At 70.1% G+C, this 228,260-nt stretch carries 209 protein-coding genes, 3 tRNA genes and 3 pseudogenes (2 of these 215 only partly in view); 97 read left to right on the top strand and 118 right to left on the bottom strand.

The window, feature by feature from the left end; genetic code table 11:
* A protein-coding gene (locus IEY88_RS02145; protein WP_229693011.1) for a helix-turn-helix domain-containing protein crosses the window boundary here: on the bottom strand, positions 1-1,599 show its 5' portion. It extends 81 nt beyond the left edge of the window; the window shows 1,599 of its 1,680 coding nt (coding positions 1-1,599); its start codon is at positions 1,597-1,599; its stop codon lies beyond the left edge, outside the window.
* A gap of 144 nt (positions 1,600-1,743) precedes the next feature.
* On the opposite strand from IEY88_RS02145, the gene IEY88_RS02140 reads away from it, so the two are divergent.
* The gene (locus IEY88_RS02140) at positions 1,744-3,126 is read left to right on the top strand and encodes an MFS transporter (RefSeq protein WP_189152834.1); all 1,383 of its coding nucleotides are present in this window, start codon (positions 1,744-1,746) and stop codon (positions 3,124-3,126) included.
* Between the two features lie 46 nt (positions 3,127-3,172).
* The gene (locus IEY88_RS02135; protein ID WP_373294025.1) at positions 3,173-4,762 is read left to right on the top strand and encodes a tannase/feruloyl esterase family alpha/beta hydrolase; all 1,590 of its coding nucleotides are present in this window, start codon (positions 3,173-3,175) and stop codon (positions 4,760-4,762) included.
* A 16-nt stretch (positions 4,763-4,778) separates the two neighbouring features.
* Here IEY88_RS02135 and IEY88_RS02130 read toward each other — a convergent pair whose 3' ends face one another.
* Positions 4,779-5,498 carry a YwqG family protein gene (locus IEY88_RS02130; protein ID WP_189152832.1) on the bottom strand — a complete coding sequence of 240 codons (720 nt, stop codon included), beginning with the start codon at positions 5,496-5,498 and terminating at the stop codon, positions 4,779-4,781.
* A gap of 54 nt (positions 5,499-5,552) precedes the next feature.
* Here IEY88_RS02130 and IEY88_RS02125 point away from each other — a divergent pair, with 54 nt between their 5' ends.
* On the top strand, positions 5,553-6,014 hold the full coding sequence (locus tag IEY88_RS02125; protein WP_189152831.1) for a hypothetical protein: 462 nt from the start codon (positions 5,553-5,555) through the stop codon (positions 6,012-6,014).
* A 66-nt stretch (positions 6,015-6,080) separates the two neighbouring features.
* Here the strand turns inward: IEY88_RS02125 and argG are convergent, their stop codons facing one another.
* Together argG and IEY88_RS02115 are read right to left on the bottom strand one after the other, a co-directional pair.
* Entirely contained in the window at positions 6,081-7,526 is a 1,446-nt protein-coding gene (gene argG, locus IEY88_RS02120; protein ID WP_189152830.1) for an argininosuccinate synthase, read from the bottom strand.
* 272 nt (positions 7,527-7,798) lie between these two features.
* Positions 7,799-8,281, bottom strand: a complete 483-nt coding sequence (locus tag IEY88_RS02115; protein ID WP_189152829.1) for a hypothetical protein — start codon at positions 8,279-8,281, stop codon at positions 7,799-7,801.
* 76 nt (positions 8,282-8,357) lie between these two features.
* On the opposite strand from IEY88_RS02115, the gene IEY88_RS02110 reads away from it, so the two are divergent.
* The 3 genes and pseudogenes from IEY88_RS02110 to IEY88_RS02100 all read left to right on the top strand — a co-directional run bounded on the left by IEY88_RS02110 (position 8,358) and on the right by IEY88_RS02100 (position 10,262).
* Entirely contained in the window at positions 8,358-9,179 is an 822-nt protein-coding gene (locus tag IEY88_RS02110; protein ID WP_229693010.1) for a siderophore-interacting protein, read from the top strand.
* Between the two features lie 48 nt (positions 9,180-9,227).
* Positions 9,228-9,401: pseudogene (locus IEY88_RS02105) on the top strand (hypothetical protein); the annotation flags it as partial.
* A gap of 111 nt (positions 9,402-9,512) precedes the next feature.
* A complete protein-coding gene (locus tag IEY88_RS02100) occupies positions 9,513-10,262 on the top strand; it encodes an NPP1 family protein (protein ID WP_373294004.1) in 750 nt (249 codons plus the stop codon).
* Between the two features lies 1 nt (position 10,263).
* Here IEY88_RS02100 and IEY88_RS02095 read toward each other — a convergent pair whose 3' ends face one another.
* Entirely contained in the window at positions 10,264-10,935 is a 672-nt protein-coding gene (locus tag IEY88_RS02095) for a TetR/AcrR family transcriptional regulator (RefSeq protein ID WP_189152827.1), read from the bottom strand.
* A gap of 93 nt (positions 10,936-11,028) precedes the next feature.
* Between IEY88_RS02095 and IEY88_RS02090 the strand changes: the two genes are divergently transcribed.
* Together IEY88_RS02090 and IEY88_RS02085 are read left to right on the top strand one after the other, a co-directional pair.
* Positions 11,029-11,754: an SDR family oxidoreductase gene (locus tag IEY88_RS02090; protein ID WP_189152826.1), complete on the top strand. Its 726-nt coding sequence runs from the start codon at positions 11,029-11,031 to the stop codon at positions 11,752-11,754.
* Complete coding sequence (locus tag IEY88_RS02085; RefSeq protein ID WP_229693009.1) at positions 11,754-12,623, top strand: SDR family NAD(P)-dependent oxidoreductase; 870 nt, start codon at positions 11,754-11,756, stop codon at positions 12,621-12,623. Before IEY88_RS02090 ends, IEY88_RS02085 begins: the two co-directional genes overlap by 1 nt.
* Here the strand turns inward: IEY88_RS02085 and IEY88_RS02080 are convergent.
* From IEY88_RS02080 to IEY88_RS02060, 5 genes are read right to left on the bottom strand one after another with little or no spacing between them, the layout of a single operon-like run.
* A complete protein-coding gene (locus IEY88_RS02080; protein WP_189152825.1) occupies positions 12,620-13,339 on the bottom strand; it encodes a polysaccharide deacetylase family protein in 720 nt (239 codons plus the stop codon). The genes IEY88_RS02085 and IEY88_RS02080 overlap by 4 nt on opposite strands.
* A complete protein-coding gene (locus IEY88_RS02075; RefSeq protein WP_189152824.1) occupies positions 13,336-13,836 on the bottom strand; it encodes an MOSC domain-containing protein in 501 nt (166 codons plus the stop codon). The genes IEY88_RS02080 and IEY88_RS02075 overlap by 4 nt, the downstream gene beginning before the upstream one ends.
* Positions 13,815-14,312 carry a peptide-methionine (S)-S-oxide reductase MsrA gene (gene msrA / locus IEY88_RS02070; RefSeq protein WP_189152823.1) on the bottom strand — a complete coding sequence of 166 codons (498 nt, stop codon included), beginning with the start codon at positions 14,310-14,312 and terminating at the stop codon, positions 13,815-13,817. The genes IEY88_RS02075 and msrA overlap by 22 nt, the downstream gene beginning before the upstream one ends.
* 23 nt (positions 14,313-14,335) lie before the next feature.
* Positions 14,336-15,475: an AI-2E family transporter gene (locus IEY88_RS02065; protein ID WP_189152822.1), complete on the bottom strand. Its 1,140-nt coding sequence runs from the start codon at positions 15,473-15,475 to the stop codon at positions 14,336-14,338.
* Between the two features lie 52 nt (positions 15,476-15,527).
* Entirely contained in the window at positions 15,528-15,923 is a 396-nt protein-coding gene (locus IEY88_RS02060; RefSeq protein ID WP_189152821.1) for a nuclear transport factor 2 family protein, read from the bottom strand.
* Positions 15,924-16,009: 86 nt separating this feature from the next.
* Here IEY88_RS02060 and IEY88_RS02055 point away from each other — a divergent pair, with 86 nt between their 5' ends.
* On the top strand, positions 16,010-16,378 hold the full coding sequence (locus tag IEY88_RS02055; protein WP_229693008.1) for a winged helix-turn-helix transcriptional regulator: 369 nt from the start codon (positions 16,010-16,012) through the stop codon (positions 16,376-16,378).
* Here the strand turns inward: IEY88_RS02055 and IEY88_RS02050 are convergent.
* Positions 16,363-17,523, bottom strand: coding sequence for an FAD-dependent oxidoreductase (locus tag IEY88_RS02050; protein WP_189152819.1), 1,161 nt, complete (start codon positions 17,521-17,523; stop codon positions 16,363-16,365). The two genes, IEY88_RS02055 and IEY88_RS02050, sit on opposite strands and share 16 nt — an antisense overlap.
* A 15-nt stretch (positions 17,524-17,538) precedes the next feature.
* Entirely contained in the window at positions 17,539-18,306 is a 768-nt protein-coding gene (locus tag IEY88_RS02045; protein WP_189152818.1) for a DUF4142 domain-containing protein, read from the bottom strand.
* 95 nt (positions 18,307-18,401) lie between these two features.
* On the opposite strand from IEY88_RS02045, the gene IEY88_RS02040 reads away from it, so the two are divergent.
* Positions 18,402-18,890 carry a MarR family winged helix-turn-helix transcriptional regulator gene (locus tag IEY88_RS02040; RefSeq protein ID WP_189152817.1) on the top strand — a complete coding sequence of 163 codons (489 nt, stop codon included), beginning with the start codon at positions 18,402-18,404 and terminating at the stop codon, positions 18,888-18,890.
* Here the strand turns inward: IEY88_RS02040 and IEY88_RS02035 are convergent.
* The 5 genes from IEY88_RS02035 to IEY88_RS02015 all read right to left on the bottom strand — a co-directional run bounded on the left by IEY88_RS02035 (position 18,837) and on the right by IEY88_RS02015 (position 22,218).
* Positions 18,837-19,394 carry a TetR/AcrR family transcriptional regulator gene (locus IEY88_RS02035; protein ID WP_189152816.1) on the bottom strand — a complete coding sequence of 186 codons (558 nt, stop codon included), beginning with the start codon at positions 19,392-19,394 and terminating at the stop codon, positions 18,837-18,839. The genes IEY88_RS02040 and IEY88_RS02035 overlap by 54 nt on opposite strands.
* 9 nt (positions 19,395-19,403) lie before the next feature.
* Entirely contained in the window at positions 19,404-19,832 is a 429-nt protein-coding gene (locus IEY88_RS02030; RefSeq protein WP_189152815.1) for an SRPBCC domain-containing protein, read from the bottom strand.
* 110 nt (positions 19,833-19,942) lie between these two features.
* Entirely contained in the window at positions 19,943-20,998 is a 1,056-nt protein-coding gene (locus IEY88_RS02025) for a CU044_5270 family protein (protein WP_189152814.1), read from the bottom strand.
* Positions 20,991-21,560 carry an RNA polymerase sigma factor gene (locus tag IEY88_RS02020; protein WP_189152813.1) on the bottom strand — a complete coding sequence of 190 codons (570 nt, stop codon included), beginning with the start codon at positions 21,558-21,560 and terminating at the stop codon, positions 20,991-20,993. Before IEY88_RS02020 ends, IEY88_RS02025 begins: the two co-directional genes overlap by 8 nt.
* Positions 21,561-21,651: 91 nt before the next feature.
* On the bottom strand, positions 21,652-22,218 hold the full coding sequence (locus IEY88_RS02015; RefSeq protein WP_189152812.1) for a GNAT family N-acetyltransferase: 567 nt from the start codon (positions 22,216-22,218) through the stop codon (positions 21,652-21,654).
* A 57-nt stretch (positions 22,219-22,275) separates the two neighbouring features.
* On the opposite strand from IEY88_RS02015, the gene lexA reads away from it, so the two are divergent.
* Positions 22,276-22,935 (top strand): transcriptional repressor LexA, encoded by a 660-nt coding sequence (gene lexA, locus IEY88_RS02010; RefSeq protein ID WP_189152811.1) that lies wholly within the window; start codon positions 22,276-22,278, stop codon positions 22,933-22,935.
* Here lexA and IEY88_RS02005 read toward each other — a convergent pair whose 3' ends face one another.
* Positions 22,936-23,817, bottom strand: a complete 882-nt coding sequence (locus tag IEY88_RS02005; RefSeq protein ID WP_189152810.1) for a LysR family transcriptional regulator — start codon at positions 23,815-23,817, stop codon at positions 22,936-22,938.
* Positions 23,818-23,885: 68 nt separating this feature from the next.
* On the opposite strand from IEY88_RS02005, the gene IEY88_RS02000 reads away from it, so the two are divergent.
* On the top strand, positions 23,886-24,545 hold the full coding sequence (locus IEY88_RS02000) for a type 1 glutamine amidotransferase domain-containing protein (RefSeq protein ID WP_189152809.1): 660 nt from the start codon (positions 23,886-23,888) through the stop codon (positions 24,543-24,545).
* An 18-nt stretch (positions 24,546-24,563) separates the two neighbouring features.
* Here IEY88_RS02000 and IEY88_RS01995 read toward each other — a convergent pair whose 3' ends face one another.
* Both IEY88_RS01995 and IEY88_RS01990 read right to left on the bottom strand, forming a co-directional pair.
* The gene (locus IEY88_RS01995; RefSeq protein WP_189152808.1) at positions 24,564-25,871 is read right to left on the bottom strand and encodes a DUF6297 family protein; all 1,308 of its coding nucleotides are present in this window, start codon (positions 25,869-25,871) and stop codon (positions 24,564-24,566) included.
* Positions 25,868-26,404, bottom strand: coding sequence for an ABC transporter ATP-binding protein (locus tag IEY88_RS01990; protein ID WP_189152807.1), 537 nt, complete (start codon positions 26,402-26,404; stop codon positions 25,868-25,870). Before IEY88_RS01990 ends, IEY88_RS01995 begins: the two co-directional genes overlap by 4 nt.
* Before the next feature lie 157 nt (positions 26,405-26,561).
* Here IEY88_RS01990 and IEY88_RS01985 point away from each other — a divergent pair, with 157 nt between their 5' ends.
* The 3 genes from IEY88_RS01985 to IEY88_RS01975 are packed head-to-tail and all read left to right on the top strand — an operon-like array spanning position 26,562 to position 28,806.
* Positions 26,562-27,719 carry an LLM class flavin-dependent oxidoreductase gene (locus IEY88_RS01985; RefSeq protein ID WP_189152806.1) on the top strand — a complete coding sequence of 386 codons (1,158 nt, stop codon included), beginning with the start codon at positions 26,562-26,564 and terminating at the stop codon, positions 27,717-27,719.
* Positions 27,716-28,138, top strand: a complete 423-nt coding sequence (locus IEY88_RS01980) for a MarR family winged helix-turn-helix transcriptional regulator (RefSeq protein WP_229693007.1) — start codon at positions 27,716-27,718, stop codon at positions 28,136-28,138. The genes IEY88_RS01985 and IEY88_RS01980 overlap by 4 nt, the downstream gene beginning before the upstream one ends.
* Positions 28,138-28,806, top strand: coding sequence for a CE1759 family FMN reductase (locus tag IEY88_RS01975; protein ID WP_189152805.1), 669 nt, complete (start codon positions 28,138-28,140; stop codon positions 28,804-28,806). The genes IEY88_RS01980 and IEY88_RS01975 overlap by 1 nt, the downstream gene beginning before the upstream one ends.
* Positions 28,807-29,001: 195 nt before the next feature.
* On the opposite strand, the gene IEY88_RS01970 is transcribed toward IEY88_RS01975, so the two are convergent.
* Positions 29,002-29,832, bottom strand: a complete 831-nt coding sequence (locus tag IEY88_RS01970; protein ID WP_189152804.1) for an SDR family NAD(P)-dependent oxidoreductase — start codon at positions 29,830-29,832, stop codon at positions 29,002-29,004.
* A gap of 58 nt (positions 29,833-29,890) precedes the next feature.
* Here IEY88_RS01970 and IEY88_RS01965 point away from each other — a divergent pair, with 58 nt between their 5' ends.
* Positions 29,891-30,544 carry a TetR/AcrR family transcriptional regulator gene (locus IEY88_RS01965; protein ID WP_189152803.1) on the top strand — a complete coding sequence of 218 codons (654 nt, stop codon included), beginning with the start codon at positions 29,891-29,893 and terminating at the stop codon, positions 30,542-30,544.
* Here the strand turns inward: IEY88_RS01965 and IEY88_RS01960 are convergent.
* Genes IEY88_RS01960 through IEY88_RS01950 form a run of 3 tightly spaced genes read right to left on the bottom strand, consistent with a single transcriptional unit; the run spans position 30,541 to position 32,992 of the window.
* Positions 30,541-31,290 carry an ABC transporter permease gene (locus tag IEY88_RS01960; protein ID WP_189152802.1) on the bottom strand — a complete coding sequence of 250 codons (750 nt, stop codon included), beginning with the start codon at positions 31,288-31,290 and terminating at the stop codon, positions 30,541-30,543. The genes IEY88_RS01965 and IEY88_RS01960 overlap by 4 nt on opposite strands.
* Positions 31,287-32,009, bottom strand: coding sequence for an ABC transporter ATP-binding protein (locus IEY88_RS01955; protein WP_189152801.1), 723 nt, complete (start codon positions 32,007-32,009; stop codon positions 31,287-31,289). Before IEY88_RS01955 ends, IEY88_RS01960 begins: the two co-directional genes overlap by 4 nt.
* Positions 32,006-32,992 carry an ABC transporter substrate-binding protein gene (locus IEY88_RS01950; RefSeq protein WP_189152800.1) on the bottom strand — a complete coding sequence of 329 codons (987 nt, stop codon included), beginning with the start codon at positions 32,990-32,992 and terminating at the stop codon, positions 32,006-32,008. The genes IEY88_RS01955 and IEY88_RS01950 overlap by 4 nt, the downstream gene beginning before the upstream one ends.
* Before the next feature lie 54 nt (positions 32,993-33,046).
* Here IEY88_RS01950 and IEY88_RS01945 point away from each other — a divergent pair, with 54 nt between their 5' ends.
* Together IEY88_RS01945 and IEY88_RS01940 are read left to right on the top strand one after the other, a co-directional pair.
* A complete protein-coding gene (locus IEY88_RS01945; RefSeq protein ID WP_189152799.1) occupies positions 33,047-34,564 on the top strand; it encodes an FAD-dependent monooxygenase in 1,518 nt (505 codons plus the stop codon).
* Entirely contained in the window at positions 34,554-35,084 is a 531-nt protein-coding gene (locus IEY88_RS01940) for a hypothetical protein (protein ID WP_189152798.1), read from the top strand. Before IEY88_RS01945 ends, IEY88_RS01940 begins: the two co-directional genes overlap by 11 nt.
* Here the strand turns inward: IEY88_RS01940 and IEY88_RS01935 are convergent.
* A complete protein-coding gene (locus IEY88_RS01935) occupies positions 35,069-35,443 on the bottom strand; it encodes a YciI family protein (RefSeq protein ID WP_189152797.1) in 375 nt (124 codons plus the stop codon). The two genes, IEY88_RS01940 and IEY88_RS01935, sit on opposite strands and share 16 nt — an antisense overlap.
* A 95-nt stretch (positions 35,444-35,538) precedes the next feature.
* On the opposite strand from IEY88_RS01935, the gene IEY88_RS01930 reads away from it, so the two are divergent.
* Positions 35,539-35,964, top strand: a complete 426-nt coding sequence (locus tag IEY88_RS01930) for a hypothetical protein (protein ID WP_189152796.1) — start codon at positions 35,539-35,541, stop codon at positions 35,962-35,964.
* A gap of 29 nt (positions 35,965-35,993) precedes the next feature.
* Here IEY88_RS01930 and IEY88_RS01925 read toward each other — a convergent pair whose 3' ends face one another.
* The 3 genes from IEY88_RS01925 to IEY88_RS01915 are packed head-to-tail and all read right to left on the bottom strand — an operon-like array spanning position 35,994 to position 38,324.
* On the bottom strand, positions 35,994-37,664 hold the full coding sequence (locus tag IEY88_RS01925) for a GMC family oxidoreductase (protein WP_189152795.1): 1,671 nt from the start codon (positions 37,662-37,664) through the stop codon (positions 35,994-35,996).
* Positions 37,661-37,939, bottom strand: coding sequence for a hypothetical protein (locus IEY88_RS01920; protein ID WP_189152794.1), 279 nt, complete (start codon positions 37,937-37,939; stop codon positions 37,661-37,663). Before IEY88_RS01920 ends, IEY88_RS01925 begins: the two co-directional genes overlap by 4 nt.
* Positions 37,940-37,991: 52 nt before the next feature.
* Complete coding sequence (locus tag IEY88_RS01915) at positions 37,992-38,324, bottom strand: putative quinol monooxygenase (protein WP_189152793.1); 333 nt, start codon at positions 38,322-38,324, stop codon at positions 37,992-37,994.
* A 131-nt stretch (positions 38,325-38,455) separates the two neighbouring features.
* Here IEY88_RS01915 and IEY88_RS01910 point away from each other — a divergent pair, with 131 nt between their 5' ends.
* Both IEY88_RS01910 and IEY88_RS01905 read left to right on the top strand, forming a co-directional pair.
* A complete protein-coding gene (locus IEY88_RS01910) occupies positions 38,456-40,420 on the top strand; it encodes an MDR family MFS transporter (protein WP_189153493.1) in 1,965 nt (654 codons plus the stop codon).
* A 144-nt stretch (positions 40,421-40,564) separates the two neighbouring features.
* A complete protein-coding gene (locus IEY88_RS01905; RefSeq protein ID WP_229693006.1) occupies positions 40,565-41,698 on the top strand; it encodes an endonuclease/exonuclease/phosphatase family protein in 1,134 nt (377 codons plus the stop codon).
* Here the strand turns inward: IEY88_RS01905 and IEY88_RS01900 are convergent.
* Positions 41,695-41,985 carry a DUF1905 domain-containing protein gene (locus IEY88_RS01900; protein ID WP_189152792.1) on the bottom strand — a complete coding sequence of 97 codons (291 nt, stop codon included), beginning with the start codon at positions 41,983-41,985 and terminating at the stop codon, positions 41,695-41,697. The two genes, IEY88_RS01905 and IEY88_RS01900, sit on opposite strands and share 4 nt — an antisense overlap.
* Positions 41,986-42,257: 272 nt before the next feature.
* On the opposite strand from IEY88_RS01900, the gene IEY88_RS01895 reads away from it, so the two are divergent.
* Entirely contained in the window at positions 42,258-42,809 is a 552-nt protein-coding gene (locus tag IEY88_RS01895) for a TetR/AcrR family transcriptional regulator (protein WP_189152791.1), read from the top strand.
* 5 nt (positions 42,810-42,814) lie between these two features.
* On the top strand, positions 42,815-44,971 hold the full coding sequence (locus IEY88_RS01890) for an MMPL family transporter (RefSeq protein ID WP_189152790.1): 2,157 nt from the start codon (positions 42,815-42,817) through the stop codon (positions 44,969-44,971).
* Positions 44,972-45,041: 70 nt separating this feature from the next.
* On the opposite strand, the gene IEY88_RS01885 is transcribed toward IEY88_RS01890, so the two are convergent.
* The 4 genes from IEY88_RS01885 to IEY88_RS01870 all read right to left on the bottom strand — a co-directional run bounded on the left by IEY88_RS01885 (position 45,042) and on the right by IEY88_RS01870 (position 48,775).
* Positions 45,042-45,386, bottom strand: coding sequence for a DUF6292 family protein (locus tag IEY88_RS01885; protein WP_189152789.1), 345 nt, complete (start codon positions 45,384-45,386; stop codon positions 45,042-45,044).
* Between the two features lie 134 nt (positions 45,387-45,520).
* Positions 45,521-46,456, bottom strand: a complete 936-nt coding sequence (locus IEY88_RS01880) for a sporulation protein (protein WP_189152788.1) — start codon at positions 46,454-46,456, stop codon at positions 45,521-45,523.
* A gap of 28 nt (positions 46,457-46,484) precedes the next feature.
* Positions 46,485-47,519 carry a hemolysin family protein gene (locus IEY88_RS01875; RefSeq protein ID WP_189152787.1) on the bottom strand — a complete coding sequence of 345 codons (1,035 nt, stop codon included), beginning with the start codon at positions 47,517-47,519 and terminating at the stop codon, positions 46,485-46,487.
* Positions 47,516-48,775 carry a hemolysin family protein gene (locus tag IEY88_RS01870; RefSeq protein WP_229693005.1) on the bottom strand — a complete coding sequence of 420 codons (1,260 nt, stop codon included), beginning with the start codon at positions 48,773-48,775 and terminating at the stop codon, positions 47,516-47,518. The genes IEY88_RS01875 and IEY88_RS01870 overlap by 4 nt, the downstream gene beginning before the upstream one ends.
* 107 nt (positions 48,776-48,882) lie before the next feature.
* Between IEY88_RS01870 and IEY88_RS01865 the strand changes: the two genes are divergently transcribed.
* The 7 genes from IEY88_RS01865 (at position 48,883) to IEY88_RS01835 (ending at position 56,390) form a co-directional block, all read left to right on the top strand.
* On the top strand, positions 48,883-49,278 hold the full coding sequence (locus IEY88_RS01865) for a MerR family transcriptional regulator (protein ID WP_189152785.1): 396 nt from the start codon (positions 48,883-48,885) through the stop codon (positions 49,276-49,278).
* Positions 49,279-49,440: 162 nt separating this feature from the next.
* Positions 49,441-51,144 carry an IlvD/Edd family dehydratase gene (locus IEY88_RS01860; protein WP_189152784.1) on the top strand — a complete coding sequence of 568 codons (1,704 nt, stop codon included), beginning with the start codon at positions 49,441-49,443 and terminating at the stop codon, positions 51,142-51,144.
* A gap of 292 nt (positions 51,145-51,436) precedes the next feature.
* Complete coding sequence (locus IEY88_RS01855) at positions 51,437-53,008, top strand: ABC transporter substrate-binding protein (protein ID WP_189152783.1); 1,572 nt, start codon at positions 51,437-51,439, stop codon at positions 53,006-53,008.
* Entirely contained in the window at positions 52,975-54,003 is a 1,029-nt protein-coding gene (locus IEY88_RS01850; RefSeq protein WP_229693004.1) for an ABC transporter permease, read from the top strand. The genes IEY88_RS01855 and IEY88_RS01850 overlap by 34 nt, the downstream gene beginning before the upstream one ends.
* A complete protein-coding gene (locus IEY88_RS01845) occupies positions 53,996-54,880 on the top strand; it encodes an ABC transporter permease (protein WP_189152782.1) in 885 nt (294 codons plus the stop codon). The genes IEY88_RS01850 and IEY88_RS01845 overlap by 8 nt, the downstream gene beginning before the upstream one ends.
* Positions 54,874-55,776: an ABC transporter ATP-binding protein gene (locus IEY88_RS01840; RefSeq protein ID WP_229693003.1), complete on the top strand. Its 903-nt coding sequence runs from the start codon at positions 54,874-54,876 to the stop codon at positions 55,774-55,776. Before IEY88_RS01845 ends, IEY88_RS01840 begins: the two co-directional genes overlap by 7 nt.
* The gene (locus tag IEY88_RS01835; RefSeq protein ID WP_229693002.1) at positions 55,758-56,390 is read left to right on the top strand and encodes an ABC transporter ATP-binding protein; all 633 of its coding nucleotides are present in this window, start codon (positions 55,758-55,760) and stop codon (positions 56,388-56,390) included. The genes IEY88_RS01840 and IEY88_RS01835 overlap by 19 nt, the downstream gene beginning before the upstream one ends.
* Here the strand turns inward: IEY88_RS01835 and IEY88_RS01830 are convergent.
* The 5 genes from IEY88_RS01830 to IEY88_RS01810 are packed head-to-tail and all read right to left on the bottom strand — an operon-like array spanning position 56,362 to position 60,438.
* Positions 56,362-56,886 carry a class F sortase gene (locus IEY88_RS01830; protein WP_189152780.1) on the bottom strand — a complete coding sequence of 175 codons (525 nt, stop codon included), beginning with the start codon at positions 56,884-56,886 and terminating at the stop codon, positions 56,362-56,364. The genes IEY88_RS01835 and IEY88_RS01830 overlap by 29 nt on opposite strands.
* Position 56,887: 1 nt before the next feature.
* Positions 56,888-57,625 carry a DUF4397 domain-containing protein gene (locus IEY88_RS01825; RefSeq protein WP_189152779.1) on the bottom strand — a complete coding sequence of 246 codons (738 nt, stop codon included), beginning with the start codon at positions 57,623-57,625 and terminating at the stop codon, positions 56,888-56,890.
* 45 nt (positions 57,626-57,670) lie between these two features.
* Positions 57,671-58,528: a PfkB family carbohydrate kinase gene (locus IEY88_RS01820; RefSeq protein WP_189152778.1), complete on the bottom strand. Its 858-nt coding sequence runs from the start codon at positions 58,526-58,528 to the stop codon at positions 57,671-57,673.
* Between the two features lie 19 nt (positions 58,529-58,547).
* Positions 58,548-59,288, bottom strand: coding sequence for a hypothetical protein (locus IEY88_RS01815; protein ID WP_189152777.1), 741 nt, complete (start codon positions 59,286-59,288; stop codon positions 58,548-58,550).
* A 25-nt stretch (positions 59,289-59,313) separates the two neighbouring features.
* Positions 59,314-60,438: a GAF domain-containing protein gene (locus IEY88_RS01810; RefSeq protein WP_189152776.1), complete on the bottom strand. Its 1,125-nt coding sequence runs from the start codon at positions 60,436-60,438 to the stop codon at positions 59,314-59,316.
* A 128-nt stretch (positions 60,439-60,566) separates the two neighbouring features.
* On the opposite strand from IEY88_RS01810, the gene adh reads away from it, so the two are divergent.
* The 6 genes from adh to IEY88_RS01780 all read left to right on the top strand — a co-directional run bounded on the left by adh (position 60,567) and on the right by IEY88_RS01780 (position 65,964).
* Positions 60,567-62,090, top strand: a complete 1,524-nt coding sequence (gene adh, locus IEY88_RS01805) for an aldehyde dehydrogenase (RefSeq protein ID WP_189152775.1) — start codon at positions 60,567-60,569, stop codon at positions 62,088-62,090.
* Positions 62,090-62,440, top strand: a complete 351-nt coding sequence (locus IEY88_RS01800) for a DUF779 domain-containing protein (protein WP_189152774.1) — start codon at positions 62,090-62,092, stop codon at positions 62,438-62,440. Before adh ends, IEY88_RS01800 begins: the two co-directional genes overlap by 1 nt.
* Positions 62,441-62,449: 9 nt before the next feature.
* On the top strand, positions 62,450-63,304 hold the full coding sequence (locus IEY88_RS01795; protein ID WP_189152773.1) for a DUF2199 domain-containing protein: 855 nt from the start codon (positions 62,450-62,452) through the stop codon (positions 63,302-63,304).
* Positions 63,301-64,134, top strand: coding sequence for a hypothetical protein (locus IEY88_RS01790; RefSeq protein WP_189152772.1), 834 nt, complete (start codon positions 63,301-63,303; stop codon positions 64,132-64,134). The genes IEY88_RS01795 and IEY88_RS01790 overlap by 4 nt, the downstream gene beginning before the upstream one ends.
* 79 nt (positions 64,135-64,213) lie before the next feature.
* The gene (locus IEY88_RS01785) at positions 64,214-65,485 is read left to right on the top strand and encodes an alpha/beta hydrolase (protein WP_189152771.1); all 1,272 of its coding nucleotides are present in this window, start codon (positions 64,214-64,216) and stop codon (positions 65,483-65,485) included.
* Between the two features lie 92 nt (positions 65,486-65,577).
* Positions 65,578-65,964 (top strand): SgcJ/EcaC family oxidoreductase, encoded by a 387-nt coding sequence (locus IEY88_RS01780; RefSeq protein WP_189152770.1) that lies wholly within the window; start codon positions 65,578-65,580, stop codon positions 65,962-65,964.
* Here IEY88_RS01780 and IEY88_RS01775 read toward each other — a convergent pair.
* From IEY88_RS01775 to IEY88_RS01765, 3 genes are all read right to left on the bottom strand, one after another.
* Positions 65,961-67,004 carry a chitinase gene (locus IEY88_RS01775; protein WP_189152769.1) on the bottom strand — a complete coding sequence of 348 codons (1,044 nt, stop codon included), beginning with the start codon at positions 67,002-67,004 and terminating at the stop codon, positions 65,961-65,963. The two genes, IEY88_RS01780 and IEY88_RS01775, sit on opposite strands and share 4 nt — an antisense overlap.
* A gap of 848 nt (positions 67,005-67,852) precedes the next feature.
* On the bottom strand, positions 67,853-68,797 hold the full coding sequence (locus tag IEY88_RS01770) for an SDR family NAD(P)-dependent oxidoreductase (protein ID WP_189152768.1): 945 nt from the start codon (positions 68,795-68,797) through the stop codon (positions 67,853-67,855).
* Complete coding sequence (locus IEY88_RS01765) at positions 68,794-69,738, bottom strand: SDR family NAD(P)-dependent oxidoreductase (RefSeq protein ID WP_189152767.1); 945 nt, start codon at positions 69,736-69,738, stop codon at positions 68,794-68,796. Before IEY88_RS01765 ends, IEY88_RS01770 begins: the two co-directional genes overlap by 4 nt.
* Before the next feature lie 113 nt (positions 69,739-69,851).
* On the opposite strand from IEY88_RS01765, the gene IEY88_RS01760 reads away from it, so the two are divergent.
* Positions 69,852-70,403 (top strand): TetR/AcrR family transcriptional regulator, encoded by a 552-nt coding sequence (locus IEY88_RS01760; protein WP_229693001.1) that lies wholly within the window; start codon positions 69,852-69,854, stop codon positions 70,401-70,403.
* Here the strand turns inward: IEY88_RS01760 and IEY88_RS01755 are convergent.
* A complete protein-coding gene (locus tag IEY88_RS01755) occupies positions 70,339-70,809 on the bottom strand; it encodes a GbsR/MarR family transcriptional regulator (protein ID WP_229693000.1) in 471 nt (156 codons plus the stop codon). The genes IEY88_RS01760 and IEY88_RS01755 overlap by 65 nt on opposite strands.
* A gap of 66 nt (positions 70,810-70,875) precedes the next feature.
* On the opposite strand from IEY88_RS01755, the gene IEY88_RS01750 reads away from it, so the two are divergent.
* From IEY88_RS01750 to IEY88_RS01740, 3 genes are read left to right on the top strand one after another with little or no spacing between them, the layout of a single operon-like run.
* Positions 70,876-71,409, top strand: coding sequence for an FAD-dependent oxidoreductase (locus IEY88_RS01750; protein WP_189152765.1), 534 nt, complete (start codon positions 70,876-70,878; stop codon positions 71,407-71,409).
* A 10-nt stretch (positions 71,410-71,419) separates the two neighbouring features.
* Positions 71,420-72,934, top strand: a complete 1,515-nt coding sequence (locus tag IEY88_RS01745) for an alkaline phosphatase D family protein (protein WP_189152764.1) — start codon at positions 71,420-71,422, stop codon at positions 72,932-72,934.
* On the top strand, positions 72,931-74,052 hold the full coding sequence (locus tag IEY88_RS01740; protein ID WP_229692999.1) for a hypothetical protein: 1,122 nt from the start codon (positions 72,931-72,933) through the stop codon (positions 74,050-74,052). The genes IEY88_RS01745 and IEY88_RS01740 overlap by 4 nt, the downstream gene beginning before the upstream one ends.
* Before the next feature lie 15 nt (positions 74,053-74,067).
* On the opposite strand, the gene IEY88_RS01735 is transcribed toward IEY88_RS01740, so the two are convergent.
* Positions 74,068-75,102, bottom strand: coding sequence for an aldo/keto reductase (locus IEY88_RS01735; protein ID WP_189153487.1), 1,035 nt, complete (start codon positions 75,100-75,102; stop codon positions 74,068-74,070).
* Between the two features lie 59 nt (positions 75,103-75,161).
* On the opposite strand from IEY88_RS01735, the gene IEY88_RS01730 reads away from it, so the two are divergent.
* Positions 75,162-75,551 (top strand): MerR family transcriptional regulator, encoded by a 390-nt coding sequence (locus IEY88_RS01730; RefSeq protein WP_189152763.1) that lies wholly within the window; start codon positions 75,162-75,164, stop codon positions 75,549-75,551.
* Between the two features lie 10 nt (positions 75,552-75,561).
* Complete coding sequence (locus tag IEY88_RS01725) at positions 75,562-76,230, top strand: MOSC domain-containing protein (protein ID WP_189152762.1); 669 nt, start codon at positions 75,562-75,564, stop codon at positions 76,228-76,230.
* On the opposite strand, the gene IEY88_RS01720 is transcribed toward IEY88_RS01725, so the two are convergent.
* Positions 76,227-76,622, bottom strand: a complete 396-nt coding sequence (locus IEY88_RS01720; protein WP_444543321.1) for a protein-tyrosine phosphatase family protein — start codon at positions 76,620-76,622, stop codon at positions 76,227-76,229. The two genes, IEY88_RS01725 and IEY88_RS01720, sit on opposite strands and share 4 nt — an antisense overlap.
* A gap of 183 nt (positions 76,623-76,805) precedes the next feature.
* On the opposite strand from IEY88_RS01720, the gene IEY88_RS01715 reads away from it, so the two are divergent.
* The gene (locus IEY88_RS01715; protein ID WP_189152761.1) at positions 76,806-78,185 is read left to right on the top strand and encodes an FAD-dependent monooxygenase family protein; all 1,380 of its coding nucleotides are present in this window, start codon (positions 76,806-76,808) and stop codon (positions 78,183-78,185) included.
* On the opposite strand, the gene IEY88_RS01710 is transcribed toward IEY88_RS01715, so the two are convergent.
* Positions 78,125-78,598 carry a hypothetical protein gene (locus IEY88_RS01710; protein WP_189152760.1) on the bottom strand — a complete coding sequence of 158 codons (474 nt, stop codon included), beginning with the start codon at positions 78,596-78,598 and terminating at the stop codon, positions 78,125-78,127. The two genes, IEY88_RS01715 and IEY88_RS01710, sit on opposite strands and share 61 nt — an antisense overlap.
* A gap of 11 nt (positions 78,599-78,609) precedes the next feature.
* On the opposite strand from IEY88_RS01710, the gene IEY88_RS01705 reads away from it, so the two are divergent.
* Positions 78,610-78,792 (top strand): hypothetical protein, encoded by a 183-nt coding sequence (locus tag IEY88_RS01705; protein WP_189152759.1) that lies wholly within the window; start codon positions 78,610-78,612, stop codon positions 78,790-78,792.
* 207 nt (positions 78,793-78,999) lie between these two features.
* On the opposite strand, the gene IEY88_RS01700 is transcribed toward IEY88_RS01705, so the two are convergent.
* A complete protein-coding gene (locus IEY88_RS01700; RefSeq protein WP_189152758.1) occupies positions 79,000-79,416 on the bottom strand; it encodes a VOC family protein in 417 nt (138 codons plus the stop codon).
* Positions 79,417-79,519: 103 nt separating this feature from the next.
* Here IEY88_RS01700 and IEY88_RS01695 point away from each other — a divergent pair, with 103 nt between their 5' ends.
* The gene (locus IEY88_RS01695; protein ID WP_189152757.1) at positions 79,520-80,485 is read left to right on the top strand and encodes a helix-turn-helix transcriptional regulator; all 966 of its coding nucleotides are present in this window, start codon (positions 79,520-79,522) and stop codon (positions 80,483-80,485) included.
* On the opposite strand, the gene IEY88_RS01690 is transcribed toward IEY88_RS01695, so the two are convergent.
* Positions 80,439-81,104, bottom strand: a complete 666-nt coding sequence (locus IEY88_RS01690; protein ID WP_189152756.1) for a Clp protease N-terminal domain-containing protein — start codon at positions 81,102-81,104, stop codon at positions 80,439-80,441. The genes IEY88_RS01695 and IEY88_RS01690 overlap by 47 nt on opposite strands.
* Positions 81,105-81,198: 94 nt before the next feature.
* On the opposite strand from IEY88_RS01690, the gene IEY88_RS43995 reads away from it, so the two are divergent.
* From IEY88_RS43995 to IEY88_RS01675, 3 genes are all read left to right on the top strand, one after another.
* Complete coding sequence (locus IEY88_RS43995; protein WP_229692998.1) at positions 81,199-83,397, top strand: serine/threonine protein kinase; 2,199 nt, start codon at positions 81,199-81,201, stop codon at positions 83,395-83,397.
* Between the two features lie 7 nt (positions 83,398-83,404).
* A complete protein-coding gene (locus IEY88_RS01680) occupies positions 83,405-84,142 on the top strand; it encodes an SDR family NAD(P)-dependent oxidoreductase (RefSeq protein WP_189152755.1) in 738 nt (245 codons plus the stop codon).
* A 185-nt stretch (positions 84,143-84,327) separates the two neighbouring features.
* Positions 84,328-85,593, top strand: coding sequence for a glycosyl hydrolase family 18 protein (locus IEY88_RS01675; protein ID WP_229692997.1), 1,266 nt, complete (start codon positions 84,328-84,330; stop codon positions 85,591-85,593).
* On the opposite strand, the gene IEY88_RS01670 is transcribed toward IEY88_RS01675, so the two are convergent.
* Both IEY88_RS01670 and IEY88_RS01665 read right to left on the bottom strand, forming a co-directional pair.
* Positions 85,486-85,893, bottom strand: a complete 408-nt coding sequence (locus tag IEY88_RS01670; RefSeq protein ID WP_189152753.1) for a DMT family transporter — start codon at positions 85,891-85,893, stop codon at positions 85,486-85,488. The genes IEY88_RS01675 and IEY88_RS01670 overlap by 108 nt on opposite strands.
* Positions 85,893-86,207 carry a DMT family transporter gene (locus tag IEY88_RS01665; RefSeq protein WP_189152752.1) on the bottom strand — a complete coding sequence of 105 codons (315 nt, stop codon included), beginning with the start codon at positions 86,205-86,207 and terminating at the stop codon, positions 85,893-85,895. Before IEY88_RS01665 ends, IEY88_RS01670 begins: the two co-directional genes overlap by 1 nt.
* Before the next feature lie 51 nt (positions 86,208-86,258).
* Here IEY88_RS01665 and IEY88_RS01660 point away from each other — a divergent pair, with 51 nt between their 5' ends.
* The gene (locus IEY88_RS01660; RefSeq protein ID WP_189152751.1) at positions 86,259-87,131 is read left to right on the top strand and encodes a 5'-nucleotidase; all 873 of its coding nucleotides are present in this window, start codon (positions 86,259-86,261) and stop codon (positions 87,129-87,131) included.
* On the opposite strand, the gene IEY88_RS45385 is transcribed toward IEY88_RS01660, so the two are convergent.
* From IEY88_RS45385 to IEY88_RS01640, 4 genes are all read right to left on the bottom strand, one after another.
* Positions 87,040-87,423, bottom strand: coding sequence for a DUF2625 family protein (locus tag IEY88_RS45385; RefSeq protein WP_189152750.1), 384 nt, complete (start codon positions 87,421-87,423; stop codon positions 87,040-87,042). The two genes, IEY88_RS01660 and IEY88_RS45385, sit on opposite strands and share 92 nt — an antisense overlap.
* 60 nt (positions 87,424-87,483) lie before the next feature.
* A complete protein-coding gene (locus IEY88_RS01650) occupies positions 87,484-92,949 on the bottom strand; it encodes an ATP-binding protein (protein ID WP_189152749.1) in 5,466 nt (1,821 codons plus the stop codon).
* Between the two features lie 230 nt (positions 92,950-93,179).
* A complete protein-coding gene (locus IEY88_RS01645) occupies positions 93,180-93,671 on the bottom strand; it encodes a Gmad2 immunoglobulin-like domain-containing protein (RefSeq protein WP_189152748.1) in 492 nt (163 codons plus the stop codon).
* A 79-nt stretch (positions 93,672-93,750) separates the two neighbouring features.
* Positions 93,751-93,834 (bottom strand) — tRNA-Tyr (locus IEY88_RS01640).
* Between the two features lie 208 nt (positions 93,835-94,042).
* Here IEY88_RS01640 and IEY88_RS01635 point away from each other — a divergent pair.
* The 3 genes from IEY88_RS01635 to IEY88_RS01625 are packed head-to-tail and all read left to right on the top strand — an operon-like array spanning position 94,043 to position 97,362.
* The gene (locus IEY88_RS01635) at positions 94,043-96,592 is read left to right on the top strand and encodes an ATP-binding protein (RefSeq protein WP_229692996.1); all 2,550 of its coding nucleotides are present in this window, start codon (positions 94,043-94,045) and stop codon (positions 96,590-96,592) included.
* Between the two features lie 50 nt (positions 96,593-96,642).
* Positions 96,643-96,924 (top strand): hypothetical protein, encoded by a 282-nt coding sequence (locus IEY88_RS01630; protein WP_189152746.1) that lies wholly within the window; start codon positions 96,643-96,645, stop codon positions 96,922-96,924.
* A 9-nt stretch (positions 96,925-96,933) separates the two neighbouring features.
* Positions 96,934-97,362, top strand: a complete 429-nt coding sequence (locus tag IEY88_RS01625) for a DUF4383 domain-containing protein (RefSeq protein WP_189152745.1) — start codon at positions 96,934-96,936, stop codon at positions 97,360-97,362.
* A 2-nt stretch (positions 97,363-97,364) separates the two neighbouring features.
* On the opposite strand, the gene IEY88_RS01620 is transcribed toward IEY88_RS01625, so the two are convergent.
* The 3 genes from IEY88_RS01620 to lnt all read right to left on the bottom strand — a co-directional run bounded on the left by IEY88_RS01620 (position 97,365) and on the right by lnt (position 100,267).
* Positions 97,365-97,838 carry a TspO/MBR family protein gene (locus IEY88_RS01620; RefSeq protein ID WP_189152744.1) on the bottom strand — a complete coding sequence of 158 codons (474 nt, stop codon included), beginning with the start codon at positions 97,836-97,838 and terminating at the stop codon, positions 97,365-97,367.
* A gap of 124 nt (positions 97,839-97,962) precedes the next feature.
* Positions 97,963-98,727: a polyprenol monophosphomannose synthase gene (locus tag IEY88_RS01615; protein WP_189152743.1), complete on the bottom strand. Its 765-nt coding sequence runs from the start codon at positions 98,725-98,727 to the stop codon at positions 97,963-97,965.
* Entirely contained in the window at positions 98,711-100,267 is a 1,557-nt protein-coding gene (gene lnt / locus IEY88_RS01610; protein ID WP_229692995.1) for an apolipoprotein N-acyltransferase, read from the bottom strand. The genes IEY88_RS01615 and lnt overlap by 17 nt, the downstream gene beginning before the upstream one ends.
* A 406-nt stretch (positions 100,268-100,673) precedes the next feature.
* Here lnt and IEY88_RS01605 point away from each other — a divergent pair, with 406 nt between their 5' ends.
* Positions 100,674-101,318 carry a TetR/AcrR family transcriptional regulator gene (locus IEY88_RS01605; protein WP_189152741.1) on the top strand — a complete coding sequence of 215 codons (645 nt, stop codon included), beginning with the start codon at positions 100,674-100,676 and terminating at the stop codon, positions 101,316-101,318.
* 71 nt (positions 101,319-101,389) lie between these two features.
* Complete coding sequence (locus IEY88_RS01600) at positions 101,390-101,584, top strand: PspC domain-containing protein (RefSeq protein WP_189152740.1); 195 nt, start codon at positions 101,390-101,392, stop codon at positions 101,582-101,584.
* 58 nt (positions 101,585-101,642) lie between these two features.
* Here the strand turns inward: IEY88_RS01600 and IEY88_RS44985 are convergent, their stop codons facing one another.
* The 3 genes and pseudogenes from IEY88_RS44985 to IEY88_RS01585 form a co-directional block, all read right to left on the bottom strand.
* Positions 101,643-102,209, bottom strand: coding sequence for a DUF5753 domain-containing protein (locus IEY88_RS44985; RefSeq protein WP_373294003.1), 567 nt, complete (start codon positions 102,207-102,209; stop codon positions 101,643-101,645).
* A pseudogene (locus IEY88_RS45380) lies at positions 102,197-102,397 on the bottom strand (helix-turn-helix domain-containing protein); the annotation flags it as partial. The pseudogene IEY88_RS45380 and the gene IEY88_RS44985, both read right to left, overlap by 13 nt.
* Positions 102,398-102,489: 92 nt before the next feature.
* Complete coding sequence (locus tag IEY88_RS01585) at positions 102,490-103,269, bottom strand: bestrophin-like domain (RefSeq protein WP_189152737.1); 780 nt, start codon at positions 103,267-103,269, stop codon at positions 102,490-102,492.
* Between the two features lie 263 nt (positions 103,270-103,532).
* Between IEY88_RS01585 and IEY88_RS01580 the strand changes: the two genes are divergently transcribed.
* Genes IEY88_RS01580 through IEY88_RS01560 form a run of 5 tightly spaced genes read left to right on the top strand, consistent with a single transcriptional unit; the run spans position 103,533 to position 109,946 of the window.
* Positions 103,533-105,596, top strand: a complete 2,064-nt coding sequence (locus IEY88_RS01580) for a hypothetical protein (protein ID WP_189152736.1) — start codon at positions 103,533-103,535, stop codon at positions 105,594-105,596.
* A 59-nt stretch (positions 105,597-105,655) separates the two neighbouring features.
* Positions 105,656-106,210, top strand: a complete 555-nt coding sequence (locus tag IEY88_RS01575) for an EF-hand domain-containing protein (protein WP_189152735.1) — start codon at positions 105,656-105,658, stop codon at positions 106,208-106,210.
* Position 106,211: 1 nt separating this feature from the next.
* Positions 106,212-106,928 carry a GNAT family N-acetyltransferase gene (locus IEY88_RS01570; protein ID WP_189152734.1) on the top strand — a complete coding sequence of 239 codons (717 nt, stop codon included), beginning with the start codon at positions 106,212-106,214 and terminating at the stop codon, positions 106,926-106,928.
* A 52-nt stretch (positions 106,929-106,980) separates the two neighbouring features.
* Positions 106,981-109,374 (top strand): ATP-binding cassette domain-containing protein, encoded by a 2,394-nt coding sequence (locus IEY88_RS01565; RefSeq protein WP_189152733.1) that lies wholly within the window; start codon positions 106,981-106,983, stop codon positions 109,372-109,374.
* A gap of 17 nt (positions 109,375-109,391) precedes the next feature.
* Entirely contained in the window at positions 109,392-109,946 is a 555-nt protein-coding gene (locus tag IEY88_RS01560) for an EF-hand domain-containing protein (protein WP_189152732.1), read from the top strand.
* On the opposite strand, the gene IEY88_RS01555 is transcribed toward IEY88_RS01560, so the two are convergent.
* From IEY88_RS01555 to IEY88_RS01485, 15 genes and pseudogenes are all read right to left on the bottom strand, one after another.
* Positions 109,943-110,365: an SRPBCC family protein gene (locus IEY88_RS01555; protein ID WP_189152731.1), complete on the bottom strand. Its 423-nt coding sequence runs from the start codon at positions 110,363-110,365 to the stop codon at positions 109,943-109,945. The two genes, IEY88_RS01560 and IEY88_RS01555, sit on opposite strands and share 4 nt — an antisense overlap.
* 9 nt (positions 110,366-110,374) lie before the next feature.
* The gene (locus tag IEY88_RS01550; protein ID WP_229692993.1) at positions 110,375-111,508 is read right to left on the bottom strand and encodes a Glu/Leu/Phe/Val dehydrogenase dimerization domain-containing protein; all 1,134 of its coding nucleotides are present in this window, start codon (positions 111,506-111,508) and stop codon (positions 110,375-110,377) included.
* Positions 111,509-111,541: 33 nt separating this feature from the next.
* Positions 111,542-112,558, bottom strand: a pseudogene (rho, locus tag IEY88_RS01545) (transcription termination factor Rho); the annotation flags it as partial.
* A 239-nt stretch (positions 112,559-112,797) separates the two neighbouring features.
* Entirely contained in the window at positions 112,798-113,358 is a 561-nt protein-coding gene (locus IEY88_RS01540) for a DUF4360 domain-containing protein (RefSeq protein WP_189152729.1), read from the bottom strand.
* 30 nt (positions 113,359-113,388) lie between these two features.
* Complete coding sequence (locus IEY88_RS01535; RefSeq protein ID WP_189152728.1) at positions 113,389-118,470, bottom strand: NACHT domain-containing protein; 5,082 nt, start codon at positions 118,468-118,470, stop codon at positions 113,389-113,391.
* A 42-nt stretch (positions 118,471-118,512) separates the two neighbouring features.
* Positions 118,513-120,501 (bottom strand): acetate--CoA ligase family protein, encoded by a 1,989-nt coding sequence (locus IEY88_RS01530; RefSeq protein ID WP_189152727.1) that lies wholly within the window; start codon positions 120,499-120,501, stop codon positions 118,513-118,515.
* Complete coding sequence (locus IEY88_RS01525; protein ID WP_189152726.1) at positions 120,498-121,664, bottom strand: acyl-CoA dehydrogenase family protein; 1,167 nt, start codon at positions 121,662-121,664, stop codon at positions 120,498-120,500. The genes IEY88_RS01530 and IEY88_RS01525 overlap by 4 nt, the downstream gene beginning before the upstream one ends.
* 304 nt (positions 121,665-121,968) lie before the next feature.
* Positions 121,969-122,322 (bottom strand): GntR family transcriptional regulator, encoded by a 354-nt coding sequence (locus IEY88_RS01520; RefSeq protein WP_229692992.1) that lies wholly within the window; start codon positions 122,320-122,322, stop codon positions 121,969-121,971.
* 442 nt (positions 122,323-122,764) lie between these two features.
* Positions 122,765-123,133: a 3-aminobutyryl-CoA ammonia lyase gene (kal, locus tag IEY88_RS01515; protein WP_229692991.1), complete on the bottom strand. Its 369-nt coding sequence runs from the start codon at positions 123,131-123,133 to the stop codon at positions 122,765-122,767.
* A 26-nt stretch (positions 123,134-123,159) separates the two neighbouring features.
* A complete protein-coding gene (kamE, locus tag IEY88_RS01510; RefSeq protein ID WP_189152723.1) occupies positions 123,160-123,912 on the bottom strand; it encodes a lysine 5,6-aminomutase subunit beta in 753 nt (250 codons plus the stop codon).
* A complete protein-coding gene (kamD, locus tag IEY88_RS01505; RefSeq protein WP_189152722.1) occupies positions 123,905-125,476 on the bottom strand; it encodes a lysine 5,6-aminomutase subunit alpha in 1,572 nt (523 codons plus the stop codon). The genes kamE and kamD overlap by 8 nt, the downstream gene beginning before the upstream one ends.
* 3 nt (positions 125,477-125,479) lie before the next feature.
* Positions 125,480-127,027 carry an amidohydrolase gene (locus IEY88_RS01500; RefSeq protein WP_189153484.1) on the bottom strand — a complete coding sequence of 516 codons (1,548 nt, stop codon included), beginning with the start codon at positions 127,025-127,027 and terminating at the stop codon, positions 125,480-125,482.
* The gene (gene kdd / locus IEY88_RS01495; protein ID WP_189152721.1) at positions 127,020-128,030 is read right to left on the bottom strand and encodes an L-erythro-3,5-diaminohexanoate dehydrogenase; all 1,011 of its coding nucleotides are present in this window, start codon (positions 128,028-128,030) and stop codon (positions 127,020-127,022) included. The genes IEY88_RS01500 and kdd overlap by 8 nt, the downstream gene beginning before the upstream one ends.
* A gap of 70 nt (positions 128,031-128,100) precedes the next feature.
* On the bottom strand, positions 128,101-129,609 hold the full coding sequence (locus tag IEY88_RS01490) for an alpha-amylase family protein (protein ID WP_189152720.1): 1,509 nt from the start codon (positions 129,607-129,609) through the stop codon (positions 128,101-128,103).
* Positions 129,606-130,565: a TIGR03885 family FMN-dependent LLM class oxidoreductase gene (locus IEY88_RS01485; protein ID WP_189152719.1), complete on the bottom strand. Its 960-nt coding sequence runs from the start codon at positions 130,563-130,565 to the stop codon at positions 129,606-129,608. Before IEY88_RS01485 ends, IEY88_RS01490 begins: the two co-directional genes overlap by 4 nt.
* Positions 130,566-130,668: 103 nt before the next feature.
* On the opposite strand from IEY88_RS01485, the gene IEY88_RS01480 reads away from it, so the two are divergent.
* The gene (locus tag IEY88_RS01480) at positions 130,669-131,064 is read left to right on the top strand and encodes an SsgA family sporulation/cell division regulator (RefSeq protein WP_189152718.1); all 396 of its coding nucleotides are present in this window, start codon (positions 130,669-130,671) and stop codon (positions 131,062-131,064) included.
* On the opposite strand, the gene IEY88_RS01475 is transcribed toward IEY88_RS01480, so the two are convergent.
* Entirely contained in the window at positions 131,061-131,621 is a 561-nt protein-coding gene (locus IEY88_RS01475) for a GNAT family N-acetyltransferase (RefSeq protein WP_229692990.1), read from the bottom strand. The two genes, IEY88_RS01480 and IEY88_RS01475, sit on opposite strands and share 4 nt — an antisense overlap.
* Positions 131,618-132,082 (bottom strand): FxsA family protein, encoded by a 465-nt coding sequence (locus IEY88_RS01470; protein ID WP_189152717.1) that lies wholly within the window; start codon positions 132,080-132,082, stop codon positions 131,618-131,620. The genes IEY88_RS01475 and IEY88_RS01470 overlap by 4 nt, the downstream gene beginning before the upstream one ends.
* Positions 132,083-132,212: 130 nt before the next feature.
* On the opposite strand from IEY88_RS01470, the gene IEY88_RS01465 reads away from it, so the two are divergent.
* The 6 genes from IEY88_RS01465 (at position 132,213) to IEY88_RS01445 (ending at position 139,148) form a co-directional block, all read left to right on the top strand.
* Positions 132,213-133,601 carry a KamA family radical SAM protein gene (locus IEY88_RS01465; protein ID WP_189152716.1) on the top strand — a complete coding sequence of 463 codons (1,389 nt, stop codon included), beginning with the start codon at positions 132,213-132,215 and terminating at the stop codon, positions 133,599-133,601.
* Positions 133,602-133,883: 282 nt separating this feature from the next.
* Positions 133,884-135,074: an AAA family ATPase gene (locus IEY88_RS43990; RefSeq protein WP_229692989.1), complete on the top strand. Its 1,191-nt coding sequence runs from the start codon at positions 133,884-133,886 to the stop codon at positions 135,072-135,074.
* Between the two features lie 29 nt (positions 135,075-135,103).
* Complete coding sequence (locus IEY88_RS43985; RefSeq protein WP_229692988.1) at positions 135,104-136,633, top strand: LuxR C-terminal-related transcriptional regulator; 1,530 nt, start codon at positions 135,104-135,106, stop codon at positions 136,631-136,633.
* A 39-nt stretch (positions 136,634-136,672) separates the two neighbouring features.
* Positions 136,673-137,545, top strand: a complete 873-nt coding sequence (locus tag IEY88_RS01455) for an alpha/beta fold hydrolase (RefSeq protein ID WP_229692987.1) — start codon at positions 136,673-136,675, stop codon at positions 137,543-137,545.
* Positions 137,546-137,631: 86 nt separating this feature from the next.
* Positions 137,632-138,354, top strand: coding sequence for an alpha/beta fold hydrolase (locus tag IEY88_RS01450; RefSeq protein WP_189153481.1), 723 nt, complete (start codon positions 137,632-137,634; stop codon positions 138,352-138,354).
* A gap of 176 nt (positions 138,355-138,530) precedes the next feature.
* On the top strand, positions 138,531-139,148 hold the full coding sequence (locus tag IEY88_RS01445) for a DUF1345 domain-containing protein (protein ID WP_189152715.1): 618 nt from the start codon (positions 138,531-138,533) through the stop codon (positions 139,146-139,148).
* A 94-nt stretch (positions 139,149-139,242) separates the two neighbouring features.
* Here IEY88_RS01445 and IEY88_RS01440 read toward each other — a convergent pair whose 3' ends face one another.
* Positions 139,243-140,004: an SDR family NAD(P)-dependent oxidoreductase gene (locus IEY88_RS01440; protein WP_189152714.1), complete on the bottom strand. Its 762-nt coding sequence runs from the start codon at positions 140,002-140,004 to the stop codon at positions 139,243-139,245.
* An 85-nt stretch (positions 140,005-140,089) separates the two neighbouring features.
* Here IEY88_RS01440 and IEY88_RS01435 point away from each other — a divergent pair, with 85 nt between their 5' ends.
* The gene (locus IEY88_RS01435; RefSeq protein WP_189152713.1) at positions 140,090-140,935 is read left to right on the top strand and encodes a helix-turn-helix transcriptional regulator; all 846 of its coding nucleotides are present in this window, start codon (positions 140,090-140,092) and stop codon (positions 140,933-140,935) included.
* A gap of 20 nt (positions 140,936-140,955) precedes the next feature.
* Here IEY88_RS01435 and IEY88_RS01430 read toward each other — a convergent pair whose 3' ends face one another.
* The 7 genes from IEY88_RS01430 to IEY88_RS01400 form a co-directional block, all read right to left on the bottom strand.
* A complete protein-coding gene (locus tag IEY88_RS01430; RefSeq protein WP_189152712.1) occupies positions 140,956-141,645 on the bottom strand; it encodes a GntR family transcriptional regulator in 690 nt (229 codons plus the stop codon).
* Positions 141,646-141,649: 4 nt separating this feature from the next.
* Positions 141,650-142,861, bottom strand: a complete 1,212-nt coding sequence (locus tag IEY88_RS01425) for an MFS transporter (protein ID WP_189152711.1) — start codon at positions 142,859-142,861, stop codon at positions 141,650-141,652.
* A gap of 27 nt (positions 142,862-142,888) precedes the next feature.
* Positions 142,889-143,647 (bottom strand): DeoR/GlpR family DNA-binding transcription regulator, encoded by a 759-nt coding sequence (locus tag IEY88_RS01420; RefSeq protein ID WP_189152710.1) that lies wholly within the window; start codon positions 143,645-143,647, stop codon positions 142,889-142,891.
* 72 nt (positions 143,648-143,719) lie between these two features.
* A complete protein-coding gene (melA, locus tag IEY88_RS01415; RefSeq protein ID WP_189152709.1) occupies positions 143,720-145,000 on the bottom strand; it encodes an alpha-galactosidase in 1,281 nt (426 codons plus the stop codon).
* Positions 145,001-145,011: 11 nt separating this feature from the next.
* Positions 145,012-145,818 (bottom strand): carbohydrate ABC transporter permease, encoded by an 807-nt coding sequence (locus tag IEY88_RS01410; protein ID WP_189152708.1) that lies wholly within the window; start codon positions 145,816-145,818, stop codon positions 145,012-145,014.
* A complete protein-coding gene (locus tag IEY88_RS01405) occupies positions 145,815-146,702 on the bottom strand; it encodes a carbohydrate ABC transporter permease (RefSeq protein ID WP_229692986.1) in 888 nt (295 codons plus the stop codon). Before IEY88_RS01405 ends, IEY88_RS01410 begins: the two co-directional genes overlap by 4 nt.
* Positions 146,699-147,967, bottom strand: coding sequence for an ABC transporter substrate-binding protein (locus IEY88_RS01400; protein WP_229692985.1), 1,269 nt, complete (start codon positions 147,965-147,967; stop codon positions 146,699-146,701). Before IEY88_RS01400 ends, IEY88_RS01405 begins: the two co-directional genes overlap by 4 nt.
* 173 nt (positions 147,968-148,140) lie before the next feature.
* Here IEY88_RS01400 and IEY88_RS01395 point away from each other — a divergent pair, with 173 nt between their 5' ends.
* Positions 148,141-148,986: an endo alpha-1,4 polygalactosaminidase gene (locus IEY88_RS01395; protein ID WP_189152707.1), complete on the top strand. Its 846-nt coding sequence runs from the start codon at positions 148,141-148,143 to the stop codon at positions 148,984-148,986.
* 47 nt (positions 148,987-149,033) lie between these two features.
* On the opposite strand, the gene IEY88_RS01390 is transcribed toward IEY88_RS01395, so the two are convergent.
* Together IEY88_RS01390 and IEY88_RS01385 are read right to left on the bottom strand one after the other, a co-directional pair.
* Positions 149,034-149,192, bottom strand: coding sequence for a hypothetical protein (locus IEY88_RS01390; RefSeq protein ID WP_189152706.1), 159 nt, complete (start codon positions 149,190-149,192; stop codon positions 149,034-149,036).
* Entirely contained in the window at positions 149,189-150,262 is a 1,074-nt protein-coding gene (locus IEY88_RS01385; protein ID WP_189152705.1) for an extracellular catalytic domain type 2 short-chain-length polyhydroxyalkanoate depolymerase, read from the bottom strand. Before IEY88_RS01385 ends, IEY88_RS01390 begins: the two co-directional genes overlap by 4 nt.
* A gap of 131 nt (positions 150,263-150,393) precedes the next feature.
* Here IEY88_RS01385 and IEY88_RS01380 point away from each other — a divergent pair, with 131 nt between their 5' ends.
* From IEY88_RS01380 to IEY88_RS01365, 4 genes are all read left to right on the top strand, one after another.
* Complete coding sequence (locus IEY88_RS01380; RefSeq protein WP_189152704.1) at positions 150,394-151,224, top strand: PhzF family phenazine biosynthesis protein; 831 nt, start codon at positions 150,394-150,396, stop codon at positions 151,222-151,224.
* A gap of 154 nt (positions 151,225-151,378) precedes the next feature.
* Positions 151,379-152,761 carry a PP2C family protein-serine/threonine phosphatase gene (locus tag IEY88_RS01375; RefSeq protein WP_189152703.1) on the top strand — a complete coding sequence of 461 codons (1,383 nt, stop codon included), beginning with the start codon at positions 151,379-151,381 and terminating at the stop codon, positions 152,759-152,761.
* On the top strand, positions 152,758-153,771 hold the full coding sequence (locus IEY88_RS01370; RefSeq protein WP_229692984.1) for a cobalamin B12-binding domain-containing protein: 1,014 nt from the start codon (positions 152,758-152,760) through the stop codon (positions 153,769-153,771). The genes IEY88_RS01375 and IEY88_RS01370 overlap by 4 nt, the downstream gene beginning before the upstream one ends.
* A gap of 112 nt (positions 153,772-153,883) precedes the next feature.
* Entirely contained in the window at positions 153,884-154,654 is a 771-nt protein-coding gene (locus tag IEY88_RS01365) for an MHYT domain-containing protein (RefSeq protein WP_189152702.1), read from the top strand.
* Positions 154,655-154,741: 87 nt separating this feature from the next.
* Here the strand turns inward: IEY88_RS01365 and IEY88_RS01360 are convergent, their stop codons facing one another.
* Positions 154,742-155,005: a Smr/MutS family protein gene (locus IEY88_RS01360; RefSeq protein ID WP_189152701.1), complete on the bottom strand. Its 264-nt coding sequence runs from the start codon at positions 155,003-155,005 to the stop codon at positions 154,742-154,744.
* Positions 155,006-155,095: 90 nt separating this feature from the next.
* Between IEY88_RS01360 and IEY88_RS01355 the strand changes: the two genes are divergently transcribed.
* From IEY88_RS01355 to IEY88_RS01345, 3 genes are read left to right on the top strand one after another with little or no spacing between them, the layout of a single operon-like run.
* Positions 155,096-155,392 (top strand): hypothetical protein, encoded by a 297-nt coding sequence (locus IEY88_RS01355; protein WP_189152700.1) that lies wholly within the window; start codon positions 155,096-155,098, stop codon positions 155,390-155,392.
* Complete coding sequence (locus IEY88_RS01350) at positions 155,389-156,831, top strand: WXG100 family type VII secretion target (RefSeq protein ID WP_189152699.1); 1,443 nt, start codon at positions 155,389-155,391, stop codon at positions 156,829-156,831. The genes IEY88_RS01355 and IEY88_RS01350 overlap by 4 nt, the downstream gene beginning before the upstream one ends.
* A gap of 10 nt (positions 156,832-156,841) precedes the next feature.
* Positions 156,842-157,417 carry a hypothetical protein gene (locus IEY88_RS01345; protein WP_189152698.1) on the top strand — a complete coding sequence of 192 codons (576 nt, stop codon included), beginning with the start codon at positions 156,842-156,844 and terminating at the stop codon, positions 157,415-157,417.
* On the opposite strand, the gene IEY88_RS01340 is transcribed toward IEY88_RS01345, so the two are convergent.
* Positions 157,414-161,505 (bottom strand): type VII secretion EssC family protein, encoded by a 4,092-nt coding sequence (locus IEY88_RS01340; protein WP_189152697.1) that lies wholly within the window; start codon positions 161,503-161,505, stop codon positions 157,414-157,416. The two genes, IEY88_RS01345 and IEY88_RS01340, sit on opposite strands and share 4 nt — an antisense overlap.
* A 62-nt stretch (positions 161,506-161,567) precedes the next feature.
* Between IEY88_RS01340 and IEY88_RS01335 the strand changes: the two genes are divergently transcribed.
* Positions 161,568-162,908, top strand: coding sequence for a serine/threonine-protein kinase (locus IEY88_RS01335; RefSeq protein ID WP_189152696.1), 1,341 nt, complete (start codon positions 161,568-161,570; stop codon positions 162,906-162,908).
* A gap of 3 nt (positions 162,909-162,911) precedes the next feature.
* On the opposite strand, the gene IEY88_RS01330 is transcribed toward IEY88_RS01335, so the two are convergent.
* The 5 genes from IEY88_RS01330 to IEY88_RS01310 all read right to left on the bottom strand — a co-directional run bounded on the left by IEY88_RS01330 (position 162,912) and on the right by IEY88_RS01310 (position 170,996).
* Positions 162,912-164,969 (bottom strand): transglutaminase TgpA family protein, encoded by a 2,058-nt coding sequence (locus IEY88_RS01330; RefSeq protein ID WP_189152695.1) that lies wholly within the window; start codon positions 164,967-164,969, stop codon positions 162,912-162,914.
* On the bottom strand, positions 164,966-166,090 hold the full coding sequence (locus IEY88_RS01325; RefSeq protein ID WP_189152694.1) for a DUF58 domain-containing protein: 1,125 nt from the start codon (positions 166,088-166,090) through the stop codon (positions 164,966-164,968). Before IEY88_RS01325 ends, IEY88_RS01330 begins: the two co-directional genes overlap by 4 nt.
* Positions 166,087-167,040 carry an AAA family ATPase gene (locus IEY88_RS01320; protein ID WP_189152693.1) on the bottom strand — a complete coding sequence of 318 codons (954 nt, stop codon included), beginning with the start codon at positions 167,038-167,040 and terminating at the stop codon, positions 166,087-166,089. The genes IEY88_RS01325 and IEY88_RS01320 overlap by 4 nt, the downstream gene beginning before the upstream one ends.
* 27 nt (positions 167,041-167,067) lie before the next feature.
* The gene (locus IEY88_RS01315) at positions 167,068-169,668 is read right to left on the bottom strand and encodes a fibronectin type III domain-containing protein (protein ID WP_189152692.1); all 2,601 of its coding nucleotides are present in this window, start codon (positions 169,666-169,668) and stop codon (positions 167,068-167,070) included.
* A 128-nt stretch (positions 169,669-169,796) separates the two neighbouring features.
* Positions 169,797-170,996: an MFS transporter gene (locus tag IEY88_RS01310; RefSeq protein WP_189152691.1), complete on the bottom strand. Its 1,200-nt coding sequence runs from the start codon at positions 170,994-170,996 to the stop codon at positions 169,797-169,799.
* Positions 170,997-171,081: 85 nt separating this feature from the next.
* Here IEY88_RS01310 and IEY88_RS01305 point away from each other — a divergent pair, with 85 nt between their 5' ends.
* Positions 171,082-171,519 carry a helix-turn-helix domain-containing protein gene (locus IEY88_RS01305; RefSeq protein ID WP_189152690.1) on the top strand — a complete coding sequence of 146 codons (438 nt, stop codon included), beginning with the start codon at positions 171,082-171,084 and terminating at the stop codon, positions 171,517-171,519.
* Here the strand turns inward: IEY88_RS01305 and IEY88_RS01300 are convergent, their stop codons facing one another.
* Genes IEY88_RS01300 through IEY88_RS01290 form a run of 3 tightly spaced genes read right to left on the bottom strand, consistent with a single transcriptional unit; the run spans position 171,520 to position 173,138 of the window.
* Positions 171,520-172,185, bottom strand: coding sequence for a DUF1345 domain-containing protein (locus IEY88_RS01300; protein WP_229692983.1), 666 nt, complete (start codon positions 172,183-172,185; stop codon positions 171,520-171,522). It lies immediately after the preceding gene.
* On the bottom strand, positions 172,178-172,519 hold the full coding sequence (locus IEY88_RS01295) for an STAS domain-containing protein (RefSeq protein ID WP_189152689.1): 342 nt from the start codon (positions 172,517-172,519) through the stop codon (positions 172,178-172,180). Before IEY88_RS01295 ends, IEY88_RS01300 begins: the two co-directional genes overlap by 8 nt.
* A gap of 1 nt (position 172,520) precedes the next feature.
* Positions 172,521-173,138, bottom strand: coding sequence for a DsbA family oxidoreductase (locus IEY88_RS01290; RefSeq protein ID WP_189152688.1), 618 nt, complete (start codon positions 173,136-173,138; stop codon positions 172,521-172,523).
* 73 nt (positions 173,139-173,211) lie between these two features.
* Here IEY88_RS01290 and IEY88_RS01285 point away from each other — a divergent pair, with 73 nt between their 5' ends.
* A complete protein-coding gene (locus tag IEY88_RS01285) occupies positions 173,212-174,225 on the top strand; it encodes a GTP-binding protein (RefSeq protein WP_189152687.1) in 1,014 nt (337 codons plus the stop codon).
* Here the strand turns inward: IEY88_RS01285 and IEY88_RS01280 are convergent.
* From IEY88_RS01280 to IEY88_RS01270, 3 genes are read right to left on the bottom strand one after another with little or no spacing between them, the layout of a single operon-like run.
* Positions 174,143-175,144 carry a glycosyltransferase 87 family protein gene (locus tag IEY88_RS01280; RefSeq protein WP_268241201.1) on the bottom strand — a complete coding sequence of 334 codons (1,002 nt, stop codon included), beginning with the start codon at positions 175,142-175,144 and terminating at the stop codon, positions 174,143-174,145. The two genes, IEY88_RS01285 and IEY88_RS01280, sit on opposite strands and share 83 nt — an antisense overlap.
* 6 nt (positions 175,145-175,150) lie before the next feature.
* Positions 175,151-175,435, bottom strand: a complete 285-nt coding sequence (locus tag IEY88_RS01275) for a glycosyltransferase family protein (protein WP_189152685.1) — start codon at positions 175,433-175,435, stop codon at positions 175,151-175,153.
* A 5-nt stretch (positions 175,436-175,440) separates the two neighbouring features.
* Positions 175,441-176,541, bottom strand: a complete 1,101-nt coding sequence (locus IEY88_RS01270) for a glycosyltransferase 87 family protein (protein WP_189152684.1) — start codon at positions 176,539-176,541, stop codon at positions 175,441-175,443.
* 147 nt (positions 176,542-176,688) lie between these two features.
* Here IEY88_RS01270 and IEY88_RS01265 point away from each other — a divergent pair, with 147 nt between their 5' ends.
* A complete protein-coding gene (locus IEY88_RS01265; protein WP_189152683.1) occupies positions 176,689-179,016 on the top strand; it encodes a helix-turn-helix domain-containing protein in 2,328 nt (775 codons plus the stop codon).
* Positions 179,017-179,063: 47 nt separating this feature from the next.
* On the opposite strand, the gene IEY88_RS01260 is transcribed toward IEY88_RS01265, so the two are convergent.
* The 5 genes from IEY88_RS01260 to IEY88_RS01240 all read right to left on the bottom strand — a co-directional run bounded on the left by IEY88_RS01260 (position 179,064) and on the right by IEY88_RS01240 (position 186,505).
* Positions 179,064-181,646 carry an ATP-binding protein gene (locus tag IEY88_RS01260; RefSeq protein WP_189152682.1) on the bottom strand — a complete coding sequence of 861 codons (2,583 nt, stop codon included), beginning with the start codon at positions 181,644-181,646 and terminating at the stop codon, positions 179,064-179,066.
* Positions 181,647-181,817: 171 nt separating this feature from the next.
* The gene (locus IEY88_RS01255) at positions 181,818-182,723 is read right to left on the bottom strand and encodes a carbohydrate ABC transporter permease (RefSeq protein ID WP_189152681.1); all 906 of its coding nucleotides are present in this window, start codon (positions 182,721-182,723) and stop codon (positions 181,818-181,820) included.
* Positions 182,720-184,018: an ABC transporter permease subunit gene (locus IEY88_RS01250; protein ID WP_189152680.1), complete on the bottom strand. Its 1,299-nt coding sequence runs from the start codon at positions 184,016-184,018 to the stop codon at positions 182,720-182,722. Before IEY88_RS01250 ends, IEY88_RS01255 begins: the two co-directional genes overlap by 4 nt.
* Entirely contained in the window at positions 184,015-185,301 is a 1,287-nt protein-coding gene (locus tag IEY88_RS01245) for an ABC transporter substrate-binding protein (RefSeq protein WP_189152679.1), read from the bottom strand. The genes IEY88_RS01250 and IEY88_RS01245 overlap by 4 nt, the downstream gene beginning before the upstream one ends.
* Before the next feature lie 10 nt (positions 185,302-185,311).
* Positions 185,312-186,505, bottom strand: coding sequence for an ABC transporter ATP-binding protein (locus IEY88_RS01240; protein WP_189152678.1), 1,194 nt, complete (start codon positions 186,503-186,505; stop codon positions 185,312-185,314).
* Between the two features lie 133 nt (positions 186,506-186,638).
* On the opposite strand from IEY88_RS01240, the gene IEY88_RS01235 reads away from it, so the two are divergent.
* Entirely contained in the window at positions 186,639-187,322 is a 684-nt protein-coding gene (locus IEY88_RS01235; RefSeq protein WP_189152677.1) for a response regulator transcription factor, read from the top strand.
* Positions 187,319-188,533 (top strand): sensor histidine kinase, encoded by a 1,215-nt coding sequence (locus IEY88_RS01230; protein ID WP_189152676.1) that lies wholly within the window; start codon positions 187,319-187,321, stop codon positions 188,531-188,533. Before IEY88_RS01235 ends, IEY88_RS01230 begins: the two co-directional genes overlap by 4 nt.
* A 1-nt stretch (position 188,534) precedes the next feature.
* Here the strand turns inward: IEY88_RS01230 and IEY88_RS01225 are convergent, their stop codons facing one another.
* Complete coding sequence (locus tag IEY88_RS01225) at positions 188,535-188,831, bottom strand: YiaA/YiaB family inner membrane protein (protein ID WP_189152675.1); 297 nt, start codon at positions 188,829-188,831, stop codon at positions 188,535-188,537.
* 50 nt (positions 188,832-188,881) lie between these two features.
* Here IEY88_RS01225 and IEY88_RS01220 point away from each other — a divergent pair, with 50 nt between their 5' ends.
* Positions 188,882-189,100, top strand: coding sequence for a hypothetical protein (locus tag IEY88_RS01220; RefSeq protein ID WP_189152674.1), 219 nt, complete (start codon positions 188,882-188,884; stop codon positions 189,098-189,100).
* Positions 189,101-189,278: 178 nt separating this feature from the next.
* Here IEY88_RS01220 and IEY88_RS01215 read toward each other — a convergent pair whose 3' ends face one another.
* Complete coding sequence (locus IEY88_RS01215; protein ID WP_189152673.1) at positions 189,279-189,800, bottom strand: trehalase-like domain-containing protein; 522 nt, start codon at positions 189,798-189,800, stop codon at positions 189,279-189,281.
* A gap of 196 nt (positions 189,801-189,996) precedes the next feature.
* On the opposite strand from IEY88_RS01215, the gene IEY88_RS01210 reads away from it, so the two are divergent.
* Together IEY88_RS01210 and IEY88_RS01205 are read left to right on the top strand one after the other, a co-directional pair.
* Positions 189,997-191,481, top strand: coding sequence for a sigma-70 family RNA polymerase sigma factor (locus IEY88_RS01210; RefSeq protein WP_189152672.1), 1,485 nt, complete (start codon positions 189,997-189,999; stop codon positions 191,479-191,481).
* A 54-nt stretch (positions 191,482-191,535) separates the two neighbouring features.
* Entirely contained in the window at positions 191,536-192,009 is a 474-nt protein-coding gene (locus IEY88_RS01205; RefSeq protein ID WP_189152671.1) for a hypothetical protein, read from the top strand.
* Here IEY88_RS01205 and IEY88_RS01200 read toward each other — a convergent pair.
* Entirely contained in the window at positions 191,995-194,667 is a 2,673-nt protein-coding gene (locus IEY88_RS01200; RefSeq protein WP_189152670.1) for an AfsR/SARP family transcriptional regulator, read from the bottom strand. The genes IEY88_RS01205 and IEY88_RS01200 overlap by 15 nt on opposite strands.
* 200 nt (positions 194,668-194,867) lie before the next feature.
* Between IEY88_RS01200 and IEY88_RS01195 the strand changes: the two genes are divergently transcribed.
* Positions 194,868-195,884, top strand: a complete 1,017-nt coding sequence (locus IEY88_RS01195) for a LacI family DNA-binding transcriptional regulator (protein WP_189152669.1) — start codon at positions 194,868-194,870, stop codon at positions 195,882-195,884.
* Here IEY88_RS01195 and IEY88_RS01190 read toward each other — a convergent pair whose 3' ends face one another.
* From IEY88_RS01190 to IEY88_RS01180, 3 genes are read right to left on the bottom strand one after another with little or no spacing between them, the layout of a single operon-like run.
* On the bottom strand, positions 195,885-196,871 hold the full coding sequence (locus IEY88_RS01190) for a hypothetical protein (RefSeq protein ID WP_189152668.1): 987 nt from the start codon (positions 196,869-196,871) through the stop codon (positions 195,885-195,887).
* Positions 196,868-199,120, bottom strand: a complete 2,253-nt coding sequence (locus tag IEY88_RS01185) for a hypothetical protein (RefSeq protein WP_189152667.1) — start codon at positions 199,118-199,120, stop codon at positions 196,868-196,870. Before IEY88_RS01185 ends, IEY88_RS01190 begins: the two co-directional genes overlap by 4 nt.
* On the bottom strand, positions 199,117-200,454 hold the full coding sequence (locus tag IEY88_RS01180; RefSeq protein WP_189152666.1) for an AfsR/SARP family transcriptional regulator: 1,338 nt from the start codon (positions 200,452-200,454) through the stop codon (positions 199,117-199,119). Before IEY88_RS01180 ends, IEY88_RS01185 begins: the two co-directional genes overlap by 4 nt.
* A 150-nt stretch (positions 200,455-200,604) precedes the next feature.
* On the opposite strand from IEY88_RS01180, the gene IEY88_RS01175 reads away from it, so the two are divergent.
* Positions 200,605-200,802 carry a DUF397 domain-containing protein gene (locus IEY88_RS01175; protein ID WP_189152665.1) on the top strand — a complete coding sequence of 66 codons (198 nt, stop codon included), beginning with the start codon at positions 200,605-200,607 and terminating at the stop codon, positions 200,800-200,802.
* A gap of 15 nt (positions 200,803-200,817) precedes the next feature.
* On the opposite strand, the gene IEY88_RS01170 is transcribed toward IEY88_RS01175, so the two are convergent.
* Positions 200,818-201,687 (bottom strand): helix-turn-helix domain-containing protein, encoded by an 870-nt coding sequence (locus IEY88_RS01170; protein WP_229692982.1) that lies wholly within the window; start codon positions 201,685-201,687, stop codon positions 200,818-200,820.
* 313 nt (positions 201,688-202,000) lie between these two features.
* Here IEY88_RS01170 and IEY88_RS01165 point away from each other — a divergent pair, with 313 nt between their 5' ends.
* The gene (locus IEY88_RS01165; protein WP_189153598.1) at positions 202,001-202,837 is read left to right on the top strand and encodes a hypothetical protein; all 837 of its coding nucleotides are present in this window, start codon (positions 202,001-202,003) and stop codon (positions 202,835-202,837) included.
* Positions 202,838-202,846: 9 nt separating this feature from the next.
* Here IEY88_RS01165 and IEY88_RS01160 read toward each other — a convergent pair whose 3' ends face one another.
* From IEY88_RS01160 to IEY88_RS01150, 3 genes are all read right to left on the bottom strand, one after another.
* Positions 202,847-203,587: a DUF1684 domain-containing protein gene (locus IEY88_RS01160; RefSeq protein ID WP_189152663.1), complete on the bottom strand. Its 741-nt coding sequence runs from the start codon at positions 203,585-203,587 to the stop codon at positions 202,847-202,849.
* A 132-nt stretch (positions 203,588-203,719) separates the two neighbouring features.
* Positions 203,720-203,791: transfer RNA gene (locus IEY88_RS01155), tRNA-Ile, on the bottom strand.
* Positions 203,792-203,871: 80 nt separating this feature from the next.
* Positions 203,872-203,944 (bottom strand) — tRNA-Gln (locus IEY88_RS01150).
* Between the two features lie 300 nt (positions 203,945-204,244).
* Between IEY88_RS01150 and IEY88_RS01145 the strand changes: the two genes are divergently transcribed.
* From IEY88_RS01145 to IEY88_RS01110, 8 genes are all read left to right on the top strand, one after another.
* On the top strand, positions 204,245-205,786 hold the full coding sequence (locus IEY88_RS01145; protein ID WP_189152662.1) for a glycoside hydrolase family 13 protein: 1,542 nt from the start codon (positions 204,245-204,247) through the stop codon (positions 205,784-205,786).
* 91 nt (positions 205,787-205,877) lie between these two features.
* A complete protein-coding gene (locus IEY88_RS01140) occupies positions 205,878-209,333 on the top strand; it encodes a DUF4132 domain-containing protein (protein WP_189152661.1) in 3,456 nt (1,151 codons plus the stop codon).
* 89 nt (positions 209,334-209,422) lie between these two features.
* Entirely contained in the window at positions 209,423-213,241 is a 3,819-nt protein-coding gene (locus IEY88_RS44980) for a DUF4132 domain-containing protein (protein WP_189152660.1), read from the top strand.
* 117 nt (positions 213,242-213,358) lie between these two features.
* On the top strand, positions 213,359-216,949 hold the full coding sequence (locus tag IEY88_RS01130) for a DUF4132 domain-containing protein (protein WP_189152659.1): 3,591 nt from the start codon (positions 213,359-213,361) through the stop codon (positions 216,947-216,949).
* Positions 216,946-218,016, top strand: a complete 1,071-nt coding sequence (locus tag IEY88_RS01125) for an ATP-binding protein (protein WP_229692981.1) — start codon at positions 216,946-216,948, stop codon at positions 218,014-218,016. The genes IEY88_RS01130 and IEY88_RS01125 overlap by 4 nt, the downstream gene beginning before the upstream one ends.
* On the top strand, positions 217,974-220,217 hold the full coding sequence (locus tag IEY88_RS01120) for a DUF5682 family protein (protein ID WP_229692980.1): 2,244 nt from the start codon (positions 217,974-217,976) through the stop codon (positions 220,215-220,217). The genes IEY88_RS01125 and IEY88_RS01120 overlap by 43 nt, the downstream gene beginning before the upstream one ends.
* Positions 220,214-221,317 carry a VWA domain-containing protein gene (locus tag IEY88_RS01115; protein ID WP_189152658.1) on the top strand — a complete coding sequence of 368 codons (1,104 nt, stop codon included), beginning with the start codon at positions 220,214-220,216 and terminating at the stop codon, positions 221,315-221,317. The genes IEY88_RS01120 and IEY88_RS01115 overlap by 4 nt, the downstream gene beginning before the upstream one ends.
* Positions 221,314-223,119 carry a YehQ family protein gene (locus tag IEY88_RS01110; RefSeq protein WP_189152657.1) on the top strand — a complete coding sequence of 602 codons (1,806 nt, stop codon included), beginning with the start codon at positions 221,314-221,316 and terminating at the stop codon, positions 223,117-223,119. Before IEY88_RS01115 ends, IEY88_RS01110 begins: the two co-directional genes overlap by 4 nt.
* A 352-nt stretch (positions 223,120-223,471) precedes the next feature.
* Here the strand turns inward: IEY88_RS01110 and IEY88_RS01105 are convergent, their stop codons facing one another.
* The 3 genes from IEY88_RS01105 to IEY88_RS01095 form a co-directional block, all read right to left on the bottom strand.
* Entirely contained in the window at positions 223,472-224,818 is a 1,347-nt protein-coding gene (locus tag IEY88_RS01105) for a tetratricopeptide repeat protein (RefSeq protein WP_189152656.1), read from the bottom strand.
* Between the two features lie 11 nt (positions 224,819-224,829).
* The gene (locus IEY88_RS01100) at positions 224,830-225,750 is read right to left on the bottom strand and encodes an ArsR/SmtB family transcription factor (RefSeq protein ID WP_189152655.1); all 921 of its coding nucleotides are present in this window, start codon (positions 225,748-225,750) and stop codon (positions 224,830-224,832) included.
* A gap of 96 nt (positions 225,751-225,846) precedes the next feature.
* A complete protein-coding gene (locus tag IEY88_RS01095; protein ID WP_189152654.1) occupies positions 225,847-226,401 on the bottom strand; it encodes a TetR/AcrR family transcriptional regulator in 555 nt (184 codons plus the stop codon).
* An 85-nt stretch (positions 226,402-226,486) separates the two neighbouring features.
* Here IEY88_RS01095 and IEY88_RS01090 point away from each other — a divergent pair, with 85 nt between their 5' ends.
* The gene (locus IEY88_RS01090; RefSeq protein WP_189152653.1) at positions 226,487-227,860 is read left to right on the top strand and encodes an MFS transporter; all 1,374 of its coding nucleotides are present in this window, start codon (positions 226,487-226,489) and stop codon (positions 227,858-227,860) included.
* On the opposite strand, the gene IEY88_RS01085 is transcribed toward IEY88_RS01090, so the two are convergent.
* A complete protein-coding gene (locus IEY88_RS01085; protein WP_169745998.1) occupies positions 227,805-227,969 on the bottom strand; it encodes a hypothetical protein in 165 nt (54 codons plus the stop codon). The two genes, IEY88_RS01090 and IEY88_RS01085, sit on opposite strands and share 56 nt — an antisense overlap.
* A 19-nt stretch (positions 227,970-227,988) precedes the next feature.
* Here IEY88_RS01085 and IEY88_RS01080 point away from each other — a divergent pair, with 19 nt between their 5' ends.
* Positions 227,989-228,260: the 5' end (the start) of a hypothetical protein gene (locus tag IEY88_RS01080; protein WP_189152652.1), read on the top strand. It continues 343 nt past the right edge of the window; the window shows 272 of its 615 coding nt (coding positions 1-272); its start codon is at positions 227,989-227,991; its stop codon lies off the right edge, out of view.

Below are 228,260 nucleotides of genomic sequence, written 5' to 3'. Positions count from 1 at the left end.
GACGTCGCCGACCCGGTCCAGCCGCTTGAGCAACGTGTTGACGTGCACGTGCAACGCGCGTGCGGTCGCCGCGACGTTCGCGCGGTGGTCGTAGTAGGCGCTGAGGGTGCCGACGAGATCGGTGCCACGGCGTTCGTCGTGGTCGGCCAGCGGACCGACGGAGGTGTCGAGGAAGCGGTCGAGCTCGCGCACCCGGTCGGGGTCGAAGACCATGGCGTACAACGCATACCGACCCGTCGTGACGCCTCGGTCGGTGTGCGTGAGAGCCCGCATGACCGCGCCACAACGACTTGCCAGTGAGTAGGCGCGCGCCCAGTCGTGGCCGATCGCCCGCTCCCCCACGACGGTGACGGCGCTGCCCAGCGCGCGCCGGAGCCGCCGGTGGACCTCGTCGGCGGTCCGGTCGTCGTCGGTGCTGGGCACGATCATCGTCGCCTTGCCCAGGTGTTCGCCGGCGAGCCCCGCGCGGTCCCTGGCGATCTCGTGCAGGTGGCGCGCGAGATCGGTCGGCGGCACCGTCGCTGAGTCCGCGACCAGCACCAGGTTCAGCCGGTCAGCGTCGATGCCGCGCGCTCGGGTGCGGGTGCGCTGCGCCGGGCCGATCCCCGGGCCGCCGACCATCAACTCCGTCAGCAGCTCGCCGCTCAGCCGTTCGCTGGCCTCGGCGACCGCCCGCTCCTTGAGGATCAGCAGCCCGAGGATGTGCGTGGCCCGTTCGAGCGTGCGCAGGTCCATGGCGTCCGAGGCGCCGGTGGCCGCGTCCCTGCTCCACTCCAGCGCGCCGAGGTGGCTGTCACCCGCCCGGATCGGGGCCACGCTGCGGGCGACCCCGTCCTGCACCGACGTCGTGACGCGGCCGGAGCGGTGACCGGCGGCGTCGAGCAGCGCGACGGTCCCGCCCAGCTGGTCGGCGAGGAGCTGGGCGACGTCGTCCGGTGTGCCGCCCTCCAGCACCACCCCGGTCAGCGCCTCGTGGATCGCCTGCGCCCGTTCGACGACGGCCACGTGCTCCTCGATCCGGCGGTACGCGACCTGCAGGTCCTGCAACGCGGTCCGGCTCTCCTCGTAGAGGCGGGCGTTGTTGAGCGCCACGGCGGCGTGGTCGGCGAACGCGCTGAGCAACGCGATCTCGCCCGCGTCGAACGACCTCTCGGACCGGTACGCGGCGAACAACGCGCCGACCACCTCGTCCCGGATCACCAGTGGCACACCGAGAAGAGCGACCAGGTCCTCCGTGCCGACGAGCCGGTCGAAGCCCGCGTCGTGGTCGATGTGGGTCGAGCCGGCGTAGTTGCGCACCCACTGCGGGCGCCGGGTGGTCAGCACCTTTCCGCCCAGCCCGACCCCGGCCGGGATGGTCGCGCTGAGGAACGCCGCCGAGATCGTCCCCTCCGCCGCCTTGGCCGACAGCCTGCCGTCCGCGACCAGCGACAGGTACGTGAAGTCCGTGCCCATCAGGTCGTGGGCGTGCCGGACGATCGACTGCAGGACGTCGTCCAGCTCGCCGAGGGCGGTGAGCGATTTGGCGGTGGCGTACAACGACGCCAGTTCGCGCTGGCGGCGCACCAGCTCGTGCGACTCACTCGGATCGATGCTCACCCCGTCATTGTGGCCCAGCGACCGGTGGTGGAAAGTCCCACCGAACGAAGCGAAGTGGTGTGTGATCCGAACCTCAACCAGACGGGGTCGCCGCCCTAGCATTGGCCGCCATCACCTGCCGGTTCATCGACGAAGGCGGCATGTATGGCAACCCCTCTGACCCAGCCCGAAGAGCAGTCCGCGCAGCCGGACTCGGATGCGACCCGCCGCCGCGGTTTCCGCAAACTGCTCACCGTGGGGCTGATCGGCAGCTCGATCGAGTGGTACGACTTCTTCCTCTACGGCACCGCGGCCGCGCTCGTGTTCCCCAAGGTGTTCTTCCCGCAGTCCTCGGCGCTGACCGGGACGCTGCTCGCGTTCAGCACGTTCTGGGCGGGCTTCGTGGCGCGCCCGATCGGCGGCGTGCTCGCCGGGCACTTCGGGGACAAGTACGGGCGCAAGCCGGTCGTCGTCACGTGCCTCGCGCTCATGGGCGCCGCGACGTTCCTGATCGGCTGCCTGCCCAGCGCGTCGTCGGCCGGCGCGCTCGCCCCGGTCCTGCTGGTGACGCTGCGGTTCCTGCAGGGGCTCGCGGCGGGCGGCCAGTGGGGCGGGATCATGTTGCTGCTCACCGAGTCCGCCAGTCCGAAGCGGCGCGGGTTCGCCGGGACGTTCGGGCAGACCAGCGTCTTCGTCGCCGTGATCATCTCGAACCTGATCTTCGTGGCCGCCAGCGGTCTCATGCCCAACGACGCGTTCCTCAGCTGGGGCTGGCGGATCCCGTTCCTGGTCAGCATCGTGATGTTCGCCGTGGTCCTGTACATCCAGTCCAAAGTGGAGGACACGCCGGAGTTCCGCGAGCTGCAGACCGAGGTCGCACGGCCCGAGCGCGCCGTGGTCAGGGCCCCGCTCGCCCAGGTCATCAGGACCAGGTGGGGAACGATCCTGCTCGCCTGCGGCATCCTCTCGGCCACCAACAGCCTCTTCTACGTCAGCATCGCCGGCCTGCTGAACTACGGCACCACGTCCTTGAAGCTGGACCGCAACGGGCTGCTCGCCGTCGTGCTGCTCGGTTCCGTGGCGATGCTCGCGGTGCTGCCCTGGGCCGGTCACGTCTCCGACCGGATAGGACGCCGTCCGCTGATCCTCGTCGGCGGCCTGGGCGTCGCGTTGTGGGGCTTCCCCTACTTCGGGCTCGTGAACACCGCGTCGCTGCCGCTGATCTTCGTCGCCGTGGTCGTGGGCTTCACCTTCCAGTGCCTCACCTACGGCCCGATCGCGAGCTTCCTCGGCGAACTGTTCGCGCCCAACGTCCGCTACTCCGGCGCGTCGCTGTCCTACCAGCTCTCCGCGATCATCATCAGCGGTGGCACGCCGTTCCTCATGACCGCGCTCATCGCCGAGACCGGCAGCACCTGGCCGGTCGCCGCCTACATCACGGCCATGGGGCTGATCACCTTCGTCAGCGCGTGGTTCCTGCCCGAGACGAACCCGGCCGAGGTCCGCGCGGACCCGCAGGCCGTTCCCGGCACGCACCTCTACCGCTGAGAAGGAGACCGCCGTGAGGACACTCGCCGTACTCGCGACCTCGGTGCTGCTGCTCGGCGCCGACCCCGCACTCGCAACGACTCCGCCCAGGAACGCGCCGTCGTGTGCCTCGCTGACCCAGCTGAGGATCCCGGCGTCCGTGATCAGCCTGCCCACCACCGGCGGCCGGGTCCAGGCGGCGGCGCTGACCACCAGTGTCGTGAGTGGACAGACGATCGAGCACTGCCAGGTCGACGCCGACCTGTACCCGGTCGACAGGTCGGCGCCCGCCATCAAGATGCGGATCTCCTTGCCGCACGGGTGGAACGGCAGAGCGATGATGTTCGGTGGAGGCGGGTACAACGGCACGATTCCCGCTCTGACGGGCAACGTACCGTTCGCCGCCGCAGACGCCTTGGCACCTCTGGCGCGGCGGTACGCGGTGTTCGCCAGCGACTCCGGCCACCAGCAGGGACCGGGCACCGTGCCGTCGCTGGACGGCTCGTTCGGCGTGAACGACGAGGCGCTGCGCAACTTCGCCGCCGGTGACGCGCTGAAGAAGACGCACGACGCGAGCCTGTTCCTGATCCGGCGCGCGTACGGGCACGGTCCCGCCGAGACGTTCTTCGCGGGCGGTTCGACGGGTGGCCGCGAGGCGCTCATCGTCGCGCAACGGTGGCCGCGCGCGTTCGACGGCGTGATCTCGGGTTATCCCGCGTGGAACAACCTCGCCGAGGCCCTGTACCTGGGCCACCTGACGCAGGTCCTGTCCCGCCCCGGCGCGTTCCCGGATCCGGAGAAGCAGAAACTCCTGTACGACACCGTGATCAGTGCCTGCGACGGTGTGGATAGCTTGCGGGACGGAGTCGTCTCGAACCTGCGCGGCTGCCACTTCGACCCCCGTGTCCTGCGCTGCCCCGACGGCGCGGACACGGGTCCCACCTGCCTTTCGGACGCCCAAATCGGGGCGGTGACGGCGATGTCGACGCCGTTCCGGTGGCCGTACCGGGTCGCCAGCGGCGAGACGGAGTACCCCGGTTTCCCGTTCCTGTCGGGCGCGGACATGCGGACGCCGTTCCTCGGGTTCGGCACGACGGCTCCGGCGAACCCGATGCCGGTGACGAGCGGGTACGGCATGCAGTACTGGGACCAGTGGGTCAAGCACTTCCTGACCCGCGACCCCGGCTTCAACTCCCTCGACCTCGACCCGCGGCGTCCGGGGAAGTGGCTCGACCGGATCAGCGAACTCTCCACGATCCAGGACCGCAACAACGTCGACCTCGGCCCGTTCGCCCGCTCCGGCGGCAAGCTGCTCCTGCTGCACGGTGCCGCCGACGAACTGGTCTCGCACCGCTCGACCAACGACTACTACGAGCGCGTGCACGACCTGCTCGGCGCCAGGACGACCGAAAGCTTCCTGCGGTACTACTTGGTGCCCGGTGCCAACCACGCGAACTTCGGCACGCCGTCGTTCGCCGCCGGCTGGGACTCGTTGTCGGCACTGGAGCGCTGGGTCGCAAGTGGACGGTCGCCGAGGAACCCCGTCGTGGCCGACGTGACCCACGACCGCACCCGTCCGCTGTGCGAGTATCCGGGCTGGCCCCGGTACCGCGCGGGCGATCCGGACAGCGCGTCGAGCTTCACCTGCGCGCGTTGACGCGGGCTGGTGGTGCTCAGTCGATGTGCAGGTGGACCGGGTGCAGGACGTCCTTCACGCACGTCAGGATGTTCAGGTTCCCGTCGCGCCCGAACGCCCACTCGACGTTCTCACCGGACGGCTCGCTCGTCGCGAGCGACAGCATCTGCCGCTGTTCCGAGCCGCACTCGGGACACGTGAACGTGATCGGGCCGGACTGCCACCAACACGTCCAGCCGCCGATCTTCGACCCGGCCGACGTCTCGGGCCAGTCCGCGTCGCGCAGGTCCGCCGGGCGGTCGAACGAGTGGGCGTACTCGGTGTACCGGATCGGCTCGAGCACGTTGACCGTGGGAACGTAGATCTCCTCCTGCACCGACGGCTCGGGCTCCTCCTCGATCAGTTCCACCACCGTCGTGGAGTCGCGCCACACCAGCCGCACGTCGGGACCGAAGCAGTCGTCGAGGTCGTGGTGCAGCGTGCACAGGAAGACCTGCAGCAGGTCCGCGCCAGGCGGGAACGGCAGTTCGGGGAAGTCCCGCTGGTAGAGCTGCACGGCACCGACGAACGGCATCCGCACGCCTACCGCTCCGGCGGTCGCGTCGAGGTCGTCATGGGTGACGCCGTCGCACCAGGGCCAGGGCTCGTCGATCGGCCACAGCATCGGGCCGCCGATGTGGCTGTCGGCGTCCGTCGGATCGCCCCCGAGCGGGTTGAGCAGCACGGCGGGGCGCGCGAAACTCTCCTTGATCGACACAAGCCGGAAGACTAGCGGGGTAACGATGACGAGCGTGCGGCCGACCTCGGGGGCATGAGGTTCTGGATCACACCTGTGCTCGTCGCCGTGCTCGTGGCGGGCTGCACCCCGGAGGTCACCGGGTCCGGTTCGGCGACCAGTCCACAGGAGACGACCGGGACGACCGCGGCGCCGACCACCACCACCGCGACCAGCACTGCGGTCACCGCTCTGAACGGCGTGTCCCCGGAAGAGTACGAGAGCCTGCCCTCGCAGTTCTGCGAGCGGCCCTTCATCGGCGCGCTCGGCAAACCGATGCTGGCCGTCGTGGTGGAGACGCCGGCGGGACGGCTGAACTGCGACCAGGCCGGAGCCGTGCTGGTCGACTACTACGCGCAGCGGCCGGACCCGAAGACCGGCCTGCCGCCGGTGGAGATCGGGCCCATGTCGTGCAACCAGGTCGCTGAAGGGATCATGCCCCAGGTCGTGTGCGCCGACGCGGAGAACGTCATCTACTCGATGTGGCCCCAAACCTGATGACGCGGACCTGACGCGGACGGGGCGGGGCGATCGTGATCGCCCCGCCCCGCCTTCAGTGCGTGATCAGTCCGTGCCGAACTCCATGGCCGCCGCGTCGAGCAGCTCGTCGGCCGCCGAGACCTCACCGCGCGAGGCGATGGCCTCCGCGCCGCCGTCCGGCACCTCGCCGATCAGCTGGGTCGGCTCCGGCTGCGCGGAGATGAGCGCCGACTGGCGGGTGCCGACCATGCCGAGGCCCGCGAAGAGCTCCAGCTTGGCGCGCGAGTCCGCGATGTCGAGGTTGCGCATGGTGAGCTGGCCGATGCGGTCGACGGGACCGAACGCCGAGTCCTCGGTGCGTTCCATCGACAGCTTGTCCGGGTGGTAGCTGAACGCCGGACCGGACGTGTCGAGGATCGAGTAGTCGTCGCCCCGGCGCAGCCGCAGCGTGACCTCGCCGGTGACCGCGGCGCCGACCCAGCGCTGCAGCGACTCGCGCAGCATCAGCGACTGGGGGTCGAGCCAGCGGCCCTCGTACAGCAGCCGGCCGAGCTTGCGGCCCTCGTTGTGGTACGCCGCGACCGTGTCCTCGTTGTGGATCGCGTTCACGAGCCGGTCGTAGGCGATGTAGAGCAACGCCATGCCGGGCGCCTCGTAGATGCCGCGGCTCTTGGCCTCGATGATGCGGTTCTCGATCTGGTCGGACATGCCGAGCCCGTGGCGGCCACCGATGGCGTTCGCCTCCAGCACGAGGTCGACGGCGTCGCCGAACTCCTTGCCGTTGATGGTGACCGGCCGGCCCTGGTCGAAGCCGATGGTGACGTCCTCGGTCGCGATCTCGACCGACGGGTCCCAGAACTTGACGCCCATGATCGGCTCGACGATCTCGATGCCCTCGTTGAGCAGTTCGAGCGACTTGGCCTCGTGCGTGGCGCCCCAGATGTTCGCGTCGGTCGAGTAGGCCTTCTCGACGGACGAGCGGTAGGGCAGGTCACGCTCGAGCAGCCACTCGGACATCTCCTTGCGGCCACCGAGCTCCGTCACGAACGCGGCGTCGAGCCACGGCTTGTAGATCCGCAGCGACGGGTTCGCGAGCAGCCCGTAGCGGTAGAACCGCTCGATGTCGTTGCCCTTGTAGGTGGAGCCGTCACCCCAGATCTGCACGTCGTCGTCGAGCATGGCGCGCACGAGCATGGTGCCCGTGACGGCCCGCCCGAGCGGCGTCGTGTTGAAGTACGCGCGGCCACCGGAACGGATGTGGAACGCGCCGCAGGCCAGCGCCGCGAGACCTTCCTCGACGAGCGCGGAACGGCAGTCGACCAGACGCGCGATCTCGGCACCGTACGTACCGGCGCGGCTCGGGACCGTGTCGATCTCGGGCTCGTCGTACTGGCCGATGTCCGCGGTGTACGTGCAGGGCACAGCGCCCTTCTCACGCATCCACGCGACCGCGACGGAGGTGTCGAGACCACCGGAGAAGGCGATGCCGACGCGTTCGCCGGCCGGAAGTGAAGTGAGCACCTTGGACACGTTGAGAATTATGCACGACGATGTATGGGCATGCACGCCGGGGGCCTGTTAGGTGCGCCTCATCGATGTTCCCGCAGGTGACGGGCCACATGTGGGACCTGGACGCTCAGCGGGTCGCAGCCATCCGCCCGACAACACCACCCGGCTCGGTGTTCACCGACGTGTCGAGGGCGAACCCGCACGACCTGTCGACCATCAGAAGCGCCCATCGAACCCGCCCCCTTTCCGGCAGTCGCCCGAGGCCTTTCACCTGGAACAGTGCGGCCGCCGGCTCACTCCGGGGGATCGAGCTCGTCCGCCCTGTCCTGCATCCGCTGCACACCGCCCTCGTGCTCAGCCGCGCGCATGGCCGTGATCGCCGCGTACAGGTGCGCACCCGTGTACGGATCCTGCTCCTTGCGTTCGTACACCTCACCCAAGGTGGCGTTGTACATGGCGTGGGACATCGCGGCGAGCAACGCACGCGTGCGGGGCGCCACCCCCTTGGGCGCGCCGGCGTCGATGATCGGGGTCACCCGCTCCCACACCTCGTCCGGCGGGCCGGGCGGGTAGATCTGGTTGAGCGCCAGCAGGCCGTTCTCCAGCGCGCCCATCACCAGCCAGGTCTGGTCCCGGTCTTGCGGCATCAGCCTCTCGACGCGCTCGGCGTCGTGGTGGTGGTAGGCGATGGCGAGCCGCAGGCCGATGGCCTGGCTGCGGTTCCTGCTCGCGGGCTCTTCGAACCACCATTGTTGTTGCGCGGTCCTGGGGAACATGTCCGCAGTGTGCGCCCTCGGTCTCGATTTCGCCCGAGGGTTTAGGCAAGCCTAACCAAAGGTGTACGTTGCGGGCATGTCGCGCTACTCCGCCTTCGACCGGTTCACGCTCAAGGCCGCCACCAAGGCCGCCGAGATGATGATGGCCCCGGCGAACCGCCGCGAGGTCTTCGACCAGTTCGTCATGGCCGTCACGGCGGTGACCGAGCTCAGCGACCACATGCGCCGGATCACCTTCCACGCGCCGGAGCTCACGTCGTTCGCGGTGACGGGGCCCGACGAGTACTTCGGTCTGTTGATGGCGACGGGACGCGAGCTCGTGATGCCGGCGGACGACCGCATCAACGTCCGGTCGTCGTTGCGCGCGATGCCGGAGGAGACGCGGCCGGACCTGCGCTGGTACACGATCCGCGCGCACCGGCCCGAGGTGGCCGAGATCGACGTCGACTTCGTGGTGCACGGCGACGCCGGTCCCGGCACGCGGTGGGCACGGCGCGCGATCGCGGGCGACAAGGCGGGGTTCCGCGCGGGCGGTTCGGCCTACCGCCCGCCGGCCGAGGGCGCGGTGCTGCTCGCGGCGGACGAGACGGCGTTGCCCGCGCTCGCGGCGATCCTCGAGACCGAGACGCGGCCGGTGCACGTGTTCGTCGAGGTGCCGGACGAGTCGTACCGGGTCGACCTGGAGGCGGAGTGGGTGTTCCGCGGCGAGGCGGAGCCCGGATCGGCCGTGCTGAAGGCGATCCAGGACAGGGCTCTGTCCACTGTGGAGTACGCGTGGGCGTGCGGGGAGTTGGCGCTCGCGACCGGGGTGCGGCGGCACCTCGTCAAGGACCGCGGGGTGGACCGCAAGGCGATCATGTTCAGTGGTTACTGGAAGGTCGGTTCAGCCCGCATGTGAGACGCCGCCGATCCGCACGGACGCGGAGTTCGCGTGGCCGTACGGGTCGCGGTGCCGGGTGAACTTTTGTGGATCAACCCCGGCTGCGGCTCGAAGACGCGCGGTTACGCCGAGGTGGAGCCCGCGTTGCGGAACCTGGTCGAGCGACACGTCGCACGCGGTCAGAGCCGGGTTGATGAGAACGCGACCACGGGCGGGATCGATTCCGCCCCGTGGTTGTGAATTTCCCGGTATGGCAAAGATTTGGCGAAGTACCTAGACGTGAACGTGGTTCATGTACCACCTTCTGCCTCGCAAGCCTCTCCGCTCCCCTGCACCTTCGGAGGCCTGAAGTTGAGGAAGAAGCTCCTGACCGCGCTCGCCGGCGCCTTGCTGATCACGGCACTGTTCCCCGGCATCGCCCTCGCCGACCCGCCCCGGGCCATCCCCGCGAACTTCGAGGAGGCCGACGGCAAGTGGCAGCCGGCGTTCGACTACGACGGCGACGGCTGCTACCCCACCCCGGCGATCTCGCCGGCCGGTGACATCGCGCCCGGCCTGAAGAACTCGGGCGCGCTGAACGGCAACTGCCACGACCAGTCCGACCTGGACAACACCAACTCCTACAGCCGTTCCAAGTGCAACAACGGCTGGTGCGCCTACCTGTACGACCTGTACTTCGAGAAGGACCAGGCCGTTCCGGGCTGGGACTGCTGCGGTCACCGCCACGACATCGAGCACGTGGTGGTCTGGGTGCAGAACGACGTGGCCCAGTACGTCTCCACGTCGGAGCACGGCAAGTACAAGACGCACCCGCGCGCGAACGTGCAGTGGGAAGGCACCCACCCGAAGATCATCTACCACAAGGACGGCGCCAGCACGCACTGCTTCCGGCTCGCGGGTGCGGGTGAGCAGGCGGAGAACCACTACGGGGTCTACCAGTACCCCGACCTGGTCAGCTGGAACCGCTTCCCGGCCGGCGTGCGCGACAAGCTCGTGAACGCGAACTTCGGCAGCGCGTCCCTGGCGATCAAGGACAGCGCGTTCAACCACAACCTCGGTCAGGCGAAGCCCGCCGGGATCGCGTTCGACCCGAACGCGTAGGTCATTTCGCCACCCTGTTCAACCACTCGGCCAGGAGGGCCCGTTCCGCTGGAGACAGCATCTGGGGCGGGTCCTCCTCCAGTGCCACGCGCAACGCGATCGCCCGGCTCGGGATGTCCGTCGGACCGTCCGGCGCGGCGTCCGTCGTGATCGCCCTGATGACCTGCTCGCGCGCGAACGCGATGAGCTCCAGGTCGCGGTCCTCCTCCGGCGTCGCGATCAACGCCAGCACCACACCCAGCCCAGTCGCGTGCACGAACTGCGCCGCCGACTCCACCGGGACCGCCAGGCGGCCCGCCGCCGCGATGCGGCTGATGATCTCGCGGAGCATCGCGTCCGCCCGCAGTCGTGCCTCACGCTTGCGCGGCTCGCCGTACATCAGCAGGTAGAACGCGGGACGCGCCAGGCCGAAGCCGATGTGGAGCTCCCAGCCCCTGCGCAGGTCGTCCACGGGGTCGTCGGTGGCACCCATCGCGTGCTTGCTCGCCAAGTAGTCGGAGAAGCCGAACGCCGCCACGGCGTCGAGCAGCCCGTCCTTGTCGCCGAACAGCCGGTACAGCGTCGGCGCCTGCACCCCCGCCGCCGACGCGACCGCGCGCGTGGAGACCGCTTCCTTGCCGCCCTCGACGAGCAGATCGGCCGCGGCCTTCACCAGACGCTCCCTCGTGTCCATGTAACGACGATAACACGTGAGCAGTAGCGCTGATTCGATATCAGTGCTACGTTGATTGAGGTAACAGCGGAAACACCAGCTAGGAGCATCGACATGACTCGCGTTGCGATCGTCACCGGCGGATCGAGGGGCATCGGGCGGGCAGCCGCCGAACGCCTCGCCGCCGACGGACTGGCCGTTGTCATCGTGTACGCCGGCAACCGGACCGCCGCCGACGAGACCGTGGAGAAGATCAGGTCGACCGGCGGCCAGGCCGTCGCCGCGCAGGCCGACGTGGGCGACGAGAACGCCGTCACCGCCGCGTTCGAGCTGGCGCGGGAGACGTTCGGCGGCGTCGACGTCGTCGTGAACTCGGCCGGCATCATGCCGCTCGGCACCGTCGCGGACATGGAGCTCGACACGTTCGACAAGATCATGCGCACCAACGCCCGCGGCACGTTCATCGTGAACCAGCAGGCCGCACGCCGGTTGCGCGACGGCGGCGCCATCGTCAACGTCTCGTCGTCCGTGGTGGGCCTGCGCTTCCCCCAGTACGGGGCCTACGCGATGTCGAAGGGCGGCGTCGAGGCGCTGACCCTGATCCTCGCCCGTGAGCTGCGCGGCCGCGACATCACCGTGAACACCGTCGCCCCCGGCCCCACGGCCACCGACCTGTTCCTCGAAGGCAAGGACCAGGCGACCATCGACACCCTCGCGAAGCAGCCGCCGCTGGAGCGCCTCGGCTCCAGCGGCGACATCGCCGAGGTCATCTCGTTCCTGGCCGGCCCCGCGCGCTGGGTCAACGGCCAGACCATTCGTGCGAACGGAGGCATCATCTGATGGGCAAGGTCATCGTCGTCACGGGGGCGTCCAGCGGCTTCGGTGCCCTGGCGGTGCGCAGGCTCGCGCTCGCCGGTCACACGGTCTACGCGGGCATGCGGGAGACCGCGGGCCGCAACTCCGCCGCGGTCTCCGACCTGCGGGCTTTCGGAGCTGCGAACGCCGAAGTGCACGCCGTCGAGCTGGACGTGCAGTCGCAGGAGTCGGCGGACGCCGCGATCGCCACCGTCATCGCGGAGCAGGGCCACCTGGACGTGGTCGTGCACAACGCGGGCCACATGGTCACCGGCCCGGCCGAGGCCTTCACGCCGGAGCAGTACGCGGCCCTCTACGACGTCAACGTCCTGGGCACCCAACGCGTGAACCGAGCAGCCCTCCCGCACCTGCGCGGCCGGCGTTCGGGCCACGTCGTGTGGGTCGGCTCGAGCTCGACGCGCGGCGGCACACCCCCGTACCTGGCCCCGTACTTCGCGGCCAAGGCGGCGATGGACGCGGTCGCCGTCTCGTACCGCGCCGAGCTCCTGCGGTTCGGCATCGAGACCACGATCGTCGTGCCGGGCGCCTTCACCCACGGCACCAACCACTTCGCGCACAGCGGCACCCCCGCCGACACCGCGCGGGCGGCGGAGTACGAGGAGCTCTACCCCGGCCTGATGGACCAGGTCGGCAACCGTCTCGCCGAGCTGGAGCCGTCGTGGGCGGACGTGGGCGCCGTGGCCGACGCCATCGTGGACGTGGTGGGTTCCGCCAGGCCACCGTTCCGCGTGCACGTGGACCCGTCTTCGGACGGTGCCGAGGTCGTGAACGCGGTGGCGGACCGGGTCCGCGGCGAGTTCCTGCGGCGGGTCGAGCTGGCTGACCTGATCTAACGACTGTTCAGGAGCGCGGACACGGTGACGAACCGATAGCCGCGCTCCTTGAGCCCGATGATGACGGGCTCGAGCGCCTGCCGGGTCTGGTCGCGGCCCGCGTACATGGGGTGCAGCAGGATGATCGAGCCCGGCCTGGTTTCTTCCAGCGTCCGCTGGGCGATCTCCTGCGCGCTGGGGTTGTTCGCGGAGTCGGGCTCCACGTCCCACATGATCGTGGTCCGGTTGTGCTCTTCCAGGTAATGCGGCAGGGCGAAGAGCTTCTTGCCGTTGGGCGGGCGGAAGTGGATGTCGCCGCTGTAGCCGGTCCTGCGGATCTGGGCGTCGGTGTCCTCCACCTCCTTCGCGACCGTGCTCGGCAGGACGCCGATCATGCGCCGGTGGCTGTAGGTGTGGTTGCCGATCTCGTGGCCGGCCTGGGCGATCTGCCTGCCGAGGTCCGGGTGCTCCTCGAGGTCGCGGCCCATGAGGAAGAACGTCGCCGGGACCTGATCGGCCGCCAGGACGTCCAGGACCTGCTGCGTGCCCGCCGGATCGGGGCCGTCGTCGAAGGTCAGCGCGACCAGCTTCTCGTCCGTCTCGACGCGGTGGACCAGGTCACCGAAGAACTGGAACGTGCGGGCGCTGCTGACGTTCCACAGGGAGATCGCGACGATCATGACAGCGGTGAGGCCCATCGCGGTGATGATCGTTGGTTTGCGGCGCAACCACTTCATGCGCTCACTATGGCCAGTGCGGGTTTTCCGGTGCGCAGCACCCCGTCGTCCAGCGGCACGCAGCGGATCCCGCCCCTGCCGCACAACGCCCTGAACGCACCCGGCGCGATCACCTGATCCATCCACGCGCAGGGACTCGCCGGACGGTGGACCTCGAACCGCACCACCCCGTCCCCGCTGTCCAGGCCGAACACCGCCCCGCGCGGCAGCGAGTCCACGTCGAACCCCCGCACGACGACGTTGCGGCGTGCCACGAGCGGGTCCACCGGCCACGCGGCCAGCGACTCGGCCGCGATGAAGGTGACCGCCGCGTTGCGGTGCGCGGGGTGGTTGAAGTAGCGGTCGCCGACGATGCCGAGCCCGGCGCGGACGACCACGTGGTCGCGGGAAACAGGTCCCGGATCGGGACGAGGGCCGTCCGGCGGACGGCCCTCGAAGGCGTGCACGGGTGAGACGTGCAGCGCCACGATCTCGATCAACGCTCGCCGAGCTGCCACTCCGGCCGCACGTAGTGGCACGTGTAGCCGTTCGGGTAGCGCTCCAGGTAGTCCTGGTGCTCGGGCTCGGCCAGCCAGAAGTCCGACTCCTGGGTGACCTCGGTGACGACCTTGCCCGGCCACTTGCCGGAGGCGTCGACCGCGGCGATGACCTCCTCCGCGACCTTCTTCTGGGCGTCGTCGGTGTAGAAGATCGCCGAGCGGTAGCCGGCGCCGATGTCGTTGCCCTGGCGGTTGCGGGTCGACGGGTCGTGGATCTGGAAGAAGAACTCCAGGACCTGCCGGTAGCTGAGCTGCTCGGGGTCGAACACGATCTCGATGGCCTCGGCGTGGTTGCCGTGGCGGCGGTACGTGGCGTTCGGCGTGCTCGGGTCGCCGGTGTAGCCGACGCGCGTGGAGACGACGCCGGGGTGGCGGCGGAACAGGTCCTGCATGCCCCAGAAACAGCCGCCCGCGAGAACAGCCTTCTCCGTCACAGTGTCACTCCTCTTCTCGGTGTTCACTCAGGAGAACGTTCGGTCTCCCCCGGATCATCCCCGTCAGGTTGTGACGTAACCATTACGGACCTGGCTTCGATCACTTCGCCCAGGTAGCGCATGACGACGGCCACGGCGGCGGCGACCGGCACGGAGAAGAACGCGCCCGCGATGCCGTAGAGCGAAGTGCCCGCCGTGACGACGAGCAGGACGACCGCCGCGTGCAGGCGCAGGCTGCGCGACTGCAGGAGGGGCTGCAGCACGTTGCCCTCGACCTGCTGCACCACGACCACGATGATCAGCATGATGATGGCCGTGGTCAGGCCGTTGCTGACCAGGGCGACGAGCACGGCCAGCGCTCCGGCGATGAACGCGCCGATGATCGGGATGAAGCCGCCGAGGAACGTCAGCGCGGCCAGCGGGATCGCGAGCGGCACGCCGAGGATGAGCAGGCCCGCCCCGATGAAGATGGCGTCGATCAGCGACACGACGGCCTGGCTGCGGATGAAGCTGCCGAGCGTGGCCCAGACCCGCTCCAGCACCGTCGTCACGTGGACGCCGGCGCGCTCGCCGATGACGCCGCGCAGCCAGGGCGTGAACCGCATGCCGTCCTTGACGAAGAAGAAGGCCAGCAGCAGCGCCACCAACCCGGTCACGAGGCCGGACGTCACCGCGCCCGCCCCGGTCAGCAGCCCGCCCGCGATCGACCCGATGCTCGACTTGAGCTGCTCGACGCCCTGCGAGATGAGCCGGTCGAGGTCGCTGCCCTTCAGGTTGAACGGCGGGCCGGAGGCCCAGTCCTGCAGTTGCGTGACGGCCTTCTGCGCGCTCTGCGCGATCTCCGGCACACCGGACGCGATCGACGACGAGATCGCCGCGATGACCCCTCCGAGCACGCCGAGGCCGACGACCAGCACGATCGTCGCCGACAGCGCCGCGTTCATGCCCTTCGACATCATCCACCGCGCCGGCGGCCACAGCACCGTCGTGATCAGCAGCCCCAGCAGCACGGGCATCACGACCACCCAGAGCTTGCCGATCAGCCAGAACACCATCCAGAAGCCCAGCACGGCCAGCGCCGTCCGCAGACTCCACCGCGCGAGCCAGCTCACGCCGTGCCCGATGGCCTCACCCTTGTCCGTCCACCTGCGATCCCGTTGCACGCCCACAGTCTGTCGGTACCCGGTGCGCGGGGGTGGCAGACATGCCGTTTCGTTAGCCTCGACCCCAGAACGCGTCCTCCTCGGCGGGGTCGGCCGTGAACAGCCACACCTCGGTGACCTCGCCGTCGACGACGCGCATCAGGTCGACACCGGTGCCGTCCATCTCCGCCCCGGACCGCTTCGCCGTCCAGCGAACCGAAGCAGCCACGAGCTCCCCGTTCACCATCAGCGGCGCGTCGCGCTTCAACGAGAAGGTGCCCTCGGACACGGACATCATGCCGCCGATCATCGCCCCCACGGCGTCACCGCCGCGGTGCGCACCGGAGAACCGGTTGTCCCCGGGCTGGTGCCACACGACGTCCTCGGCGAACTGGGCGGCGACGGTGGCGAAGTCGCCGGACTCCAACGCCTCGAAGTAGGTGGTCGCAACGGCGAGCGGGCTGGTCATCAGAGGTTCTCCCTTTCCTTGTGGTTGCCCTATGCTCACCAAAGGTAACCAATTACCTCAACGTAACTAGTGGAAGGATGTGCGCCATGTCACAGACCGTGCCGGACTGGAGCGTGCTCATGGCCAGCTGCCCGTCGCGCACGAGCCTGGCGCGCATCGCCAACAAGTGGACGGCGATGGCGGTCTCGGTGCTGGGCAACGGGCGCGCGCGGTTCGGCGACCTCAAGACGCAGCTCGACGGCATCAGCGGCAAGGTGCTGACCGAGACGCTCCGGGACCTCGAACGCGATGGGCTCATCACGCGGCATGTGTACGCCGAGGTGCCGCCGCGGGTCGAGTACGAGCTGACGGAGCTCGGGCTCACGTTGCACGAGCCGTTGCTCGCGTTGTGCCGGTGGGCGGAGAAGCACATCGCCGAGGTGCTGATCAACCGTGAGGCCTACGACGCCCGGTGACGCGGCAGGACGCCGTCGACGTCCGGCATGAGGGAGCCGCGGATCATGTTCCGCACGACGGGTAGCCCGGAGAGCCGGAAAGCCAGGTCGCGCACCGAGATCCGCCACGCGGACGCGGGCGCCATCCAGCCGATGAACCGCCGCCCGAACTCCTGGGTGTGCTCCACGGCGGGCTTCATCCGCGCCTCGTACCGAGCGAACGCGCCCTCGAACCCGGCGGACAACTCCTCCGCCAGCACGCATGCCCCCGTCATCGCGAGCGAAGCCCCATGACCAGCGAACAGCGAGACTGCTCCGCACGCGTCACCGACGAGCACGACCTTGCCGCGATGCCACACCGGCATGTCCACTTGCGACACTTCGTCGTAGTACACGTCCTGCGGCACAGCGGAGAGCAACGACGGCGTGACCCAGCCGAGGTCACCGAACCGCTCGCGCAACGCCGCGGCGGGATCGGCGGGCAGCTCCGGCGAGTCGGACCGGTAGAGCATCAACGCGGCCATCGCGCCGTCCCGCACGGCATAGCAGCCGACCATCCGGTGCGGCACGGTCAGCATCTGGTAGCGGTAGCCGATCCGTTCGCTCAACACGGGATCCTGGAACGAGAACGCCGCCACGTGATGGCCCAGGTACCGCAGGGACGAGGGCCCGAACACCAGCTCCCGCACCTTCGAGTGCACCCCGTCCGCGCCGACGACCAGGTCGAACTCGTCCGAGGACCCGTCGGAGAACACGACCCGGCCGTCGTCGACAGAGGACAGCGTTGTGCCGTAACGGATCGGAGCCCGCAGGTCGTCGCGGATCACCTCCGCCAGATCACCGCGCAGCAGGCTGATCACCCCGTCCGCGACGGCTTCGTAGGCCGCGGTGGAGATCTCACCGCGCCGCCGCCCCGAGGAGTCCACGCTGGTCACCGACGAGATCGGCGCACGCCTCTCCTCCAGCGCCGACAGCAGGCCCATCCGCCGCGCCACCTCGTGGCCCGGCCCGAAGAAATCGATCATGTAGCCGCCCGCGCGGAACGACGGCGCCTTCTCCACCACCAGGACCTCCCACCCGGCGCGCTCCAGCCACCACGCGGACGCCAGCCCGGCGATCCCCGCTCCGACGATCAACGCGCGCTGCTGGGCATTCGACTTAGGCATATGCCCAACCTAGCATTACGAGTGCATCCGCCGGCTGCTCCGCCCGCTGGTCCAGAACCACAGACCGGCCACGACCAGCGCCAGCACGCCCAACCCGACGGCGCCGTCCGGAAGTCCGTCGTCCTGCGGTTGCCGCTGCTGGGCGTACTGCGAGTTCGCCTGCGGCAGCGCCGCGGGAGGGGTGGGCGCGATCGAGGACGGCTGGGCGACGAGCGCCAGCGGGATCGCCTCGGTGTCGGTGAAGTCGACCATCCCGGTGGCCTCGAGCACCGTCATGTGGTCGAGCACGGTGTCCATGCAAACCTTGGCGTAGTCGCGGATCGCAGTGTTGCGCGTGCCCGTGCGCACCGAGGCGAGGAACTTGTAGACCACACCGTGGGCGGCACGAAGCCGGTTCGCGAACACGCGGTCGAACTCGGGACTGCGCGCGGGCGCGGCCCGCATCTCGTTCAGCCACCCCTGCTGCGCCTCGTTGGGCTGCGTCGGCAACTGCACGCCGAACGTGCGGGCGAGCTCGGCGGTGCGCCGGTCCAGGTCGGCGTGCCCGTCGATCAGGTGCCGACCGGCCTCCTTCACCAGCGGGCTCGACGACTTCTCGAGCCCCATCCGCCCGGCGGGGCCCTCCCACAACCCCGCGAGGGCCACCTTCTGCAGGAGGTCACGCCCGGCCGGGCCCATCGGCCCGAACTGGGTCTGCACGTGGTCAGGTCCCAGGTCCTGCTGCGCGAACGCGGGCTGCGCTCCCACCAATAACGTCAGCAAAGCGACGAGGAGTATCCGCATGCCGAGAGGTACGGACGGAGAGCAGGTCAACGACCGTTGCACAGTGCAATGTTTATCGTTTCGTTACCTTGGGAGAGCCCTGTAGAACTAGGCGGGTGAGCGATGTCGATGATCTGACCGATGCGGTCCTCACCGCGTCCCGCCTGCTGGTGGCCGTCTCGGCACGGTCGCTCGCGGCCGTCGAGGAGACGCTCACGCTGCCGCAGCTGCGCATGGTCGTCCTGCTCGACAGCCGCGGCCCGATGAGCCTCACCGCGCTCGCCGACCTGCTGGAGGTCAACCCGTCCACGGCCAAGCGCATGATCGACCGCCTGATCACGTCCGGCATGGTCGACCGCGAGCCGAACCCCGCCACGAAACGCGAGGTCGTGGTCGTGGCGAGCGAGGAGGGCAGCCGGGTCGTGGGCGAGGTGATGGCCCGCAGGCGGGTCGAGATCAGCACGATCGTCGCCCGCATGCCGGAGCACCTGCGGCACGGCCTGGTCGAGGCGCTGACCGCGTTCGCCGAGGCCGGCGGCGAGCCGCGCTACTCAGCCCGCGACGAGGCGCCGGAACGACCCCGCGACCGCGCGGAAGTCGACTGACGAGTCCAACGCGCGGTGCAGCACCAACCCGTCGATGGCCGCTCCCAGCAACAACGCGACCCCGTCGGCGTCCTCGACCCCGGCGTCGCCGAGCCAGGCGGCGACCCGCGACCGGAAGTCCGCGACCAGCGCCGACAGCCCGGCGCGCAGCTCGGGCAGCCGATGTGCGGCCAGGAACGCCTCGGCCAGCAGCAACGACTCGGGATCCGTGCCGGTGAACCGGGACAGGTCCTCGAAGAGCCGCTCGACACCGTCGGCCGGCGGAACCGACCGCAACGCGTCCGCCGACTCGCCCAGCACCCGCGTGGCGAACTGCAGCGCGGCCGTCGACAGCAGCTCGGACACCGACGAGAAGTGGTAGTGCACGAGCGCGGCGTTGACGCCCGCCCGTTCGGCCACCAGCCGTGTGGTCACCGCACCCCAGCCGACCTCGCCCACGAGCGCGGCGGCCGCGTCGATCAGTTGTTCTCGGGTGCGGCGACCGCGGTCGGCTGATTTGGGCACACGGTGAACTTAGCTCTCGGCTTTCTTCGCGAACGCCTCGAGCACCTCGGGCCAGCCACCCGTGTTGTCCCGCAGGGCCTTCTCCCGCAGCTCCTCCGAGCCCGCGAGCCGCGAGAACCCGCTCTCCACGACCTTCAGCCTGGTCGCCGCGCCCTCCGGGGTGAGCGTGAACTCGACCAGCGTCGTGTTGTCCGACGTCAGCTCCTGCCCGCCGAACGCGCTGGCCCAGCGGTAGGACACGTAGGTCTGCGGCGTCACGGTCTCGACCCGCACCGGGAACTCGCCGTACTGCTCGTGCCTGCAGAGGGTCGTCTCCCCCTCGACCGCGGTGCCGGACGGCTGGGAGGCCACCCAGAACCCCGGCTCGGTCACCAGCTGCCAGACCCGCTGAAGTGGTGCTTCGATCAGGGTCTCGCGTTCGATCCGGTCCACGCTCACGACTACTCCCAGGTCAGCGAATAAGTGCAACCCTAGAGTTGCACATCCCCCCGAGGATGCGCAACCCCAGGGTTGCATGTCACTCCCGCGCCCCGAATCGGCGGGAGCAGCTATTCCGCGCCCTGCCTGTCCACGATCTTCGTGGTCACGGCCGACGAACTGCGGACCGTGCCCTTCTCCAGGCCGCCCATGTCGTCCGGCAGGTCCTCGGCCACGGTCTCCCGGGCGCCGATGTAGTCGCCGTTGGCCGGGTCGATGATGATCTCGGTGAAGTCCTCGAAGTACTTCATGCCGAGGGCGACACCTTCCTTGCCGTCGAGGTTCGCCTTGTTGTCGGTCACGACCAGTCCCGGCAGCAACGCGAGCGCGCGGAAGATCGTCGCCCGCACCTCGGCCGGGTACTGCCCCGAGTTCAGCGCCTCACGGGCCTGCATCAACGCGCCCGAGTCACCGGCCTGCCCGGCGTCCTTCAACCTGGCCAGCATCTGCGCCGGGTCCTTCGGCAGCGCCGCGACGAACTCCGGCGTCGGGAAGTGGAAGTCCGCGATCGTGCAGCGGTCCGGCGAGCCCTCGGCCATGTAGGAGTAGTTGCCGCACTTGCCGCGGAACTCCGCCCCGTCCTTGAACGCCGATCCGGAGTCCGGCTGTCCCGAGCCCTCGTGTCCTTCCAGCCACCTCGTCGCGATGTTCCGGTTGCGGAACATCCACTCGTCGCGGCGATCGGCGGGAATCCACTGCTCCTGGACGATCTCGCTGTACGTCGCCTCCCCGGAACTCGACGTGGTGATGCCCTCGACACGGCTGCGCACGTACCGGTACTGGCCAGGCGCGAGCGGCCGGTCGACCACGCGGGAGGCGAGGTCGGCGGCCTTGGTCAGCTCCTCGGCGGCGCTCACGGAGTTGCTGCCGACACCGGTGAGGTCGACGGTCGACGCGGCCAGGCCGGCGCCGGTCAGCACGGTCACGGCGGCCGCGGCGGCCAGCCAGCGGGTGCGGCGGCGCGGCCGGTGCCCGGCGGCCACCGGTTCTTCCGCGCGTTCCTTCAAGGCGGCGGCCAGGGCGGCCTTCCCGGCGGCGACGTCGAACTGGACGGGCTCGTCACCGGCACGGGTCAGCGCGGCGTCGAGCACTCGGTCGAGGGTCTCGGGCGTGGTGGGCTCAGACATGGCTGTCCTCGGTGAAGTCGTGGTCGGTCGCGGCAAGGCGGGTGCGCAGTCGAGCGCGGCCCCGGTGCAGGCGGGTGCGCACGGTGGCCACCGGGACGTCGAGCGCCACGGCGATCTCGGTGGGCGAGAAGTCCGCCCACGCGTTGAGCAGCAGCACTTCGCGTTCCTCGACGCGCAGTTCGGCGAGCCACGCGGTGAGCGGCCCGGCGAGCACGTCCGCGTCCGCGGCGGCACTCACCCGGTCGCCGATGTCGGCCTCGTCGGTGCGGGCCGCGTACTCCTTGCTCCACGCCCGCAGCTTGCGTTCCTCGGCGCGGACGTGACCGCGCAGCAGGTTCGTCGCCACCCCGTAGAGCCAGGCACGCACGGCATCGGCCTCGTAGGCCTGCCCGGCGCGCTGGTCCCACAGCACCAGGAACGCTTCCGACACCACGTCCTGCGCGGCGTCGGGGCCGACCCGCCTGGCCACGTAGCGGTGCAGCCGCTCGGCCGTCGACTCGTACAGGTCCAGCAGCGCGGACTCGTCCAGCACCGCCGGCGCCGCTTCGGGTGTCAGCGCCACTGGCGCCGCTTGGGTTCGCACAGACCTACCTGGACGCAGCCCCCAGGAGCGTTCCCGTCGTGTGCTCACCGCCACATCGTGGGGCAGCCGGTCAGATCTCGCGCGGGTGCGGGTGCCGGGCGGCGAACTCGGGGGCGGTCAGGCCGAAGAGCACCACGTCGTGGTGGCGTCCTGCGAAGAACTCGTGGTCGCGCAACCGGCCTTCTTCGGTGAAGCCGAGCTTGCGGTGCAACGCGATCGAGGGGTCGTTGAACCCCCAGACACTCGCCTCGCACTTGTGGAACCGGCGCTCGCCGAACATGAAGGCCAGCAGCAGCCGCACGGCTTCCGTCGCGTAGCCGCGTCCTTTGTGCCCGGTGCCGATCGCGATCCCGTACGAGAACCGGCCCGCGCGGTGGTCGGTCTCGCCGGTGGTCACCATGCCGGCGAGCGCGCCGTCGGCCAGCGACTCGACCGCGAGGAACAGCACGTCGTCCTCCGGCTTCTTCAACGCCGTCGTCCGCGCCCATTCCTGTTGCGCCGCAGCGGATCGGGGCGGGTGGATCCGGTCCATGCGCCGCATGTCGCCGGTGTTCCCGTCGAAGCGGTGGAAGGCCTCCCAGTCCTCGGGTTCGACGCCGCGCAGCCGGACGAGTTCTCCTACCCAGGCAGAGGTCATCGCATGATCGAACGACCACCCGATCGTGTCTGGCAAGTGGATTACTACTATCGCCGGATGACCGCCTACGACGATCTCGAGCTCGACACGACGGTGCTGCCGGAGCGCCAGCAGATGATCCTGGTCGCCATTCGTGACTGGGTCGTCGAGCACGGCTACTCCCCCAGCACCCGTGAGATCGGCGAGGCGGTCGGCCTGAAGTCGTCGTCCAGCGTGTCGAAGCACCTGTCGGCGTTGGAGGACAAGGGTTTCCTCAAGCGCGGCGGCTCGGTGACGCGGCCGATGGACGTGCGGGTGTTCCTGAGCGGGGCCCCGATCGCGGCGGGCGGCGGCTCGGACGGCTCGGTCTCGGTGCCCGTCGTCGGCGACATCGCCGCCGGTGCGCCGATCTCCGCCGTCGAGCACGTCGACGAGGTGCTGCACCTGCCGCGCGGCCTGGTCGGCCGCGGCAGCAACGTGTTCGCGTTGCGCGTGCGCGGTGACTCGATGATCGACGCCGCGATCTGCGACGGCGACACGGTCGTGGTGCGGCAGACGCACGAGGCCTACAACGGGCAGATCGTCGCCGCGATGATCGAGGAGGAGGCGACGGTGAAGGTGTACCAGCGCAAGGGCGGCCACGTGTACCTGGAGCCGCGCAACGCCGACTACCCCGTGATCGACGGCGACAAGGCCGTCATCCTCGGCATCGTCGTGTCGGTGCTGCGCAGCGTCTAGTCACAGGACGCCCCAGTCCCGTGAGATGAGGTGCTCCGCGACGGCCTCGGTGGCTTTGGCGGGCGTGCCGCGGGTGACGACGTAGAGGGTGTTCAGCGGCGGTACCTCCGGGTGGTGCAACTGCTCGACGGAACCCGCGGCCAGTGCGGGCTCGGCGATGTAGCGCGGCAGGGCCGACACCCCGGCCCCGGCGATCACCGCGGCCAGCACGGCGCGCAGGTCCGGCACGGTCACGGCGACGGTGTTGCGGGGGCGCTTGCCGAACTCGCTGCGCCAGTAGCGGCGCAGGATCGGCAGGTCGCTGTCGTAGGCGACGAGCGGCAGGTGTTCGAGGGCGCGTGCCGGGTCCTCCGCCAGCAGGTCCTGGTCCACGGTCCTGGCCAGCAGCGGCGGCCCGACCAGCACGAACTCCTCGTCGGTGAGCGGCGTGGCGGTGAACCCCGCCCCCGGTCTGACCGAGGACAGGACCACGTCGAGCCTGCCGTTCCGCAGGGCGTCGAGGAGGTCGGCGGCCAGTCCGAACGTGACCTCGAACCGGAGGCCGCGGCGGGTCAGCGGGGCCAGTGCGGGCAGACCCCTGACGGTCATGAACTCCGCCGCTCCCCCGATCCGGACCGTGCCGTCGAGGGTGCCTTCGGGGTCGAGCGCGGTTCTGAGCTGGTCGAGGTGCCGGCCGACGCGGCGGGCCAGGTCGTCGGCACGGGGTGTGGGGGTGACCCCGCGGCTGCCCCGCACGAACAACGGCGCGCCCAGTTCCTTCTCCAGCTTGGTGAGCTGGCCGCTGACGGCCGGCTGGGTGAGCCCCCGCCGGGTGGCCGCGCTGGTCAGCGACCCGCCTCGGTAGATCTCCAGGAACGTCACCAGCAGATCCAGGTCCGTCAACCTCCCAGCCATAAGACAACTTATAGCTCATCCGTCGCGTTCTGCTGATCTGTGATGTCCTTGGGGACATGAAGAAGCTACTGATGGTCGTGTCCGGCGCCGACTCCCTCACGCTGGCGGACGGCACGAGCCACCCCACGGGGTACTGGGCCGAGGAGGTCGTGGAGTCCGTCCGCGTGCTGCGGGAGGCCGGTGTCGAGGTCACGCTGGCGACGCCCGGCGGTGTCGTGCCGACCGTGGACAAGGTGAGCCTCGACGGCAGGTTCGACGAGGCCGTCGCGACGCTGGAAGACCTGCGCGCGCCCGCCGTGCTGTCCGATGTGGACGCTGCCGCCTTCGACGCGATCTACCTGCCGGGCGGGCACGGCCCGATGGCCGACCTGGCGTCCGACACGGCCCTGGGTGCGCTGCTGGCGGAGTTCCACGACGCCGGCAAGGTCGTCGCGGCCCTGTGCCACGGACCGGCGGGGCTGCTCAGCGCGGTCCGCTCGGACGGCACGTTCGTGTTCGCCGGCAAGGAGATGACGGTGTTCAGCAACGAGGAGGAGCGCCAGGGCGGCCTGAACGTCCCGTACCTCGTCGCCGACCGGCTGACCGAGCTGGGCGCGCGGGTGTCCGCCGGCGAGCCGTGGTCGAGCACGGTGGTCGTGGATGGCGGGCTCGTGACGGGCCAGAACCCGCAGTCCAGCGTGGCCACCGCCGAGCGTGTGGCGTCACTGCTCGCCTGAACCGTTGGAGGCGTTCTCCTACAACGACATCTGCACCACCGCGAGCACGGCGAGCAACACGGGCCCACGACTGAACTGCGCCATCAGACCCAGCGGCGTGGGCCCGTAGAGCCCGAAGTCGATGACCGCGGCACCGTAGTCGATCGGCGGTCGCGTGGCGATCCGGTAGACCACCGCCACCGCGCCCGCCGCCGAGATCAGCCCGTTGAGCATGGACACCTGCGGTGTGAACGCCACGCTGACCGCGCACCACAGCACGGCGCCGCCCGCGGGGAACACGAGGTGCGCCAGCCGCAGCCGCCGGTCCGGCATCCCCGACGCCCGTCGCATCGCCGGTGACCGGCAGACGAACTTCAGCCCCGCGGCCAGCCGGTCCGTGGCGAGGAACGCGGCGACGAGGTGCACGGCGGGCACGACGGCGGACTCCCACGCCAGTCCCACGAGAGCGGGGACGAGGAGCAGCGCGACCCAGAGCAGGACCGCGTTCGGGGTGCGGCGCAGGCGGAGGGCGTCGATCCAGGCGAAGGCGAGGAAGCGGGGCGCGGTGGCGCGGGGCCGGGACGACCTCACCCGTCCCAGCAGGCGTGCGCGCCTTTCGGCGAGGAGCGCGCCGAACAGGGCGAGGTCGAACCAGTTCACCGACACGCGCGCCGCCCCGGCCAGGGCCGCACCGGCCGCGAGGTCGGCCCGCCGCAGGTGCCGCACGGCGACGGCCGCCGACACCACCAGCCCGATCGCCACGACCCAGACAGCCATGGCCACGGGCCACCCGCCCTGCCCGCCGGCCCAGCTCGAAGGCACCAGCAGCGCCCCCACCGCGAGCGCCACCAGCCCGCTCAACCACGGCTGCACCCGCAGCCGGGCCCGCTGCACCACCACGGATCCGGCCACCACCGCCACCCCGGCTCCGGCTCCGACCCCTGCAGCGACCAGCGGCGGCACCACGGCCCCCACCATCCCGAACACCGCGGCGGGCCAGGCCGCACCCACCACGGCTCCCACCGCGAGCAGCCCGAGGAACCGGGGCAGCAGCAACGGCCCGCGAGCGACGGGCGCGCTCAGCACCCAGAACATCCGGTCCCCGCCGACGAAGACCGGCCCGAACGCCAGCGCCACCTTCATCAGCACGGCGGCGCCCAGCACCGACAGGCAGAGGGCGGTCCAGGCGTTGCCCGCCTGCGGGGTCTTCGTCAGCCCGGCGTACGCCCAGCCGTACCCGACCGCGGCGATGATCGAGAACACGACGAGCTGCGAGTACAGCCGCGCCACGACGAAGCGCCACGGCATCGGGGTGCGCAGGCGCCGGTCGACGGCGAACGCGGTCACAGCGTGACGGTCCGGCACGCCACCGCCTCCACCAGTTCTTGGTCGTGCGACGCGAACACCACGGCCACGCCCGCCGCCTTCTCCGCCAGCAGACGGGTGCGCAGCCACGCGCGGCCGGCCGCGTCCAGGCGCTGTTCCGGTTCGTCGAGGACCAGGACCGTGCGCGGGCGCACGAAGCAGGACGCCAGGCCGAGGCGGTGCCGCTGGCCCGAGGACAGCGTCGGCGGCAACTGGTCGGCGACCGGGCTCAGGCCCACCTCCGCCAGCACCGCCGACACGTCGGCGGACGAGGAGTGCAGCCAGGCCAGCAGGCGCAGGTGCTCCACCACGGACACGTCCGGGAAGTAGTCGGCGTCGTCGAGCAGCGACGCGACGGCGGCACGGAACGCGGCCGACGACTCGTCCAGCTCAGCGCCGCCGAACAGCACGCGGCCGGAGTCGAGCACCTCCGCGCCGACCAGGCAGCGCAGCAGCGTCGACTTGCCCGAGCCGTTCGCGCCCACGACGGCGACGGCCTCACCGGCGTGAGCCACAAAGACAGACCTGCGAAAACGGGGACTCCGCCGTAGCCGAAGCCGGCGTCCCCCACGCCCAGCGACATGTGATCAGGGTAATGGGAATGGATCGGGCGCCCACGCGTTAGAGTAGATGCAAACGCATAAGTCACTAAGTTTGAAGGAGGCGGGTGCCGTGCAGTTCGGAATCTTCTCGGTCAGCGACATCACCAGGGACCCGGTGAGCGGCGAGACCCCGACCGAGGCCGAGCGCATCGACGCGATCGTCCAGATCGCCGAGAAGGCCGAGGAGGTCGGGCTCGACGTGTTCGCGATCGGCGAGCACCACAACCCGCCGTTCTTCTCCTCCGCGCCGACCACGCTGCTCAGCCACATCGCGGCGAAGACGCGGAAGCTCATCGTCAGCACCGCCACGACGCTGATCACCACGAACGACCCGGTGCGCATCGCCGAGGAGTACGCGATGCTGCAGCACCTGGCGAAGGGTCGCATGGACCTGATGCTGGGCCGCGGCAACACCGCGCCGGTCTACCCGTGGTTCGGCGCCGACATCCGGCAGAGCCTGCCGCTGGCGCTCGAGAACTACAACCTGCTGCACCGGTTGTGGCGCGAGGACGTCGTCGACTGGGAGGGCAAGTTCCGCACGCCGCTGCAGGGCTTCACCAGCACGCCGCGTCCGCTGGACGACCTGCCGCCGTTCGTGTGGCACGGGTCGATCCGCACGCCGGAGATCGCCGAGCAGGCCGCGTTCTACGGTGACGGTTTCTTCGCCAACAACATCTTCTGGCCGAAGGAGCACTACATCCGGCTGATCAAGTTCTACCGCCAGCGGTACGCGCACCACGGCCACGGCACCGAGAAGCAGGCCATCGTCGGCCTCGGCGGCCAGGCGTACATCGCGAAGCGGTCGCAGGACGCGATCAAGGAGTTCCGCCCGTACTTCAACGAGGCCCCCGTCTACGGCCACGGGCCGCGGATGGAGGACTTCATGGACCAGACGCCGCTGTCGGTCGGCAGCCCGCAGGAGATCATCGACAAGACGCTGACCTTCCGCGAGCACTTCGGCGACTACCAGCGCCAGATGTTCCTGATGGACCACGCCGGCCTGCCGCTCAAGACCGTGCTGAACCAGCTCGACCTGCTCGGTGAGGAGGTGGTTCCCGTGCTGCGCAAGGAGATCGAGGCGCGCCAGGACCCCGAGACCGCCAAGCCGCCGACGCACGCGGGACGCGTCAGCGACAAGTACGGCGACGGACCGGTCCGTCAGCCCAAGCCGAACGCCAACCGGGGTGACAACGTCACGGGTGGCTCGCCGTACCAGGACTCGAAGTGACCCGAGCCAACGAGGCGTGGGAGTCCCTGATGAAGGCGTACTCCGTGTTGATGAAGCAGTTCAACGCGGAGGACATCTGGGGCGACCTGACCATGCGGGAGTACGACGTGCTGTACCAGCTGTCCAAGTGCGACGGTCCACTCAGGATGAGTGAGCTGAACCGCCATGTGCTGTTGAGCCAGCCGGCCCTGTCCCGCATGGTCGACCGCCTGGCCGACCGGGGTTACGTCGACCGCTGCCCCGACCCCGGCGACCGCAGGGGTGTGCGCCTGACGCTCACCCCGGCGGGCCGGGCGACCCAGCGGCAGATCGGCAGCCCGCACGCACGCAGCGTCACGCGCGCCCTGAGCGTGCTGACGCCCGAAGAACTCGAACAGCTCGCCGCGATCACCGGCAAGCTCAGCCAGAGCGAGGAGTAATGGGCCAGAACTTCCAGCTGGTGGTGGTGTCCGCCGGCACGAGCGACCCGTCGTCCACCCGCCTGCTCGCCGACCGCGTCGCCGGGCGGGTCACCACCCTCGTCGGCAAGCGGGCGCAGACCGTCGGCACGACGGTGGTCGAACTGCGCGAGCTCGCCACCGAGATCGCGAACGCCCTGGTGTCGAACCACATCGGGCCGAAGCTGCAGAACGCCATCGCGACCCTGCAGCACGCGGACGGCATCGTCGCGAGCACCCCCGTCTACAAGGCGGGCGCGAGCGGCCTGCTCACGTCGTTCTTCCAGATCCTCGACAACGACCTGCTGATCGCGAAACCCGTCGTGCTCGCCGCGACCGCCGGCACCGCCCGGCACGCGCTCGTGGTCGACGACCAGATGCGCGGACTGTTCGCCTACCTGCGCACGGTCGTGGTGCCGACGTCGCTGTTCGCGTCGACCGAGGACTGGCAGGACAACGGCCTCAACAAGCGCATCGACCGTGCGGCCCTCGAACTGGTGGCGCTCATGACGTCGGGCTTCGAGAAGACCGTGCGCGACGAGTCGTGGGGCAGCTACCAGCACGAGTACGGCAGCGCTGGCGGTACGGAGCTGACGATCGACCTCGACTCCGACCTGATGCGCCTGGCCGCCGGCGGCGCGGCGAACTAGGCGGACACACTGCGCGGTTGCCCGTGAACAGACCTTCGCCGGGGTGCCGGGTCATGGTGGTCAACCCCGGCGGGTACGTCGGCGAGTCCACCAGCAGGGAGATCGCCTACGCCCGCGCCACCGGCAAGCCGGTCTCGTTCACCGATCCCAACTGACAGGCAGTCGCCTCGCTGGCTCGAACCTTCGACGACACGCCTAGAAATCCGCACCGCGCGAGAGCTTCTCGTTCTCCCGCAACTCCACCAGTGCCTTCTCGTGCAGGGCGATGGCGGCGCCGTACGCGGCGCCGCCGAGCACGATCCGGTGCGGCGGTACAGGTGCGTTCATCGCGCTGATCACAGCCTGCACCCCGCGCACGGGGTCACCAGGCTGTTTGCCGTCCTGGTCGGCGAACGCCGCGCGAACTCCCGAGATCAGGCCTTCGTACGCGTCCACGGTCTCGCTGACCGGTTCGCCCTGGAATCCCGCGTAGGCGTTGGTGCGGAACGCTCCCGGCTCCACGACGAGCACCTTCACGCCGAACGGCTCGACCTCCTGGCGCAGCGCCTCCGACAGGCCCTCGAGCGCGAACTTCGCCGCCGAGTAGTAGCCGAAGCCCTGCACGCCGACCAGTCCGGCCAGCGACGACATGTTGACGATCCAGCCGTCCCCCCGCGCCCGCATGCCCGGCAGCACCGCGCGCACCACCTCGACCACGGCGAACAGGTTCAGGTCGAAGGTGAGACGAGACGTCTCGTCTCGCAAGCCCTCCACCGAGCCGTACCAGCCGCGGCCGGCGTTGTTGACGAGCACGTCGATTCCGCCGAACCGGTCCTCCGCGGCCCGCACCGCCGCCCGCACCTGCCCGGCGTCGGTGACGTCGAGCTGCAGGACCACCACGCGATCACCGTGACCGGCAGCCCATTCCCGCAGCTCAGCGGGTCGTCGCGCGGTCAGCACCACTCGATCGCCCTGCTCCAGCGCCGCCTCGGCGTAGGCCATCCCGAACCCTCCGGGCGTCCCTCCCGTGATGAACCAGGTCCTCACCGGACTTCTCCTATCGCTATAGCAATCTATGTAGCGCTACATAAGCTACTATAGCGGCATGCAGAACGCACGGGATCGGCTCCTGCTCGCCGCGGCGGAGTTGCTGGACGGCGGTGGCACGGTGTCCACGAGGGCGGTGTGCGAACGCGCCGGTGTGCAGGCGCCGACGCTGTACCACCACTTCGGCAGCAAGCAGGGCCTGATCGACGCCGTGCTGAACCACGGCTTCACCCAGTACACGGCGGTCGAGAGCTCCGGCGACCCGCTCGGCGACCTGCGCGAGGGCTGGGACAAGCACGTCCGGTTCGGACTGGAGCACCCGTCGTTCTACGGGCTGCTCTACGGCCGCGCCGAGCCCGGAAAGCCCTGTGCCGTCACGGCTCCCGCGCACGCGGCACTCAAGGATCGCTTCACCGAGGCCGCCGCGAAGGGGCTGCTGAAGGTGCCCGCGGACGACGCCGCCGAGCAGGTGCTCGCCGCGAACGTCGGCGTCACGCTGACCCTGATCTCGCAGCCGGAACCGGACTTCGCGCTGTCGGAACGCGTCCGCGACGCCGCGCTGGCCGGCGTGCTCACCACGTCCACCGACGGCCTCGCCACCCGCGCGAGCGCGGCGCTCACGTTGCGCGCGCTGGTCGCCGACGATCCCGCGGACCTCACGCCGGGCGAACGTGCGTTGCTCGGCGAGTTGCTCGACCGGCTGGCCCGCTAGAGCACCCGATGTTCCTCCGACCAGGGCACGAGCTTCCGCTCGGCCCAGGTCAGCAGGTAGAACAGCGTCACGCTGATGATCGCGAGCAACGCCATCGCCGCGAACGCCAGCGAGGTGTCGGCGCTGCCGCCGGACGCGGTGATCACGTAGCCCAGTCCGGCGTCGGCGCCCACGAACTCGCCGATCACCGCCCCGATGACGGCCAGCGTGATCGACACCTTCAGCCCGACGAAGATCTGCGGCAACGCGTGCCACAGGCGCAGCTTGAAGAACTCGTGCGTGCGGGTGGCGTCCAGCGACCGGAACAGCTCGACCAGCTCGCTCGGTGTCGACCTCATGCCGGACGCGGTCGAGATGACGATCGGGAAGATGCACACCAGCACCACCATGAGCACCTTCGACGAGATGCCGAACCCGAACCACACCACCACGATCGGCGCGATCGCGACCTTCGGCACGGCGTTGAGCGCGACCAGCAGCGGGTAGAACATCCGCTCCAGCACGCTCGACCCGACGATCAGCAACGCGAGCGGCACACCGATCACGATGGACAGTCCGAACCCGGACACGGCCTCCCACAACGTGATCAGCGCCTGTTCGAGCAGGTAGCCGGGCAGCTCCAGGAACGACGCGACGACGTCGGCGGGCGACGGGACCAGCAGCGGCTCGATCGCGAACACGATCGTCGCGAGCCACCACAGGCCGATGATCCCCAGCAGCCCCAGCACCGGCAGCACGGCCCTCATGCGGTCACCAGCAGCCCGCGCAGCTCCCGGCTCACCGCGTCCAGCTCGACCTGCCCCAGCGCACGCGGGCGCGCCAGGCCGACTTCGACGACCCGGTGGATCCGGCCGGGCCGCGGGCTGAGCACGACGATCCGGTCGGCGAGCAGCACGGCCTCGTCGATGGAGTGCGTCACGAACATTACGGCGCGCGGCTGCGCGAGCTGGACGCGTTGCAGTTCGAGGGAAAGCTCGGTGCGGGTGATCGCGTCCAGCGCGGAGAATGGCTCGTCCATCAGCATCACCCGCGGGCTCTGGATCAGCGACCGGCACAGCGACACCCGTTGCTGCATGCCGCCGGACAGCTCGTGCGGCCGCCGTTGCTCGAACCCGCCGAGCCCGGCCAGTTCCAGCAGTTCGTGCGCGCGCTCCCGGTGATCACCCAGGCCGAAGACCTCGATCGGCAGCAGGACGTTGGCCAGCACCGTCCGCCACGGCAGCAGCGCGGGTCGCTGGAACATGACCGAGACGTCCCGGCGCGGCCTGGTGACCGGCGACCCGGCCACCAGGATCCGGCCGTGCGACGGCGTGAGCAGCCCGGCGACGAGCCGCAGCAACGTCGACTTGCCGCAGCCCGACCGCCCGATCACCGCGACGAACTCGTGCTCGCCGACCTCCAGGTCGATGCCGTCGAGCGCGTGCACGCCGTCGAAGGAGTGCGAGACCCCGCTGAGCCTGATCACTTCGGCGCGACCCCGAAGGACACGAAGTCGTTGGGACTCAACGATCCCGCAGGAACCGCACCGGCTTCGACGAGCGTGCTGACGATCTTCGCGACCCGCGCCTCGGTGATCCCGCCGACGCGACCGCTGTAGTCGGACGGCTTCACGTACGGCGCCATCAGCCCGACCTCGGCGCTCGCCACCGCCGCGTCCTGCGTCGGCTGGTACTTCTTCAGGATCGGCCCGACCTCGTCCGGGTGCTCGATCGAGTACTCCAGTCCTTTGAGCAACGCGCCCAGGAAACCCTGCGCCACCGACTTGTCCTTGGCGATCTCGCTGGACGCCACGAGCGCGTTGCCGTAGAGGTCCGGCACCAGGTCGCCGTACGGCAGCACGACGGCCTTTCTGCCCTTCGCCGCCGCCTCGATCAGCGGCTTGCCGACGACGAACTGGCCGATCCCGTCGACCTGCCCCGCCGCCAGGAGCTGCGGCAACGCGGGTGGAGCGGACGGCACGAACTGGACCTTCGCCGGATCGATGCCCGCGGCCCTGGCGTAGACCGGGAACATCACCTGGTTCGTCGATCCGGGCTGGTCACCGATCTTCTTGCCCTCCAGGTCCGCCGGCTTGCCGATCCCGCCACCCTCCAGCGCGACGATCGCGGCCAGCGACCGCTGCTGGATCGCCGCGACCACGGTGACCGGCAGCTTCTCCTTGGCCATCGTGATCGCGGTGGCGGTGAAGTCGGCGACGCCGAAGTCGGCACGGCCGGCCGCGACCATCTTCAGGACGTCGACGCTGCCGGTGCCCGGCGTGATCGTCACGTCGAGGCCCGCCTGCTCGAAGAACCCCTTCTCCTGGGCCACGTACGCGTAGGCGTCGCGGCCGAACGTGCCGAACGACGTCAGGTAGTCGACCTCGGTCAGCTCCGCGGACTGCGGCGATGCCGCACAGGCCGACGTGGTCAGCACGACGGCGAGCACGGCTGAAAACGCTTTCCTCATGTTCCCTCCCCCGAAGGCACCCTCATGCTCGAACATAGGGGGCGGGGAGGGTCGATGAACACGTCCGATAGTCCGGTGGCCGTGATCGGTGCGGGCCCGATCGGGTTGATCACCGCGCTGGGCCTGGTGGCGCACGGTGTCCCGGTCGTCGTCTTCGAGGCGGGTGACGACCTGTCGAGCGAGACCAAGGCGGGCACGGTCCTGACGCGCACGCTGGAGGTCCTCGACCGGTACGGCGCGCTGGGGCCGGTGCTGGAGGTGTCGCTGCGGCTCGACGAGATCGGCGAGGTGGACCGGGCGACCGGGACGTCGACCGGGAGCGTGCTGACCTCCGCGCTGGCCGGCGAGACGCGGTTCCCGTTCGTCGTCAACGTCCCGCAGCACGAGTTGGAGCCCGTCCTCGCTCACGTGCTGGAGGAGCGTGCGCCCGGGACGGTGCGGATGCGGCACCGGCTGGAGGACTTCACGCAGCACGAGGACGGCGTCATGCTGCGACTGTCCACACCGGACGGAATCGTCAGCTTCGCGGCGTCACACGTGCTGGCCTGCGACGGCGGCCGGTCGACCGTGCGGGACCGGCTCGGCGTCGAGGTCACCGGGCACACGCTGGAACAGCGGTACATGCTGGTCGACCTGGTGTGCGATCTCGACGTGCGCAATCCTCGCGACTACCCGTACCTGGCCTACTTCGGCGACCGCGAGGAGTGGATGGTCCTCGTCCGGCAGCCGCACTGCTGGCGGTTCGTGTTCCCGCTGGCGCCGGGCCGGGACGCACCCACCCCGGACGAACTGCGCAACAAGGCGCGGCACTTCATCGGCGAGGTCGACTCCCTCGAAGTGCTGGGCGGCAACGTCTACACCGTGCACCACCGCGTGGCGACGGAGTGGCGCGATCGCAGAGTGTTCCTGATGGGCGACGCGGCGCACCTGATCACGCCGATGTGGGCGCTGGGCCTCAACACCGGCGTGCTCGACGCGTCCAACCTGCCGTGGCGCCTCGCGTGGGTGCGCCGCGGCTGGGCCGGCGAGAAGCTCCTGGACGGCTACGAGGCCGAGCAGAAACCGGTGGCCGTGCACGGTTCCGGCGCGATGGCGGAGGCGGCCCGTGCCGTGATGGACCGTCGCTCGGACTCCGTGGCCGGGTGGCGTGACGCGATGACGCGGACGTTGCTCGGCGTGCGGCTGGGCGCGGACTGGTCGATGACGCGCACCGGCCCGCTGGGCGTCGGCGACCGGATCCCGGACCTGCGGGTGTTCAGCCGGCGCGGGCCCGTCCACCTGCACGAACTGTGCCGCGACTCGTTCCTGGCGCTCCACCTCACCGACGCGCGGCGCCGTCCGCACATCCCCGCTGGCGGACCGGCCGGTCTGCGGCAGGTGGTCGTGAGCCGGTGGGACGCGCTGGACCCGCACGTCTACTTCGATCCCGGCGACACCGTGCGCGAACGCCTTGGTGATGCGGTGGTCCTGGTGAGACCAGACGCGCACATCGCCCACATCGAACCGTGGACCGCCACGGCCTGGAAGTCCGTCCAAGACCGCTACCTGCAGGAGGTGCACCTTGCGGGGTGACGTCGTGTTCTCGCCGTCCGGCGAGGAGATCGTGCTCGTCGACGTCGGCCAGCGGGTGCTGCACGACGACCCGGTGGTCCGCGTGTGGGAGGTGACGCTCGAACCAGGCGAGACCCACCCGTGGCACCTGCACCACAACCCGTACGTCGTGCTGAGCATCGACGGCTCGGACGGGCGCATGGACTGGCTCGACGGCAGCGAGCCGCGGTTCATCTCGGAGCACCGCGGTGCTTCCGTCTACCGGCCCGTGTCCCCGGTGCACCGGCTCACGAACATCGGCACGACCTCCTACCGCAACCGGCTGGTGGAGCTGAAGGACCTCGGCGAGAACGCGCCGGAACCCCTCGACGTCCGGCCGGACGACGTCACCGTGCGCACGGTCGCCGACGCGGCCCTGGACCTGGAGGGGCCGCACGTGCTCGTCGCGCTGGACGGCGAGGACGTGCGGCCGCACCCCGGGGGTCCGTGCCGGCTCGACGGCGAGTGGTTCGTCGTCGAACTGGCCTACCTGTCCAGATAGGGCTCGATGTCCTCGGCCTCGGCGACCTGCCGCACCTCGACCGACATCTCCTCGACGCCCGCGAAGCAGGTGATGTACTCCTCGGCGACCGCCGTGGCCTCGGCGAGGTCCTTCGCGTTGATCAGCAGGAAGCCGCCGACGACCTCCTTGGCCTCGGTGAACGGCCCGTCGGTCGACTTGGTCGCCGTCCCGCGCCTGCGCACCACCGCGCCCTGCTGCCGCACGCCCTCGGCGCCGAGCATCACGCCGTCCGCCACCAGCTTCTCGACGAACGCGTTCATCCGCTCGATGAGCTCGGGGGTCGGCTCCCACGAGGCCGGGTCGTCCTCCCGGACTCGGTGCATGAGCATGAACCGCATGTTCTCTCCTCGGTGTCGGCTGGCGGCGTTGATCGCCGCCACCCCTGCGTCGATCGACGTCACGGAGCTTTCGACATTTTCGCCATGATGGCGAGGTGAGATTTTCGCGGCTGGTCGTGCCCCTGCTCAGCATGTGGCTGTTCGGCAACCTCTACGAGCAGATCGTGTGGATTCCGCAGCTGCTGGCGAACCCGCGGCCGGGCTCGCTCGTGGGCGTGTTCGCGGCGGGCAGCCCGATCTACTACTACCTGCCGTGGGGACCGCTCGGCGTGGTGCTGGCCGTGGTCACGCGTGCCCCGTGGCCGGCGCTGAGCTGCCTCGCGCTCTCGGTCGCGATGAAAGTCCTGCTGATCACACAGGTCAACCCGGTGTTCCGCGACCCGGCCGTCTCCCCCGACGTCGTCCACGGGCACGCCGTGCTCTGGGCGTTCGGCAACGGCGTCGTCGTCCTCGCCGTCACCGCCGCGATCCTGCTGGTGCAGCGGGCGCAGCGCAGCCCGGCGGTGAGGCGCCCAGCGTGACCGCCTGGCCGGCGCCGTGTCATCGGCCTTCACCCGCTCGCCGGTGGTGCTGCGACGGGCCGAGCTCGACGCGTGAGGTGCTCCGCGGTGCGCAGGGCCAGCGCCGCCATCGTCAGCGACGGGTTGGACGTGCCGAGCGACGGCATGCTGCCGCAGCCCACCGCGTACAGGTTCGGGTGGTCCCAGCAGCGCTGCCACTGGTCGACCACGGAGTCACGCGGTGAGGTGCCCATGACGTGCGTGCCGCCGCCGTGCCCGGCGCCCCAGTACCGCAGCGGTTCGCCGGCGTGCTCGAAGTAGCGTTCCTCGTCGGGTTTGTACGACGTGTAGTCGTCGGCGCCGAGCAGCTCGAAGATCCGGTCCGAGACCCGTTTCGCGGCCAGCAGGCCGTCCTTCACGTAGTCCGAGAGTCCGTAGTGGATCGACGGGCGCGGGTTGCCCAGCGGGTCCACGTCGGTTCCGAGCGTCACGCGGTTCGCCGGGTCGGCCTCCTGCTCGATCTCGAACTGGAGCGTGAACTGCCGGCTCACGCGGTCCGCCACCGCCTCCCGCAACGCCTGGCCGCGCAGCCCCGCCGCCACGAACTCGGCGGTGTCGGAGTCGGGGCTGCCGACCGACCAGCCCCAGCCCCAGTTGCCGATCTCGATGCGGAACGGTGCCCGCACGGCGCGTTGGGGGCCGCTGCGGAACGCCTCGATGCCCGTCGTCGAACCGGGCCCGCGGAACGGGCCGATCGCCTGCGGCATCAGCGCCCACGTCAGCAGGACGGGGTGGTCCATCAGGTTGCGGCCGACCTGGTCGCTGCTGTTCGCGAGCCCGGACATGAGCAGCAGCTTGGCGTTCTCGATCGCGTGCGCGGCCAGGACGACCACGTCGGCCTCCACCGCGTGCCGCGTGTGCCTGCCGGACGTGTCGTCCTCGTAGCGCTGGTAGCTGACCTTGGTGATGCGCCCGGACTCATCGGCGTGCACCCGGTTCACCACGCAGCGCGTGCGCAGTTCGACGCTCGCGGACCACTGCTTCTGCGTCCGGTGCGGCGTGTACTTGGCGTTCTCCGGGCAGATCGGCACGCAGCTGGCGAAGCCGGAGCACCGGTGCCCGTCCGGCAGGTACCCCTCCACGGGAACCCCGTTGCGCGCCTGCGGTGTGCCGACGACGAGCAGCTCCCTGCCGTCGACGCGGACACCGTCCACAACGGACGCGACGGCGTGGTCGAGGTACGTGCGGGGCAAGGCGTGCATGGGATAGCGGTAGCCGTCCGCGACGGGCAGGTGCTGCCGTTGCTCGTCGGCGTCGGCCGCGATCCCGATCTCCCACTCCGCCGCGCGGTAGTGCGGTTCCAGCTCGGCGTAGCTCAGCGGCCAGTCGCGGCCGCGCCCGAACTCGGCGGCGTGGAAGTCGTCGGGGTGCATGCGGGGCGTGATGCCGGTCCAGGCGGTGCCGGTGCCGCCGTTCATGCGCAGGTACGGGCTGGAGTAGTCGAACGGCCCGGTGTTGATCAGGTAGTCGCTGGACGGCGCGGCGGCGGTCCTGCGGTAGGGCTTGAGCGGCGACTTGACCAGCGCCATGCGGTACCGGCCGACCGCGTCCTGGTTCACCTCCGTGCCCGCCTCCAGCACGAGCACGCGGAACCCGTTGTCCCCCAGCACTTTCGCGACGAGCGAGCCGGCGAACCCCGCGCCGACGACCACGGCCCTCACCGGGCGCTTCTTCGGGGTCTCTGCTCCCAGCTGCCGAACCCGGGGCCGCGCGTGCCCGGCGCGGCGACGCCGGCCGCCTTCCACGCCAGGCCCTCGGCGTAGGCGCGCTCGCCCGGGATCGCCCCGCGCCAGACACCGGTGTACCAGAGCCGGATGATCTCGTGCTCCGGCGCGCCGTCGGCCAGCGCGCGGTACTGCTCGACCAGTCCGGTCGACCTCAGCTCCTCCGCCGAGAACCCGGTCAGCTCGGCGGACAACTCCACGAAGGCGTCCATCCGGCCATCCTCTGCGGAGGAACCGTGTTGCGCCAAACAACCCGGGCAATGCTCACCCGCGTGGCGCAACCTCCATCTCGCCGAGCGACGACCAGTCGTCCTGGTCCACGGACTGGCTGACGATGCGCGGAGTCTCCGCGAGGTACCGCGGGAGTTCCTTCTGTGCGTTCTTGAAGTGGTCGGACTGGACGTGCGCCCCACCGGCGTCACCGTCGCGGAACGCCTCGACCAGCACGTACTCGTTCGCGTCGTCGAGGCTGCGCGACCAGTCGAACCACAGGCAGCCGGGTTCGGCGCGGGTGGCCTCGGTGAAGCTCCTGCTGATCTCGGGCCACGCCTCGGCGTGCTCGGGCAGGACGCGGAACTTGGCGGTGATGAAGATCAAGACGGCCTCCTTCGGCTGAACGCCCTCGACCCTAGTGGTGTGGCGCGTCCTCGCCCGCGCGGCGTTGACCCCATCGAGTTGCTCCCCCTGCGGGGTGATCCACCCTGCGCGATCATCCCCGAGTGCCCGAGATGATCGACACCCGCAGGCGGAACCTGGTCGTCGCGGCCGTCCTCCTCGCCATGCTGCTGGCCGCCCTCGACCAGACCATCGTGTCCACCGCGCTGCCCACGATGGTGGCCGACCTGGGCGGCGGGGCGCACCTGTCGTGGGTGGTGACGTCGTACCTGCTCGCCGAGACGATCATGACGGTGCTGATCGGCAAGTTCGGCGACCTCTACGGCCGCAAGAAGACCTTCCTCGTCAGCGTCGCGTTGTTCCTGATCGGGTCGTTCTTCGCGGGCTGGTCGGAGTCGATGGGCATGCTCATCGCGTTCCGCGCCGTGCAGGGCCTGGGCGCGGGCGGGCTGATGGTCACCTCGACGGCGATCATCGCGGACGTCGTGCCGCTCAAGGAACGCGGCAAGTTCCAGGGCCTCGCGGGCGCGGTGTTCGGCGTCGCGACGGTGGCCGGGCCGTTGCTCGGCGGGCTGTTCGTCGACCACCTGAGCTGGCGCTGGGCGTTCTACGTGAACATCCCGCTGGGTATCGCGGTCGTGCTGGTGGCCATAGCCGCGCTGCCGACCATCAGGACCGAGGGCCGTCCGAAGATCGACTACGCCGGCATCGCCCTGATCGCCCTGGCCGCGACCGGGCTGACGCTCGTCACGAGCTGGGGCGGCACCGAGTACGCGTGGACGTCGCCGACGATCCTGGGGATGGCCGCCGGCTCGGTCGTGCTGCTGGTCGCGTTCGTGCTGGTGGAACAGCGCGCGGCCGAGCCGATGCTGCCGATGAGGTTGTTCCGCAGCCGGGTGTTCACGGTGTCGGGCATCCTGAGCTTCGTCGTCGGGTTCGCGATGCTCGGCGGCATCACGTACCTGCCGATCTACCTGCAGTACGTGCGCGGCGAGTCGGCCACGGCGTCCGGGCTGTGGATGCTGCCGCTGATCGCCGGGCTGATGGCCACCGCGCTGCTCACCGGCAACACGATCAGCCGCACCGGGAAGTACCGGATCTTCCCGCTGGTCGGTTCGGTCGGGCTCGCCGTCGGCCTGTTCCTGCTGTCCCTGCTGGACGCGTCGACCAGCTACTGGGAGATGGGCGCGTTCATGGTGGTGCTGGGCGCGGGCATCGGCCTGGTGATGCAGGTGCCGGTGATCGTCGTGCAGAGCACCACGAACTACGCCGACCTCGGCGTCGCCACGTCCGGCATCAGCTTCCTGCGCACGATGGGCAGCTCGTTCGGCGTCGCGATGTTCGGCACGATCTACGCGAACCAGCTGCCGAAGCACCTGGTGGTCCCGCCCGGTGTCGACCCGCGTGCCATCGCGAGCCCCGCCGCCGTCCACGCGCTGCCCGACGCGCTGAGGGCGCCGATCGTCGCCGGGTACGCCGAGACCGTGCAGACGATGTTCCTGATCGCCGCGCCGATCGGGCTCGTGGCGCTGGCCGTCGCGTTCTTCCTGCCGCAGGTGCAGCTGCGCGACACGTCCCGTGCCGCCGCGGCCGGCAACAGCGGCGTGGGCGAGAGCTTCGCCGCGCCGCCGTCGAACTCCTACGACGAACTGCGCAAGCTGGTCTCGACGGTCGTCGCGAGGTCCGGCGAGGACCCCGGCCTGGCCGTGCTGCGGCGTTCCGGCGTAGACCTGCCGCTGGAGCAGGCGTGGCTGCTCGGCCGCGTGTACCGGGCGTCGACGGACGACGGGGTGGCCACGCTCGCCGAGATCGCGGAGATGACGAAGGTGCCCGGCGGCATCTTCGAACCGACCGCGCAGGCCCTCGTGCGGTCGGGACACCTCGCGTTCGGCGACGACGGCTACCGGTTCACCGGCCAGGGCGCGGAGGTCTTCACCCAGCTCGTGCGGGCGTGGCGGCGCTGGCTGCTCGACCAGCTGCAGGACTGGCACGAGCCGGACCAGCGCGACTTCGCGCGGGCGGTCGACTCGTTCACCGACGAGCTGATCGAGAGCGGCCGGCAGCTGAGCCGCGTCTAGCTCCGGGTGAGCAGGGCCGCGGCCCGCGTGTCACGGCCCTGCTCCAAGCCCGGCCCCACCGTTCCGGCCGCCACCATCGGCGCAGCGGAAGATCACCCGAGCGGACCAGGGCGGACACGTTCCTCCACATGCGACCCTGAAGTCGTGAGCACCACGCGAATCGGGTCGTTCAACGTGGAGAACATGTTCGAGCGCCCCAAGGTCATGGGCCGCAACGCCACCAAGCACGCGGCCCCGATCCTGGCCGCCCACGCCCGTTTCAACGAACTCATCGCCGCCGAGACGTACACGCCAGAAGTCAAGGAAGAGCTCAAGGAACACCTGGCGACGCTCGAGTTGCTCAGGAGCGACCGGAGCAAGTACGCGATCCTGCGGCGCATCCGCGGCCGGTTCCTCGCGCGCCACCGCACGGGCGAAACCTCAGTCGTGGCAAGCGGTCGCGAGTCCTGGGTCGGCTGGGTGGAGCTCACCACCGAACCCATCAGCGAGCTCGCCACGCGCCACACCGCACAGGTGATGCGCGACGTCGGCGCCCACGTGCTCGGCGTGGTCGAGGCCGAGTCGCGCGAACTGCTGCACATGTTCTCCGCCTCGATGCTCAAGCACGTCGGCTGGACCCCGTACGAGGAGGTCCACCTCATCGACGGCAACGACGAACGCGGCATCAACGTCGGACTGCTGACGCGGGACGACCACCAGGTCATCACGATCCGCACGCACGTGTACGCGAAGGACAGCTCGGGTGTCGTGTTCTCCCGCGACTGCGCCGAGTACCACGTCCGCACCCCCACCGGCCCCGAGGTCGTCGTGCTCGTGAACCACCTGAAGTCCAAGGGGTACGGCGCTCCCGGCGACCCGATCGGCGCCCGCCGCCGGTTCCGCCAGGCGGTCCGCATCGCCCGCATCGTGAACCGGCTGCGCGACGAGGGCCACGAGCACATCGCCGTCGTCGGCGACCTCAACGACACCGCGGACAGCGAGTGCCTCCGCCCGCTCTTCCAGCGCACCGGCCTGCGGGACATCAGCGAGCACGAGAACTTCGACTGGGACCACCGGCTCGGCACCTACCGCGGTGTCAACGAGAAGGGCAAGATCGACTACGTCTTGCTCACCCCGGAACTGTTCGCGAAGGCGACGGGCGGCGGCGTCTTCCGCAAGGGCGTGTGGCGCGGCCCGCGGACGAAGAACCGTTGGGACGTCTACGAAACCATGACGAACGAGGTGCACGCGGCCAGCGACCACGCCGCGATCTACGCCGACATCGACTGGACGCTTTAGACCAGCTCGACCGTCACCTCGACGACGTCACCCGGACCGACGTCGTTCTTCTTGCGCACGGCGGCTTTGACGGGCAGCACGTAACAACCGGACTGCTTGTCCGGGAACACCGACGTCGACCACGTGCTCGCGCCCACTCCCGCGCGCACCTTGACCGCGCCGAAGCCGCGGCCGGGCGTGGCGATGTCGCGGATCTGGTCCGAGACGTCCTCGGGCAGCGTCACGAACGTCCAGGTCTCGGTGCGGCGGGCGTCCCAGATCCAGAGTTCCGCGTCGAAGACGAACATCGCGCCATTCTCACAGCAGGCGGCTCGCAGGGGCGCGCGGATGCGGAAGTGCGTGTCGAACGCCGCCGCGAGCCGCTCGCCCAGGCCGTGGGGAGCCCAAGCCGGGAGTCACGACACCTCACCGTGGACAAGCGCCGTCCGAGCGCGCCGGTTCTCCACCCGAGCAGCGCAGCCAGCGACAACGCGTTCGCCCGTTGGAGTGACGAACACCACCGACCATTTCGGTCGGTAAACCTACCGAATCGGTCGGTGAACGCCGTAAAGTCGGCCGCATGCCACGACAGCCCAGGACCGGGGTCGACGAGAGGATCCTCGACGCCGCCGCCGCGCTCTTCGCGCGGCACGGCTTCGAGCAGACCTCGCTGAAGTCGCTCGCGGACGCCGTCGGCCTGTCCAAGGCCGGTCTGCTGCACCACTTCCCGAGCAAGGACGCCCTCTTCGAAGCGGCGTGGGAACAGAGCCACGTCATCACCCGGCACGTCCTCGAACTGGTCTCGCCGCTGCCCGCCGGGCCGCAGCGGGACCGGCGGTCGCTCGAACTGCTGACCGACTACGCGCTCGACCGGCCGGGCATCGTCGCGCTGCTGTTCCGGTCGATGACGGCGCCGGGTGAGGACCCGCAGCAGGCGCAGGACGAGCTGCTCCTCAACGAGATGTTCGTCATCGACCCGGTCACCGAAATGCCGCGCGCGATCCGGATCGTCGGCGCGCTGAGCGCCATGGCCGTGCTCACCCTTCTGGCCAACCAGCAGGGTGACAAGACGACGTGGCGCCCCTTGATCCTCGCTACCTGTTACGACGCACTCGGGCACCAGGAGGCCTGATCATCATGGCGAAACTGCTCTACAGACTGGGAATGGGCACCCACCGGCGCCGCCTTCCCGTCGTCCTGATCTGGCTGCTCGTGCTGATCGGTGCCGGTGCCGGCGCGTTCACGCTCGGCGGTGAGACGTCGAACTCGATGTCCATCCCCGGGCAGGAGTCGACGACCGCGCTCGAGCGCATCCAGAAGACGTTCGGCTCCGGCGAGACCGCGACCGCCAGGGTCGTCGTGCAGGCTCCGGCCGGCGAGAAGCTGCCGCAGCACGTCAAGACGATCACCGAGCTCGTGGCCGACGAGTCCGCGCTCCAGGGCGTGCGGTCGGCGACGAACCCGCTCGACCCGGCGGCGCCGAGCGTCAACCGCGACGTCAACGTCGGCTACAGCACCGTCACCTACGACGTGAAGCCCGGTGAGGTCACCGCCGAGCAGCGCGCCGAGCTGACCAAGGCCGTCGACAAGGCCCGCGCGGCCGGACTGACCGTCGAGGTCAGCGGCACCGCGATGCAGGACGTCCCGCACATCGGCGGCGCCACCGAGGCCATCGGTGTCGTGCTGGCGCTGGTCGTGCTCGCGCTGACCTACGGCTCGCTCGTGACGGCGGGCATGAACCTGCTCACCGCGGCCATCGGTGTCGGCATCGGCGCGCTCGGCATCACGATCGCCTCCGGTTTCATGGACCTGCAGTCGACCACGCCGATCCTCGCCTCGATGCTGGGACTCGCGGTCGGCATCGACTACGCGTTGTTCATCATCAACCGCTACCGCCAGGAACTGCGCCGCGGCTCGGACGTCGGCCACGCCGTCGCGACCGCCGTCGGCACCGCGGGTTCCGCGGTCGTCACCGCCGGCCTGACCGTGGTGATCGCGCTGGTGGGCCTCGCGATCGCGGGCATCCCGTTCCTCACGCAGATGGGTGTCTCGGCCGCCGCCACGATCGTCGTCGCGGTCCTGATCGCCATCACGCTGGTGCCCGCGGTGCTGAGCATGCTCGGCCGCCGCGTGCTGACCCGCAAGGAACGCGCCGCCGAAGCCTCCGAACCCAAGGACCGCGGTGTCATCCGCGGCTGGGCCGGTGCGATCACCCGCAACCGCGTCGTCGCGCTGCTGTTCTCGGTCGTCGCGCTCGGCATCGTCGCGATCCCGGTGGCGTCCATGGACACCACGCTGATCCAGAAGCCGCCGGCGAACTCGACGCAGGAGCGTGCCGACCAGATCCTCGCCCAGGGCTTCGGTGAGGGCTTCAACGGCCCGATCATCGTCCTGTTCGAGGGCGAGGGTGCCGCCGCGATCGCCACCAAGGCGTCCGAGCCGATCACGAAGCTGTCCGACGTCGCCCTGGTGACGCCGGCCCAGCCGAGCCAGGACGGCAGGTCCGCGCTCGTCACCGTGATCCCGAAGTCCGGCCCGGACACCGTGGAGACCGAGAAGCTCGTCGCCGACCTGCGCGCCGAACTGTCCGGAGTGGAGGGTGGCAAGGCGTACGTCACCGGCGCCACCGCGGTGAGCGTCGACGTGGCCACGTCCCTGGACGAGGCCCTGCCGATCTACCTCGCGGTCGTCGTCGGCCTCGCGCTCGTGCTGCTGATCCTGGTGTTCCGCTCGCTGCTCGTGCCGCTGGTCGGTGTGCTCGGCTTCCTGCTGACCATCGGCGCGTCGCTCGGCGCCACCGTCGCGGTGTTCCAGTGGGGCTGGCTGTCGGGCGCCGTCAACCTGGAGAGCACCGGCCCGCTGATCAGCCTCACGCCGATCCTGGTGATCGGCATCCTGTTCGGACTCGCCATGGACTACCAGATCTTCCTGGTGTCCCGGATGCACGAGGCGCACCACCGCGGTGCCAGGCCGATCGAGGCCATCACCACGGGCTTCCGCCAGGCGGCCCCGGTCGTCGTGGCCGCCGCGCTGATCATGTTCTCGGTGTTCGCGGGCTTCGTCCCCGCGGGCGAGGCGACCGTGAAGTCGATCGCCTTCGCCCTCGCGGTCGGCATCTTCGTGGACGCGTTCGTGGTCCGCATGGTGCTCGTGCCCGCAGCGCTCGCCCTGCTCGGTGAGCGGGCCTGGTGGCTGCCGAAGTTCCTGCGCTGCCTGCCGGAGCTCGACGTCGAGGGCACCGCGCTCGACGAGATCGAGAAGAAGGACAAGCCGGAGCCCGTCGCGGTCGGCTGATCGCGGAGACAGGTCCGTCATGCCCGTGATCACGGGCATGACGGACCTTCCGGCTCTCGGGGAGGCTCGGTCAGGCGACCTGTCCGGTGTGCGACACCGAGTTCACGGTCTCGGACGCGCTGCCGCCGGCGGCGAACTGACGCCGCACCCACCGGGCGACCGTGCGGGGCGGCGGTTCGACAGCCCCGCCCAGGTGCGCGACGACGGTCAGCTCGGCGCCGTCCTCGACGGCGATCGACCACCCGTTGCGCTCGGTCCACAGCAGAGCGACGTCGTGATCGGGATGATCGGTGAGCCTGCCGTCCACCGCGATGTACACGCGCAGCGGCTTCTCCCGATCGATGCAGGAGGACTCGCCGCTCAGACCGAGCTCCCGCGTCACCCTCAACGCGTAGTCCAGCTCCTGGGGAACCACGCCGTCACCACCCTTCGTCCACCGGGGCAACAACGCCGACTGCTTGACGCTGCGGCGCGGTTACCCCGGTGGACGGGCGGCAAACCTCAGGCGCTCCTCACGGACGTGCCGTGCGGCTGCACCCCGGCGAATCCCTACTCGCCGCCGAAGTCCTCGAACGCGTCGTCCATCATCTCGCCGACCACCATGCCGCCGACGACACCGGCGGCGCCGGCCGCGACGACCGTGCCCATGCCCATGCCGCCGCGTCCGTGGTGGCCGCCGTGGTGACCGTGCTGCTGACCGAACATGCCGCCACCACCGCGCTGCGCCACCTGAGCCAGCCATCCGTTGACGGACGACGCCCAGTCGGCCGACTGCGCCTCCTGGTGCGACAGCCGGAAGTGGCCGAACGCGTCACCACCCGACGAGAACATCCCGCCGCGCTTGTCCGCCTCCAAGATCACGAACAGCTCGTGCGGCGTCGCCACGAACGTCAGCTCGACCTGGCTCACCGCGCCCGCGAACTGGGCCGGCGGGAAGAACTCGATCTCCTGGTAGAAACCGAGCTCCTGCGGCACGCCGTGCAGACGACCGGCCTCGACGTCCGCGCTGCGGAACGAGAAACCGAGCTGTCCGAACGCGTTCAGCACCGCGTCCTGCGACGGCAGCGGGTGGACCAGCACGGGGTCGAGGTCGCCCTTGTCCGGCGCGCCCGCGATCACGAGCTCGGTCCGCACGCCCACGGTCATGCCGGGCAGCTGCCCGCCGCCGACCGCGGTGATCGGGGTCTCCCACGGGATCGGCAGCTGGAACGGGATCGCGACCAGCTGACCGGCCCCGACCCGCACGCCCTGCTGCACGACGACCCGCAGGAACTCCGACACGCCGCCGTACTCGTGGTCCCCGTGCTCGACCTCGACGCGGGTGACGAGCGACAGCACGACCTGGCCGATCTCGGCGTCCGCGCTGCCACCCTGGATGCGCACCTGCCCGGTGACGACCTGGCCGGGCGAGGCGTGCGGCGAGTCCAGCACGGTGTCGACCGACGGGCCACCGACGCCGAAGGCGCTGAGCATCCGCTTGAACATGGTGTGTTTCCTCCCTGGGAAACCCCGGTCAGCGGACGCTGACCGGACGGGTGTCGGTTTCATCCTCGAAGTCGCCGATCAGCTCCTCGAGGAGGTCTTCCAGTGCCGCGATACCGACGGTCGCGCCGTCCTGGACCAGCGCGAGCTGCGCCCGTGCGCCGCGCATCTCGGTCACGGCCTGGGCGACCGGCATCGACGCCGGCAGCGTCAGCACCGGGCCCATCAGCTCGCGGGCGGTCGGGTCCTCACCGCGGGCCGTGGCGCGCATGGCCTCGCGGATGTGCACGAGGCCGACGTGGTCGCCGCGCAGGTCGGTGACCGGGAACCGCGACCGTCCACACTGGAGGCTGCGCCGCTCGATCGCCCGCGCGGTGGTGTGCTCGGTGACCGACGACGCCTCCGCGATCGGGATCATGACCTCGCTCACGGTGGTGCGCTGGACCTGCAGCATCCTCGTCAGCATCCGTTGCTGGGCCTCGGGGATGAGGCCGTGCTCCGCGGACTGGCGCAGCAGCATCCGCAGGTCGTCCGGCCGGTGCGCCTGCGCCAGCTCGTCCTGCGGCTCGACCTTCATCAGGCGCAGCAGGGCGTTCGACACCGCGTTCAGTCCACTGAGGATCCAGCGGACCGAGCGGGCGAACGCGCGGAACGGCAGCGCCAGGATCAGCGCGGACCGCTCGGGGTGCGCGATGGCCCACGACTTCGGCGCCATCTCGCCGACGACCATGTGCAGGAACACCACCAGCACCAGGCTGATCGTGAACGCGATGCCGTAGGCGAACGCCTCCGGCAGGCCGGTCAGGCGCAGCGCCGGTTCGAGCAGGTCCGCGACGGCCGGTTTGGCCAGCGCGCCCAGGCCCAGGGTGCACAGCGTGATGCCGAGCTGGGCGCCCGCGAGCATCAGCGACAGCTCACGCACACCCGCCACGGCGGCACGCGCCGCGCGGGAGGTCTCGGCGGCCTGCTCGAGCCGGTGCCGCTTCGACGCGATCAACGCGAACTCGGCGGCCACGAAGAAGGCGTTCAACGCCAGCAGGACGACGGAAATGGCGATGCTCGTCATCGGGCCGCCTCCAGCACGGTGATCTCGACGGATTCCGGCACGTTGCGCGCCACCGCCGTCACCAGCAGCGTCACGCCGTCGAGCACGATCTCGTCGCCGACCTCCGGCACGCGGCCGAGCTGGTGCAGCACCAGGCCCGACACGGTGTCGTAGGCGTCGTCCTCGGGAAGCTCGACGCCGGTCACGTCCTCGACCTCGTCGAGCCGCATCCGGCCGGGCACCTGCCAGCGGTGCTCCCCGAGGGACGCGATCGTCTCCTCGACCAGGTCGTCCTCGTCGTGGATGTCGCCGACGAGCTCCTCGGCCAGGTCCTCCAGCGAGACCACGCCGGCGAACCCGCCGAACTCGTCGACCACGCAGGCGAGCTGGCGGCGTTCGGTCCGCAGCCTCTCCAGCACGGCGGGCAACGGCAGTGTCGCCGGGACCACGAGCGCGGGCGAGGCGATCTTCTCGATGGCCACCGAGGAACGGTCCTCCGGGGCCAGCGTCAGCACCTCGGCCAGGCCGACGACGCCACGCAGGTCGTCCAGGTCCTCGCCGACCACCGGGAAACGCGAGTTCCCGGTGTCCAGCAACGAGACCACGCGCGCGGCCGGTTCGTCGAACCGCACGGTGTGGACGTTCACGCGAGGAGTCATCGCCTGTTCGGCGACGAGCTCGCGGAAGCCGATGCCGTGGTCCAGCAGGCGCGTCAGCTCGGGGTCCAGGTGGCCCTGCTCCCCCGCGTCCTCCACGATCTGCCTGAAGTCCTCCGGCGTCGCGCCCTGCGGCAGCTCCTCGACGGGCTCGATGCCCACCGCGCGCAGCAACCGGTTCGCGGCCGCGTCGAACAACCTGATCACCGGTCCGGCGATCTTGAGGTAGACGAGCGTCGAGGAGCTCAGGGCGAGCGCCAGCTGTTCGGGCCGCGCGATCGCGAGGTTCTTCGGCAGCAGCTCACCGAGCACCATCTGCACGACGGTGGCGAAGGTCAGCGCGATCACCATGGAGCCGGGCACGCCCAGGCCGGTGCCGAGCAGCGGCTCGGCCACGTACCCCACGAGCAGCGCCGTCACCGTGATGCCGAACTGGGCACCGGACAGCATGAAGGAGAGCCTCTGCGTCACGCGGTAGGCACGCTCGGCGGCCTTGGAGCCGCCTTCGGCCAGCTGCTGCAGGCGACCGCGGTCGACCGCCATGTACGCGAACTCTTGAGCGACGAAATACCCCGTGGCCGCGGTGAGGGCCACGATGGCGAGCAAGCCGGACGCGATCAACAAGACGCACCCGGCCCAGTACTGCAGCCGTCTATGTCGGCTTCATCAGACATGTACCAACAGTAGCACGTAGCACTGTATGGTTTCGGGGACGGGAGGTCATCGCTTTGCCGGAAGCACTGCTCAAGATCGGCGAGCTCGCCGCCCGCGCCGGGGTGAGCATCCGCACCGTCGACTACTACACGACGCTGGGCCTGATCAGCCCCGCCCAGCGCACCGCGAGCAACTACCGCCTCTACCGCGGCGACGACGTGGAGCGCATCCACCTCGTACAACGCCTGGAGGTCCACGGTCTTCCCCTGGAGGACATCGCCCGCGCGTTCACGGCCGGCCCCGCCGACACCGCGGCCGTGCTCGGCCAGATCGACATGGACCTGCGCACGCTCCAGGAGGCCGCCGACGCCGCGTCCCCGGAGATGCACGGGCTGCTGACGGTGATCGCGAACAGGGTTCACTCGCTGATCACCATCGCGCTGCAGCTGCCTCCCGACCTGCCGATGTAGCCCCTGCACCGCCTCGAACGAGGTGTGGGTCCTGCGGCCGACCGGCTCCGTGGCCGCGGTGCTGCGGGATCCGGTCCCCGGCCAGGTCAAGTGGGTGCTCGCTCGCGCGGGCAGACCGCCCCGGGGGTTGCGCGCCGCCACCCCGGCCCGTACGACAGGAGGGTGACCCTCCGCAGCGCGCACTGGTACGCAGGTCAGGACCGCAACGCCTACATCCACCGCGCCTGGATGCGGCGCGGCACGCCGGACGACGCCTTCTCCCGACCGCAGATCGCCATCGCCAACAGCGCGTCCGACCTCACGCCGTGCAACGCGCACCTCGACGAGGTCGCGAAGTCCGTGTCGAACGGCGTGTACGAGGCGGGCGGCATCCCGCTCAACCTGCCCGTGGTGTCGCTGGGCGAGACCAACGTCCGCCCGACCGCGATGCTCTGGCGCAACATGGCCGCGATGGCCGCCGAGGAGATGCTGCGCGCCAACCCCGTCGACGGCGTGGTGCTGCTGGGCGGGTGCGACAAGACGATCCCGGCGCTGCTGATGGCCGCCGCGTCCGTCGACATCCCGGCGGTCGTGGTGCCGGGCGGGCCGATGCTGACCGGCACGTTCCGCGGTGTTCCCCTGGGCTGCGGCACGGACGTGTGGCGGCTGTCGGAAGAGGTGCGCGCGGGCACGTTGTCACAGGAAGCGTTCCTGCGCTCCGAGTCGGCGATGATCCGCAGCCGTGGCCACTGCAACACGATGGGCACCGCGTCGACGATGGCCTTGGTCGCCGAGGCGCTCGGCACCGTCGTCCCCGGTGTGGCGGGCACCCCGGCGCCGGACAGCAGGCTCCTGGAGGCGTCACACGGCACCGGCAGGCTCATCGTCGAGCTGGTCGAGAAGGACCGCAGGCCCAGCACATTCCTGTCGAAGGCGTCGTTCCACAACGCGATCGTGGCGCTGGCCGCGATCGGCGGTTCGACCAACGCCGTGGTGCACCTGCTCGCGATCGCCGGGCGGCTCGGCGTCGACCTGACGCTGGACGACTTCGACCGCATCGGCTCCGGCGTGCCGCTGCTGGTGGACCTGCAGCCCGCAGGCCGGTTCCTGATGGAGGACTTCCACCGCGCCGGCGGGCTCCTGGCCGTGCTGCGGGAAGTGCGCGACCTGCTCGACCCCGCCGGGCTCACCGTCACCGGCCGCCCGCTCGTCGACCACCTCGGCGACGCGCCGATCTGGGACCCCGAGGTGATCCGGGGCCGGGCGGAGCCGATCATCTCGGAAGGCGGGATCGCGGTGCTGCGCGGCAACTTGGCGCCATCAGGGGCTTTGATCAAACCGGCGGCCGCGTCGGCTCACCTGTTGCAGCACCGCGGCAGGGCCGTGGTGTTCGACAGCATCGAGGACTTCCACGCCCGCGTCGACGATCCCGCCCTCGACGTGGACGCCGACTCCGTGCTGGTGCTGCGCGGCTGCGGCCCGCGCGGCTATCCCGGCATGCCGGAGGTGTCGAACATGCCGTTGCCGAAGAAGCTGCTGGAACAGGGCGTGCGCGACATGGTCCGGATCTGCGACGGGCGCATGAGCGGCACCGCGTACGGCACGGTCGTCCTGCACGTGGCACCGGAGGCGGCAGCAGGTGGGCCGCTCGGCCTGGTGCGCACCGGCGACGTCATCGTGCTGGACGTGGAGAACCGCCGCATCGACGTCGAGGCACCGGATTTCCTGTCCCGCACGCCGACTGCCGCGACGACCGAGGCGTTCGCGGCACCGAAGCGCGGCTGGGAACGGCTCTACGTCGACCACGTCCTGGGGGCCGACACCGGAGCCGACCTGGACTTCCTGGTCGGCTCCAGCGGCAGCGAGGTCACCCGCGAATCGCACTAGTGGGCGTGCGAGTGCTCTTCCACGTGACCTGCGTCATGCACGTGCGTGTGTGAGTGCGTCTCACCGTCGTGCGTATGGGTGTGCTCGTGCTCGACGTGGTCGTGCGCGTGATCCCCGTGGGGATGCGTATGAGTCGTGTCACCGTGGCTGTGCTCGTGGGTGTGCACTCCGTTGGTCATGCCGCTGATGCTGGCACGTCCGTGAACTGTGTGCAGTCATGCAAGGTATTGCCTATTGCAAGTTCCTTGCTGTTAGCTGCACCCGGCAACACGGACCTCCGGGGAGGAAATGGATGCGCCGGACTGTTTTCGCGCTGGTGGCAGCGGCATTGGTGGCCTCGTGCTCCTCACCCGACGGCTCGACGACGGCATCGGCGACGTCCATCGTCATCGGGGCGGGCAGCGAGCCGGAGAACCTCAACCCCGTGCTCGGGTACGCGCCCGACGGCGCGGCGAAGATCTTCGACGGACTCGTGGCGCGGGACGCGTCGCTGGCCCTGAAGCCGGCGCTGGCCGCGGAACTGCCGACCGCCACGGCGGACGGCCTGACGTGGACCGCCAAGCTGCGCAAGGACATCACGTTCTCCGACGGCACTCCCCTGACCGCTGACGACGTCGTCTTCACCTACAAGTCCGTGCTGGACAAGAAGGTGAACTCCACGATCGCCTCCCGGTTCGACGCGCTGACCGACGTGGTGGCGAAGGACCCGGCCACGGTCGAGTTCACGCTTTCCCACGCCTACGCGCCGTTCGCGCAGCAACTCGCGCTCGGCATCGTGCCCGCCGCGAAGCTGACCGGCCAGGACCTCAACAGCGCGGCGTTCAACACCGCCCCGGTCGGCACCGGCCCGTACACGGTCGAGTCGTGGCGCAAGGGCGACCGGATGGTGTTGAAGGCCAACGAGAAGTACTGGGGCGGCGCGCCCGCGGTCAAGTCCGTGACCGTGGTCTTCGTACCCGACGACAACGCCCGCGCGACCCGCATGGCCGCCGGCGAGTTCGACGGCACGGTGCTGCCCCCCAAGCTCGCCCAGACCTACCGCGACAAGTCCGGCTACAAGATCGTGCGGAACCCGTCGGCGGACTACCGCGGTCTCGGCATCCCGTCCGAGCTGCCGTTCACGTCGTCGCCGCAGGTCCGGCGCGCGATCAACCTCGGCATCAACCGCCAGGCCATGATCGACGCCGTGCTGGCCGGCTCCGGCAAACCCGCGTCCACGCCGATCTCGCCGTACCTGAAGGACTGGTACGACGAGGGTTCCTCGTTCCGTTACGACGTCGCCGAGGCCGAGAAGCTGCTCGACGAGGCCGGCTGGCGCAAGGGCGCCGACGGCAAGCGCGCGAAGGACGGCCAGCCCGCGAAGCTGCCGGTGCTCTACCCCGCGCCGGACGTGCTGCGCAAGGAACTCGCCCTCGCCACCGCGTCCGACATCGCGAAGCTCGGCATCGACGCGCCCGTCGAGGCGACGACGTTCGAGATCATGCTGCAGCGCCGCAAGGAAGCGGCGGCGGTGTGGGGTGGCGGCGACCCGTACGATCCGGACACGGCCGCGTACACGTTGCTGCACTCGCGGTACGCGGGCCAGGACGGGTACGTCAACATGACGTTGTACAAGAACTCCACTGTGGACACCGCTCTCGACACCGCGCGCCGCAGCCTCGACCCGGCCGCGCGCAAGAAGGCCTACGACGAGTTCCAGAAGGCGTACGCGGCCGACCCGGGCTGGGCGTTCCTGGTGTTCCTCGACCACACCTACGTCCTGCGCGACAAGTGGAACGGCCAGGAGACCCAGGTCGAGCCGCACGACCACGGCCTCGTGCACGCGGTGTGGTGGAACCTCGAACGCTGGACGCCGAAGTCGTGACGCGGACCCGCACCCGCGGCACGGGCCGGTCGATCGGCCTGTTCGCCCTGCGGCGCCTGGCCTTCGCGGTCCCGGTGCTGCTCGTGGTCAGCTTCGCGCTGTTCGTGCTGGCCAAGGCCTCGCCGTTCGACCCGGTCGAGCGCTACTTCGGCGTCCGGATCATCGGCGCCTCACCGGAACGCGTGGCGCAGCTGCGCGCGAACTGGGGCGTCGACGAACCCGTCGTCTCGCAGTACTGGGCGTGGCTGCGGCACGCGGTCACCGGCGATCTCGGCGACTCGCTGTCGTTGCAGCAACCCGTGTCCGCCGTGATCGGCGACCGTCTCGGGTGGACGGTGCTGCTGGTGTCGGTCGGTTTCACGCTGGCGCTGGTGCTCGGGCTGCTACTGGGCACGCTCGCCGCGTGGCGGCAGGGGTCGTGGCTCGACCGGTCGATCACCGGCAGTTGCTACGCGCTGGAGGCGGCGCCGGTGTTCTGGCTCGGGCTCGCGGTGCTGTACGTCTTCGCGCTGCAGCTGCAATGGCTTCCCGGCGGCGGTGTCACCACGGGCTCCGACCCGGTGTCCGTCGGCGGGGTCGCGGTGCACATGGTGCTGCCGGTGGCGGTGCTGGCGATCTCGCAGGCGCCCTGGTTCGTGTTGTTCGTGCGGCAGAACCTCCTGGAGTCGTTCACGCAGGACCACGTGATCGGTGCGCGGGCGCGCGGGCTGCCGGACCACCTGGTGGTGTCGGGGCACGCGCTGCGCACCTCGCTGCTGCCGTTCCTGACCCTCCTCGGGGCCCGGCTGCCCGAGCTGATCACCGGGGCGTTGCTGGTGGAGACGGTGTTCTCGTGGCCGGGCATCGCGCGGGCGACGGTGGAGGCGGCGCTGAACGTCGACTTCGCGTTGCTGGGCGCGCTGACCGTGATGGCGACGGGCGTGGTGTTGCTGGGCAACCTGCTGGCCGACGTCCTGTACGCGCTGGCCGACCCGAGGGTGGCTCTCGATGGCTGACCTGCTCTGGCGTCCTGCCCCGCGCAGCCGCCTCACCGCCGCGTCGCCGCCGCGCTCGCCGAAGTGGCGGCTCCTGCCGTCCGCGCTCATCCTCGGCCTCGTCGCGGTCACCGTCCTGGTCGTGCCGCTGTTCGTGGAGCTCAACGAGCAGTACGTCGACCTCGCGATCGCGAACCAGCCGCCGTCCGCCGCGCACCTGTTCGGCACGGACGAACTGGGCCGCGACGTGTTGCTGCGCTGCGTCTACGCGCTGCGGGTGTCGCTGACCGTCGGTGTGGTGGCCGCCGTGATCTCGGCGATCGCCGGCACGGCGGTGGGCGCGCTGGCCGGGTCGATCGGCGGCTGGTTCGACCGGATCGTGATGCGCGTGGTCGACGCGATCGCGTCGGTGCCGCACCTGTTGCTGGGCATCGTGATCGTCGCGATCCTGCGGCCGAGCCTGAGCGCCGTGATCATCTCGATCGCCCTGACGCACTGGCTGACCGCCGCCAGGATCGTGCGCTCGGAGGTGCTGTCGCTGCGCACCAGGCCGTTCATCGACGCGGCGATCGTCGGCGGGGCGTCCAGGTTCCAGGTGCTGACCCGGCACCTGCTGCCGAACGTCGCCCCGCAGGTCCTGCTCGCGACCACGCTGATGGTGCCGCACGCGGTGTGGCACGAGACGGCGTTGTCGTTCCTGGGCCTCGGGTTGCCGCCGCACGCCGCCAGCATCGGCAACATGATCAACGACGCCCAGCGGTCGTTGCTGATCGGCGGCTGGTGGATGTCGCTGGCCCCCGGACTGCTGCTGATCATCACGACGCTGGCGGTGTCCGGGATCAGCGGCGTGTGGCGGGATCGGCTGAACCCCAAGCGGCGCACGGAGCTGACGTGGTGAACCTGGAGATCGACCGCGTGTCGGTGCGGTTCGCGCTCAAGGGCGCGACCGTCGAGGCGGTGAACGACGTGTCGCTGACGCTGCGGCCCGGCGAGTGCGTGGCGCTGGTCGGCGAGAGCGGCTGCGGCAAGACCGTGCTGGCGTCGGCGTTGCTCGGCTTCCTGCCGGGCAACGCGGAGACGAGCGGCAGTGCCCGGCTCGGGGACGTGGACCTGCTCGCGGCGAGCGACCACGAGCTCGCCACCACCGTCCGCGGCCGCCGGATCGGCCTCATCCCGCAGAGCCCGGCGAGCCACCTCACACCCGTCCGCACCGCCCGTTCCCAGCTCGAAGAGGCCGCGCGCGTCCTCGGCGGCGACGCGGAGAAGGCAGCCGAACGGGCCGGGCTGCTGCCCGAACACCTCGACCGCTACCCGCACGAGCTCTCCGGCGGCATGGCCCAGCGCGTCGCGAACGCGTTGGCGCTCGTCGGCAACCCTCCGCTGCTGATCGCCGACGAACCGACCACGGGCCTCGACCGCGACCTCGTCGACGGGCTGCTGGACGAGTTCCGCAGGCTGGTCGACGACGGGCACGCCGTCCTGCTGATCACGCACGACCTGGCGGCGGCGCACAAGGTCGCCGACCGGATCGCGGTGATGTACGCGGGCCGGATCGTGGAGGTCGGCCCGGCGCACGAGGTGCTGGACAACTCGAAGCACCCCTACGCCCGAGGCCTCGCCAACGCGCTGCCGGAACGGGACTTCCTCCCGATCCCCGGCCAGCCTCCCCTGCTCACCGACCTGCCCGCGGGCTGCGCGTTCGCCCCGCGCTGCGAGCAGGCCACCGAGATCTGCGAGGACCGTCCCGTGCTCACCGACGACCCGCACGCCGTCGCGTGCCACCGCCCGTGCTGACCGGGCTCGGCATCACCGCCGGGTACCGCGAGCCGGTGATCACCGACGTCAGCCTCACCGTCCACCCCGGACAGACCGTCGGGCTCGCGGGGCCGAGTGGGTCCGGCAAGTCCACTGTGGCCCGTGTACTCGCGTTGCTGCACAAGCCGTTCGCCGGCACCGTGGAGATCGACGGCGAGACGGTCACCGGGTACCGGTTCAAGGCGAGGCAGCGCACGAAGATCGGCGTGCTGTTCCAGCAGCCCAGGCTGTCGGTCGACCCGCGGTTCACCCTCCGCCAGGCGATCGCCGAGCCGGGTGCGGACCGCGTCGACGAGCTCGCCGAGAAGGTGATGCTCACCGGCGACCTGCTGGGCCGCCGTCCGCACGAGGTCAGCGACGGCCAGTTGCAGCGCGCCTGCCTCGCCCGCGCGCTGGCGTTGAACCCGCGCTACCTGATCTGCGACGAGATGACGACGATGCTCGACGCCTCGACGACGGCGGCGCTGGTCGGCGTGATCCGGGCCTACCAGCAGGAATCCGGTGCGGGGGTGCTCGCGATCTCGCACGACGCCACGCTGCTGGGGCGATGGGCGGACGAGACCGTCAGACTTTCAGCACCGCTTCCACGATGACGTTGTTCTCGTAGCTGCCCGCGACCCGGTCGAAGCCGCCGCCGCACGTCACGAGCCGCAGCTCGGACAGCGGCGTCGGCCCGTAGACCAGGGCCGTCGGAAACGCGGACTTCTCCGTCGTCCGGGTGCTGTTCACGACGAACGTCAGCTTGCTGCCGTCCTCGCGCTCGACCAGCACCTCGGCGCCGGGCCGCAGCTCGGGCAGCCGGAAGAACACGCCGGGCCCGGTCTTCGAGTCGACGTGCCCGGCGATCACGGCCGGACCGGCGTCCCCCGGCGCGACCCCCTTGGCGTACCACCCGGCCTTGTCCGAACGCGTCGGCGGTTCGAGCGCCCCGGCCGAGTCGACCTTCAGCGCTTCGAGCGTGGTGTCGACGCCGATCGACGGGATCAGCACCGTCACCGGCTCCGGCGCCTCGTCCGCGCCGGGCCCCTTGACCACGTAGATCAGCGTGACGAGGACCGCCACCCCCATCAGCAGCTTGCCCTTGGCCATGTCAGCCGAACCGGAACAACCGGCCGCGCACCGAGTACATCGCGACCCCCACGATCAGCATGATGACCAGCGCGGTGAGCCAGTCCCAGCCGCCCGCCATGCCGCCGAACCCGGTCTCCTGACCGCCGCTCGGCACGACCTCGGAACCCTTGGCGTCGGTCCGCAGCTCGATGCGCCGGGCGTTGACCAGCAGCGAGTAGACGCCACCGGCTTCGAGCGGGGCGTCCAGCGTGGTCGACTCCTTGCCGCGCTGCAGCACCTCCAGGGCGTCCGCACCGGGCTGCACCAGCACGTAGCCGGTCGTGGAGGTGGGCTGGACCCCGCGGTGCACCATCGTGCTGCCCCGCTGCAAGTCAGTGTCCGCGTCACCGGCGTTGATCACCCGGATCCGCGCCTGGCCGTTCGGCGGCTGGCTGATGTCGTCGTCCAGCACCTTCATCGAGGACGCGATGTCGACGACCGTGTACGCCTGCCCGGCGGCCGCCCGCACCGTCACCGACCTCAGCAGCGGACTCCCCGGCTCCGACATCCGGAACTCGACGACGTGCTCGCCCGGCTCGACGCGGCGGTAGTCCCAGAGGTCGGCGTAGTCGAGGGTGCCGAGCTTGACGCCGTCGAGCACGGCGTCGACGCGCGCCTGGTCCTTCGAGAAATGGCCGAGCCGGACGTACGTGCCCGTCGCCGCCTGCGCGGGCGAGGCCGTGAGCAGCATCAACAGCACGACAGCGAGTATTCGCACGCGGACCCCTCCCCTCACCGGACCTGTCAACGATAACGCGACTGATCAGCGTCCAGTGAGCTTCGTGCGGCCCCCTGCGTGCGACACCGCGGCAGCGGAGGCCTCGACGGCGAGCTTCGCCGCCTTCTCCGGACCATCCCCCCGCGTGAGAGCGAACGTCAGGGCCGCGACGAACGCGTCCCCGCCGCCGGTCGTGTCGACCACCTCGACGTCGCCCAGGGGCACCACCAGCTCACCGGAGTCCCACACGAACACGTTGCCCACACCGTCCACGGCGAACGCGACGAGTTCCTTCGGCATCAGCTCGCGCGCGGCGGCCACGGCGTCGTCCGCGGTCTTGATCTCGCGGCCGGTCAGCAGCTCGGCCTCCTGGTGATCGGCGCGCACGACGTCCGCGCACGCCAGCAGTTCGTCTCGCAGCCGTTCGGGCGCACCGTCGAGCACGACCCTCCCGGTGGCCGTCCGGGCGGCCCGCAAGGCCACCTTGGGCGGTTGCTGGAGCTGCACGACCACGGCGCCCGCCCGCGCGATGACGTCGAGCGGCAGGTCGTCCTCGCGCAGCAGCACTCCGTCCGGGAGGTCCTCCAGGTACCGCCAGCCGTCCGCCACGACGTCGACGATCAACCCGGTCGGACAGTCCGGCCGCACGACCACGGAACGGGTGGCGATGCCGTCCGCCCCGGCCCGCGCGATCAGCCGTGCGCCCACGTCGTCGTCCCCGACCACACCGACCAGCGCGACCGGCGCGCCCAGCTGGGCCAGGCCGGACGCGATGTTCGCGCCCTTCCCGCCCAGCACCTCCCGGCGTTCCCGCACGGCCGCCGTGCCTCCGGGACCCGGCACCTCGTCGACGACCAGCACCAGGTCCCGAGCGATCTGTCCCACCACCACGACTTCGTCCACGGCAGTGGGCTACCCAGGATCAACTCCGGGAGAACCGATCGGTGACGTCCTCTCCGTCCGGCAGCACGGCGAACAGGTCCACCGGCGTCCGCTGCGACACCATCTCGCTGCGATGCGCGCGCTTGAGCTTGTCGCGCGCAACGACGACCCGCTCGCCCGGCGCGGAAAGCACCAGGATCGGCACCGCGCCCTGCGCGACGTGCGCGCCGACCCGGTCTTCGCCGCCTCGCCCGAACTGGAGCACCTGCCCGTACCGCACGAGGTAGAGCAGGGTCGTCTCACCGCGCACTCGCTTGAGCTGCCGCACCTCCCCCGTCTCGTCGTCGCGGCCCCATGTGCCGTGCGACCTGGTCAGCCACCGGTACCCGGTCCACGGCAGCCCGTGCACGTCGGTCGCGAGCACGGTCCAGCCGGGCCGGAAGTACTTGGCCAGCCGCACCTTCACGGTCGTCGCGGCGAGGAACTCCGAGTTCTCCCGCCAGGTGCCGTCGAGCTCCAGCCGGTGCGCGATCCCCTGCACGGCCGGGTCCGGCACGGACCTGTCGTCCAGGCACACCAGACATCTCGTGCGCGCGCCGGCACCGCACGAGCGCGCGAGGCCGCACCACCCGCACTGCTGGATCTGCACGGACCCTCCGTCGTGCACCAGTTTCATCTGGTCCGCCACGACCTGCAGGCACGGCTCGCACAAAGCACACCACGCGACCTCGGTGACGTCCTTGCGCGGCAACCGGGTCATGCAGTTGATGCACTGCTTCACTTTTGCCCTCCCCTTGCGGGAAAGCCTATTCCAGCGCCCTTCGCAGGCGCGAGGAGACGAGAGCGTGACGAGGATCGGCGTCCGGGAGCAGCAGGTGCAGGCGTTCGAGCACCTCGGCGTCCTCACCGCTGTCCGCGAACGACAGCAGCGCGTCGAGATCTCCCCGTTCCAGCACGCCTTTGCGCACCGCGGCGGCGAGGTCGGCCCGCTCCTCGCGAACCACCGGCGCGTCCGAACGGGGTAGCAGGTCACCGCCGTAGTGCCGGGTCGCCCTGCCCGCGTCGCCGGACCGCAGAGCCGTCCGCACGTCCAGGAAGTCGCCGCGCACCACGGCATCGAGCCGGTACGGCCTCGTCAACAGGACACCACCGAGCTGCGCACGCAGCCTGTGCAGCTCCGCGCGGACCGTGGTCGGGTTCCCACGTTCACCATAGAGCAACAACGCGAGTTGTTCCGCCGTGAGTCCCTTGGGGTGCAGGGCGAGCGCCGTCAGGACCTCCGCGTTGCGCAACGTCAGCGCCAGCGGCCGTCCGTCGAGGTCGGCGTGCAGCCCGCCGAGGAAGTTCAGCGACAGCACGTGCCGGCGCGGCGCGAACTGCCGCAGGTGGTGCGTGGCGAGCCGGGCGGCCGCGGACACGAGCTGCGCGACGGCCGGGTGCATCGTCCTGAGCGGCCCGCTGACGTCGACGACCCCCAGCAGCACCCCCGTGTGGGGGTCGTGGATCGGGCTCGCCGCGCACGTCCAGCCGTGGTAGGTGCGCACGAGGTGTTCGCGCGAGTGGACGGTGACGGGCCGGCCGGTCACCAGCGCGGTGCCCATCGCGTTCGTGCCGATGACGTCCTCGCTCCAGCGCGACCCCTCGGTGAGGTGGACGCGTTCGGCGCGGTGCCGGGTCTGGTTGTCGCCCTCGCACCAGAGGATGTGGCCGCGGGTGTCGGTGACGATCATGATCGTGTCGTCCATCGACAGCGTGTCCGTGAGCAGCGGGACGGTCGCGGCCAGCGGGTGCGCTCCCCGCAGGTCGGCGACCTCGTCGCGCGCGTAGACCACCGGGGCCTCGTGCCGGTCCGGGTCGATGTGCGCGGCAAGGGAGCGCCGCCACGACTCGAAGATCACCGGACGCGCGGCACCCAGCTCGACTGGGTCCATCGGTCCAGGATGCAGGTCGCTGTGCCGCGGCTGCAAGCCTGCCACTGCTCCGATCGGATGCAACGTGCGTGAAACGTTGCCGGTCCTACGTTCGCCGCCTGTTCGCAACGACGCGGGAGGCAGGGTCCATGGCGAGGTACGCGGCTCCAGGACAACCGGACAGCGTGGTCACTTTTCGCGACCGGTACGACCACTTCATCGGAGGCGAGTACGTGCCGCCCGCCAGGGGCCAGTACTTCGCCAACCCCACCCCGGTGACCGGGGAGGACTTCACCGAGATCGCCCGCGGCACCGCCGAGGACGTCGAACGCGCATTGGACGCGGCCCACGGCGCCGCCCGTGCGTGGGGCAAGACTTCGGTGGCCGAGCGCGCCAACATCCTCAACAAGATCGCCGACCGCGTCGAGGCGAACCTCGAGATGCTCGCGGTCGCGGAGACGTGGGACAACGGCAAGGCGGTCCGCGAGACCCTGGCGGCCGACCTGCCGCTCGCGATCGACCACTTCCGCTACTTCGCGGGCGCCATCCGCGCCCAGGAGGGCGGCATCTCGCAGATCGACGAGGACCTCGTCGCCTACCACCTGCACGAACCGCTCGGCGTCGTCGCGCAGATCATCCCGTGGAACTTCCCGATCCTGATGGCGGTCTGGAAGCTCGCGCCCGCCCTGGCCGCGGGCAACGCGGTCGTGCTCAAGCCCGCCGAGCAGACGCCAGCGTCGATCCACGTCCTGAACGAGCTGATCGCGGACCTGCTCCCGCCGGGTGTGCTGAACATCGTCAACGGGTTCGGCGTGGAGGCGGGCAAGCCGCTCGCGTCCTCGCGCCGCGTCGCGAAGGTGGCGTTCACCGGCGAGACGACCACCGGCCGGTTGATCATGCAGTACGCCAGCGAGAACATCATCCCCGTCACGCTGGAGCTCGGCGGCAAGTCGCCGAACGTGTTCTTCGGCGACGTGGCCTCGCAGCGGGACTCGTTCTACGACAAGGCTCTCGAGGGTTTCGCGATGTTCGCGCTGAACCAGGGCGAGGTCTGCACCTGTCCGTCGCGGGCGCTGGTCCAGAGCGACATCTACGACAGCTTCATGGGCGACGCCGTCGAGCGGACCCGCGCGATCAAGCAGGGTCACCCGCTCGACACCGAGACCATGATCGGCGCGCAGGCGTCCAACGACCAGCTCGAGAAGATCCTGTCGTACATCGACATCGGCAAGCAGGAGGGCGCCCGGATCCTGACCGGCGGCGAGCGCGCGGACCTCGGCGGCGAGCTGTCCGGCGGCTACTACGTGACGCCGACGATCTTCGAGGGCGACAACAAGATGCGGATCTTCCAGGAGGAGATCTTCGGCCCGGTCGTCTCGGTCACCCGGTTCGCCGACTACGACGACGCCATGAAGACCGCCAACGACACGTTGTACGGCCTCGGCGCGGGCGTGTGGTCGCGTGACGGTTCCGTCGCCTACCGCGCGGGCCGTGACATCCAGGCGGGCCGCGTGTGGGTGAACAACTACCACGCCTACCCGGCGCACGCGGCGTTCGGCGGCTACAAGCAGTCCGGCATCGGCCGCGAGAACCACCGCATGATGCTCGACCACTACCAGCAGACAAAGAACCTGCTCGTCAGCTACTCCCAGAACGCCCAGGGCTTCTTCTGATGCCCCGCGTCGCACTGACCCCTGAGGCCGCGGACGTGCTCCGCGGCCTCAGGGCCGAGCACGGCGACCTGATGTTCCACCAGTCCGGCGGCTGCTGCGACGGCTCGGCCCCGATGTGCTACCTGGCCGGGGAGTTCCGCACCGGCGGGTCCGACGTGCACCTCGGTGATCTCGCGGTCGACGAGTTCGTCATTCCTGTGTGGATGTCCGCGTCTCAGTTCGAGTACTGGAGCCACACGCACCTGACGATCGACGTCGTGCCCGGCCGTGGGAGCGGTTTCTCGCTGGAGGCACCACTTGGAATACGTTTTCTGGTGCGCTCTCGACTGCTGAGCGACGAGGAGCTCTAGCATCTGCGCATGACCGTCCAATGCGGATGCTGCGGAGCCGAGATCACCTCTACGGACCGCATCGACTACAGGTTGAACCGTCCGGAGCAACTGCTCGGGGTGCCCGGCGAGCAACTCGGCGCGCCCACCGGCGGGCTGCTCGTCGGACCGGGCGGTGACTCCTACATCCGTTGCCTGCTGCCGGTTCGGCTGACCGGCGGAACCGAGCTCGTGTTCGGCGCGTGGACGCAGATCAGCAAGGTGGACGCGATGTACGCCCACGCCGTGTGGGACAACGACAGCGAGTACGCGAACCTGCGGATCTCGGGCAGGTTCGCGAACGCGATCAAGCCGTGGGACGTACTGGGAGTGGCTGTCGAGGCCGCAGTGCTCAACATCGACGAGCTGCCCTACTTCACCTCGCACCCGTTGCTCGAACGGGAGTGGGACCGCGACGAGGTGCTGTGCCGCATCCGGCACCCGTTGCCCATACCCGTCCGCGAGACCCTCGGCGAGGTCTGGACCATCGAACGCACCGAGGGCATGCGCTGCACCGTCGACGGCCGCACCGTCCGGTTCACGAGCCCGGACCGCCGGGTCGCGCTCGACGTCTACGCCGACCTCACCGGCGGCAGCGTGAGCGACTTCCTGGGCGCGGTCCTCGACGGCTACCCGGCGAGCGCCGAGCACTCCGTCTCGCACGAGGGCCCGGAGCTGCGTCACGCGTTCTGGCTCAGCGAGGTGATCGACGGCCATGAGGAACAGGTGTTCCACGCGCACGTCGTCCGTCCCGGCACGATGATCTCCGTGCGCTGCGTGCACCGCTACCCGGCCGACAGGGCGTGGGCGCAGCACGTGCTCAACAGCGTCCGGTACATCGGGTGACGGCCTGCGAGTGCTGTGGCACCGAGATCGACGACGCGGGCGCGATCGACCTGGACCTCGGCCCGCCTCCCGGCGTGCGCGACCCGTCGTTCGAGGCCGGTGGCAACGTCCTGCTGACCGAGGACGCCGGCTACGTCCGCTGCGTGCTGCCGGTCGACCTGACCGGGGACCTGGAGCTGTGGTTCGGCGCCTGGATGCGGGTCTCCCCCGAGGCCGCGCGCCATGCGGCCGACGTGTGGGACGGCCCCGGCTACGCCTCGCTCTCGTTCACCGGCACGTTCTCCCACGACCTCAAACCGTGGGACGGCCTGCGCGGCGCGGAGGTGGCCGCCGAGGTCCACGAGCCCGGCGACCTGCCCGAATACGTCCGGCACCCGTTGCTCGGCACCACCTGGGACCGCGACGAGGTGCTCAGCGGCTACCTGGTCGAGCTGCCGGTCTCGATCCAGCAGAAGCTGCCCGGCCGGTGGAGCATCGAACGCACCGCGGGCCTCACCCCGTACGTGCTGGAGGAGGGCCTGCGGTTCGCGGGACCGGGCCGCGCGGTGTTCGTCGACGTCCGCCGCCTCCAGGGCACCCCGGCGGAGCGGTTCCTGGAGCTGGCGCTGGAGGGCGCCCCGGACGTGCCGCCGGACCAGAAGTTCCTCGTGCGCGACGGCGTCGAGCTGCGGCACGCCCTGTGGCTCGTTGCCGCGTCGGGCCAGCACGAGTTCCACGGCCACGTGGCACGGTTCGGCGAGATGCTCGTCGTGACGTGCGTGCACGACGACCCTGCCGACCACGCGTGGGCGCGCCACGTGCTCAACAGCGCCCGTTTCCGCCGCGCGTGACTCGCTCGTAACGTCAGGTAAATCCCAAGTTTGCGCTAGTGAGCTGGACCACCTTTCGAGCTGCGCCGACGATTCCGCCATGAACGTTCTACTGGCATTCGCGCTGACCGCGAGTCTCACGTCGCCGGTGCACCTGCCCCCGACCGCACCGTGCCCGGAGAACGTCCCCGCCGGCACGACCTGTTACGAGGGCCGGGACCCCAACGGCGCGTACTACACGATCGCCGTGCCGAAGAAGTGGAACAAGACGCTCGTCGTGCACTCGCACGGCGGCCCCGACCTCGGCGACCCGACGCCGGAGCGCACGCGCGACGACCTGAACCGCTGGTCGGTAATGGTCAAGGAGGGCTACGCGTGGGCGGGTACCTCGTACCGGCGCGGCGGCTACGGCACGCGGATGGCCGCCGAGGACACCGACAACCTGCGCAGGATGGTCGTCGGCATGCTCAAGCCCGCGAAGGTCTACCTCCACGGCCAGTCGTGGGGCGGCAACGTCGCGGCGAAGACCATAGAGCTGTACAAGGGTTACGACGCGGCGCTTCTGACGAGCGGTGTGATGGCAGGCGGATCGCGCGGCTACGACTACCGCGTCGACCTGCGCGTCGTCTACCAGTACTACTGCGGCAACCACCCGCGGCCGTCCGAGGCGCAGTACCCGCTGTGGCAGGGCCTGCGTCCCGGCTCCACGATGACGACCGCCGGCCTGCGCAGCCGGATCGAGGAATGCCTTGGCGTGGCAGGAAGTCGCACGCCTGAACAGCAGCGGAAGCTCACCGACGTCCTCACCGTCACGAAGATCCCCGAGGAGACCCTGAACTCGCACCTGAACTTCGCGACGTTCACGTTCCGCGACATCGTGCACAACCGCCTGGGCGACCGGAACCCGTGGAGCAACACGGGCGTGGTCTACCAGGGCTCGCACGACGACGCCGCTCTGAACGCCGGCGTGGAACGCTTCGCGGCCGACCCGGCCGCCCGCGCCGAACTGGCCCACGACAGCGACCTCACCGGCAAGATCGACATCCCGGTCCTGTCGGTCCACGCGATCGGCGACCCGACCGCGTTCGTCGAGCACGAGTCGGCCTACCGCGACACCGTGAGGAAGGCCGGCCGCTGGTACAACCTCGTGCAGACCTTCACGACCGAGGCCACGCACAGCGCGTTCAGCGACTCGGAGTACGCCGCGGCCATGCAGTCCCTGGCGGCCTGGGAGAAGTTCGGCGTGCGGTCGAACCCGTTCCTGATCTCGTACGCCTGCCCGAGCCACGACAGGAAGTACGGCACCGGCTGCTTCTACAACCCCTGGTACCAGCCGAAGCCCTACGAGTCCCGGGTCGCACCCCGCGCGTGACCCGCAGGGATCCGGCCGCGCGCACCGCCTCCACAACGCCGCGCGCGGCCGGACTTGACCTCTACCATGGTGGAGGTAAGACGATCTTGCACATGAGCGATCTCTCCGAAATCGGGAACCTGGTAGCCACCGTCCAGCACTCCCAGCAGAACGAGCTGGCCGAGGAGTTCATCGACCTCTTCCGCCCCGACGCGATCTGGACGACAGCCCACGGCAAGCGCCTCACCGGCCGAGACGAGATCGCCTCCTTCACCCGCCAGGTCCTGCCCGGCGCGACGAAGGAGGCGACCGCCACCTACGAGGTGGCCCACGTCCTCTTCATCCGTCCCGACGTGGCGGCCGTCAAGATCCGCCAGCGCCCGGTCCGCCCCGACGGCACGGTGATCACCGACCAGAACGAGGGCTCGCCGCTCTACATCGTGTCCAAAGAGGACGGCGCCTGGCGCATCGCCGCCGGCCAGAACACCATCGTCCTCTAGCGCCCCTGCAACGACTTCACCTTGTCGCCGAAGGTCCAGTTCTTCGACCCGTCCCAGTTGATGGACCAGGTCATGAGCCCCTTGAGCTGCCCACCGAAACTGTTCCACGCCTGCCCCACCAGCGTGGGGTTCATGTAGCCACCACCGGCCCCGGGTTGCGCGGGCAACCCGGGAACCTGCTTGTCGTAGGGCACGTTGATCGTGGTGCCCTGCACGACCAGCCCCTTGTTCAGGCACTGCGTCTGCGCCACGAACCCCTGCACCGTCCCAGCCGAGTAGCTGTCACCGGAACACCCGTACATGGACCCGTTGTAGTACTGCATGTTCAGCCACCACAGACGCCCGTTGTCCGCGTACTTCTTGATGATCGGCAGATACGCACCCCAGATGGACCCGTAAGCAACACTGCCGCCAGTCACGTACGCGGTCTCCGGCGCCATGGTGAGCCCGAACCCGGCCGGCATCGCCGCCAGCACCCCGTCGATGATGCGCACGAGGTTCGCCTGCGAAGCCGACAACTGGTTGATGTTGCCACTGCCGACCAGCCCGGTCTCGATGTCGATGTCGATCCCGTCGAAGTTGTACTTCTTGAGAATCGGCACCACCGTGGCCACGAACCGGTCGGCCACCGCGGCAGAACTCAGGTCGATCCCCGCCGCAGCACCCCCGATCGACAACAAAATCGTGGCCCCGGCGGCCTTCGCCGCACACATCTCGGCAGGCGTGGCAACCTTCACCCCGACATCCATGCCGTCCTCCCACAACACGGTCCCGTCGGACCGGATCACGGGAAACGCCGCGTTGATGACGTTGTAGCCGTGCTGCTTGATGCGGGCGTCGGTAATCGGCGTCCAGCCGAACGGCGGATGAACCCCGTTGGACGCGCCGTCCCAGTTCTCCCAGTACCCGTGCAGAACCTTGCCCGCGGGCCGGGACTTGAGCGCGCACGTGTCGGCCGCCTGGGCGGTGGACGGGATGAGCAGGGTGCTCATGAGCAGAAGCAGGGCTGTCAGTGCCCTCGGGAACGAGCGGGCAGACATTCGCTCACCTTTCGCTTACAGGCGGCGACCCACTGTCATTGAAGCACGAAATGGTCCAGACCTCTACGGGCCGGGCCGGGTGGATGGGGGCAGAAGGCGGGGGGCGGCGGGAGGCGGCAGGCGGCGGGCGGGAAGCGGGCGGGCGGGAAGCGGGCAGGCGAGGCGCGGGCAGGCGAGAAGCAGGCGGCGGGCGGGAGGCGGCGGGCGGGAGGCGGCGGCGTGAGGCGCGCAGCCGAGGCGCGCAGCTAAACGGTCGGCCCCTCCCGGAGCGCAGGGGAGGGACCGGGGAGGCCATGCGGGCGAGGCGGGCTCGCCGAGGCGAGGCGGAGCGGGGTCGGCCTGAGCGGCTCCAGCGGAGCGGGGCTGCTCTGGCCTAGCGGGTGGCACTGGGTGGCTGCCCCAAGCCAGCGCGGCGGGACCACGCTGGAACTCGACCATCAGCACGCAGCCCGACCCCTTCGCTGGAGCAGGAACCAGCCACCGCAAGCGACCCGCGCGGTGCCAACCGGAAGGCCACCAATGTAAAGGCGACCACCTACGGCACCTGGCGTGGCGATGCGCAGCGAGCCGTGTGAACCTCGTGCACCTTGGTTCCGGTGGGCGCCTCACATGGCGATTGGGGCTTTACCTTGAGGGGGCGGGATGCCACCCTCACGGGCACGGCCGGGCGCTTTTCAGCCCGGCCTTTTTCCGGCCGTCTACGCATCCCGCCAGAGGCTCAAGGTCAAGCCCCAATCGCTAGCCCTTGATCCGTCATGACCCGCGCAAGCACCCTCGCAAGGCAACCGTGCCCCACAAACGCGACCAACCCCGCTGGAACCTTCACCAGCCACCAAAAGCCGACCCGCTCAGGCCGCCCAACGCCCCCAAAGCGTCTCCTCGGAAACCTCCCAAAGCCGAGCCGCCGCCCCGGAATCCTGCGCATAAGGCGCGACACCCCGCATGTGGCTACCACCCACAACCGGCGCAGCCTCAACACAGTCCTCGAAGTACCGCCCCGAAACCCCGTCCAACAACGGCGACGTGGCCACCACGAGAGTGGTCGCAGCCCCCTGCTCCACACTCTTCACCCGCCGAACATCAGCAGCACCACTGAGCCGGATGCGCTCCTGCAACTCCTCCGAACTCAGATGCCGCTGAAGATTGGTAGCGATGCTGCCCGGCATCAACGCGTTCATCGTGATGCCCTCACCACCCCACCGCACCCCGGCCTCGACACCGAACAAGATGTTCGCCGTCTTGGACTGGCCGTAGGCCTGCCAGCGGTCGTACGAGCGACGCTCGTAGTGGATGTCGTCGAAGACGACGTCGCTCATCAGGTGCGCCGAGGAGCTGACGTTCACCACGCGGGCGCCCTCGGCGCGCAGGGAGTTGAACAGGCCCAGGGTCAACGCGAAGTGGCCCAGGTGGTTCGTGGCGAACTGGAGCTCCCAGCCCTCCGGCGTGCGCGTCAGCGGGGTGGCCATGACGCCCGCGTTGTTGACGAGCAGGTGCAGCGGGCCGTCCCAGGTGCGGGCGAAGGCCTTCACCGACGCCGGCGAGGCCAGGTCGAGGCGGGCGACCGAGATGGTGCTGTTGCCGGTGGACCTGGACAGGGAGGCCGCCACTCGCTGGGCCGCGTCGAGGTCACGGGCCGCGATCGTCACCTCCGCGCCGGCGGTGGCGAGGGCTCGGACGGTTTCCACGCCGATGCCCGAGGCGCCGCCCGTGACGACGGCTCGGCGGCCGGAGAGGTCGAGGCCCTCGACCACGTCGAGAGCCGTGGTGTCGAAGCCGAATCCTGTGGTGATCATGCCTGCACCTTCAACGTTTCCTCGGAAACCTTCCACAGCTGTGCTGCGGCTTCTGGATCGGCGGCGTAGGCGGCCAGGCCGTTGCTCATGCCCTCGGTGTGCGGGAGGGCCTCTTCGCAGTCTTCGAAGTAGAGGCCCGAACGGCCCTCCACCAACGGGGACACGGCGAGCACCAGCGTGGTGGCCGCGCCCTGCTCCGGTGTCTTGAGCCGCAACGGGTTCGAGCCGCCGCGCAGCCGCCTGCGCTCCTCCAGCTCGTCCGGCGTGATGTGGCGCTGCAGCGCCGTCAGGATGCCGCCCGGCATCAGCGCGTTCATGGTGACGCCTTCACCAGCCCACCGCGCACCGGCCTCGACGCCGAACAGGATGTTCGCCGTCTTGGACTGGCCGTAGGCCTGCCAGCGGTCGTACTCGCGGCGCTCGTAGTGGATGTCGTCGAACACCACAGGGCTCGAGAGGTGGCCCGCGGAGCTGACGTTCACGACGCGGGCTCCCTCGGCGCGCAGCGCGCCGAACAGGCCCAGCGTCAGCGTGAAGTGGCCGAAGTGGTTCGTGGCGAACTGGAGCTCCCAGCCCTCCGGCGTGCGCGTCAGCGGGGGCGCCATCACACCCGCGTTGTTGATCAGTAGGTGCAGCGGCCCGTCCCACGCCGCGGCGAAGGCCTTGACCGACTCCTGCGAGGTCAGCTCCAGCGGAGCGACCGAGACGGCGGAGCTGCCCGTGGTGGCGGACACGTCGGCGGCGACCCGGCGGCCCGCCTCGACGTCGCGCGCCGCGATGGTGACCTCGGCGCCCGCGGCGGCCAGCGCCCGCACGGTCTCGACGCCGATGCCCGACGCCCCACCGGTGACCACGGCGCGGCGGCCGGAGAGGTCGACGCCCTCGACGACCTCGAGAGCCGTGCTCCCGAACCCGAACGGGGTGGTGATGCGCTCGCTCATCAGATTTCCCCAACCTGTGTCATACACTGAAACGGAGGTGCCTCCGGTTCGGGTTCCACCGTAAGCGGAGGAGCCTCCGGTTGGCAAGTGACGTCCCCCATAGGAGTGGTGCAGTGCGCGCAGACGCGGTCCGGAACCGAGGGCTGCTGATCGAGGTGGCGCTCGACGCGTTCACCCACGAGAAGGACGTGACGCTCGGCGCCATCGCCAAGAAGGCGGGCGTCGGCATCGGCACGCTCTACCGCCACTTCCCCACCCGCGAGGCGTTGATCGAGGCGGTCTACCGCACGGAGCTGGAGAAGCTCTGCGACGCGGCGCCCGAACTGCTGGAGACCCATGAACCCGAGGCGGCGCTGCGGGAGTGGATGGACCGCTTCATCGCCTACGCCGCGACGAAACGCGACCTCAAGGAAGCGCTGCAGGCCGTGATCGCGCTGGGCATCAACCCGTTCGAACACAGCCGCGCGAAGATGACCGAGGCCGTCCAGTCCCTGCTCACCCCGCTGAACGCGAGGACCGAGCCCATGGACCTGATGGCACTGCTGATCGGCGTCGCCCAGAACGGCGACCCGGATCAGGCTCGCAGGATGCTGGACCTGATCATGAACGGGGTTCTCCACGACGCTGCCGCTCGAAGCGCTCCACCAGCATCGGCGCCTCGTTGAGCAGGAACGTGTAGAAGTCGCGCATGTACTCCAGCCGGTCGTGCGCACGGCCGGGCCCGACCGCGCCGACCCCGTTCTCCACGGCGCGGAGCACCTCGTCGACCACCGAGTGCTGCCGCGAGTAGAGCGTCGTCCAGGCGTTGTCGCGCATCCGGAAGTGCTCACGGCGGCTACCGGCGACGTGGATCCGCTCGATCAGGCCCATCTGCGCGACCATCCGGACCGCACCGGACACCGATCCCGCGCTCACGCCCAGCTCCTGAGCCAGGTCCCCCGCGGTCAGCGTCTCCTTCTCGGAGAACAGGAACGCCGCGAGAGCCCGCGCTCCCATCCGCTGCATCCCGGCGCCGACCAGCGTGAGCGCCAGGTGCTCGGCGGCCTCCCTGCGGTCTGTCTCGCCCGTCACAGTCGTCCTGTCTTCAGAAATTTCTGAACATTCGCTAGCCTCGATCCTAGGGGGAAGGGGCGGGTCATGGCCACAGCGTTCACGGGGACAGCGCTCGTCGTCGGCGCCGGGATCTCCGGCCTCGCCACCGCGCTCAGGCTCGCCCGCAGCAGGTGGGACGTGGTGGTGCTCGACCACGGCGTCCCGCGCGAGCCCGTCCCGATCACCGGCCCGGACCGCCACGCCGCCGCCAGGCTCGCCGCGCTCCCCCACGACCTGCACTACGAGACCCGCCACAGCAAGGTCACCGCGCTGCACCCCGACCGGTTCGGCGTCACGGTCGAGTTCAACGACCACGACGACGAGTGGTTCGACATCGTCGTGTGCGCCCATCCGTGCTGCGAGGCCGAGCGATTACCGGGCCTGTGCCTGGAGACCTGGTCCCGCGACCACGTGGCCCTGCTCTACCGCGCCGTCCGCGACACCGGCCTGCCGCTGTGCGCCGCCGAGCTGCTCGCCGACGCGTTCGACATCCACCGCGACGACTACGCCGCATTCGCTTGGTGGGAAACCACTTTGAAGCCACACGCAATTAGGCGGGCCTTTACCCGCGTTCGGTAAGTCTCCGGTCATGACCACGTTACGGAGACGCACCTTCATCGTGGGCGGCCTCGCGGGAGCGAGCGCCGGGGTCCTGCTCCCCGCCCTGGCCAACGCCATCGGCTACCCGTTCACGCTGGGAGTCGCGTCCGGCGAACCGGCGGCCGACGGGTTCGTGATCTGGACCCGCCTCGCCCCCAGCCCGCTGAACGCCGACGGTCTCGGCGGGATGCCCAACACCAACACCGCCGTCGACTGGCAGGTCGCCACCGACGAGCACTTCACCGCCATCGCCCGCACCGGCACGTTCACCACCACCCAGGCGGGCGGTCATGCCGTCCACGTGACCCTCACCGGCCTGGAGCCGGGACGCGAGTACTGGTACCGCTTCCGCACCGGCGGCCACCTCTCCCCCGTGGGCCGCGCGCTGACCGCACCGGCCGTGGGCACGCAGCCCGCGCTGACCATGCTCTTCGCCTCGTGCTCGCACTACGAGGAGGGCTACTTCACGGCCTACCGCCGGATGGCCGAGGAGCACCCCGACCTGATCCTGCACCTCGGCGACTACATCTACGAAGGCGCCGCCACCACCACGAAGGTCCGCAAGTTCGCGCCCGCCGGCGAGATCAGCACGCTCGCGAACTACCGCGTCCGCCACGCCCAGTACAAGACCGACCCGGACCTGCAGGCCGCGCACGCCGCCGCGCCCTGGCTCGTCGTCTGGGACGACCACGAGGTCGAGAACAACTACGCCAACCTGGTCCGCAACGACAGCAGCCCGGCCGGTGACTTCACCGCACGCCGCGCGGCCGCGTACAAGGCCTACTACGAGCACATGCCGCTGCGCTCCGCCCAGGCGCCGACAGCGGCGAACATGCTGCTGCACCGCAGGGTCCGCTGGGGCAGCCTCGCCACGTTCCACATGCTCGACACCCGCCAGTACCGCAACGACCAGGCGTGCGGCGACGGCACGAAGGTCTGCCCGGCCGCCGACGACCCGGCCCGCACGCTCACCGGCACGTCGCAGGAGACGTGGCTGATCGACGGGCTCAGGCAGAAGCTCGGCACGTGGGACTTCCTGGGCCAGCAGGTGTTCTTCGCCCAGCGCCTCGCCGCCGCCGACGGCTCCAAGAGCATGGACGCGTGGGATGGCTACACGGCCAACCGCACGCGCATCCAGAACGCCTGGGACACCAACGGCAACAAGGGAACCGTGGTGCTCACCGGCGACGTGCACCGCAGCTGGGGCGCGAACATCATGCAGAACTACAGCACCCAGAACCGGATCATCGGCACCGAGCTCGTCACCACCTCCGTCACGTCCGGCGGTGACGGCAACGCGGCCGACAACAGCCTCAACCCGACGCTGAACCCGCACGTGAAGTACTTCAAGAACCTGCGCGGCTACGTGAAGACCCAGACCACCGCCACCGAGATGCGCGTCGACTACCGCGCCGTCGACAAGGTCACCGTCCGCGACTACCCGGTCAAGACCGTCGGCAGCTACGTCGTCGAGTCGGACAACCCAGGATTGCAGGCACCGTGAAGACACTGCTGATCGCGAGCCTCCTGCTGGCACCCGCCCCGATGACGTGGTCCACGGTCAACAGCGACTCGACCGGCGACCAGGACAACGCGTCCGTCTCGTCCTCCCGCAACGGGTACACGGCCGTCGTGTGGGAGGACGACCGCGACACCACCGCCCCCGAGGACCCGGTCCACTCCGACGTCTGGATCCGCCTCTACAAGGAGGGGGCGCCGGTCTACGAGAAGAAGCTCTCCACCGGCGGCACCGGTACCTGGCGGCACTGGCAGCCGGACGTCTCGGTGCGCGAGGACGGCAGCGCCGTCGTCGTGTGGTCGGAGGACCCGGACGGCAACGGCTACTACAACATCGCCGTCCGCTCGGTCAGCGCGTCCGGGACCGTCTCGGGGTCCGGCACCGCGAACGCCAACTCGGACGGTCAGCAGCACTTCCCCAGCGTGGCAGCGGATCCGGACTCGGGCGGCTTCGCGGTGACGTGGGAGGACAAGCAGGGCACCGCCGCGTCCACCACGCGGGTCAGCATGTTCGCGTCGATCAGTTCGAAGTCCTACGAGGCCCAGGTCAACAACGCCGGCGGCACCCACGCCAAGCCCCAGGTCGCGATGGGCGCGGCGGGCAACGCGGTCGTCGTCTGGGAGGCGGACGCGAACGTCGCCCGCAAGATCGTCACCCCGGCCGGTGGCGTGAAGCAGGCGCAGACCACGACGGGGCAAGGGAAACGCCCCGCCGTGGCGTCCAACTTCAACGGCGACTTCGCGATCGCCTGGGAGCAGTCCGGGGTCCGCGTCCAGTCGTTCACCGCCGCCGGAACCTCACGCGGCGCGGTCGCCCAGACCACCGGCGCCGACCCGCAGATCGGCATCGACGACCAGCTCGGCGTCGCGGTGACCACGGCGGAGGCGCAGGACGTCCACACCAGCGTCTACAACCCCGACGGCACCACCACGGGCCGTCCCGAACGGCAGCTCACCGTCTCGAACGCCACGGGCAGGCAGGACGAGCCCGCCGTCGGCGTCGACCCGTGGGGGCGCGTCAGCGTCGTCTACACCGACGACAACGACGGCAACGGGTTCGACCAGGTCTACCTGGGCACCGGCCTGACCACCCAGCGGTGGTGACTCAGCAGTGGTGACTCACCGCTGATCGAGCGGCCGGCGTCGCTGGTGGAGATCCAGCAGCGACGCCGGCTTCCAGAACCCGTGCACGTCGTAGGTGTCCACGCCGGGCGGCACGATCTCGTCGATCCGGTCCAGCACGTCGTCGGTCAGCACCAGCGAAGCGCCCTCCAGCAACGACTCCAGCTGCTCCATCGTGCGCGGCCCGGTGATCGCCGAGGTCACCGCTGGATGCGACGTCACGAACGCGATCGCGAGCGCCGGCAGCGAGACCCCCATCTCGTCGGCGAGCTTCGCGAACTGCTCCACCGCCTCGAACTTGGCCGCGTTGCCCGGCAGCGACTCGTCGAACCGCTCCGGGCTCAGCGTCGCCCGGAACGCCTCGGCCGACGCGCCCCGCCGGTGCTTGCCCGACAGGAACCCGCTGGCCAGCGGACTCCACACCAGCACACCCATCCCGAGGCGCTGGGCCGTCGGCAGCACGGAGCGTTCGACCCCGCGCGCCAGCATCGAGTACGGCGGCTGTTCGGTCCGGAACCGCATCAGGCCCCGGTTCAGTGCCACGTGGTGCGCCTCGACGATCTCCTCGGCCGGGAACGTCGAGCAGCCGAACGCCCGGATCTTCCCCTCCCGCACCAGGTCCGTCAGCACGGACAGCGTCTCCTCGACGTCGGTCCGGTAGTCCGGCCGGTGCACCTGGTAGACGTCGATCCAGTCGGTGCCCAGCCGCCTCAGGCTGGCCTCGACGGCACGCACGACGTACCGGCGCGAGTTGCCGCCGCGGTTTCGCCCCTCTCCCAGCGGGAAGTGGAACTTCGTGGCCAGGACGACGTCGTCGCGGCGGTCCTTCAGAGCTTTCCCGACGATCTCCTCGGAGTCGCCGGCCGAGTACATGTCGGCGGTGTCGACGAAGTTGATCCCCGCGTCGAGGGCGCGGTGGATGATCCGCACACCCTCTTCGTGGTCGTTGTTGGCGACGGAGCCGAACATCATGGCGCCGAGGCAGTGGTGACTGACCTCGATGCCGGTTCCCCCGAGAACGCGATAGCGCATGTTCATGCGCGGAAACCTACGAAGTAGAGCCGACTCTAGGTCAAGCCTATGCTCGGTGCATGGGGTTGAGCATCGGACAGGTGGCCGAACGCACGGGACTGAGCGTGCACGCGCTGCGCTTCTACGAGAAGGAGGGAATCCTCGCGCACCAGGTCCACAGAGGACCGGGCGGCCGCCGGGTGTACACGCAGCGGGACGTCGACTGGCTGCGCATGTGCATCATGCTGCGGATGTCCGGGATGCCGGTGCCGGAGATCCGCCGCTACACCGACCTGGTCCGCCAGGGCGACGGCAACGAGCTGCAGCGCCTCGACATCCTCAAGGAGCACCAGGACCGCGTCCGGCAACAGATGGTGCAACTGCAGGAGTGCATGGACCTGATCACGCACAAGGTCGGCATCTACCAGGACTACGTCAATTCGATCGCACCCAGGGCGGTCGGCCAATAGGCTCGGACCCATGCCTGTCGTGCTCTCGCTGAACGTCGCCCAGAAGACGGTCCCGGCCGACTACGCCCGCACGGGCGCCACCGGTATCGGCAAACACCCGGTCGACGGGCCGTTGCAGCTCAGCGCCCCCGGCCCCAGGGGCTCGGCGGGAAGTGGCGTCGCCGGTGACTCGATCGGCGACTGGACGGTGCACGGCGGCGAGTACCAGGCCGTCTACGGCTACGCGCGCGAGGACCTGGACTGGTGGCAGTCCGAGCTGGACGTGTCGCTGCACAACGGCCAGTTCGGCGAGAACCTGACCACCCAGGGCATCGACCACACGACCGCGCTGATCGGTGAGCACTGGCGGATCGGCACGGCGCTGCTGGAGGTCACCAGTCCGCGCATCCCGTGCCGCACGTTCGCCGAGTTCCTCGGGCAGCGCGGCTGGGTCATGCGGTTCACCCAGCAGGTCCGGCCCGGCGCGTACTTCCGCGTGCTGGAGGAAGGCCTGGTCGGACCGGGCGACGAGATCACCGTCGTGCACCGGCCCGACCACGACGTCACGGTCGAGCTGTTCTTCCGCGCCGTCACCACGGAGGGCGCGTTGCTGCCCCGGTTGCTCGCCGCCGGCGACTCGGTGCCGCCGGAGGTCGTCGAGCTGGTGCACCGGCGTTCCGTGGTCGAGCTGGACTCCTAGGCCGGGAAGTTCCGCACCCAGCGCTTCTGCCACGGCGTCTCAACGGCACGCCGGTGGTAGTTCGCGCGCGTCCACGCCACGGCCTCGCCGGCCGGAACGCCGGCGAGCACGGCCAGGCACGAGATCACCGTGCCGGTCCGCCCGACGCCACCGCTGCACGCCACCTCGACCCGCTCGCCCGACAACGCGCGGGCGTGCAGGGTGCGGATCAGCCTGATCGCGGCGTCGTGGTCGCGCGGCAGGCGGAAGTCCGGCCAGTCGATCCAGTCGTGCGACCACGGCACGTCGACCGGCTTGGGCTGCAGGTACACCCCGTACTGGGGATGCGGCTCGACCATCTTGCCGTCACGCAGGCCTCGCCCCGTGATCACGGCACCGTCCGGTAGTTCGATCGTCTTCAAGAACGTTCCCCCATGTGGTAGTGCTCCTTTCTACCACCGGGGATGGGCGGCGCGCCTCGCGTGCAGGACCACCCCGAGTCGCTCTTCGCGAAGTTCGGGGTGCCCGCAGCTGTCCTGACCGGTGCCGGAAGACAGGACTCTCGGCGGGTCCGGCGGGAGGGGCGTTCTGCCAGCATGGCCGCCATATACTCCGACCGCGCCCTGGTCATCGGCGCCGGCTTCGCGGGGCTGGTGGCGGCGAGGGTGCTGGCCGAGTCGTACGGCGACGTGGTGCTGGCCGGCCGGGACACGTTCACCGCCGACGCAGGCCTCCCCCAGGCCCACCACCCGCACGCGCTGCCGGCACGTGCGGCCGAGGTGCTGGAAGCGCTCTTCCCGAGGCTCGCCACGGAACTGGAGGACGTGGGGGCGGTCCGCGCGGACCTCGGCAGCGACGTCCTCCACCGCGTCCCGGCCGGCTGGGCACCGCGTGACCACCTGGGCCTGAGCGTGCTCTCGGTGACGCGGCCGACGCTCGACCGGATCCTGCGGCGCCGAGTGCTGCGGCTCGCGAACGTGTCCCTTGTGGACGGTGTGACGATCGACGGCCTGCTGCACGACCGCGGCATGGTCACAGGCGTGCACGGCCAGCGCGGCGACAGGCCGTTCACCGACTACGCGGACCTCGTGGTCGACGCCTCCGGCCGTGACAGCACCCTGGTGTCGTGGCTCGCGGAGCTCGGCGTGCACTGTCCCGCACCGATGATCGCCAACGGCCGCTTCACCTGCACCTCGCGGCTCTACGAGGTGAACCGCGACCTGAAGCTCGACTGGAAGACGGCCTGCGAGATCACCCACTCCCCCGATATCAGGCGCGGCGGCGTGGTGTCCTCAGTGGACGGTTACCGATGGTTCGTGACGCTGTTCGGCGCGGACGGTCACGCCGCACCGGCTGACGACGACGGCTTCCTCGACTACGCCATGTCGCTGCACTGCCAGGGCATCGCGGAGGTCGTCAAGACGGCGACCCCCGTGTCGGACCTGCACCGCACGGGCAACCTGCGCAGCCGCTGGAACCGCTTCCACCAGGTCCCGGACTGGCCACGCGGCCTGCTCGCGCTCGGCGACTCGGTGGTCTCGCTCAACCCCGTCCACGGACACGGCCTGACCGTCGCCGCCCTGAACTGCACCGCTCTGCACGGGCTGTTGCGGGAACACGACCTCGCCAACGAGCCGCAGGTCTTCCAGCGCGCGGTCGCCAGGACCGCGAAGATCCCGTGGACGTCCGTGACGACCACCGATCTCGGCTGGAGCACGAGGAAACTCCCGCTGACGACCCGCCTGCGGCAGTGGTACTCCGGCCGAGTGCTCGCGGTGATCCCCGGCGACCGGCAGGTCCACCGCGCGTCCGTCCGCATCTCGCAGCTGCTCGACCACCCGGCGACCCTGCTCCGGCCGGCCGTGCTGGTCCGCGTGCTGCTGGGCGCCGCTGGTCCGCGTGCTGGGACGAGTGCTCAGCGGACGGCGCCCTCGGGCCACAGCACCGTGACCGGCACGCCCCGCGACCGCGCGTAGGCCACCACGTCAGCCGTCCCGCCGGGCCCGCGCCCCGGCAGCCCGTCCCACACGGCGAGCAGCGCGTCGGACTCGTCGACCATCCGCATGCCCGCCTCCATGTAGGCGTGCGGATCCGGCGTGGCGTACTTCAGCTGCACGACCTTGCCCGCCCGCGCGAGCAGCGCGTCGTAGACGGGCCGGTAGGCGTCGGGGAGCGTCTCGCGGTACCGCGAGGCGGGCAGCACGGCGACGAGCGCCCCGCCCGCGTCCAGCACGGCCTGCGCGAAGACCGCGTCGGCACCGTCCGCGAGGCACGACACCCCTGCCACGGAACCGTTCTCCGCCACCGCGGCGCGGATCATCCGGTCGATCTCGGCCTCCAGTTCGGCGGAGAGTCCACGATGTCCGGTGATGGCGAGCCGCGTCGTCATCCCGGCAGGATATGCGGACCTGGGACGGCGCCCGCAACGCCGAGCGGGGTGGGGGGTTCGCAGGGCGGGACTGGGGTTCGCAGGGCGCGGCTCGGGATTGCCGAGCGGGGCTGGAGTCCGCCGGGCACGGCTCGGGTTCGCCGAGCGGACTGCCGGACGAACCCGAGGGCCCGCTCGCCGGGCCGGACTTCTGACACAGCGAGCGCCTCGCGCACCGGGCCGCCTGCGCCTCGGCGGAGTCGCGGACTCGCGTGCCGGCCACGCGGCGACCCTGCTCGGCTGCCGCTGGCACGTCAGCCGTCTCGCCTGCTGCCAGCACGTCAGCCGTCATGGCTACCGCCGGCACGTCAGCCGTAGCGGCCGCCGCCGGCACGTCAGCCGTAGCGGCCGCCGCCGGCACGTCAGTCGGCGCGGTGGCTGGCCTGGTTCTGCTCGGCGACGGCCAGGTAGTGGGTGTTGGTCATGACGCCCAGGATGTTGCCGAACGGGTCGACCACCGACGCCGTCACGAACCCCTCGCCGCGCACCCGTGGTTCGTCGTGGCTCTTGGCGCCCAGCTCTCGCAACCTGTTCAGCGTCGCGTCGAGGTCGTCGACCGCCCAGTAGAGGATCTCGCCTGCCGGTCCGTCGGACGGTGTGACCTCGAACCGGCGGTGCACGATGCCGAGTTCGGCCTGGTAGTCGCCGATGCGGAACTCGACGTAGGCGAGCACTCCGTCCGGGGTGCTCCGCTCGAAGTACGCGTCGACGCCGAGGAACGACGCGTACCAGGCGCGGGCCTCGGTCAGGTCGTCGGCGAAGTAGGACACGGTCGACATGCCTCGCAACACAACTGCCTCCGGGAAAGTTCTGGTCGGTGTGGTTTCAGCTTCGGCCGTAAAGTGCTCATCCAGTGAGCACTTTTAGCGGGAATCTGGAGACATGCGCGCAGACCGTCTCGTCGCCACGTTGCTTCTGATGCAGGCTCGCGGCCGGGTGACCGCCGCCGAACTGGCCGAGGAGCTCGAGGTCTCCAACGCCACGGCACGCCGTGACCTCGAAGCGCTGTCCGCGGCGGGGGTACCCGTGTACCCCCAGCCGGGGAGAGGTGGGGGCTGGTCGCTCGTCGGCGGCGCGCGCACGGATCTGAGCGGCCTGACCTCGGCGGAGGCGCAGGCGTTGTTCCTGATCGCCGGACCGGCCGCGTCCGTGGCGCCGCAGGTCAAGTCGGCGCTGCGCAAGCTGGTGCGCGCGTTGCCGCAGACGTTCCGCGCCGAGGCCGAGGCCGCTGCGGACGCGACGGTCATTGACACGGCCGCGTGGGGCGAGGACACCAGGGACCGGCCGGTCATCGCCACCACGCTGCAGCAGGCCGTCGTCAAACAGGTGCGGGTGCGGCTGACCTACCAGAAGCGAGGCGAGGCACCGAAAGGGCGCGAGGTTGACCCGTGGGGACTCGTCGACAAGGACGGCACCTGGTACTTCATCGCCGGCACCAGTGAAGGGCAGCGCACGTTCCGGCTCGATCGCATCCTGGGTGTCTCCCTCACCGGCACCCCGGCCACCCGGCCCGACGGCTTCGAGCTCGCCGGTGCCTGGGACGAGGTCGTGACGGCCGTGGAGGCGAAGCGCTCGGCGACGTCGGCGACGGTGCTCGTGCCCACGAGGTTCCTGGACGTGTTCCAGCACCAGCACGGCCGCCACTGCACGGTCGTCGGGGTGCGGGGCGAGCACACGGAAGTCGAACTGACGGCGCCGCGGCCGCTCGACATCGCCCGCAACGTCGCCGGGTGGGGCGGTCTGATCACCGTCGAGTCGCCCGAGTTGGAGGAACACCTGGCGCGCATAGGCGCGGAGCTCGTCAGCCGATACCCGCGTGCTGCTCCAGCCGAGCGAGCCGAGTCATGATCATCTCCAGCACCTTCGCCGCATCCGGGGTGGCCTTCTGCTGCTTCTGGAGGTGGACGATGCCCGCGAGCGCCGTCTGGACCGCCCGGCGCGTGGCCTTGATCTCCGCGCCCAGCTCGCGCAGTTCCTCGCCGCCCTTGCCGTTCGGTTCGGCGACGATCCCGAGCAGCAGGTGTTCGCAGCCGACGTAGTTGTGGCCGAGCGCGATGGACTCGGTGACCGCGAGTTCGAGCGCGGCGGCGGCGTCGTCGGCGAACCCGGGTTTCCGGCCGATGTCGCAGGGAATGAAGGAAGGAACGCCTTCTGGCGTGATGTCGATCGCGCGCAGCACGTCCAGCGCCAGGTTCCCGCCCTCGCGGACGATGCCGTTCAGGAGGTGGGCCGTGCCGATCTTGGTGCCCTCGGCGCACTCGGCGGCGATTTGGAGCGCCTTCCACGCGCGGTCGGTGAACTGGGGGAAGTTGTCGCGCTTGAGGTCCTGGACGGTGAGCGCCCGGATCGCGACGATCCGTTTGACCGACCCCTCGAGGGCTCTCTGGCAGATCGCCGAGACGGGAATGTTCATGTCTTTCACGGATTCGGCGAGCTCATCGGGCAGGTACACGTTGATTTTCGGCATAACCCCATTAATACCCCCATATGGGGTTATGGTCAACGGCGAACGCGGCAACCGTCACACTTGTGAGTGATTCAGAGGGGACGGGAGCACCCGCGTGGAGGAGACCAGCCGGCTCATCGGAAGCCGCTACCAGTTGAAGCAGAAGGTCGGCCAAGGGGCGATGGGAGTCGTCTGGCAGGCCTATGACGAGCAACTGCACCGCGTGGTCGCGGCGAAGGAGTTGCTCGGGCTGGACGGTCTCGACGACGCCAGGGTGGACCGCGCGAAGGCCAGGGCGATGCGCGAGGCCCGCCTCGCCGCCCGGCTGGAGCACCCGAACGCCATCCGCGTCTACGACGTCGTGGAGGAGGACGGCCGCCCCTGGCTGATCATGGAGTACCTCCCCTCCCGCAGCCTCGCCGCCGTGATCGCCGAGCAGGGCACCCTGCCACCCCGCGAGGTGGCCCGCATCGGGTGCTACACCGCCGCCGCCCTGGCCGCCGCGCACCGCCACGGCATCCAGCACCGCGACGTGAAGCCCGGCAACGTCCTGATCGGCGACCAGGAAGTCAAGATCACCGACTTCGGCATATCCCGCGCCACCGGCGAGGACGCCACCGCCACCGCGACGGGCACCGTCGGCACCCCCGCGTTCTTCTCCCCCGAGGTCGCCCGCGGCGAGGACGCGGGCCTGCCCTCGGACGTCTTCTCGCTGGGCGCCACGCTCTACAACGCCGTCGAGGGCGGCCCGCCCTTCGGCACCGCGGACAACAACCTCGTGATGCTGCACCGCGTCGCCAGCGGCTCGATCATGCCGCCGGCGAACGCGGGCCCCCTGCTGTCCCCCGTGCTGTTCCGGCTGCTCGCGACGGACCCGAAGCGCCGCCCGAGCATGCAGGAGGCCGTGCACCTGCTGGCCGCCGTCGTTAACGAGACGCCGCAGGTCTCCGAGGCGACCGTCATCATCCCGGCGACGGTCAAGCTCCCGGTGGAGGCCCAGCCGGAGGAGAAGGCGAGGCAGGAGGCAGCGGCTGCCGCGGCAGGGTTGGTCGCGGGCGCCGCGGCTGCGGAGGCAGCGGGCCTGACGGCTCCGCCCGCGAAGCCGGCCACGAAGCCCGTCGTCACGCCGGAGGCGCCCGTTGAGGGCGCGGAAGGTGCGGCGGAGGGTGCCGAGGCCGAGGCCGAGGCGAGCCGGGGGTCGGCGGCAGGCGCCGAGGGTGCCGTGGCCGCAGACGCGGGATCGGCGGCAGGTGCTGGGACCACGGCAGACGCCGGGTCCGCGAAAGATTCCGGGGCTGCGGAAAGCACCGGGGCCGAAGCGGGGCAAGGGGCAGCGGCGAGCGCCGAGGGCTCAGCGGCCGCGGGGACCACGGCGAGCGCTGGAACCGCAGCAGGCGCCGGATCAGCGGGCGGCACCGAAACCCCCGCAGGCACTGGATCCACCGCTGGCACCGGGTCCGCGGCGAGCGCCGGTGCCCCGGTGGCCGCCGGTGCCGCAGCCGGAAGCGCGGCCTCCGGTTCACCGCAGGCGCAGCAAGCCACCCCGCCCGCGACCCCGGAACCCCGAACCCGCCAGGCCCCAGCAACAGGCGGCACGGCAGCGCTCCCCACCACCCCAGCGCGCCAGACCTTCACAGCGGGAGGCGCGGGCGTCGCAGCCTCCGGCGCACCGGCGGCTGTACCCCCTACCAGCACCCCACCAGTACCCCCAGCGGAGTCCGGCGAGAACCGCCGCAAGTTCCCGCTGGTCCCCATCGCGATCGTGCTGCTCGTGATCGCCGTGGGCGTCGGCTCGTTCCTGTTGTGGCCCAAGGGCGACGGCGGCAACCAGAACGCCCAGACGCCCGGCACGAACAGCCAGTCCTCCACCGGCACGCCGAACCAGAGCACCGGTCAGACGACGGGCCAGACGCAGCCCCAGCAGCCGGGGAACAGCCAGACGCAGCCGCCCGCCACCAGCGAGACCACGCCTCCCGCGAGCACCCCGAGCGAGACCCCGCAGCCTCCCGCCGGCCCGAAGAACGCGCAGGAGGCCATCACCGCCTACTACGCGCTGATCCCCGGCAACCTGGAGGCGGGCTACGCGTCGCTCACGGACAGGTTCAAGTCCGTTCGCACGCCGAGCTTCCAGAACTACCAGACGTTCTGGAGCAATTACACGGCGGTGCAGCTGTCGAACTTCGTGCCGCAGGGCGACAACGTGGTGACCGTGACGCTGCAGTACATGCAGGGTGGGGCCGTCACCGACACCGAGACGCACACGTACACGTTCGTGCAGCAGAACGGGAAGTGGATGATCGACAACCAGGCATGATCGGGGCATGACTCGACGCGCGCTCGTCACCGGAGCATCCCGCGGCATCGGTGCCGCCATCGCCCACGCGCTTGCCCAGCAAGGGCACCAGGTGGCCGTCCACTACCGCTCCGGCGAGGAGGAGGCCCGGGCGGTCACGACAGCGCTGCCGGGCACTGGGCACGTCACCGTCCAGGGCGACCTCGGCGCGGACCAGGCCGGACAGGTCGTGAGCGAGGCCGTCGAGAAGCTCGGCGGCCTCGACGTCCTCGTCAACAACGCGGGTGTCTACTTCCACCACCCCATCACCACGACGAGCTTCGAGGAGTGGCAGCAGGCCTGGCGCCGCACCGTCGAGCTCAACCTGTTCGGCCCGGCCGACCTCGCCTGGCACGCGGTCCGGCACATGACCACCGGTGGCCGCATCATCAACGTCGGCTCGCGGGGTGCCTACCGGGGTGAGCCCGATGCCCCCGCGTACGGGGCGGCGAAGGCGGGGCTGCACGCGATGACGCAGTCGCTCGCCCAGTCGTTGGCGCCGCAGGGCATCGCGGTCGCGGGCGTCGCACCCGGATTCGTCAGGACCGGCATGGTCACGGACCTCCTCGCGAGCCCGGAAGGGGAGCTGATCCGGGCGCAGAGCCCGTTCGGCCGCGTCGCCGAACCCGAGGAGGTCGCTGCGGCCGTCGCGTGGCTGACCACGGAGAACGCGCTGTGGGCGAGTGGCACCATCATCGACGTGAACGGTGCCTCGCACCTCCGGTGATCGCATGGAACCGGTACCGGAACCAGTTCCGGTACCGAGTTGATCTTCCCGCAACCGGTCTAGACCACTAACGTCGCGGTGGGCGCTCGACGAAGTGGAAGGCCTCCCCTGCAATGCGTTCATTCCGCTCACGCCTCGGTGCCGCCGGCCTCGCGCTGGCCGCCGCCGCGGCGACATTGACAGTCATGGCGCCTGCCGCGCAGGCCGCCTACCCCGCCGGGTTCAAGAGCGTCGGCTACATGCCGTCGTGGGCCGGCAACGTCAGCACGCTTCCGTACAACAAGCTGACGCACATCAACTACTCGTTCGTGCTGCCGAACTCCAACGGCACGCTCCAGGGCGTGCCCGACCCCGGCAAGCTGCAGCAGCTGGTGAGCCTCGGCCACCAGAACGGTGTCAAGGTCTCGATCGCCGTCGGTGGCTGGAACGACGGCAACGACGACAACTTCGAGATCCTCGCGGCCAGCGCCAACGGCCGCACGACGTTCGTCAACGCGCTGATCAACCTGGTCAGCCAGTACAACCTCGACGGCGTCGACATGGACTGGGAGTACCCGGATCCGGGCGTCGAGGGTGACAACTACACGCTGCTGATGCGTCAGCTGGGCGACCAGCTGCACAGCCGCGGCAAGCTGCTCACGGCCGCGGTCGTGAGCGAGGGCGGCACGGCGAACGGCGTGCAGCCCGCGGTCTTCGGCATCGTCGACTGGCTGAACATCATGGCCTACGACGGCGGCAGCCCGCACGCGAACTACGACTGGTCGATCGCTTCCGTCAACTTGTGGAAGAACCGCGGACTGCCGGCGAGCAAGGCCGTTCTCGGTGTGCCGTTCTACAGCCGGCCGACCTACATCTCCTACCGCGACCTCGTCGCGCAGGACCCGGCCAACGCCAACCGCGACAGCTACAACGGCAACTCCTACAACGGCTTGCCGACGATCCGTCGCAAGACGCAGTGGGCGCTGGCCAACGCGGGCGGCATCATGAACTGGGAGCTCTCCCAGGACACGACCGGCAGCACCAGCCTGCTCAACGCCATCTGGGAGACCGCCGGCAACGGCAACCCCCAGCCTCCCACCGGCGGCACCATCACCGGTTTCGGCGGCAAGTGCGTGGACGTGGCCGCGGCGAACTCCGCCAACGGCACCGCCGTGCAGCTCTACTCGTGCAACGGCACGAACGCCCAGCAGTGGACGCGCAACGGAAGCACGTTGCGCGCCTTGGGCAAGTGCCTCGACGCGTCCGGCACCGCGAACGGCGCCGTGACGCAGCTTTGGGACTGCACCGGCTCCGGCAACCAGCAGTGGACCGCCGAGGCCAACGGCCAGCTGCGCAACACGGCGTCAGGAAGGTGTCTCGACGCCACCGGGAACAGCTCCGCCGACGGCACCAGGCTCCAGCTCTGGGACTGCGCCGGAACCGCCAACCAGCGGTGGACCATCAACGCCTGACCCTCCTGACTTCAGGAACTTCAGGCCGATGACGCAGGCGATGATCCCGGTGAGGAACACGATCTTCCACACGGAGACCGTCTCCTCGCCGGTGATCATCGCCCACGCCACGGTCAGGGCGGCGCCGATGCCGACCCACACCGCGTACGCGGTGCCGACCGGAATCCGTTTCATGACAAAGGAAAGCCCGGCCATGCTCAGCGTCGTGGCGACCGCGAAGAGCACATAGGCCTCCTGGGACAACGCCGTCGCCCACACCGCCTCGAGCACGGCGCTCGCCAGCAACACGGCCCAGTACATCAGCTCACCACCTTCAGGCCCGCGACGCAGCCGATCAACGCGACGAGCAGCAACGCCTTGGCCACCCCGAGCTTCTCCTCACCGCGCAGCACCGCGACGAGCACCGTGAGCACGGCTCCCACGCCGACCCACACCGCGTACGCCGTGCCGACCGGGATCCCCCGCATCGCCCACGCGAGCCCGACGAGGCTCAACGCCATGGTCACGGCCCACACCACCACCGGCCACGGCCGGCGAAAACCGTTGGACGCCGCGAGCGCCGTGGCCCATACGGCCTCCAGCACCCCTGACGCCACCAGCACAACCCAGTACATTGGTACGACCGTACCAGAAAAGCGGAAACGGGGCGGCTACGATCACGTGATGTGGCTCCCAGCCTGGAGAACCTGCTGGTCGTAGGCGTCGCGTCGAGCGCTCTGTTCGACCTGGCGCAGTCCGACGCCGTCTTCGCGACGGAGGGCGAACAGGCCTACCGCGCCTACCAAGAGGCACACCTCGCCGAACCGTTCGCCGCGGGTGTCGCGTTCCCGTTCATCCGCCGCCTGCTGCAGCTCAACGACCTCGCACCGCTGGTCGAGGTGATCGTGCTGTCGCGCAACTCCCCCGACACCGGCCTGCGCATCCTGCGATCCGCCGCCCACCACGGCCTCACGATCACCCGCGCGATCTTCACCGAGGGCCGCGCCCCGCACGAGTACATGCCGGCGCTGAACATGTCACTGTTCCTGTCCGCCAACGAAAAGGACGTCCGCAAGGCCACGAACGCGGGTATGCCCGCGGGCCAGGTCCTCAAGTCGTCGTTCCAGGACGACGACGACCCGGCGCTGCGGATCGCGTTCGACTTCGACGGTGTCCTCGCCGACGACGCGTCCGAGCGGATCTACCAGAGCGGCGGCCTCGACCAGTTCCAGCGGCACGAGGCCACGAACGTCGTCACACCGCTGGATCCCGGGCCGCTGCGGAACTTCCTCGCGGGCGTGAACCGGATCCAGCGCCAGGCCGAGGACCGCATCCGGGTCTCGGTGGTGACCGCGCGCTCCGCCCCCGCCCACGAGCGCGCGATCAACAGCCTCAAAGCCTGGGGGCTGACGGTGAACGACGCGTTCTTCTTGGGAGGTCTGAAGAAGGCGCCGATCCTGGACGTGCTCAAGCCGCACATCTTCTTCGACGACCAGCGCGGGCACCTGATCTCGACGGTGCCGTGCGTGCACGTCCCGTTCGGGGTGTCGAACGAGTGATCAGCCGAGCTGCCGGGCCGTGTCCGCGTGGAACGCGACCAGCTGCGGCATCGGCACCGCCTGACCCGCCGTACACCCGCAGCCAGCCGTGGTGCAGCACCAGACCACCGCTGTTGAGCACGACGGCGCCGAGCAACGACCGCGCGGTCACCTGCAGCTGCAGCAACGTCGCCCGGCACGCCTCAGGATCCGCCGGCAGCACCTCGCACGAGGTCTGCCCTTCACGAACGGCGTCCAGCACGGCGGGCCAGCCCGGATCGTCCACATCGGTCAGTTCGGCGATGTCCCGCACAGTTCCCCCAAAGAAAAAGCCCGGCCATCCACAACGGATGACCGGGCCAGATCCTAGACGCTACTTCGCGAGACCGTCCTCGATCGCCTTGATGATCGCCGGCCGCAGCTGCGCGGCCGAGATGATCGCGTCGACCGCGCCGACCTCCACCGCGCGCTGCACGCTGTGCACGCGGTCGAACTCGGCGGCCATCTCGTTCAGCTTCTCGGTCCGCACGCCCTGCCGCGTCGTCGCCAGCTCGGCGGTCAGTGCCGAGCGCTCGGCACCGGAGGCCTCGGCGACCGCGGACTCCAGCTTCTTCACACGCGGGTCGTTGGCCGTGCGGCCGTCGACCTCGCGAGCGAACACCACGGCCGCGGCGGGCGCGCCACCGATGACCGAGGCGAACGAGCCCTCGACCGCGAGCACCGTCATGGACGGGTTCAGGGCCTTCGAGAAGACCACGAACGCGCCGCCGTGGTACCGCGAGATCACGGTGAAGACGATCGGGCCGCGGAAGTTGACGATCGCGCGGCCGATCTCGGCGCCGTACTCCAGCTGCAGTTCCCGCATCGACTCCGGGGAGCCGTCGAAGCCGGACAGGTTCGCCAGCACCACCAGGGGCCTGTTGCCCGAGGCCGCGTTGATCGCGCGGGCCGCCTTCTTCGACGACTTCGGGAACAACGTGCCGGCGGTGTAGGTGTCCGGACCGTCGGTGGGCGGGAAGCCGGTGCGCGACACCCCGCGCGACTCGACGCCGAGCAGCGTCACCGGGATGCCGCCGAGGTGCACGTCCTGGACGACGGCGGTGTCGGCGTCGGCCATGCCGGCCCAGCGCTCCAGCACCTCGTGGTCCTGGTCCGAAAGCGCCCTCATCACGGTGCGGATGTCGAACGGCTTCTTGCGGTCCGGGTTCGACTCGATCGAGAAGATCTCGCCGACCGTGGTGAACGGGCTGTCCCCCACCACGTGTGGGTACGACGACACGTCACGACCAACAGGGTCCGAAGTGGACACTCGACGCGGCGAAGTCTCGCCCGGCGCGATGTAGCTGTGCTCGTAGTGGCCCAGCAGCACGTCGAACGCCGCGCGCAGGTTCGGGGCCCAGTACTGCGCCTGGCCGTTCGGGCCCATGACGCGGTCGTAGCCGCCGATGCCGTAGTTGTCCTCGGCCGAGACGCCACCGGAGAAGTCCAGCGCCTGCTTGCCGGTCAGCACCATCGCCGAGTCCGGGGTCATGACCAGGATGCCCTTGGTGTGCATGAGCATCGTGGCCTCGGCGTTCCAGTACGGCTGGGCGCCGACGTTGATGCCGTTGACGACGACGTTGATCTCGCCACCGTCCTGCGTGAACTCGACGATCCGCTTCAGTGCCGCGGCCACCCAGTCCATGTTCTCGACACCGGAGCTCATCGAGATCTTCGCGCCCGACGAGAGCGAGAACCACTCCAGCGGAACGGACAACGACTCGGCCAGGTCGATCGCGTGGATCACCCGCGAGCACTCGGGCTCGGCCAGCGCGCCCAACGACTTCGTCGGGTCACCCAGCAGCACCACGCGCTTCATGCCCTCGGGGTACGCCGGGGTCGGCGTCGTCACGACACCGACGACGATGCCCGCCTTGTTGCCACCGCGCGGGCGGTCGACCGGCACCAGCGCGCCGTCGACGAGGTCGTGCTCCACGAACGAGCCACCGTCGCCGACGAGCATCTCGACCAGCTCGTACGGGTAGATCGTGCCCCGCGACTGGGCGCGCAGCACGTTCTGGCGGTAGTCGTCCAACGGCTGGATCGGCTCGGTCGGCGGCTGCACGAACGAGAACCGCACGCCCGAGCCGGCGTCGTTCGCGATCCGCACACCGATGTCGGACAGCTCACCGGAGACCGGGTCGCGGCGACGTGCCAGGAACAGCACCTCCTCCAGGTCCAGGCCCGCGGTCGTCGGCAGCACGCGCTGACCGATCGCGTCGAGGTCCTTCGAGCCGAGCTCGGTGGGCGGCCACGCGTAGAGCACGACGCGGTTGGTCGCGAGGCGGGTGCGGCCACCGGACTGCGCGCGCGCCCTGCGGATGCCGTCCAGGCACGTGGCCAGCACGTCCTCCGCGGCGGGCAGCGCCACGATCCGGCCCTCGTCGTCGCGCAGCGGCGTCAGGTCGCGGACCTGGCCCAGCGCCACGAGCCGCTCGTCGGACTTGTTCGCCTTGGCCACGGCACGGAACAGGTACACGTCCTCGTCCACAGAGGACAGACGTGTGAGGTCGAACTCCCGCAGCCGCTCCAGCTGCATGCGTTCGGCGATGCGCGGGTGCAGCCCGCGCACCAGCCTCTCCTCCGCGAACCCGTTGGACGACGGGCGGAACGTGAAGTGGTGGTGCATCGACTCGCCGCGGCGGCCCGCCACGGTGGTGGTGATGCGGGTGATCGTCGGCGGCAGCTGGTGCGCGGCCAGGGCGGCGCCCAGTCCGGCGGCCATCTCGTCCTGGTCGGACGGGCCGTCGGGCCAGTTGACGTAGAGGTCGACGACGACGGCGCTTCCGTTGCCGTGCTTGACGACGTCACCGACGGCCTCGGTCAGCGACGAGAACTCCACGGCGGTCGAGATGAGCCTGGTCTGCTCGGGCTCGTTCTCGGCGATGAAGAACGCGCCGTCGGTGCGCGGGCTCTCCAGGGCCTTCTTCGTGTAGTAGCGGCGGGCCAGCACCTCCAGCAGCGGGGTGTTGTCCGCGCCGGGCTTGCCGATGCGCTGCCCGAGCAGGCGCACCAGCGGTTCGGCCGACGCCACCATCGCGACGATCCGCTCCTCGCGGTCAGCCGCCTGGGGCTGCGCGTCGAGGTGGATGAGGTGCTTGCGGACCTCGCTGTGCACGCGGGCGCGGTTGCGGCGCACCAACGGCTGCGCGAACCACGTGAACACGACGCTGCGGGCGAGGTCGGCCACCGCCGGGTAGCGGACCTGCGTCGCGGCGACGATGTGCTCCAGCACCAGGCCGACCCGCACGCGCTCGGACTCGACCGGCGGCGCCTCCTGCACCCAGCGGCGCAGCAGGGTCGTGGCGACGGCCGCGTCGAACACGCCGCGGCGCAGCGCCACGAAGATGCGGAAAACGGCCTGCTCCAGCTCCGGCGTGCGGTCGAGCTCGGTGATGCCGTAGTGACCGATCACGTTCTGCAGGCGGGCGCGGAAGCCCTCCGGCAGTGCCGCGCGGTCGGCGTCCAGGGTCTTGAGGTACGTGTGGAAGTGCTCGCGCGGAGAGTGGATGTGGTTCTCCGGCTTGGTCTCCTCACCGGCGGGACGGTTGCGCGAGAGGTCGCACAGGTCGGCGAAGATGCCGAGCAGCGTCGCCTCCTGCACGAGCGGCCGTTCCCGCAGGTTCTCCCGCGCGCCCATGTAGTCCGCCAGCACCCGCTCGGTGTCGGCGGCGGTGGTGTCGAAGCCCAGCAACAGGTTGCGCAGGTCGTCGATGCCGCGGGCGGCGAGGTCCTCCGGCCGGACGTCCGTGCGCGGCACGGGCAGTTCCAGCTCGACCGCCGACTCGGGCTTCGCGACCTCGGCTGCGCCGGCCTCGTCCTCGATCTCCTCGAGCTTCAGCAACGCGCCACCGGCGGGCACCTGCGTGCCGACGACGACGTTCAGCTCCTTCAACCGGGCGCGGAACGGCGCGCGCAGCACCGTCTCCATCTTCATCGCCTCGAGCACGAGCACCGGGGCACCGGCCTCGACCTCGGCGCCGACCGCGAGCGGCGTCGCGACGACCAGCGCGGGCATCGGCGAGCGCAGGACGCCGCCCTCGTCACGGGTGACGCGGTGGGTGACCCCGTCGACCTCCACCTGGTGGACCACGCCGTGCGTGCCGGTGACGACGCGGAACCTGGTGCCGTTGACGGTGATCTGGCCGATCTGGTGGTCGAACCGCTCGACGTCGACGTCACCGGTCAGCACGGTCCCGGAGTCCGCGGCCGACACACCGACGCGGTACTTCGCGGCACCGGCGCGGGCGACGGTCACGACGTAGGGCTGACCGCGCAGCACGAACTCCAGCTTGACCGCGCCCTCGTGGTTCGTGCGCGGCTGGCCACCGTGGGCGGACGCCAGCAGTTCGGTGCGGTTGATCTGCTCCTCGTCCTCGTACACCTCGATGCCGGCCGCGGCCAGGGCGATCGCGGAGTGCCGGTGCGAGATCAGGCCGCCCTCGGCGCGGACGCGGTCGATCCACGAGGTGTCGGCCGAGCCGTCGATCACGGCGGGCTCGTCGAGCAGGTCGAGCACGAAGCTCTTGTTGGTCGTGCCGCCCTCGATGATGACGGTCGTCTCGGCCATCGCGCGGCGCAGCTTGCCCAGCGCCTCGTCGCGGTTGCGGCCGTACGCGATGATCTTCGCGATCATCGAGTCGAAGTCGGCGGGGATCTGCGAGCCCTCGGCCACGCCGGTGTCGACGCGGATGCCGGGACCTGCCGGGAGCTCCAGCCGAACGATCGTGCCGGGGCACGGCGCGAAGTCGCGGTCCGGGTCCTCGGCGTTCAGGCGGGCCTCGACGGCGTGGCCCAGTTCGACGGGCTTGGAGCCCTCGAGCTTGCCGCCGCCAGCGACGTGCAGCTGCGCCTTGACCAGGTCGAAGCTCGTGGTGATCTCGGTGATCGGGTGCTCGACCTGCAGGCGGGTGTTGACCTCGAGGAACGCGAAGAGCTTCTCACCGGGGTGGTAGAGGAACTCGACGGTGCACGCGCCGCGGTAGCCCACGGCGTTCGCTAGCCGCTCGGCCGAGGACTTGAGCTCGTCGACCTGGTGCGGCTCCAGCACGCACGAGGCCGACTCCTCGATGATCTTCTGGTTGCGCCGCTGCACCGAGCAGTCGCGGACGCCGAGCGCCCACGCCGTGCCCTGGCCGTCGGCGATGACCTGCACCTCGACGTGCCGGGCGCCGGTGACGAGGCGCTCCAGGAACATCACGCCGGAGCCGAACGCGCGCGCGGCCTCCAGGCTGGTGCGCTCGAAGTTCTCCTCCATCTCGGCAGGAGAGGTGATCTTGCGGATGCCGCGCCCGCCACCACCGGCGGTCGCCTTGAGCATCAACGGGTAGGTGACCTCCTCGGCCACCTTCAAGGCGTGCTCGAGGTTCTCGACGGCGCCGCGCGACCACGGCGCGACCGGGACCCCGACCTCCTCGGCGATCAGCTTCGAGCCGATCTTGTCACCGAGCTTGCGCATGGCCTCGGCGGACGGGCCGACGAACGTGACGCCGACCTTCTCGCACAGCTCGGCGAACTCGGGGATCTCGGCGACGAAACCCCAGCCGACCCACGCGGCGTCGGCCTTCGTCTCGACGAGCGCCTTCTCCAGCACCTCGAGGTTCAGGTACGGACGGTCCGCCGCCAGGCCGAGGTTGTGGGCCAGGTCGGCTTCCCGTACGAACGGCGCCGACTTGTCGACGTCGGTGTACAGGGCGACGGTCTCGATCCGTTCCCCTGACTCGGCGGCGAGCTCACGGACGGCGTGGATCAGCCGCATTGCGGCTTCCCCGCGGTTGACGATCGCTACACGACTGAACAACGACTTCTCTCCTCGCGGACAGACAACCTCAGCGGCAGTCGCCGCCCAATCGATGTACACACTCTCGTCTACCAGCCGGTAACTGAACCGCTGGATCGGAACGAGTTGAGCAGCGTGCTTTGTATGAAACCAACAAGGCACCAGGTCCTCGGCACAGCTTCACTTGAGCCCGTGTCCCAACTCACGGCCGGGCCCTCCCCCTGGTCCGCTTCGAGGGAGGACCCGGAGGGTCACGACTGCGGAATCCGGATGACGGTCCCCGGCGTGATGACGTTTGGGTCCGTGATGACGTGCGGGTTCGCCCGCACCAGGCGCGTGTAGAGGTTGCCGGAACCGTAGAACTGGGTGGCGATCCCCCACAGCGTGTCACCGGGCTTGATCTCGTACTCCTGGAAGACCCGGTAGCCGGGCACGATCCGCGGCCCGTACACGACCGGCACGATCACCTTGTCGAGTTCGGCACCGTCCTTGGGCGAGACCCAGAACACCTCGACGAAGAGCCGGTCGAGCGCGAACGACGCGGCCGAGACGTCGACCCCGACCTGGAACTGGCCGTGGCCGCCGACCCCGTCACCGGCCATGAACCCGCCGACGACCTCGTCGTGACCCTCGTGGATCCGGTAGTTGAACTGAGCCTCGAACGCTCCGCCCGCGGTGCCGGCGATCTGGACGTGGCTGCCGACCAGGCCCTGCGGCCGGGGCTGCTGGATGTCGATGGACATGTCTTCCCCTTCCCTCCGCTGGGTAGATCGCGGACGGGCAGGGGGTCGTTGCCGGGGTTCACCCCGGTGGCGCAACGGCTGGTGGTGGAGGTCGGAGTCGAACCGACTACGCGCGGGGCTCCCGTTTTACAGACGGGCGAGGCTCCACAGCCTCATCTCCACCCTGGTTCGGACAGGAAAAAGTCGCCCTGACCCGTTCAGCACGGGGGGCGGCTCTCGACATCGGTGAGGCCTCAGGGCATCACGACGGAGAGCCTGATCCGGGCTGATAGCGGCGCATGCGGATCACCTTGCCGGATCCGGGCCGAGCCCGCCAACGATTAAAGGGGAAACGGCGCAGGCGCTCGGAACGACATCCAGGTGTGCGGGTCGTGGGACGAGCTCGCGAGCTCGCCGCGGTGCGGTCGTGGCTGGCGGCGGAGACCGGGCGGCTGGTGCTCTGCGGCGGTGAGCCCGGCATCGGCAAGACGCGGCTGGCCCAGGAACTCGCCGGGCACGCCCTCGCGCTCGGCCGGGAGGTCGTGTGGGGGCATTGTGTGGAGACATCGGGCGCACCGGCGTTCTGGCCGTGGCGGCAGGTGCTGAAAGCGGCCGGGGCGGATCCCGACCGGGTCCTCGCCCACGACGCCGAAGTGCCCCAGGACAGGTTCCGGGTGTTCGACGCGATCGCCACCGCACTGGACCGCGACGGTCTGGTGATCATCGTCGAGGACGTCCACTGGGCCGACGAGGCGTCGCTGCTCGTGCTGGCCCATCTCGCCACACGGCCGCGGGGCCTGCTGTTCGCGACGTTCCGCGATCCGTGCCCGGCGGTCGCGGACCTCATGCGCTCCGCTGACCGGATCGACCTGCACGGACTGTCCGCCGCCGAGGTCGCCGAACTCACCGGGCCCGAGCACGCGGCCACGATCACCGAGCTGACCAGCGGGAACCCGTTGTTCGTCACGGAGATCGCCCGTGCGATCGGCGACGGCACGTGGCGCGCGGACCAGCCACCGCGCAGCGTCCGCGACATCGTCACAGCCCGTCTCTCCAGACTCTCCCCCGGCACCCGCGACCTCATCAGGACGGCGGCGCTGATCGGCCGCGACTTCGACCTGGACCTGGCGGCCGCGGCCTCCGGACAGCCGATCAGCGCGTTGGACGAGACGTCCCTGGTCGACGCCACCGGCCACCGGTTCACGCACGCCCTCACCCGCGACGCCGTCGAGGCCTCGCTCACGCCCGGAGAACGCCGCGTGCTGCACCGCCGAATCGCCGAGGCGATGGCGGAAAGCACGCGCTACGCGGACGTCGCCCGGCACTGGAACGCGTGCGGTGAGACGGAAGAAGCCCGCACGTGGACGATTCGCGCGGCGCAGGACGCGGTGGCCAGGCTCGCCTACGAGGAGGGCGCACGCCTCTACCGCCTGGCAGCGGAACTGCAGGACACCCACGAGGTCCAGGTGGCCCTGGGCAGGGCCGCCTACTTCGCCGGGGACCTCGCGGGGTGCGTCCAGGCCGCCCAGCGCGCCGCCGAACTCGCCGGGAACCCCGAGCAGAGCGCGGAAGCCGCCCTGGTCCTCGAAGCCGCACCCGGCGCGGGTGTCAACGCGATCGCGACCCCGTTGTGCGACAACGCTCTCCGCCAGGAAGTCAGCCCGGCCACCCGTGCCCGTCTGCTCGCCCAGCGCAGCCACCTGGCGTTCTACCGCGGCGAACAGCACAGGCTCGACGAGCTGAGCCGTGAGGCCCTGCGACTGGCCCGGGGTGACGACCGCGCGCTCGCGGAAGCGTTGCACGCCAGGCAGGAGGCGTGTCCCGGACCGTCCGGTCGCGCCGAACGCCTCGGCCTCGCCACCGAGATGATCGACCTCGCCCACCGCACGCACAGCCCGCGTGGCGCGATGTGGGGTTCGCTCTGGCGCGTGCACGCGTTGGTCGAGAGCGGCGAACTCGCTGCGGCACAAGAAGAACTGCCGGCGCTCAAGCTCGCCTGCGAACGGGTCGGTGGCCAGGTCCCGTTGTGGCACCTCGACGTCGTGACGGCGTGCATCGCCCAGGCGCAGGGCCGGTTCGCCGAAGCCCAGGAGGTCGGGCGGCGCGGCTACGACCGGATGCGGGTGATCGAGCGCGAACCGGCATCCGGCGCCTACTTCGCCTTGCAGTGCGGGCTTTCCTGCCATCTCGGCCCCACCGAGGACGGCCTGGCGCTGGCCCGCCACTTCCACGACCCGCCACCGCGGTTCCGGCTGATGTCGAAGCTCACGCGGGCGTTCCTGTTGCTGCGCGCGGGAGTGCGCGACGAGGCCCTCGAGCTCTACCGCCGCTGCGGGCCGATCGAGCAGTGGGACCTGCCCGCGTTCTTCGTGCTGCCCGGCCTGGTCGACGCCGTCCTGGTGACGTCGGGCCTCGGCCTGACCGACGACCTGGAGCTGATCCTGCCCCGGCTCGCGGAGTTCCGCGGCGAGCACGCGGCCGGCAACGGCGTCGCGTACATGGGCCCGGTGACGCTCGCGCTGGGCCGCGGCCACCTGGCGCTGGGCGAGCACGAGCAGGCCGTCACCGACCTCACCACCGCCGTCGACGAGGCCTCCCGCGCGGGCGCTCCCGCGTTCGCCGCCGAGGCCCGCTGGCACCTCGCGGCGGCGTTGCGCGCGCTGGGCCGCGACGCCGACACCGTCCAACGCTCCGCCGACCGTGCGATCCGAGCGCTGGGCATGACGGGCTTCACCACGACCGAGCTGAGCAGCCGCGAGCACGAGGTCGCCACCCTGGTGACCGAGGGCATGACGAACCGGCAGATCGCGCGGCGGCTGGTGATCTCCGAGCGGACCGCCCAGAACCACGTCCAGCACATCCTCACCAAGCTCGGCTTCAGCACCCGCAGCCAGATCGCGGCGTGGATGAGTACCGCACCGAGTACTCCGGCGGATGGCTGACCAGCGAGAACTTCCTACCTTGGGAGCCACACCGACCGAGGAGGACCCCCATGTGGCTCACCATCGCTACCCCGCCCACCCGCTCCCTGGACCAGCTCGACCAGATGATGGCCGCGGTCGATCCCGAAGGCCTGCGCGCCCGCTACGCCTGCCAGGCCGAGGGTGAGTTCCGGATCATCGCCGTGTGGGAGTCGAAGGAGCACGCCGACCGCTTCTTCCGCGAGGTGCTCGGCCCGGTCCTGGCCCGCGTGCTCGGCCCCGAACCGGCGGGCGCGCCCACGACGACCGGCATGGAGGTGCTCCGGGAGTTCACTCCGGTCACCGCTGGGTAGCCACCCTGCATGCGACCAGTCCAAACGGCAGCCTCAGTGGCCGGCGCGGCCTTCCTCCTCGTCGGTGTGCTCGGGTTCATCCCGGGCATCACCACGCACTACGACGAGCTGGGCCTCGCCGGCCACTCGGGCGCCCTCCTGTTCGGCCTCTTCGCCGTGTCCGTGCTGCACAACCTCGTCCACCTGCTGTTCGGGGTCGTGGGACTGCTCGCGGCGAAGAAGGCCCAGTCCGCCCGCGCGTTCCTCATGGTCGGCGGTGGCGTCTACGTGGTCCTGTGGGTGTACGGCTCGGCGATCGGCGAGCACACCGCGGCGAACTTCCTGCCCGTCAACACCGCCGACAACTGGCTGCACCTCGGCCTCGGCGCCGGGATGATCCTGCTCGGCGTCGCCACGACCGCGGTCGAACGCGCCCGCAGCGACTCGCCCGTGAACTGACCTCAGTTGAACAGGGCGATCGACAGGTTCAGGGCCGCCGCGAAGCTCACCCATGCCAGGTAGGGCACGAGGAGCAGCCCGGCGGCCTTGCCGCGCCTGAAGAAGGCCACGACCACCGCGGCGATCGCGAGCCACAGCACCAGGATCTCGGCGAACGCCACCCAGAACCACCCGAGGCCGAAGAACAACGGCGTCCAGGCCGCGTTCAGCACGAGCTGCGCGCCGAACAACGTCAGCTCGCCCCGCGTCGCCCCGGCCCGCCACGCCAGCCATCCCGCGACCGCGATCATCACGTACAGCGTCGTCCACACAGGACCGAACAGCCACGGGGGCGGCGCCCAGGAAGGCTGCTGCAGAGCCGTGTACGTCGACCCGGCGGACACGGAGAACAACGAGCCCACCACGGCGGTGACCAGCACGGCCCCCGCGAAGAGCCCGAGAGCACGGACCGGATGGCGTTCGGATACCAGCGTCATGCCTGGTTGATACCCGTTCACGCGCCCGGCGACGCACGCGCGATCCGAGTGCCGCGGACGTCCGGAAGGTGACGCCCGCCGCTCCGGACCGTCCACGGAAGACGGTGCCGAAGCGGCCGGACGACTACTTCTTGCCGCTCAGCAAGGCCTTGACCTGGTTGCCGCGGCGGCGCAGGCCCCACTTCGTCACGCGGATCAGGGCCTCGCGCACGATGTTGCCGCTCATCTTCGACTCGCCGAACTCGCGCTCGAGGAACGTGATCGGCACCTCGCGCACGCGGAAGCCGAGCTCCAGCGTCCGCCACAGCAGGTCGATCTGGAAGCAGTACCCGGCCGACGCGACCGAGGCGAGGTTCAGCTTGCGCAGGGTGTCCGCGCGGAACGCCCGGTAGCCCCCCGTCATGTCGCGGATGTTCGCGCCCAGCGCGAGCCGCGAGTACAGCGAGCCGCCCAGCGAGAGGAACTTGCGCTGCGCCGGCCAGTTCACGACCTCGCCACCCGGCACCCAGCGCGAGCCCAGCACGAGGTCGGCCTGCGGCAGGGCGTCGAGCAGCCGGTGCAGCTGCTCCGGGGCGTGCGAGCCGTCGGCGTCCATCTCGCAGATGACGCCGTAGTTGCGGTCGAGCGCCCACTGGAAGCCCGCGACGTACGCGGCGCCCAGACCGGCCTTCTCGGTGCGGTGCATCACGTGGACGCGCTCGTCGGCGGCCGCCATCTCGTCGGCCAGCTGGCCGGTGCCATCGGGGCTGCCGTCGTCGACCACCAGCACGTGCACGTCGGGCAGTGCCGTGTGCAGCCTCTTGACGATCTTTCCGATGTTGTCCCGCTCGTTGTAGGTCGGGATCACCACCAGCACCTGCCCGAGTTCCTGGTCAGGCTGCTGCGCCATTCGAGTCCTTCCGTCGTCGGGTGAAGCCCAGCGCCAGCGCCGCGAGGCCCGCAGCGGTCATCACCCACTCGGGCCAGGCGCCTAGCCGAGTGGCCAGCGTAGTCTGCGACCTCAGCGGCAGTGTCGCGACCAGGGCACCGGGCTCGAAAAGCCCAGTCTTCCGAGTGACGGAACCGTCGGGTTCGACGAGGGCGCTGACCCCCGAGGTGGCCGCCACGACGACGGCCCTGCCGTGCTCCACCGCCCGCAGCCTGGACATGGAAAGCTGCTGGTAGGTCATCTCCGTGTACCCGAACGTGGCGTTGTTCGTCGGGATCGCGATGATCGTCGCGCCGGCCGTCACGGAGTCGCGGACCACTGAGTCGAACGCCACTTCGTAACATGTGTCAAGTGCGACCTTCGCGGGCCCCATGACGAAACCCCCGGGGTCCGTGCCGGGCTGGAAGACGCCCGCCCGGTCCACGGTCGAGGAGAACAGCCGGAAGAACGACCGCATCGGCATCGTCTCGCCGAACGGCTGCAGCTTGCGCTTCGTGTAGGTGTCCGTGGCCCCCTTCTCGGGGTCCCAGAGCACCACCTGGTTGCGCGGCAGCCCGTCGGACCTGTCGACCACCACGGCGCCCACCGCGATCGGCGCCTTGATCGCCTTCGCCGCCGCGTCGATCACGGCGGCGGCGTCGGGGTTGCGGAACGGGTCGATGTCGGAGGAGTTCTCCGGCCAGATGACGACGTCAGGCTGCTTCTCCCTGCCCGCGGCGACGTCGGCGGCCAGCTGCGTGGTGCGTTTCGCGTGGTTGTCGAGCACGGCCCGGCGCTGCGAGTTGAAGTCGAGCCCGGCGCGCGGCACGTTGCCCTGGATCGCGGCGACGGTGACGGTCCCGGCGGAGGCGTCCACCCCCACGGGTACCACCAGCCCCACCCCCAGCGGCACGACGACCAGCGGCGCGGCGAGCTTCCAGTTCCTCGTGAGCCAGAAGAGCCCGAACCCGGTCAGCACCACGGCGAACGTCACCAGCGGCGCCCCGCCCAGCGACGCGAGCGGCAGGAACCACCCCTCCGGCTGCCCGAACGCGATCTTGCCCCAGGTGAAGCCGCCGAACGGCACCACACCGCGCAGCGCCTCGTCCGCCACCCACAGGCACGCGGCCCACAGCGGCCACCCCGGCACGCGCGAGACGAACGCCATCGCGGTGGTGCCGATCGAGATCATCAGCGCGCACACCAGCGCCAGCGGCAGCCAGGCGATCAGCCCGACGAACTCACCCGTCCACCGCAGCAGCGGCACCATGAACCCGAGCCCGAACAGCAGCCCGTACCCGAAGCCGGCCCGCGCACGCCTGTCGTAGATCACGTGCGCGAGGAGCGCGAACCCGACCGGCGCCAGGAACCACAGCGGGCGCGGCGGAAAGCTCAGGTAGACCAGCACACCGCCGGCGACGGCGAGTGCCAGGCGCGTGAGGACCGGAACGCTCACCTTGCGCCTGCGGGCGGGCGATTCGGGCGATTGCGGCGATTCCGGCGCGATGGGGGGTGCGACCACCCGATCAGCGTACGAGGCCCCGGAGTACGCAGGACGTACGACCTGTGTCGATCTTGTGTTGAAGAGGCTGTCCACGGGCGACGATCGCGGCGAAAAGGCGCGTCGATCCACACCCGAAAAGCCGAACCGCAATTGAGCGAAACGGCCGATGGATGGTTCGACACCGGCGACATCGGTTATTTCGGGGAACCGGGGGGAGGTCGTCCGCGTTTTCCTGGTCACCGAGGGACCGGATGTCGATGTCGACAGCATTCGAGATTCGGCGTTGGCCGAACTGGGTGAGCTTTACCAGCCCAGAGGGGTAACGATTCTTCCTCAACCGCCCCTGACGAAGGCCGGAAAGGCCGACAAGCGCAAGCTTCGTTCCCCGTTTCGGTAAGGTTCGGGCTAAATCAGGAGGTGACGGATGCCCCGTCCAAGCGTGGAAGCCGAACGCAAGGCGCAGATCCTCGCGTCCACCTGCAAGGTGATCGCGGCCGAGGGTTTCCGCCATCTCCGGGTGTCCGACGTGGCCAAGGACGCCGGCGTCTCCGGCGGCACGGTGCACTACTACTTCGAGACCAAGCGCGAGCTCACCGACGCGGCCTTCGAACACTGCTTCAAGGTCTCCGTGACGCGCCGCCGCTGGATCCTCGAGTCCGACGAGCCGCCGCTCTCCCGCCTGCGCATGGTGGTCGAGTCGTACCTCCCCGAGGGGGCCGAGACCGTCGAGGCGTGGAAGGTCTGGGCGGAGCTCTGGGTCGAGGCCATCCGCAGCCCCGAACTGCAGGAGCTCAACGAGCGCTTCTACGGCGAGTGGCGCGACATCGTCGCGAGCATCTTCCGCGACGGCCAGGCCTCCGGCGACATCCTCGCGCCCGGCGACCCGGTCGAACTCGCGAACATGATGGTCAGCATGCTCGACGGCCTCGCGCTGCAGGTGCTCGCGGGTTCGAAGGCCATGACGGTCGACACGATGCGCACCACGTGCCTGCGGTTCGTCGACCAGCTCTCGACCGCCAACGCCGGACAGCCCGGTCCTGTTGCGGCGAACGCCCCCGGAATCGGGTGACGTGGCTCATCCGGGTCAAATCAGGGTTCGTCCCGATGCAACAAACCGCGCGTAGTGGGCATCCTGGGTACATGACCACGACAGTTGCTTTGAGCAGGCCCAGGACCAACCGGATGATCGCGGGTGTCTGCGCGGGGCTCGCCCAGCGCTGGGGGATGAAGGCGGGCACCGTGCGCCTTCTGTTCCTGCTGTCCTGCCTTCTGCCGGGACCGCAGTTCGTCGTCTACATCGTGCTTTGGGTGATCATGCCCAACCGCAACTACTGATCACCGCGGTGACCGGCCGCCTGCTTCACCGGGAGACCGGCTGGAGCAGGCGGCGCGATCAGCACGTTCCGGCAGGCCCGAGGAGTTCCACGAGCTGGTCGTCCGGGTCGAATCCGTGCGTGAGAACGCGATCGATCAACCTCCGTGAGGCGTCTTCGTCGAGCGCGACCTCGTCCAGTCTCGCGAGCACCTTCGCGTAGAGCGCGATCGAGGCCCTGTCATCGAGGAACAGCGCCGAGTTCAGGCCTTCGACGTAAGCCATCGGTTCGTACTTCGCGAACGACAGCATGGTGAAGTCGCCTGTCAACGCCCGGCCGGCCGGAACGATCCGAACGCTGATGTACGGACGGATCATCAGGCGCAGGATCTCGTGGAGCTGGTCCGCCAACACGTCGAGCGTTCCGACAGTCGAGTACAACACCGGTTCGTACACGTAGAAGACGAACCGCTTGGCGTTCTCGACGAGTTCCCGCCGCTCCATCCGAGCGGCGACCAGTGCTTCGACGTCCTTGTCCTCGACGAAGGCGTGGCGGCACCGGCGAGTCGTGGAGCTGCAGCCAACCTCTCGTCCGCGATTCCAGGTACAGCTTTCAGGTACTTGAACTCGTCCGGTGCGGTCTGGCACATCCCCAGCAGGTAGGTGAACTCCTCCAGGGAGGTCCCGCCCTTGCCGTTCACCAGGTCCGACAGCTTGGCGTGCTCCCAGCCGAGCCGTCGCGCCAGCTCGGCCTCCTTCAGGCCGGTGCGGGCGATCGACGTGCGGAGGTTGTCGCCGAACTCGCGACCCAGCACAGTGGACACTCTCTTGGGCATGGCGAGAAATTAGTCCCGCCGCTCCCCCCTCCTCCATCATTTCGGATCCAAATTGACTCGAAAGAAGCAGGCGTAGAAGGGTTCTACGACTTTCAGCGGTTCTCCTCCACCGGTATCCCGGCCAGCTCCTCCGTCAGACTCGTGAACGACTCGGGCGACACCCGGAACCACCCGTCGAACGGCTGCGTCATCCCCAGGCACAGCAGGCACACGAACGCCAGCACGGCAGACGTGAGGCTCATCTGCAGGATGTGCCGCCTGCGCGCCGTGAACCCGATCAGCATCGGGAACACGATCATCGCGACGGCACCCGCGACGGTCCCGATCAGCATGATCCTGCCGGTGTTGTCGAGGCCGCCCGCCGAGTCGAGCCGGTCGCGCCGCAGGTCGGTGATCTCCCGCAGCCGTTCCAGCGAGCGTTCGCGTGCGCTCTTGACCTGGTCCGGTGACGAGGGCAGCGACAGGATCTCGGTGTGCAGGGCGTGCAGGTTCTCGGTGGTCGTGTCGTCGGCCTCGCCGACCGCCAGCTTCGGCCATTCCTTGCCCGCCACCAGTTTCGGGTACTCGGTGAGCAGCGCGCGGATGGTGTCGCGCTGGGGTCGCGGCATGACGGCGGTCTGCCAGTAGACGTCGGCGACGGAGGCGGCCTCGCGGCCCGCGTTGTCCTCGGCCGCGCCGCTCTCCTCCCAGACGATCACGATGTAGAAGGCCAGCGCGACGATGAACAGGCCGCTGATCACCGCGCCGAGGAAACCACGCGAGTCCGCGTCGCGGTCGTCGGCCTGGTCGTGGGCGCGGGACCGCCCGAACAGCAGCAGGGCGACCGCCGTGACGACCACCGACGCGAGGATGACGACTAGCCCGGTCCACATGGGTTCCATCTCCCCACAGCGATCACCGTTTGACCACCAACACCACGCTTCTCGGCGGTCTTCCCCGCCCATCAAGAGCAACGGCGGGCCGGTCGGGAACACAGCTCGTCCACTTCGATCACGAGCGCGGAAGCCGTTGACACGAATGGGGAAACCAGACCTCGACCGTCCTCAACGGAGAGTGAGGACGCGGTGATCAACGGGCGGTGACAACCACCGGGAAGCGTGCCACCCTGTGCGCCGACCCGACCGGAAGGCCTGGCATGCGTGTACCGATCCTCATCGCCGTCGTGCTGCTGGTGCCGCTGCTGACCCCGGGGCCGCCGGTCGCCGCGGCCGAGGTGTGGCACACCCAGTTCGACGAGGCGGTGTACGGGGACGTCACGGTCGTCGGCAACTCCGTGCTGACCTGCCCGACACCCGAACAGGCGGGGCCCCACCCCAAGTATCCCCCGCAGTCCTGTGTGGACGCTCTGAACCGCAAGGGGCACGGGGTGTCCGCGCTGAACAACGGCCACCGCATGTCGTGGACCGACGTCGACGACGATCCGGCGACGTTCAACTCCTCCCGTGCCCAGCTCGGCATCCCGCCCGGCGCGACCGTCGCCTACGCCAAGCTCGGCTGGGCGGGCAGCGTGACCTGCCGTGACGGTGTAACCCCATCCGGCACCCCACGTGACCCCATCACCTTCAACGGCGCCCGCGTCAGCCCCGGGAAGTTCGTCATCGACTCCCCCGGCGAGCTGTCCCACACCGACAGCGCCTTCTACAGCGCCGAGGCCGACGTCACCCGCGCGTTGACGAGCGGCATCGTGACGGTCGGCAACGTCTGGGCGCCCCAGGGGTTCGACTGCTTCGGCGGCTGGTCGCTGACGGTGGTGTGGAAGTTCGCGAACGCCACCCAAGCCGCTCCCGCGAAGCGCCACATCGCGGTGCACGGCGGTCATGTCCGCCTCCCCACCCACAAGCCGGTGCTGACCACGCCGATCGCGCCGACGCACCCCACAGGTGGGGTCATCCGGGTGGGCATCACCGCCTACGAGGGCGACTGGGCCACGGACGGCGACCAGATGCTGATCAACGGCACGGCGGTCGGCGGGCGCAACGCGTTCGTGTCGTCCGCACAGGGTGCTACGCACCCCAACAACATGAGCGTCGACGCGCGCACGGTGACCATCGGCGCGGACACTCTCAAGCCCGGCACCAAGAGCGCCGAACTGGCCTTCAAACGGGCGGAGGACGCGTTCCTCGTCCAGAGCGTGGCGTGGTCGTTCCCGCTGCCGGAGCTCACCCTCGCCGTGACCCCCGAGAACCCGGCCGCCCACGCCAGGGGCAAGGTCTCCCAGACCGCGACGATCACCAACGCCGGGGAGGCGCCGGCGACGGGCGTGACCGTGTGCCGCCAGCAGGTCGGCACGATCGCCGCGCAGGCCACGGCGACGCGGACGTGCGAGTCGACCGCGGCCGACGACGACTACCCCACGACGGTCGCGGTGAGCGGCACGAGCCTCGCGGGCGATCCGCTCGCGGCGCAGAAGGCGTCGACCGTCGACGTGCTGCACCCGGCACTGCGCGCGACCACCACGGCCGAACAGATGACCGCGCTGCCGGGCCAGGCCGTCAAGTTCACGACGACCGTCACGAACACCGGCGACACCCCGCTGCACAGCCTCGTCGCGCGGGCGGGTGGGGGATGTGACCCCATGAGGGGGCAGCTCGATCCCGGCGCCTCGTCCACGGTGGACTGCACGGCGCCCGCCGGCGACGAGAGCGGTCCGCTGACCGCGACCGTCACGGCGGCCGACAGGATCGGCGGCAAGGTCGAGGCGTCGGCGTCCGTGCAGGTCAAGGTGATCTACCCGCGGCTGTCGATCAGCGTGGCCTGGTCGAAGGACCGCGCCCGGGACGGCGAGGTCGTCACCGTCACGGTCACCGTCGGCAACCCCTCCGACCGGGCGATCTCCGACGTCGAGGTGAGCGGCGAGCCCGCCGCGTGCCGCCGCTCGTTCCCGGTGTTGCGACCTCGCGAACGCGTCACCTACACCTGCCAGGTCACCGCCCCGCTGAACTCCCGGCTGACGGTGTCCGGTGCGGGCGCGAGTGGCGCCATCAGCGAGAGCGCGGTCGTCCGGATCGAGTCGGTGAACGCCCCGCCCCAGCCCCAGCCCGATCCCGAACCGCCCGCTCCGGACGCACCGGCTCCCCCGCGTCCGGTCGCGCACGTCCAGCAGGTGTCGAAACCGGCGGTCGGCGGTGTGGCGGCGATCATCGGGATGATCGGCATGGTGGTCGTCGCCGGCGCGTTGTCCGGGCTGGGGCGCCGCTGAGCACCGGGCGGGTGAGATCGGTCGTGTCGCTCCGGAGCCGAATGGGGTAGAAGGAGCGTGTGGAGATCACCGCCTTCCTGGCCCGCAAGCTGACACGCCGGTTCCGGACGTACGACACCGACGGCGACGGGTTCATCGAGCGGGAGGACTTCACCCAGGCCGGCGAGCGCGCCACCAAGGCGTTCGGGCTGGCGCAGGACGATCCCAAGGCCGTCCGCTTGCGGGGGATGCTGGCCGGACTGTGGGAGCACCTGGCGTCGGTCGCCGACCTGGACCGCGACGGGCGGATCAGCCTCGACGAGTACCGCACGGCGTTCGCGAACGGGCTGCTGGAGACGCCGGAGTCGTTCGACGAGGGCTATGTGCCGTTCCTCGACGCGGTGATGGCGATCGCGGACGAGGACGGCGACGGCAAGCTCACGGTCGAGGAGCACGCCCGGTGGACCGGCGCGTTGATGGGACTCTCCGAGAGCGACGCGCACGGGATCCACGACCTGCTGTCCGACGAGGACGGACTGCTGTCCACACAGGCGCTGCTGGCGGCGATCCGGGAGTTCTACTTCTCCGAGGATCCCGCGAAGGCCGGCAACTGGCTGCTGGGGTCGTTGGACTGACGTGCTGCTGAAAACGCTGCAGGAGCACGCGGCCCGCGCCCAGCCCGCCGCGCACGTCGAGGAGGCGGGCGGCTGGTGGTTGCGCCACTCCCCCGGCGACGCCTGGTGGGTGAGCGCCGTGCTGCCGCACGACCGCGAGGACCGGGTGTCGCGGGCCGAGGAGTTCTGCGCCGAACGCGGGTCCGGGGTGCGGTTCCAGATCACGCCGGGGGTGTGCGCGAGCGATCTCGACGACACGTTGGGCGACAGGGGTTACACGCGGGGTCATGACATGTCCCTGCAGATCGCGTCGACGGCCGAGGTGCTGCGCCAGTCCCGCTCGGACGCGGGCGAGGTGGCGGCGCGGCCGACCGACGAGTGGCTCGCGGCGTGGCAGGCGGTGACCACTCGCGACGTCAGTGCCGAACGCGACCTGCTCAGCCGCGTCGAGCACCCGTCGGCCTACGCGTACGCCGAGGTGGACGGCCAGGTGGTGGCCGTGGGACGCGCGGTGGCCGAGCAGGGGTGGGCCGGGGTGTTCGGCATGGCCACACTCCCGCACGCACGTGGTCAGGGCGCGGCACGGTCCGTGCTCGCCGCACTGGCCTCGTGGGCAGCGATGCGCGAGGCGAACCACATGTACCTGCAGATGGAAAAGGCGAACTCCGCGGCGTTCCGGCTGTACGAACGGACGGGGTTCCGCGAGGTGTGCACCTACCACTACCGGACTCGTCCATAACCAATCAGGAATCAAGAAGGCAGAGCCGAGGTCCCCGAGTTAGTTTGGCGCCATGACCAGGACAGCGGCGGCTCACGATGCCGACACCCACGATCTGATCCGCGTGCAGGGCGCGCGGGTCAACAACCTGCGCGACGTCGACGTGGAGATCCCGAAGCGCCGGTTGACGGTCTTCACCGGTGTCTCCGGTTCCGGCAAGAGCTCGCTGGTGTTCGGCACCATCGCCGCGGAGTCGCAGCGGCTGATCAACGAGACCTACAGCGCGTTCATCCAGGGCTTCATGCCGACGCTGCCGCGCCCCGAGGTGTACCTCCTCGAGGGGATCACCACGGCGATCCTGGTCGACCAGCAGCGGATGGGCGCCGACCCGCGGTCGACCGTCGGCACCGCGACCGACGTGAACGCGATGCTGCGCATCCTGTTCAGCCGCCTCGGCACGCCGCACATCGGTGGCCCGCAGGCGTTCTCGTTCAACGTCGCCTCGATCTCCGGCGCCGGCGCCGTGACGATCGAGAAGGCCGGCCAGAAGGTCAAGGAGCGCCGCGAGTTCTCCATCACCGGCGGCATGTGCCCGCGTTGTGAGGGGCGCGGCCAGGTCTCCGACATCGACCTGACCGAGGTCTACGACGAGACCAAGTCGATCATGGAGGGCGCCATCAAGGTGCCCGGCTACAACGTCGACAACCAGTGGACCGTGCAGACGTTCGCGCAGTCCGGTTTCATCGACCCGGCCAAGCCGATCCGCAAGTACACCAAGAAGGAGCTGCACGACTTCCTGTACCGGGACCCGATCAAGATCAAGGTCAACGGCATCAACCTGACCTACGAGGGCCTGATCCCGAAGCTGCAGAAGTCCATGCTGTCCAAGGACCGCGAGGCGCTGCAGCCGCACATCCGCGCGTTCGTGGACCGCGCGGCGACGTTCGGCACGTGCCCGGAGTGCTCCGGGACGCGGCTGACCGAGGCGGCGCGGTCGTCCAAGATCAAGGGCGTCTCGATCGCGGACCTGTGCGACATGCAGATCACCGACCTGGCGGACTGGATCCGCGGGGTGAAGGACAAGTCCGTCGCGCCGCTGGTGGACAAGCTCGCGCACACGCTGGACTCGTTCGTGGAGATCGGTCTCGGCTACCTGTCGCTGAACCGGCCCGCGGGCACGCTGTCCGGCGGTGAGGCGCAGCGCGTCAAGATGATCCGGCACCTCGGGTCGGCGCTGACCGACGTCACCTACGTCTTCGACGAGCCGACGATCGGCCTGCACCCGCACGACATCGAGCGCATGAACAACCTGCTGCTCCGCTTGCGGGACAAGGGGAACACCGTCCTCGTCGTCGAGCACAAGCCCGAGACGATCGCGATCGCGGACCACATCGTCGACCTCGGTCCCGGTGCGGGGCGCGGCGGCGGCACGATCTGCTTCGAGGGATCGCTCGAAGGGTTGCGCAAGAGCGACACCGTCACCGGCCGCCACCTCGACGACCGCGCGTCGCTGAAGCCGTCGGTGCGCGAGAAGACCGGCGTGCTGGAGATCCGCGGCGCGTCCACGAACAACCTGCGCGACGTCGACGTCGACCTCCCCCTCGGGGTGCTGACCGTGGTCACCGGCGTGGCGGGCTCGGGCAAGTCGTCGCTGATCCACCGGTCGCTGCCGCGCGACTCGGGCGCGATCGTGGTCGACCAGACGCCGATCAAGGGTTCGCGCCGGTCCAACCCCGCGACCTACACCGGTCTGCTGGAGCCGATCCGCAAGGCGTTCGCCAAGGCCAACGGCGTGAAGCCCGCGCTGTTCAGCGCGAACTCCGAGGGCGCGTGCCCGAACTGCAACGGCGCCGGCGTGGTGTTCACCGACCTCGGCATCATGGCGACGATCGAGTCCCCGTGCGACGTCTGCGAGGGCAAGCGGTTCGACCAGGCCGTGCTGGAGTTCAAGTTCGGTGGCCGCGACATCTCCGAGGTGCTCGCGATGCCCGTCGCCGAGGCGGTCGAGTTCTTCGGTGCCGGTGAAGCCCGCACACCCGCCGCGCACGCGATCCTGCAGCGGCTCAGGGACGTCGGCCTCGGGTACCTGTCGCTGGGCCAGCCGCTCACGACCCTGTCCGGCGGCGAGCGCCAGCGCCTCAAGCTCGCCACGCACATGGCGGACAAGGGCGGCATCTACGTCCTGGACGAGCCCACGACCGGTCTGCACCTCGCCGATGTCGAACAGCTGCTCGGGCTGCTGGACCGCCTGGTCGAGTCGGGCAAGTCGGTGATCGTGATCGAGCACCACCAGGCCGTGATGGCGCACGCCGACTGGATCATCGACCTCGGCCCCGGCGCCGGCCACGACGGCGGCAAGATCGTCTTCGAGGGCACGCCCGCGGACCTCGTCGCGGACCGCTCGACGCTGACCGGCGAGCACCTCGCGGACTACGTGGGAGCCCCGGCACGTGCCAAGAGGCGCTGACGGGGTACACAGGGGGCATGAAGATCACGCCTTTCCTGGACCGCAGGCTCACGCGCAGGTTCGAAACCTACGACAGTGACCAGGACGGGTACGTCGAGCGCTCCGACTTCGACCTGGCGAGCGCGCGGCTGACCAAGGCGTTCGGTCTGAGCGACGACGACCTGCGGGCGAAGCGGTTCCACGAGCAGCTGCTGAGCGTGTGGGGCCACCTCGCCGCCATGACGGACACGAACGACGACGAGCGGATCAGCATGTCCGAGTACAAGTCGGCGTTCGTGCGCGGGCTGCTGGGACGTCCCGAGGCGTTCGACGACGTCTACGTGCCGTACCTCGACGCGCTGCTGGCCGTCGCCGACCACGACGGCGACGGCCGCCTCGGCATCGAGGAGCACGTGCTGTGGTCGCGCGCGTTGATGAACGTGTCCGAATCCGACGCGCGGGCCGCGCACGCCCGCCTCGACCACGACGGGGACGGGTTGGTCGGGACCGAGGACCTGCTGGCCGCGCTGCGGGCGTACTACTTCTCGGAGGACCCGGACGGGCCGGGAGCGTGGCTGCTGGGGCCGCTCTAGTCCTGCTCGGCCACGCTCTTGATCGAGGCGGCCTCGGTCTCGACGTACCGCTCGGCCTTGGACCTCGTCATGAGCCAGCCGATGCCGGCGAGCGGGCCGGACACGTTCACGGCGAGCGTGAGGCGGGTGCCGCCGGGGTGGGGTTCGACGACGTGCGACGCGACGCCGAGGACGCCCGGCGACCTCGACTCCCAGGTGTAGGAGGTGCCGGGGGTCAGCTCGGTGACCGTCCACACCGCCTCGGGCAGCCTGGGTTGCCGAAGGCGGGCTCGCGAGCCGACCGCGAACGGGCCTTCGGTGAGGAGTTCCACGGAGTCGACCGTCGGAATGCGTTCCGGCCAGCGCTCGACGTCGATCAGCACGGCCCAGACGCGCTCCGGCGGGGCCGCGATCGTGATGGTGTGCTCCAGGCCAGGCATGAGGCGAGTCTACGGTCGCGGGAACCGCTGTTCGATCTCCTTCACCGAGGCGGCCGCGAGCCGTTTCGCTGCTTCCCGCGGTGAGGGTTCGCCGATGATCTCGTCGACCAGCCGGCGCATGTTCGTGCCGATCTTCTCGAACGCCGACTCGGCCGTGGCGTCGATGTCGCCGAACAGGGTCCACCACCACCAGGAGTTCGTGGCGGAGTTCGCGACGACGTCCGGGATGACCAACGCTCGGACCTCGGCGTCTTCCGTCAGCGGCATGTTGGCCGCCTCGACGACCAGCTTCGCCCTGACCCTGTGCGCGTTCCCGGCGTTGATCGCGTAGCTCGTGGCGGCGGGGACCAGGACGTCGGCCTCCACGTCGAGCCAGGTGTCGCGCTCGAGTCGCCGGTCCTCGGGACGGAGTCTCGTCCTGTCGATGGCACCGTGCTCGTCCCGGGACAGCAGAAGGGCTTCCACGTCGAGCCCAGCGGGGTTGGCCACGACACCGTGGACGTCCGCGAGCCCCACCACCGTGACACCTGCTTTGGCGAGGTAGCGCGCGGTGGCGCCGCCCATCGACCCGAACCCCTGCACGAACGCGGTGGGGTTGTGGATGTGGAGATACTCAATCCCCGCCAGCGCCGCCTGGGCGACGCCGTAGCCGCCGACCAGTTCGTCGAGGCTCACGCCGTCAACGGTGACTTGGAACGCGTCCGCGAGGCGTTGGCGGGCCTTCTGCTCGTCGTCCAGCAGCGGGTAGACGGCCTGGATGGACGACTGGAGCCCGATCTTCGCGATGACCTCGTCGATCGTGGACTGCCGCAGCCCCAGGTCCTCGCCCATCGTCCAGAAGCGTTCGACGTAGGGCGACATGGCGTGCAGGTAGGCCGTGAGCACGTCCTTCGCCCGCGGGTCGTAGGGGTCGAAGTCGATCCCGCCCTTCGCACCACCAAGCGGCACGTAGCGCGCCGCGGGGTCGTAGTTGAGGGCTTCCTTGGCGGTCATCCCCCGGGCCAGCCCGCGAACCTCGTCGAGCGTGCAGCCCGCGCGCATGCGCAGACCCCCACTGCTGACCCCGCGCACCAGCCGGTCGATGACGAGATAACCGCGCGCCTGCGTGGCCGGATCGGTCCACGTGACCTCGAGAAGACTCACCGGCGCCAGTGAACCACCGACGGGTCCTGGACGTCACCTCGACATCTGCAGGAGGAACTCCGCGTTGCTCTGGGTCTTGCGCAGTCCGTCGACGATCACGTCGATGTCGCGGTCCGCCATGGCCCGGCGCAGTGCGTCCGTGATGGCGAGTTCCTGTTGCGAGACGAGCAGTTCGGCCTTGCGAGTGCTCGACTGCTGGAGGTCGATCGCGGGGTAGATCCGCCTTTGGGCGGCCTTGCGATCGAGCTTGAGCTCGGCGTTGCCGGTGCTCTTGAGCTCCTCGAAGATGGCCGTGTCCGCCAGCGAGCCGGTCTCCACGAGCGCGGTGGCGAAGATCGTGAGACTGCCGCCGTCCTCGATGTTCCTCGCCGCACCGAGGAACTGCTTCGGCGGCGTCAACGCCCTCGCGTCGATGCCACCGCTCAGAATGCGCCCGCCGTTGGGCTGCGCGAGGTTGTAGGCCCGCCCGAGCCGCGTCAGCGAGTCGAGCAGGATCACGACGTCCTGCCCGTCCTCCACCAGCCGCTTCGCCCGCTCGACGGCAAGCTCCGCGACGCGGATGTGCTCGCTCGGATGCTCGTCGAAGGTGGAGGTGAACATCTCGCCCGGAATGGTGGTGCGCATGTCGGTCACCTCCTCCGGCCGTTCACCGACGAGCGCGACGATGAGGTGGACCTCGGGGTGGTTCTTGGCGATCGCCTGCGCGATCTGTTGCAGCACAATGGTCTTACCGGCCTTGGGCGGCGCCACGACGAGCGCCCGCTGCCCCTTGCCGACGGGCATGACCAGGTCTATCGCACGACTGGTCAGCTCCCCCGGATCGTGCTCCAGCCGCAACCTCTCGTTGGGGTAGAGCGGGGTCAGGTCCTCGAACCGAGGCCTTTTGTGCGGCTTGCTGCCGTTCACCGTGTCGACGCCGACGAGCCGGTCGTCCTCGGCCTCACCGCTGATCTGGTCGCCGCGCCGCAGGTCGAACTGCCTCACGAGACTCTGCGGGACCTGCGGCCCGTCAACGAGAAACGCCTTGTTGTTACGTACGTCGAGTACACCGATGTGCATCGGGTCTGTCCTTTCAGGAGGGTTGTTTCAGATGCGCTTCATCGACTCCGCACGCACGACCCTGTGGCCGTGCCGGAGGAGAGCGCTGTGTTCTGGGTCCGCCGGCGTGGGAAGCCGGGGATTCAGGGCTGCGGATCTCGGATGGTCCAGCAGCTGGTCGGAGCTTACGTGCGCCGCTGCGCACCGCCGGTTACAACGGACTGTAGCAGAGAACGCCGGCAGCGCGCTTGTTATTCCGCGCACTTCTTCCACGAGAGCCGGAACGTGGTGCTCACGCTGGAGTCGGTCGAGTCCATGGTCATGAAGCTGCCACTCCCCTTACCGGTGAGCTTGAGCTCGGTCTCCACGGTCAACGGCTTGCGGTCCTTGCACGGACCGTGCGCCACCCCGCTGGGCGTGTCGGTGACCTGCCAGTTGTCACTCATCGGCGCCTGATACGTACGACTGCTGTGCCTCGTGGGAAACCCGGGAAACCAGTAGTCGTTCCGCACCACACCACGTGCCTTGCCGGTCAGATGCGCGAATCCCCGGTAGTCCACCGCCGCGACACCGTACGTGTACCCGTCCGGGTGGTTGATCCGGAGCGCGATCGTGCAACTCCGCTTGGCCTCACTGCCGTTGCCCTGCACCAGGAAGTCGCTGTAGGTGACCGTGAACGCCTGGTTGTCCAACGACATGGCGACGTCCGTCGTGCCGGCCGCACATCCCGACCCGCCCACGCTGACCACGTCGATCGTCACCGGGCCGGGCGGCGGCACGAAGGAAGCCAGCAACGCCACCACAACCAGCATCCCGGCCTCCTCACACCACTGCGGGAGAACCTACCGAGGCCCGCAATCCCGCAATCGGACCAGCAGGACCCGCGCGTCCTCCCGCATCAACTCGCTCCAGAGCGCCAGGTCCCGTGCCGCGCCGAGGCGCACGTGCCACGGCACCGCCTCGTCCCACGCCACGGCCCTGGCGATGACCGACGCCTTCTCCCGCTGGTCGCGTCGTATGGTCACCAATGCCCGAGCGCATCGCATACGCACCACAGGATCGGTGGCGCTCATCCCCAACTCCTGCAACGGCCCTACCGCTCGCGACGAGTCAATCTCCCCGATCCGGCTCAGAACCCGTACTCGCCGCACACCGTCCACCTGCGAAACGAGCCCGGTAAGGACGTTCAGAACTTCGCGAGCAGACGTGCTCTCGACGTCGTGGAGAGTCACCCCGGCGTCGGCTCTCACCAGAACGGGGAGACCAGGGTCCATCATCAACGAGCGTGCCGCGATCGCCGCACGTTTGAACCCCTCGATCCCGAAGCCGTCGAGGTGCTCTGCCGCCCACGATCGGACAGGCGGACTCTCTGCCTCGTCATTGGCCAAGTTCTCGAGCACCACGACACCGGCGGCCCGGTCGTCGACCGAGTACCCCCTGAGCGTCCACGCCGCCCTCTCTCGCACGACAGGCGGACCATTGACATCGTCCCGAGTTGTTCGAACCGCGTTGATCCGCCCCGCCGCCAGCTGCCCTTCGAGTCGCCGCCGCCACGGCGTCGCCGCGCACAACACGTCCTTCGTGGCGGCATCAAGTTCCGCATCGATGCTGTCCAACAGGCGGGCGGCGGCGTGTCGATCGCGGAGAGGCAGACCTTCGTCCTCAACCTCCGCCAGCGCTTCGTCGTGCACACGCCACCAATGCACTCGGCTGATGCCGGCAAGAGCCGATCGCGCGTTCTCACCTCCCAATCGCTCGAGGACCGCGACTGCTTCAGCCTGAAGGAGCACCGACACCTCGCAGAGTGCCACTGCGGCGTCCACCCGTTGCCTCGAAGACGTCTCCGGTCCGGCGATGACATCTCGAAGCTCTGCAATCACCTGGTCACGCAACGGCAAGTCGTCCGAAAGATCCGCGATCGGCACCCTGTCCTTGACCCGGATCGAGCGATCGTGCAACCGGGATCGTTCGAGGTCGGTGCGCGCAGGGCGCGGCAACGTGTGAATGAGCTTCCCCCACGCGCTTCTGGTCACCTCCGGGTCGCGCAGGATCACGGTCACCGCTTGTTCGTACCGACGCGTCGACGGACGTTCGAGGGGGTCCAGCCAGTGCAACGCAGTCGCTCGACCGTCCAAAGTGACACTCGAGTCCTGCGCCAATCTCCAAAGAACGGAGAGCGATGACGCCGTGGCCTTTCTCGTGACCTGGGTGAGCATCCCGGTCGCCCGAGCACGCTCGGCTGCCGGAGCGGTGTCGTCGTCCCTCACCGAACTCAGATTGCCAGCCGCCTCAGCTGTCGCGTCCGGCTTCAGAAACGTCAGGCAACGAATCGCCGAATATCTCAGGGAGAGCGACAACGTTTCGTCCTGTGCGAGCCGGTGCACCTCGGCCGTTTCCTCCAGCGCGTTGGCAGCGTCGATCACCTCCATCACCGTCGAGTCCCTGCTCATCAGCCGAGCACGAAACTGGCGCGACAGGTCCACATCAGACGCTCGAAGGTCACCGAGGTGTTTTCTGAGCACAACGAAAGCCATCACCTTGGCCTGGGCCAAGACCACGTTCACCGCTTGGTCGAGATACTCCGGCGACCGCGACGCGAGGAGAACAGCGGCCTCCGCACGGTCATCGCCCGCGAGACCAGGAAAGCTCGCCAAGCGTTCCAGAGCCGACAGCACCTCGGGTTCTCCGCCGTGACCCAGTTCTTTCAGGGCGACCACCACGTTCCACTCCGTCGCCGCAGTAGATCGTTCGTCAGCGAGCACCGTCAGCAACGCCGCGGCCAGCTCCCGGCGTGGGCCAGGTCCGCTGCTCGAGTGTTGCAGGGCGATGTAGCGAAAGCCTGTGATCACCGAGTCGCTGCGGATGATCTGGCTCAGCGCCGCGGCCGATTCGTACCCGAAGCGATCTCCAAGCCTGGCGAGGCCATCCGCAGCGGTGCGCCGCACTCTCCACGAGCGTCCTGCGTCGGATGCGGCCGATCGCAGCACCGCCGCCGCCTCGTCCACCTTCGCGCCGTCCTGACCCGAGAACGCATCGGCGAGCGCCGTCATCACGTCATCGGAGGCGTCCGGGAACCGGGCGCAAGCCAGTAGAGCGGTCAACGCCTCGTCACCGGCACCAGCGCGGGCCAGTTCCTGGTAGGCCGCAGCTGTCGAGATCTCCCACAGGCGGTTGATCACCCTCCAGTGGTGGTCCGGCCCCGATCTGATGAGCGCACTCGCAGCGCGACATCGAACCTCGGCCGGAACGTTCGGATCGTCGAGCACGGAGTGGAGGTCTCGCACCGCCTGAGTTCGGTAGGGTTCTCCGAGCTCGACAAGTTCGTCCAGCACCAACACGTGGTCGTGTGAACCTGAAGGCACGCCTGAATTCAGCAGCGCCGTGGCCACCTCACCCTGGAACGCTGGTCCTGCCTTGCGCAGTGCCGAAGCCACGCGCTTGAAGTTGTTCCAGTTCTGGCGAGGTTCGGCGAGCATCGTCCGCAGCCCCGCAAGCGCTTCCTCGCGCTGCGGACCGTAGGTGACCAGGTGGCCGAGCAGGATCGAGCGGTCGAAGTCGTTGAACGCTCGCCCGGCCGCCGCGGCGATCAGCTCGCCCGCGGACTGGCGATGAAGCGGTCCCAGCTCACGCAGAGCCTGCGCCGCGACGACCCGATCGTTCGCGGTGCTCGACCGATCCGTGATGCGCCTGCTCAGTTCGGCCACCGCGGCGTCGAGGTGGTCCGGACCGACGGAGGCAAGCCCGAGAGCTGCGTCATACCAACCCGAAGTCGTCTTGGCCGGACTCCGGAGTACGACAAGGAAGTGTGCAGCGCACACTTCAGCGAACGCCGGATCGATCTCGAGCAGGCCCGTGGCCGCCTTGACCACACGGGTGGGCGATGAGCCGGCATCGGACATCGACGCGAACAACGATTCGATCGCGAATACGCGATCTTCGTCTCCGAGCCCCGCGAGGATCACCGCGGCCGCTCGCAGCGACGCGCTCTCGGTGTTGGGATCGGAGAGCACAGCACGCAAGCCGCGAACCGCGATCTCTCTTTCGCCTGTCCCGCATTGGGCCAGTGCTTCCGCTGACGTGAGCCGGTCGGACACCGAGACCTGTGGGTCGTCCACCACGTGCCGCAAGAACCTGAAGGCGTCCGGACTGTGCGGACCACGCACCCGCACAGCCAGTGCGGTGGCTGCTTCCGCCCGAGATCTCCAGGGCGCCTGCGTGCAGTTCATCAAGCAGGTCAGCCACTCCGCCAACCCTGTGAATCGGGTGGTCCGGGAGGCCTCGGCAAGGATGTCGACAGCGTTGTAGTGCGTTGTCATGGCCCATGCCCGCACCGTGGCGAGAAACGCCTCCGTCTTCGCCGACGAGGCGGGCAGGTGGTGGGCGAGCAGGCGCGCAGCGAGCAGGTGCTGGTTGGCGGTTCCCCGATGCAGCCACTCCAGCAGGCGGTCGGCCTCGCCTGGGTGCAGGCGGGTGTGGTGGAGCAGCACGGCTCGGGCGAACCGGCCCGACTCACGCGCTTCAGCGGCGTGCAGGCGATCGGCGAAGTCGTCGGCGTTGAACTCGTCCGGGAGTTCGCGGGCACAGGACGTGGCAGCGAGGTGTTCAGCGAAGCTTTGGTGCTGAAATGCGAGGTCACCGCCGCGCAGGACGAGCGGGCCGACCGCGAGCAGGTAGGCCGTGAGTTCTTCCCGCCACACCGGTGAGGCGGGTGCGCCTCGATCCGTCACCCAGGAGCGGGCGGTGTCGAGGAGTGAGTTGTTGGTTTCCAGTCGGGTTCGGGCCAGGTGCTCGAGGAATTTCTCTCGATCGAAACGGTCCGGCTGGTCTCGGCGGATGTGAGCCAGGTAGGTCTCATAGAGGGAGTACTGGTTACCGGGCAAGGGCTGTGCACCGTACTCGCTGAAGATGATCGCGACGATCGTGGCCATCAACGGGACCTGGACGAGTTCGCCGAGGTGGGCTTCGCCGATCTGTCGGAGGAAGCGTTGAGCGTCCTCTGCGGAGAACCAGTTGGCGGCGAACCGGCGCAGGGCCGCCTCGTCGAAGGGTTGTAGTTCGTTGCGGACTGCGCCCTCGCGCTGCAGCGGCGCGAGAGCTCCGCCCTCTGTCGGACGGGTGGTCAGGAGAATTCGGTGGTCCCCGGCCGCCGCCCAGGCAGCCAGTGTGCTGACCAGCCGGTGTCGCTGGGACACGTCGACGACCTCGTCCAGGCCGTCCACCAGGAGCATCCACCGGCAGCCGACCACGCGTTCGACGAACAGGTCCTGGTCGATCTGCCCACGCAGGAACGAGCCGTACTCGGCGATCGTGCTCTCGGCGAGAGCCTGGGCGAACGGAACGTTCGAACGAGCAGCCAGGGCATCGGCGGGAAGGCGAAGCGGAACCACGGGTTCGGCGAGCGGGGCTTCGTCGCCGTCGACCCAGTGCTGCGCGATCTCCGCCGCCAGGCGCAGGGTCAGGGTCGACTTGCCGAGGCCCGGGCCACCGGTCACGACGAGGTGCGCATCAGCGTCGAGCGCCTCGCGCAGCGGGCGGGAAGGCGGGCGGACGGTGAAACGCACGACGGGACGGGCCGGGGTTTCGATCAGTCTCCCGTCGTCGTCGAGAACCGGGCCTTCCCGTGCATGTTGGGGTTCTTCGACCGGACTCCCGAGGTCCTGGCGGACATAGACAGTGTCCAGCGACGTCTTGGGTGCCTCCGGCAGGCGATATGGGGCTTCACGGGCGGCGTGGATCTGGGCCCGCAGCAGTGAGCGGATCTCCGGCGGCGGTTCCTTCGCCTCTGCCCATGTCCGAGGCGGGTCGTAGGTCTTGCGCGGCGACTGGCCGGGGTGCAGGTGTACGTCACCGTGGACGTTGTTGGCCTGGAAGACCGTGCCGCCGGTGACGTCGCCGGTGGAGAAGTCCAGGTCGTCGCGCGCCATCGACGGATGGTCTCACGGGATCGACGGTCATTTGTGGACAAATCAAGGACGGTCGGGCACGCGCTGTCCGCTCGTGTCATCCTCCGACGGGATGATCAGCGCGTCCACCGCCAGCACCCCGTCCGGGCCCACGCGCACCGGGTTGAGCTCGATCTCCGCCAGGTCCGGCCGGGCCGTCAGCATCTCCGAGAGCCGGGCGATGACGTCGGCCAGCGCCGTCACGTCCGGTGCCGGAGCGCCGCGCCAGCCCGACAGGAGTGGGGCGCAGGTGAGGCGTGCCAGCATTTCCTGTGCCACGGAGGGGGTCACGGGGGCCAGCTCGGTCGTGGTGTCCTTGAACAGCTCCGCGTGGACGCCGCCCAGGCCCACCAGCACGACCGGGCCGAAGGAGGGGTCTCGTTTCGCGCCGATGATGAGTTCCACGGTGTGTTCGCGGGTGTCCATCTCTTCGAGGACGTACGTGCCGGGGCCCAGTCGTGCTCGCATCTCCTCGAACGCCGTCGCGGGGTCGGTCAGGTTGGTCTTCACGCCGCCGTGTTCGCCCTTGTGGGCCAACCAGTCCGCCTTGAGCGCGAACGGGGCCCGCAGGGTGGTCCTGGAGATGTCGGCGGCTGTGGTGACCGCGTGGGCTCTGGGGAACTGGGTGAAGCCCAGGAGTTCGCGGGCCGCCAGGTAGCCGGGACGGAAAGGGGTGGTGGTCGCGGTGCGCGGCGCTACCTCCACCTCGTTACTGCCGAGGCGGTTCGCGTTGGCCAGGGAGGCGACGGCGCGTTCGATCGTGTGTTGCACGGGGACGCCGCCTGCTCTCAGCGCTCGCACTGCGGCGGAGTCTTCGCGCATGCTGTGCACCACTACGGAGATGCCGGTTTCTGTTGCCAGGGAACAGATCTGCGACGCGACTGCCACTTCTGCGGACTCCAGTGACGGCGTGTCCGGGCCGTAGCTGCCGAAGTAACCCGACAGCACGACCGAGTCGACCTCGCCGCCGCGTGCCAGCACCTCGACCGCGCGGGCGTAGTTCGCCAGGTCCCGCTCCCCCGCACCGGCCAGGTCGACGGGGTTGCGCCGGGAGGCACCGGCAGGCAGAGCGTCCACAGAAGACAGAGGTGGAACGGTCAAACCCTTCGCCGCCAGGAGATCCGCCGCGATCGCGCCCTGACCGCCCGAGTCGGAGACCACCCCCACCCTGCGCCCGCGTGGCACCCCGGAGGTCAGCACGGCCGCCAGGTCGACCAGGGCCGCCGGTGTTGTCACGCGGACCGCGCCCACACGGCGGCAGGCCGCGTCCACAACGTCCAAAGAGGACGTCAGGGCGCCGGTGTGCGTCAGAGCCGCTTCCTGGGCGGCCACGGAGGATCCCACTGTCAGCAGGACCACGGGTTTTCCGGCCGCACGCAACGCCGACATGGCCGTCACGATGCCGGGGCCGAAGCTCTCCAGGTACACCCCCACCACGGTGGTGAGCGAGTGGGACACCAGGTCCAGCAACGCTTCCGTCGCCGTCACGTCCGCCTGGTTCCCCACTGAGACGAACCTCGAGACGCCGAGGCCCGACGACGCGGCCAGGCCCGCGATCTCCAGGCCCACCTGGCCGCTCTGCGACACCACGCCCAGCGAGCCCGCCTGGAACCGGCCCCAGGCCAGGTGCAACGATGTCGCCGCGTCGAAGACGCCCAGGCAGTTCGGGCCCAGCAGGCGGGCGCCCGCCTCGCGGATGCGGTGGATCACCTCGTCATCGATTCCCGAGGTGATGCCGACGAAACCGCGCACGCCGACCGCCAGGGCCTCGTCCACAACGGCTGGCACGTGTGCGGCGGGGACGGCCAGCACGACCAGTTCGGGTGCCTCGTCCAGTTCGGAGAGCGAGCGGACGGTAGGTCTTCCCAGGACGGCGCCGCCGCCCCGGTTCACGAGGTGCACGGCGCGGCGGTCGTGTCCGACCAGGGCGCCGCGGGCCAGCCAGTGGCCCCACTTGGCGGGGTTGTCGCTGGCGCCGACCACGGCGACGGACGCGGGGTCGGAGAAGATCATCTCGCACCCAGGCCGCGGGAGATGACCAGGCGCTGGATGTCCGAGGTGCCCTCCTCGATCTCCTCCAGCTTGGCGTCGCGCATCCAGCGTTCCACGGGGTAGTCGCGGGAGTACCCGTAGCCCCCCAAGGTCTGCACGGCGGCGTGCGTGCACCACATGGCGTTCTCCGAGCCTACGAGCTTCGCCATCGCCGACTCCTGTGCCACCGCGTGTCCCTGGTCGTACAACGTCGCCGCGCGCACGGTGAGCATGTGCGAGGTGTCGACGCGGGTGGCCATGTCCGCCAGCCGGAACGCCACCGCCTGGTGCTGGATGATCGGCACGCCGAACTGCACGCGACCGGCCGCGTAGGCGGTGGCGAAGTCCAGCGCGGCACGGGCGAGTCCGGTCGTGGCCGCGCCTATGAGGATGCGTGACGCGTCGAACGTGCGCATCAAGCCGGCGAACCCCTGCCCCTCGTCGCCGAGCCGGTCCTCCACGGGCACGCGCACGTCGTCGAGGAACACCTCGGCGTTCACGATCGCGCGCTGACCCATCTTGCGGATCGGCGGCCCGACCGTCAGGCCCGGTGCCGAGCGCGGCACGACGAAAGCCGTGACACCACGGGACCTCAGCGACGGGTCGACCGTCGCGAAGATCACGAACATCTCGGCGTACGGGGCGTTGGAGATCCACGTCTTCTGTCCGTTGAGGACGTACTCGTCGCCGGAACGCCGCGCCGACGTCTGGATGCTCGCCGCGTCCGACCCGCTGCCGGGCTCGGTCACGGCGACGGCGGTGAGCGGTGGCCGTTCGGTCCCCAGTGGACTGAGGAACCGCTCCTGCTGCTCGGGGGTGCCGAGGTGCTCGATCGGTGCGCCGAAGAAGCCGTTGGACGTCAGCAGGTTGCCGATGCCGATGTCGCCGTGGCACAGCTCCTGCTGGACCAGCACCTGGGTCAGCAGGTCGGTGACGCCACCGCCGCCGTACTTCTCGGGGAGCATGAACGAGGTCAGCCCGAGCGCGGACGCCTTGTCCCACACGTCGAGCGGCGACTCGACGTCCGCCTCGTCGACGGCACGCCCCCGCGGCCGGATCTCCCCGGCGGCGAACTCCCGGGCCAGTTCGACGAACTGCCCCTGCTCTGCCGTGAGCCGCAGCCCGTCGCGGACGGTCCGCCCCATCGTGCACTCCCATTTTGACTGACGACTCAGTTATCCCCGATCCATCGGGCAGCCTAACTGCGCCGGGGCTCGTCAGCGTGGTCGCGAATGGGTGACTACCAGGGCAAATGGGGAGCGGCCAGACGGGGCGGCCGACGTACCGTGAGTAGCGCGCGGACACCGGGCTCCACCGAGTCGGAGGACACCGCGGCGGGAAACGCCGAGCGCGACACACCCGCATGATCACACGGCGGGAACGTGATCATGCGGGTGACCATTGTGGAACGTCGCTGTTCCAGAAATTTCGTTGTACCCGAGAGGGTGATTACGTCCGGAGTGCCGCGCGGACGATCTCCATGGCCTCGTGCGACGAGAGACCCAGCTCCGCGGACATCGCCGCGTACTGGGCCGCCGCCGCACGCACCCGCTCGCGGTTGCTGTCGCCGTTCGCGCTGACCACGGTGCCGGCTCTGCCCCTGGTCTCCACGAGACCGGCTTCCTCCAGCTCACGGTAGGCGCGCGCCACCGTGTTCACCGCCAGGCCCAGGTCCTTCGCCAGGGCGCGCACCGTTGGCAGCTTGGCGCCCACCGGCAGTTCTCGGTTCGAGATCGCGTGCGCGTAGTGCACGCGCACCTGCTCGTACGGAGGTGTGTCCCCCTGGTGGTCGATCTTCACCACGCCGCATCCTCCCCGCATGTAGCCACTTCTGTATTGACCAACGGGGGAAGGGGGCGAAGGTTGCGGTCGATTCACCTCGAATTGGTCTGATCCGCTCCCATCCGCGGATAGAGCTCGCGTCGGCCCTGGTCGGCCTCGGTGGTGGTTTTGTCGCCGCAGCACGCCTTTGGGCCGTTCGACGTGTGGTAACGCAGGATCGACAACGGAGACGACCGTCTCCCAGTCGCCCTCCTCGAAGTACTCCTCCCCCGGTGTCTGCTCCCGGTGTTTCACGCACGAGATGTCGGACCGCTGTTCGTCGTCGAGCTGCGCGGTAGCCGTTCCCTGCGTGGTGCACGCGGTCAGCGCGAGGGCGTGGCCAGACCATCTCCGACGAGTGTCACCAGCACCGCGGTGCCGAGCGGCGAATCGGTTACCCACCGGTTCGGACTGATTTTCGGGGTTATTCCGCGGCTTTCGGAGCAACCACCGTGCCACGCGCCTTCGTTACGACGATCGGCTCAACGAGCAGATCGGCCGCCGATGGACCCCGTTCGGGCGCGGAACGGCACACGACGCGTGCCTCGAACTCGATCTCGCGCGACCGCTTTCCGATGCGCACCAGTGTCGCCGACGCCTCGATCACGTCACCCGCCTGGATCGGCGCGATGAACTCGACGGAGCTGTACCCCGCGAACAGTCCCTCGTCGGAGTCGGTGTGGATGAGCAGTTCGGTGGCGACGTCACCGAACATGCCGAGCCCGTAGGCGCCGTCGACCAGACTGCCGCCGTAATGCGCGTGCGAATGCGGCACGTAACGACGGTGGGTCACGGAGAAACCTTCGACCAAAGCCCCGCTCACGCGGCGACCCCTCTCTTTGCCTGCATCGCGTGCACCAGGTAGCTCGCGACCTCACCCGGCGTGGTACCCCGGGAGAAAACACGGTCAACCCCCAGCTCGCCCGCCATCAGCGGGTCGAACCGCGGTCCGCCGGCGACCAGCAACGGCCGCCGGTCCCCCATCGCCTCGCGGAACGCCGCCGACATCTCCTGCGTGTTCAGGATGTGCGCGTCCCGCTGCGTGACGACCTGGGAGATCAGCACCGCGTCGGCCTTCTCGGCGCGGGCGGACCGGACCAGTTCGGGCACTGAGACCTGCGCGCCGAGGTTCACGACCTTCAGCTCGCGGTAGTACTCCAGGCCCTTCTCGCCCGCGAAGCCCTTGATGTTGAGGATCGCGTCGATGCCGACGGTGTGCGCGTCCGTGCCGATGCACCCGCCGACCACGACCAGCTTGCGCCGCAACACTTTCTTCAAGGTGTTGTTCACTTCGGACGGTGACAGCAGCGGGTACTCGCGCTCGACGACCTTGACCTCGTCGAGGTCCACGAGGTGCTTCACCGAGCCGTAGACGACGAAGAACGTGAAGTCGTCGCCGATGGGGTTCGAGTGGACCACCATCGCGGGGTCCATGCCCATCTTGTTCGCGAGTTGCAGCGCCGCGCCGTCCGCCTTGGGGCCGAACGGGATCGGCAGCGTGAACGACGTCTGGATCATGCCGTCGCCGGTCGTGTCGCCGTACGGCCGCACGTACCTCTTGGCGTCAGACATCGCTCGCCTCCAGCATCTCGCTCGCCGGGTTGAAGTACTCGGGAGCCTTCTCGACGACGCCGTCCGCGCCCTTGCCCTTGTCCGCCGGGCGTTTCATCAGGCCGAACGTGCCGTCCGCGATGGCGTTGAGCAGGCCGTCGTCGACGATGCGCTCCAGCAGGTCGACGGCCTCGCCGAGGACCTGGTGCGCGCGCTTGACGATGAGGCCGTCCGGGGAGGGGCGGAAGTCCTCGGCGAGGCTGCCCGCCGCGTTCAGCACGTACCGGACGTTCTTCAGCGCCAGGTCGCGGTCCGAGAGGAACGGCGTCACCACGGCCTCGGTCATCATGCCGACGAGCAGGATGGACTGTCCTGTGAGGACACCCGCGAGGTTGAAGAACCCGTCCAGCAGGTAGCCGTCGAAGACGTCGCCGGTCATGTGCTTGGTCGGCGGCATCCACTTCAGGGGCGCGTCCGGGAAGAGTTCCCGCGCCAGCAACGCGTGCGCGAGCTCGAGCCGGAACGAGTCGGGCACCTTCGGGTTGATCTCGAAGGCGTGGCCGAGGCCCAGCAGGTGGTCGGGCAGTCCCGCCTCGTGGGCGAAGTGCTCGTTGAGCAACTGGCTGACGGTGACGGTGTGCGCGGCGTCGACGGCGTCCGCGGTGGTGAGGTAGTTGTCCTCGCCGGTGTTGATGATGATGCCGGCGCGCGCGTGGACCTGGCGGGAGAAGCGCTGGTCGACGAACGTGCGGATCGGGTTGATGTCGCGGAACAGGATGCCGTACATCGAGTCGTTCAGCATCATGTCGAGGCGCTGGAGTCCTGCCAGGACAGCGATCTCCGGCATGCACAGGCCGGACGCGTAGTTGGTCAGCCGCACGTACCGGCCGACCTCCTTCGACACGTCGTCGAGGGCCGCGCGCATGATCCGGAAGTTCTCCTGCGTGGCGTACGTGCCCGCGAACCCGTGGTGCGTGGCGCCTTCCGGCACGTAGTCGAGCAGCGATTGCCCGGTCGAGCGGATCACCGCGATGACGTCGGCGCCCGCGCGGGCCGCGTTCTGGGCCTGGACCACGTCCTCGTCGATGTCGCCGGTCGCGACGATCAGGTAGATCCACGGGCGTTGCGCGGGGTCGCCCCACTTGGCGACGAGCTTCTCGCGCTGGGTCTTGTTGCGGTCGACGGTTTTGAGGCCCTTCGCCACCGCGGACGTGGACGCCTTCCGCGCCGCCGTGAGGTCCTTGCCGGTAGGGATCTTGAACTGGATCTGGCCCGCCGCGGTGGCTTCGGCGAGTTCGGTGAGTGATCCGAGGTCGTGCTCGCGCAGCGCGTGGAACGCCGGCAGCACCACGCCGTGCTCCAGCCCGCACTGCTCGCGGACCGTGTCGATCACGCGGTTGACCCAGGGGACGTCACCGGCGCGGTGCGTGGAGTCCGCGCCGGTGATGCCGGCCAGGCGGAGTGTGGCGCGCTCGACGGCGACGGTGGTGTGCGCCTTCGCGAGGGACACCACCGGTTCGGCCGCCCGCGCGGCGAGTTTCCGCGCGGCGGCGACCACCAACGGGTCGAGGTCGAGCAACGCCATGAGTCACTTCCTTTCGTAGATCGTCCGGCCGTTCAGGACGGTGCGCACGCAGACCGGCGCGGGGCCGGTGAGGTCGGGCAGTCCGGGCACGCCCGACCGCGGGTCGGTCGACCAGCGCTGCACCCGCGCGTCGCTGCCGGCGACGACCAGGTCACCGGTCTCCCACACCGCGTACGTCGCGGGGGCGCCGGGCTGCAGGGTGCCGGTCAGGCCGTCGTTGACGCCCGCCGCACGCCAGCCGCCACGGGTGTGGGCGGTGAAGGCAGCACGGGGAGAGACGCCGTGGCCGTCGGTCCGGTGGTGGACGGCGGCCTTCACCGCGGCCCACGGGTCGATCGCGGTCACCGGGGTGTCCGAGCCGAACGCGAGCACCACGCCCGCGGCCGCGAGCCGCGAAAAGGGGTTGAGCCCCACACCGCGCTCGGCACCGAGCCGTTGGGCGTACATGCCAGTGGGACCGCCCCACTCCGCGTCGAACAGCGGCTGGACGGAGGCGACGACACCCCACCCGGCCAGTTTCTCGGCCTGCTCCTTCGACACCATCTCGACGTGTTCGAGGCGGTGGCGGGCGGAGGCGAGCTCGGGGGTGCCGAGGGTCTTCTCCGCGATCTCGAAACCCTCGATCACGGCGGCCATGCCCGCGTCACCGATGACGTGGACCCCCGCCTGGATCCCCAGTTCGGTGCACTTGACCAGGTGGTCGGCGATCTGGCGGCCGTCGAGGTAGAGCGCTCCGGACGTCTCCGCGTCGGCGTAGGGCTCGGTCATCGCGGCCGTGCGGGAACCGATCGCGCCATCGACGAAGTGGTCGCCGGCGAGGCCGCGCACCGGGACCGAAGGCAGTTCGTGGGCGCCCCAGTAGGCCACCACCTCGGGACCTTCGGTGAGGGCGAGGAGTTCGCGCAGGTCGTCCTCACCGGAGATGTCCGGGCCGGCGCACTCGTGCACGGACGCGATGCCTTTCGACGCCGCGTGACGCAGGAACGCCAGTTGAGCGGCCTCGCGCTGTTCGGGTGTGATGGCGGCTTTCGCCGTGCCACGCACGAGGTGGTGGGCGGCGCGCGAGAGAGGACCGTCCGCCGAGTAACCATCAGCCGTGCGGGCCTCATCGGTGACCAGGTCCGACGAGACTAGTGCCGAGTGCACGTCGATGCGCGACAGGTACACCGTCTTCCCCTGGGCGGCCTCGTCGATCTCGGCGCGCGTCGGCGCACGGTTCTCCTGCCAACGCGTCTCGTCCCACCCATGACCCCACACCAGGGGGCCCTCGGCGTCGCGAACCTGCTGCAGCACTTCGTCCGCAGAGGACGTCCGGGTCAGGTCGACGCCGGTCAGGAGCAGACCGGCGGACGTCGCGTGCACGTGCGCGTCGACGAACGCGGGCGCGACGAAGGCGCCGCCGAGTTCGACAACCTCGGCGTCCGGGTGCAGCGCGTGCCCGACCGAGTCCTGTCCGATCCACACGACGACGCCGTCCGTGACGGCCATGGCCGTCGCATCCGGTGCGTAGATGCGGCCGCCGACCAAAAGTTGCGTACTCACGTCACGCAGTCTGCCGTTGCTCGAACAGGGCCCGCACACCCGCCCGGCTCCGGACCAGGTCCAACGCGAACTGGGCGTGACCAGGCACATAGCCGTTGCCGACGATCATCTCCACGTCCGCCGCGAGCCCCTCCGCACCGAGGGCGGCCGCGCTGAACGAGGTGGCCATCGAGAAGAAGATCACGGTGCCGCCGTCCGCCGTCGCCAGGATGGCGCCGTGCTCGCACCCAGGCACGTCCACACACACGACGGTGACGTCGACCTGCTTGCCCACGGCCTCGGCCACGGCGACAGGGTTGCGTGCGTCCGCGATCACGACCTCGTCCGCGAGGCCGGACTCGAGCACCTGCGCGGCCTCACGCTCCGTCGGCACCAACGCGACGAGGCGCGACGCACCAGCCTGACGCGCGGCCGCGAGAGAGAGCGACCCGGACTTGCCGCCACCGCCGAGCACCAGCACCGACCCACCGGGGTACTTGCGCACCACACGGTCGGTCAGTGCCGGTGCACCGCACACGTCGAGCACGGACAGCGCGAGCTCGTTCGGCATGTCGTCCGGCAGCACGGCCGCGATCGAGCGCCCGAACAGCACCGCGGTCCCCCGGCACGGCACCTGCTCGTCCTCGCCGTCCCAGTCCTGCAGGCCGTCGTTGATCTTCAACGGCGTGAGCGTGAGGCTGACCAGCGTCGCGATCCGATCGCCCGCCTTCAGCCCGAGCGGAGACTCCGGCCCCACCTCGAGGACGGTGCCGAGCAGCATGCCGCCCGAGCCGGTGACGGGGTTCTGCATCTTGCCGCGCTCGCCGACGATGTCGAGCACGGCCTGCCGCACCGCCGCGCCGCTGCCGTGCTGCTCCCTGAGCTGCCGGAACGACGCCGCGTCGAGGTTGAGCCGCTCGACCGCGACGATCACCTCGTCGGGCGCGGGCACGGGCTCCGCGTCGAGCCGCCAGGCCTGCTGCGGCAGGACGCCGGCAGGCTCGATGACGCGGTGCAGTCCGTACGCGCTCACGCGAAAATCCTTCGGTCGACGACGCTGTCTCGACAATATCTTCACGTGAAGCGTCAAGATTCCGCAAGCATCACTCAGGATTCACGCGGTACCAGCGGCAGTCGTAGGGCGCGAGGTCCACCTTGGCCCCGGTCTTCGCGGGCTTCAGGTCCTCGCCGGTGAGCACGTTCGTGAGCACTCCTTCCGCAGGCACCCGCACGGTGATCTCCTGGTCCGTGAGGTTGTGCACGGCGATCACGGCGCCGCCGTCGCAGTCGGCGCGGTGGGCGAACACCGTCGGGTCACCGACGTCGAGCACCTGGACGGTGCCCCACGCCAGTTCCGGGCACTCGCGGTAGCACTCGACCATCCGCCGCATCCAGGTCAGCAACGAGTCCGGGTCGTGGCGCTGCTCGCCCGCCGCGTCCCAGTCCATCGGCACCCGGACCGCGAGCCTTCCCTCCAGCGACAGGTCCTCCTCCAGGCCGATCTCCTCGCCGTAGAACAGCACCGGCGTGCCCGGCAGGGTGAACAGCAGGCTGTAGACCATGCGGATGCGGCGCTGGTCGCCGTCGAGCATGCCGGGCAGCCGGCGGCGGAGGCCGCGGCCGTAGAGCTGCATGTCCGGGTCCGGGCCGAAGGCGTCGAAGACCTCCTGGCGTTCGTCCAGCGGCAGCTTGTCCAGGGTGAGTTCGTCGTGGTTGCGGACGAACGTCGCCCAGTGGCCGTCGCGCGGGGGCTCCGGCCGTTCCTGCAGGGCCTTGGCCAGCGGGCCGCTCGACTTGCGGGCCAGGGCCAGGTACATCGCCTGCATGCCGACGAAGTCGAAGCACATGGTCAGCTCGTCGCCGACGCCCTGGCCGTAGAAGGCCATCGTGTCCTTGTACGGCAGGTTCACCTCGCCCAGCAGCACGGCCTCGCCGTTGCGGCGGTTGAGGAACGCCCTCAGGTCGGTGAGGTAGTCGTGCGGGTCGGGCAGCGAAGCCGCGTCCATGGGGTCGTTCTGCTCCAGCAGGAACGGCACCGCGTCCACGCGGAAGCCGCTCAGGCCCAGTTCCATCCAGAAGCCCATGATGCGGGCGATCTCGTCGCGCACCTCGGGGTTGGTCACGTTGAGGTCGGGCTGGTGCTTGTAGAAGCGGTGCAGGTAGTACTTGCCGACCTCCTCCGAGTACTCCCAGAGGCTGTTCTCCTTGTCCGGGAACGTGATGCCCTGCGGACCGTCCTCCTGCGGCTCGTCCGCCCACACGTACCAGTCGCGCTTGTCCGGGTCGTGGAACCACGGGTGCTGGTCGGACGTGTGGTTGACGACGAGGTCCGCGATCACGCGCATGCCTCTGTCCCGTGCGGCGCGCACGAACTCCACGAAGTCGCCGAGCGAGCCGAGGCGGGGGTCGACGCCGTAGAAGTCGGTGATGTCGTAGCCGTCGTCGCGTTCGGGCGTCGGGTAGAAGGGCATCAGCCACACACACGTGACGCCCAGTGCGTGCAGGTGGTCGATGCGTTCGATGGCGCCGCGGAACCCCTCGTCGGAGAAGGTCTCCACGTCGAGGCAGTAGAGGACGGCGTTCTTCCACCAGACGTCGGACGTGCGGATCATGCGGTCACCTCCGGCAGCACGTGCTCGCCGAACGCGTCGACGAACGGGATCAGGTCCTGGCCGACGTGGTGCAGGTAGATCTCCTCGAACCCCAGCGAGGCGTACTCGTGGAGCTTCCCGGCGTACCACTTGAGGTCGGTGGACACGTCGACGACCTCGGCGACCTCGGCCGGGGTGACGTGCTCGGAGACGACGTCGAAGTGCTCGGCCAGTTCGAGGTCCCAGCACACGGGCGGGCGGAACACGTTGCTGCGCCACTGTTCGTGCGCGATCGCGAGAGCCTCGTCCTCGTCCTCGGCCCAGCTCAGGTGCATCTGCAGGTGGAGCTTGCCCTTGCCGCCCGCGTCCCGGTAGGCGTCCGCGACCTCGCGCAGGCGTTCGGGCGGCGCGTTGACGGTGATCAGCCCGTCGGCCCACTCGGCGCACCAGCGGGCGGTCTCCGGGCTCACCGCGGCACCGATCAGCAGCGGCACCTCGTCGGGCAACGTCCACAGTTTCGCGCGATCGACCGTGACCAGGCCGTCGTGGCTGACCTCCTCACCGGACAGGAGCGCGCGGATCACGTCGACGCACTCGCGCAGCCGTGCGGTGCGGACGTCCTTGCGGGGCCAGCCGTCACCGGTGATGTGCTCGTTGCTCGCCTCGCCGGTGCCGAGCGCGGCCCAGAACCGGCCGGGGTTCATCGCGGCCAGCGTGCCGATCGCCTGCGCGGTGATGGCCGGGTGGTAGCGCTGGCCAGGGGCTGTGACCACGCCGAACGGGAGTTCGGTCGCCTGCAGTGCCGCGCCGAGCCAGGACCAGGCGTAGCCCGACTGCCCCTGGCGGGCGCTCCACGGTGAGAAGTGGTCGGAACACATCGCGGCGCCGAACCCGGCCTGTTCGGCCCTGCGCACGGCGGTCAGCAGGTCAGTGGGGTGTATCTGCTCGTGGGACGCGTGGATGCCATAGACCGTCATGGGCCTTCAGGTACCCAGCGAAGAAGTTCGGGAAAAGCGTTGAACCGACTCTGAACGGCGCCCGTGTTGAGTGCAGCACCCTCACCGCGGAGGAGGAACGGCGATGTTCAACGAGACCCGGGTCGGCACAGCCACGGTCGCCGAGTTCGTCAGGCCGGACGGCTCGGTCGAGCCCATGAGCGTCGACCTCCAATATCGTTCCGACGATCCGCATGCCGTGACCTTGCGTTTTCAGGCGCGGGACCAGGAGTCGATCTGGCTCGTCGGCCGCGAACTGCTCGCGGACGGACTGCTGTCGCCGGCCGGGCTCGGGGATGTGCGGCTGCGGCCGGGCGGCGGCGACGTGCTCGTGCTGGAGCTGTTCACCGAGGACTCGCACGCGGTGTTCCACCTGTCGGCGACCGAGTTGGAGCGGTTCCTCGACTCCACCTACGCGGCGGTGCCGGCCGGGCGTGAGGTCCTCGACTTCGAGCTGTTGATGAAGGACCTGCTCGGCTAGAGGCGGAGACCCAGGACGAGCTTGTCCGTGGAGTCGATCACGCGAAAGCCGAGGTGCTCCCAGAAGCCGATCGCGTGTGTGTTGTGATGCCGCACGTGCACATGAACGCCCTTCTCCAGGCGTTCGAGCACGCTGCGGACGAGTGCGCCGCCGAACCCCTTGCCCTTCGCGCGGGGCAGCAGGTTCGCGTGCATGTGCGCCGGGTAGTCCCTCGTGATCATCAGATCGGCACGGGCCGGGTGGTGGATCTGCTGCACGATCCGGTTCGGGTTCGCCGTCATCGGGTAGCGGACGCGCAGGTCAGGCCACCAGTCACGGTCGCAGCGGTCCTCGAAGGCCTCCGTGTCGGACGCCGCGAGCGCGTAGCCGCACACCCCTTCGTCGTCCTCCGCCACGACCACCAGGTCGGGCTCGAACGCCGCGTACGGGCCGACGTGGGCGTGGCCCATCAGGCGCGGGTCGTCGAACAGGTGCCGCACGCCCAGGCCGCCGTTGCCGGTGTCGAGGCAGATGTCGTACAGCGCGTCCAGGTCCGCGGGCCGGTACGCCCGGATCACGTGAGCTCGCGCCGCTCCGTGATGACGACGGGACCCGCGTCGACGTCGATGACCTCGCCCTCGACGACCTGACCGGCGCCGAAGCGGCGTTCGTGCTCGAACTTGAGCGCCGCCGCCTCCGCCTTGCGCGCGATCCGGCGGCTCACGAGCCTGCGCGTCGGCGGGAAGAGCAGGAACAACGCGGCGACGTCGCTGATGAAGCCGGGCACCATGATCAGCGCGCCGGCCGCCGCGATCAGCACGCCGTCCGCCATCTCCTGGTGGGGCTGCTGACGCTGGAAGACCGACTCGCGGAACGCGGCCATCGTCTGCGCGCCCTGCCGGCGCACCAGCGACAGTCCGACGAGGGTGCCGAGCAGGAGCAACGCGATCATCCAGAGCCCGCCGATGGCGTTGCCGACGGCGACCATGACCGCGATCTCGGCGAACATCCCGAGCAGCAGCAGCGCGAAGAGGGGCATGCCTGTTGAACGCACGACGGCCCGTCTTTGCTCCCGACCCACCCTCCACCAGCGCTGGAGCTGAAATATTTACGGCGCGCTAGCGATATGACAGGATATCTTTACGCGACCTCGACGCTGAGGAGTACGGATGACCGCGCTGCACGACGCCCCCACGGCGCTGGAGCGGCTGGACCGCCAGCCGTACACGTACGTCCGCCGGGAGCTGGTCGAACCGGACTGGCGGCGCTTCCCCGGCTGGTCCCACGTGACCGAGGCGCAGTGGCGGGACGCCCAGTGGCAGCGGGTGAACTGCGTGAAGAACGTGAAGCAGCTCCGCAAGGTCGCGGGCGACCTGCTGACCGACCGGTTCTACGACGACCTCGCCAAGGACATGGACGCCTTCGCGACGATGTCGATGCTGATCCCGCCGCAGATGTTCAACACGATGGCGGTCGACGCCGAACTCTCCCCCGACGCCTTCACCGAGGCGTTCCTGGCCGACCCGGTCCGCCGCTACATGCTGCCGGTCTCGTCCGACCGCGACCCGCGGTGGCCGTCGCACCCGCACTCGCAGCGCGACTCGCTGCACGAGGCCGAGATGTGGGTGGTCGAGGGCCTGACCCACCGCTACCCCACGAAGGTCCTCGCCGAGATGGTGTCGACCTGCCCGCAGTACTGCGGGCACTGCACCCGCATGGACCTCGTCGGCAACTCGACGCCGTTGATCGACAAGCACAAGCTCTCGCTCAAGCCGGTCGACCGCCAGGACCAGATGATCGAGTACCTGAAGAAGACCCCGGGCGTCCGCGACGTCGTGGTCTCCGGCGGCGACGTGGCGAACGTGCCGTGGCCGCAGCTCGAGTCGTTCCTGATGCGCCTGCTGGACATCGACACGGTCCGCGACGTCCGCCTGGCCACCAAGGCCCTGGCCGGCCTCCCCCAGCACTGGCTGCAGCCGCGCGTGGTCGAGGGCTTGGAGCGAGTGGCCCGCACCGCGTCCCGGCGAGGCGTGAACCTCGCGATCCACACGCACGTGAACCACGCCCAGTCCGTCACGCCCCTCGTCGCCGAGGCCGCCCGCACCGCGCTCGAGGTCGGCGTGCGGGACGTGCGCAACCAGGGCGTGCTGATGAAGGGCGTCAACGCCACGTCGGACGACCTGCTGGACCTCTGCTTCGCGCTGCAAGGGGAAGCGAACATCCTGCCGTACTACTTCTACATGTGCGACATGATCCCCAACGCCGAGCACTGGCGGGTTTCCGTCTGGGAGGCGCAGGAGCTGCAGCACGCGATCATGGGCTACCTGCCGGGGTATGCGACTCCTCGCATCGTGTGCGACGTGCCGTACGTCGGGAAGCGGTGGGTCAACCAGCTCGAGGACTACGACCGTGAACTCGGGATCTCCTACTGGACCAAGAACTACCGGACCGGGATCGAGCTCGAGGACCCGGAGGCGTTGAACCGCCGCTACCCCTACTACGACCCGATCTCGACGCTGGGTGAGGCTGGCCAGAAGTGGTGGTCCACCCAGACCTGACAGGGTTGCGACGGGGCCGTTTCCGGGAGAACTCCCGGAGGCGGCCCTGTCGGCATGTTCGCCGGCGCTGCTCGTCCACATCGGATGGTGAGGACGAGGCGAGACCCCGGCCCGGCTCCACGCCGCCGTGGGCGCAGCGCGTCCAAGGACTCCTGATCGGTGGCCGTAAAATCCGGCGAACCCCTTCGACGGCGTCGTACGCGACGAAACCGCCTGGTGCGGGCGCTGAAGTGCGCCGCGGCGGTTGACGGCAGCGGGGAGGCACACGGAAGAGAGCGCGGCATGCAACGACGGGCCCTGCTGGGTCGCGAGACGGAGCGCCGTGCACTGGCCGCCCTGGCCGAGCAGGCCGCCTCCGGGTCGGGTGGCGCGGTGGTCGTCCTCGGCGCCCCCGGGATCGGCAAGTCCGCGCTGGTCGCCGAGGCGGCGGCGCGGGCCGCCGACCGCGGGGCGCGGGTGATCACAGCGGTGGGGGTGGAGTCGGAGGAGGACGTGCCCTGCGCCGGCCTGCACCAGGTCGTCCACCAGCTGCGCGACGGGATCGACGACCTGCCCGGACCGCAACGCGCCGCACTGCGCGCGGCCGTCGGGCTCGTCGACGGGTCCGTGCCCGACCTCTACCTCGTCGGCCTGGCCGCGCTGACCCTGTTGTCGGACGCGGCGGTGAAGGCACCGCTGCTGGTGGTCGTCGAGGACGCCCACTGGATGGACCGGGCCAGCCTCGACGTGTTCGGGTTCGTCGCGCGGCGGATCGAGTCCGACCCCCTCGCACTGGTCGCCGTCACCCGCAGCCTCGACGACCGGCTCGGCGGCGCCGGGCTGCCCGTGCTGCACCTGGACCCGCTGACCGACGAGGTGTCGGGCGAGCTGCTGGACGCGGTGGCTCCCGGTCTGGGGCCGCAGGTCCGGCGGCGGCTGCTGGTGGAGGCCGCCGGGAACCCGCTCGCGTTGACCGAGCTGCCGGTCGCGCTGCGGTCGGTCGGCGGGGCGTACGCGCTCACGCCGGGCCCGCTGCCGTTGACCGAGCGGCTGGAACGGACCTTCACGGCCCGGGTCTCCCGGCTTCCGGTGGACACGCGGGCGGTCCTCCTCCTCGCGGCCCTCAACGGCGACGGGACGATGGACGAGTGCCTGGCCGCCGCTGCCAGGATGCTCGGGACGGCGGTCGACATGGCCGCCCTCGGGCCCGCGGTCGGCGCCGGCCTGCTGGAGCCCTGGGGGATGGTCTTCCGGCACCCGCTCGTCCGCTCGGCGATGCACCACGCGGCGACCGCCGCGGAACGACAGGCCGCGCACGCCGCTCTCGCCTCCAGCTCCAGGGGCAGCCCGACCGGCAGGCGTGGCACCGCGCCGCCGCCACCGCCGGCCCCGACGAGGACGCGGCGCGGGACCTGGACTCCACCGCCAGCCGAGCCCTGCGACGCGGCGGTGTCGCCGCGGCCGCGGCCGCGCTGCGGCGAGCGGCGGAGCTGACCGCGTCCCCCTCCGCTCGTGCGGACCGGTTGCTGCGCGCGGCCGAGCTCGCACTGGAGTCGGGCCAGTGCGACGCCGCGGCGCACCTGCTGGCCCAGGCGCGTTCGCTGGATCTCTCGGTCAGGGACCAGGGCCGTGCGGCCTGGGTCGGCATCGCCCTGGTCGAGGGAGCGGCGCAGGGCCAGGGCACCGCGACCGCCGAGCTGGCCGAGCTGGCCGTCGAGATCGCCGCCGGCGGTGAGCCCGTGCTGGGTCTGCGCATGCTGTGGGGCGCCGTGATGCACTGCTTCTGGGGAGAGCCGGGGCCGGTCGCCCGTCTGCGGGTCGCGGCCGCGGCCGACCGGATGCCCGTCGACGCGGACAACGCCGACCTGGTGGCCCTGCGGGCGTACTGCGCGCCGGTCGAGCGCGGACGAGCCGTCCTCGAGGCGCTGACCGGTCAGCTGGAGCGATCGTCCGAGGACGCCGAGGGGGACCAGCTCCTGGGTGCCGCCGCGGTGACGGTGGGTGCTCCCGCCCTGGCGAACCGGCTGACAGCGAGGTCGCTCGACGTCCTGCGGGCTCAGGGCCGGCTGTCGATGCTGGCCAGGGCCCTGTGCGTCCAGGCGGGCAGCGCCGCACGGCTCGGTGACGTGCGTGCCGCGCACCTCGCCGCCGAGGAGGCCGCCGGCCTGGCCCGCGAGACCGGCCAGTCCCTCGTGCACGCGATGGTGCACGCCATTCGCGCACAGGTCGCCGCCATCTGCGGCGACCCGCTGGCGGAGGCGTGGGCGGCGGAGGCGGAGCGCACCGCCCTGCCCGGCAACGCGCGCCCGGCGCTGGCCATCGTGCAGATGGCCCGCGGGCAGGCGGCCCTCTGCCAGGGGCGCTACGGCGACGCCTTCGGGCACCTCCAGCGCGTCTTCGAGCCGGCCGATCCCGCCTTCCACCCCTGGCTGCGCTTCTACGGTGTCGCCGAACTGGTCGAGGCGGCCGTGCGCAGCGAGTCCGCTGACGCGGCCAGGGAAGTCCTGCGCGAGCTGACCCCGCTGGCGGAGCAGACCCCTTCGCCCGCCCTGCTCTGCGGGCTGCGCCTCGCCCGCGCGCTGCTCGCCCCGCCGGACGCCGCCGAGCGGCTCTACCGGGAGGCCGTCGACGCCGTTCCCGTCGACTGGCCGTTCGAGCGGGCGCGGGTGCACCTCGCCCTGGGCGCGTGGCTGCGGCGGCACCGGCGGCCCGCGGAGTCCCGTGTCGTCCTGCAGGCCGCGTTCGAGGTCTTCGACGCGCTCGGCGCGTCGGCCTGGGCGGAGCGGGCGCGCCAGGAGATGCGCGCCGCGGGCACGTCCTCGCCCCGCCAGGACCCGGCCGCCGTCGACCGGCTCACCTCGACCGAGCTGCACGTCGCCCAGCTCGCCGCGCAGGGGCTGACCAACCGGGAGATCGGCGAGCGGCTGTACGTCTCGCCCCGGACGGTGAGCACCCACCTCCAGCGGATGTTCCCCAAGCTGGGCGTGACCTCCCGCGGTGAGCTCGCCGCGGTGCTGCGCGGTACGACGACGTACGTCGAAGACGTCGGTTGACGGACGCGGACGGCCCTGCTCGCTCCTTAGGTTCGTGCCATGCCCGGTCCGCACACGGCGGACGGGCGGGAAGGCACCATGGGAACCATCACCGTCGGCACCGAGGGCTCGACCGCCGTCGAGCTGTACTACGAGGACCACGGCTCCGGCCAGCCGGTCGTCCTGATCCACGGCTACCCGCTCGACGGGCAGTCGTGGGAGAAGCAGACCGACGCGCTGGTCAAGGCCGGTTACCGCGTCATCACCTACGACCGCCGGGGCTTCGGCCGGTCGAGCAAGACCATGACGGGCTACGACTACGACACCTTCGCCGGTGACCTGGACAAGGTCCTGACCCACCTCGACCTGCAGGACGTCGTCCTCGTCGGCTTCTCGATGGGCTCTGGTGAGGTCGCCCGCTACCTCGGCACGTACGGCTCGCGTCGGGTGGCGAAGGCTGCCTTCCTCGGTGCGCTCCAGCCGTTCCTGCTGCAGGCGGAGGACAACCCCGCCGGCGTGCCGCAGTCGGTGTTCGACGGCATCGCGGAGCAGGCCGAAGCGGACCGCTACGCCTGGTACGAGAACTTCTTCGTCGACTTCTTCAACACCGACGAGACGCTCGGCTCCCGTCTCAGCGACGCCGCGCTCCGGGCGAACTGGGCCACCGCCATCGCGTCGGCGCCCGTGGCGGCGTACGCGTGCGTCCCGGCGTGGCTGACGGACTTCCGGGCCGACGTGGAACGCATCGACGTGCCTTCGCTGATCCTGCACGGCACCGCCGACCGCATCCTGCCGATCGACGCCACCGCCCGCGAGTTCCGCCGCCGCCTGCCCGACGCGCGCTACGTCGAGATCGACGGCGCTCCGCACGGCCTCCTGCTCACCCACGCGGCCGAGGTCAACGCCGCCCTGCTCGCCTTCCTCACAGACTGAGAACCGGACTCGTGCACACTCTCCAACACCGCGTCACCGCTCTGCTGGCCGTCATCGCCGCTGCCGCCGGGTTCGCCCTGTTCGGCATGTCGAACGCAGTGGCAGCCCACGGGCGGAAGCCCACGATCGTCCTCGTCCACGGCGCCTTCGCGGACGGTGCGAGCTGGAACCCCGTCATCGAGCGGCTGCAGCGACGGGGCTTCACCGCCGTCGCCGTGGCCAACCCCCTGCGCGGAGTCGCCTCCGACGCCGAGGCACTCGACGCGCATCTCGCTGCCATCGACGGGCCTGTGGTGCTCGTCGGCCACTCCTACGGCGGCGCCGTCATCACCAACGTGAAGGCACGTTCCCCGAAGGTGAAGGCGCTGGTGTACATCGCCGCCTTCGCCCCTGCCGAGGGTGAAGCCGCCGCACAGCTCGCCGCGAAGTACCCCGGCAGCACTCTGGGTGAGACGCTGGCGGCGGTCCCGCTGCCCGACGGCTCGAAGGACCTCCACATCAAGCCGCCGCTCTTCCGGCAGCAGTTCGCGGCCGACGTCCCGGCGCGGCAGGCGGCCCTCATGGCCAGCACCCAGCGTCCCATCAGGGACGCCGCGCTGAACGAGGCGTCCGGCACACCCGCCTGGGCGAGCATCCCCTCGTGGTTCCTGCTGGCCGGGGCCGACAAGAACATCCCTGTGCGGGCGCAGAAGTTCATGGCCGACCGGGCCGGTTCCCGCGCCACCACGACCGCCGAGGGAGCCTCGCACGCCGTGGCGGTCTCGCGTCCGAACCTGGTCGCCGAGCTCGTCCTCCGCGCCGCGGGCTGACGCCTCCCCTGGTCCCGTGATCCGGAGGTCACGGGACCAGGGCTGCCGCCCGGCCGCGAGAACGCCTCGGCCACGTGCGGTCCCACCTCTCTCCCCCGACGTCGCCCCCGCGGAACGACCTCCGTCATCCGGACGAGGTGGGCGACGGCTTCCTGCTGTCCTGATGAAGGAAAGTCATGCGCTTCCGCCCGTCACTCGTGCTGTCCCGGATCATCGAGAGCACGCTCGTCCTGCTCGGCGTCCCCATCTTCTGGTGGGACGACGCCAGGTGGATCGCGTTGTGGGACGTCCTCGCCGTCGTCTACCTCGCGATCCGCGTCACCCGCCTCCGCCGCGGCAAGCGGGCGGGCGACGACAAGGGCGCATGGGTCAAGACCGCGCTGGGCCGCCGCAGCGGCACCCTGTTCACCCTCTTCACCAGCACCATCGGCATCATGTCCGGCCTGACGATCGCGGTCGCCGAGGAAGGCACCCAGGCGGCGCTGAACAACAAGATCGCCGGTGTGCCCGCCGTGCTGCTGGCGTGGGCGATCCTGCACTTCGGCTACGCCGACCGCTACGCACAGGCCCACTACAGCGCCCTGCCCGAGAAGCTGCTGGTGTTCCCCGGCACCGAGCACCCGACGTTCATCGACTTCGCGTACTTCTCGTTCACCGTCGGCACCACGTTCGCGGTCTCCGACGTCGAGTCGCGCACCTCCGGGATGCGGCTGCGGATCCTCGCGCACGGGGTGCTCTCGTTCATCTACAACACCGCCATGCTCGGCATCGCCATCGGCGTGCTCAGCGGCTGATCACGCGCCGGCGCGGCGGTGCGTTCGGATCGGCGGTGCTTGAGGCCACGCCGATCCTCGGCAGAACGGCGGCTCCCCCGGTCGAGCTGGCGCGTCAGGCTCCGGCGCCGCCGTCCACCGGCACGATCGCGCCGGTCACCATCGACGCCCGATCGCTCAGCAGCCACGCCGCCACCTCGGCGACCTCGCGGGGTTCGGCCATGCGCCCCACCGGGCTCGTCGCGGTGATGTGCGCGATGACACCGGGCGTCGCCGCCTCCCACTGGTCGATCATCGCCGTCGCGGTGCCGCCGGGGGTGATGCCGTTGACCCTGATGCCCTCCCGCGCCCACGTGACGGCCGCGCTCTCGGTGAGGCTGTTGAGCGCGCGCTTCATCGCGCCGTACGCGGGGAGGACGGGGTTCGCCCTGCGGCTGCCGATGCTCGACGTGTTCACGATCGCGCCTCCGCCGTGGCGGCGCATCAGGGCCGCCTCGGCGGTCATCGCGGTCCAGTGGGCGCGGAAGTTCACCTCGAACTGTTCGTCGATCTCGTCGTCGGTGGTCTGGTCGAGCGGGCCGGGCTGCTGGACGACGGCGGCGTTGTTGAAGGCGCCGTCGAGGCGTCCGTGCAGTTCCTCGACGCGGTCGACGGCCGCGCGGATGCTGCCGCGGTCGGCGAGGTCGAGGGTGAGGGCGTCGGCGGTGCCGCCTCCGGCCCGGATCTCGGTCACGAGCCGGGCCAGCGCTTCGGTGCTGCGGGCGGCCAGCACCACGGAGGCGCCCTCCTGGGCGAAGAGGCGGGCGGCGGCCTCGCCGATGCCGCGGCTGGCCCCGGTGATCAGCACGACCTTGCCGGCGAGAAGTGTGTTCGTCATGGCTCCAGCGTGGAGCGGGCCGCCGGGCTGAGACAGGCACAGGCTGTACCAGGCTGGGGCACCGGTGTGCGGCCATACTCGGGGTGTGGACAAGCAGCAGCTCGGAGCGTTCCTGCGCAGCCGGCGTGAGCGGCTCAGGCCCGAGGACGTCGGGTTGACCGCCGGGCCCCGGCGGCGGACGGCCGGGCTGCGGCGGGAGGAGGTGGCCGTCCTCGCGCACATCTCGACCGAGTACTACGTGCGGCTCGAGCAGGGGCGGGCGCCGCGGCCGTCGGCCGAGGTGCTGGCCGGGATCTGCGGGGCGTTGCGGCTCACCGACGCCGAGGCCGACCACCTGCACGTGCTCGCGGGCACGGCGCCCAGCCGCACCGGGAGGCACCGGCGGGACGTCCGGCCCAGCATCCTCGCGTTGCTCGAACGGCTGCCGCGGACGGCCGGGTTCGTCACCTCGGCGACGTTCGAAGTGTTGGCGTGCAACGACCTCACGGCCGCGCTGATGGAGGACTTCCGCGAGCTCGAGCCGCGCGAACGCAACCTCGCGCGCCGTGCGTTCCTGGAGGAGCGGACGATGTACGGGGTCTCGGACGCCACCGAGTTCCGGCACCACGTCGTCATGCAACTGCGCAGCACGCTCGCGCGGTACCCGGCCGACCCCGCGGTGTCCGGGCTGGTCGACGAGCTGCGCGAGGGCAGTCCCGAGTTCGCCCGGCTCTGGGAACGGCACGACGTGCAGGCGGCGGTGGTGCTCACGAAGACGTTCCGGCACCCGGTGGTCGGCGAGATCACCGTCGACTGCGACTCGCTCGCGCTCACGGACTGCGACCAGCACCTCGTCCTCTACAGCGCGCCGGCGGGTTCGCGCGACGCCGAGGCGCTGGCGCTGCTCGACGTGCTGGGGAAGCAGACCTTCAGCACCTCCGAGAAGTCCTAAAAGGACTTCAGCTGGTCCTCTCAGGACTGAGAGATCGGATCTTGCCCGTCACCACGTGAGCGCATGCGGGTGAGGAGGTGCTGCTCGGCGACGTCGAAGTACTGGCGCAACGCCTCGCCCGCCTCGTCGACGCCGCCTCGGTCCGCGAGCACGAGGATCTCGCGGTTGAGGTGCACGTAGTTCTCGTGGAACTCGCGCGGGTCGCCCATGTGGTGGAACATCAGGCGCAGCTCCGCGAGCAGCCGCCGCACCTCCTCGTCGAGCCGCGCGCTGCCCGCGAGCCCGGTGATCGCGAGGTGGAACCGCATGTTGCCGGTGGCGACGTCGGTCCAGCGCTCGGCCTTCGCGGACTCCTTCTGGAACCGCACGGCGTCACGGACCTCCTGCCGCTGCTCCTCCGCGGCAGCCGGCCACGCCTTCAACGCACCGCTCTCGATCACCCGTCGCGCGGCGTAGAGGTCCACGACGTCCGCCACGTCCGGCGTGCGCACGAACACTCCCCTGCTGTGTTCGTGCACCAGCAACCGTTCGCGCGTAAGGAGTCTGAACGCTTCGCGCAGCGTGTTGCGCGCGACGCCGAGCGTGGTGCGGAGTGCTTCCTCGGACAGGCGGGTGCCCGGCGGGAGATCGCCTTCAAGGACGCGGATGCGGACGAAGTCGGCCACGCGTTCGGCCGTGCTCACCCTGCCCAGCCGGTCCGCGCCTGTCATGTGTTCACCTTATGCGCTCCACCAACCGGAAGCCGCTCGTCCAGTAGAACGCCGGGGTGGCGGCGGCGACGACGGCGAGCACCAGCATCGCCGTCGTGAGCCCCGCGATCCCGGCGAGGACCGTGCCGAGGACGGCGCCCACCGGCACGGTGGCGACGGTGACCGCGTTGACCAGCGCGCTCACCCGGCCGAGCAGCGCGGGTTCGGTCCGCCGCTGCCGCAGGGAGAGCAGGATCGTGGCCCACGCGGTGGCCGCCGCGCCGAAGAGGAACTGGTACACCAGCAGGACTTCGAACGGCCTGCCGAGCGAGGCGGCCGGGATGAGGAACAACGCCGCCGCCGCGACGGACGCGCACACCGCGCACGCCAGCCCCGTCCCGAGTCTGCGGGCCGCCCACGCCGATCCGGCAGCACCGAGCACGGCACCCAGGCTGAACGCGGACATCGTCAGGCCCACCTGGCCGGGCGGCAGCAGGAGCTGCTGGTAGGCGTAGACGAAGAAGAGCGCGCCGATGCCGCTGCCGGCGAGGTTCAGCGTCGCGGTGCCCAGCAGGCTGCGGCGGAGCACCAGGTCCTGGCGCAGGTATCGGATCGCGTCGGTCAGCTGCCGGTGCGCGCGTTCCGGGACGCTCTCGGTCTTGGCGCGCAACGCGGGCGCGGTCGCGGCGGCGATGACGGCGGCCGAGGCCAGGAACGTGGCGGCGGTGAGCACGAGGGCCAGCCACGCCGAGGCCGCCGCGATGATCAGCCCGCCCAGGCCCGGCCCGGCGACGCGGACCAGGTTGAGCAGGCCGGAACGGGTGGCGTTGGCCCGGTCGAGGTCCTCGGCCAGGTGCGGGATCGCCGTCTCCGCGGCGGAGTCGAACACCGCCGACGCGACACCGAGCACAGCCGCGAGGACGTACAGGATCCAGACGGACTGGACACCCGACGCGATGGCGGCTGCCGCGGCCGCGAGTGCGCAGGCCCGGACGAGGTCCATCGACACGAGCACCGAACGCAGCCGGGCGCGGTCGACGAGCACGCCGCCGAACGGGCCCAGCAGCGCGGCCGGGAGGAACTCCGCCACCAGCAGCAGGGTCGCCGGGCCGATGCCGGAACCGAAGGCCAGGATCGCGACCGCCGGCAGGAGCACCACGGTGATCTGGGTGCCGGTGGTGCTGATCGCCTGCGCCACCAGCAGAAGCCACCAGTCGCGCGCGAACCGTGCGCTCACGTTCCCCCTCAAACCGGGCGAAAAGGGTTAGGCGACAACCACCTCGACGCCCGCGGCGCGCAGCCGTTCCAGCTCCTCGGCGGGCGCGGAGGAGTCGGTGATGACGACGTGGACGTCCGCGATCCCGGCGATCCGCGAGAACGCGCGCTTGCCCACCTTGGACCCGTCCGCGAGGACGACGACGCGGTCCGCGGTGCGCAGCAGGCAGTGGTCGGTGTGGGCCTCGACCTCGTCGTGCGTCGTGATGCCGCCGCGCGAGTCGATGCCGTCGACGCCGAGGAAGACCAGGTCGAGGCTGATGCCGGCGAGCGCCCGGTCGGCGATCGGGCCGACCAGCTCGTAGCTCTCCGGCCGCACGCCGCCGCCGGTGACGACCAGGTCGATCGTGGGGCGGGGGCACAGGTCCGAGGCGATGTTGAGGGCGTTCGTCACGACCTTGAGCTGCCTGGTGCCGGCGAGCAGGCGGGCGAGCTCCGTGGTCGTCGTGCCGCCGTTGAGCCCCACCGAGTGCACGGACTCGCCGACCAGCCTCGCGGCGGCCTCGGCGATCTGGCGCTTCTCCTCGCGCCGGCCCACCCGGTACCGCAGCGGCAGCTCGTAGATGACCTCCGCCGCCACCGCGCCGCCGTGGGTGCGCTTGAGCAGCTTCTGCTCCTCGAGCGACTGGAGGTCCCGGCGGATCGACGCGACCGACGTGCCCAGGTCCTCCGCGAGCCCGGTCACCGTGACCGAGCCCGCGTCCGCGAGCTTCCCCAGAATGGCAGCAAGGCGCTGCTCTTGACGCATCCGATCACTATAACGCAGCAATCATGCTCGCTTTAGCGCGAATCACCGGCAATCGCGCACTTCACCTGCTCGTTATCGCAGTGCGGCAGGCAGTAGGTCGCCGTGGGCCGCCGTCATCGCGGCCACCAGCTCGTCGATCTCGGTCACGGTGAGCGCGGCGGCCGTCGCCGGATCGCACAGGGCCGCGTGCCGGACGTGATCGGGGTTGCCCTCCACGGCCGCCGCCACGGTCAGGTCGACGACGTTGAGGAAGCCCCGGTTCAGGGCCGCGAGCTGACGGGGCAGGGCGCCGACGCGGTGCGGGTGCACGCCGAGCCGGTCCAGCGTCGCGGACACCTCCACGGCGGCGCCCTCGGGCAGGTTGGAGATCAGGCCGTGGTTCGCGACGTTCACCTGGATCGTGCGCCGCTGCCCGGTGACGAGGCTGTGGATCACCTGCGGCGCGTACTCGACGGCGTCCTCGGTCAGCGGCGGCGGTGGGTCTCCGGCGGCCAGCGCGTCGCGGGTCTTCTCGTACGTGGCGACGTTGTCCGCGCTGATCGTCGCGTACTCGCGGACCGGGAGGCGCAGACGCTCCACTTCGGACCGGTGCCGCAGGTACCAGGGCACGTACTCGGACGAGTGCTCGCTCGTCTCCGTCGGGTAGAAGCCGAAGCGGCGGTACAGGTCGACGCGCACCCGCCGGGCCAGCCCGGGATCGGCCGCGATCGCCGCGTCCAGGGCCGGGTACAGGTCGCGGCCCTCGTGCTGCCAGCGCAGGATCCACGCCTGGTGGTTCACGCCGGCGGACAGGAAGTCCACCTCGTCGTGCGGCACCCCGACCAGCGCGCTCAGGTCGTGGATCGTCCAGTGCACGGAATGGCACAGCCCCGCCACCTTGAGCCGCGGCGCGACGGTCGCGAGGTACTGGATGTTCATCGCCATCGGGTTGGTGTAGTTGAGCAACCACGCCTGCGGGCACACGGCGAGCATGTCCGCCGCGAGCCCGTCCAGGAACGGGAAGGTGCGCAGGCCGCGGAAGATCCCGCCGATCCCCAGGGTGTCGCCGATGGTCTGCCGCAGGCCGAACGACTCCGGCACGTCGAAGTCCGTCAGCGTCGCCCTGTGCCCGCCGATCGCGACCATGTTGACGACGACGTCGGCACCCTCCAGGGCTTCCCGGCGCGCCAGCGAGGTGCGGATGCGCTTTCCCCCGGCCAGGCGGGCGAGAGCGGCGGCGACCTCCAGCCGTTCGGAGTCGATGTCGTGCAACGAGATGGTGACGTCAGCGAGCTCCCGGAACGACAGCACGTCCCGCAGGAGCTGGCGGGTGAACTCGACGGAACCCGCGCCCACGAAGGCGATGGTGAACATGGGAGAGCCTTTCACTTGATGCCCGCCGCGGCCACCGACCGCACGAAGAACCGCTGGGCGAAGAAGAAGACGAGCAGGACGGGCAGCTGGCTGAGCACCGTGCCGGCCATGAGCTTCGGCCAGTTCGTGGTGTGCGCTCCCTGGAAGCTCTGCAGTCCCAGTTGGACGGTCATCGCGTCCGGACTCTGCACGACGATCAACGGCCACAGGAAGTCGTTCCAGGTCTGCAGGAACGTGAGCACCGCGAGGGTCGCGAGAGTCGGGCGCATCAACGGCAGCAGCACCTGCAGCAACGTCCGCAGCCTGCTCGCGCCGTCGATCCGCGCGGCCTCCTCCAGCTCGCGGGGCAGCGTGGTGAAGAACTGCCGCATCAGGAACACGCCGAACGCGGTGGCCAGGTTGGGCGCGATCAACGCGCCGAGCGTGTCGACCAGCCCCAGCGACCGCATCATGATCAGCAACGGCAGCATGACGATCTGGAACGGCACCATCAGCGTCGCGAGCATCAGGAAGAACGCGACCCTGCCGCCGAGGAACCGGATGCGGGCGAAGGCGTACCCCGCGAGCGAGCAGAGCACCAGGTTGCCGGCCACGCAGACGACGGACACCACGAAGCTGTTGACCAGCCACGACCCCAGTGGCGCGTCCCGCATCGCCGCCAGGTAGTTCTCCCACTCGATCCCGCTGGGGAGCCCCGGGGGGAACCTGCGCGACTCCGCCTGGGTGGACACCGACACCAGCAGCATCCAGACCAGGGGCGTGACCATCACGACCGAGAGCGGCAGCAGGACCAGGTGCAGTGCGCTGGGCCTTCTCATCGAACCTCGTAGTGGGACCGGCGGTTGAACCGCAACTGCAGGAGGGTGAACGCGGCGATCAGCACGAAGACCGCACAGCCGATGGCCGCCGCGTAGCCGCCGTCGAAGCTCACGAAGGCCTCGTTGTAGAGGTGGTAGACGAGCACGGTGGTCGCGCGGAGCGGCCCGCCCTTGGTCGTCACGTACACCGCGTCGAAGAGCTGCAGGCCGTTGATCGTGAGCCACACCAGCAGGAACCCGGTGGCGGGCGACACCAGCGGCAGCTCGACGTGCCAGAACGAGCGCGCACGGCCGCATCCGTCCAAAGAGGACGCTTCGAGCAGGTCCCTCGGCACGTTCTGCAACGCGGCCAGGTAGATGATGACCGCGAACCCGAGCCAGCCCCACACCGTCATCGCGACCACGGCGAACAACGCCTGACCGGGATCGGAGAAGAAGCCCTGCTTGGGCAGCCCGACCGCGTCGAGCGCGGCGTTGACCAGCCCGAACTGCGGGTTCGCCAGCCAGCTGAACATGATGCCGGTCGCGACCGTGGACGTCACCAGGGGCACGGACACGGCGAGCCGGTACAGCACGACGCCGCGGATCCGCTGGTTGAGCATCACCGCTATCGGCAGGGCGAGCGCGAGCGTGACCGGCACGAACAGTGCCACGTAGACGAGCGTGCGGCGGGCGGCGTCCCAGAACAGCGGGTCGGCGACGAGCTTGGCGTAGTTCTCGCCGCCCGCGAACGTGCCGGGCGAGGTGAGGTCGGTGTGCTGGAAGGAGAGCGCGAACGACCACACGACGGGGACGAGTCCGAACACCCCGATCAGCACCACGGCGGGGGCGGCGAACCCCCACCCGGCGGCGTGGTCGGCGAGCTTGCGGCGGTCGAGCGTCACGATCCCGCCAGCGCCTGGTCGACCTCGCCGCGGGACTGCGCCAGCGCGGCCTCCGGTTCGGCCTGACCGAGCAGGACGGACTGCACGGCGGTGCCCAGCACCTGCGAGATCTTGGGGTACTGCGGGATGTTGGGCCGGGACTTCGTGACGTTCTTCGCGAGGTTGTCGACGAACACCTTGGTACCGGGGTACTTGGCCTCGAACTCGGCGTAGCCGGAGAGGTCCACCTCGGACTGGCGGATCGGCAGGTGACCGGTCTCCATCGCGAACTCGAGGTGGATCTCCGCGGAGAGCAGCCACTTCAGGAACGGCAGCGCCTTCGTGCGGCCGTTGTCACCGAACACGACGAACGTGTCCGGCCCGGCGATCGTCGCGTGGGTGACCCTGCCCGGCAGGATCTGCACACCGTACGACACGTCCTCGTTGATCGAACCGAGGTCCCACGGCCCGGTCCACAGCATCGCGACGCGGCCGGAGTTGAAGAGGTTGAGGTACTGCTGGTCCCCCGCGTCCAGGTACACGGACTTGTCCGTGACGGCCATGTCCCGCAACAGCCGCATGGCCTGCAGCCCGGCGTCCGAGTCGAACGCGGCCTTCTTGCCGTCCGCGGCCAGCAGGTCGCCGCCCGCCTGCCAGAGCAGGGCGAGGAACCGCCACACCGTGTCCTCGGTGCCGTCGTTGACGTACGCCCAGCCGAACCTGCCGTCACCGCTGAGCTTCCGCGCGGCCGAGCGGAAGTCGTCCCACGTCCAGGACTCGGTGGGGTGTGCGATCTCGGCCTCGTCGAAGAGCTTCTTGTTGTAGACGAGCGAGAGGTTGTCGACGAGGGCGGGAACGCCGTAGATCTTGCCGTCGACGGTCGCGGCCTCGCGGCCCGCCGGGAAGAGGTCGTCCCAGCCGAACGCCGCGTCGCCGCGCAGCAGGTCGGTGAGGTCCTGCGTCTGCGGGCGGCCGGTGAGCCCGGTGATCGAGGAGCCGTACTGGTAGGCGACCTCCGGCGGGTTGCCCGAGGCGAACGACGCCAGCGTCTTCTGCAGCGCGTTGTCGTTGCCGCCGTTGAACACCAGCTCGACCTGCTGGTCGGGGTGCGTGGTGTTCCAGCGCGCCGCGAGCTTGTCGAACGCCGCGGCCTCCTTGTCGGTGTAGCCGTGCCACACCTTCACCTTGCCGTCACCGCCGGAGCCCGTGCCGCACGCCGCCGTCATGACGAGCGCGGCGCCCATGGTCAGCACCGTCCGGCGGCTCAGCCCTCTGCCGTGTGCCACGTCGACTCCTCAGGGGTGGGTGCGGCTGTGTGGTCGGGGACACTAAGCGTGAATCGCTCAAACACGCAAGCACCGTGACCGATTGAGATTGCTTTCTAGCCGCACAGGCCTGATCTCGCTAGAGTCGCTCACACTCAATCACCATTCATGAGCGATCAAGGAGTAAGGCGCCTATGACCTCCCCTGCACGCGCCCTGGCCGGGACCGCCCTCACCGCACTCGCCCTCGCGGCCTGCGTCGCCGGGCCGATGACGTCGTCGAGCCAGGCGGACACCTCGGCCGCGGCGGTCGAACTCCCTCCGGCCGGCGCGGTCCTCGACTACCAGCTCGGTGCCGCGTACACGCCTCCCCGCGGCGTGACGATGGTGACGCGCGACGCCACCGCCTCACCCGCCGCCGGCCTCTACAACATCTGCTACGTCAACGGGTTCCAGTCCCAGCCCGCCGACCGCGACGTGTGGCTGAACCAGCGCGGGCACCTGGTGCTCAAGGACTCGTCCGGCAGGCCGATCATCGACCCGAACTGGCCGGACGAGTTCCTGCTCGACACGTCGACGGCGGCGAAGCGCACCGAGCTCGCCTCGATCATCGGCCGGACCCTCGACCAGTGCGCGGCCAAGGGCTTCAAGGCCGTCGAGGTGGACAACCTCGACTCCTACCTGCGTTCCAAGGGCAAGCTGAGCGTGAACAACAACCTCGCCTACGCGAAGCTGCTCGCCGACCGCACGCACGCCAAGGGCCTCGCGATCGGCCAGAAGAACTCCGCCGAGCAGGCCGCACGCGGACGCTCCGAGGTCGGTTTCGACTTCGCGGTCTCCGAGGAGTGCCACCGCTGGGAGGAGTGTTCGTCCTATTCGGACGTGTACGGCTCGCGCACGATGGACATCGAGTACACCGATGACCTGCGCGGCACGTTCGAGGACGTGTGCGACGACCCGGACACCCCGGCCACCACGACGTTGCGCGACCGCTACCTCGTCGGGCCCGGTCAGTCCGGTTACGCGTTCGACCACTGCTGACGCGGTCCGGGGTGGCGGCGTGTGCCGCCACCCCGTTCGTTCGTGGATCAGCACCTCACCCAGTGGTTCGGGGCGGTCTGCCGGATCACGCTGGTGGTGAAGGTGTTCCACAGCCCGAGGGGCTGGTTCGAGCCCAGCGCGTAGGTCTGGCCCAGTGTCACGTGGGCGCGGCCGGCGACGGTGTGGGCGTAGTTGCTCGCGGTCACGCATTCCGAGTCGGCGGGGTCGTGGTGATGGTCGTCGTCGTGGGCGACGGTCCGCCGGTGCTCAACGCCTTGACCATGTTCACCACTGCCGCCATCTGCGGTCCGGACTTGAGCGCGTACTGCGGCGACTGGTATCCCCACCAGTCCCAGCAGCCGCGGGGGTTGCCGGTCATCGTGGTGGCCTGCGGGTAGAGCACGATCATGTTGTTGGTGTCGGCGTACTCGTTGAGATAGGCCTTGTCCATCAACGCGTTGCCGACCAGTCCGAAGTACTGGTAGCACCCGTGCAGCGTCACCATCAGCTTGCAGGGCCCGGTCTCGCACGACCGCGGCACGTAGGCGAACCCCTCGCGTCCCATGCTGATCGACGCCGCGTTGCCGCCGGGTGCGTACTGGCCCTGGTCGAACTGGACGAGCTTGCCGGACAGCGTCGAGGTGGCCGGGTTCACCGAACCGAAGAGGTGCCCGAGCATCTCCTTGACCGGGTCGGAGGTGCCGCACTTGTTGACATACGGCGAAGCCGTGGCACCGCAGGCGTTCGGGCCGATCGGGCTGACCCACGCGTGCCCGGCCGCGCTGGTGTTGTTGTAGGTGACGCGCGCGCCGAAGTCGCGGTAGTAGGTGGCGAGGTCGTCGTTCACGACGCGGGCGACGGTGTCGTCCGCGGTGCCGTGGAAGAGCCAGACGGGGTCGCCGGACAGGTTCGCCGGCGCGTCGAGGGTGCCCGCCGCCGCCCGGTCGCGGGTCAGTTGTTCCAGCTGGGCGGGCGTCTTGCGGGCTTGGAGGGTGTCCATGCACGCGAGGAGCGCGGTGTTGAGGTTGTTCTGCGCGCAGTCGTAGGCGCCGGCGGAGAAGATGCCCGCGCCCTGGAACAGCCCGGAGTACGCGACGTGCAGCTGGTTCGCCATGAAGCCGCCGGACGACAACCCGCTGACGTAGGTGCCGGTGACGTCGTACTTGGTGAGGGCGCCGGACTGCGGTGGCGGGACCGCAGCGAGCGAGATCGACAGGGAAGCAGCGGCCAGGCCGGTGGCCGCCGCGAGTGCCACGAGCACGTTCCTCAATCGCATGTGCGCCTCCGTCATTGCAGGCAGGACAGGCTTTTGAGGTTAAGAGCGGATAACCGGACCACACCACGTGTGCGGCCCCCACCCCGAAGCGGAGTCAGACGTCGGCACGCACCATTGACTAGCGTGGCGGTATGCGGACGTTCAGTCAGGTCGACGTGTTCACCGACGAGTTCATGAAGGGCAACGCGCTCGCTGTCGTGCACGACGCGGAGGGCCTGTCCACGGAGGAGATGGCGGCGTTCGCGAACTGGACGAACCTCGCCGAGACGACATTCCTCCTGCCGCCTGAGGACCCTGCCGCCGACTACCGGGTGAGGATCTTCACGGTGAGCCGCGAGCTGCCGTTCGCGGGCCATCCGACGCTCGGCTCGGCGCACGCGTGGCTGGCCGCCGGGCACACCCCGCGCGACCCCGACCGGCTGGTGCAGGAGTGCGGCGCCGGCCTCGTGGAGGTGCGTCGCGACGAGTCGCGGCTCGCGTTCGCCGCCCCGCCACTGCTGCGCGGCGGTCCGGTGGAGGACCACACCGCCCTGGCCGCGGCCCTGGCGATCGCGCCGGAGGAGATCGCCGGCGCGCAGTGGGCCGACAACGGACCGGGCTGGGTGGCGGTGCTGCTGCACTCCGCCGAGGCCGTGCTCGCGGTGCGGCCCGACTACCAGCGGTTCGGCGAGTTCACCGGCATCGGCCTGGTCGGGCCGCATCCCGACGGGGGCGAGGCCGCGTTCGAGGTGCGGGCGTTCGTGAACGAGGGCGGCCGGTTCGAGGAGGACCCGGTGACGGGCAGCCTCAACGCCTCGATCGCCCAGTGGCTCATCCCGGCGGGGATCGCCCAGCCGAGGTACGTCGCGGCGCAGGGCACCGCGCTCGGCCGCAAGGGCCGGGTCCACCTCGTCCAGGACGGCGGCGAGATCTGGGTCGGCGGGAACTCCGTGCTCGGCATCACCGGAAGGGTGACCCTGTGATCGTCCTTTGAGGACCGCTACCCGCTCTGCGGGCCTTCAAACGTTGTTCTTGATCCGCTTCGGATGACACAATTCGACCGTGGTCGCGGTTTCCAGCTGGTTGCGTTCACCGTGCCCCGCGCTCGTCATCGACGCTTCCGGTGCGGTGCACAGCATGAACGACGCCGCAAAGTCCCTGTTCCCCCAGCGGATCGCCCCGCACTGGCGGCACGGCGAGACCGTGAGCGTCGCGGAACGCAGCTATGCCGTGCACCGGGCCGACAACGAGGACGGCTCCGCCACCTGGTGGCTGCTGGACGAGACGGACCTGCTGCTGGAACGCGAGCGGGCCGCGCTGCTGACGCGGATGTCCGGCGCCCTGATGATGTCCCTCAACCCCGAGCGGTGCATGACCGTCGTGGCCGAGCTGGCCGCCGCCCACCTCGCGGACGAGGTGCTGGTGATCGCGCCGCCGTCGGTCGACGGGCACCCCGTCACGCGCTGCCGCCGGGGTGAGCCGCCCACGTACGAGCTGCGGCACGTCGACGTCGAGGCGGTGGCGGGGCTCAGCGAGGTGCTGCGCGGCTTCCCGCCCGTGCCGTCGCAGTGGATCGACCCGGCCGTGGCGCCGGAGTGGCTGGCCCGGGACGTGTCGTCGATCGTGGTGACGCCCCTGCCCGGTCACGGCGTGCCCGCCGGGGCGTTGATCCTGATGAGGCGGGGTGAGCGGTTCAGCGAGGGCGAGGAGGCGTTCGCGCGGCTGTTCGCCTCCCGTGCGGGCGTGGCGATCTCGGCGGCGAGCCTGTTCACCCAGCAGGCCGTGATCACCGAACGGCTGACCCGCGACCTGCTGCCGCCCGCGCTGCGCCGCTACGAGCACGTCGAACTGGCCGGTCGCTACCGCGCGTCTGGCGACACCGAACATGTCGGCGGCGACTTCTACGACGTCCACGAACTGCCGGACGACCAGCTGTTCGTCGTGCTCGGCGACGTCTGCGGCAAGGGTCTCGACGCGGCGGCGCAGACCGGCAAGGTCCGCACGGCCGTGCACGCGCTCCTGCAGGTCGTGACCGACCACGACAAGATGCTGCACGCCCTCAACCAGGCGCTGCTCACGACGGACGAGTCGCGTTTCATCACCACCGTCGTCGGCACCGTCCGCCCGGTGGACGAGGGCCTGCACGTCACGCTGACCTCGGGCGGGCACCTGCCACCGCTGATCGTGCGGGCCAGCGGCGCCGTCGAGGTGGCCGCCACCAAGGGCACGCTCGTCGGCATCCTGCCGCGGATCGTAACGGCGACGGACGAGGTCGTGCTGGCGCCGGGCGACTCGTGCCTGCTCTACACCGACGGCATCACCGAGGCCTGCGGCGGCCCGCTCGGCGACGAGGAGTTCGGCGAGGACCGGCTGCGCCGCGCGTTGACGGGCTGCGGCGGCATGCCGGCCGAGGCGCTCGTCGAACACGTGCACATGCTCGCCTCGCACTGGATCGGCGGAGGAGCACACGACGACATGGCGGTTCTCGCGATCACCGCGCCGCGCAGGAGGACCTCGTGAAGGCCGTCGACGACCTGTGGGAGGCGGTGCTCGACCGCGACGAGCACCGCGCGACCGACGTGGTGCTCGCCGCCGCCGAGGACCACGGCCACGAGGTCGTGCTGCTCGACGTGATCGGCGCCGTGCAGCAGCGGGTCGGCCGGGAGTGGGCGGCGAACCGGATCAGCGTGGCCCAGGAGCACGCGATCACCGCGATCAACGATCGCGCGGTCACCGCGTTGTCGATCACGAGGCCCCGGCGGCAACCCGTGCACGGCCGCGTGACGGTGGCGTGCGTGGACGGCGAGTGGCACGCGCTGCCCGCCCGCCTGCTCGCGGAAGTGCTGTCGGCACGCGGTTTCGCCGTCGACTACCTCGGCGCGCAGGTGCCGGCGCCACACCTGATCACGTACCTGCACCGCACCGGGCCGGACGTGGTCGCGCTGTCCAGTTCGATCGCGACGAGGCTGCCCGCCGCGCACGCCACGATGACGGCCTGCCAGGCGACGGGCGTGCCGGTGATGGTGGGCGGGGCGGCGTTCGGCACGGACGGCGGGCACGCGAAGCGGTTCGGCGCGAACGCGTGGGCCGCCGACGCCCGGTCGGCCGCGGACATGCTCATGTCTCAGACGTTGTCGCGACCCTCCGCGCCGCACCAGCCGATCGACGACCTGCCGCACCTCGCCGACCAGGAGTACACGCTGGTGTCACGCAGCGCACGCGACCTGGTGCGCTCGGTGTACCGCGAGCTCGAAGAGTGCCTGCCCGCCATGAAGTCCTATAGCGACGAACAGCGTCAGCACACCGCCGAAGACCTCGCCCACATCGTAGAGTTCCTCGCCACGGCCCTGTACATGAACGACGACGCGCTGTTCCACACGTTCCTGTCGTGGACCGGTCAAGTGCTCGACGCCCGCGGTGTGCCGAGCCGGGTCATGGAACCGACGCTGGACCTGCTCGCCGCGCAGCTGCGTGATTTCCCACGGGCACAACGGATGCTCAAGCTGCGGTCCTGCGCAGACGCACAGTAGTCCTGTGTGGACGGACGCGTGGCGTGCCCGTCCGATAGCGCTTCGTGTTGTCACGTTTCTTTGTCCGCGACAGCCTTGTGCTCAATAGATTCGAAATGTTTTCATCTCCGCCATGGAGATGGGGACGTTGACGCCGCTCGCGGCATACGCGGTGGCATGCCTGGGTTCCGTCTTGGGCCTTCTCTCCGCCGAACGTGCCCGGCACGCCAACAGGACGACGCGCAACTGGTGGATCGCCGTGGCCGCGGTGTCCATCGGCGGACTCGGCATCTGGGGCATGCACTTCACCGCGATGCTCGGCACGTGGATGGGCGCGAACGTCTCCTACGACATCCCCATCACGTTGCTGAGCATGCTCGTCGCCATCGTGGTGGTCGCCGCCGGACTCTTCCTGGTGCGCCGCTACGGCATCAACGGCGACACGCGCTTCTGGCCGCTGGCCGCGGGTGGCCTCGTCACCGGCCTCGGCGTCGCCGCGATGCACTACACCGGCATGGCCGCGATCGTGATCAACGCGGACGTCTCCTACAACCCCGGCATCGTGGCGCTCTCCGTCGTGATCGCCGTGGTCGCCTCCACCGTCGCCCTCTGGTTCACCCGCAAGGTGAGCGGTTTCGCGGCCGTCATCGGCGCCGCACTGGTGATGGGCGTCGCCGTCACGGGCATGCACTACACCGGCATGTACGCCATGAGCATGGCGCACGACCACAGCGCGTCGATCGTCGTCGGCAACTCCCAGGAGCTGATCACGTCGCTGATCATCGGCGGGGCCGGCGTCAGCGTCGTCATCATCTTCCTGCTCGCCCTCACGTCCTCGGACGAGGAGAGCCGCGAGGAAGCCGAGCTCCTCGACCGCGTGATGCGGCGCACCAGCCAGGGCTGAGCCCTACCCCCAGCGCCCTACCCCCAGCGCCCTACCCCCAGCGCCCTACCCCCAGCGCCCTACCCCCAGCGCCCTACCCCCAGCGTCCTACCTCAGGTGCACGAGCACCATCCCGTCGTTGCCGGGAGCCGTCTCGACGCGCCGGTAGAGCTTCTTCACGTGCGGCTGCTTCAGCATCGCCAGCACGCGGCTCCTGAGCTTGCCCGACCCCTTGCCCGTGATGATCTCGACCAGTGGCACCTGCTGCCCGGCCGCGCGGAACAGCGCGGCACGGATCGCCTGCGCGATGTCCTGGTCGCTGCGGAAGATCGGGTGCAGGTCGACGGTCAGCTTGTCCGGCACACCACTCATTCTGCCTGACCTGGCATGAGTTCCGTGCACGGTAACGCCCGCGCGAAAGCCTCCGATCTGACTCCTGCGAAGTCAACTCGGGAGGCATGCTTGACAGGCACCGGCTTCACCTTCGACCCGGCCGCGATCTCGGAGCTCGTCTCCACGATCGCCTCGCTCAGGGACGATCTCGAGGCGCGCACCGGAGGCCACCACGACCTTCCCGCCGACGTCAGCGGTGACCACCGCGTGAGCGCGGCGGTGGACGAGTTCTCGTCGAACTGGCGTGACGTACGCGCGCGCGTCATCGAGAACCTTGACCGGTGCCTCGACGCGCTGCGGGACACCGCCACCACCTACGAGCTCGTCGAGAACGAGGTCCGGCAGTCGGTCGGGGGCGCGCAGTGAGCTGGGACGCGTTGGGGCACGACGACCCGGTGCCGGGTGATCCGGCCGGTGTCCAGCAGGTCGCCCACCGCTTGGGCGCGGTGAGCCTGGGTGTCACCGAAGCGTCCGAGCGGCTGGACGCGATCAACCGCGGCCTCTCCCGCGCGCAGTGGACCGGCGCCGCCGCCGAGGCATTCGGCAGGAGCGTCGCCGACCTGGTGCCGGACCTGCGCAAGCTCAGCACCTCCTTCGCCCTCGCCGAGTCCGCGCTGGTGCGCTACGCCGACGAGCTGGAGAGCGCACAACGGACCGCCGCCCAAGCCGAGACGAACGCCCGCGAAGCCGGCACCGAACGCACGGGAGCGTTGGCGCGCAAGGCAGCCGCAGATCAGGAGAGCGCGCAGCACCGCCGGACCGCCCACGCCGCACTGGTCGCCTTGACGGCCGCACGGACGGCCCAGACGCTCGCCGCCGCCACCGGGGACGTCGCCGGCGCGGCGCGGGAGCAGGCACGGGCCGAGCAGAGCGAGGCACAACGGGTGCGGGCCACTGCCTCCGAGGCCGCCGCGCGTGGCCGCTCGGGTGTCGCGGCCGGGCAGATCGCGGGCGCCGAGGCACGGCAGCAGGCCGCCCGGCGGCTCGCGGAGTCGGCGCGGGAGGTGCGGGAGCACGCGGGGCGGCGCGCCGCGGCCGAGATCGACGACGCGAGTGACGCGGGGATCCAGAACAAGAACATCGGCGACCACGTCGGTGAGTGGTGGAACGGGGTGGTGCGCTCCCCCGAGTTCGACCACTTCCTCAACGTGCTGGACAAGTTCAGCGACGTGCTGCTCGACGTCGCACCGCTGATGCCGATCATCTGCGCTGTCGGCGGCGGGCTTCTGGGCATCGCCGGTGGTCCTGCCGGCATCGCGGCCGGTATCGCCGGTGGGTTCAAAACCGGCGTCGCCGTGGGCAACGCCATGGGCGTGGCTGCCGTCTTGACCAAGGCCGCGGTACTCGGCGGCCGAGCCGAGCAGCAGCGGACCGGGGTTCGCGGTGGTGACGCGGTGGCAGCGGCTACGTGGAAGCTCGCGGGGGCGGCGGCGACGATGGTGGCGGGCAGGATGCGCCTCGGCGCCTCCGACGACCTCCAGTCGCTCGGAGGCCCGGTCAAACGGATCCTGTCGTACGAGGACAACCGCCATCTAAGCGGCCATGCGCGCACCATCCTGCACGAGACCGTCACAGTGGCACCCAAGCCTTCCAACGCCCTCGACGCCGCGAAGATCACCGCTAAGGCCTATGACGGCTTGGAAGGCGTCGAGTCGAGCGTGCGGGACACCGAGAAATCGGTCGGCAAGCTCGGGGACGGCCCCACGAGCGATGCTCAGATGCTCCGAGATGCCAAGGAGGAGTCCGCCGAGGACTTCGCGGATGGCGCCCACCACGTCGCAGTGCGCACACTGCTCGGAAAGTAGGGGAACCTTCATGACCTCCGCCGTGACGCGGTCCGTCAGCATCCGAATGCCGCGCGGCTGGCTGGAGATCGACCCGCGCAACCCCGACGTCACCGCCGAACTCACCCGCACGGCGAGGGAGCAGTGGGGCGACGGCGTCGACGCGGAACGGATCGCGCGGCACGTGGCACCGATGGCGTCCGGGCTGCGCGCGCTGGCCGACGAGACGGGGCTCGTGCTCGCCGGGTTCTACGCGGACTTCCTCGGCGACGAGGACACCCCGTTGTTGCTGACCGCCAACGCCACGCTCGCGATCTCGCCTCCGGTCAGCATCACCGACCTGCGGCACGACCTGTACGCGCGCTCGGCGGAGAAGATCAGCATCCGCACGGTCGACCTGCCCGCGGGCGAGGGCGTGCTGGCGACGTGCGAGGTCGACCTCCGCCGCACCGGGTGGACCGGTAGCGGGCTGCTGCACCGCTACTTCGTGCCGGTGCCCGACAGCAGCCGGTTCGCCGTGCTGTCGCTGTTCACGCCGAACCGCGATCTCGCCGACCTGTTCGCGGACGTGTTCGGCGCGATCGCGGAGTCGTTGCGCTTCGACTAGCGCGGTACCTGCCCGAGGACCATGTCACCGTCCAGCACGAGGTAGGCGCGTCCCGGCGGGTTCGAGAAGCCCGCCGGGCGCGGTACCTTCACGCCCAGCGCCGTCGTGCCGCCAGGGGGCGACAGCAGTACGCCCGCCCGAGCGGCCACCAGTCTCTTCATCAGCTCGTTGCCGTACGGCGCCATGCCGGCCCGTTCGACGTCGACCGCTCCGACCAGGACCGGCGCCCGCACCAACGCGGCGTCGTCGGCCGCGAGGTCGGCGTCGTCCACGACCACAACGTCCACATCGGACGGAAGGTCTTCCGCGGAGACCAGGTCGATGCCGTGCGCCACCGCGTTCGCGTACGCGGGCGACTTGCGGCCACCGACCAGGACCACGCGCAAGCCCGACCTGGCAAGGGAGATCGCGATCGAGCAGACCGCCGTGCTGCGGCCGGACCTGCGTGGTCCCGCGACGAGCAGGGTGCGGTGCTCGCGCAGCACGTCCACGCCGACGGCGGCGAGCCTGTCCCCCGCCACACCCAGCACCGCGTGGCCGCGACCGTCCACAGCGGACATGACGGGGTGGTCGAGGGAGAGGTCCTCCGGCAACGGGTCGACGGTGATCGGCGCCGACCGCATCGAGGTCGACCGAGCCCGTGCCGCGTCGGCGGCGGCGATCACGACGTCGCGCTGCGACTGACCCGCCAGCAACGGTGCCTGCACCTCGGAGCGGTCCTCGATCCAGACACCGCGCCCCGCCGGGTTGCCGACGGTCGTGCGCCTGCTCGGCAGACCCACCGTGCCGCCCCGCGAGTCGTCGGTCAGCGCGAGCACCAGCCGGTGCGGGCACAGTTCGAGCAGCTTCTGCTTGGCCTCGGACTCGCGCAGCGCCACGCACGCCGTCAAGCCCGCGGCGACGCCCCGGCGCAGGAGCCGCAGCACTCGGTCGGTGCGGTCGTAGTCGTCCATCAGCACTTCCGGCCCGTCGACGAGCAGCACCAGGTGCGGTGGCCCGTCACCTCCGGTGGCCCACAGTTCGGCGACGCTCGAGGCTCCCCTGCGCGCGAGCAACGACAGGCGCTCGTCCACCTCGGCCTCGAGCCGCGTGAGCAGCCGGTCGACGCGCCAGGTCTGGTCCGCGTCGACGGCCACACCGCAGTGCGGCGCCGACGCCAGCGCGCCCGCGAGCCCGCGGTACGAGTCGATGACGTGCAGGTGCACCTCGTCCGGGCTGTTGGTGTCCATCAGCCCGACCGCCATCGCCCGCAACGCGCTGGTGCGGCCGGACTGGGCGGCACCGACGACCGCGAGGTGGCCGGTGCCCAACGGCAAGGTCAACGGCCGGTGCGCCTGCTCCGCGAGGACTTCCTGCACACCGATCGGCAGCTGGTGGCGTGTCAGCAGGATCTCGTCGAGGCCGACGACTTCCGGCAGAGGGTCGACCCACGTCGCGAACGGCGGGGTGAGCCCGTCGGCCGCCTCCCTGATCGCCTCCACGAGGTCGTCCACGTCGGTCCGGGACGCGCTCGTCACGTCGCCGTCGCGCATCGGCACGTCGGTCTGCCACCACTCCCGCGGGTGCAGCAGCGTGTTCGCGGCCTCCGACTCCACCACCGGGGAGGACGAGAAAGCGGTCTGCACCTCGTGCAGCACGCTGGAGCGCAGGATGAACGCGCGCCCGCGCTGGTGCTGCCCGATTGCGGCCGCGTGGGGCTTCCCGATGATGTCCGTGCTCTCCGCGCGTTCCTCGACCCGCAGGCACACGCGCAGGGCCACGTTGCCGGTGATCTTGCCCGCGACGTCGCCGGGCAGCTGAGTGGCGAGGACGAGGTGCACACCGAGCGTCGCGCCGGTGCGGGCGACCGAGATGAGCTCGTCGACCGCCTGGTCCAGGCGGGCGTTCAGCTCGGCGAGCTCGTCGACCACCACGACGAGCCGCGGGAACGGGGGCAGCGCGGGGTTCACCGACGCCTTGGCGCGGTACTCCGCGATGTTCTCCGCGTTCGCCGACCGGAGCTGCCGCTGCCGTCGTTCCAGCTCGGCCCGCAGCACGGCCAGCACCCGCGTGGGATCACCGCTGAGGTTGTCGGCCACGCCGACGACGTGCGGGAGCTGGGACAGCCGCCGCACGGTCGCGCCGCCCTTGTAGTCGATGAACAGGAAGTTGAGCTGTTCCGGGGTGCTCACCGCGGCGAGACCGGTGATCAGCGTGACCAAGAACCCGCTCTTGCCCGCGTGGGTCGTTCCCACGACGACCGCGTGCGGGCCGTCGCGCACGATGTCCAGCACGAAGTTCCCCGTGCTGGACACACCGACGCACACCGCGGTCTCCGCCGGCTTGAGCCGCCACGCCGCGCGCACGGCTTCCGCGTCCGGTTTGCCGATGAGGTCCCGCGACCGCACGATCTCCGGTAGCGCACCGCCGGTGCGCTGGCCGACCACGCGCAACGGCGCGAGGCTGCGCGCCACCCGTTCGGCATCGGCACGGGACACCCGCTCCGGTGCGAACGGCAGCGGGTCGTCGCGGTCCCGTCGCAGCACGCCACCGGCGAGATCGAGCACGGCACGGCAGACCGACGGCAACTGGTGTGCCGCGCCGTCCACACAGAGGAACCGCAGGCCGGCCTCCGGTCCGCGGTCCAGCAGATCGGTGACGCCGGGGACGCGCAGCAGTTCCGACGCGCCCACCAGCACGACCACGTGCTGGGGTGCGACGGTGGACTCGCGGTCCTGGACCAGGTCGAGCAACGCGCCCACGAGCGGCTCCACCTGCTCGGCACGCCACGCGGCCCGCAGTTCCCCGGAGCTGGCCTTCACGTGCGGTAGCCAGCGCGCCCACCCGAGGTCGTCCACTCCCGGTGCGATCACGGCGATCCGCAGCTCGTCCGGTCCGTGCAGGACAGCCGACTGGACGAGCAGGGCGTTGACCACCGGGATGGTCTGGTGCGGCATGCCCGCGACACCCAACGCGGGCTGGTCGGCCAGCGACAGACCCAGGGGCGCACCGGTAAGCACCGGGATCTCGCACCCGGCGGGCTCGTCGCGCAGCCGTGCGGACGTCTTCCGGTTCGTCGTGCCGAGCCGCAGGTGCAGCCAGTCGTCGTCGAGGCGTTGCCGTTGCCACAGGCGGTGATCCCGATCCGCCCCGACGGCGATCAGGCTCGCTGTGGAAGGAAGTGTGGCGTGCAGGTGCGCGCTTTCCTCGTCGGCCGCGGCCTGCAGTTCGGTCCTGCGCACCTCCACCTTGGCCTCGTGCGCGGCGAGCCGGGCAGCCGTCTGCCTGCGGTGGGATCTCTTGTACCACCAGCGCATCCCGAACGTGCCGATCAGCCCGACCGCGATCGAGATCAGCACGTAACCGAGGTGGCGGGAGATGAACAGCGCACCCACAGCGAGTGCCGCGGTGCCCAGCAACGGCACGAGCATCGGGAAATCGTTCTCCTGCAACGGCTCCGGCTCGCGCGGGAAGTCGATCTGGGCACCGGCCCACGGTCTGGGCCGCACCCTCGGCGCGCGGGCCACCCGCAGGCCGCCCTCACCGTCGTCCTCGACCTCGGCGGGGCGGAACCCCGTCCGGTCCACCACCAGCCTCGTGCCGCCGGCCTGCACGTACTCGTCCGGACCGACCACCTGCTCGCCCTTGACCTCACGGCCGGAGACGAAGGTGTGGTTGCGGGAGCCCAGGTCTGCGACCCGCGCGGTCCGCCCGTCCCACCGCAGTTCGCAGTGCAGGCGGGAGACGTCGAGGTCGGCGAGGTCGACGTCCACTTCGGACCCGCGGCCGACCCTGACCGGGACACCGGGCCTCAGCGGTACCGCGAGATCGGTGTCCTCACCGGAGATCACCCGCAACACCGCGCCGGACGCGGCCGGCCGCCGGGCGAAGGACGGTTCCGTCGTGACGACCGCGCCGTTCTTGAGCGGTGACGTGGAAACTCGTTGGGCCGGGTCGAGCGGGAGGCCGTCGACCAGCGGCGCACCACCGCCGCGCAGCTCCGCGCGCAGGAGGTGGAGAACGTCACCCACCAGGTCGCCGGCCTCGCACTCGAGCACCACGTCCCGCGCGGAGAACCCGTTCTCCTGAACGGTCATGCGGACCCGCATCCACCACCTCCGGTCGTCGCAAGGCATATCGCCACAAGGGTTCCTGGCGCTACGCTCCTCGCGTGTCACAACCGGAGAACTTTCCCGAGATCCCGGACATCCAGCTCACGCGGGTGCTGGGCAGCGGCGGTTTCGCCACGGTGTACGAGGGTTTCCAGCACCAGTTCGACCGGCGCGCCGCGGTGAAGGTCTTCCGCGCCGGCGCCCGCGACCGCCACACCCGCGCCCAGTTCGAGGCGGAGTGCAAGTCGGTCGGCAAGGTGTCCGGGCTGAACGTCGTGACGGTGCACTCCCACGGGTTCGTCCCGGTCACCGCGCAGCCGTACCTCGTGATGGAGCTGTGCCAGGGATCGTTGCGCGACAGGGTGGTCCGCTCCGGGCCGCTGCCGCCCTCCGAGGTCGCCGAGATCGGGCACCTGCTCGCCGCGACGCTGGCTGAGCTGCACGGCAAGGGCCTGGTGCACCTCGACGTGACGCCCGGCAACGTCCTGTTCCTGGACGGGCGTCCGCTGCTCTCCGACTTCGGTCTGTGCGCCGATTCCCAGGCGGGCCAGGACGACGAGCAGCTCGCGAACTGGGAACACGCTGCGCCGGAGCTGTGGAAGAACGAGCCGAGCGCATTCTCCGACGTGTACGGGCTCGGCTCCACCCTCTACTACGCACTGGCAGGCACTGTCGCGTTTCCCCTGAACAACGGCGAGAGCGACATCGTGGCGAGGCACCGGGCTCTCTCCGGGGTGCTTCCCCAGATCCACGATCCCGCTGTGCCGCAACGACTCGTCGACCTGCTCGGCGAGATGATGACCCCCGAACCCGCGAACCAGCGCCCTGACGCGGGCACCGCCTCGATCCGGCTGGCCGAGTTCGCGGTCGAGGTCACGCCGGCACCGCGAGTGGTGCGGGAGACCAGCGCGCGTCCCCTCGCGGACCACGACGGGGCTGCCGGCGTCCCGATGCAACCCGGGACGAGGGTTCGTCCCGGATCGGCAAAGCCCGCCGAGATCCCCAAGCGAGGCAAGGGCGTCGTCATCGCGGCAAGTGTGCTCGGCGTCCTGGTGCTCGGCGCGGCCACCCTTCTCCTGTGGCCCAGCGACGACGCCGCCACTCCGGCGCAGCCTTCGTCCAGCGCCCCCGCGGGTTACACCATCACCTTGGCGCCGCCCGTGGACGAAGGCGAGTCCGTCCGTCTGCGGTGGACCGGCCCGGCAGGCCTGGACTACGCCGTCGTGGTGGCCAAGGAGGGTGAGTCCGAGCCGAAGACCACGCTTGTCGCCCGGGACACGAGCTACACGGCGGAGATCGACCCGCAGGCGCGGTACTGCTTCTCGATCCAGGGCACCGACGGACAGCAGACCGTGGAGAGCGACCCGATCGGCGTCCGCGGTGCCAGTTGCCGGAACTGAGGGTCATCGCCTCCGCGCCGGCGCGACGGCGGCGCGGAGGCGAACCTTCCGCGGCAGCACCCGCACGCCCTTGCGCACCGAACCCACCACCTGCCAGGCGCGTTCGACGTGCCGGGAGTCCGGCGGGCGGCCGGACCACAGGGCGTGGTCGACCACACCGCCCAGTTCGCTGAGCTCGTGGCCCACTCGTGGGTCGAGGACGTCCGCCGTCTCGCGGGCGATCTCGCGCATGGTCATACCCGTGGTGACGGGCAAACCGTGCTCTCGCAACACGTCGTGCACTTCCTGTGCCGCGCCGACCACCGCCTTGCGCGGATCTCCGCGTCGGCGCGTCCGCCTGCGGAGCACCTTCGTCAAAGGGACGGCGAGACCGGCGAGGAGCAGGAGCGCGGCCAGCACGATCGCGGTGATCAGCCACCAGTCCGTCGACTCCGGCGCCGGGGGCGTGGGCAGTGCGGGCGTTGTGGACTGGACCTGGTCCTGCTTGATGGTGTCGCTGGCGTCGGGGATCTTCTGCTGTTCCGGTGGTTTCGGCTTGGCGGCGTCCTGTTTGACCGCCGCCACCGTGCCACTCGGATCGAGGGGAACCCAGCCGACCCCCGCGACCGCGATCTCGGGCCACGCGAAAGCGTCCTTGTTGCGCACCACGCGGTGGCCGTCACCGTCGAGCGCCTCGGCGCCGCGGTCGCGGAAGCCCACCGCGAGCCGGGCGGGAATCCCCCGCAGCCGCGCGAGAACGACGTACGCCGACGCGAACTGCTCGGTGGTGCCGCGCTTGGCGGCGGTGAGGAAGTGCAGGAGCTGCGGGTACGCCCTGCCGGTGGGCAGGTCGTCGCCTTCCGCGACCTTGTAGTTGTCCTGGAACCACTTCTCCATCACGAGTGCGCTCGCGAACGACGGTCCGGCGTCCCCCACGGCGTCCTTCGCCAGCGCGTCGAGCCCTTCCGGGACGTCGCTCAGGCCGGCGGACTGCGCGTCCAGCGAGTACGACGCGTAGTCCTCCGGACGCGTCTGCGGGGCACGCCACCGCAGTTCATAGGTTCCGGTGGTGGCGGCGGTGATCAGTACACCGGTCTCCGGGTCCACCGCCGGGGCCAGCCCCGTGACGGCCGCGGTCCGCGACTGGGTCGGCAGCCACAGCGGCGCGGCGGCGTCACGGATGATCGTGGCATGTGCGAGACGGGTCGGCACGGTGACCGCGGGGTCGGCGGGGAGTTCGGCGCCCAGGGCGCGGAAACCGTTGTCGCGGTACCAGGTCACGCCGTCGAACCGGTCGAAAACGGCGAGCGTCCACCTGTCGACCTCGGCCTGGCTCCGGACCCGGAACACGGCCTGTTCGGGGTCGGCCAGCCGTCCGCCCATCTCGTCGAGCGGGTTGACGAGCGCGGCCGGCAGTTCCGGTGGCTTCTGCTCGTCGTGCAACGACATCGGCGTGCCCAGCGCGGGCAGCAGCACACCCGCGGCGACCAGCGCGACCGCCGTCGCTGCCGCCGCCGTCGCCCGCAAGGTCGTCCGCGACAGGACGGCCGAACCGAGCACAAGGCCGGCGACCGCCCCGTAGGCCAGGGCCCACGCGACGGCGTCCGCGCCCTTCATGGCCACGAAGGCCTGCGCCAGCACCAGCACGCCGGCGCTCGGCAGAAGGGCGAGCAGAGGTCCGTTGCGGCGCAGCAGTTCCAGCCCCAGCACACAGGCCAGCAGGACGAGCACCGGCACGAACAGGACCAGCCGGGGTTCGGGACGCGCCGGCCACGTGCTCTCCAGGGCGGCACGCCACCCGTTGAGCACGCCGTCGCCGAACACCGCGAAGTCGCCGAGTCCGGGCACACCCCGGGCGACGACCACCTCGAACACCACGACCAGGCCGGCCACGAGCACGAGCGCCGGGCGCCAGGTCGCGACCGAGGGCTTGCGCGTCACGAGTTCGTCGGCCAGCACCGCGACGACGGCCACGCCGGCCAGCGGCAGGATCAGCGCGCCCAGACTGAAGACAGGCGCGAACAGCAGGCCCGCGACCACTGCCGCCGCCACGACGCCCCAGGCGCCGACTCGCGTTCTCATCCCCGGCCTCCCCGGTTCCACAGGGCCACAGCCGAGGCCGCGTCCGCCGCGACGATCCTCCGCACCCCGGCGTGGTTCTCGGCCGCCGGATCGCCGGCCAGGTCGATCACCGTGGTCGTCGCACCCCAGCGCGTCAGCGAGGCGATCACGTCCGGTGCCGGGCGATGTGACACGAACACCAGGTGGCCGGCGGACCCTCCGCCGAGGCCGTCGAGCCGGAAGCCCTCCGCGGACTGGCCGACCTCGCTCAGCACCTCGAGGATCTTCCGGCTGCCCACCGCACCTCCCGTGGTGCCGACGTCCGCACCGGTCGCCATGCGCACCCTCGTGTGCAGGTCGTCGAGCGCGGACGCGTGGGCCAGCGAGGCCGCCACCTCCACGGCCGCCTCGAACAGATCGGGTTCGAACACCTCGGCGCGGTCGTCCAGCACGACGGTGCAGCGCACCTCGTCCGGATCGACCATGTCCCGCACCATGAGCTTGCCGGTGCGCGCGGACGCCTTCCAGTGCACGTGCCGCGGTTCGTCCCCGGTGACGTACTCCCGAAGCGACCGCAACTCGGCGGCGCCGCGCTGAGACGTCAGCTCGACCAGTCCCTCGTGGCTGTGCTTGCGCACGCCCGCCGCGACACTTCCGGCCGCGTGCAGCCGTGGATGCACGTGCAGGACGGACGTCTCACCCTTCAGCACCCGGTTGCGCGCCAGCCCGAAGGCGTCCTCGCGCTCGAACGCGACGGGTCCGATGACCAGCCTGCCGCGCCTGCGCGTCGGGAGCGAGTAGGTGTGCCGCGACGACCTGCCCGGTGCCAGCCCCGGCACCGGGATCATCTCCTCGGCGTCGTCGCGGCGGTCCCGGGCCACCACGGCGGGCGATCGTCGTGACGTGGTGTTGCGCACGACGATCTGGGCCACCGCGGCCTGGCCTGCCTCCACCCACGCGGGATGGATGTCGCGTTCGGGTTCGACGTCGACCTTGCCGCTCGTCACCGCCAGGGACGCGAGAACCGCGGCCGCGCCGGCAACACCGAGCAACAGCACCAGCGGATGTCCGAAGTGGACTCCCCAAGTTCCCAGCGCCACCGAGGACAGGCCGAGTCCGATGCCCCGGGCGGTGAGTCTCATCGGCGGATTCCTACCGGGTTGATCTTCCCGAGCACCGACCGGACCACGTCCGAGGCGGTCCGGCGGGCGAGTTCCGCCTCCGGCGTGAGGATGAGCCGGTGCTCGAACACGGCGTGCGCGACCTGCTTCACGTCGTCGACCACCACGAAGTCCCTGTTCTCGATGGACGCCCACGCACGTGCGGCACGGAGGAGCGCGACGCTGCCTCGCGGGCTGACGCCGTGCAGGACGTCGGCGTGCTCCCGCGTGGCCGTGGCGAGCTGCACGATGTACGCGCACACGTCCGAATCCGCGTGCACCCGTCGCACGCCCTCGATTGCCATGGCCAGGTCACGCAGGTCCACGACGGACTGCAGGCGGTCCGGCGTCATCTGCTCGCTGTCGGCCAGCAGCACCTGCACCTCGGCGTGCGGCTGCGGGTAGCCCATCGACACACGCATCAGGAACCGGTCGAGCTGCGCCTCCGGCAGCCGGTAGGTGCCGGACAGCTCGATCGGGTTCTGCGTGCCCACCACCATGAACGGCCGCTCCAGCGGGTAGCGCTGCCGGTCGTTGGTCACCTGGCGCTCGGCCATGACCTCGAGCAGCGCCGACTGGGTCTTCGGGGTCGCGCGGTTGATCTCGTCGGCGAGCACGATGTTCGCGAACACCGGGCCGGGGTGGAAGCGGAACTCACCCTCGCCCTGGTGGTACATCGAGGTACCCGTGATGTCGGACGGCAGCAGGTCCGGCGTGAACTGAATGCGACTCCAGCTGCCGTGCACGCTGCGCGCGATGCAGTGAGCCAGCGTGGTCTTGCCGAGGCCCGGTTTGTCCTCGATCAGCACGTGTCCCTCGGCCAGCAACGCCGTGAGCACGAGCCGCACCACGTCGGGCTTGCCGTGGATGACCCGCTGCACGTTGGCGGCGATCCGGTTGTACACGACGGCCGGGTTGGTGGCGGCGTCCATGACGTGACCGTCCTTTTCAGACTCTGATTACCAGACAATGACGTTCGACGGGACACCGTCGACCCTTGCCGCGACCTGTCTGCCGCCATAGCCGTAGAAGCACACCGCGCTGCTCGCTGCGCCACTTCCGTTGGTGCGCAACGTGTAGTTCCAGTAGCTCGCTCCCGGCGGTGAGTCGCAGTCGACCCGGAAGGTCGCGTTGGGGGCGAAATTGCGCACTTCGATCTGGACGAAGTTGCACGGGGGTCCGCACTCTCCTGGCCGAGAGGTCGATGCGCCCTTGGACACCGTGACCGTGCGCGGCGGTGGCGGCGGGTCGTTGGTGCGTACGGACGCGTGTCCGCTCGCCGGTCCCCTGCCGTAGGAGTTGCTGCCCTCGACGTAGATGTCGTAAGTCGTCGCGTAGGCGAGGCCGCCGACCGTGATTCCTTGTGCCCCAGCACATCCACCGGTCCACCTCGTGGCGCCGTTGAACACGACGTGGCACGTGACGGCACCACTGCCGCGCGTGTCGACGTTGACGTTCACCGTGATCTGCCGGTCACCCGACGATCCGGCGCCGGTGAGGTGCACCAGCGGCGAGGTGCCGGGCGTCGCGGTGGTCGTGGCGGTGGCGCCGGTCGCCTGCGGACCCGAGGTCCTGCCCTGCTCCCGCGTCAGCGCGTGCACGGTCATGGTGCGCGCGGTGCCGTTGGCCAGGCCGGTGTAGGTGGTGGACGTCGTGGTGACCGTCCGGCTCGGCACACCGTTGCCCGCGACGACGTAGCCGACGAGATCGCCGCCGCCGAGATCGGGTTCGGTCCAGGCCAGCGCGAGCGTGCCGTCCCCCGGCGTCGCGGTGAACGCTCCCGGTGCCGCGGCGGGCTCGTACGGCGTGACGGAGTTGCTCTCGGGCGACTCCTTGCCGGTGAGCCCGAGGTCGTTCGTCGCCGTGACCTTGAACGTGTGCTGCTGGCCCACCTGCAGCACACCGGCGGCGATCGTCGCGTTCGTGCCGGTGCTCGGCTGCGCGGGCGATGTGCTGCCGTCGGCTCCCGTCGCCGTCACGGAGTACGAGGTCACGTCGTGGCCCTGGCCGTCTGCGGCCTGCCACGTCACGTTCACCGAACCGTCCGCGGCGGCCTCGGCACGCACGTCCGACGGCTCCCCCGGGATCTCCGAGCTCGGTTTGACCGGTGACGAGTCGGTGGTCGGCCCGCTGCCCGCGCTGTTGGTGGCGCCGACCGTGAAGACGTAGGTGGAACCGTTGCGCAGCCCGTCGATGCGCGCCGACAGGTCGTTCCCGGCCACGGTCCGCGCACCACTCGTTCCGCTGCCCGCTGTTGTGCGCCACGTGACCTGGTAGCTGCTGATGGCACCGCCGTTGGCGGGCGCGGCGGCCCACGACAGTGACACTTCAGAGTTGCCTGGCTGCGCCGACACGGACGCGGGCGCGCCCGGAGGAGCGGCGGGCTTCGCGGGGTCAGCGGGCTTGGGTGCCGGAGGAGGCGGCGGCAGCTGCGCCTGCGGGGGCACGACCGGAGCCGTCTGCGCCTTCGGCGGGGTCTTGGCGTTCACGTCGACCTGGCTGACCTTGCCGTCGACGTCGACCACCAGCAGCCGTTCGCCGGCCACGTCGTCGACGTACACCCGGCCGTCCTCGCCCCGCGTCATCCGCGAGCGCCCCTTCCCCAGTTCGGTGGTCGACCGGGGCCGGCCGTCCGGACCGAAGGTGAGCAAGCGGTTGCGCGTGTGGTCGAGCACGCTGACGGCTTCCTTCGAGGACACCGGTTTGCTGTAGTCGCCAGGTTCGAGCGCGATCGGCACGGCGGGTGCCGCGGTCCGCCCTGCTCGCATCCCGCTGACGTCGGTCAACAGCAACACGTCCCGGTCCTGGTCCAGCACCGGCAGCCGACCGGCCACACCGTGATCGGCGACCTGGGCGCGTTCGGGCAGCGTGACGCCGAGCTGAACGGCCTTGCCCAGTCCCGATTCCGACAGGACGTGCGCGGCGCCGGACACGACGTCGACGAACACCGCGTCGTCACCGACGACAGACAACGCGCCCGAGTGTCCATCTGGAACGGACGCGGGGCACCGCACGTCGGACTTGTCCCGCTGCAGACGGCACAACGCGCGGTTGTCCTGGCGGTTCACCCACACCGTGCCCTCCGGCGTGGCGACGGGGTGCGTCACCTCGCCGCCGACGGCGACCTTGGTCATGCCCTTGCCGAAGCGCACGATCGTGCCGGCGCGCTGATAGACGAGGTAGGGCCCGCCGACGACCTCGATGCCGACCGGTTCGTCCCCGATGTCGACGGCGACGGAGTCGTCCACGGTCAGCTTGGACTTGCCGAACACGATCACCTTGCGGCCCGACACCAGGTAGACGTCACGATCCCCCTGCACCGCCTGCGATCCAGGATCGGCGTCGACCCCGTCGATCTTGGCGTCGACCTGCTTCGTACCACCGTCGACGTGCAGCAACGCCTTCTGCGCCGCGTTGTAGACCCAATGCCCGACCTGCTGGAACGCGAGGGCGGGCTGCGAGGTCCCGGTGGACAGCACCACGATCACGGTGCCCGCCACCAGCAGTACCGCCGTCCACAACGCCACGACCGTGCGAGAAGCCCTCTTAGCCTTGTCCATGCCCTCGATCTCGTCCCGTCGGTCGCCGCATGACCGCTATAGCGTCGGCAGGGGGCGGACCGTTACGAGGGCGGCGTTGCTCCATCCGCGTGAACCTTCGCATTCCATTCCACTTGGCAATGAATGTCCTAAGTGGAGTGGGCAGGAGCGGGAGTCGAAAGTGGACACGGCGTTTCGCGCCACAGGACGATCGTCGCGAGCGCACCTCCCGCCGTGACCACACAGGCGGCCATCACGGCGGCGGACAGCGACACCGTGTGTGCCAGCAGCGGTCCGGCCAGTGCGCCGAGCAACGTCGCCAAGGCCTCGGCGGTCAGGAACACCGCGCTGACCCGGCCGAGAGCCTCGTTCGGCACCGCCCGCTGCAGCGCGGTCTGCGGCGTCACGAGCGTCATCGAACCGAACACGCCGATCGCGACAGCGGCGGGCACCGCAACGGCCAGCGAGGTCGAACCGAAGAGCACGAAGAACGCCACGGCGGTCGCGAACTGGCTCGCCGCGAGCAGGTGGCGTGGCCGCACCCGGTCGACCAGCCGGCGGATCAGCACGGCACCGAGCAGGAACCCGATCCCCAGCGCGGACACCACGAGCCCGATCTGTTCGCTGCCACCGGGTTTCTCGATGCCGAACGGCACGAGCAACGCGCTGAGCGAGGCGTTCGCCGCGAGGAACACCGCTGTCAGCGGTAACAACGCCCTCGCGGTCGGCAGGTCCCGCACCACCTTCCACCCGCCGGCGAGATCGACGGACCGCCTGTCCGCCGCCGGACGCGGGCCCCGTGCCGTCACCGCGATCGCAGCCGCCGAGACGAGGTAGCTCGCGATGTCGATCCAGATGAGCACCGGGAAGCCGGCGAAGGTCATGATCGCGGCGCCCAGCGGTGGCGCGACGAGCCGGACTGTGCCGTCGGCGACCGCGTTGAGCGAGTTCGCACTGCTCAAGCCACTGCCGGTACCGACGACGACCGGGACGTGGGCCTGCGCGGCCGGGCGGAACAGGACGGCGCCCGCGCTCTCGGCGACCAGCGCGGCGTAGACCAGCCAGAGCGAGTGCCCGGCGGTCGCGAACAGCATCAGCGTGACCGCCGCCGCCCGGAACAGGTCCGCGGTGATCATCACCCGGCGGCGGTCCCAGCGGTCGGTCAGGACGCCCGCGATCGGGCCGAGCAGCAACGGCGGCAGGTACTCGGCGACCAGAGTGAGACCGGTCGCGAGCAGCGAGCCGGTGAGCGTGTAGACGTGGGCCGGGATCGCGATGACCAGCAGCCACGAACCGAGCAGGCTCACCGTTCGCCCGGTCCACAACAGCCGGAAATCTCGGATCTTCACCGCTTCGAGCAACGCCCACCCCCAGGCAGTATTCTTGACAGAATAAGAGCGTCGATCGAAGTGTTCTGTCAAGATAGGAGTGCCGGTGCCGAACGAGCCCATCGGGCCGAGACTGCGCGCCCTGCGGCAGGCGTCGGGCCGCACCGTCGCCTCGGTCGCCGCCGACGCCGGGCTGTCCGTGCCCTACATCGCGAACCTCGAGAACGGCAGGGGCAACCCGACGACGAACGCACTGGGCAGGCTCGCCTCGGCCCTCGGCACGGAACTGTCGATCGAGTTCGGCTCCAGCGCGCAGCCGGCTGCCCCGGCGCCGCAGAGCGTGGTGAAACTCAGCAGGAGCAAGCGTTTCCGGGCCACGGCCACGGCCCTCGCCGAGAAGTCGGGACAGGATCCCCAGGACGTGGCCGCGCGGTTGATCAGCGCGTGCGGGCTGCTCACGGAGGCGCTCGGGCACGAGGCGGGCGAGCACGACTGGTGGCGGGTGCTCGACGCGCTGGTGCTCATCGCGGAGCACCCCGCGTGATCACTGGCTGGAGATGCTCGCGACCAGGTTGATCGTCGTGGCCAGCACACCGGTGCCGAACAGGTACGACAGCAGGGCGTGCTTCAGGGCCGTGCGACGCATCTCGCGCCCGGACAGGCTCGTGTCGGACACCTGGAACGTCATGCCGATGCTGAACGCGACGTACGCGAAGTCGCCGTAGTCCGGCGGTTCGGGCTGGTTGAAGTCGATGCCGCCGTCGGCGCCGTAGTAGTAGAGGCGGGCATAGCGCAGCGTGAAGGTCGTGTGCACGACCATCCACGAGAGCACCACGGACAGCACGCCGAGGCCGACGCGCAGCAGTTCGGAGCCACCGGTCGTGTGTGCCGCACGGGCCAGGACGAAGCCCACGGACACGAGACTCGCCAACGCTGCCACGAGCAGCACGACCTCGGCGACGCGGCGGGTGGGGTCGTTGCGGACGGCGTGCTGGGCGGTCTCCTCGGCGTCCATGGGCCAGATGACCAGCCACGCGCGGATCAGGTACACGAGGGTCGCGACGTCCCAGCCGACCAGGAGCGCGAACTCGTCGTGGCCCGCCAGTGCGACGGCGAGGCCGCTGACGAGGCCTGCCGCGATCGCGACGACGACCTTGGTGCGAGCCAGCACGAACCCGTCCGGCGGCGGACGGGACGGCAGGTCAGGCACGGAGCGCCGAGTCCAGGTCGAGGTAGAGGTCCAGGGTCTCGTTCAGCAGGGTGGCCTTCAGCGCTCGCAGCACGCTGCCCCGCGGCGACACCAGCCGCAACGCCGTGCCGCGCTCCTCACCTCGCTGGTGGTACTCGACGAGCACGGAGAGGCCGACGGACGCGAAGAACTCGACGCCGCTGAGGTCCAGCACGACGGGGACGCCCTCGGTGAACGCCTCGGACAGCTTGTCGCGCAACAGTTCCGCCGTGTACGAGTCGACCTCGCCCTCGGCGCGCAGCACCACGGCGCCGGCGACCTTCTCCGACTCGACCTTCAACAGCGCCTCGTCCATCTCACGCCTCCCAAGCCTGCGTCAGCGCCCGCTCGAACAGCTCTACCGGCTGAGCACCGGCCACGGCAAGACGTCCCGCGAGCGCCACGAACGGGACGCCGGAGACGCCGAGCTCACGGGCGCGCTGCTCGTCGGCACGCACCTCGTCGGCGTACGCGGAGGGGTCTTCGAGCACGGTCTTCACGTCGGCGGCATCGAGGCCCGCCTCCACCGTGATCTCGGTCAGCGACTCGGGCGTGAAGAGCGAACGCGCCTGCGCGAAGTTGGCGTTCAGCACGGCGTCGAGGACCTGCGGCTGGACGCCCCTCTCCCCCGCCAGGCGCAGGAGCCGGTGCACGTCGAACGTGTTGCCGACCTCGCGGTCCAGCCGGTACCCGAGGCCCTCGTCCCGCGCGAGCCGCGCGACGGACTCCTCCATCTCGGCCGCGCGCGGGCCGAACTTGGCGGCGAGCATGTCCTGCACGGACTCGACGCCGGACTTGCCGGGATCCAGTTCGAACGCGCGGTGCACCACGGTGACCTCGGCGCGGTGCTCGAAGCCGGCGAGCGCCTTGTCGAAGCGCGCCTTGCCGATGTAGCACCACGGACAGATGACGTCAGCCCAGAACTCGACCCGCATCGTTCGATCATGTCACGTCCGCCGGGCAACGTCCGCGCAGAAACGATAATCGTTGTCATGTAGGCTGCGCCCCATGGCAGCACGGGTCGTATTGGTCGCCGGATTCACCCACCACGACGTCGCGGACGAGCTCTGGCGCGCGTCCCCGGAGTCGTCGCTGGTCAGGCATGATCTGAGCAGCCTGGCCGACGGAGTCCTGCGGCGCTGGGCGGACGGCCGGCTCACCGTCTTAGAGCTCGCGCACGGGTGTGTCTCGTGCACGTTGCGACTGGACCTCATCCCGTTGCTCGAAGGGATCGACGGGCGGGTGATCGTGCAGCTCGACCCGATGCTCGAACCCGAGGCGGTCTGCTTCGCGCTGGGCGAGACCGAGGTGGAGGTCGAGGCCGTCGTCACCGTGCTCGACACCGCGACCTGGCTCGACGACGCGACCGGCGCCGACTCGCTCGCCGACCGGGGCATGCGCGCGGCCGAGGGCGACGAGCGGACCGTCGCGCAGGTCGTCGTCGGGCAGGCGGAGTTCGCGGACGCCCTGGTGCTGACCGGCCCCGCCGACCCGGTGCTCACGGCCGTGCTCGACCGCCTGACCCCTCACGCGCCCCGCCAGCTCCTCCCCGAGCTCGACGTCGTCACGCTGCTCGGCGCGATCCCCGCCACCTCCCGGCGTGGCGAGATCGACGACGGCTTCGGGTCGTTGCTGTTCGGGCGCCCGTCGCTGGAACCGGCGCACGGCGTGTCCGTCGTCCACTTCACCGACCGCCGCCCGTTCCACCCGATGCGGCTGCACGACTGCATCGACGTGCTGCTCGACGGCGTGGTGCGCGTGCGCGGCCGGGTGTGGGTGGCGAGCCAGCCCGACGACGCGCTGTGGCTCGAGTCCGCGGGAGCCGGGTTGCGGATCGGCAACCTGGGTCCCTGGGACGGCGACCGCGACCAGGAGCTCGTCGTGATCACCACGTCCGCCGACGCCGCCGGGATCACCGCGGCGCTCCGGTCCGCCCTGGTCACCGACGAGGAGCTCGGCCTGATGACCGAACTCGACTTCGCCGACCCGTTCGCCGAGTGGCACGAGGAGATGGAACTCTGACGCGCACCCCGTGACCGTGCCGTCCGGCTTCCTGGGCGCCGGCAAGACCGCACGACCACGCGACCACCCCCAGCGTGACCAGCGCCAGCGCCGGGTAGACCCAGCCGAGCGCCGCGAGGGGCCACGGTCGCGGGATCTCCCAGATGGACGGCTGCAGGTCGATCAGGATCGTGATGACGTCCGAGCAGACCGCGACCGTCCACACCGCGGCCAAGGCGAGGTTGCGCTGACCGTGGACCAGCCACAGGACCAGCGGGATCACCCACAACCAGTGGTGGCTCCACGAGATCGGCGAGACCAGCAACCCGAACAGCTGCACGGTGACCACGGCGGCCAGCGTGTCGCCGGCTCGCACGGCCGCCCGCAGGGCGAACCCCGTCAACACCGCCGACACCACCACCGCGAGCAGCCAGGGCCACGACGTCTCGACGTCGTACCCCAGCGACCGCGACAGGGCGCCGCGCAACGACTGGTTGATCACCGAGCCCACCGGCCCGACCCGGTCCGCCGCGCCGAGCAGCTCGAACCAGTAGCGCCACGAGTCCCCGGCCGACACGAGGAAACCCAGCGCGACGGTGACCGCGAAGCCCGCGACCGACCACAGCGCGGCCTTCCACCTGCGGGTGACGAGGAAGTACAGGCCGGAGATCGCCGGCGTCAGCTTCATCCCGGCGGCGACACCGACACCGAGCCCCGCCACCGCCTGCCGGACGGCGACCACCGCCGCGAACGTCCCGGCGACCAGCACCAGGTTGATCTGCCCGAAGTCGAGGGTCTTGCGGACCGGCTCGAACCACAGCGCGACGGCCGTCCACAGCAGAGCGCGGCGCTGCCACGTCCGATCGAACGGCTGCTCGGCGCGGGCGGCCAGCAGTTTCAGCGCCGTGCGCACGAGCCACCACAGGCAGAGCAGCGACAACGCCTGCTAGACGACCCGTGCGGCGATCCAGGGCAGCGCGGAGAGCGGGAGGAACACCGCCGCCGCGAACGGCGGGTAGGTGAAGGGCAGCGGGAAGTCGGCCGTGAACGGCATGTCGATCGAGTAGAGCTGGTCGCGCAGCACGTTGGGCGCGAGGCTCCAGTAGACCTGGAGATCGATCATCCCCCACTTCGCCGTCGCGGCGTGGACGGCGAGCGACAGGCACAGCACCAGCGGCGCGAACCTCAGGACACGCTGTTCGAGCACCGGTTCCTCCAGCCAGTCGTGCATCAAGCCTAGGTCGAAAAGCTGGTGTGGAAGTCCGCGGGGTGTCTCCGCACAGCCGGTTTGAGGACCAGCAGCCCCAACGCCACGAGGGCCAGCCACACGTAGGTGTCGAACTCGTGCAGCCGTGTGACGAACACCAGGAACACGGCGGCGAAGGCGGGCCAGGCGTTGCCGCGCAGGCCGAGGAACACCAGCACCGGCACGCACCACACCCAGTGGTGCAGCCAGGAGACCGGTGAGGCCAGCAGCCCCGCACCCGCGATGACGAACAGCGCCACGAGATCGTCGCGGGTGCGCCGGGCGACGACAAGAGCCCCTGTCACCACAACGGCGGCGAGCACCGCCCACAGCGCGGTTTCGACACCGGGAGCGAGGCCGAACCCGCGCAGCAGACCGCGCATCGACTGGTTCGTGGACAGCGACATGTCACCGATGCGGTCGGGGTTCAGCAGCGAGTGGAGCCAGTACCGCAGCGAATCCCGAGGCGCGACGAGGAATCCCACCGCGACGAGGCCCGCGAACGTGGCCGTCGAGGTGATCGCGGCCCGCCAGTCGCGTTTGGCGACGAAGTACAGCACGAAGATCGCGGGCGTCAGTTTGATCGCCGCCGCCACGCCGATCAGCACGCCACGCCACCGCTCGTCCTTGACCACCAGGACGTCCATCACGACCAGGGCCATCAGGAACAGGTTGATCTGGCCGTAGCCGTAGGTCGTCCACACCGGGTCCAGTGCCAGCGCGCCGATCGCGGCGAGCGGACCGGCCGTCCACTTGAGACCGGGCCGGACCTTCCCCGCCACCACCACGCACACCGCGGTCAGCGCGACGAAACCGGACGCGACCACCAGCAGGTTCTGCCACGCGCCCGGCACGAAGCTCAAGCCGCTGAACAGCATCGCCGCGAACGGCGGGTACGTGAACGGCAGCTGGGGGTCGAGCGGCGGGCCGGTGAACCCGGCGTACAGCGGACGGCCCTCGAGCCAGGCGAGGCCGCCGAGCCGGTACACGTCGAGGTCGATCGGGTAGTGGCCGGACCAGGTGACCAGCAGCCACACCAGGGCGGCCAGCCAGAGCGCAGCAGACAGCCGCTGGGAAGAAGCTATGGACACACTTCGAAGCTATGTACGGCGAATGCTGTGCACCTTGCTGAACAACCAGCAGAAACACCGGAAGAAGTATCGCGGTGAAGCAGCTCCGACCCTGCGCCGCGCGTCTACCAGGAGGCATGATGCGCAGGAACGAAGAGGGGGCGCGCAGTGAGCACGACCGCGTTCGGGGACTTCCTCCGGTTCTACCGGTCGCGAGTTCCGCTGACACAGGAGGAACTGGCGGACCGCACCGGCCTGAGCACGCGCGCGATCAGCGACATGGAACGCGGCCGCACGCTCAGCCCGCAGTACCGCACCGTCCAGCTGCTGATCGGCGGCCTCGGGTTGCGCGACGAGGAGGCGGCGGAGTTCACCGCGCTGGCCAGGGCCAGCCGGGTGGTCGCGGCCGAGGAACGCCCCGAGGTTCCGCTCGCGACGTCCAGCTCGCTGCCGCCGGTGCTCATCGAGCTGACGGGCCGCGACACCGAGAAGGAGCTGCTGGACGGGTTCGCGGCGGACGCGTCCTCGTCCTCGCGACTGCAGATCGCGGTGGTGCACGGCGCCCCGGGCTCCGGCAAGACCGCGCTGGCCGTCGACGCGGGCCACCGCCTGGGCGCGGGGTTCACCGACGGCTGCGTGTTCCTCGACCTCTGCGGCACCGACCCGGAACCCCTTACCCCCGGCCAGGCCGCGCACCGGCTCCTGCGTTCGTTCGGAGTGGACGAACGCCAGATCCCCGCCGACCCGGACGACAAGCTCTCGCTCCACCGCTCCCAGCTGCGCGACCGGACGGTGTTGCTGGTGCTGGACAACGCGGCGAACGAGGCGCAGGTCCGCCCGCTGCTCGCCTCCAGCCCCGGCACCCTGATCCTGCTGACCAGCCGCCGCACCCTGACCGGCCTCGACGCGAGACACCGCCTGCCCCTGGAACTGCTGCCCCCGCACCGTTCCGTGGAGCTGCTGCGCGCCGTGACGGGTCCCGAACGGCTGGACGCCGAACCGGAAGCGGCCGAGCGGGTGGCCGAGCTGTGCGGCGGCATGCCGCTGGCGTTGCTGATAGCGGGCAACCGCCTGACGAGCAGGCCACAGTGGACGATCCGGCACCTGGCGGACCAACTCGAGGACGAGGAACGCCGCCTCTCCGTCCTGCGCGCGGGCGACCTGCAGGTGCGGGCGGCGTTCGAGATCTCCTACCACCAGCTCAGCCCGAACGCCGCCACCCTGTTCCGCAGACTGGCGCTCGTACCGAGCCCCGAGGCCGGCGCCGCGCTGGCGGCCGCGCTGACCTGCGACGCCGAGGAGGCGCTGGAGGAACTGGCCGACGTCTCGCTGCTGGGCATCAGCGAGACACCGGGCCGGTACACCCGCCACGACCTGCTGCACGTCTTCGCCGCCGAACGCCTGGAGCTCGACGACACCCCGGCCGCCGTCGACCAAGCGCGCACCCGCCTGCGCCACTGGCTCCTCGACACCGCCACCAGGGCCGCCCGGTTCTTCGACCACGACGTCCCCGCCGCGCGAACGGGCCCGGTGCACGACAAGGACTCCGCCGCGCGCTGGCTGGAACTCGAACTGGAGAACTGGCGCTCCGCAACGAAAGAGGCCTTGGCAGCCGACGAGCACGACCGCGTTCTCGCACTGGCGCAGGCGATGCACTGGTACTCGGACATGCACGGCGTGGGCGAACTCTGGCGCGAGGTGTTCCAGGCCGGCGCCGACGCGGCCCGGCACCTGGGCAACGCCAGGGCCGCGGCCGAACAGCTGAACTACCTCTCGTGGTCGCTCTACGCGTTGTCCGGGCGGCCCCACGAGGCCCTGGCCGTGCACGAGCAAGCCGCCGCGATACCGACCGGCACGATCACCGAGGCGTGGACCTGCTACTACGGCTCGGCGATCCGGCGCCGCATCGGCGAACCGCAGACCGCGGTGTCGCTGGGCCACCGTTCCGTCGCCCTGTTCGAACAGGCGGGGTACCGCATCGGCGAGAACCTGGCCCTGTCCCTGCTGGGCCTCATGCTGCACACGACCGGTGCCCTCGCCGAGGCCGCCGAGGTGCAGCAGCGCAGCGTGGACCAGCACCGCAAAGCGGACGGCGACGACGAACTGCTGTCGATGATGCTGATCCGCCTCGCGACGACCCTGGCCGCCGCGGGTCAGGTGATCGCCGCCCTCGACCTGTTCGACGAGGCGGAGTCGTTGTTCCGCAGGCACTCCAACACCGCCGGAACGGCTCGCGTGCAACACCAGCGCGGGCTGGTGCTCGTGGACGCGGGCCGGTTCGGCGAGGCGCGGGAGCAACTGCTGGCGGCGTTGTCCGAGGTGCGGCTGTCCGATCAGCGCGTCGAGGTCCTGGACCGGCTCGCCGCACTCGCCGACGCCGCCGGGGACGCGGCGGAGGCCCGTGAGTTCCGGGTGCGGGCGCTGGCGGAGTGCGACCGCTACGACACACCGGCGGTGCGCGTCACGGCGGCGAGACTGGTGGCGGCGCTGAGCTGAGTCCGGTAGGGCGCTTCACCCTCCACCTCGTCGTGCCCGCTGGAGCGTCATCCGATGCGGCGCAGGAGGTCCGCGACTCGTTCTTCGCCGAGCCGGTAACCGGAACGCGCGTGCAACGCCCGAGCCTCCTCAGCACGTGCACGAGCGTCCTCCACCCGTTCCTCCGCGAGATCGACCTCGGCGAGCACGCGCAAGCTCTCCCCCTCGATCAACCGGTGCCCGGTCCCCCGGCTGACCTCCAGCGCCTCCGCGGCCAGCACCCGCGCGGACGCGCACTGCCCGTGCCGCAACTCCAGCGCTGCCAACGAGATCAGCGCGTCACACCGGCCGCGCTGGTGCGACGACGCGAGCGCCAGCTCCAACGCGGTCCGCAGCTCGTTGCGCGCCGCGTCGTCGTAGCCGAGCAGGAGGTGGGTGCTGCCGAGCACGTGCCACGCGCTGATCTGCGTGCGCCGCATGCCCAGGCGCGTCGCGATCTCCAGCGCCTCGCGCGCGGTGTCCAGGGCGAGGTCGTACTTCTCCAGGTCGCGGTAGGCACCGGAGAGGTTGGCGAGGTTGCCGGCCTCCTCGGCCGGTTCGGCGAACTCGCGGCACAGCGCGAGACCGGTCTCGTAGTGCTCGATCGCCCGTTCCAGGTGGCCCAGTGCCTGGCAGGAACGGCCCGCGTGCGTCTCGCCCAGCAGCACTCCGAAGCGGATGCCCTTCCGCCGCGACACCGCGATCGCCTCGGTGTGCAGGTCGTAGGCCTGGCGCAGCTCGCCGAGCTCCCAGTACGCGTCGCCGAGCACGAGCGAGCCGTCGGTGGGGCGGCCGTCCTGGCGCCACAGCTCGCGGGCCCGCTGGTAGTAGTCGGCGCAGTCGCGCGGGCGGCCCATCGAGATCGACGTCCGGCCCAGCGCGCACAGCACCACGCGGTAGAACTCGCTGTGTCCCAGCGTTTCGGCGGCGGTCAGGGCCATGCCCAGGAACGTCAGCGACTGCTCGTAGTCGCAGGCGCACCAGTGCGCGTCGCCGATGATCCGCAGCGCGTGCGCCTCGGCGAGCAGGTCGCCGGTGCGGCGGGCGGCGTCCAGGACGGCGGTGCCGGTGGTCAGCCAGACCGAGTCCATGCGGTGGCGCTCGAACTGCGGGTGCAGCGCGATCAGCAGTTGCACGGCGAGGCGGGTGTGGCCGGCGGACGCGGCGGCGTGGGTGGTGGCGACCAGGTTCTCGGTCTCCACGTCGATCCACGTGTTCGCGATGACGTCGTCGATGAACGTGGTGTGGCGGTAGTCCTCGGCCAGGACGTGCCGGTACGTGCGCGGGTCGACGCGTTCGCCGGCGTTCAGCAAGGTCAGTGCGAAGTGGCCCCACAGGCGTTCGGTCGCGGCCTCCCGTTCGGTGTCGGCCAGGCGTGCCGCGTGCAGGCGCAGGAGGTCGTGGAACGTGTAGCGGCCCGGCTCGCGCTCGTCCACCAGGTGCGCGGCGGTGAGCAGGTGCAGGCAGCGCTCGGTCTCGGCCGGGTCCAGCGCCGTCAGCGCGGCGATCGCGTCCGCGGTCAGGTCGCGGCCCGGCATGTGCCCCATCAGGCGGAACACCCGGCGCGCGGCGGGTTCGAGCGCCTCGTAGGACAGGTCGAACGCCGCCCCCACCGCCGTGTCGGGGTCGCCGGGCGTGGCCAGCGAGGCGAGCCTGTCGCCGGACCGCAACGCGGCCACGTACCCGCTGATCGTGCGGCCGCCGAGCAGGTGGGCCGCCGCGATCCGCAACGCCAGGGGCAGCCCCGCGCACAGCTCCACGAGCTCCGCGACGGCGCCGGGTTCCGCCGCGACCCGCTGCTCCCCCAGCACGTGGGCGAGCAGCGCCCGTGCCGCCTCCGGGCTCAGCTGCTCCAGCTGGATCCGCCGGGCGCCGTCCCGCGCGACCAGGCCGTCGAGCCGATATCTGCTGGTCACGAGCACGAGACACCCTGGAGAGCCCGGCAGCAGTGGCCGGACCTGACGAGCGTCGACCGCGTCGTCCAGCACCACCAGCACGCGCCGGTCGGCCAGCAGCGTGCGGTAGGTGGCGGCGGCGGTCTCGACGTCGGCGGGGATCTCGGCGCGGTCCAGCCCCAGGCCCACGAGCAGGTGCCCCAACGCTTCGAGCGGCGTCACCGGGGCGCCGCCGCCGTGCCCGCGCAGGTTCAGGAACAGCTGACCGTCCGGGAACCGCGACCGGGACAGGTGGGCCCAGTGCACGGCCAGCGTCGTCTTGCCGATGCCGGCCATGCCCGCGATCGCGGAGACGACCACGGCGTTCGGCTCGTGCGCGAGCAACGCGTCCATGGTCAGCAGAACGCCCTCACGGCCCGTGAAGCCCTGCACGCTCGCCGGCAGCTGGGCGGCGACGACCTGGCCGGACGGTTCGGGGTCGGGCCGGGGCACCGACGGGCGGGACGCGGCGGTGACCAGGCCGGACTGCTCCTCCGCGCCCAGCCGCAACGCCCTGGCCAGCCGTGTGACGGTCTCGCGGTGGGGGTACCGGCGGACGCCGCGTTCGAGCGCGCCGATCGCCTGAGCACTGATCCCGGCCTGCTCGGCGAGCGCTTCCTGGGTCAGCGCCGCGGCCAGCCGGTGGTGGCGCAGCAACGCGCCGAAAGACCCGTCCACACAGCCCTCCCCTGCACCAACTGTATCGGTGAGTTGTGCGGGTTGTCGCTGTCGCCGCCGCCGTTCGGGCTAAAGAATGAGTTCCAGATCAGGTGGCCGGGACACGGGTCCGGGGGGACCGGCCACCCACCGGGAGGGCCGGTTGCCGCGACGGGGGCGGCAACCGGCCTTCTACTTCGTCGACCCCGCCAGGACGCCCTGCACGAAGTACTTCTGGAACACCAGGAACACCGCGAGCGGCACGATCATCGACAGGAACGCGCCCGTGGAGAGCATGTCGATGTTGGTGCCGAACTGCCGCAGCTGGGCCCGCAGCGCCACCGTGATCGGCGCCGAGTCCTGGTCCGCGAACACCAGCGCGACGAGCAGGTCGTTCCAGACCCAGAGGAACTGGAAGATCGTCAGCGAGGCGATCGCGGGCTTCGCCACCGGCAGGATCACCCGCTTGAAGATCACCCACTCCGTCGAGCCGTCCATCCGCGCGGCCTCGATCAGGTCGCGCGGGATGCCCGCGAAGAAGTTGCGCAGCAGGAAGATGGCGAACGGCAGGCCGAACGCGACGTGGAACAGCACCACGCCGGTGATCGTGCCGAACAGCCCCAGCGCCCCGAACAGCTTCGCCACCGGGATCAGCGCGACCTGGATCGGCATCACCAGCAGCCCCACCACGACGACGGTCAGCGTCTCGCGGCCCGGGAACTCGATCCACGCCAGGGCGTACGAGGCCAGGGACGCCATCACGACGACCAGAACCGTTGCGGGAACGGCGATGTAGAAGGTGTTGAGGAACGACTGCCACACCGCGTGGTTCGAGACCAGCTCGGCGTAGTTCGCGAGCGTCAGCTCGGCGGGCTTGGTGAAGATCGTCCACCAGCCGCTCGCGGTGTTGGCCGACTCGTCGCGCAACGACGCGATCAGCAGGCCGAACACCGGCACCAGCCAGAACACCGCCACCAGGGCGAGCACCACCTGCACGACACCGTTGCCGAGCCGGCCCACGAGCCGCGTCAGCACCCCCCGCCTGGGCGTGCCCGAGACGGGCACGTCGATGCGGACCTCTTCGGCCACCAGGGTCATGACCGCTCCCGTCGGAATCGGCGGATGTTGAACAGCATCGCCGGGGCCACCAGCAGGAACAGGATCACCGCGAGCGCGCTGCCGGCCCCCTGGTCCCCGCCCGTGCCGAAGGACACCTGCCACATCTGCAGGGCCAGCACGTTGGCCTCGGACTGCACCGAACCCGGCGCGATGACGAACACCAGCTCGAAGATCTTCAGCACGTTGATCACGAGTGTCACGAACACCACCAGCAGCACGGGTGAGAGCAGCGGGACGGTGACGCGCTGGAACACCTGCCACTCGGTCGCGCCGTCGACGCGCGCGGCCTCCAGGGCGTCGCGCGGGATCGCCGAGAGGCCCGCCGCGATGAACGTGATCGCGAACCCGGTCATGATCCAGATCCAGGACGAGATGATCACCGGGGTGATCAGCGACGCCCCGAGCCAGGTCAGGCCGCGGAACGGCAGCGTGAAGTTGTCCTCCGGCAGCCGCACGGTCACGTCCGCGGTGCCCAGGTCGGGGAACGTGAACCTGCCGTCGTCGCCGGTCGTGGTGCGGGCGACGACCTGCCCGTCCCGCACCGCCTCCACGGCGATGCCGGGCATGCCGCGCTCGGTCGGGTCGACCGTGCCCGCCTTGCCGCCGACCGACACGTCGAGCCAGATGACCCCGCGCAGCTCCTCGGTGCCCGCGGCCGGAGGAGAGGCCGGCAGCGCCTGCGGCGGCAGGTCCTGCGGCGGGTACCCGATGAGCGGCAACGTGATCGTGTCGCCCGCCTTCGCCGGCCTGATCCCGGCGTAGCCCGCATCCGTTGCGGCGTAACCGTCACGAGGCCGTGCGTTGGGGTACTTCGAGGCCGGGCTGAACACGTCGTGCACGCCGACCACGACCGCGTTCACGACGCCCTGGTCCGGCGACTGCTCGTACACGAGCCGGAAGATGATGCCCGAGGCGAACAGCGAGATCGCCATGGGCATGAACAACACCAGCCGGAACGCCGTCGCCCACCTGATCCGTTCGGTCAGCACCGCGAGGACCAGCCCGATGCCGGTGACGGCCGCCGGGGCGACCACCACCCAGATCACGTTGTTGCGGAACGCGGTCAGCGTCCGCGAGTCGGTGAACGTGTCGACGTAGTTGTCCACGCCGACGAACTCGTCCCCCGACGCATCGAAGAAGCTGCGGATCAGCGAGAACACCAGCGGGTACAGGACCAGCGCGGCCAGCACCACCAGTGCGGGGAGCAGGAACGGGATCGCCTGCCGGGGCGAGCGCCCCGGCGCGGCGTCCACGTTCGGGCTGCGAAGCCTCATTTTCCGTAGGCCTTGGCGGCGTTGGCTTCCAGGCGCGCCATGATGCCGTCGACGTTCTTCGGGTCGGCCAGGAAGTCCTGCAGGTCCTTCCACTCCCCCGCGCCCTTCGTGCCACCGAACGCGGCCGGCGCGAGGTCGGACATGTCGAAGCGGACGTTGTCCCCGGCGTCGACGATCCGCTTCGCGAGCTCCTGCGTCACGTCGTCGGGGTAGGAGGTCTCCGGGATGTCCTTGTTGGGCGAGAGGAATCCACCGAGCTCGGCCCACACCTTGCCGGACTCGGGCGAGGCCAGGAACTTCATCAGCGCGGTGGTCGCCGCGTCGTCCTTGAACTGCACGGCCATGTCACCACCGGCGACCACGGCGTCCTTGCTGCCCGCGACGGACGGGAACGGGAAGAACTTGGCGTCCTGCCCGACCTTCGCCTTGGTGTTCGTGGTGATGACGCTCGCGACGAAGTCCGCCTCGAAGACCATCGCGGCCGTGGAGGGCTCGCCGAAGACGTTGATCACGGACTTCGGGAACTCGGTCTGCAGCGCGCCGCCCGCGATCAGCGTCGGGTCGCCCCAGAGCTTCGCCAGCTCCTCCAGCGCCTTCTTCACGCTGGGGTCGGTCCACGGGATCTCGTGCTTCGCGAGCTTGTCGTAGTTGTCCGGGCCCGCGGTGCGCAGGTAGACGTTCTCGAACCAGTCGGTGAGCGTCCAGCCGTCCGCGCCGCCGACCGACACCGGGGCGAGGCCCGTCTCGGAGATCGTCCTGCTGACCTTGATCAGGTCGTCCCACGTGGCCGGCGGAGTGGCGCCGACCTGCTGGAAGGCCTTCTCGCTGTACCAGAACGCGGACTTGTTGGCAGTCTTGAAGGTGAAGCCGTAGAGCTTGCCGTCGAAGGTGCCGAGCTTCTTCCACACGGCCGCGTTGTGGTCGGTGACGGCCTTCTCGACGTCGGCGTTCACCGGCTTGAGCGCGCCGGCCTTCGCGAACTGCTCGACGAGGCCGGGCTGGGCGATCAGCGCGACGTTCGGCGGTGTGCCGCCCGAGATCCTGGTCTGTACCACCGTCGGCAGTTCGTCACCGGCGGGCGTGTACTTGACCACGGCCTTCGTCTTGTCGGAGAACACCTTGAGCACCTGTTCGAAGCTCTTCTGCTCGTCACCGGTCCACGGGCCGACGACCTCGATGGTCTGGCCCGGGAACTCCTCGGAGGTGCCCGTCCCCGCGGCGCCCCCGGTGCAGGCGGTGGCCAGGGTGGTCAACGCGAGCAGCGCGATCCATTGCTTCCTCATCGAAGCGCTCCTACTTCCAGATCGAGGACCCGGTGGCCGGGTCGAAGAAGTGCAGCCGGGACGTGTCCACCCAGGCAGCGACGGGTTGTCCTTCGTAGATGCGGGTGCGCGGGCTGAACCGTCCGACGAGGACGGTCCCCTTGTCCTTGACGCCGGGCAGGTCGTCGGTGCCGGCGTCCTTCGCGAGCTCACGGGTGTCGTCGGTGACGACCGGCGGGACGTCGACCGGGAAGTGCACGAGGACGTCCGAGCCCATGGCCTCGACCAGATCCGCGACCGAATGGAGGATCTCGCCCTCACGTGCGTCGGCGAGGGCCGTGTCCTCCATGTCCTCCGGGCGGATGCCGACCACGACGTCACGGCCGACGTACTGCTTGAGCGCGGGCCGTTGCTGCAGCACGGACTCCGGCAGCAGCAACGCGTCGGAGTTGAGCGAGACCCAGAAGCGGCCGTCGTTCTCGTCGAGCTTCGCGGACACCAGGTTCATGCCCGGCGACCCGATGAACCCGGCGACGAACAGGTTGACCGGCCGGTCGTAGAGCTCCTGGGGCGGCCCGACCTGCTGCAGCACACCGCGCCGCATGACGGCCACGCGGTCCCCGAGCGTCATGGCCTCGGTCTGGTCGTGCGTGACGTACACGGTCGTCACGCCGATCTCGCGCTGGATGCGGGCGATCTGCGCTCGCATCTGCACGCGCAGCTTGGCGTCCAGATTGGACAGCGGCTCGTCCATCAGGAACGCCTGCGGGGCCCGCACGATCGCCCGGCCCATCGCGACGCGCTGGCGTTGCCCGCCGGAGAGGTTGCGGGGCAGGCGACCGAGGTGCTCGGTCAGTTCGAGGACGCCGGCCACCTCGCGGACGCGGTGGTCGATCTCCTTCTTCGCGAGCTTGCGCAGCGTGAGGCCGAACGCGATGTTGTCGTACACGTTGAGGTGCGGGTAGAGCGCGTACGACTGGAACACCATCGCAACATCGCGGTCGCGGGACGGCACCTCGTTGACGACCTTCTCACCGATGTGGATCGTGCCCTCGGTGATCTGCTCGAGCCCGGCGATCATCCGCAGCGCCGTCGTCTTGCCGCAGCCCGACGGGCCCACGAGCACCAGGAACTCGCCGTCGCGGATCTCCAGGTTGAGATCGGTGACCGCACGGGTGCCGTCACCGTAGGCCTTGCCCAGCCCCGTCAGAACGACTTCTGCCACGCCAACTCCCTGGTCCGGTGTGACTGCAGACCGTAGGCCCGCCATCCCTAAGGGAGATTTAAGGACGAAACACGATCTCGATAAGCTCGTGACACCTCTCCCAAACGACGGGTTCGCTGCTTACGCTGCGTGTATGTCGAAGGTGCTGGTGGTCGAGGACGACCCGGTGGTCCAGGCGGCGCTCGTGCACGCGCTGACCGACCTCGGGCACGTCGTGCAGGCCGTCGGCACCGCCGTCGCCGCCCTGCGCGAGGCGGGCACTTCCGAGCTGGACCTGGTGATCCTCGACCTGGGACTGCCTGATCTGGACGGCGTCGCGGCGCTGCGGATGCTGCGCGGGGTGAGCAACGTGCCGGTCATCGTGGCGACCGCGCGGGGTGCCGAGGCCTCGGTCGTGAGCACGCTCAACGCGGGTGCGGACGACTACATCGTGAAACCGTTCTCGTCCGAACACCTGGCCGCGCGGATCAACGCGCTGCTGCGCCGCACGGGTGGTTCCGCGATTCCATCCGAGGTGGTGGAACTGGGCGAGTTGCGCATCGACCTCGCCCAGCGCGCGGCGACTCTCGGCGACTCGGCTCTCGCACTGAGCCGGCGGGAGTTCGACCTGCTGGCCTATCTCGCGCAACGGCCGGGGCGCGTGATCTCGCGGCGTGAGCTCATCCAGGCCGTGTGGGGCAATCCGTACGTCGGTGACGACAAGACGATCGACGTCCACGCGTCGTGGCTGCGGCGCAAGCTCGGCGAGACCGCGGCGCATCCCCGTTACCTGCACACGGTCCGGGGCGTCGGGTTCAAGCTGGCGGCGCCCGAATGAGAGCGGTGATCACCCGCGCCCTGCTGCTCGCCGCCGGGCTGGTCGCCCTGGTTTTCGTGGCCACGTCAGGGTTCCTGCTCCACTCGCACGCCGAGGACGAGGCCGCCGAGGCCGATCGGCGGGACGCGGCCGTCGTCGCCGCGGTGCTGGCGGTGACCCCGGACGCCGACGCGGTCCGGGGAACGATCGCGCGGACGGCCGCCGGCGCCGAGGGCCGGTTGTCGGTCGTGCTGCGCACCGGCGCACGCCTCGGGGCCGGAGGAGGCGCGCCGGTGGTCTCCGTCGACGGGGCCGTGGTCTCGGTGGTGCCCGGCGCGGTGCGGTTCCCGTTCCTCACCGTGCTCCTGGTGGCCGGTATCGCGCTCGTGGCGTTGGGGGCGGCGGTGTGGTTGGGGCACAGGCCTTTCACGCCGGTGCTGGCGGCGTTGCGGGACCTGGTGTCGTCGGTCGGGCGGCGGGTGCGGTTGCGCGGGCCCCGTGAGCTGGAGGCGCTGGCCGAGTCGATCGACGAGGCCTCGTCGCGGACGTCGCAGCTGCTCGCGAAGGAACGCGAGATGATCGCGGACGTGTCGCACCGGCTGCGGACCCCCCTGGCGGCCCTCCGGCTGGACGCCGACGCGGTGGGGTCGGGTCCCGTGGCCGACCGGATCCGCAGCGCCGTCAGCACGCTGGGCCACGACGTCGACCGGATCATCCAGTCCCTGCAACCGGCCGAGGGCGAGGCACCCGGCACGTGCGACGTGGCGTCGGTCGTGGAGACGCGGATGGCGTTCTGGTCGGCCCACGCCGCCGACCAGGGCCGGGAGTGCGAGATCGACGTGGGCGAGCCGTGCTGGGTGCCGTTGTCACCCGACGCGCTGGGTGCCGTGGTGGACACGTTGCTGGAGAACGTCTTCCGGCACACGCCTCCCGCCGCACCGGTCGGGGTGTCGGTGGTGCGGCACGCGGGCTGGGTGACGCTGGTCGTCGAGGACGGCGGCACCGGTCTCGCCGACCCGTCGTCGGCGCTGCACCGCGGCAGCAGCGGCGGCGGGTCGACCGGGCTGGGCCTCGACATCGCCCGTGCCGCCGCGGAGGCCACCGGAGGCACCATCCACCTCGAACGCGGCCGGCTGGGCGGCGCGCGGGTGCGGTTGCGGTTCGGGGAGGCCGACAGCCACCACGAGCCGGCGAGCCCTCGCGCGTGGCGGCTGTGGCACGGTCACCCCTGAGTCAGACCGCGTCGACCTTGAACGGGTCGTGGTCGGTCAGCAACTTGTCCAGCCGCGCCCTGTCCACCCGGCTGGTGATGTAGGTGTCCTCCTGGCGGTCCCTGAGCACCTTGGCCAGCGTGAACGCCGAGGTGACGGTGTAGAGCATCGCGATGCCCAGGAACGCGCGGACCCACCCGTCCACGGGCAGGAACACGACTCCGATGCCGACCGCGGTCAGCGAGAGCGCGAACGAGAGGACCGCCTGCACGTAGAACGCGGCGGTCGTCGGTGTGTGCGAGGGCGCGGAAGAGGTCATGATCCGAGAGTCCTGGGCCGCACCCGCACTTGTCATGAGTACGGTTACTCATGTGCTGGTCACGGTTCGTCCAGCAGCCGGGCACAGCGGATCAGGCCTGGGTGCGGGCAGGCCTGCGGGTGGTGACGCTCGGATCGACCGACGTGGCATGCGCTTTCCTGCAGTGGCTGCACCGGGTTCTCGCCACCGTCGCGAGCCCGGAGGAGCTGACCCCGCTCTACATCGTGCACGGCACCGCTGGCACAAACCCGACCCACGGCATCTGGTAGGCACGGCACGTGCCGCGCCACCGCGTCCATTCGCGCGTGATGTGCTGGCAGACGGTGGATCGCGCCATCGCACTCGCCGAATGCATCGGCCGTCCGGCCGATCCCTCCTGGCACCGGTTGCGTGCCACGATCGCCGCCGACGTGCCCACCCACGGCTGGAACCCCGACGTGCGCGCGTTCACCGCCTCCAGTCCTCAGTGGACGGTGGGGCGCCCCAGCGCAGTTCGAGGACCACCGGCGGGGTGAGCACCGCCGTGGCCGTGCCGCCGGAGATCCGCCAGTCCACACCGGGGGAACGCAGTTCGATCGGCGTCCCCGCGACGCGCAGGCCGTCCGGGACCGGTTCCAACTGGACAACGTTCTGGCCAAAATCGGGACGCGGCGCGAATTCGACCACCGCGGGCACCCGCCCTTCGACCGAACGCACCAGTCCGCCGCTCAAGCTGTCGGTCACCTGAAGCCCTGTCCAGCGCGTTCGCACGGACATCGTGCCGGGTGCGTACTGTTGGCCCAACGGCAGCTGGTTCCTTTGGGGACGCACCGAAAAATGCCCGTCGCCACCGAGCAGGGAGGCGAACAGGGCGGGCGAGTCGGGTGCCGGCTGGCACAGCCAGGTCACGTCCGCATCCGGTGTGACCAGGGCGAAGGCGCGGCGGTCGGAGAGCAGGCTGTGCCGTTCGATCGGCACGGCCGCGCGCACCGGAACCAGCTGGGTCAGGAAATCCACGCAGGTAACGCAAGTAGGCGCTAGGGCCATCAGTCCCGTGTTGGGCAGAACTTACGCGCGTCCTAAACCTCTTTTATTACATCAGGTTCGGATGCGTGGATTGTTCGCGTTGAGTCATGTCGATAGGGTCCGCGTATCACCACAGGGCATCACGTTAAGAGGGCTTTCTTTGATCGGGCAGCGTGGACGACCGCCGTCGGATGCCGACCTGATCGATGCCGTCAGAGACGGCAGGGTCGAGGAGTACGGCAAGCTCTACGAACGGCACGTTCGCTCGGCGAACATCCTGGCGATGCAGCTGTCCTCGTCGTCCTCGGACGCCGACGACCTGGTGGCGGAGGCGTTCGCCAAGGTTCTCGCCGCGCTGCGCGGAGGCGGCGGTCCCGGCCCGTCGTTCCGGCCGTACCTCCTGACGGCGGTGCGGCACGCGGCGTACGACCGCACCCGCAAGGAGAAGCGGATCGAACTCGCCGGTGACATCGACGAGGTTCCGGGTGCCACCAAGGCGACCAGCGTGCCGTTCCGCGACAAGGCGGTCGAGGACCTGGACCAGACGCTGGCCGCGACGGCGTTCGCGACGCTGCCCGAACGGTGGCAGACGGTCCTGTGGCACACCGCGATCGAGGGCCAGTCCCCCGGCGAGATCGCACCGCTGCTGGGTCTGACCGCGAACGGCGTCTCCGCGATGGCGTTCCGTGCGCGCGAGGGCCTGCGCAAGGCGTTCCTGCAGGCACACGTCAACCAGGAGCCGGCGGAGAAGTGCCGTGCCACGGTGACGAAGCTCGGCGCGTGGACCCGTGGCGGCCTCAAGGGACGCGACGCGATCCACATCGACGAGCACATGGACAACTGCGCCGAGTGCCGCAAGCTCGCCAGCGAACTGTCCGACGTCAACGGCGCGCTGCGCGGCCTCGTCGCCCCGATCGTGCTCGGCACGGGCACCGCCGGGTACCTCGCCGCCGCCGCGACCGCGGGCAAGGGCGCCGCGGTGGGCATCAGCCTGACTTCGTGGCTAGGTGTCGCCGCCTCGGCCGCCGCCGTGGTCGTGGTCGCCGCGTCCGGTGTCGTCAGCTCGGACGGCGGCTCGGCCGCCACCACGATCCCGGGCGGCGCCCCGGAGACCAGCACGAGCGTCTCGGACGGGGTCACCCAGACCGGTCAGCCCAGTCAGCCCGGCTCCAGCCAGACCTCCGGCACCGCGGCGGCCGGTACCTCCGCGGGCTCGGCCGCGCCCGGCGCCGGCACGAGCGGGCCCGGCGCACCGGTGGTGACGACGACGAGCGACACGGTCGCTCCCTCGGCGGCGAAGCTCTCGGGGTCGGCCCCCGGCAGCATCGCGATGACGACCGAGGGCCCGGCGAACGAGATGAACATCAGCATCACCAACAACGGCGACGCCCCGACCACGCTGCCGGCGCTGACGCTCACGATGCCGGACAAGATCAAGACCGTCGGGCCGGGCAAGACCTCGGCCGGGATGGTCGGATGCCCGGCAGGCAAGGGCACCATCACGTGCGAGGGCGGGCAGACGCTCGCTCCCGGCCAGACCATCATCTACCGCGCACGGCTGCAGGCCGGTTCCAAGGCCGGGGACGGGATCATCACCGGCGTGGCGGGGCCGGTGCGGGTGAGCATCTCCATCACGATCTCGTGACCACTCAGTCCACTTCGGACAGCGGAATCGGCGCGGGGACCGCACCATGAGCGGGTGGAGGAGCTCACGGCGGCGCTGACCGGGCTGGAAGCGCCGTTCCGCACGCTCGTCGACGACTCGGAGTGGGCGCACGCGAGCGTCGAGGGGCTGGTGCTCGACCTCGGCACCTGGTGGTCAGCCGACGCCGGGACGCGGCTGCAGCCCCAGGTGACGTTCAGCGACGCGCTCAGCGAGGCGGGCCGCCACAACCGCGGGGTGTACGTCGAGGGCTACCTGTGGACGGACGGGCAGGCCGTCGCGGCCGGGTGGTGCGGGCTCGGTGGCGCGGTCGTCTACGGGCCCCGCGCGGAGGCCTACCTGGGGGTCGCGTTGTCGCCCCACTTCTGCCGCCGGATCCAGCAGCGCAACGGCACAGCCGCGGTGCTCATGAGCAAGCACCCGCGGCTGTTGCCGTTGCTGCGGGACGGGCTGCCGCGGGGTGCGGTGCTGCCCGGCGGGAGGCCCGGTCCCCGCTCAGCCGGCGCCTAGGGCGGCGAACCTCTCGTCCGCCTCCTCCTGGTGCCGGGCGGCCTCGGCGGGATCCGTGACGGCGCGGGCGAGGTGCTTGTGCGCGTTCGCGGCCTCACGCCGGTCGTCGATCCGTTCGGCCAGGTCGAGCGCCTCACGCAACGGAGCGATGGCCTCGTCCGGACGTCCGGCGGCGATCAGCACGTCGCCGAGGTAGTTGAGCACCACGGTCTCCGTCGTCACGTCACCGATCGCGCGCACGGCCGCCAACGCCGATTCCAGCGCCTCCAACGCTTCGGAGTGCCGGCCCATCGCGTGCAGGATCATGCCGAGCGCGCTCTGGGTGTCCGCCTCGTCGCGGCGGCTGCCCATCTCGCGCATCAACGCGAGCGCCGACGTGCACGCCTGCAGCGCCTCGTCGTACCGGCCGAGCGCGCTGTAGATGTTGCTGACGTTGCTCATCGCCTGCGACTCGAGGTGCCGGTCACCGAGCTGACGTGCCACGGTGATGGCCTGTTCGAGCAGGTCAGCGGCTTCGGCGTGGCGGCCGAGGGTCCGGTAGACCAGCGAGAGGTTGTTCAGCGTGCCCGCCACGCCCTGCAGGTCGCCCAGTTCGCGGAGCATCTCGATCGCACGCTCGTTGTAGTGGATGGCCCTCGGGTACTGCGCGGTCTGCCAGAACACCATCGCGTAGTTCTTCGTGGTGATGGCGAGCGCGACCGGCTCGTCCTTCGCGGCCTCCAGCGCCAGCTCGTTGATCGTGGCCCAGTCGCGCGTGTGGCCGCGCACCATGCAGAAGAACGTCAACGCGCGTGCGAGCTGCCACGTGTGTGTGCGCCAGTCGCCGTCGAGTGACAACGCCACGGCGGCCACGAGCGTCTGGCGTTCGGTCTCCAGCCACTCGACCGCGTGGTCGTAGTCGCGCAGCACCAGCCGCGACGCCGGCCGGTAGGTGATGTCGACCTCGTACTTGCGCGCGGCGGGCGACATCAGCCGCGTCGCCTGGTTCGCCGTGTCCAGGAAGTGGTCGAGCAACCTGGTCAGCGGCGCGCGGCTGGAGTCCACCTTGGACTGCGCGTACTGCCGGAGCAGGTCGTGCATCCGGTAGCGGCCGAGCGTCGTCGACTCGAGCAGGTGCACGTCGACGAGGTCTTCGAGCATCGCGTCGCTCTCGAACAGGTCGAGCTCGCCCAGCGCCGCGGCCTGGTCGACGTCGAAGTCCGTGCCGTGGTGCAGGCCCAGCAGGCCGAAGAGCCGCTGGTGACCGGCGGGAAGCTGACTGAACGACAGTGCGAACACCGCGTCCAGTTCGGATAATCGTCCCTCGCGCAACCGCGTCGCGAGGTGGGCGGTGGTCCACGTGGGACGGCTGCGGAGTCGTCCGGCGGCCAGGCGCACGGCCAGCGGCAGCCGTCCGCACAGCGCGACGACCTCGCGGGCCGCCTCGTCCGTGCCGCGGTCGTCACCGACGATCGTGGCGAACAGCTGCAGCGCCTCCGCCTCGGACAGCACGTCCAGCGTGAGCGTGGACGTACCCTCCAGTTCGACCAGCCGCGCGCGTGACGTGACCAGCACCAACGAGCCAGGCACGCCTGGCAGCAGCGGCCGTACCTGGTCGGCGCTCACCGCGTTGTCGAGCACGACCAGCAACCTGCGCCGGGACAGTTCGGCCCGCCACAGGGCGGCTCGTTCGTCCAGGCTCACAGGGATCTCTTCGAGTCCGAGCGCGCGCAACAGCACGTCGAGCGCGTCTGTCGGTTCCACGGGCGCACGACCCGCGGTGTGCGCGTGCAGGTCGATGAACAGCTGACCGTCCGGGTACTCCAGGCGGTGCGCCAGGTGCACGGCGAGCGTCGTCTTGCCGACGCCCGGCATGCCGTCGATCGCGGAGATCACGACGGCCGCCTTGCCGGTGACGGCCCTGGTCAGGCGGTCGATCTCGGCGGTGCGGCCGGTGAAGTCCGCGACGTCGCGCGGCAGCGTGTTCAGGACCAGCCGCGGCTGGTCTCCGCGCAGCAGCCGGGCGTGCAGCTCGCGCAGTTCGCCGCCCGGATCGGTGCCGAGCTCGTCGGCGAGCAGCACCCGCACGTCCTCGAACGCCTGCAGCGCCTCGGCCGACCGGTTGGCCCGTTGCAACGCGTGCATGAGCTGCAGCCACAGCTGTTCCCGCAACGGGAACTGCTTCGTCAGCCGCCGCAGCTCGGCGATCAGCCGCTCGCCCTGGCCCAGCTCGATCGACAGCCGCGCGTGCTGCTCGGCGACGGTGAGCCGCCGTTCCTGCAGCAACGTGAGCTCGGCTTCGAGCCGCGGCCCCACGGTGAGGCCGTCGAGCGCCGGGCCACGCCACAACGCCAGCGCGTCCGCGTACTTCGCGACCGCCGCCCGGTGATCACCCTGTTCCAGAGCTCCGTCGCCGGCCGCGCACAGCTCCTCGAAGACGCCGACGTCGACCTCTCCGTCCGGCACCTTCAGCCGGTAGCCGCCGGGAACCGTGACGAGGTCGTCCAGCACGAGCTTGCGCAGGGCGGCGACGTACGTCCGGATGTTCGATTCAGGAGCCGCCGGTGGAGATTCCCACACCGCCTCGCTCAGATGTTCAAAACTGACAGTTTTGTTGGCATGCAGTGCCAACGCCGCGAGCAGTGCCCTTTGCCGGGGCCCGCCCAGCCGCAGTTCCACGCCCCCACGCCAAATCTGCAGCGGCCCAAGAAGCCGATACCGCACTAGCCCTCCTCGGGGGGCATGGTGCCAGAACTCGGGGGTGCTGTGCGGAATTTGTGCGGACGATCTTGGAAACTTGGCGCACGCCGCTGTGAAGAGGGGGAACGAAGATGGACCTGAGCAGATCATGGTCCGGCCAGGCAGCCTAGGATGACCGCATGACCGAGACGGCGAAGCGACGTCCCGGCCCCCGGATCGAAGAGGTCGCGCGGGTCGCCGGAGTGTCGAAGTCGACCGTCTCGCGCGTCATCAACGACGAGCAGTACGTCAGCGCGAAGGCCCGGGAGGCCGTGCACGCCGCCATCGCGGAACTCGGCTACTCCCCCAACCAGGCCGCGCGCGCCCTCGCCGGCAACCGGGCCAACGCCATCGCCCTCGTCGTCTCCGAACCGACCGGCCGGGTGCTGTCCGACCCGTTCTTCGCGGGCGTCCTGCGCGGCGTGCACGCCGAACTCGCGGGCCGCCACATGCAGTTGCTGCTGATGATGAGCCAGCCGAACGACCCCGGCGACCTCGTCACGTACCTGAGCAGCGGGCACGTCGACGGCGCGTTGCTGGTGAGCCTGCACGGCGAGGACCCGCTGGTGCCGATGCTCGCCGAGATCGGCCTGCCCGTGGTGTCCGGCGGACGGCCGCTGGGCGCGACGGTCCCGTTCGTGGACGCCGACAACTTCACCGGCGCCCTGGAGGCCGCGCGCCACCTGGCGTCGCTCGGCCGCAAGCGGATCGCCACCGTCGCGGGCCCGAAGGACATGGCCGTGGGCGCGGACCGGCTCAGCGGGTTCAAACGCGGCCTCAGCGAGGCCAAGCTCACCGCGAATCTGGTGGCACACGGCGACTTCACGCCCGAGAGCGGCGCACGGGCAATGGAGAAGCTGCTGCGCAAAGCCCCCGACATCGACGCGGTGTTCGTGGCCGCGGACATCATGGCGCTCGGCGCGTTGCAGGTGCTGCACGCCCAGGGCAAGCGCGTTCCCGAGGACGTCGCCGTGGTCGGCTTCGACGACTCGGTGTTCGCCGCCACCGCCACGCCGCCGCTGACGACGATCCGGCAGGACGTCGAGGAGCTCGGGCGGACGATGACGTGGCGGCTGCTCGCGGAGCTGGCGGGCGAGGACGGGCTACCGCCCTCGCTGCTGCTGCCCACGTCGCTCGTGGTGCGGGCCAGCGCCTGATCAGCGCTTGTCACCACCGGCGATCGGACGCCTGCCGGTCCCCAGGGAGGTCGACCTGGTCTCCTGCACCCCGGCAAGTTCCCCGTTGCTCCACTCCCGCAGTGACTGGAGCAGGACGCGCAGGTCGTCCTCGATCTCCCAGCGCTCGATCGCGTCGGACTCCAGCATCTTGGTGAGGAACTCCACCACCACCTGCTTGCTGTTCTGGCGTTCCTGAGCGAGCACCTGCATGACCTCCGTGATGCTCTTCTCCCGCACCGAGAGCTGCAACGCGAACTGGTGGTAGTCACCTTTGACGATGATGCCCCGCATCCGTTCGACCTTCCGGTCCAGCGCGGCGTGGACCAGGCTGGGTTCGTCCATGCTGAGGGTCAGAAAGATCTCGACGTGCAGACCGAACCTCTGTCCGAACGGGTCACCACTGGTCAGCTCCTTGAGAGCCTGTTCTTCCGCCTCCCTCACCTCGCCGACCTCGAAGGTGCGGGTGACCCCGCGGAGACACCTGGTGATCTCCGGCATCAGCTCGTTGCCGACGTTCGTGACCCCGGACCTGACGGCGAGCTCCGCGTCCTGCACGCGCCAGCGCAATTCGACGACGGCGTCGAAGAAGACGTCGTCCCCTCGACAGGGCAGTTTCGTCTCGACGCGCGTCAGGTGCGTACCCATGTCGATCTCGTAGACGTGGCACACCCGTTGCCTGATCAGCCTACCCGCGGACGGCTGCTGGTCCGGCGCGAAGAAGAGACGTTTCCCCGTCGACGTCACGAAAAGCCTCGCGGTCCTGGCATCCGCCGGCATGCGGCCGCGCAACGCGTCCCACTTGCCGAGTGAGCAGTCTCCCAGGATCGGCCCCACGACCTCACGAGGACGTTCCGGCGGCAACCGGGTCTCCTCCTCGCTCCCCTCCTCAGCCGCGGGGTTCCCGTCGGCCACAACGAGACGGCGCGCCAGCGAGATGGCTTCGTCCTGGGACAACTGGCGGGTCATGAAGCGGTCCTCTCGGTGAGCGGCAGGATGGAGCTTTCGAGAACGAGCGCGATGTCCTCGTCGAGGGGGTCGGACCAGTCGCGACGCATCCGTTCGACAAGGTGCTGCAGGCGGCGGAGATCGCCGTGCCCGGCGATGAGGTGCGGCATGAAGGCGACCAGCGCGTCGAGGCAGGCATCGTCCTTCTCCGCCGCGTGGATCCATTGACGGAACAGGCCTTGCACGACCTCGCCCTGGTCACGCCCGCGCAGTCCCCACCTGACGAGCTCCGAGACGTCGCAGGTGTGCTGGGGGTTCTCCTCCAGCAAGGTGAGCAGCAGTGGCCAGCGCTTCTTGTCCTCGGTGCCCATCCGGTCCCTCCCGGCGCGCTGGACCAGCACGTTGCGGGAGTGCCCGCACCAGAAGACCAGATAGGCGACAGTCCACCGAGCCAGGTCGCGAACGCTCTGCCTGTTGCTCCGCGTCCAGTCGGCCAGCCGGGCCAGCACTGAGGACACCGCGCCGAACGCCAGGAGGTTCGCGATGCTGCGCGCGGCCGCGTGGACCAGATCGCTGTACCCGTTCTCGGGCAACACAGATCGGCGTTCGGACGGGGTGCCGAGCACGTGGAGCTCCCGCAGCGCCTTGTCGATCCGGTGCAGTCCGAGGTCGTAGCCGAGCGCCGCCGCCGCGGTCCACTGCTGGGCCTCGCTGCCGTACCGCCTCCACTCCTGAAGGCGTTCGAACACGGCGTCCGCCATGCGTTCGTCACGTGCGGCCTGGTCGAGCGCGATGGCTGCGAACCGCCGGCGATGTTCCCCGTCGGCTCCCTCGGTCGCCGCCAGCGGGCCGATGTTGTCGGTGAAGGTGCTGGAGAAGGACAAGGAGCAGAACAGACCCATCGTCTGCGCGGCCCGCACCCACACCATGGGCCTGCGGTCGTCGCTGAGCTCCGTGAGCCACTCCAAGACGGCTTCGCGCAGCTTGTGGTGCCGGTGCCAGAGGTGACTGAGCAGTACGACGGGAAACCGTTCGTCGGCGAACATGACCAGTTTCGTCGGAGTCTCGATGCCACCGAACGAAACGGTGCCGTCCTCCATGGTGGCGCGCGAGGCGGGCAGGTTGACCCCGTGGTCTTCGGCGAACAACGACTCCTCCGGCTTCCTGGCGTGCTCTCCTCTCATCTTCTTCAGCAAGGTGGTGGCCAGAGCCGCCCCCGCTTTCACCACAACGTCGTACTCCGAGACGTTGAACACCGCGAGCGATATGCGGAAAGCGTTGAGACGCAATGCTTCCGGCAGTGCGTCGGCCGGACAGGAGAGCTCCGCGAACCACTCCTCGACCTGTCGGCGCACCAGCAGGGCCGCCCGAGTCTCCACTTGGGACAGATCGATCTCCCCGCGTGCCATCTCCGCCAAGAAGCCCGCGATCTGCGCCGCCTCAGCGGGTTTGGGGTCCGCCGCGAGCGCCTCCCGGAGACCCCGGTTGGTGTAGAGCTGTTCGAGCACCTCGTCGGCATCGCAGTCGTCGTCGCGCAACTCATCTCTGAGATGCCGGGAGACCAGGTCGTAGATGTCGGGAGGAGGGCACGACCTGGCGAACCCGCCGAGCACGTGGTTCTGCCCGTCGCGGTGGCAGATGACCACCAGGTACGACTCCTTGGCGGCGAACCTGGCCGCTAGCGCATCGAGGTCGAGCTCCGTCAGTGCTTCGGCCTGAGGGCGTGAGAGTTCCATGACGTAGCCACTGCCGCGCTCGATACCAGCCTCGTCGATTTTGATTGGATCGCTGCCGTCGATTCGGAAGATCTTTCCCGCAGTGAGGGCGCAGACCAGCCGCAGCCCCGTCGTGAACCGTCCCGTGCCAGGCCTGCCGTTGAGCACGAGCACCCGCGCCTGTTCCAACGCGCCCAGCAGGTCGTCGTAGCCGGCCACCAGCACGTAGCGGCTGCGCACCCACCGGAGGATCTCGTCCCGGACCGGCACCGCGCGAAAATCCCCACCGGCGCTCGAAGACCTGAAGTTGTAGTAGATGTAGCGGTCGCCGACCTGCAGGTCCTGGATGGACGCGTCGCGGTTGAAGGTCATCGCGCCCGCGGTCGTCAGGCCTCTGCCCCGGAGATAGGCCTCGTCGAGATCACGCCGGTCGGGTTCCTTCGCGCCACCGGGCCCGGACGACGGGGAACTGTCCGACGGCTCGGTACCCGGCTTGCCCGCGTCGGCCGTCGCGGAGTCCGGTGGCGGTGCCGCAGCAGTCGTCTCGTCGCTCACCGTTCACCCCCGAAGTAGTTGTGGTGCACGGCGTCGCCGTTGTGTTGAGTGCCGATCGAGGTAGTCCCGTTGAAGACGACCGAGTAAGACTTCTGTGCGGGTTTCTGTTCCGCGGACTGGGTCTCCGGGGGCCTGCCCGGGGGCAGGGAGTGACCGGGAACCCGCACCCATCCGTTGACGTCCTCGGCTCGGCAGTAAGCCACGCGGTCGAGCCGGTCGACGAGCTCGTACAGCTCACTGCTGATCGCGATGACAAGGTAGCTGCCCGACGCGGCACGCAACTGTTCGAACGCGGACCGGGAGTTGGCGAGATCGTGGGCCCGGTCGAAGTCGCCCATCGCGACACCCGCGCTCACCGGCTGTCTGACCAGATCGGAGAGCCGGCCGAGCCCTCGTCCCAGCACCACGCGCGGGGAGATGTCCTGGGGCAGATCGCACAGCAGATGTCCGGTCGTGATCCGCACCGCGATGTCGTCGCGCCCGAACGCGTCCGGGATGAGCGCTCGCAAGGATTCGAACCCGCGGGCCTCGGTCTTGAGCGCCAGCACGAGCCGGCCCTCGGACGCACCGGGCTCTTGGTTCACGAGCGGTTGCAGGCCGGGGTCGTCGCGGAGCACACGGGTCTGCATGTCCTGGATCTCCTGACTGACGCGGAGACCGCACTCGTCGAGGGCCTCCCGGTGACGGGTGAAGGTGTCGACGGCGTCGGCCGCCCGGCCGGACAGGTACAGCGTCCGCGCGGTGAGAGACGTGATGGCCGCGTCCTCCGGATGCGCTGAGTGCAATCGCGTGACGATCTCGATCTGCTCGCGATGGTGCCCGAGTTCCACGCCGACCTCGGCGGCGAGCTGCTGCGCGTCACGCCGCGCCGCCTGGAGTTGCAGGCGTTCCCCGGCAGCGCGTGATGTCGCCACACCAGCCAGCGGATCACCCACAGCGAGAGCAAGCGCCTCGGCCAACGCCGAGGCGGCACCACGGAGCCCTTCCGCGGTCCGCCTGTCTGCGGAACGCGCTCTCCCGACAAGCGTGCTGAACTTGCGCACGTCGACGAGCCCATCGGGGACCTTCAGGCTGCGCAAGCCGCCCTTGCTCTGCAACGCGTCGGGGAACCCCGCCTGAGCGAGGGCATCGCGGAGTTCCCCCACCTGTTTGGCCAGCTCGGTCTCCGCGCTCGCGGGCGGGTCGTCCCACAGCCACTCGTACAGCGATTCCAGTGACACTGGTCGTCCACCGTTCAGCAGCAGGCGGGCCAGTAGCCAGGAGGCCTTCCTGCCGAGGTCGGCGCGGTGCCCCTCGACGTAGATGCCCACCTCTTCCCAGACTCGGAAGTCCACCTGCTCTCCAGGTAATTCCACAGCACCTCTTTCTCGAAGAAGGCAATGTCTCACCAACCGAATGGAATCTCCCCGCCAACGCCTTGGCAATCACGGCGTCCATCGTTTCTCCCATGGCCGCATCGAACGGCCGCTGACAAAGGAGAAGAAATGGACAACCACGATCTCGCCTGGAAGAAGAGCACCTTCAGCGATGGCGGAGGCGAGTGCGTCGAAGTGGCGCTGACGAGGAAGGGCGTCGCGGTGCGGGACTCGAAGAACCCGGCGGGCCACGCTCTCTGGTTCACCAAGTCCGAATGGACTGCGTTTCTGTACGGCGTGCTCGACGGCGAATTCGGCTTGTACTGAGCGGACAGAGAAGTGTCACGCCGTGCCGCCGTCGCGTGCGGCGTGACGCCTCAGTCGGCCGATCAGGTCGTCGAGAAGGCATCGCGCTTCGTCTCCGTGCACTGCCATCTCCCGCAGCAGCGCCCATCGCTGACGATAGATCTCGACCTGATCCTCCGAATCGAGGGTGAGTGGACCGTGGATCATCTCCACGGTCGCCACACTTTCGTCCTCACCTTCGTAGATCACGAATCCGTGTGAATAGGTTGCCAAAGCTTCGCCGTCGAGTGGAATCAGACCGAGGTCGATGTTGTCCAGGGTCGATATCGAAAGCAACCGGTCGAGCTGGGCGAGCAGAACGTGCGGCGGCCCTGGCCTCCAGCGCAGAGCAGCTTCGGTGATCAGGAATTCGAACTTCCGCCCCGCCTCGTACAGGGCGAGCTGCCTCTCGACGCGCCCGGCGACAGCCGCCGCCAGTGCGTCGTCCTCATAACCGGGGGTGAACAAGGAAAAAACCCGGCGGGCGTACTCCGCTGTCTGCACCAGGCCTGGCACAACTGACGGCTGGTAGGTCCTGACGATGGAGGCAGCGGCCTCCCAGTCACCGATCACATGCTGCAGGTGCCTCCCGCCCGACAGCGCGGCCGCCCAGGAGTGCGCCTCGAGGTGCGCGTTGCCGGTGATGATCGCGAGCGATCGCACCGTCTCGACCGGAGCTCCAAGCACCCTCCCCCACTGCTCGACCTCGAACACGGTCGGCAACGCCGTGCCCGCCTCGATCCTGGACACCTTCGACTGGCTGATCGACGCCCTGCGACCGAGTTCTCTACCCGACAGACCGGTCCGCAGGCGCAGGCGCCTCAATTCCTGAGCGAGAAGCTGCCTGGCGGAAACGTGGTCATTCACCACATCCCCTACCCGTCACACGTGATTCATAATGATTCATCGCGAGTCATAATGAAGCAAGAAGAGGCTGGGTGTCAACGGCTGGGCGATGGTGCGATCAGGTGATTCAGTTCGATCACTTCATTCACGCGCTTGCGGTCCAGGTGCCACTCGAGCACGCCGCATGAGCGACCTACATCGCTGACCTTCAACCGTCCGTGACCGAATAGATGGACTTTCACTCGTTCGGCACAACCTCGGGGCACCGTCGGTAACACCTGGAGTGGTTTCTCGATGGTGAGGCGTACAAGCCCACCGCGAGGGAGTTGCGACAGTGATCGAGAACTCGGCCGCCGGTCTGGTGATGGTTCCCGGCGAGGTGACGGTGACCGTCACCGGCGAACAGCACCACCAGGACGTGCTCTCCCGGTACGCGGTGCCGGACGGGGTGATGCGGCACGTCGCCGTGAACCTGACGTGGTGCACGATCGCCGCCGGCAAGTACCGGGGTCGGCGCGGGATCGAGGTGCGTCTCGACGGGTACCGCGTGGGTGAGCTGACTTTCCTGATGTCGCAACGGTATGCGCCCGTGCTGATGCACGTGGAGTCCGGTGGCGGGTCGACCGGCTGTGCCGCGTTCGTCCAGCGCGGTGCCAACGGGCTGTTGCAGATCTCGCTGCGGATGCCGCGGGAGATCCCCCGTGGCGCGGTCGTTCCGGTTGCGGGGGCGCGCAAGTCGTGGATGACGCCCGCGGCCATCGGTGTGGCCAGTGTGCTCGCGTTCTTCTTCGTGATCGGCATCATCGGGGCGATCGCCAACGGTCCGACGGACGTGAACAAGGCAGCGGCTGGGCTCTCCACCACGACCACCGCGCCTGTCACGACCACCGCGCCGACCAGCACCACCCTGACCACGACGACCACCACAACGACTACGACCACCACTCCCCCGGCGGCCCCGCAGCCGAAGCCGCAACCCCAGCCCCAGCCCCAGCCCGCGCCGAAGCCCGCTTGCGACCCGAACTACGGCGGATGCGTGCCGATCGCGTTGGACGTCGACTGCGCCGGCGGCAAAGGAAACGGACCTGCCTACGTAGCAGGCCCGATCCCCGTCATCGGCAACAACGTCTACGGACTGGACCACGACAACGACGGCACCGCCTGCGAGTGAGCCAAGGCCTCAGCCGCGCTCGTACGGCGTCTTCTCCCCCGCCTCGACGCCGAACGCCAGGTGGTTGCCCGCGGGTGGCAGCGGGCAGGTGGCGAAGTCGGTGAACGCGCACGGCAGGTTCGTCGCCCGATTGAAGTCGAGCACGACCTTGCCGTCGCGCGGGGTGGCGGCGAGCTGCCGGTTGGCCGCGTAGGTGGTGACACCGCTGGTCTCGTCGGTGAACAGGATGCTGAGGCCACCGTTGCGCCCGTTGAACGCCGTCAGGGTGTGTTCGGTGCCGTTGAAGCTGAACCGCACACGGCCCGGCGCCTCGTACACGTGGCTAAGGCCCTGCACGACCGCACCGACGGTCGTGGGAACGGGCGCGTCGAACGGTTCGTACTCGCCTTCCAGCACCCACTGTTCCTGCGGGTCGTACGCCGGAACACCCATGAAGTCTCGCAGCACCGGGGCTTTCGGGTCGTGCACGCGGATCAGGTAGCCGCCGCGCCGGGCGATCTCGATCTCGACGTCCCCTGCCGTGACGCGCGTGCCGGCGCCGCTCTGGACGAGTTCGAAGCGCTGTGTCTCTCCCTCGCTGCGCCAGTACGCCGCGTCGTCGTCTTGCCACCACTCGCCCGGTAGGCCGTCATAGGTGCGTGGGGTGGTCTCCAGCCAGTCGAGAGAGACCAGCGCCAGCCACCCGTACGGGTCGGCCAGCGTGTTCTCCCGCTCCGTCTTCCAGGTCTGCCAGTCCTCCGCGAAGCTCATGTCCCTGCGAACGACGAACTTGGGGCATCGCTTCCCTGTTCCACGGAGTGGGACAGGGAAGCGATGCCCCGCGCTTCGGGCCCCCCGCTCCGGCCACCAACGGCGTGCTGCACGACGCCTTCCTCGCCCTCCTGGTCGCGCGTCCTGGTGTCGAACCAGGCACCTCAGGCTTATGAGGCCTGAGTGATCGCCGGATCCCGCGCGCTGGAGTGACCGACCGGACTCGCACCGGCTTCGACCAGGACCACAACCTGGTGCCTCGACTGCTTCGGCTTCGGTCACGGCTGCCCGTCGAGGACTCGAACCTCGATCTCCGCGTTCAGAGCGCGGTGTCCGTGCCAATTGGACCAACGGGCATCAAAAAAGCCGCCTCGTCGCTCGGTGCGACGGGACGGCTCCCCGGAGACATGAGTCAGCTCATGCCGAGGAGCACCAGACGTGCTGATGGCGCATGTGTTGCATCACGGCTGGCTCCTTCCTCCGGTTCGTTGCGATCCACTCTGACGGATGACGTGGAGGTGTCGCAACGCATTATCCAGGTCTGCAAAATCTTGCAGAGACACGTGGAATCTTCCAGCAATCTTCAAGCTGACTTGCGGAAAACTTTTGCAACGTCTTTCCTGTATCGCTGACACACCCCATCGGAAGGCAAAGGTCATGTCTTACGACTGGTGGCGCCACGCCGTCATCTACCAGGTCTACGTGCGCAGCTTCGCCGACTCGGACGGCGACGGCGTCGGTGACCTGCCTGGCATCCGCTCACGGCTGCCGTACCTGCGCGACCTCGGTGTCGACGCGGTCTGGATCACGCCGTTCTACGCCTCGCCGATGGCGGACGGCGGCTACGACGTCGCGGACTACCGCGCCGTCGACCCGCAGTTCGGCGGACTGGACGACGTGCGCGCGTTGGTGGACGACGCGCACACGCTCGGCATTCGAGTGATCGTCGACATCGTGCCGAACCACACCTCGGACCAGCACGCGTGGTTCCAGGAGGCGTTGGCCGGAAACGGTCGTGAGCGCTACATGTTCCGCGAAGGTGTCGGCGACGGCCCGCCCAACGACTGGGAGTCGGTCTTCGGCGGCCCGGCGTGGACCCGGGTGGCCGACGGGTCCTGGTACCTGCACCTGTTCGCGCCGGAGCAGCCGGACCTGAACTGGGAACTGCCCGAGGTGCGCGCGGAGTTCCTCGACGTGCTGCGGTTCTGGCTCGACCTGGGCGTCGACGGGTTCCGGGTGGACGTGGCGCACGGGATGATCAAGGCGCCGGGGCTGCCCGACATCGGCCACACCGACCAGCTCAAACTGCTGGGCACGGAGTCGCTGCCGTTCTTCGACCAGGACGGCGTGCACGAGATCCACCGCGAGTGGCGTGCGGTCGTGGACACCTATCCGGGTGAACGGGTGCTGGTCGCGGAGGCCTGGACGCCTTCCGCCGAGCGGACCGCGATGTACCTGCGTGCCGACGAGATGCACCAGGCGTTCAACTTCCACTACCTGTCGGCAGACTGGACCTTCGAGGCGGTGCGGTCGGTCATCGAGTCGTCGCTGGCGGCGGTCGAACCCGTTGGGGCGCCTACCACCTGGGTGCTGTCGAACCATGACGTGCAACGGCACGTGACGCGGTACGGCGGCGGCGAGACCGGTGTCCGCCGTGCGCGCGCCGCGCTGGCGTTGATGCTGGCGTTGCCGGGCTCGGTGTACCTGTACCAGGGCGAGGAGCTCGGGCTGCCCGAGGTGCTGGACCTGCCGGACGAGGTGCTGCAGGACCCGATGTGGGAACGGTCCGGGCACACCGAACGCGGTCGTGACGGATGCCGCGTTCCGTTGCCGTGGGCGGCTTCCGGGCCGTCGCTCGGGTTCGGCACCGGCGGTTCGTGGCTGCCGCAGCCCGCGGACTGGGCGAAGCTCAGCGTGGAGACCCAGGCGGGCGACCAGGACTCGATGCTGTCCTTCTACCGCAACGCTTTGCGCGCGCGGCGGGAGAACCCCGCGCTCGGGGCGGGCCTGACCTGGGTCGACGGTCCGGACGGCGTCCTGTGGTTCGAACGCGACGGGCTCGCGTGCGCGGTGAACCTGTCCGAGGCGGTCGTCGAGCTGCCGGATCCGGGCTCGGTGCTGCTCGCCTCGTCGTACTACGGGGTGCGCGACGGACTGCTGCTCCTGCCGCCGGACACAGCACTGTGGTGGAAGCTCTGACCAGCGATTTCACCTGATCAACTAAAACTGTCAGACCCCCTGGGTACGGTCCGTGGACATCAGTTCCAGGTCGTGTTCAGGGGGTCTCGTGGTGGGCAGGTGGGAGCTCGTCGCCGGTGGTTCGGCGAAGTTCTGGGAGATCGAGCGGGCCGGTGCCGTGGTCACCGTCCGGTTCGGACGGCTCGGCGCTGCCGGGCAGACCCAGCGCAAGGAGCTGCCGTCCGAGGCCGCCGCCGAGGCGCACGCCGCGAAACTGGTGGCGGACAAGGAGAAGAAGGGCTACCGGAGCGCCGCCGCTGTTCTCCCCGTTCTCGCGCCTCCATCCGAGGAGACCTGGGTGATGCCCGCGCCCCGGATGAGGGACGTGCTGCGCCGTCGTGGCCTCGATCCGTTGCCACGCTTCGCAGTGGACGCCGCTCGCGTGCGGGAGTTCCGCGACTGGGTTCCCGCCAACGACGCCGCGATCGCCGAGGTGCTGGCCGACGAGAGGTCGGACGCCGACGTCGTGCACGCGTTGCGGGAGCAGCTCGCCGGCCGACCAAGCCACCTGGGCGCGGCGGCGCTCGCGCGAGTCGCCCAGTTGCACAAGGCGACGGTGCACTGGCTGATCGCGGAGTACGGGCTGCCGTTCGCGGTCGCGGCGATGGTGCGCCTCGGCACCCTTTTCCTCGGTGGCTTCCGCGATTCGCGCACCGACCGGACGTTCAAGGCGTATTTGAACGCGTTCCCAGAACATCAGATCGACCCGGCCGAGCACGACGGCGAGTCCCTGATCCTGCTGCGCTCGGCTTTCGCCGTCGCGGACGCGGAGACCCACGAGGCCGCCGTCGCCGAGCTGGAGAAGGTCGGTGACGGCCGGTTCGGCCGGGTGGCGCGGGCCTTCCTCGTCCCCGGCCGACACGACTGGTTCGAGGAGGCGAACGCCGACGCCCCCGGCTCGCCCTCCAACTGGATGACGTTGTGCTCGGTGAGCACGCTGGAGCAGCTCGCCGCCCTGCAGCACCGCTGGATCACCTGGTCCCCGCTCACGACGCACACCGTTTTGCACGCGCTGGGGCCCGCGATCGCGCCGTTCCTCGCCGAGGAGCTCGACGAACCCGCCCTCGACGTGGATCGCCGCAAGTTCGCGCTGAAGCTGCTCGCCACCCTGCCGACGGACGAGGCGTTCGCGCTCCTGCTGGACCGCCGGCAGGAGAAGTTCGTGCTGCCCTCGCTGCTGGCCGCGATGGCGGCGTTCCCGCTGCGGGCGGCCCGGTTGCTGGGACCGCGCGCGGCCGAACCCGATGTCCTGCCGCTGCTGCGCGCCCACCTGTCGGCGCATCCGGGCCTGGAGGTGCCCGCGGCCGCCACCGCACTGCTCGCCGAGGCGGAGTCGCAGCGCCACCCGGAGGCACCGGCGTCCGCGCTGCCCGGTGTGCTCGCCGATCCACCGTGGGCACGCCGCCGGCCGCAGCCGAAACCCGTGGTGCTGAAGGACGTCCCGACGCCCGGCCCGAGTTTCTCGTGGCTGCCGGGAGAGCGCGGGGAATGGCTGGCGATCCGGTGCTACGACGGCACTGTGAGCTCCCGCCAGAACTGGGAGGTCCTGACCGCCTGGCTCACGTCCGGCCAGATCCGCGACCACGACAACAGGCTGTTCGAGGCCGGTCCCGAAGACCTGGCCCGTCCTCTGCTCGCCGAGTGGGTGCCCCGCGACACCTGGGACAGCGAGAACTGGGGCAGGCGCATCGCCGCCCGGTACGAGCTGGACGCACTGCCCCCGCTGCTGCGGCTCGCGGCACGCCACCCGCAGGGGACGGGCGTGGCGCTGCTTCCGTACGCCACCGCCGAGGTGGCCGCGCAGATGGCGGACTGGTTGACGCGCCTCAAATCCGCCCGCGCACACGCCACCGCCTGGCTCGACCGGCACCGCGAGACGGCCGCCCGTCTCCTGCTGGCGTCGGCCCTGGGCGCAGCGGGCCGGGCACGCCGCAACGCGGAGACTGCTCTCCGCCACCTCCACCACGAGACCGGTGTCGACGTCATCGCCGTCGCCACGGCGGTCAGCGAGGAGGCGGGCGCGGCGGTCCGCGCGCTGATCGAGGTCGACCCGCTCGACGCCCTTCCCGCGAAGCTGCCGGAGATCGGCGAGTGGGCGGACCCGCGCCTGCTCCCCCAGGTGCTGCTGCACGACCGCACCGCCGCGTTGCCCGCGCAGGCCGTCACCAATCTCCTGATGACGGCCGCACTGTCCAAACCGGATGCCGTCTACCCGGGCCTGCCGCTCGCCGTCGAGGCGTGCGACCGCGAGTCGCTGGCGGAGTTCGGCTGGGCGCTCTTCGGCCGCTGGCAGGCCATGGGCACCCCGACCGCGGACGGCTGGGTGCTGCCCGCTCTCGGCTGGTTCGGCGACGACGAGACGGTGCGCCGCCTCGCCCCGCTCATCCGTGCCTGGCCCGGCGAGAACGCGCACGCCAAGGCCGTGACGGGCCTCGACGTGCTCGCCCAGATCGGCACCGAGGCGGCCCTCATCCACCTGAACGGCATCGCGGAAAGGGTGAAGTTCAAGGCCCTCAAGGCCCAAGCCCAGGAGAAGGTCGCCACCATCGCCGCGACCCTCGGCCTGTCCCGCGACCAACTGTCCGACCGCTTGGTCCCCCGCCTGGGCCTCGACGAGGCCGCAACCCTGGTGATCGACTACGGCCCGCGCCAGTTCACCGTGGGCTTCGACGAACAGCTCAAGCCCCACGTCCTCGACCAGGACGGCAAGCGCCGCACCGACCTCCCCAAACCGGGCGCGAAGGACGATCAAGAACTCGCACCGGCCGAGCACAAGCGCTTCGCCGAACTGAAGAAGGCCGTCCGCACAGTCGCGTCCGACCAGATCCACCGCCTCGAAGGCGCGATGACGACCCAACGCACCTGGACAGCGGCCGAGTTCCACACCGTCCTCGCCGACCACCCCCTGCTCCGGCACGTGGCCCGCCGCCTGGTCTGGATCACCGACGAGGGCCGGACCTTCCGCCTGGCGGAGGACAACACCCTCGCCACCCCCGAGGACACCGAGTTCACCCTTCCCGAGGCCGCCACCGTCCGGGTGGCGCACCCGGTCGACCTCACCGGCACGCTGCCCGCCTGGGGCGAGGTCTTCGCGGACTACGAGATCCTGCAACCCTTCCCCCAGCTTGGCCGGCGAGCCCACGCCTTCCTCCCGGACGAGGACACGGTTCCCCAACTGCAGAAGTACGTGGGCCTGCCCATGCCCGTGGGCAAGGTCCTGGGCCTGACCAAGCGAGGCTGGGTGCGCGGCACACCCCTCGACGCGGGCGTGGAGGAGTGGATCACCCGCCCCCTCCCGTCCGGCGGCGCCCTGGTGGCCTGCCTCGACCCCGGCATAGCGATCGGCGCGATCGACATCTACCCCGAGGTGAAGTTCAGCGCCCTGTACTACGCCGAGGACGGCACCGGCCACTGGTCTCCCCCACGCGACGGCGGCCCAGCCACCTTCCCCGTGGACGAGGTCACCGCCTCGGAGCTCATCTCAGAACTGGAATCACTGCACGCCTGACAACGGGAACGGTTGATCGACGTCCAACGTCAGACCGGCTCGGCGCGGTCACCGCCAACAACCTCGGATCGAACAGCAGGGAGCAGTCAGTGCGCAGGTGGGAGCTCGTCTCGGGCAGCGCGGCGAAGTTCTGGGAGGTCAGCCAGGCCGACGCCGCGGTCACCGTCCGCTTCGGACGGATCGACACGCACGGCCAGACCAAGACCAAGGACCTGGCCTCCGCAGAGGCAGCGAAGGCGCACGTCGCAAAGCTGGTGGCAGAAAAGGAGAAGAAGGGCTACCGCGCAGTCGCCGCCACCACCACCACCACCGAAGGCGAGGTGACCACGCCAGCCGCCACCGTCTCTCCGGCCGGCGCACCTCAGTCCGCCCCCGCCACAACTCGACCAGCCGGCCAGCCCACCACGGCCCCAGTCGGGGTGGACACGTCGCCGGGCACGCAGCCCGCCGACGCCACCCAATCCACCACCACCTCCGCCGGCACGCCCCAGCCGACCACCATCTCCCCCGGCATGCCCCAGCCGGCCACCACTCTCGCCAGCGCCACCCACCCCACCACCCCCGCCCTCACCCACCCCGCCACCCCACCCGAGACCGCCACCCAGCCCACCACCACTCCCCCAGCGCCTCACCCGCCCCTCTCTCCTCCCGCCTCTCACTCCAACACCCCCTCCCCCACCACCGAACTCCCCCCACCCACCGACGAAAACACCTGGGCCATGCCCAAAACCTGGCTGCGCGACGTGATCCGCCAACGCGACTTCCACCCCGCCCCGGAGTTCGCGGTCAACACCGCCCTGGCAGAAGAAGCAAGGCGCCGAACCACCACCCAAACAGACACCACCCAAACGGACACCACCCTCGAGCGGATCCTGTCCGAACCCACCTCCGACCACGACGTGGTGCAAGCAGCCCGCGACCACCTGGCCGGCCACCCCAACCCCCTGGGCGCGGCAGCGATCGCCGTCATCCTCACCATCGGCGAACAATCGGCACACGCCTGGATCGCCGACCACGGCCTGGCGTTCGCGACAGAAGCCACGATCGAGTTCACCAAGCTGGCCTGCGCGCGCGAATGGTTCTCACAGCAACGCGAGTACGGCCCCGAGCGCGTGGTGTCCCGCAGCTACCTCCACATCAACCTCGACAACGTCGAAGGCAAGATGCTCAAGACGATCCGGTACGCACTGGCGGTCGCGCCCGACACCGAACGCGACGCGGTGGAAGCCGTGCTCTCCAGGCTCGGCGAACAAGACCTGGTCAACGCGAAGCTGGCACGCACGTTCATGATGCCGGGCCGGTCAGACTGGTTCCACGAGGCGGCCCAGACGCCGAACTCGAACCACCGCTGGTGGGTCCTTCCCTGCAGCGCCACCACCTTCGAGGAGTTCGAGCACGCGCAGCTGTCCAACAGCAGCGTCGTGCTGCACACGGCGGTCTACGTGCTGGGCCCGGCGGTCGCGCCGTTGCTCGCGGTCGCGCTCGACCACCCGTACCAGCGCTCGGACCGCCGCAAGCAGGTGCTGAAGGTGCTCTCGGCGCTGCCCAGCGACGAGGCGTTCACCATCCTGCTCGACCGGATCGACACCAAGTACGTGCGTCCGGCGGTGCTGTCGATGATGGCCGCGTTCCCGGCGCGGGCGGCCCGGTTGCTGGGCGAACGCGCCGACCGCAGCGCCGAACTGCGGCAGTTGCTCGGCGTGCACCTCAAGACGTATCCGCACCTCGAAACGCCGGCCGGGTTCGTCGAGGTCGAGACGGTCGTGGTGCCGGAGGCTCCGGCGGAGGCGTTGCCACCGGTGCTGGCCTCGCCGCCCTGGCTGCACCGGAAGCCGCCGGTGAAGCCCGTGGTCGTGCCTGACCTGCCGGTGCCCGGCGCGTCGATCACGTGGCAGCCGGGCGAGCGGGAGGAGTGGCTGAGGGACGGCCACTGGGACACCCACCCCTACAAGACCTGGCAGCACTGGCTGGCGGAGTACAAGGCGGGCCGGATCGGTTACCGCATGGCCGACCTGCTCGTCGGGGCGCCCGAGGACGAGGTGCGGCACCTGCTCGCGGACTGGCAGCCGAACCTCGGCTGGAGCGCGGAGTCGGCGGGCAAGCGGCTGGCGGCGAAGTTCGGCTTCGACGCGTTGCCCCCGCTGCTGCGCATCGCGGAGCGGAGCTCGGGCACGGCGGTCATCCTGCTGCCCTTCGCCACACCGGAGGTGGCCGCGTTGATGGCCGACTGGCTGGTGCGGCTCAAGCAGGTGCGCAAGATCGCGCTGAGCTGGCTCGCCCGGCACCGCGAGCAGGCCGCGCGCCTCCTCGTCCCCGCCGCCCTGGGCAAGGCGGGTGCCGAGCGGCGCAACGCCGAGACCGCGCTCCGCCACCTGCACGCACTCGGTGTGGACGTGGTCGCGCTCGCCCCGAGCCCGGCCGCGGCCGCCGCTCTCGAGTCCTTCCTGGCCGTCGACCCGGTCGACGTGCTGCCCGCCAAGCTGCCGGCGATCGGTGAGTGGGCGGACACCCGCCTGCTGCCCCAGGTCCTGCTGGCCGACCGCAGGCAGGCCCTGTCCGCCGAGGCGGCGAAGCACCTGCTGATGACGGCCGCGCTATCCAAGCCGGGCGACGTCTACGCCGGGCTGCCACTCGCCCGCGAGGCACTCGACCCCGGTTCGCTGGCGGAGTTCGCCTGGGCCGTGTTCCAGCGCTGGCAGGAGGTCGGCGCGCCGTCGAAGGAGGGCTGGGCGCTGACCGCACTCGGCTGGTTCGGCGACGACTCGACGGTCCGCTCGCTGTCCCCGCTGATCCGCGTCTGGCCGGGTGAGAGCCAGCACGCCCGCGCCGTGACGGGCCTCGACGTCCTCGCCGACATCGGCACCGAGGTCGCGCTGTCCCACCTCAACAGCATCGCCGAGAAGGTGAAGTTCAAGGGCCTCAAGACGAAGGCCCAGGAGAAGGTCACCCAGATCGCCGACGAACTGGGTCTCTCCCGTGACCAGCTCGCCGACCGCCTCGTGCCGCGCCTGGGTCTCGACGACGCCGCCAGCCTCGTGATCGACTACGGCCCGCGCAGGTTCACCGTCGGCTTCGACGAACAGCTCAAGCCCTACGTCCTCGACCCGGACGGCAAGCGCCGCAAGGACCTCCCGAAGCCTGGCGCGAAGGACGACCAGGACCAGGCGCCGCTGGAGCACAAGCGGTTCATGGCGCTGAAGAAGGACGTCCGCACCATCGCGTCCGACCAGATCCAGCGGCTCGAACGCGCCATGGTCGACCAACGCACCTGGACCACCGAGGAGTTCCACACGGTCCTGGCCGGCCACCCGCTGCTGTGGCACATCGTCCGCCGGCTGGTGTGGATCACCGCGGACGGTGAGTCCTTCCGCCTGGCCGAGGACCGCACGCTCGCCGACTCCGGCGACGACGAGTTCATCCTGCCGCAGGCCTCGACCGTCCGGGTGGCGCACCCCGTGGACCTCCAGGACGTGCTGGAAGCCTGGGGCGAGGTCTTCGCCGACTACGAGATCCTCCAACCCTTCCCCCAGCTGGGCCGTCCACTGCACCTGGTGCCGCCGGGCGAGGACCTCCTGCCGCACCTGACGAAGTACTGCGACGCGGACTTCCCGATCGGCAAGATCCTCAGCCTCACCAAGAAGGGCTGGGTCCGCGGCGAACCGCAGGACGGCGGCGTGGAGTGCTGGATCACCCGCCCGCTGCCGACCGGCGGCGCCCTCGTCGCGTCCCTCGACCCCGGCATCGCGGTGGGCGCGATCGACATCTTCCCCGAGGTCAGGTTCACCGAGCTGTGGTTCTCCGCCAACGGGTACGGCTACTGGTCCTCCCAGCGCAACGCCACCGAAGCCCTGACCACCGACGCCATCACGGCCTCGGAGATCCTGTCCGAACTGGAGTCACTGCGGTAGCAAGCCGCGCGACAGGGGGTCTGATCAGCTCTTCAAGCTCACCGTGAAGAATTGTCAGACCCCCTGAGTAACGTCCGTGCACATCAACTCCCTTGTGTGGCCCCAGGAGGTAACGCAGTGCGCAGGTGGGAACTCGTCGCGGACGGCTCCGCGAAGTTCTGGGAGATCGAGCAGTCCGGCGCGACGGTGACCGTCCGGTTCGGACGGCTCGGCACCGCGGGCCAGACCCAGACCAAGGAGCTGGCCTCCGCCGAGACGGCCACCGCGCACGTCGCGAAACTGGTGGCGGAGAAGGAGAAGAAGGGCTACAGACCGGAAGGCCCGGCCGCCCAGCCCGGCATCGCAAGCCAAGCAACCACCTCACCGGCCACAGCCCGCCAGTCCACCGGCGCGAAGCCCACCACCGCGCAGCCCGGCACCACACCTGCCACCAGCGCCCCCGCCACTTCGCAGCCCTCCACAGAACCCAGCCCCACACCCCCGCCCGTCATCGACGAAGACACCTGGATCCTGCCCAAGGCCTGGGCACGGGACGCGGTGCGCCAGCGCGGCTTCCACCCGGAGCCTGAGTTCACGGTCGACCCGGCGAAGGCCGAGCAGGCGCGGCAGCTGATCACGGACCAGGCCGAGACGATCGAGCAGGCCTTCTCGGCCCAGGGCTCGGAGCCCGACCTGGTCAGCGCGGCTCGCGAGTACGTGGCCGGGCAGCCGAATCCCGTCGGAGCGGCGGCGATCGCGGCCATCACGAAGGCGAGCGTGCTCGCCGTGCACGCCTGGATCGCCGACCACGGCCTCGCCTTCGCCGCCACCGCGGTCGTCCAGCTCACGAGCCTCACGTACAGCGACCAGCGGAACCAGCACGGCAGGTGGACCGGGATCTGCCTGCGGTACCGCACGGGCAACTTCCAGACGTCGATCGGTGAACCGGAAGGCCTGATGCTCACTGCCGTCCGGTACGCGATCGCCGTCGCGAGCCCCGAGGAGCGCGCGGCGGCCGAGGGCGCGCTGGAGGAGCTCGGCGAGTCGGAGACCGGGCAGGAGCTGCGGTGCTACCTGATCCCTGAGCGGGCGGACTGGTTCACCCAGGTGCGCAAGCACCGGTACACGCGAAGCCGCTGGTGGATGCTGACGAGCAGCGCCCGCAGCCTCGAAGACTTCAGGGACATCGACGAATCGCTCACGACATCGGCGTTCGTGCTCTACACGGCGGTGTACGTGCTGGGGCCGGCCGTCGCGCCGTTGCTCGCGAAGGAGCTCGACTCCGACAGCTACCACCAGCGCACGGGAGGCCGCAAACAGGCGTTGACCGTGCTCGCGGCGCTACCGACCGACGAGGCGTTCACGATCCTGCTCGACCGGCTGGACGGGAAGTACGTGCTGCCCGCCGTGGTGTCCGCGATGAGGGCGTTCCCCGTGAGGGCGGCGCGGCTGCTGGCCGAGCGCGCGTCTTCGGGTGAGGCCGTGCGTCGGCTGCTGAACGTCCACCTGCGGAGCAACCCGCACCTGACCGTGCCCGGCGAGGTCGCCGCGCTGCTCGCCGAGTCCGCCGAGGCGATCGTGCCGGAGGCGAGCGCGGACCTGCTGCCACCGTTGCTGGCGTCGCCGCCGTGGCTGCATCGCCGCAAGCCCGTGAAACCCGTGGTGCTGGAGGACCTTCCGCTGCCGGAGCCGGTGGTGAGCTGGTTGCCCGGCGAGCACGCCGAGTGGCTGGCGTCCGGCTCTTCGTGGCTGCAGGACCAACGCGACTGGCGCAAGCTGCTCGAGGAGTACCTGGCCGGCGTCGTCGACTACTACGACAACGACCTGTTCCTCCTCGCGCCCGACGACGAGGTGCGGCACCTGCTCACGGACTGGACGCCGAACTACAGCTGGGGCGTCGAGGAGTGGGGCAAGAACCTGGCCGCCCGGTTCGGTGCCGATGCCGCGCCGCCGCTGCTCCGGCACGTCCAGTCCGCTCCCGCGGGGACCGCGATGCTGCTGATGCCGTTCGCGACGGCCGAGGTGGCCACGCAGATGGCCGACTGGTTCGCCCGGACCAAGTCGGCCCGGCGCTGGGGCCTCGAGTGGCTGGCCCGGCACCGCGAGCAGGCCGCCCGTCTGCTCATCCCGGCGGCCGCCGGGAAGGCCGGTGTCCCCCGCCGCAACGCCGAGGCCGCGCTGCGGCACCTGAACAACAACCTCGGTGTCGACGTGGCCGCGATCGCCAGGGAGTGCGGCGCCGAGGCCGCGATCGACGTCGTGCTGTCGGTCGACCCGGTCGACGTGCTGCCCACGAAGCTGCCGGCGATCGGCGAGTGGGCGGACACGCGCCTGCTGCCGCAGGTCCTGCTGGCGGACCGCACGCACGCGCTGTCCGCGGAGGCCGCCGGTCATCTGCTGATGACGGCCGCACTGTCCAAGCCCGGCGAGCTCTACGCCGGGCTGCCGGTCGTCCGCGAAGCGCTCGACCGCGATTCGTTGGCGGCGTTCGCCTGGGCCGCGTTCCAGGCGTGGGAACAGGCAGGCGGTCCGTCGAAGGAGAGCTGGGCGCTGGCCGCGCTCGGCTGGTTCGGCGACGACTCGACGGTGCGCGCGCTGTCGCCGTTGATCCGCAACTGGCCGGGTGAGAGCCAGCACGCCCGCGCCGTCGCAGGTCTCGACGTCCTCGCCGACATCGGCACCGAGGTCGCGCTCTCGCACCTGAACAGCATCGCCGAGAAGGTGTCGTTCAAGGGCCTCAAGACCAAGGCCCAGGAGAAGGTCGCCCAGATCGCGGCGGAGCTCGGTCTGTCCCGCGACCAGCTGTCGGACCGGCTGGTCCCGCGCCTGGGTCTCGACGACGCCGCGACCCTGGTGGTCGACTACGGCCCGCGGCAGTTCACGGTCGGCTTCGACGAGCAGCTCAAGCCGTTCGTGCTGGACCCGGACGGCAAGCGCCGCAAGGACCTCCCGAAGCCCGGCGCGAAGGACGACCAGGACCAGGCGCCGCTGGAGCACAAGCGGTTCATGGCGTTGAAGAAGGACGTCCGCACCATCGCGTCCGACCAGATCCAACGCCTCGAACGGGCCATGGTCGACCAGCGCACCTGGACCGCCGAGGAGTTCCACACGGTCCTGGCCGGCCACCCGCTGCTGTGGCACATCGTCCGCCGCCTGGTGTGGATCACCGCGGACGGTGAGTCCTTCCGCCTGGCCGAGGACCGCACGCTCGCCGACTCCGGCGACGACGAGTTCACGCTGCCCGAGACCGCGGTCGTGCGCGTGGCGCACCCGGTCGACCTGCGGGACGCGGCGCCGGCGTGGGGTGAGGTCTTCGCCGACTACGAGATCCTCCAGCCGTTCCCTCAGCTGGGCCGCCCGGTCCACCTGGTGGCGTCCGGAGAGGACGTCCTTCCCCGGCTGAAGAAGTCCTGCGACACCCCGTACCCGATCGGGAAGATCCTCGGCCTCACCAAGAAGGGCTGGGTGCGCGGCGAGCCGCAGGACGCGGGCGTCGAGTGCTGGATCACCCGGCCGTTCCCGGGCGGCGGCGCGCTCGTCGCGGCGATGGACCCCGGCATCGCGGTGGGCGCCATGGACGTCTTCCCGGAGGTCGCTTTCAGCGACATGTGGTTCTCGCCCAGCGGTCAAGGCACGTGGTCCGCACCGCGGGACGCCCCGGCCACCTTCGCGATCGATCCGATCACCCTTTCCGAGATCCTCTCCGAACTGGAGTCCCTGCAGTCATGACCAGCACCCGGACGATGCAGCGTCCTCCCGCCGAGGTCCGCTACGCCGACGAGCTCGCGCGCCTGCGGGACACCGACACCGCGCCCAAACCCCCCGGCTGGGCGCTGAGCCTCGACGCCGCGCGCAAGTTCGTGGTGGGTGACGAGAAGCGGGGCATCACCAAGAAGTTCGTGGGTGATCCGTCCCTCGTGGACCGGGCGCTGGTCACGCTCGCGACGAGCCGCGGCCTGATGCTCGTCGGCGAGCCGGGCACCGCGAAGTCGCTGCTGTCGGAGCTGATCGCGGCGGCGGTGTGCGGCGAGTCGACGCTGACGATCCAGGGTGGCGCGGCCACCACCGAGGACCAGATCAAGTACTCCTGGAACTACGCGCTGCTGGTCGCGGAGGGTCCGTCGCCGCGGTCGCTCGTGCCGGCGCCGATGCTGCGGGGCATGGCCGAGGGCAAGATCGTGCGGTTCGAGGAGATCACGCGCTGTCCGCTCGAGGTGCAGGACTGCATGCTGTCGATGCTGTCCGACCGAGTGATGGCGATCGGTGAGCTGAACGGCCCGGACGGCATGGTGTTCGCGCAGGACGGGTTCAACGTGATCGCCACGGCGAACACGCGGGACAGGGGCGTCAACGAGATGAGCGCCGCGCTCAAGCGGCGGTTCAACTTCGAGACGGTGTTCCCGATCGCGGACTTCGACACCGAGCTCGCGCTGGTCGAGCAGGAGTCGGCGAAGCTGCTGGAACGCTCCGGCGTGGAGCTCGCTCCGAGGCGCGACGTGCTGGAGGTCCTGGTCCGCACGTTCCGCGACCTGCGCGAGGGCAACGACAGGCTCACCACGGTGATGAGCACGGCCGAGGCCGTCTCGGTGGCGCACGCGGTCGGGCTGCGGGGCTGGTTCCTGCGAGGTGAGGTCGGGTCGGCGGCGGACGTCGTGGAGTGCCTCGCGGGCACGGCGGCGAAGGACAACGCCGAGGACCTGGCGCGGTTGCGGCGGTACCTGGAGCAGCACGCGGTGCGGCGCAAGGGCGACCAGTGGCAGGAGCTGCACCGTGCGCGGCACCTGCTGCCCGGCTGATGGGGGCCGTCTTCGTCGGCGTCCGGCACCACAGTCCCGCCTGTGCCCGGCTGGTCGCCGCCACGATCGCCGAACAGCAGCCCGCGTACGTGCTCGTCGAGGGTCCCGCCGACTTCAACGAGCGCATCGACGAGCTGCTGCTCGGGCACGAGTTGCCCGTCGCGTTGTTCAGCTACTCCGACCAGCACGCGTCGTGGTCGCCGTTCTGCGACTACTCGCCGGAGTGGGTGGCGATCACCGAGGCACGCCGTTGTGGCGCGGAGGTCAGGTTCATCGACCTGCCCGCGTGGCACGAGGCGTTCCGCGACGTCAACAACAGGTACGCGGACGCGGAGCTGCGGTACACCGAGGTCGTCGACCGGCTGTGCACGGAGTTCTCGGTCGACAACGTCGACGTGCTGTGGGACCACCTCTTCGAGTGCGAGACCGAGCCGGAGGGCATGGCCGAGTACTTCGACCTGTTGCGCGGCACGGCGACCGCGGACGAGGGCGACTCGGCGCGCGAGGAGTACATGGCGCGCTGGGTGCGGGCGGCGGTGCACGACGCGGGCGACCGGCCCGTCGTCGTGATCACCGGCGGCTTCCACACGGCCGCGCTCAAGGCGCAGCTCGACGGCGGCACCGAGTGGCCTGAGGTGCCGGAGCGCGAGCGGGGTGCGAGCTATCTCGTGCCGTATTCGCACGCACGGCTGGACGCCTTCACCGGCTACCAGTCGGGCATGCCGTCGCCCGGCTACTACCAGCGGGTCTGGGAGGAAGGGTCGCAACGGGCGGCGGACTGGCTGGTCGAGTCGGTGGCGACGCGGCTGCGCGGGCGGCAGCAGCCGGTGTCGACGGCCGACCTGATCGCGGCGCGCACGCAGGCCGGTGCGCTGGCGAGGTTGCGCGGGCACGAGAACCTGGCGCGCACCGACGTGCTCGACGGGCTGACCAGCGCGTTGATCTCCGAGGACCTGACGCAGCCGCCACCGTGGACGCGGCGCGGAACGCTGCAGCCCGGCGCGCACCCGGCGCTGGTCGAGATGCTCGGGGCGTTGCGGGGCGGCAAGGTCGGCCGGCTGCACCCGAGCACGCCCGCACCGCCGCTGGTGAACGCGGTGCAGGAGCTGCTGCGGACGCACGGGCTCGACCAGGAGGGCAAGGTCGCGCTCGACCTCACGGACCCGGAGGCGTTGGAGCGCAGCCGGGTCCTGCACCGCCTGCGGGTGCTGCGAATCCCCGGCTTCGAGCGCACGAGCGGTCCGTCCGAGGGCGCGCAGCCGAAGCTGGACGAGCAGTGGACGCTCCGGCCGGTCGAGGAACGGCTGGCCGCGTTGATCGAGGCCGCCGAGAACGGCGCCACGCTGGAGGAAGCGGCCGGGGTGGCGCTGGAACGCCGGTCCCGGCACGCGCAGCTCGAAGAACTGGCCGCGATCCTGTTCGACGCGGTGCTGTGCGGGATCTCGGCGCTGTCCGGCAGGGTCAAGCAGTCGCTCAACGAGGGCGTCCGGGACACGGGTGATCTGGCGGCGCTGGGTCACGTGCTGAGCGGCGTGCTCGGCCTGTGGCGGCACGACAGGTTGTTCGGCACCAGGAAGGACCCGCTGCTGGGCTCCGTGATCGACGTGGGCACGGCGCGGGTGCTGTGGCTGGTCGAGGGCCTGCACGGCGGCCCGGCCCCGGCCGACCCGCACCGCCTCAAGGCGATGGCGGCGACCAGGGACGCGGTGCTGCACGCCAGATCCGCGTTGTCACTGGACATAGTGGACGTCACGGGCGTGGCGACCCGAGTGAGCAACGACGTGCAGGCGCCGCCGGACCTGCGCGGTGCGGCGCTCGGACTGGCCTGGACGCTCGGCAGCCAGCCGGACGTCGGCAAGATCCGGGCCGTCGAGGCGCTCGGCGACTGGCTCACCGGGTTGTTCGCGGTGGCACGGGAAGAGGTGCTGGCGAGCCCGGACCTCGTCGGGGTGCTCGACGAGCTGATCAGTGCCATGGACTCCGACGAGTTCCTGGTGGCGCTGCCCGCGTTGCGGCTCGCCTTCAGCTACTTCCCTCCCCGGGAGAGGGAGACCATCGCGGCCACCGTCCTCGCCCATCGCGGTGTCGAGGGCAGCGCGAAGGGCGTCACCCGCCTGACCGCCGACCCGATCACCGTGGCGGAGGCGATGGCGATCGAGAAGCGCGTGGACGCGTTGCTGGTGAAGGGCGGACTGGCATGACGGACCTGGAACGCTGGCGGCTGATCCTCGGCGAACCGGCGTCGCGCTGCACCGGAGGCCTGCAGGGCGCCGCGGCCCGGCAGGACGCGGCGCTGGAGTGGCTCTACGGACGTGATCCGGGGCTGGCCGAACGCGGCGTGCGCAAGGGCGGCAGCGAGGACTCGGTGCTCAAGACCGTCGACTGGCTGGACGAGGTGCACACCCTCTTTCCGAGGGAGACGATCGAGCGGCTGGAGCGCGACGCGGTCGAGCGGTACGAGATCACCGACGTCGTCACGGATCCCGATGTGCTGCAACGGATCGAGCCGAACCCGGCGCTGCTGCGCGCGGTGCTGCGGACCAAGCACCTGATGAACCCGGCCGTGCTCGCGATGGCGCGCAAGATCGTCGAAGCGGTCGTGAAGCAGTTGATGGAGAAGTTGAAGACGGAGGTGCGCACGGCGTTCAGCGGCACCAGGTCGCGCCGGCCGAGCATCCACAAGAACTCGCGCAACTTCGACTTCCGTTCGACGATCAAAGCGAACCTCCAGCGCTACCAACCGGATGAGCGCAAGCTCGCGATCGAGCACCCGAAGTTCGTCTCGCGCACCAAGCGGCACTTGGAGCAGTGGCAGGTGATCCTGCTGGTGGACCAGTCGGGCTCGATGACCAGTTCGGTCATCCACTCGGCCGTCACGGCGGCGTGCCTGTGGGGGCTGCCGGGACTCAAGACGCACCTCGTCGCGTTCGACACCAACGTGGTCGACCTGACCTCGGACGTGACGGACCCGGTCGAGCTGCTGATGAAGGTGCAGCTCGGCGGCGGCACGGACATCGCCAAGGCCGTCGCCTACGGCGCCGAGCTCGTGGACAGCCCGCGCCGGTCGATCGTGGCGATCATCAGCGACTTCTACGAGGGCGGCAGCGAGGAACGGCTGGTCCGCACGGTCAAGGGCCTGTGCGAGCAGGGCACCCACGTGCTGGGCCTGGCAGCGCTGGACGACGAGGCGAACCCGGACTACGACAGGGCTTTGGGCCAGCGCCTCGCGAACGCCGGCGCCCACGTCGGCGCGATGACCCCCGGTCAACTGGCTGAATTCGTTGCGGAGAAACTCAGGTGACCAGACCCGACCTGCTGGCACTGACCCCGGACGCGCTCGCGGCGCTGACCAACCGCGGTCTGGTGAAACGTGCCGTCAAGGAGCTCGACGCGGGCGTCGTCCCCGCCCTCGACACCGATCCGGCCGGTGCCGTGCGGGTCAAGTTCCCGGACGGCACCACGACCACACTGCCACCAGGCACCACACTCGACGCGGCGCACTGCAGCTGCGGCGCGGCAGGAGTCTGCCGGCACCGCATCGCCGTCGTCCTCGCGTACCAACGCACCCAGGAAGCAAGCGCCCCCACCGAACTGTGGTCGCCCGGTGCCGTGACGGACGCCGAACTGGCGGCGTTGATGGGCGACCGCACCCTGCGCCGCGCCCGCAGGGCCCACCAGGCGGGCTACCGCGCGAAGCTCCGCCGCCCGACACAGGACGACCAGACGGCACAGGCAGAACTCCCGACCTGCACGGTCACGTTCCTGGTGCCCGGCGACCTGTCTTACGTCCACACCGACGCCGTCAACAAGGACGAAGCGACGGCGCTGGCGGTGTGGGCATTCCGCGAAGCGGACGAACAAGGCGCCGACACCATCGACGTAGGCGGATCCCCCACCACCGCAACGGATCTGACCGCCGTGACAGACCTGCTGGACCAGCTACTGCTGGACGGCACCACGAACGCGAGCGAGGTGCTGGACGTGGCCTGGCAACGCCTGCACCGCGACCTGACCGCGCAACGCCTGCACTGGCCAGCCGCGGTGATCACCGACCTGCTCGCCCAGCTGACGGCCTACCGCAACCGAAGCGCCGACTACGAGGCAGAACGGTTCGCCGCCCTGCTGACCGAACTGCACGCCCGCACCACGGCCACAGGCCCACGAGCCGAAGTCCTGGGCCCGGACGAACCAGCCGAGACCCCGCTCAAACGCGTCCGCCTGACCGCACTGGGCGCCCGCCTCCGCACAGGAACAACAGCCGACGTCTACTTCGCATCGGGCGACGTGGTGCTGGTACAGCGCGACACCCCAAGGCGCACAGGCCAACACCTGGCAGCGTCGAACGTGGTGTCCGAATCGGCAACCCGAAGCGCAAGCCGCGCAGTAACGCTGAAAACCAGCCGCGTAGCCAAAACCTCGCTGACCCCGGTAGGCACCGCCTGGAACCACCTCGCCCAGGCCCTGGTGATCGAGGACTACACCGCAGCCGCCACCACCCTGGCCGAACTACCACCCCGCCAGGTCCGCGCCAGGGTGGAAGCAGAACTGGTCCGCGCTCTACGAGTAGCCGAGGTCACCGACCTCGCCTACGACCCGGCCGCACAACGCCTGACGGCAACTCTGCACTCCCCCACCGGCACAACGTGCCTACTGGAAGCAACCCACCGAGCCGTAGCCCCCAACGCCCTGGACGCGCTGACAACAGCACTACGAGCAACCCCGACAACGATCACCGGCACAATCCGCCGCCACCGGGGCACGCTGGTAGTGGACCCACTGGCAGTCCACACCCCGACAGGCGTGGTGGTGCCCGACCTAACGACCGACACAACACCGCAACCCCTCCAGCCAGGCACCACAACATCCGACCCGCTGAGCGCAGCGATAGACAGCGCCCTGACAGTGCTGGCCGAGGCCGCACACCGAGGCCTGGACCACCTGACAGCAAGCCTGCTGACCCGCGTCCGCGAGGTAGGCACCCACCTGCACAACGCGGGCCTGCACACAGCGGCAACCCACACAACGGCGTTCGCCGACGCCCCAACCCCGACCACCTGGCTGACAGCGCACCTGCGATTACTGGTGACAGCCGACGCCCGCTGACGCCCCTGTGGACAACCTGACATCCTGTGGACAACCGGGGAACCAAATCCGGTGTTCGCGCGTTGCGTCAGGTGGAATCGCGCGGAGGAGCGGTCGGCACCGCGTCAGCCCACAGCACATACGGCGCCAAGCACGGTCCGTCCCACCGGTACCGTCTCAGCTCCTCCGGTGGCCGCCTCAGCCTGCACCGGCACCGCTTTAGCTCCTCCGGCACCGCTTCAGCCTGCACCGGCACCGCTTAGCACTGCCGGTACCGCCTCAACCAACCGCGCACACGAACCCAGGCGCAAGCGCGAACCGTCCGGTCGTCATCGCGTACATCGCACGCGGGATCCAGGCGCGACCACCCTCGTCACCCCGCCGCATACGTGGCGCCAGGCACGTGCCGCCCAACCGCCCCCTCCCCAACCGGCCCCGCCACCACCGGCCCCGCCCCAACCGATCCGGCCACCACCGGCCCCGCCCCAACCGATCCGGCCACCACCGAGGCCCCAGCCGCCACCGACGACCCGGCCACCACCGACGACGTCGGGTCGATGCGCTGGGACAGCACGTAGTCCTCGGCAGCCTCCGCCACCCGCCCGAGCCGTTCCAGCACGAACCCCCGCAGGTACGCGGCACGAGCGGCACCCCACCCGCCCAGCGCGATGCCGCGGCCGTAGGCGTCCAGCGCCTCCTCCAGCCGGCCGCTCGCGGCCAGCGCGTCCCCGGACAGCGCCCAGGTCCTGTCATCGCCCGGACTGAGCTCGACCAGCTCGGCCGCGTACCCGACAGCACGCTGGCCCAGGCCCACGGTGAGGTGGGTCCGCACCAGGAACGCGTGCAGGGCGTAGGCCTCGTCGGCCCAGGCGAGCCGGTCCATCTCGGTGGCCGGGGTGATGGCGGTCAGCGATTCGAGGGCGCGGCCCAGGAGGCGGTGGGTTTCGGCGATGTCGCGGCGCACGAACGGGACCGCGGCTATCGCGCGGTGCAGGCGTGCTCGGTTCAGCAGGCCCGTGAAGCCGTTCTGCGGTAGTTCGGAGTTGGCTTTCGTCGCCAGTGCGGCGGCGGCTTGCAGGGAGGTGGAGTCTGCGCCTCGGGCCGCGGTGCGGAAGACCACCAGCAGTGCCAGGTCTCGGCGGGTCTCGGCGGGGAGGCCGGATCTGGCTCCTCGTAGTGCCATCGCCTCCACGGCGGAGGACGGGAGGTGGCAGCGCAGGACGGCCAGTTGTTCCAGGGCCAGGTCTGGGGAGAGCACGTGTTTGCGCGGGTCGATGACGCTCAGGCCGATCACCGCGGCTGCGCGGTGTGGGTAGCCCAGGCGCAGCAGCAGGTCGCAGGCGAGGCGGCGTTCGGCTGGGCGCAGGGAGCCCAGGGCTCGTTCGTGGACTCGCCACCACAGTTCGGAGGCGAGGTCGACCGGGAAGGTCGTCATGTCCGGGCCTCCGCCGTCCAGGCGGCCCCAACTGGCGGACGTCAGCAGGCGTAGCTGGGCGGAGGGTGGTGGTTCGAAGCGGGGGACGGCCGCTGACGTGCCTGTCACGAAGGCGCTCGCCATGGCGTGGGTGATGCGCGCGTGCAACGCGGAGGTCGGCGCGGGGGCGGCCAGTCCTGCGTAGACGTGGCAGGCCACCGGGACGCCTGCGGTGCGGAGGGCGCGCAGGCGGGTGGCCAGCGCTCGGGGGCTTGGGTCGGTGCGGTACCGCGGCATCGCGGACATGCGGGCCTCCCTCAGTTCAGCAGTTCCCAGCCGCGCCGGGTCAGGCGGTGGCGGACCGACCTGCCGTTGCGGTGGGTGGAGACGAAGCCCGCTGTGCGCAGGGCTGTCGCGTGTTGTGAGGCCGTGGGCAGGCTGATGCCCACGTGCTTGGCCAGTTCTGTGGTGGTGCGTTCGCAGGTCAGCGCCCGCAGCACCAGGGTTCGGGTGCGGCCCAGGGCGAGTTCGAGGCTGGCGCCGCTCGGCTGGGGTGCGGTGACCGGGTAGAAGAGCAGCGGCTGGGGTTCGGCGAACATCGACACCGCCGGGCGGGTCAGGCCGTTGAGCACCGGCACGATCAGCATTCCGGTGCCGCGCAACGAGATCTCGGTGTCCCAGCCCAGTTCGACGTGCAGGGCGGGTGAGGTCCACGAGATCGACGGGTGCAGGTGGCCGAGCAGGTCTCCGAGGCCGCGCGTCACCGCCTGCGACGACCTCAGTCGTACCTCGGCCTCGAACGACTGGCGGGTCTGCGACCAGTTCGGTCCCAGCAGGTCGCGGAAGCCCGCGCGGAACGCCGATCTCAGGTCCTGGCGTGAGGTCGGGGTGCCGGCCGCGAACGAGCGCAGCCACGGCGAGGTGGTGCCGAGCATGCTCGCGATCTGGTCGCGCACCCGTGTCGAGGGCACGTCGAGCACCTGGCACACGGCGTCGTCGAAGTCGGGCTGGGCGGAGTTGAAGAAGTCGGGGAGGAAACGGCCGGGTCTGATCAGTTCGGCGAGCGGGCGGATGTGCGGGAGCAGCAGGCGGTCCCAGTTGCCGCTGTGCACCGTGAACACCAGCTCGTACATCGGCAGCGGCGCCGAGGCGAACCGCGTGCGCGCGAGGTCTTCGAGCTCGAACAGAACGGTCAGTCCGCGCCCTTTGGGCACGGTTTCGGACATGACGATCGGCATGTGCGTTCCCCCCGGAGTGCAACCACTTCCGAAGGTACGCAGACTTCGTTGTCCGGTGTCAGCGTTGTTCCGGTTGACAACGTTCAGTGGACAAAGTCAGACGAGCGGCCCGGCCTGCTCGGTGAGCTTCAGCAGCAGGTCACGGGTGCGTGAGCGTTCCTCGTCGGACTCCTGGTCGCGCCACAGCAGGTCCGCCAGCGTCACCCCATCGAGTGCACGGGAGATGAGGTCCGCCCGTTGCGGGTGCAGGCCGTCGGAGTCGGTCTGCTGCCTCCAGCGGGTCGCGGCGACGTCCATCCGCTGCTGCAGTTCCGGGACGCCGAGCAGCGCCGTCACGACGGACGGGTGCGACCACAGGTCCTGGGGTTCGAAGGTCGCCCTGATGTGCGCGCGGGTCCAACGGCCGGGGGTGTCCTCCGGTTCGAGCAGCCGCGTGACCGTCGCGTCGTAGTGGTCGAACCACTCCTCGATCAGTCCGGCGATCAACGCCTGCTTGCTGCGGAAGTGGTGCAGCAGGCCGCCCTTCGAGACGCCCGCCTCCTTCGCCACGGCGTCGAGGCTGACGTTGGGGCCCTGCTCGATCAGGGCGCGCGCGGCTGCGGCGAGCACCTCACGGCGGGTGCGGGGCGCGTTGCGCTGCTCTCCGGGCATGGTGATCAACCTATCGTTTGCCTAGCCGACCGTCTGGACGGTACGTTACTTTGCAGACCACATGGTCGGCTAAGGGGGGTTCGTCATGCGTAAGTGGGCAGCACTGAGCGTGCTCTCGCTCGCGTTGTTGTTGATCGCGGTGGACGGCACGGTGCTCGCGCTCGCGATTCCCGCGCTGCAGCAGGACCTGGCGCCGTCGACGGCGGAGGTGCTGTGGATCGGCGACATCTACTCGTTCGTGCTGGGCGGCCTGCTCGTCACGATGGGCACGCTCGGCGATCGGATCGGCCGGAAGAAGCTGCTGCTCACGGGCGCGTTCGGCTTCGGTCTCGCCTCGCTGCTGGCCGCGTTCGCGCCGACCGCGGGCTGGTTGGTCGTGGCCCGCGCCCTGCTCGGCGTGGCGGGCGCGACGATCATGCCGTCGACGTTGTCGATCATCCGCAACCTGTTCACCGACCCCGCCGAACGCACGCGGGCGGTGGCGGTCTGGGCCGCGACGGCGACGGCCGGTGCCGCGCTCGGGCCACTGATCGGCGGTGCGCTGCTGCAGCACTTCTGGTGGGGTTCAGTGTTCGTGATCAACCTGCCGGTAATGGCGGCGCTGCTCGTGTTCGGCGCTTGGTGGCTGCCGGAGTCGCGTGACCCGGACCCCGGCCCGTTCGACCTGGTCTCGGCCCTGTTGTCGGCGGTCGGTGTCGTGCCGCTGGTCTACGCGGTCAAGGAGGTCGCGCTGGGCGGGCCGAGCTGGACGGCCCTCGCGGCCGGGCTCGTCGGCGTGGCGGGGCTGTGGTTGTTCGTGCGGCGGCAGCAGGCCTCGCGGCACCCGATGATCGACGTGGCGCTGTTCCGCGAACCGGCGTTCAGCGGGGCCGTGGGCGCCAGCATGATCGCGATCTTCGCGCTGACCGGGCTGGTGTTCTTCCTGTCGCAGTACTTCCAGAACGTGCTGGGCTACTCGCCGCTGGAGGCGGGCCTGCGCGAACTGCCGCTGGGTCTCGCCGGGGTGCTCGTCGTCGCCGCGATCGGACCCGTCGTCCGGCTGCTCGGCCGCGGCCGGGCGATCGCGGCAGGTCTGCTGGCCAGCGCGGGTGGTCTGGTGATCGTCGGGGTCTGGGCGCAGTACAGCGCCATCGCGGTCGCGTTGGTGATCATCGGTGCCGGGGTGGGTCTCGCGCTGACGCTCACGACGGACGCCGTGGTGTCCGCGGTGCCGGCGGACAAGGCCGGCGCGGCCTCGGCGGTGTCGGAGACGGCGTACGAGCTCGGCGCGGCGCTGGGCATCGCGGTGCTCGGGACCGTGCTGTCGGCGTGGGCCGCGACCGGCACGTTCACCGAGGCGATGCAGGGCACGGCCATGGTGGCGGCCGCGCTGGTGGCTCTGGCGTCCTTTGTGGCCTACCGGCTCATTCCGAACGGGGAGCGGACGCCTCGGCCAGCCGCTCGTGCAGACGTTCCCTGATCTGGTCCGGCGTGTAGGCGGCACGGCGGCGCTGGTTGCGGGCGACGACCACGCCGCTCGCCGCGACACCCGCGAAAGCGGCCATACCGATCACCTTCCACAGCTTCATGTGCCTAGGCTACCGACCCATGGCGACAACACTGGACAAAGCCGTGGAGATGACCCGCACCGGGGACGTGTGGGTGTTCCGCGGGCGCAGTGCGGCGGACCGGGCGATCCAGACGATGACGAACAGCCCCGTCAACCACGTCGGCATGGCGATCGTGCTGGACGACCTGCCGCCGCTGATGTGGCACGCCGAGCTCGGCAAGTCGCTCAAGGACATGTGGAGCGGCACCCACCAGCGCGGTGCCCAGTTGCACGACCTGCGCGACGCCGTCGTCACGTGGCACGACAAGTA

It is taken from the genome of Lentzea pudingi (genome assembly GCF_014646255.1).
Lineage (GTDB): Bacteria > Actinomycetota > Actinomycetes > Mycobacteriales > Pseudonocardiaceae > Lentzea > Lentzea pudingi.
This window is presented reverse-complemented; position numbering and strand designations above follow the sequence as displayed.

What these genes read in the sequence shown, in the direction of transcription:
- IEY88_RS02140 (WP_189152834.1), top strand. Translation starts at nt 1,744, where the DNA reads ATGGCAACCCCTCTGACCCAGCCCGAAGAGCAGTCCGCGCAGCCGGAC.
- IEY88_RS02125 (WP_189152831.1), top strand. Translation starts at nt 5,553, where the DNA reads ATGAGGTTCTGGATCACACCTGTGCTCGTCGCCGTGCTCGTGGCGGGC.
- IEY88_RS02115 (WP_189152829.1), bottom strand. Translation starts at nt 8,281, where the DNA reads ATGTTCCCCAGGACCGCGCAACAACAATGGTGGTTCGAAGAGCCCGCG.
- IEY88_RS02110 (WP_229693010.1), top strand. Translation starts at nt 8,358, where the DNA reads ATGTCGCGCTACTCCGCCTTCGACCGGTTCACGCTCAAGGCCGCCACC.
- IEY88_RS02095 (WP_189152827.1), bottom strand. Translation starts at nt 10,935, where the DNA reads ATGGACACGAGGGAGCGTCTGGTGAAGGCCGCGGCCGATCTGCTCGTC.
- IEY88_RS02090 (WP_189152826.1), top strand. Translation starts at nt 11,029, where the DNA reads ATGACTCGCGTTGCGATCGTCACCGGCGGATCGAGGGGCATCGGGCGG.
- IEY88_RS02085 (WP_229693009.1), top strand. Translation starts at nt 11,754, where the DNA reads ATGGGCAAGGTCATCGTCGTCACGGGGGCGTCCAGCGGCTTCGGTGCC.
- IEY88_RS02080 (WP_189152825.1), bottom strand. Translation starts at nt 13,339, where the DNA reads ATGAAGTGGTTGCGCCGCAAACCAACGATCATCACCGCGATGGGCCTC.
- IEY88_RS02060 (WP_189152821.1), bottom strand. Translation starts at nt 15,923, where the DNA reads ATGACCAGCCCGCTCGCCGTTGCGACCACCTACTTCGAGGCGTTGGAG.
- IEY88_RS02055 (WP_229693008.1), top strand. Translation starts at nt 16,010, where the DNA reads ATGTCACAGACCGTGCCGGACTGGAGCGTGCTCATGGCCAGCTGCCCG.
- IEY88_RS02050 (WP_189152819.1), bottom strand. Translation starts at nt 17,523, where the DNA reads ATGCCTAAGTCGAATGCCCAGCAGCGCGCGTTGATCGTCGGAGCGGGG.
- IEY88_RS02045 (WP_189152818.1), bottom strand. Translation starts at nt 18,306, where the DNA reads ATGCGGATACTCCTCGTCGCTTTGCTGACGTTATTGGTGGGAGCGCAG.
- IEY88_RS02025 (WP_189152814.1), bottom strand. Translation starts at nt 20,998, where the DNA reads ATGTCTGAGCCCACCACGCCCGAGACCCTCGACCGAGTGCTCGACGCC.
- IEY88_RS02015 (WP_189152812.1), bottom strand. Translation starts at nt 22,218, where the DNA reads ATGACCTCTGCCTGGGTAGGAGAACTCGTCCGGCTGCGCGGCGTCGAA.
- lexA (WP_189152811.1), top strand. Translation starts at nt 22,276, where the DNA reads ATGACCGCCTACGACGATCTCGAGCTCGACACGACGGTGCTGCCGGAG.
- IEY88_RS02000 (WP_189152809.1), top strand. Translation starts at nt 23,886, where the DNA reads ATGAAGAAGCTACTGATGGTCGTGTCCGGCGCCGACTCCCTCACGCTG.
- IEY88_RS01975 (WP_189152805.1), top strand. Translation starts at nt 28,138, where the DNA reads ATGGGCCAGAACTTCCAGCTGGTGGTGGTGTCCGCCGGCACGAGCGAC.
- IEY88_RS01965 (WP_189152803.1), top strand. Translation starts at nt 29,891, where the DNA reads ATGCAGAACGCACGGGATCGGCTCCTGCTCGCCGCGGCGGAGTTGCTG.
- IEY88_RS01960 (WP_189152802.1), bottom strand. Translation starts at nt 31,290, where the DNA reads ATGAGGGCCGTGCTGCCGGTGCTGGGGCTGCTGGGGATCATCGGCCTG.
- IEY88_RS01950 (WP_189152800.1), bottom strand. Translation starts at nt 32,992, where the DNA reads ATGAGGAAAGCGTTTTCAGCCGTGCTCGCCGTCGTGCTGACCACGTCG.
- IEY88_RS01945 (WP_189152799.1), top strand. Translation starts at nt 33,047, where the DNA reads ATGAACACGTCCGATAGTCCGGTGGCCGTGATCGGTGCGGGCCCGATC.
- IEY88_RS01935 (WP_189152797.1), bottom strand. Translation starts at nt 35,443, where the DNA reads ATGCGGTTCATGCTCATGCACCGAGTCCGGGAGGACGACCCGGCCTCG.
- IEY88_RS01920 (WP_189152794.1), bottom strand. Translation starts at nt 37,939, where the DNA reads ATGGACGCCTTCGTGGAGTTGTCCGCCGAGCTGACCGGGTTCTCGGCG.
- IEY88_RS01910 (WP_189153493.1), top strand. Translation starts at nt 38,456, where the DNA reads ATGATCGACACCCGCAGGCGGAACCTGGTCGTCGCGGCCGTCCTCCTC.
- IEY88_RS01900 (WP_189152792.1), bottom strand. Translation starts at nt 41,985, where the DNA reads ATGTTCGTCTTCGACGCGGAACTCTGGATCTGGGACGCCCGCCGCACC.
- IEY88_RS01895 (WP_189152791.1), top strand. Translation starts at nt 42,258, where the DNA reads ATGCCACGACAGCCCAGGACCGGGGTCGACGAGAGGATCCTCGACGCC.
- IEY88_RS01890 (WP_189152790.1), top strand. Translation starts at nt 42,815, where the DNA reads ATGGCGAAACTGCTCTACAGACTGGGAATGGGCACCCACCGGCGCCGC.
- IEY88_RS01880 (WP_189152788.1), bottom strand. Translation starts at nt 46,456, where the DNA reads ATGTTCAAGCGGATGCTCAGCGCCTTCGGCGTCGGTGGCCCGTCGGTC.
- IEY88_RS01875 (WP_189152787.1), bottom strand. Translation starts at nt 47,519, where the DNA reads ATGACGAGCATCGCCATTTCCGTCGTCCTGCTGGCGTTGAACGCCTTC.
- IEY88_RS01855 (WP_189152783.1), top strand. Translation starts at nt 51,437, where the DNA reads ATGCGCCGGACTGTTTTCGCGCTGGTGGCAGCGGCATTGGTGGCCTCG.
- IEY88_RS01845 (WP_189152782.1), top strand. Translation starts at nt 53,996, where the DNA reads ATGGCTGACCTGCTCTGGCGTCCTGCCCCGCGCAGCCGCCTCACCGCC.
- IEY88_RS01830 (WP_189152780.1), bottom strand. Translation starts at nt 56,886, where the DNA reads ATGGCCAAGGGCAAGCTGCTGATGGGGGTGGCGGTCCTCGTCACGCTG.
- IEY88_RS01810 (WP_189152776.1), bottom strand. Translation starts at nt 60,438, where the DNA reads ATGGACCCAGTCGAGCTGGGTGCCGCGCGTCCGGTGATCTTCGAGTCG.
- adh (WP_189152775.1), top strand. Translation starts at nt 60,567, where the DNA reads ATGGCGAGGTACGCGGCTCCAGGACAACCGGACAGCGTGGTCACTTTT.
- IEY88_RS01800 (WP_189152774.1), top strand. Translation starts at nt 62,090, where the DNA reads ATGCCCCGCGTCGCACTGACCCCTGAGGCCGCGGACGTGCTCCGCGGC.
- IEY88_RS01795 (WP_189152773.1), top strand. Translation starts at nt 62,450, where the DNA reads ATGACCGTCCAATGCGGATGCTGCGGAGCCGAGATCACCTCTACGGAC.
- IEY88_RS01785 (WP_189152771.1), top strand. Translation starts at nt 64,214, where the DNA reads ATGAACGTTCTACTGGCATTCGCGCTGACCGCGAGTCTCACGTCGCCG.
- IEY88_RS01780 (WP_189152770.1), top strand. Translation starts at nt 65,578, where the DNA reads ATGAGCGATCTCTCCGAAATCGGGAACCTGGTAGCCACCGTCCAGCAC.
- IEY88_RS01775 (WP_189152769.1), bottom strand. Translation starts at nt 67,004, where the DNA reads ATGTCTGCCCGCTCGTTCCCGAGGGCACTGACAGCCCTGCTTCTGCTC.
- IEY88_RS01770 (WP_189152768.1), bottom strand. Translation starts at nt 68,797, where the DNA reads ATGATCACCACAGGATTCGGCTTCGACACCACGGCTCTCGACGTGGTC.
- IEY88_RS01765 (WP_189152767.1), bottom strand. Translation starts at nt 69,738, where the DNA reads ATGAGCGAGCGCATCACCACCCCGTTCGGGTTCGGGAGCACGGCTCTC.
- IEY88_RS01750 (WP_189152765.1), top strand. Translation starts at nt 70,876, where the DNA reads ATGGCCACAGCGTTCACGGGGACAGCGCTCGTCGTCGGCGCCGGGATC.
- IEY88_RS01745 (WP_189152764.1), top strand. Translation starts at nt 71,420, where the DNA reads ATGACCACGTTACGGAGACGCACCTTCATCGTGGGCGGCCTCGCGGGA.
- IEY88_RS01735 (WP_189153487.1), bottom strand. Translation starts at nt 75,102, where the DNA reads ATGCGCTATCGCGTTCTCGGGGGAACCGGCATCGAGGTCAGTCACCAC.
- IEY88_RS01730 (WP_189152763.1), top strand. Translation starts at nt 75,162, where the DNA reads ATGGGGTTGAGCATCGGACAGGTGGCCGAACGCACGGGACTGAGCGTG.
- IEY88_RS01725 (WP_189152762.1), top strand. Translation starts at nt 75,562, where the DNA reads ATGCCTGTCGTGCTCTCGCTGAACGTCGCCCAGAAGACGGTCCCGGCC.
- IEY88_RS01715 (WP_189152761.1), top strand. Translation starts at nt 76,806, where the DNA reads ATGGCCGCCATATACTCCGACCGCGCCCTGGTCATCGGCGCCGGCTTC.
- IEY88_RS01710 (WP_189152760.1), bottom strand. Translation starts at nt 78,598, where the DNA reads ATGACGACGCGGCTCGCCATCACCGGACATCGTGGACTCTCCGCCGAA.
- IEY88_RS01705 (WP_189152759.1), top strand. Translation starts at nt 78,610, where the DNA reads ATGCGGACCTGGGACGGCGCCCGCAACGCCGAGCGGGGTGGGGGGTTC.
- IEY88_RS01700 (WP_189152758.1), bottom strand. Translation starts at nt 79,416, where the DNA reads ATGTCGACCGTGTCCTACTTCGCCGACGACCTGACCGAGGCCCGCGCC.
- IEY88_RS01695 (WP_189152757.1), top strand. Translation starts at nt 79,520, where the DNA reads ATGCGCGCAGACCGTCTCGTCGCCACGTTGCTTCTGATGCAGGCTCGC.
- IEY88_RS01690 (WP_189152756.1), bottom strand. Translation starts at nt 81,104, where the DNA reads ATGCCGAAAATCAACGTGTACCTGCCCGATGAGCTCGCCGAATCCGTG.
- IEY88_RS01680 (WP_189152755.1), top strand. Translation starts at nt 83,405, where the DNA reads ATGACTCGACGCGCGCTCGTCACCGGAGCATCCCGCGGCATCGGTGCC.
- IEY88_RS01675 (WP_229692997.1), top strand. Translation starts at nt 84,328, where the DNA reads ATGGCGCCTGCCGCGCAGGCCGCCTACCCCGCCGGGTTCAAGAGCGTC.
- IEY88_RS01670 (WP_189152753.1), bottom strand. Translation starts at nt 85,893, where the DNA reads ATGTACTGGGCCGTGTTGCTGGCGAGCGCCGTGCTCGAGGCGGTGTGG.
- IEY88_RS01665 (WP_189152752.1), bottom strand. Translation starts at nt 86,207, where the DNA reads ATGTACTGGGTTGTGCTGGTGGCGTCAGGGGTGCTGGAGGCCGTATGG.
- IEY88_RS01645 (WP_189152748.1), bottom strand. Translation starts at nt 93,671, where the DNA reads ATGTCCATCGACATCCAGCAGCCCCGGCCGCAGGGCCTGGTCGGCAGC.
- IEY88_RS01630 (WP_189152746.1), top strand. Translation starts at nt 96,643, where the DNA reads ATGTGGCTCACCATCGCTACCCCGCCCACCCGCTCCCTGGACCAGCTC.
- IEY88_RS01625 (WP_189152745.1), top strand. Translation starts at nt 96,934, where the DNA reads ATGCGACCAGTCCAAACGGCAGCCTCAGTGGCCGGCGCGGCCTTCCTC.
- IEY88_RS01620 (WP_189152744.1), bottom strand. Translation starts at nt 97,838, where the DNA reads ATGACGCTGGTATCCGAACGCCATCCGGTCCGTGCTCTCGGGCTCTTC.
- IEY88_RS01615 (WP_189152743.1), bottom strand. Translation starts at nt 98,727, where the DNA reads ATGGCGCAGCAGCCTGACCAGGAACTCGGGCAGGTGCTGGTGGTGATC.
- IEY88_RS01605 (WP_189152741.1), top strand. Translation starts at nt 100,674, where the DNA reads ATGCCCCGTCCAAGCGTGGAAGCCGAACGCAAGGCGCAGATCCTCGCG.
- IEY88_RS01600 (WP_189152740.1), top strand. Translation starts at nt 101,390, where the DNA reads ATGACCACGACAGTTGCTTTGAGCAGGCCCAGGACCAACCGGATGATC.
- IEY88_RS01585 (WP_189152737.1), bottom strand. Translation starts at nt 103,269, where the DNA reads ATGTGGACCGGGCTAGTCGTCATCCTCGCGTCGGTGGTCGTCACGGCG.
- IEY88_RS01580 (WP_189152736.1), top strand. Translation starts at nt 103,533, where the DNA reads ATGCGTGTACCGATCCTCATCGCCGTCGTGCTGCTGGTGCCGCTGCTG.
- IEY88_RS01565 (WP_189152733.1), top strand. Translation starts at nt 106,981, where the DNA reads ATGACCAGGACAGCGGCGGCTCACGATGCCGACACCCACGATCTGATC.
- IEY88_RS01560 (WP_189152732.1), top strand. Translation starts at nt 109,392, where the DNA reads ATGAAGATCACGCCTTTCCTGGACCGCAGGCTCACGCGCAGGTTCGAA.
- IEY88_RS01555 (WP_189152731.1), bottom strand. Translation starts at nt 110,365, where the DNA reads ATGCCTGGCCTGGAGCACACCATCACGATCGCGGCCCCGCCGGAGCGC.
- IEY88_RS01540 (WP_189152729.1), bottom strand. Translation starts at nt 113,358, where the DNA reads ATGCTGGTTGTGGTGGCGTTGCTGGCTTCCTTCGTGCCGCCGCCCGGC.
- IEY88_RS01535 (WP_189152728.1), bottom strand. Translation starts at nt 118,470, where the DNA reads ATGGCGCGCGACGACCTGGACTTCTCCACCGGCGACGTCACCGGCGGC.
- IEY88_RS01530 (WP_189152727.1), bottom strand. Translation starts at nt 120,501, where the DNA reads ATGATCTTCTCCGACCCCGCGTCCGTCGCCGTGGTCGGCGCCAGCGAC.
- IEY88_RS01525 (WP_189152726.1), bottom strand. Translation starts at nt 121,664, where the DNA reads ATGGGGCGGACCGTCCGCGACGGGCTGCGGCTCACGGCAGAGCAGGGG.
- kamE (WP_189152723.1), bottom strand. Translation starts at nt 123,912, where the DNA reads ATGTCTGACGCCAAGAGGTACGTGCGGCCGTACGGCGACACGACCGGC.
- kamD (WP_189152722.1), bottom strand. Translation starts at nt 125,476, where the DNA reads ATGGCGTTGCTCGACCTCGACCCGTTGGTGGTCGCCGCCGCGCGGAAA.
- IEY88_RS01490 (WP_189152720.1), bottom strand. Translation starts at nt 129,609, where the DNA reads ATGATCCGCACGTCCGACGTCTGGTGGAAGAACGCCGTCCTCTACTGC.
- IEY88_RS01485 (WP_189152719.1), bottom strand. Translation starts at nt 130,565, where the DNA reads ATGACGGTCTATGGCATCCACGCGTCCCACGAGCAGATACACCCCACT.
- IEY88_RS01480 (WP_189152718.1), top strand. Translation starts at nt 130,669, where the DNA reads ATGTTCAACGAGACCCGGGTCGGCACAGCCACGGTCGCCGAGTTCGTC.
- IEY88_RS01470 (WP_189152717.1), bottom strand. Translation starts at nt 132,082, where the DNA reads ATGCCCCTCTTCGCGCTGCTGCTGCTCGGGATGTTCGCCGAGATCGCG.
- IEY88_RS01465 (WP_189152716.1), top strand. Translation starts at nt 132,213, where the DNA reads ATGACCGCGCTGCACGACGCCCCCACGGCGCTGGAGCGGCTGGACCGC.
- IEY88_RS43990 (WP_229692989.1), top strand. Translation starts at nt 133,884, where the DNA reads ATGCAACGACGGGCCCTGCTGGGTCGCGAGACGGAGCGCCGTGCACTG.
- IEY88_RS01455 (WP_229692987.1), top strand. Translation starts at nt 136,673, where the DNA reads ATGCCCGGTCCGCACACGGCGGACGGGCGGGAAGGCACCATGGGAACC.
- IEY88_RS01450 (WP_189153481.1), top strand. Translation starts at nt 137,632, where the DNA reads ATGTCGAACGCAGTGGCAGCCCACGGGCGGAAGCCCACGATCGTCCTC.
- IEY88_RS01445 (WP_189152715.1), top strand. Translation starts at nt 138,531, where the DNA reads ATGCGCTTCCGCCCGTCACTCGTGCTGTCCCGGATCATCGAGAGCACG.
- IEY88_RS01440 (WP_189152714.1), bottom strand. Translation starts at nt 140,004, where the DNA reads ATGACGAACACACTTCTCGCCGGCAAGGTCGTGCTGATCACCGGGGCC.
- IEY88_RS01430 (WP_189152712.1), bottom strand. Translation starts at nt 141,645, where the DNA reads ATGACAGGCGCGGACCGGCTGGGCAGGGTGAGCACGGCCGAACGCGTG.
- IEY88_RS01420 (WP_189152710.1), bottom strand. Translation starts at nt 143,647, where the DNA reads ATGCGTCAAGAGCAGCGCCTTGCTGCCATTCTGGGGAAGCTCGCGGAC.
- melA (WP_189152709.1), bottom strand. Translation starts at nt 145,000, where the DNA reads ATGTTCACCATCGCCTTCGTGGGCGCGGGTTCCGTCGAGTTCACCCGC.
- IEY88_RS01410 (WP_189152708.1), bottom strand. Translation starts at nt 145,818, where the DNA reads ATGAGAAGGCCCAGCGCACTGCACCTGGTCCTGCTGCCGCTCTCGGTC.
- IEY88_RS01395 (WP_189152707.1), top strand. Translation starts at nt 148,141, where the DNA reads ATGACCTCCCCTGCACGCGCCCTGGCCGGGACCGCCCTCACCGCACTC.
- IEY88_RS01385 (WP_189152705.1), bottom strand. Translation starts at nt 150,262, where the DNA reads ATGCGATTGAGGAACGTGCTCGTGGCACTCGCGGCGGCCACCGGCCTG.
- IEY88_RS01380 (WP_189152704.1), top strand. Translation starts at nt 150,394, where the DNA reads ATGCGGACGTTCAGTCAGGTCGACGTGTTCACCGACGAGTTCATGAAG.
- IEY88_RS01375 (WP_189152703.1), top strand. Translation starts at nt 151,379, where the DNA reads ATGAACGACGCCGCAAAGTCCCTGTTCCCCCAGCGGATCGCCCCGCAC.
- IEY88_RS01365 (WP_189152702.1), top strand. Translation starts at nt 153,884, where the DNA reads ATGGAGATGGGGACGTTGACGCCGCTCGCGGCATACGCGGTGGCATGC.
- IEY88_RS01360 (WP_189152701.1), bottom strand. Translation starts at nt 155,005, where the DNA reads ATGAGTGGTGTGCCGGACAAGCTGACCGTCGACCTGCACCCGATCTTC.
- IEY88_RS01345 (WP_189152698.1), top strand. Translation starts at nt 156,842, where the DNA reads ATGACCTCCGCCGTGACGCGGTCCGTCAGCATCCGAATGCCGCGCGGC.
- IEY88_RS01340 (WP_189152697.1), bottom strand. Translation starts at nt 161,505, where the DNA reads ATGCGGGTCCGCATGACCGTTCAGGAGAACGGGTTCTCCGCGCGGGAC.
- IEY88_RS01330 (WP_189152695.1), bottom strand. Translation starts at nt 164,969, where the DNA reads ATGAGAACGCGAGTCGGCGCCTGGGGCGTCGTGGCGGCGGCAGTGGTC.
- IEY88_RS01325 (WP_189152694.1), bottom strand. Translation starts at nt 166,090, where the DNA reads ATGAGACTCACCGCCCGGGGCATCGGACTCGGCCTGTCCTCGGTGGCG.
- IEY88_RS01320 (WP_189152693.1), bottom strand. Translation starts at nt 167,040, where the DNA reads ATGGACGCCGCCACCAACCCGGCCGTCGTGTACAACCGGATCGCCGCC.
- IEY88_RS01315 (WP_189152692.1), bottom strand. Translation starts at nt 169,668, where the DNA reads ATGGACAAGGCTAAGAGGGCTTCTCGCACGGTCGTGGCGTTGTGGACG.
- IEY88_RS01295 (WP_189152689.1), bottom strand. Translation starts at nt 172,519, where the DNA reads ATGGACGAGGCGCTGTTGAAGGTCGAGTCGGAGAAGGTCGCCGGCGCC.
- IEY88_RS01290 (WP_189152688.1), bottom strand. Translation starts at nt 173,138, where the DNA reads ATGCGGGTCGAGTTCTGGGCTGACGTCATCTGTCCGTGGTGCTACATC.
- IEY88_RS01285 (WP_189152687.1), top strand. Translation starts at nt 173,212, where the DNA reads ATGGCAGCACGGGTCGTATTGGTCGCCGGATTCACCCACCACGACGTC.
- IEY88_RS01275 (WP_189152685.1), bottom strand. Translation starts at nt 175,435, where the DNA reads ATGCACGACTGGCTGGAGGAACCGGTGCTCGAACAGCGTGTCCTGAGG.
- IEY88_RS01255 (WP_189152681.1), bottom strand. Translation starts at nt 182,723, where the DNA reads ATGACCCTGGTGGCCGAAGAGGTCCGCATCGACGTGCCCGTCTCGGGC.
- IEY88_RS01250 (WP_189152680.1), bottom strand. Translation starts at nt 184,018, where the DNA reads ATGAGGCTTCGCAGCCCGAACGTGGACGCCGCGCCGGGGCGCTCGCCC.
- IEY88_RS01245 (WP_189152679.1), bottom strand. Translation starts at nt 185,301, where the DNA reads ATGAGGAAGCAATGGATCGCGCTGCTCGCGTTGACCACCCTGGCCACC.
- IEY88_RS01235 (WP_189152677.1), top strand. Translation starts at nt 186,639, where the DNA reads ATGTCGAAGGTGCTGGTGGTCGAGGACGACCCGGTGGTCCAGGCGGCG.
- IEY88_RS01230 (WP_189152676.1), top strand. Translation starts at nt 187,319, where the DNA reads ATGAGAGCGGTGATCACCCGCGCCCTGCTGCTCGCCGCCGGGCTGGTC.
- IEY88_RS01225 (WP_189152675.1), bottom strand. Translation starts at nt 188,831, where the DNA reads ATGACCTCTTCCGCGCCCTCGCACACACCGACGACCGCCGCGTTCTAC.
- IEY88_RS01220 (WP_189152674.1), top strand. Translation starts at nt 188,882, where the DNA reads ATGTGCTGGTCACGGTTCGTCCAGCAGCCGGGCACAGCGGATCAGGCC.
- IEY88_RS01195 (WP_189152669.1), top strand. Translation starts at nt 194,868, where the DNA reads ATGACCGAGACGGCGAAGCGACGTCCCGGCCCCCGGATCGAAGAGGTC.
- IEY88_RS01190 (WP_189152668.1), bottom strand. Translation starts at nt 196,871, where the DNA reads ATGACCCGCCAGTTGTCCCAGGACGAAGCCATCTCGCTGGCGCGCCGT.
- IEY88_RS01175 (WP_189152665.1), top strand. Translation starts at nt 200,605, where the DNA reads ATGGACAACCACGATCTCGCCTGGAAGAAGAGCACCTTCAGCGATGGC.
- IEY88_RS01160 (WP_189152663.1), bottom strand. Translation starts at nt 203,587, where the DNA reads ATGAGCTTCGCGGAGGACTGGCAGACCTGGAAGACGGAGCGGGAGAAC.
- IEY88_RS01145 (WP_189152662.1), top strand. Translation starts at nt 204,245, where the DNA reads ATGTCTTACGACTGGTGGCGCCACGCCGTCATCTACCAGGTCTACGTG.
- IEY88_RS01125 (WP_229692981.1), top strand. Translation starts at nt 216,946, where the DNA reads ATGACCAGCACCCGGACGATGCAGCGTCCTCCCGCCGAGGTCCGCTAC.
- IEY88_RS01115 (WP_189152658.1), top strand. Translation starts at nt 220,214, where the DNA reads ATGACGGACCTGGAACGCTGGCGGCTGATCCTCGGCGAACCGGCGTCG.
- IEY88_RS01105 (WP_189152656.1), bottom strand. Translation starts at nt 224,818, where the DNA reads ATGTCCGCGATGCCGCGGTACCGCACCGACCCAAGCCCCCGAGCGCTG.
- IEY88_RS01100 (WP_189152655.1), bottom strand. Translation starts at nt 225,750, where the DNA reads ATGCCGATCGTCATGTCCGAAACCGTGCCCAAAGGGCGCGGACTGACC.
- IEY88_RS01095 (WP_189152654.1), bottom strand. Translation starts at nt 226,401, where the DNA reads ATGCCCGGAGAGCAGCGCAACGCGCCCCGCACCCGCCGTGAGGTGCTC.
- IEY88_RS01090 (WP_189152653.1), top strand. Translation starts at nt 226,487, where the DNA reads ATGCGTAAGTGGGCAGCACTGAGCGTGCTCTCGCTCGCGTTGTTGTTG.
- IEY88_RS01085 (WP_169745998.1), bottom strand. Translation starts at nt 227,969, where the DNA reads ATGAAGCTGTGGAAGGTGATCGGTATGGCCGCTTTCGCGGGTGTCGCG.